204 protein-coding genes and 7 pseudogenes (2 of these 211 only partly in view) are annotated in these 228,450 nt (G+C 63.6%); 95 read left to right on the forward strand and 116 right to left on the reverse strand.

All coding sequences use genetic code 11. The features are described 5' to 3' along the window. Positions 1–371: the 3' portion of an LrgB family protein gene (locus JHX87_RS09605; protein ID WP_271885339.1), read on the forward strand. Its footprint begins 349 nt before the window's first position; the window shows 371 of its 720 coding nt (coding positions 350–720); its start codon lies off the left edge, out of view; its stop codon occupies positions 369–371. Here the strand turns inward: JHX87_RS09605 and mog are convergent. Beyond that, entirely contained in the window at positions 368–1,006 is a 639-nt protein-coding gene (gene mog / locus JHX87_RS09610) for a molybdopterin adenylyltransferase (protein WP_271885338.1), read from the reverse strand. The two genes, JHX87_RS09605 and mog, sit on opposite strands and share 4 nt — an antisense overlap. On the opposite strand from mog, the gene JHX87_RS09615 reads away from it, so the two are divergent. Further along, positions 1,005–2,195 carry an MFS transporter gene (locus tag JHX87_RS09615; protein ID WP_271885337.1) on the forward strand — a complete coding sequence of 397 codons (1,191 nt, stop codon included), beginning with the start codon at positions 1,005–1,007 and terminating at the stop codon, positions 2,193–2,195. The genes mog and JHX87_RS09615 overlap by 2 nt on opposite strands. A 4-nt stretch (positions 2,196–2,199) precedes the next feature. Here the strand turns inward: JHX87_RS09615 and JHX87_RS09620 are convergent, their stop codons facing one another. From JHX87_RS09620 to JHX87_RS09660, 9 genes are all read right to left on the reverse strand, one after another. Beyond that, positions 2,200–3,270 (reverse strand): DUF1513 domain-containing protein, encoded by a 1,071-nt coding sequence (locus JHX87_RS09620; protein WP_271885336.1) that lies wholly within the window; start codon positions 3,268–3,270, stop codon positions 2,200–2,202. 4 nt (positions 3,271–3,274) lie between these two features. After that, positions 3,275–4,261 (reverse strand): imelysin family protein, encoded by a 987-nt coding sequence (locus tag JHX87_RS09625; RefSeq protein WP_271885335.1) that lies wholly within the window; start codon positions 4,259–4,261, stop codon positions 3,275–3,277. Next, positions 4,258–5,778, reverse strand: a complete 1,521-nt coding sequence (locus JHX87_RS09630) for a di-heme oxidoreductase family protein (RefSeq protein WP_271885366.1) — start codon at positions 5,776–5,778, stop codon at positions 4,258–4,260. Before JHX87_RS09630 ends, JHX87_RS09625 begins: the two co-directional genes overlap by 4 nt. Before the next feature lie 71 nt (positions 5,779–5,849). After that, the gene (locus JHX87_RS09635; RefSeq protein WP_377775994.1) at positions 5,850–7,118 is read right to left on the reverse strand and encodes an imelysin family protein; all 1,269 of its coding nucleotides are present in this window, start codon (positions 7,116–7,118) and stop codon (positions 5,850–5,852) included. A gap of 331 nt (positions 7,119–7,449) precedes the next feature. Then, the gene (locus JHX87_RS09640) at positions 7,450–9,216 is read right to left on the reverse strand and encodes an acetyl/propionyl/methylcrotonyl-CoA carboxylase subunit alpha (RefSeq protein WP_271885334.1); all 1,767 of its coding nucleotides are present in this window, start codon (positions 9,214–9,216) and stop codon (positions 7,450–7,452) included. Positions 9,217–9,223: 7 nt separating this feature from the next. Continuing rightward, entirely contained in the window at positions 9,224–10,795 is a 1,572-nt protein-coding gene (locus tag JHX87_RS09645) for a 5-oxoprolinase subunit B/C family protein (protein ID WP_271885333.1), read from the reverse strand. Beyond that, complete coding sequence (locus JHX87_RS09650) at positions 10,792–11,577, reverse strand: putative hydro-lyase (protein ID WP_271885332.1); 786 nt, start codon at positions 11,575–11,577, stop codon at positions 10,792–10,794. Before JHX87_RS09650 ends, JHX87_RS09645 begins: the two co-directional genes overlap by 4 nt. Continuing rightward, on the reverse strand, positions 11,577–12,347 hold the full coding sequence (locus JHX87_RS09655; protein WP_271885331.1) for a LamB/YcsF family protein: 771 nt from the start codon (positions 12,345–12,347) through the stop codon (positions 11,577–11,579). Before JHX87_RS09655 ends, JHX87_RS09650 begins: the two co-directional genes overlap by 1 nt. Positions 12,348–12,408: 61 nt before the next feature. Beyond that, positions 12,409–13,644 carry an NRAMP family divalent metal transporter gene (locus tag JHX87_RS09660; RefSeq protein WP_271885330.1) on the reverse strand — a complete coding sequence of 412 codons (1,236 nt, stop codon included), beginning with the start codon at positions 13,642–13,644 and terminating at the stop codon, positions 12,409–12,411. Positions 13,645–13,933: 289 nt separating this feature from the next. Here JHX87_RS09660 and JHX87_RS09665 point away from each other — a divergent pair, with 289 nt between their 5' ends. The 3 genes from JHX87_RS09665 to JHX87_RS09675 all read left to right on the forward strand — a co-directional run bounded on the left by JHX87_RS09665 (position 13,934) and on the right by JHX87_RS09675 (position 17,269). After that, the gene (locus JHX87_RS09665; protein ID WP_271885329.1) at positions 13,934–14,584 is read left to right on the forward strand and encodes a GntR family transcriptional regulator; all 651 of its coding nucleotides are present in this window, start codon (positions 13,934–13,936) and stop codon (positions 14,582–14,584) included. 147 nt (positions 14,585–14,731) lie between these two features. Beyond that, positions 14,732–16,195 carry an alanine/glycine:cation symporter family protein gene (locus JHX87_RS09670; protein WP_271885328.1) on the forward strand — a complete coding sequence of 488 codons (1,464 nt, stop codon included), beginning with the start codon at positions 14,732–14,734 and terminating at the stop codon, positions 16,193–16,195. Between the two features lie 123 nt (positions 16,196–16,318). After that, entirely contained in the window at positions 16,319–17,269 is a 951-nt protein-coding gene (locus JHX87_RS09675) for a TIGR03571 family LLM class oxidoreductase (RefSeq protein WP_271885327.1), read from the forward strand. Between the two features lie 12 nt (positions 17,270–17,281). Here the strand turns inward: JHX87_RS09675 and JHX87_RS09680 are convergent, their stop codons facing one another. Then, the gene (locus JHX87_RS09680; protein WP_271885326.1) at positions 17,282–20,611 is read right to left on the reverse strand and encodes an error-prone DNA polymerase; all 3,330 of its coding nucleotides are present in this window, start codon (positions 20,609–20,611) and stop codon (positions 17,282–17,284) included. A gap of 50 nt (positions 20,612–20,661) precedes the next feature. Between JHX87_RS09680 and JHX87_RS09685 the strand changes: the two genes are divergently transcribed. Further along, positions 20,662–21,126, forward strand: coding sequence for an SRPBCC family protein (locus JHX87_RS09685; protein WP_271885325.1), 465 nt, complete (start codon positions 20,662–20,664; stop codon positions 21,124–21,126). 23 nt (positions 21,127–21,149) lie between these two features. Here the strand turns inward: JHX87_RS09685 and JHX87_RS09690 are convergent, their stop codons facing one another. From JHX87_RS09690 to JHX87_RS09730, 9 genes are all read right to left on the reverse strand, one after another. After that, the gene (locus JHX87_RS09690; RefSeq protein ID WP_271885324.1) at positions 21,150–22,628 is read right to left on the reverse strand and encodes a Y-family DNA polymerase; all 1,479 of its coding nucleotides are present in this window, start codon (positions 22,626–22,628) and stop codon (positions 21,150–21,152) included. 101 nt (positions 22,629–22,729) lie between these two features. Then, positions 22,730–23,839, reverse strand: a complete 1,110-nt coding sequence (locus JHX87_RS09695) for a THUMP domain-containing class I SAM-dependent RNA methyltransferase (RefSeq protein WP_271885323.1) — start codon at positions 23,837–23,839, stop codon at positions 22,730–22,732. A 40-nt stretch (positions 23,840–23,879) separates the two neighbouring features. Then, positions 23,880–24,083, reverse strand: coding sequence for a hypothetical protein (locus JHX87_RS09700; protein WP_271885322.1), 204 nt, complete (start codon positions 24,081–24,083; stop codon positions 23,880–23,882). Positions 24,084–24,086: 3 nt separating this feature from the next. Beyond that, positions 24,087–24,791 carry an SMC-Scp complex subunit ScpB gene (gene scpB, locus JHX87_RS09705; protein WP_377775995.1) on the reverse strand — a complete coding sequence of 235 codons (705 nt, stop codon included), beginning with the start codon at positions 24,789–24,791 and terminating at the stop codon, positions 24,087–24,089. Next, positions 24,778–25,539: a segregation and condensation protein A gene (locus tag JHX87_RS09710; protein WP_271885363.1), complete on the reverse strand. Its 762-nt coding sequence runs from the start codon at positions 25,537–25,539 to the stop codon at positions 24,778–24,780. The genes scpB and JHX87_RS09710 overlap by 14 nt, the downstream gene beginning before the upstream one ends. 135 nt (positions 25,540–25,674) lie before the next feature. Then, positions 25,675–26,670 carry a beta-N-acetylhexosaminidase gene (nagZ, locus tag JHX87_RS09715; RefSeq protein ID WP_271885321.1) on the reverse strand — a complete coding sequence of 332 codons (996 nt, stop codon included), beginning with the start codon at positions 26,668–26,670 and terminating at the stop codon, positions 25,675–25,677. 2 nt (positions 26,671–26,672) lie between these two features. Further along, positions 26,673–27,818 carry an SPOR domain-containing protein gene (locus JHX87_RS09720; RefSeq protein WP_271885320.1) on the reverse strand — a complete coding sequence of 382 codons (1,146 nt, stop codon included), beginning with the start codon at positions 27,816–27,818 and terminating at the stop codon, positions 26,673–26,675. Positions 27,819–27,890: 72 nt separating this feature from the next. Next, entirely contained in the window at positions 27,891–29,633 is a 1,743-nt protein-coding gene (argS, locus tag JHX87_RS09725) for an arginine--tRNA ligase (RefSeq protein WP_271885319.1), read from the reverse strand. Positions 29,634–29,735: 102 nt separating this feature from the next. Further along, positions 29,736–31,712, reverse strand: a complete 1,977-nt coding sequence (locus JHX87_RS09730; protein ID WP_271885318.1) for a cation:proton antiporter — start codon at positions 31,710–31,712, stop codon at positions 29,736–29,738. Between the two features lie 280 nt (positions 31,713–31,992). On the opposite strand from JHX87_RS09730, the pseudogene JHX87_RS09735 reads away from it, so the two are divergent. Together JHX87_RS09735 and lnt are read left to right on the forward strand one after the other, a co-directional pair. Then, positions 31,993–33,465 (forward strand): annotated as a pseudogene (locus tag JHX87_RS09735) (DEAD/DEAH box helicase); the annotation flags it as partial. 591 nt (positions 33,466–34,056) lie between these two features. Beyond that, positions 34,057–35,583, forward strand: a complete 1,527-nt coding sequence (gene lnt / locus JHX87_RS09740) for an apolipoprotein N-acyltransferase (RefSeq protein ID WP_271885315.1) — start codon at positions 34,057–34,059, stop codon at positions 35,581–35,583. Positions 35,584–35,655: 72 nt separating this feature from the next. Here the strand turns inward: lnt and JHX87_RS09745 are convergent, their stop codons facing one another. Beyond that, positions 35,656–36,282, reverse strand: a complete 627-nt coding sequence (locus JHX87_RS09745; RefSeq protein ID WP_271885313.1) for a J domain-containing protein — start codon at positions 36,280–36,282, stop codon at positions 35,656–35,658. Between the two features lie 80 nt (positions 36,283–36,362). Here JHX87_RS09745 and JHX87_RS09750 point away from each other — a divergent pair, with 80 nt between their 5' ends. From JHX87_RS09750 to JHX87_RS09770, 5 genes are all read left to right on the forward strand, one after another. Then, positions 36,363–36,614, forward strand: coding sequence for a BolA family protein (locus JHX87_RS09750; protein ID WP_271885311.1), 252 nt, complete (start codon positions 36,363–36,365; stop codon positions 36,612–36,614). Between the two features lie 81 nt (positions 36,615–36,695). Then, the gene (glpX, locus tag JHX87_RS09755; protein WP_271885309.1) at positions 36,696–37,661 is read left to right on the forward strand and encodes a class II fructose-bisphosphatase; all 966 of its coding nucleotides are present in this window, start codon (positions 36,696–36,698) and stop codon (positions 37,659–37,661) included. Between the two features lie 83 nt (positions 37,662–37,744). Beyond that, positions 37,745–39,481 (forward strand): single-stranded-DNA-specific exonuclease RecJ, encoded by a 1,737-nt coding sequence (gene recJ, locus JHX87_RS09760; RefSeq protein ID WP_271885307.1) that lies wholly within the window; start codon positions 37,745–37,747, stop codon positions 39,479–39,481. A gap of 68 nt (positions 39,482–39,549) precedes the next feature. Beyond that, the gene (locus JHX87_RS09765; protein ID WP_271885305.1) at positions 39,550–40,242 is read left to right on the forward strand and encodes a metal-dependent hydrolase; all 693 of its coding nucleotides are present in this window, start codon (positions 39,550–39,552) and stop codon (positions 40,240–40,242) included. Next, on the forward strand, positions 40,239–42,038 hold the full coding sequence (locus tag JHX87_RS09770; protein ID WP_271885303.1) for an aminopeptidase P family protein: 1,800 nt from the start codon (positions 40,239–40,241) through the stop codon (positions 42,036–42,038). The genes JHX87_RS09765 and JHX87_RS09770 overlap by 4 nt, the downstream gene beginning before the upstream one ends. Before the next feature lie 71 nt (positions 42,039–42,109). Here JHX87_RS09770 and JHX87_RS09775 read toward each other — a convergent pair whose 3' ends face one another. From JHX87_RS09775 to gltX, 3 genes are all read right to left on the reverse strand, one after another. Continuing rightward, on the reverse strand, positions 42,110–42,781 hold the full coding sequence (locus JHX87_RS09775; protein ID WP_271885292.1) for an SDR family NAD(P)-dependent oxidoreductase: 672 nt from the start codon (positions 42,779–42,781) through the stop codon (positions 42,110–42,112). Positions 42,782–42,882: 101 nt separating this feature from the next. Further along, complete coding sequence (locus JHX87_RS09780) at positions 42,883–44,175, reverse strand: citrate synthase (RefSeq protein ID WP_271885290.1); 1,293 nt, start codon at positions 44,173–44,175, stop codon at positions 42,883–42,885. A 77-nt stretch (positions 44,176–44,252) separates the two neighbouring features. Beyond that, complete coding sequence (gene gltX / locus JHX87_RS09785; protein ID WP_271885288.1) at positions 44,253–45,650, reverse strand: glutamate--tRNA ligase; 1,398 nt, start codon at positions 45,648–45,650, stop codon at positions 44,253–44,255. A gap of 108 nt (positions 45,651–45,758) precedes the next feature. On the opposite strand from gltX, the gene JHX87_RS09790 reads away from it, so the two are divergent. Continuing rightward, positions 45,759–47,978, forward strand: coding sequence for a ComEC/Rec2 family competence protein (locus JHX87_RS09790; RefSeq protein WP_271885286.1), 2,220 nt, complete (start codon positions 45,759–45,761; stop codon positions 47,976–47,978). A 109-nt stretch (positions 47,979–48,087) separates the two neighbouring features. Here JHX87_RS09790 and JHX87_RS09795 read toward each other — a convergent pair whose 3' ends face one another. Both JHX87_RS09795 and JHX87_RS09800 read right to left on the reverse strand, forming a co-directional pair. Further along, positions 48,088–49,452, reverse strand: coding sequence for an aminotransferase (locus tag JHX87_RS09795; RefSeq protein ID WP_271885284.1), 1,365 nt, complete (start codon positions 49,450–49,452; stop codon positions 48,088–48,090). A gap of 68 nt (positions 49,453–49,520) precedes the next feature. Next, positions 49,521–49,859: a TfoX/Sxy family protein gene (locus JHX87_RS09800; protein ID WP_271885282.1), complete on the reverse strand. Its 339-nt coding sequence runs from the start codon at positions 49,857–49,859 to the stop codon at positions 49,521–49,523. Between the two features lie 64 nt (positions 49,860–49,923). On the opposite strand from JHX87_RS09800, the gene miaB reads away from it, so the two are divergent. Beyond that, positions 49,924–51,276 (forward strand): tRNA (N6-isopentenyl adenosine(37)-C2)-methylthiotransferase MiaB, encoded by a 1,353-nt coding sequence (miaB, locus tag JHX87_RS09805; protein WP_271885280.1) that lies wholly within the window; start codon positions 49,924–49,926, stop codon positions 51,274–51,276. Positions 51,277–51,408: 132 nt separating this feature from the next. Further along, a complete protein-coding gene (locus JHX87_RS09810; protein ID WP_271885278.1) occupies positions 51,409–52,248 on the forward strand; it encodes a universal stress protein in 840 nt (279 codons plus the stop codon). Between the two features lie 91 nt (positions 52,249–52,339). On the opposite strand, the gene polA is transcribed toward JHX87_RS09810, so the two are convergent. Both polA and JHX87_RS09820 read right to left on the reverse strand, forming a co-directional pair. Then, on the reverse strand, positions 52,340–55,129 hold the full coding sequence (gene polA, locus JHX87_RS09815) for a DNA polymerase I (RefSeq protein WP_271885276.1): 2,790 nt from the start codon (positions 55,127–55,129) through the stop codon (positions 52,340–52,342). A 134-nt stretch (positions 55,130–55,263) separates the two neighbouring features. Beyond that, a complete protein-coding gene (locus tag JHX87_RS09820) occupies positions 55,264–55,452 on the reverse strand; it encodes a zinc-finger domain-containing protein (RefSeq protein WP_271885362.1) in 189 nt (62 codons plus the stop codon). A 149-nt stretch (positions 55,453–55,601) separates the two neighbouring features. Between JHX87_RS09820 and JHX87_RS09825 the strand changes: the two genes are divergently transcribed. Next, entirely contained in the window at positions 55,602–56,525 is a 924-nt protein-coding gene (locus JHX87_RS09825) for an ABC transporter ATP-binding protein (protein ID WP_271885275.1), read from the forward strand. 144 nt (positions 56,526–56,669) lie between these two features. Further along, positions 56,670–57,104, forward strand: coding sequence for a hypothetical protein (locus JHX87_RS09830; RefSeq protein WP_271885274.1), 435 nt, complete (start codon positions 56,670–56,672; stop codon positions 57,102–57,104). 47 nt (positions 57,105–57,151) lie between these two features. On the opposite strand, the gene JHX87_RS09835 is transcribed toward JHX87_RS09830, so the two are convergent. Then, positions 57,152–57,532: a histidine triad nucleotide-binding protein gene (locus tag JHX87_RS09835; RefSeq protein ID WP_271885272.1), complete on the reverse strand. Its 381-nt coding sequence runs from the start codon at positions 57,530–57,532 to the stop codon at positions 57,152–57,154. 13 nt (positions 57,533–57,545) lie between these two features. Then, entirely contained in the window at positions 57,546–59,123 is a 1,578-nt protein-coding gene (locus JHX87_RS09840) for a DUF5928 domain-containing protein (protein WP_271885270.1), read from the reverse strand. A 132-nt stretch (positions 59,124–59,255) separates the two neighbouring features. Between JHX87_RS09840 and JHX87_RS09845 the strand changes: the two genes are divergently transcribed. Then, positions 59,256–60,074, forward strand: coding sequence for a sulfotransferase family protein (locus tag JHX87_RS09845; RefSeq protein ID WP_271885268.1), 819 nt, complete (start codon positions 59,256–59,258; stop codon positions 60,072–60,074). Positions 60,075–60,128: 54 nt separating this feature from the next. Here the strand turns inward: JHX87_RS09845 and dps are convergent, their stop codons facing one another. From dps to ndk, 5 genes are all read right to left on the reverse strand, one after another. Beyond that, positions 60,129–60,602 (reverse strand): DNA starvation/stationary phase protection protein Dps, encoded by a 474-nt coding sequence (dps, locus tag JHX87_RS09850; protein WP_271885266.1) that lies wholly within the window; start codon positions 60,600–60,602, stop codon positions 60,129–60,131. A 150-nt stretch (positions 60,603–60,752) separates the two neighbouring features. Then, positions 60,753–60,986 (reverse strand): acyl carrier protein, encoded by a 234-nt coding sequence (locus JHX87_RS09855; RefSeq protein ID WP_271885264.1) that lies wholly within the window; start codon positions 60,984–60,986, stop codon positions 60,753–60,755. Between the two features lie 170 nt (positions 60,987–61,156). Continuing rightward, the gene (gene fabG, locus JHX87_RS09860; protein ID WP_271885262.1) at positions 61,157–61,894 is read right to left on the reverse strand and encodes a 3-oxoacyl-ACP reductase FabG; all 738 of its coding nucleotides are present in this window, start codon (positions 61,892–61,894) and stop codon (positions 61,157–61,159) included. A 74-nt stretch (positions 61,895–61,968) separates the two neighbouring features. Beyond that, positions 61,969–62,901: an ACP S-malonyltransferase gene (fabD, locus tag JHX87_RS09865; protein WP_271885259.1), complete on the reverse strand. Its 933-nt coding sequence runs from the start codon at positions 62,899–62,901 to the stop codon at positions 61,969–61,971. A gap of 258 nt (positions 62,902–63,159) precedes the next feature. Further along, positions 63,160–63,582, reverse strand: coding sequence for a nucleoside-diphosphate kinase (ndk, locus tag JHX87_RS09870; RefSeq protein ID WP_271885257.1), 423 nt, complete (start codon positions 63,580–63,582; stop codon positions 63,160–63,162). Between the two features lie 164 nt (positions 63,583–63,746). Between ndk and JHX87_RS09875 the strand changes: the two genes are divergently transcribed. The 10 genes from JHX87_RS09875 to ureG all read left to right on the forward strand — a co-directional run bounded on the left by JHX87_RS09875 (position 63,747) and on the right by ureG (position 70,953). Beyond that, positions 63,747–64,811 carry an AI-2E family transporter gene (locus JHX87_RS09875; RefSeq protein WP_271885256.1) on the forward strand — a complete coding sequence of 355 codons (1,065 nt, stop codon included), beginning with the start codon at positions 63,747–63,749 and terminating at the stop codon, positions 64,809–64,811. 76 nt (positions 64,812–64,887) lie between these two features. After that, a complete protein-coding gene (locus JHX87_RS09880) occupies positions 64,888–65,646 on the forward strand; it encodes a GNAT family N-acetyltransferase (RefSeq protein ID WP_271885255.1) in 759 nt (252 codons plus the stop codon). Positions 65,647–65,815: 169 nt separating this feature from the next. After that, on the forward strand, positions 65,816–66,628 hold the full coding sequence (locus tag JHX87_RS09885) for an urease accessory protein UreD (RefSeq protein WP_271885254.1): 813 nt from the start codon (positions 65,816–65,818) through the stop codon (positions 66,626–66,628). Position 66,629: 1 nt separating this feature from the next. Next, positions 66,630–66,941, forward strand: a complete 312-nt coding sequence (locus JHX87_RS09890; RefSeq protein ID WP_271885252.1) for an urease subunit gamma — start codon at positions 66,630–66,632, stop codon at positions 66,939–66,941. Further along, positions 66,942–67,124, forward strand: a complete 183-nt coding sequence (locus JHX87_RS09895) for a hypothetical protein (RefSeq protein WP_271885250.1) — start codon at positions 66,942–66,944, stop codon at positions 67,122–67,124. Beyond that, the gene (locus tag JHX87_RS09900) at positions 67,121–67,426 is read left to right on the forward strand and encodes an urease subunit beta (RefSeq protein WP_271885248.1); all 306 of its coding nucleotides are present in this window, start codon (positions 67,121–67,123) and stop codon (positions 67,424–67,426) included. The genes JHX87_RS09895 and JHX87_RS09900 overlap by 4 nt, the downstream gene beginning before the upstream one ends. A 120-nt stretch (positions 67,427–67,546) precedes the next feature. Then, on the forward strand, positions 67,547–69,235 hold the full coding sequence (ureC, locus tag JHX87_RS09905; RefSeq protein WP_271885246.1) for an urease subunit alpha: 1,689 nt from the start codon (positions 67,547–67,549) through the stop codon (positions 69,233–69,235). A 14-nt stretch (positions 69,236–69,249) separates the two neighbouring features. Then, complete coding sequence (locus JHX87_RS09910) at positions 69,250–69,708, forward strand: urease accessory protein UreE (RefSeq protein WP_271885244.1); 459 nt, start codon at positions 69,250–69,252, stop codon at positions 69,706–69,708. After that, the gene (locus JHX87_RS09915; RefSeq protein WP_271885242.1) at positions 69,650–70,336 is read left to right on the forward strand and encodes an urease accessory protein UreF; all 687 of its coding nucleotides are present in this window, start codon (positions 69,650–69,652) and stop codon (positions 70,334–70,336) included. Before JHX87_RS09910 ends, JHX87_RS09915 begins: the two co-directional genes overlap by 59 nt. Further along, positions 70,333–70,953 carry an urease accessory protein UreG gene (ureG, locus tag JHX87_RS09920; RefSeq protein WP_271885240.1) on the forward strand — a complete coding sequence of 207 codons (621 nt, stop codon included), beginning with the start codon at positions 70,333–70,335 and terminating at the stop codon, positions 70,951–70,953. The genes JHX87_RS09915 and ureG overlap by 4 nt, the downstream gene beginning before the upstream one ends. An 18-nt stretch (positions 70,954–70,971) precedes the next feature. Here the strand turns inward: ureG and JHX87_RS09925 are convergent, their stop codons facing one another. From JHX87_RS09925 to JHX87_RS09935, 3 genes are all read right to left on the reverse strand, one after another. Continuing rightward, entirely contained in the window at positions 70,972–71,985 is a 1,014-nt protein-coding gene (locus JHX87_RS09925) for an acyltransferase family protein (protein WP_271885238.1), read from the reverse strand. Between the two features lie 123 nt (positions 71,986–72,108). Next, the gene (locus tag JHX87_RS09930) at positions 72,109–72,558 is read right to left on the reverse strand and encodes a DNA polymerase III subunit chi (protein ID WP_271885236.1); all 450 of its coding nucleotides are present in this window, start codon (positions 72,556–72,558) and stop codon (positions 72,109–72,111) included. 6 nt (positions 72,559–72,564) lie between these two features. After that, positions 72,565–74,148, reverse strand: coding sequence for a leucyl aminopeptidase (locus JHX87_RS09935; RefSeq protein ID WP_271885234.1), 1,584 nt, complete (start codon positions 74,146–74,148; stop codon positions 72,565–72,567). 122 nt (positions 74,149–74,270) lie between these two features. Between JHX87_RS09935 and lptF the strand changes: the two genes are divergently transcribed. The 6 genes from lptF to rsmA all read left to right on the forward strand — a co-directional run bounded on the left by lptF (position 74,271) and on the right by rsmA (position 82,080). Continuing rightward, on the forward strand, positions 74,271–75,404 hold the full coding sequence (gene lptF, locus JHX87_RS09940; protein ID WP_271885233.1) for an LPS export ABC transporter permease LptF: 1,134 nt from the start codon (positions 74,271–74,273) through the stop codon (positions 75,402–75,404). Then, a complete protein-coding gene (gene lptG, locus JHX87_RS09945; RefSeq protein ID WP_271885231.1) occupies positions 75,401–76,510 on the forward strand; it encodes an LPS export ABC transporter permease LptG in 1,110 nt (369 codons plus the stop codon). Before lptF ends, lptG begins: the two co-directional genes overlap by 4 nt. Beyond that, positions 76,507–78,888: an LPS-assembly protein LptD gene (locus tag JHX87_RS09950; RefSeq protein WP_271885229.1), complete on the forward strand. Its 2,382-nt coding sequence runs from the start codon at positions 76,507–76,509 to the stop codon at positions 78,886–78,888. Before lptG ends, JHX87_RS09950 begins: the two co-directional genes overlap by 4 nt. Before the next feature lie 32 nt (positions 78,889–78,920). Next, positions 78,921–80,192, forward strand: coding sequence for a peptidylprolyl isomerase (locus tag JHX87_RS09955; RefSeq protein WP_271885227.1), 1,272 nt, complete (start codon positions 78,921–78,923; stop codon positions 80,190–80,192). 3 nt (positions 80,193–80,195) lie between these two features. After that, positions 80,196–81,161 carry a 4-hydroxythreonine-4-phosphate dehydrogenase PdxA gene (gene pdxA, locus JHX87_RS09960; RefSeq protein ID WP_271885226.1) on the forward strand — a complete coding sequence of 322 codons (966 nt, stop codon included), beginning with the start codon at positions 80,196–80,198 and terminating at the stop codon, positions 81,159–81,161. A gap of 64 nt (positions 81,162–81,225) precedes the next feature. Then, positions 81,226–82,080 (forward strand): 16S rRNA (adenine(1518)-N(6)/adenine(1519)-N(6))-dimethyltransferase RsmA, encoded by an 855-nt coding sequence (rsmA, locus tag JHX87_RS09965; protein WP_271885223.1) that lies wholly within the window; start codon positions 81,226–81,228, stop codon positions 82,078–82,080. Between the two features lie 50 nt (positions 82,081–82,130). Here the strand turns inward: rsmA and JHX87_RS09970 are convergent, their stop codons facing one another. From JHX87_RS09970 to speB, 4 genes are all read right to left on the reverse strand, one after another. Next, positions 82,131–82,838 (reverse strand): DUF4167 domain-containing protein, encoded by a 708-nt coding sequence (locus tag JHX87_RS09970; RefSeq protein ID WP_271885221.1) that lies wholly within the window; start codon positions 82,836–82,838, stop codon positions 82,131–82,133. 259 nt (positions 82,839–83,097) lie between these two features. Continuing rightward, on the reverse strand, positions 83,098–83,922 hold the full coding sequence (gene prmC / locus JHX87_RS09975; RefSeq protein WP_271885220.1) for a peptide chain release factor N(5)-glutamine methyltransferase: 825 nt from the start codon (positions 83,920–83,922) through the stop codon (positions 83,098–83,100). Continuing rightward, positions 83,919–84,971, reverse strand: a complete 1,053-nt coding sequence (prfA, locus tag JHX87_RS09980) for a peptide chain release factor 1 (protein WP_271885219.1) — start codon at positions 84,969–84,971, stop codon at positions 83,919–83,921. Before prfA ends, prmC begins: the two co-directional genes overlap by 4 nt. A 110-nt stretch (positions 84,972–85,081) precedes the next feature. After that, on the reverse strand, positions 85,082–86,041 hold the full coding sequence (speB, locus tag JHX87_RS09985) for an agmatinase (RefSeq protein ID WP_271885217.1): 960 nt from the start codon (positions 86,039–86,041) through the stop codon (positions 85,082–85,084). A gap of 295 nt (positions 86,042–86,336) precedes the next feature. On the opposite strand from speB, the gene rpsF reads away from it, so the two are divergent. The 4 genes from rpsF to bmt all read left to right on the forward strand — a co-directional run bounded on the left by rpsF (position 86,337) and on the right by bmt (position 88,688). Beyond that, complete coding sequence (gene rpsF / locus JHX87_RS09990) at positions 86,337–86,699, forward strand: 30S ribosomal protein S6 (protein ID WP_271885216.1); 363 nt, start codon at positions 86,337–86,339, stop codon at positions 86,697–86,699. A 12-nt stretch (positions 86,700–86,711) separates the two neighbouring features. Next, positions 86,712–86,939, forward strand: coding sequence for a 30S ribosomal protein S18 (rpsR, locus tag JHX87_RS09995; RefSeq protein ID WP_090520233.1), 228 nt, complete (start codon positions 86,712–86,714; stop codon positions 86,937–86,939). Between the two features lie 12 nt (positions 86,940–86,951). After that, positions 86,952–87,545: a 50S ribosomal protein L9 gene (rplI, locus tag JHX87_RS10000; protein WP_271885214.1), complete on the forward strand. Its 594-nt coding sequence runs from the start codon at positions 86,952–86,954 to the stop codon at positions 87,543–87,545. Between the two features lie 174 nt (positions 87,546–87,719). Next, positions 87,720–88,688 carry a betaine--homocysteine S-methyltransferase gene (bmt, locus tag JHX87_RS10005; RefSeq protein ID WP_271885213.1) on the forward strand — a complete coding sequence of 323 codons (969 nt, stop codon included), beginning with the start codon at positions 87,720–87,722 and terminating at the stop codon, positions 88,686–88,688. A 181-nt stretch (positions 88,689–88,869) separates the two neighbouring features. On the opposite strand, the pseudogene JHX87_RS10010 reads toward bmt, so the two are convergent. Both JHX87_RS10010 and JHX87_RS10015 read right to left on the reverse strand, forming a co-directional pair. Continuing rightward, positions 88,870–89,670, reverse strand: a pseudogene (locus JHX87_RS10010) (IS5 family transposase). Between the two features lie 85 nt (positions 89,671–89,755). After that, positions 89,756–90,555: pseudogene (locus tag JHX87_RS10015) on the reverse strand (IS5 family transposase). Positions 90,556–90,687: 132 nt separating this feature from the next. Between JHX87_RS10015 and JHX87_RS10020 the strand changes: the two are divergent. After that, positions 90,688–91,776, forward strand: coding sequence for a glycosyltransferase family 61 protein (locus JHX87_RS10020; RefSeq protein WP_271885211.1), 1,089 nt, complete (start codon positions 90,688–90,690; stop codon positions 91,774–91,776). A 107-nt stretch (positions 91,777–91,883) separates the two neighbouring features. Next, positions 91,884–92,386, forward strand: a pseudogene (locus JHX87_RS10025) (IS5 family transposase); the annotation flags it as partial. On the opposite strand, the gene JHX87_RS10030 reads toward JHX87_RS10025, so the two are convergent. Then, positions 92,344–93,705: a condensation domain-containing protein gene (locus tag JHX87_RS10030; protein WP_271885209.1), complete on the reverse strand. Its 1,362-nt coding sequence runs from the start codon at positions 93,703–93,705 to the stop codon at positions 92,344–92,346. The pseudogene JHX87_RS10025 and the gene JHX87_RS10030 sit on opposite strands and share 43 nt — an antisense overlap. A 125-nt stretch (positions 93,706–93,830) precedes the next feature. On the opposite strand from JHX87_RS10030, the gene JHX87_RS10035 reads away from it, so the two are divergent. From JHX87_RS10035 to JHX87_RS10045, 3 genes are read left to right on the forward strand one after another with little or no spacing between them, the layout of a single operon-like run. Continuing rightward, positions 93,831–95,459 carry a (2,3-dihydroxybenzoyl)adenylate synthase gene (locus JHX87_RS10035; protein ID WP_271885207.1) on the forward strand — a complete coding sequence of 543 codons (1,629 nt, stop codon included), beginning with the start codon at positions 93,831–93,833 and terminating at the stop codon, positions 95,457–95,459. Beyond that, positions 95,456–95,698: a phosphopantetheine-binding protein gene (locus JHX87_RS10040; RefSeq protein ID WP_271885205.1), complete on the forward strand. Its 243-nt coding sequence runs from the start codon at positions 95,456–95,458 to the stop codon at positions 95,696–95,698. The genes JHX87_RS10035 and JHX87_RS10040 overlap by 4 nt, the downstream gene beginning before the upstream one ends. Then, positions 95,695–96,369 carry a 4'-phosphopantetheinyl transferase family protein gene (locus tag JHX87_RS10045; RefSeq protein WP_271885203.1) on the forward strand — a complete coding sequence of 225 codons (675 nt, stop codon included), beginning with the start codon at positions 95,695–95,697 and terminating at the stop codon, positions 96,367–96,369. The genes JHX87_RS10040 and JHX87_RS10045 overlap by 4 nt, the downstream gene beginning before the upstream one ends. Here the strand turns inward: JHX87_RS10045 and JHX87_RS10050 are convergent. The 4 genes from JHX87_RS10050 to dnaE form a co-directional block, all read right to left on the reverse strand. Beyond that, positions 96,336–97,115 carry an SDR family oxidoreductase gene (locus tag JHX87_RS10050; protein WP_271885201.1) on the reverse strand — a complete coding sequence of 260 codons (780 nt, stop codon included), beginning with the start codon at positions 97,113–97,115 and terminating at the stop codon, positions 96,336–96,338. The genes JHX87_RS10045 and JHX87_RS10050 overlap by 34 nt on opposite strands. After that, a complete protein-coding gene (locus JHX87_RS10055; protein ID WP_271885200.1) occupies positions 97,115–97,759 on the reverse strand; it encodes an isochorismatase family protein in 645 nt (214 codons plus the stop codon). The genes JHX87_RS10050 and JHX87_RS10055 overlap by 1 nt, the downstream gene beginning before the upstream one ends. A gap of 12 nt (positions 97,760–97,771) precedes the next feature. Continuing rightward, a complete protein-coding gene (locus JHX87_RS10060) occupies positions 97,772–98,965 on the reverse strand; it encodes an isochorismate synthase (protein ID WP_271885198.1) in 1,194 nt (397 codons plus the stop codon). A 245-nt stretch (positions 98,966–99,210) separates the two neighbouring features. Next, positions 99,211–102,696, reverse strand: coding sequence for a DNA polymerase III subunit alpha (gene dnaE / locus JHX87_RS10065; protein ID WP_271885197.1), 3,486 nt, complete (start codon positions 102,694–102,696; stop codon positions 99,211–99,213). Positions 102,697–102,789: 93 nt separating this feature from the next. Between dnaE and JHX87_RS10070 the strand changes: the two genes are divergently transcribed. The 4 genes from JHX87_RS10070 to JHX87_RS10085 are packed head-to-tail and all read left to right on the forward strand — an operon-like array spanning position 102,790 to position 107,438. Further along, positions 102,790–104,310: an ABC transporter ATP-binding protein gene (locus tag JHX87_RS10070; RefSeq protein WP_271885196.1), complete on the forward strand. Its 1,521-nt coding sequence runs from the start codon at positions 102,790–102,792 to the stop codon at positions 104,308–104,310. After that, positions 104,307–105,383, forward strand: a complete 1,077-nt coding sequence (locus JHX87_RS10075; RefSeq protein WP_271885194.1) for an ABC transporter permease — start codon at positions 104,307–104,309, stop codon at positions 105,381–105,383. Before JHX87_RS10070 ends, JHX87_RS10075 begins: the two co-directional genes overlap by 4 nt. Before the next feature lie 51 nt (positions 105,384–105,434). After that, entirely contained in the window at positions 105,435–106,322 is an 888-nt protein-coding gene (locus JHX87_RS10080; RefSeq protein WP_271885192.1) for an ABC transporter permease, read from the forward strand. Between the two features lie 36 nt (positions 106,323–106,358). After that, complete coding sequence (locus tag JHX87_RS10085) at positions 106,359–107,438, forward strand: BMP family ABC transporter substrate-binding protein (RefSeq protein ID WP_271885190.1); 1,080 nt, start codon at positions 106,359–106,361, stop codon at positions 107,436–107,438. A 68-nt stretch (positions 107,439–107,506) separates the two neighbouring features. On the opposite strand, the gene JHX87_RS10090 is transcribed toward JHX87_RS10085, so the two are convergent. The 7 genes from JHX87_RS10090 to JHX87_RS10120 form a co-directional block, all read right to left on the reverse strand. Further along, positions 107,507–108,727 (reverse strand): phenylacetate--CoA ligase family protein, encoded by a 1,221-nt coding sequence (locus tag JHX87_RS10090; RefSeq protein WP_271885188.1) that lies wholly within the window; start codon positions 108,725–108,727, stop codon positions 107,507–107,509. 131 nt (positions 108,728–108,858) lie between these two features. Then, the gene (locus JHX87_RS10095; RefSeq protein WP_271885186.1) at positions 108,859–109,680 is read right to left on the reverse strand and encodes an ABC transporter ATP-binding protein; all 822 of its coding nucleotides are present in this window, start codon (positions 109,678–109,680) and stop codon (positions 108,859–108,861) included. A 60-nt stretch (positions 109,681–109,740) separates the two neighbouring features. Further along, a complete protein-coding gene (locus tag JHX87_RS10100) occupies positions 109,741–111,024 on the reverse strand; it encodes an ABC transporter substrate-binding protein (RefSeq protein WP_271885184.1) in 1,284 nt (427 codons plus the stop codon). A 47-nt stretch (positions 111,025–111,071) separates the two neighbouring features. Further along, the gene (locus tag JHX87_RS10105) at positions 111,072–112,148 is read right to left on the reverse strand and encodes a branched-chain amino acid ABC transporter permease (protein ID WP_271885182.1); all 1,077 of its coding nucleotides are present in this window, start codon (positions 112,146–112,148) and stop codon (positions 111,072–111,074) included. Between the two features lie 81 nt (positions 112,149–112,229). After that, positions 112,230–113,213: a branched-chain amino acid ABC transporter permease gene (locus tag JHX87_RS10110; RefSeq protein ID WP_377775996.1), complete on the reverse strand. Its 984-nt coding sequence runs from the start codon at positions 113,211–113,213 to the stop codon at positions 112,230–112,232. A 39-nt stretch (positions 113,214–113,252) separates the two neighbouring features. Continuing rightward, the gene (locus JHX87_RS10115) at positions 113,253–114,083 is read right to left on the reverse strand and encodes an ABC transporter ATP-binding protein (protein WP_271885177.1); all 831 of its coding nucleotides are present in this window, start codon (positions 114,081–114,083) and stop codon (positions 113,253–113,255) included. Next, complete coding sequence (locus JHX87_RS10120) at positions 114,080–116,059, reverse strand: long-chain fatty acid--CoA ligase (RefSeq protein ID WP_271885175.1); 1,980 nt, start codon at positions 116,057–116,059, stop codon at positions 114,080–114,082. The genes JHX87_RS10115 and JHX87_RS10120 overlap by 4 nt, the downstream gene beginning before the upstream one ends. Positions 116,060–116,244: 185 nt before the next feature. Here JHX87_RS10120 and JHX87_RS10125 point away from each other — a divergent pair, with 185 nt between their 5' ends. Both JHX87_RS10125 and JHX87_RS10130 read left to right on the forward strand, forming a co-directional pair. Continuing rightward, positions 116,245–118,122, forward strand: a complete 1,878-nt coding sequence (locus JHX87_RS10125) for a hybrid sensor histidine kinase/response regulator (protein WP_271885173.1) — start codon at positions 116,245–116,247, stop codon at positions 118,120–118,122. Next, positions 118,115–118,825 (forward strand): response regulator transcription factor, encoded by a 711-nt coding sequence (locus tag JHX87_RS10130; protein WP_271885172.1) that lies wholly within the window; start codon positions 118,115–118,117, stop codon positions 118,823–118,825. Before JHX87_RS10125 ends, JHX87_RS10130 begins: the two co-directional genes overlap by 8 nt. A gap of 23 nt (positions 118,826–118,848) precedes the next feature. Here the strand turns inward: JHX87_RS10130 and JHX87_RS10135 are convergent, their stop codons facing one another. The 4 genes from JHX87_RS10135 to JHX87_RS10150 all read right to left on the reverse strand — a co-directional run bounded on the left by JHX87_RS10135 (position 118,849) and on the right by JHX87_RS10150 (position 123,256). Beyond that, on the reverse strand, positions 118,849–119,637 hold the full coding sequence (locus tag JHX87_RS10135) for an SDR family oxidoreductase (protein WP_271885171.1): 789 nt from the start codon (positions 119,635–119,637) through the stop codon (positions 118,849–118,851). Positions 119,638–119,671: 34 nt separating this feature from the next. After that, positions 119,672–121,165 carry a sugar ABC transporter ATP-binding protein gene (locus JHX87_RS10140; RefSeq protein ID WP_271885169.1) on the reverse strand — a complete coding sequence of 498 codons (1,494 nt, stop codon included), beginning with the start codon at positions 121,163–121,165 and terminating at the stop codon, positions 119,672–119,674. 75 nt (positions 121,166–121,240) lie between these two features. Continuing rightward, a complete protein-coding gene (locus JHX87_RS10145) occupies positions 121,241–122,170 on the reverse strand; it encodes a substrate-binding domain-containing protein (protein ID WP_271885167.1) in 930 nt (309 codons plus the stop codon). A gap of 111 nt (positions 122,171–122,281) precedes the next feature. Then, a complete protein-coding gene (locus tag JHX87_RS10150) occupies positions 122,282–123,256 on the reverse strand; it encodes an ABC transporter permease (RefSeq protein ID WP_271885165.1) in 975 nt (324 codons plus the stop codon). A 183-nt stretch (positions 123,257–123,439) separates the two neighbouring features. On the opposite strand from JHX87_RS10150, the gene JHX87_RS10155 reads away from it, so the two are divergent. From JHX87_RS10155 to JHX87_RS10175, 5 genes are read left to right on the forward strand one after another with little or no spacing between them, the layout of a single operon-like run. Then, on the forward strand, positions 123,440–124,261 hold the full coding sequence (locus JHX87_RS10155; protein ID WP_271885164.1) for a transketolase: 822 nt from the start codon (positions 123,440–123,442) through the stop codon (positions 124,259–124,261). Then, positions 124,258–125,217: a transketolase family protein gene (locus JHX87_RS10160; protein WP_271885162.1), complete on the forward strand. Its 960-nt coding sequence runs from the start codon at positions 124,258–124,260 to the stop codon at positions 125,215–125,217. The genes JHX87_RS10155 and JHX87_RS10160 overlap by 4 nt, the downstream gene beginning before the upstream one ends. Positions 125,218–125,221: 4 nt before the next feature. Then, a complete protein-coding gene (locus tag JHX87_RS10165) occupies positions 125,222–126,685 on the forward strand; it encodes an FGGY family carbohydrate kinase (RefSeq protein ID WP_271885160.1) in 1,464 nt (487 codons plus the stop codon). Between the two features lie 56 nt (positions 126,686–126,741). Continuing rightward, complete coding sequence (locus JHX87_RS10170; RefSeq protein ID WP_271885158.1) at positions 126,742–127,671, forward strand: sugar-binding transcriptional regulator; 930 nt, start codon at positions 126,742–126,744, stop codon at positions 127,669–127,671. A gap of 27 nt (positions 127,672–127,698) precedes the next feature. Beyond that, positions 127,699–128,484 (forward strand): SDR family oxidoreductase, encoded by a 786-nt coding sequence (locus JHX87_RS10175; RefSeq protein WP_271885156.1) that lies wholly within the window; start codon positions 127,699–127,701, stop codon positions 128,482–128,484. Positions 128,485–128,592: 108 nt separating this feature from the next. Here JHX87_RS10175 and JHX87_RS10180 read toward each other — a convergent pair whose 3' ends face one another. The 10 genes from JHX87_RS10180 to JHX87_RS10225 all read right to left on the reverse strand — a co-directional run bounded on the left by JHX87_RS10180 (position 128,593) and on the right by JHX87_RS10225 (position 139,132). Beyond that, positions 128,593–129,018, reverse strand: coding sequence for a phasin family protein (locus tag JHX87_RS10180; RefSeq protein ID WP_272833667.1), 426 nt, complete (start codon positions 129,016–129,018; stop codon positions 128,593–128,595). 98 nt (positions 129,019–129,116) lie between these two features. Beyond that, positions 129,117–130,385, reverse strand: a complete 1,269-nt coding sequence (locus tag JHX87_RS10185) for a DUF445 domain-containing protein (protein WP_271885154.1) — start codon at positions 130,383–130,385, stop codon at positions 129,117–129,119. A 10-nt stretch (positions 130,386–130,395) separates the two neighbouring features. After that, positions 130,396–131,226 (reverse strand): poly(3-hydroxyalkanoate) depolymerase, encoded by an 831-nt coding sequence (gene phaZ / locus JHX87_RS10190; protein WP_271885152.1) that lies wholly within the window; start codon positions 131,224–131,226, stop codon positions 130,396–130,398. Positions 131,227–131,238: 12 nt separating this feature from the next. Continuing rightward, positions 131,239–132,873, reverse strand: coding sequence for an alpha/beta fold hydrolase (locus JHX87_RS10195; RefSeq protein WP_271885150.1), 1,635 nt, complete (start codon positions 132,871–132,873; stop codon positions 131,239–131,241). Positions 132,874–132,894: 21 nt separating this feature from the next. Further along, the gene (locus tag JHX87_RS10200; RefSeq protein WP_271885148.1) at positions 132,895–133,362 is read right to left on the reverse strand and encodes a MaoC family dehydratase; all 468 of its coding nucleotides are present in this window, start codon (positions 133,360–133,362) and stop codon (positions 132,895–132,897) included. Between the two features lie 114 nt (positions 133,363–133,476). Beyond that, positions 133,477–133,722 carry a DUF6489 family protein gene (locus tag JHX87_RS10205; RefSeq protein ID WP_271885146.1) on the reverse strand — a complete coding sequence of 82 codons (246 nt, stop codon included), beginning with the start codon at positions 133,720–133,722 and terminating at the stop codon, positions 133,477–133,479. Between the two features lie 106 nt (positions 133,723–133,828). Then, positions 133,829–135,457 (reverse strand): AMP-binding protein, encoded by a 1,629-nt coding sequence (locus tag JHX87_RS10210; protein ID WP_271885144.1) that lies wholly within the window; start codon positions 135,455–135,457, stop codon positions 133,829–133,831. Between the two features lie 92 nt (positions 135,458–135,549). Beyond that, positions 135,550–136,977, reverse strand: a complete 1,428-nt coding sequence (locus JHX87_RS10215) for a coniferyl aldehyde dehydrogenase (RefSeq protein WP_271885142.1) — start codon at positions 136,975–136,977, stop codon at positions 135,550–135,552. Positions 136,978–137,006: 29 nt separating this feature from the next. Then, complete coding sequence (locus tag JHX87_RS10220) at positions 137,007–138,560, reverse strand: GMC family oxidoreductase (RefSeq protein ID WP_271885140.1); 1,554 nt, start codon at positions 138,558–138,560, stop codon at positions 137,007–137,009. 14 nt (positions 138,561–138,574) lie between these two features. Beyond that, the gene (locus tag JHX87_RS10225; protein WP_271885138.1) at positions 138,575–139,132 is read right to left on the reverse strand and encodes a hypothetical protein; all 558 of its coding nucleotides are present in this window, start codon (positions 139,130–139,132) and stop codon (positions 138,575–138,577) included. 268 nt (positions 139,133–139,400) lie between these two features. On the opposite strand from JHX87_RS10225, the gene JHX87_RS10230 reads away from it, so the two are divergent. From JHX87_RS10230 to JHX87_RS10245, 4 genes are all read left to right on the forward strand, one after another. Continuing rightward, entirely contained in the window at positions 139,401–140,015 is a 615-nt protein-coding gene (locus JHX87_RS10230) for a TetR/AcrR family transcriptional regulator (protein ID WP_271885136.1), read from the forward strand. A 185-nt stretch (positions 140,016–140,200) separates the two neighbouring features. Further along, positions 140,201–141,505 carry an ABC transporter substrate-binding protein gene (locus tag JHX87_RS10235; RefSeq protein ID WP_271885134.1) on the forward strand — a complete coding sequence of 435 codons (1,305 nt, stop codon included), beginning with the start codon at positions 140,201–140,203 and terminating at the stop codon, positions 141,503–141,505. A gap of 98 nt (positions 141,506–141,603) precedes the next feature. Continuing rightward, positions 141,604–142,377: an L-iditol 2-dehydrogenase gene (locus tag JHX87_RS10240; protein WP_271885132.1), complete on the forward strand. Its 774-nt coding sequence runs from the start codon at positions 141,604–141,606 to the stop codon at positions 142,375–142,377. Positions 142,378–142,396: 19 nt separating this feature from the next. Then, entirely contained in the window at positions 142,397–143,392 is a 996-nt protein-coding gene (locus JHX87_RS10245; protein WP_271885130.1) for a zinc-dependent alcohol dehydrogenase family protein, read from the forward strand. A 7-nt stretch (positions 143,393–143,399) separates the two neighbouring features. On the opposite strand, the gene JHX87_RS10250 is transcribed toward JHX87_RS10245, so the two are convergent. The 5 genes from JHX87_RS10250 to JHX87_RS10270 all read right to left on the reverse strand — a co-directional run bounded on the left by JHX87_RS10250 (position 143,400) and on the right by JHX87_RS10270 (position 150,157). Further along, on the reverse strand, positions 143,400–144,464 hold the full coding sequence (locus tag JHX87_RS10250; protein WP_271885128.1) for a LacI family DNA-binding transcriptional regulator: 1,065 nt from the start codon (positions 144,462–144,464) through the stop codon (positions 143,400–143,402). Between the two features lie 24 nt (positions 144,465–144,488). Further along, on the reverse strand, positions 144,489–146,714 hold the full coding sequence (locus JHX87_RS10255; RefSeq protein ID WP_271885126.1) for a D-tagatose-bisphosphate aldolase, class II, non-catalytic subunit: 2,226 nt from the start codon (positions 146,712–146,714) through the stop codon (positions 144,489–144,491). Positions 146,715–146,717: 3 nt separating this feature from the next. Beyond that, the gene (locus tag JHX87_RS10260; protein ID WP_271885124.1) at positions 146,718–147,695 is read right to left on the reverse strand and encodes an ABC transporter permease; all 978 of its coding nucleotides are present in this window, start codon (positions 147,693–147,695) and stop codon (positions 146,718–146,720) included. Then, complete coding sequence (locus JHX87_RS10265) at positions 147,692–149,203, reverse strand: sugar ABC transporter ATP-binding protein (protein WP_271885122.1); 1,512 nt, start codon at positions 149,201–149,203, stop codon at positions 147,692–147,694. Before JHX87_RS10265 ends, JHX87_RS10260 begins: the two co-directional genes overlap by 4 nt. A 66-nt stretch (positions 149,204–149,269) precedes the next feature. Continuing rightward, positions 149,270–150,157, reverse strand: coding sequence for a substrate-binding domain-containing protein (locus tag JHX87_RS10270; RefSeq protein WP_271885120.1), 888 nt, complete (start codon positions 150,155–150,157; stop codon positions 149,270–149,272). Positions 150,158–150,443: 286 nt separating this feature from the next. Here JHX87_RS10270 and JHX87_RS10275 point away from each other — a divergent pair, with 286 nt between their 5' ends. The 4 genes from JHX87_RS10275 to JHX87_RS10290 all read left to right on the forward strand — a co-directional run bounded on the left by JHX87_RS10275 (position 150,444) and on the right by JHX87_RS10290 (position 155,939). Then, on the forward strand, positions 150,444–150,842 hold the full coding sequence (locus tag JHX87_RS10275) for a DUF2177 family protein (RefSeq protein ID WP_271885119.1): 399 nt from the start codon (positions 150,444–150,446) through the stop codon (positions 150,840–150,842). Continuing rightward, positions 150,806–151,501, forward strand: coding sequence for an SDR family NAD(P)-dependent oxidoreductase (locus JHX87_RS10280; protein ID WP_271885116.1), 696 nt, complete (start codon positions 150,806–150,808; stop codon positions 151,499–151,501). The genes JHX87_RS10275 and JHX87_RS10280 overlap by 37 nt, the downstream gene beginning before the upstream one ends. A gap of 327 nt (positions 151,502–151,828) precedes the next feature. Further along, complete coding sequence (locus JHX87_RS10285; protein ID WP_271885114.1) at positions 151,829–152,887, forward strand: efflux RND transporter periplasmic adaptor subunit; 1,059 nt, start codon at positions 151,829–151,831, stop codon at positions 152,885–152,887. Positions 152,888–152,894: 7 nt separating this feature from the next. Next, positions 152,895–155,939 carry an efflux RND transporter permease subunit gene (locus JHX87_RS10290; RefSeq protein WP_271885112.1) on the forward strand — a complete coding sequence of 1,015 codons (3,045 nt, stop codon included), beginning with the start codon at positions 152,895–152,897 and terminating at the stop codon, positions 155,937–155,939. Positions 155,940–156,134: 195 nt separating this feature from the next. Here JHX87_RS10290 and JHX87_RS10295 read toward each other — a convergent pair whose 3' ends face one another. The 6 genes from JHX87_RS10295 to JHX87_RS10320 form a co-directional block, all read right to left on the reverse strand. Next, positions 156,135–156,809, reverse strand: a complete 675-nt coding sequence (locus JHX87_RS10295; RefSeq protein ID WP_272833668.1) for a TetR/AcrR family transcriptional regulator — start codon at positions 156,807–156,809, stop codon at positions 156,135–156,137. 307 nt (positions 156,810–157,116) lie between these two features. After that, positions 157,117–158,073, reverse strand: a complete 957-nt coding sequence (locus JHX87_RS10300; protein WP_271885108.1) for a DUF1177 domain-containing protein — start codon at positions 158,071–158,073, stop codon at positions 157,117–157,119. Between the two features lies 1 nt (position 158,074). Further along, complete coding sequence (gene pepE / locus JHX87_RS10305) at positions 158,075–158,797, reverse strand: dipeptidase PepE (RefSeq protein WP_271885106.1); 723 nt, start codon at positions 158,795–158,797, stop codon at positions 158,075–158,077. Further along, positions 158,794–159,981, reverse strand: coding sequence for an aminotransferase class V-fold PLP-dependent enzyme (locus tag JHX87_RS10310; protein ID WP_271885104.1), 1,188 nt, complete (start codon positions 159,979–159,981; stop codon positions 158,794–158,796). Before JHX87_RS10310 ends, pepE begins: the two co-directional genes overlap by 4 nt. A gap of 112 nt (positions 159,982–160,093) precedes the next feature. After that, the gene (locus tag JHX87_RS10315; RefSeq protein WP_271885101.1) at positions 160,094–161,722 is read right to left on the reverse strand and encodes an OPT/YSL family transporter; all 1,629 of its coding nucleotides are present in this window, start codon (positions 161,720–161,722) and stop codon (positions 160,094–160,096) included. A 24-nt stretch (positions 161,723–161,746) separates the two neighbouring features. Next, complete coding sequence (locus JHX87_RS10320; protein ID WP_271885099.1) at positions 161,747–162,493, reverse strand: IclR family transcriptional regulator; 747 nt, start codon at positions 162,491–162,493, stop codon at positions 161,747–161,749. 333 nt (positions 162,494–162,826) lie between these two features. Between JHX87_RS10320 and JHX87_RS10325 the strand changes: the two genes are divergently transcribed. Continuing rightward, a complete protein-coding gene (locus tag JHX87_RS10325) occupies positions 162,827–163,669 on the forward strand; it encodes a calcium-binding protein (RefSeq protein ID WP_271885097.1) in 843 nt (280 codons plus the stop codon). Positions 163,670–163,738: 69 nt separating this feature from the next. After that, positions 163,739–164,785: a siderophore-interacting protein gene (locus JHX87_RS10330; RefSeq protein WP_271885095.1), complete on the forward strand. Its 1,047-nt coding sequence runs from the start codon at positions 163,739–163,741 to the stop codon at positions 164,783–164,785. On the opposite strand, the gene JHX87_RS10335 is transcribed toward JHX87_RS10330, so the two are convergent. The 3 genes from JHX87_RS10335 to JHX87_RS10345 all read right to left on the reverse strand — a co-directional run bounded on the left by JHX87_RS10335 (position 164,786) and on the right by JHX87_RS10345 (position 168,881). Continuing rightward, entirely contained in the window at positions 164,786–166,453 is a 1,668-nt protein-coding gene (locus JHX87_RS10335; protein ID WP_271885093.1) for an IucA/IucC family protein, read from the reverse strand. It lies immediately after the preceding gene. Positions 166,454–166,587: 134 nt separating this feature from the next. Next, on the reverse strand, positions 166,588–167,271 hold the full coding sequence (locus JHX87_RS10340) for a GNAT family N-acetyltransferase (protein WP_271885092.1): 684 nt from the start codon (positions 167,269–167,271) through the stop codon (positions 166,588–166,590). After that, positions 167,268–168,881, reverse strand: a complete 1,614-nt coding sequence (locus tag JHX87_RS10345) for an IucA/IucC family protein (RefSeq protein WP_271885090.1) — start codon at positions 168,879–168,881, stop codon at positions 167,268–167,270. Before JHX87_RS10345 ends, JHX87_RS10340 begins: the two co-directional genes overlap by 4 nt. Before the next feature lie 84 nt (positions 168,882–168,965). On the opposite strand from JHX87_RS10345, the gene JHX87_RS10350 reads away from it, so the two are divergent. The 4 genes from JHX87_RS10350 to JHX87_RS10365 all read left to right on the forward strand — a co-directional run bounded on the left by JHX87_RS10350 (position 168,966) and on the right by JHX87_RS10365 (position 174,861). Continuing rightward, positions 168,966–170,069 carry a hypothetical protein gene (locus tag JHX87_RS10350; RefSeq protein WP_271885088.1) on the forward strand — a complete coding sequence of 368 codons (1,104 nt, stop codon included), beginning with the start codon at positions 168,966–168,968 and terminating at the stop codon, positions 170,067–170,069. After that, the gene (locus JHX87_RS10355; RefSeq protein WP_271885086.1) at positions 170,066–171,376 is read left to right on the forward strand and encodes a lysine N(6)-hydroxylase/L-ornithine N(5)-oxygenase family protein; all 1,311 of its coding nucleotides are present in this window, start codon (positions 170,066–170,068) and stop codon (positions 171,374–171,376) included. Before JHX87_RS10350 ends, JHX87_RS10355 begins: the two co-directional genes overlap by 4 nt. A 108-nt stretch (positions 171,377–171,484) precedes the next feature. Continuing rightward, on the forward strand, positions 171,485–172,708 hold the full coding sequence (locus JHX87_RS10360; protein WP_272833669.1) for an MFS transporter: 1,224 nt from the start codon (positions 171,485–171,487) through the stop codon (positions 172,706–172,708). After that, entirely contained in the window at positions 172,705–174,861 is a 2,157-nt protein-coding gene (locus JHX87_RS10365) for a TonB-dependent receptor (protein WP_271885084.1), read from the forward strand. The genes JHX87_RS10360 and JHX87_RS10365 overlap by 4 nt, the downstream gene beginning before the upstream one ends. A gap of 276 nt (positions 174,862–175,137) precedes the next feature. Here JHX87_RS10365 and JHX87_RS10370 read toward each other — a convergent pair whose 3' ends face one another. The 4 genes from JHX87_RS10370 to JHX87_RS10385 form a co-directional block, all read right to left on the reverse strand. Beyond that, positions 175,138–176,154, reverse strand: coding sequence for a zinc-dependent alcohol dehydrogenase family protein (locus JHX87_RS10370; protein WP_271885082.1), 1,017 nt, complete (start codon positions 176,152–176,154; stop codon positions 175,138–175,140). Positions 176,155–176,170: 16 nt separating this feature from the next. Beyond that, entirely contained in the window at positions 176,171–176,521 is a 351-nt protein-coding gene (locus tag JHX87_RS10375; RefSeq protein WP_272833670.1) for a cyclophilin-like fold protein, read from the reverse strand. 165 nt (positions 176,522–176,686) lie between these two features. Continuing rightward, positions 176,687–177,637, reverse strand: coding sequence for an alpha/beta hydrolase (locus tag JHX87_RS10380; RefSeq protein WP_271885078.1), 951 nt, complete (start codon positions 177,635–177,637; stop codon positions 176,687–176,689). A gap of 146 nt (positions 177,638–177,783) precedes the next feature. Further along, positions 177,784–178,968 (reverse strand): MFS transporter, encoded by a 1,185-nt coding sequence (locus tag JHX87_RS10385; protein ID WP_271885076.1) that lies wholly within the window; start codon positions 178,966–178,968, stop codon positions 177,784–177,786. A 114-nt stretch (positions 178,969–179,082) separates the two neighbouring features. On the opposite strand from JHX87_RS10385, the gene JHX87_RS10390 reads away from it, so the two are divergent. Further along, positions 179,083–179,973 carry a LysR family transcriptional regulator gene (locus tag JHX87_RS10390; RefSeq protein WP_271885074.1) on the forward strand — a complete coding sequence of 297 codons (891 nt, stop codon included), beginning with the start codon at positions 179,083–179,085 and terminating at the stop codon, positions 179,971–179,973. Between the two features lie 193 nt (positions 179,974–180,166). On the opposite strand, the pseudogene JHX87_RS10395 reads toward JHX87_RS10390, so the two are convergent. Then, positions 180,167–180,772 (reverse strand): annotated as a pseudogene (locus JHX87_RS10395) (IS3 family transposase); the annotation flags it as partial. Between the two features lie 80 nt (positions 180,773–180,852). Here JHX87_RS10395 and JHX87_RS10400 point away from each other — a divergent pair. Together JHX87_RS10400 and JHX87_RS10405 are read left to right on the forward strand one after the other, a co-directional pair. Beyond that, positions 180,853–181,239 (forward strand): transposase, encoded by a 387-nt coding sequence (locus tag JHX87_RS10400; protein ID WP_271885072.1) that lies wholly within the window; start codon positions 180,853–180,855, stop codon positions 181,237–181,239. After that, positions 181,209–181,892 (forward strand): transposase, encoded by a 684-nt coding sequence (locus tag JHX87_RS10405; RefSeq protein WP_271885070.1) that lies wholly within the window; start codon positions 181,209–181,211, stop codon positions 181,890–181,892. Before JHX87_RS10400 ends, JHX87_RS10405 begins: the two co-directional genes overlap by 31 nt. 13 nt (positions 181,893–181,905) lie before the next feature. On the opposite strand, the pseudogene JHX87_RS10410 reads toward JHX87_RS10405, so the two are convergent. After that, positions 181,906–182,450: pseudogene (locus JHX87_RS10410) on the reverse strand (transposase); the annotation flags it as partial. A gap of 60 nt (positions 182,451–182,510) precedes the next feature. Between JHX87_RS10410 and JHX87_RS10415 the strand changes: the two are divergent. Further along, positions 182,511–182,897 (forward strand): annotated as a pseudogene (locus JHX87_RS10415) (transposase); the annotation flags it as partial. Between the two features lie 146 nt (positions 182,898–183,043). Here the strand turns inward: JHX87_RS10415 and JHX87_RS10420 are convergent. Then, positions 183,044–184,141, reverse strand: a complete 1,098-nt coding sequence (locus JHX87_RS10420; protein WP_271885068.1) for a PA0069 family radical SAM protein — start codon at positions 184,139–184,141, stop codon at positions 183,044–183,046. A 90-nt stretch (positions 184,142–184,231) separates the two neighbouring features. Between JHX87_RS10420 and yghU the strand changes: the two genes are divergently transcribed. Further along, positions 184,232–185,104, forward strand: a complete 873-nt coding sequence (gene yghU, locus JHX87_RS10425) for a glutathione-dependent disulfide-bond oxidoreductase (protein ID WP_271885066.1) — start codon at positions 184,232–184,234, stop codon at positions 185,102–185,104. Between the two features lie 798 nt (positions 185,105–185,902). Here the strand turns inward: yghU and ilvC are convergent. Further along, positions 185,903–186,925 carry a ketol-acid reductoisomerase gene (gene ilvC, locus JHX87_RS10430; protein ID WP_271885064.1) on the reverse strand — a complete coding sequence of 341 codons (1,023 nt, stop codon included), beginning with the start codon at positions 186,923–186,925 and terminating at the stop codon, positions 185,903–185,905. A gap of 127 nt (positions 186,926–187,052) precedes the next feature. On the opposite strand from ilvC, the gene JHX87_RS10435 reads away from it, so the two are divergent. The 3 genes from JHX87_RS10435 (at position 187,053) to JHX87_RS10445 (ending at position 188,539) form a co-directional block, all read left to right on the forward strand. Beyond that, positions 187,053–187,508, forward strand: coding sequence for an Lrp/AsnC family transcriptional regulator (locus tag JHX87_RS10435; protein ID WP_271885063.1), 456 nt, complete (start codon positions 187,053–187,055; stop codon positions 187,506–187,508). Between the two features lie 23 nt (positions 187,509–187,531). Beyond that, the gene (locus JHX87_RS10440) at positions 187,532–187,972 is read left to right on the forward strand and encodes an Lrp/AsnC family transcriptional regulator (RefSeq protein WP_272833933.1); all 441 of its coding nucleotides are present in this window, start codon (positions 187,532–187,534) and stop codon (positions 187,970–187,972) included. 114 nt (positions 187,973–188,086) lie between these two features. After that, the gene (locus JHX87_RS10445) at positions 188,087–188,539 is read left to right on the forward strand and encodes a hypothetical protein (RefSeq protein ID WP_271885059.1); all 453 of its coding nucleotides are present in this window, start codon (positions 188,087–188,089) and stop codon (positions 188,537–188,539) included. A 6-nt stretch (positions 188,540–188,545) separates the two neighbouring features. Here JHX87_RS10445 and ilvD read toward each other — a convergent pair whose 3' ends face one another. After that, positions 188,546–190,384, reverse strand: a complete 1,839-nt coding sequence (ilvD, locus tag JHX87_RS10450; RefSeq protein WP_271885057.1) for a dihydroxy-acid dehydratase — start codon at positions 190,382–190,384, stop codon at positions 188,546–188,548. A 130-nt stretch (positions 190,385–190,514) separates the two neighbouring features. Continuing rightward, complete coding sequence (locus JHX87_RS10455) at positions 190,515–190,829, reverse strand: DMT family transporter (protein ID WP_271885055.1); 315 nt, start codon at positions 190,827–190,829, stop codon at positions 190,515–190,517. Between the two features lie 246 nt (positions 190,830–191,075). On the opposite strand from JHX87_RS10455, the gene JHX87_RS10460 reads away from it, so the two are divergent. Then, the gene (locus JHX87_RS10460; RefSeq protein ID WP_271885053.1) at positions 191,076–191,600 is read left to right on the forward strand and encodes an outer membrane beta-barrel protein; all 525 of its coding nucleotides are present in this window, start codon (positions 191,076–191,078) and stop codon (positions 191,598–191,600) included. Positions 191,601–191,697: 97 nt separating this feature from the next. On the opposite strand, the gene JHX87_RS10465 is transcribed toward JHX87_RS10460, so the two are convergent. The 3 genes from JHX87_RS10465 to JHX87_RS10475 form a co-directional block, all read right to left on the reverse strand. Further along, entirely contained in the window at positions 191,698–192,342 is a 645-nt protein-coding gene (locus tag JHX87_RS10465) for a GNAT family N-acetyltransferase (RefSeq protein WP_271885051.1), read from the reverse strand. Positions 192,343–192,495: 153 nt separating this feature from the next. After that, positions 192,496–193,695, reverse strand: coding sequence for a UbiH/UbiF family hydroxylase (locus JHX87_RS10470; RefSeq protein WP_271885049.1), 1,200 nt, complete (start codon positions 193,693–193,695; stop codon positions 192,496–192,498). Between the two features lie 78 nt (positions 193,696–193,773). Next, positions 193,774–194,454: a pyrimidine 5'-nucleotidase gene (locus JHX87_RS10475; protein WP_271885047.1), complete on the reverse strand. Its 681-nt coding sequence runs from the start codon at positions 194,452–194,454 to the stop codon at positions 193,774–193,776. Between the two features lie 65 nt (positions 194,455–194,519). Here JHX87_RS10475 and JHX87_RS10480 point away from each other — a divergent pair, with 65 nt between their 5' ends. The 3 genes from JHX87_RS10480 to JHX87_RS10490 are packed head-to-tail and all read left to right on the forward strand — an operon-like array spanning position 194,520 to position 196,442. After that, complete coding sequence (locus tag JHX87_RS10480) at positions 194,520–195,152, forward strand: GntR family transcriptional regulator (RefSeq protein ID WP_271885045.1); 633 nt, start codon at positions 194,520–194,522, stop codon at positions 195,150–195,152. Positions 195,153–195,174: 22 nt separating this feature from the next. Further along, the gene (locus JHX87_RS10485) at positions 195,175–195,792 is read left to right on the forward strand and encodes a DNA-3-methyladenine glycosylase family protein (RefSeq protein ID WP_271885043.1); all 618 of its coding nucleotides are present in this window, start codon (positions 195,175–195,177) and stop codon (positions 195,790–195,792) included. Next, positions 195,789–196,442, forward strand: a complete 654-nt coding sequence (locus tag JHX87_RS10490; protein ID WP_271885041.1) for an alpha/beta hydrolase — start codon at positions 195,789–195,791, stop codon at positions 196,440–196,442. The genes JHX87_RS10485 and JHX87_RS10490 overlap by 4 nt, the downstream gene beginning before the upstream one ends. 8 nt (positions 196,443–196,450) lie before the next feature. On the opposite strand, the gene JHX87_RS10495 is transcribed toward JHX87_RS10490, so the two are convergent. Next, positions 196,451–196,885, reverse strand: coding sequence for a VOC family protein (locus JHX87_RS10495; protein WP_271885039.1), 435 nt, complete (start codon positions 196,883–196,885; stop codon positions 196,451–196,453). Between the two features lie 175 nt (positions 196,886–197,060). Here JHX87_RS10495 and JHX87_RS10500 point away from each other — a divergent pair, with 175 nt between their 5' ends. After that, complete coding sequence (locus JHX87_RS10500; RefSeq protein ID WP_271885038.1) at positions 197,061–197,660, forward strand: HNH endonuclease; 600 nt, start codon at positions 197,061–197,063, stop codon at positions 197,658–197,660. 6 nt (positions 197,661–197,666) lie between these two features. Here the strand turns inward: JHX87_RS10500 and JHX87_RS10505 are convergent, their stop codons facing one another. Then, on the reverse strand, positions 197,667–197,840 hold the full coding sequence (locus tag JHX87_RS10505) for a hypothetical protein (RefSeq protein ID WP_271885036.1): 174 nt from the start codon (positions 197,838–197,840) through the stop codon (positions 197,667–197,669). A 213-nt stretch (positions 197,841–198,053) separates the two neighbouring features. After that, complete coding sequence (dapA, locus tag JHX87_RS10510) at positions 198,054–198,929, reverse strand: 4-hydroxy-tetrahydrodipicolinate synthase (RefSeq protein WP_271885035.1); 876 nt, start codon at positions 198,927–198,929, stop codon at positions 198,054–198,056. A gap of 110 nt (positions 198,930–199,039) precedes the next feature. On the opposite strand from dapA, the gene JHX87_RS10515 reads away from it, so the two are divergent. Beyond that, positions 199,040–201,121, forward strand: a complete 2,082-nt coding sequence (locus JHX87_RS10515) for a lytic transglycosylase domain-containing protein (protein ID WP_271885033.1) — start codon at positions 199,040–199,042, stop codon at positions 201,119–201,121. A 1-nt stretch (position 201,122) separates the two neighbouring features. Here JHX87_RS10515 and JHX87_RS10520 read toward each other — a convergent pair whose 3' ends face one another. The 3 genes from JHX87_RS10520 to JHX87_RS10530 form a co-directional block, all read right to left on the reverse strand. Further along, entirely contained in the window at positions 201,123–202,079 is a 957-nt protein-coding gene (locus JHX87_RS10520; RefSeq protein WP_271885031.1) for a DMT family transporter, read from the reverse strand. 102 nt (positions 202,080–202,181) lie between these two features. Then, positions 202,182–202,973, reverse strand: a complete 792-nt coding sequence (locus JHX87_RS10525) for an inositol monophosphatase family protein (RefSeq protein WP_271885360.1) — start codon at positions 202,971–202,973, stop codon at positions 202,182–202,184. A gap of 92 nt (positions 202,974–203,065) precedes the next feature. Then, complete coding sequence (locus JHX87_RS10530) at positions 203,066–203,980, reverse strand: LysR family transcriptional regulator (protein ID WP_271885359.1); 915 nt, start codon at positions 203,978–203,980, stop codon at positions 203,066–203,068. Between the two features lie 88 nt (positions 203,981–204,068). On the opposite strand from JHX87_RS10530, the gene metF reads away from it, so the two are divergent. After that, positions 204,069–204,947, forward strand: a complete 879-nt coding sequence (gene metF, locus JHX87_RS10535; protein WP_271885030.1) for a methylenetetrahydrofolate reductase [NAD(P)H] — start codon at positions 204,069–204,071, stop codon at positions 204,945–204,947. A 58-nt stretch (positions 204,948–205,005) separates the two neighbouring features. After that, on the forward strand, positions 205,006–205,920 hold the full coding sequence (locus JHX87_RS10540) for a DMT family transporter (RefSeq protein ID WP_271885029.1): 915 nt from the start codon (positions 205,006–205,008) through the stop codon (positions 205,918–205,920). On the opposite strand, the gene JHX87_RS10545 is transcribed toward JHX87_RS10540, so the two are convergent. From JHX87_RS10545 to JHX87_RS10565, 5 genes are all read right to left on the reverse strand, one after another. Continuing rightward, positions 205,905–206,945, reverse strand: a complete 1,041-nt coding sequence (locus tag JHX87_RS10545) for a DUF2235 domain-containing protein (protein WP_271885027.1) — start codon at positions 206,943–206,945, stop codon at positions 205,905–205,907. The genes JHX87_RS10540 and JHX87_RS10545 overlap by 16 nt on opposite strands. A 34-nt stretch (positions 206,946–206,979) precedes the next feature. Further along, on the reverse strand, positions 206,980–208,134 hold the full coding sequence (locus JHX87_RS10550) for a type III PLP-dependent enzyme (RefSeq protein ID WP_271885026.1): 1,155 nt from the start codon (positions 208,132–208,134) through the stop codon (positions 206,980–206,982). Positions 208,135–208,210: 76 nt separating this feature from the next. Further along, the gene (locus JHX87_RS10555) at positions 208,211–208,663 is read right to left on the reverse strand and encodes a hypothetical protein (RefSeq protein ID WP_271885024.1); all 453 of its coding nucleotides are present in this window, start codon (positions 208,661–208,663) and stop codon (positions 208,211–208,213) included. Between the two features lie 186 nt (positions 208,664–208,849). Next, positions 208,850–209,341, reverse strand: coding sequence for a PRC-barrel domain-containing protein (locus tag JHX87_RS10560; protein WP_271885022.1), 492 nt, complete (start codon positions 209,339–209,341; stop codon positions 208,850–208,852). Positions 209,342–209,459: 118 nt separating this feature from the next. After that, complete coding sequence (locus JHX87_RS10565; protein WP_271885020.1) at positions 209,460–210,113, reverse strand: winged helix-turn-helix transcriptional regulator; 654 nt, start codon at positions 210,111–210,113, stop codon at positions 209,460–209,462. A 79-nt stretch (positions 210,114–210,192) separates the two neighbouring features. Between JHX87_RS10565 and JHX87_RS10570 the strand changes: the two genes are divergently transcribed. The 3 genes from JHX87_RS10570 (at position 210,193) to JHX87_RS10580 (ending at position 212,145) form a co-directional block, all read left to right on the forward strand. Continuing rightward, the gene (locus JHX87_RS10570) at positions 210,193–210,957 is read left to right on the forward strand and encodes a DUF1428 domain-containing protein (RefSeq protein WP_271885018.1); all 765 of its coding nucleotides are present in this window, start codon (positions 210,193–210,195) and stop codon (positions 210,955–210,957) included. Positions 210,958–210,979: 22 nt separating this feature from the next. Then, on the forward strand, positions 210,980–211,759 hold the full coding sequence (locus tag JHX87_RS10575) for a VOC family protein (RefSeq protein WP_271885016.1): 780 nt from the start codon (positions 210,980–210,982) through the stop codon (positions 211,757–211,759). 158 nt (positions 211,760–211,917) lie between these two features. Beyond that, entirely contained in the window at positions 211,918–212,145 is a 228-nt protein-coding gene (locus JHX87_RS10580; RefSeq protein ID WP_271885014.1) for a DUF1127 domain-containing protein, read from the forward strand. Between the two features lie 52 nt (positions 212,146–212,197). On the opposite strand, the gene JHX87_RS10585 is transcribed toward JHX87_RS10580, so the two are convergent. The 4 genes from JHX87_RS10585 to JHX87_RS10600 all read right to left on the reverse strand — a co-directional run bounded on the left by JHX87_RS10585 (position 212,198) and on the right by JHX87_RS10600 (position 216,365). Further along, positions 212,198–213,145, reverse strand: a complete 948-nt coding sequence (locus JHX87_RS10585) for a DMT family transporter (RefSeq protein WP_271885012.1) — start codon at positions 213,143–213,145, stop codon at positions 212,198–212,200. Positions 213,146–213,262: 117 nt separating this feature from the next. Next, positions 213,263–214,651, reverse strand: coding sequence for a TRAP transporter large permease (locus tag JHX87_RS10590; RefSeq protein ID WP_271885010.1), 1,389 nt, complete (start codon positions 214,649–214,651; stop codon positions 213,263–213,265). A gap of 4 nt (positions 214,652–214,655) precedes the next feature. Then, the gene (locus tag JHX87_RS10595; protein WP_271885008.1) at positions 214,656–215,336 is read right to left on the reverse strand and encodes a TRAP transporter small permease; all 681 of its coding nucleotides are present in this window, start codon (positions 215,334–215,336) and stop codon (positions 214,656–214,658) included. A gap of 63 nt (positions 215,337–215,399) precedes the next feature. Beyond that, complete coding sequence (locus JHX87_RS10600) at positions 215,400–216,365, reverse strand: DctP family TRAP transporter solute-binding subunit (RefSeq protein ID WP_271885358.1); 966 nt, start codon at positions 216,363–216,365, stop codon at positions 215,400–215,402. Positions 216,366–216,609: 244 nt separating this feature from the next. Here JHX87_RS10600 and JHX87_RS10605 point away from each other — a divergent pair, with 244 nt between their 5' ends. Continuing rightward, the gene (locus JHX87_RS10605; protein ID WP_271885006.1) at positions 216,610–219,603 is read left to right on the forward strand and encodes a valine--tRNA ligase; all 2,994 of its coding nucleotides are present in this window, start codon (positions 216,610–216,612) and stop codon (positions 219,601–219,603) included. Next, positions 219,603–219,926 (forward strand): DnaJ family domain-containing protein, encoded by a 324-nt coding sequence (locus tag JHX87_RS10610; RefSeq protein ID WP_271885004.1) that lies wholly within the window; start codon positions 219,603–219,605, stop codon positions 219,924–219,926. Before JHX87_RS10605 ends, JHX87_RS10610 begins: the two co-directional genes overlap by 1 nt. Before the next feature lie 18 nt (positions 219,927–219,944). Here the strand turns inward: JHX87_RS10610 and JHX87_RS10615 are convergent, their stop codons facing one another. After that, on the reverse strand, positions 219,945–221,048 hold the full coding sequence (locus tag JHX87_RS10615; RefSeq protein WP_271885002.1) for a pyridoxal phosphate-dependent aminotransferase: 1,104 nt from the start codon (positions 221,046–221,048) through the stop codon (positions 219,945–219,947). Positions 221,049–221,225: 177 nt separating this feature from the next. On the opposite strand from JHX87_RS10615, the gene JHX87_RS10620 reads away from it, so the two are divergent. After that, positions 221,226–222,347: a porin gene (locus tag JHX87_RS10620; RefSeq protein ID WP_271885000.1), complete on the forward strand. Its 1,122-nt coding sequence runs from the start codon at positions 221,226–221,228 to the stop codon at positions 222,345–222,347. A 42-nt stretch (positions 222,348–222,389) separates the two neighbouring features. Here the strand turns inward: JHX87_RS10620 and JHX87_RS10625 are convergent, their stop codons facing one another. Beyond that, positions 222,390–222,626 carry an Lrp/AsnC ligand binding domain-containing protein gene (locus JHX87_RS10625; protein ID WP_271884998.1) on the reverse strand — a complete coding sequence of 79 codons (237 nt, stop codon included), beginning with the start codon at positions 222,624–222,626 and terminating at the stop codon, positions 222,390–222,392. 34 nt (positions 222,627–222,660) lie between these two features. Beyond that, entirely contained in the window at positions 222,661–224,034 is a 1,374-nt protein-coding gene (locus JHX87_RS10630) for an MATE family efflux transporter (RefSeq protein ID WP_271884996.1), read from the reverse strand. Positions 224,035–224,203: 169 nt separating this feature from the next. On the opposite strand from JHX87_RS10630, the gene JHX87_RS10635 reads away from it, so the two are divergent. The 4 genes from JHX87_RS10635 to JHX87_RS10650 all read left to right on the forward strand — a co-directional run bounded on the left by JHX87_RS10635 (position 224,204) and on the right by JHX87_RS10650 (position 228,122). Continuing rightward, on the forward strand, positions 224,204–225,166 hold the full coding sequence (locus JHX87_RS10635; protein ID WP_271884994.1) for an aspartate carbamoyltransferase catalytic subunit: 963 nt from the start codon (positions 224,204–224,206) through the stop codon (positions 225,164–225,166). Next, positions 225,163–226,446 (forward strand): dihydroorotase, encoded by a 1,284-nt coding sequence (pyrC, locus tag JHX87_RS10640; protein WP_271884992.1) that lies wholly within the window; start codon positions 225,163–225,165, stop codon positions 226,444–226,446. The genes JHX87_RS10635 and pyrC overlap by 4 nt, the downstream gene beginning before the upstream one ends. Beyond that, positions 226,443–227,027: a glycerol-3-phosphate 1-O-acyltransferase PlsY gene (gene plsY, locus JHX87_RS10645; RefSeq protein ID WP_271884991.1), complete on the forward strand. Its 585-nt coding sequence runs from the start codon at positions 226,443–226,445 to the stop codon at positions 227,025–227,027. Before pyrC ends, plsY begins: the two co-directional genes overlap by 4 nt. 102 nt (positions 227,028–227,129) lie before the next feature. Then, complete coding sequence (locus tag JHX87_RS10650) at positions 227,130–228,122, forward strand: mechanosensitive ion channel family protein (RefSeq protein ID WP_271884989.1); 993 nt, start codon at positions 227,130–227,132, stop codon at positions 228,120–228,122. Here the strand turns inward: JHX87_RS10650 and JHX87_RS10655 are convergent. Further along, positions 228,119–228,450, reverse strand: the 3' portion of a protein-coding gene (locus JHX87_RS10655) for a hypothetical protein (protein WP_271884988.1). 79 nt of this gene lie beyond the right edge of the window; 332 of the gene's 411 nt are visible here — the last part of the coding sequence; its start codon lies beyond the right edge, outside the window — the gene reads right to left on this strand; it ends in the stop codon at positions 228,119–228,121. The two genes, JHX87_RS10650 and JHX87_RS10655, sit on opposite strands and share 4 nt — an antisense overlap.

A 228,450-nucleotide genomic window follows, 5' to 3' on the forward strand; every position in this document is an offset into this window, starting at 1 on the left:
CCCTGGCCATCGCGCGGGCCTTTGGCATCAGCGGGCAATTGCTGGCCTCGCTGGCGCCGAAATCCACCACGGCGCCGGTCGCCATCGGCATCGCGGAAAAGATCGGCGGGCAACCGACGCTGACGGCGCTGCTGGTGCTGCTGACGGGGATCTTCGGCGCCATCATCGTGACCCCGCTGCTGAACCTGCTGCGGATCAAGGATTGGCGCGCGCGGGGCTTTGCGGTGGGCGTGGCCGCGCATGGGATCGGCACGGCGCGGGCGTTGCAGGTGAATGCCACCGCCGGGGCGTTTTCCGGCATCGGCATGGGGCTGAACTCGGTCCTGACCGCGATCATCGCGCCCATCGTGCTGCAACTGTTCGGCGGTTAGGCGCCCTTGGGACGAAACGCCTTGATCCGCGCGGGATCCGTCTCGATCCGCGCCGCCCCCATCAGGTCAAGGCAATAGGGCACCGCCGCGAAAACCGCGTTCATGCAGGTGGCAATGGCCGAGGGTTTACCGGGAATGGTGATGATCAGCGAGGCTTTGCGGATCACCGCCGTCTGCCGCGACAGGATCGCCGTCGGCACTTCGGCCAGCGACGCCCGGCGCATTTCCTCGCCAAAGCCGGGCAGTTCCTTATCGGCCACATCCATCACCGCCTCGGGCGTCTGATCGCGCGGCGCAGGGCCGGTGCCGCCGGTCACAAGGATCAGATCCGTGCCCGCATCGGTCAGTTCGCGCAGCTTGGCCGCAACGACCTCTCTGCCGTCCGGGACGATGTGGCGGTCGATCTGAACCGGCGAGGTGATGACATCACGCAGCCAGTCCTCGGCCCCTGGACCGCCCTTATCCTCGTATTCGCCGCGGCTTGCACGATCCGAGACGGTGACAATGGCAATACGGGCGGGGCGCGAGGGGTTCTGTGTCATGGGCTGCAATCTGTCGCAGGTCGCGCGGAAAAGAAAGCCCCCGCCGCCATGCCAGCTTCCGGCGGGCGCGATCCTGACATAGACAAGGCCCATGACATCACGTTCTGCCCTTGCCCTGCTGTGCCTTGTCGTCGTCTGCGGCATGTCGCCCTGGTTCGCGACCGCCGCCGTGCTGACCGATATGGCGCGCGAGGGCGGCTTTGGCCACGCCCGTCAGGCGCTGCTGAGTTCCGGCGTTCAGGCGGGCTTTGTGATCGGGGCGCTGATCTCGGCCATGCTGGGGCTGTCGGACCGGTTCGACCCCCGCCGCGTCATGGCCTGCGCCGCGCTGATGAACGCGATCGCGACGGCAGGGCTGTTTCTGGTGCCACTGGGCTCTGATGCGGCGATCGGGCTGCGGGTGATCGCGGGGGCGGGTTTCGCGGGCATCTATCCACCGGGCATGAAGATCGCCGTGGGTTGGAGCCGACGTCAGCGCGGTCTGGTGGTCGGGCTGCTGGTGGGCGCGCTGACCTTTGGATCGGCGCTGCCCTATCTGTTCGCCTGGTGGGGTGCGGCCGAATGGCGGCCGGTCGTGGCGGCGGCATCGCTGGCCTCGGCCTGTGCGGCAATCGGCAGCTTTGCGATGCGGCTTGGACCCCATCACGCGCGGGCGGCGGCCTTTTCGCCACGCGCGATCCGGCTGATGTGGACCGATCAGCGCGTGCGCAGCGCCACCGGCGGATATCTGGGCCATATGTGGGAACTTTATGCCATGTGGGGCTGGATCGGCGCTGCTGCGGCGGCCGGCTATGCGCAGCGCATCCCGCCCGAACAGGCGCAACAACTGGCGGCGCTGACCGCGTTTCTGGCCATTTCCACCGGCGCGCTTTTCTGCGCTCCGGCCGGGCTGCTGGCGGATCGGATCGGCAAAGCGCCCGTCTCGGCCATGGCGATGCTGGGATCGGGCAGCATGGCCGTCGCGGTGGCGCTTTGCTTTGGCGGGCCGGTCTGGCTCAGCTTTCTGCTGATCCTGTGCTGGGGCGCGCTGATCATCCCCGACAGCGCCCAGTTTTCGGCCATCATCGCCGATGCCGCCCCGCCCGAGGCCGCAGGCAGCCTGATGGCGATGCAGACCGCGCTTGGCTTTGCGCTGTCAATCGTCACGGTGCAGATCACCCCGGTGATTGCGGCATGGCTGGGCTGGCCCGGGGCGCTGGCGCTGATGGCGCTTGGGCCGACATTCGGCATCGCGGCGCTCAGACCGCTGCTGGCGAAAAGGCAGGTGCAGGGCAGTCCCTGACGGGCTACAGCGCCACGATGTGATTGTCCCAGGCACAATCGGTCCGGCTGAGCAGCGCGGGTTCCTGTTCCCTGACCGAAATCAGCCCGCCCAGCCCGTCACTGGCCAGATAGCCCGCATCGCGCGGCGCCAGACCGCAGACATCGCTGCGCGACACCGCGCCCAGAAAGGCGCCTTGCCCCGAAAAGCGATGCAGCCGCCCGCCACGTGGCGAGGTGATAGCAAGCTCGGCCCCCTCACCGCTAAAGGCGATGCTGCCCGCATATCCCTGCATCGCCAGTTCATCCGCCAGCGGCGCTTCGGCCAGAATGGCCTCCGCACCGCGCCGGTGCAGACCCAGCAAGGGCGGCGCGGCGTCAGCCTCACCCTCCCATTGCATGGCAAAGCCGACCAGCCCGTCCGAGCGCAGGGCAAGGTGGCGGATCGAATTCTGCTGCAGATCCGGCGCCAGTTCGACCTGATCCAATATGTCGCCCTGCAGGTCCTGATAGGTCAGGTTGGGGCGCATGGTCGCGATGTTCAGCTTGCGCCGGTCGGTCGGATCGGTGGCAATGCCGCCATTGGCGATCACGATTGTCACGCCATCGGGCATCAGCCGCAGATCATGCGGACCGATGCCCCCGCTGGGCCGTTCCGCAATCCGCCGATAGCCCGCCGCGACATCCCAGACGCCGATCACGCCCTGACTGTCCTCGGCCCGCTGTTCGCTGGTCAAAAGCAGCGCGCCGTGCCGGGCAAAGACGCCGTGACCATTGAACTGGCGACCCTCGGGCGGCGTCAAGCGGTGGCGCACCGCGCCGGTCGCGCAATCGATGACCAGCGCGAACTGGCCGGGGCGCCGGGCAAAGGCCACGGCTTCGGCCCGCGTCGGATGGCCCGCGCCGGCATGACCGCGCGCGGGCAATGGCACGCGGAACGTGGTCTGGCCCTGATGATCCAACCCGAACAGTGCGAAACTGCCATCCTGCAATCGTGCCGCCGCCAGCCATGACGGGTTGCCGACCGCCGCCCAGCCCAGACGCGGCGCGGCCCCTGCGGCCAGCAGCGCGGCCAGAAAATTGCGACGCGTCGTCACGACCCTAATCCCCGTCCTGAGAGTTGAAGCCGACGGCAATGCCAAGCGGGGTTCCGATCTCGGCTTCGATGGCCTCCTGCATGGCGCGAACCGCCTGTTGCACCTGTTCGGCATGCAGCCGCGCCTGCGGCTGCGTCAGGTTCTGAAAGCCCGGATCGTCGATCCGTTCGGCAAGCGCGTGAATTCGCGCCGCTGCCGCATCCGTTTCGGGCAGATCCGCATCGGTCAGCCGATGCGCCAGCGCCTGCGCGGCATCGACCGACAGCAGCACATTGCGCAGGGAACGGCCCGAGCGCCAGGCCTCGGCCCGGGACGGGCGCGGCTGCTGAAACGTGCCCATCGGACGCCCAAGCCGCTGATCGGCGGTGAATTCCAGCCCCGACAGAAGTTGCGTGTAAAGCGCGCGCAACGCCTCGGACTGGTCCAGATAGGTGGTGTTGCCGGGGGCACCCGCGCTGCGCAAGGTCGCCGCGAAATCCTGCTGCCAGGCCTGGTCCAGCGCCACCGCCTGATCGGCCAGATCGACACTGACCGCCCGAACCAGCGCGCAGCTATAGCTGTCCGGGCCATAATCGGCGAAATCCGGATCGAAGATCAGCATTTCCAGCGCGAACAGCCCGCGCGCCGCAATCGAGACCTGCGAATAAAGCGCGGGATCGAAAGCGGCCGGATCCTGATCGGCGATGAATTGCGACAGGCTGCGCTGCGTGAACCCGCGCTTGTCGGGCCAGAAGGCGATAGAAAGCGCCCCGGTCTCGGACGGGCCAAGGCGCAGGTCGGCAATCGTCATCCAGGCGTCGAATGTCGTCTGATAGGCCGGGGCGACGGCATCGGCGCGGCAATCCTGCGCGGCGGTTTTCTGCAACGCCTGCGCCGCGTCGGCAAAGCCTTCGAAGCCGGGCAGGATATGGCGCTGCAACGCCTGATCCACATCGGCCCATATCGGGGTTGCCAGCGTCAGCGCGGCAAGGCAGGCGGCAAGATGTTTCATAGACTCTCCAGATATCGGATCAGGGCGGCGCGATCCTCGGGCGGCATTTCGACCACTGCATCGCGGGCGGCCTGCGCCTCGCCACCATGCCACAGCACGGCTTCAAGAAGCGAGCGGGCGCGCCCGTCATGCAGGAAATAGCTGTGCCCCGACACGGTTTGCGTCAGCCCGATGCCCCAAAGCGGCGCGGTGCGCCATTCGCGGCCATCGGCGCGGCCTTCGGGTCGGTTATCGGCCAGATCCGGGCCCATGTCGTGCAGCAGCAGATCGGTATAGGGCCAGATCAGCTGAAAACTGGCCGGGTTTTCACCTTGCAACCGGTTCGTCACAAAGCTGGGCCGGTGGCAGGCGGTGCAGCCGGTTTCGTAAAACACCTGCTTGCCGCGCAGGACCTGCGGATCGTCCAGATCGCGCCGCGCGGGCACGGCCAGATTGCGGCTGTAGAAGGTCACCAGATCCAGCGCCGCCTGATCGATTTCGAACCCGTCCTGTTCGGGATCACCGCCATCCAGCGCGGCAAGACAATCGGCCTGCGCGGCGGTGCATTCGCCGGACCCTGCCGGGTGCAGCGGGTTCGAAATGCCGATATCGCCCGAAAAGGCCGAGGCGCTTTGTTCCAGCACCGTCGGATTGCCCGCCTTATGCCCGAAACGGCCCAGCATCGGCTGATCATGGACCTGCGACCAGACGATCTGCGGATTGCCGGAGATTCCGTCGCCATCGGCATCGTCCGGGTCTGCCCAGGACAGGATATCCTGCGCGGGGATCGCCTCCAGCAGGCCCATGCCGATCATCTGCGGCGCGACACGCGGCGACAGCATCGCATCGGGATGCAGCGGGCCATAGCCCAGATCGGCAGCGCGATAGGTCGGGCGGCGCAGTGTGGCGACCTCCTGCCCTGACAGCGGCACCTGAAATTCCTCATAGCTGATGTCCAGCCGATATTCCGCGGCATGGCCGGGCAGGCTGAAATCCTGCAACTGCAGGCCATAGGTCGGTTCGGGCGCGGTCGGATGCGTGCCCTCGATATAATTGCGGATCCTGTCCCGGTCAGCATCCGCCATCGGGATCGAGACGCGCAGGAACATCGACACGGCATTGTCCTCGGGGCCTTCGGGCGGATGGCCGCGCCCATCCTTCAGATGGCAGCGCTGGCAGGACCGCGCATTATAAAGCGGTCCCAGCCCGTCCGATGCGATGGTCGAGGCCGGGGGCGACACCCAGATCCGGCGGAACATGCCATTGCCGACCTTGAAATCCAGCTCCTGCTGGAAGCTGAGATTACCGGCGGGCTGTGAAAAGGCATCTGCGGTGGCGCGGGCACGCACGGTCTGCGCGCCGCCCGGATTTTCCTCGAAGGGCCAGGGGGCCGAAAAATCGGGCTTCGGGGTGGTGACGGTGGCGATGCGGTCGCGCTCTTCGGCGGTCCGGGGAATGACATCCAGATGCGGGTCGCGCAGATCGGCCCAGGGCGCGGCGGGATCGGCCTGCGCGATCTGAACGTAACAGGCGGCCATCAGCATGGCCGCCAAAGCTGTCTTTATCGGCTTCATCCATTCCTACACATGGCTGAAGAAAAGCTGCGGCATTACTGAAAGACCGCCGAAGGGTTGTCCAGACTGTCCGAGCCCTCGATCGCGATGCCATCCAGTTCCAGCGCCGTCACCACCCGCTCGATCGAGCGGGTCTGCGCGACCAGCGCATCGACGCCGCCCATGATCAGCGCCTCGCCTTGCGAATTGCCGCGTTCCAGCATCTGGTCATAGGCGAAACCGGCCTCGGAGGCGGTCTTGATCCGGGCCAGCGCCTTCATCGTGTCGGACAGGCGCGCTTTCATCTCGGCATCCAGTTCGGGGTTGCCCTCGGCCACCAGATCCGACAGCGACGCGCCGGACACGACCGATCCGTCGATGCGCATATAGTCGCCCAGATAGACATTCTGCACGCCCAGCCCGTCATAGTAATGGCTGTTCGGCGTGTTGTCCGAGAAGCAGTCATGCTCTTCCTCGGGGTCGTTCAGCATCAGGCCAAGGCGCATCCGCTCGCCCGCCTGTTCGCCATAGGACAGCGAGCCCATACCGGTCAGCATGGCCGACAGGCCCGCCGATTCATCCCCGGTCAGCGCGGTGCGGGCGGCGCCACCTTCGGCCCATTGCGCCGTCATCCATTCCAGATCGGACACCAGCAGCTGCGATGCCGCCGCCAGATATTCCGCGCGGCGGTCGCAATTGCCATTGGTGCAGGCCTCGCCCTGGGCGTAATCGGTCCAGGGCCGGTTGCCCGCGCCCTTGCCGTGACCGTTCAGATCCTGACCCCACAGCAGAAATTCGATGGCGTGATAGCCGGTGGCGACATTCGCCTCGATCCCGTCGGCCTCTTGCAGCGTGTCCTGCAGCAGGGCGGGCGTGATCTCGGTCGCATCGATTTCCGTGCCCGACAGGGTGAAGCGGGGATTGGCAATCACGTTCAGCGTGGCGAACTGGTTTTCGTCGCTGGGCCCGCCATAGCTGCCATCGACGTAATCGATCAACCCCTCATCCAGCGGCCAGGCATTCACCCGGCCTTCCCAGTCATCGACGATGGCATTGCCAAAGCGGAACACCTCGGTCTGCTGATAGGGCACGCGCGCCGCGATCCAGGCAGCCCGCGCCGCCTGCAGATTTTCGGCCGAGGGCGCCTCGATCAACGCATTCACGGCCTCTTCCAGCGTCCGGGCAGAGATCATGCTGTCCTCATACCCCGCCTGCGCGATATCGGCATAGGTCTCCAGCACCTCGGCCGCCGTCTGCGCCATGGCCGCATTGCCAAGGCCCGCGGCAAGGGCTGTCACGCTGATCCCGAATGCGATTCTGTTCATCTTCTCACTGTCCTTGCTTGATCATGATCTGCGCGCGGCCATCTGCCTGCGGCGCTTTTGGGAAAGAGATGCGGTGAAAGATGTTTCCGGGTCCGGCCTGCCAAGGGCAACGCGCGATCCGCAAGGGCGCATCCGCCACAAGGCGAAGGTTGCAACCCGTCCTTCGAAACTCTTTCACCGCGTCTCTCCTGTCGCTGCGGCCCGTCAGCCCAGAGCGATGGTTATCAGCAGTAAGCTGAGAGAATTAGTCAGATATGTCAAGACAGCTTATCGGCGCTTATCATCAACCGCAGGATGAGAAATCGGATCTTATGCAGGTGTTTCGCCATGATCAGGTGATGTGGCCCAGCACCTCACCAAAGCCCAGAACGCTGCCCGGCTGGACGCCGTGGCGCAACTGCCCGGCACGATGCGCCTCGACACGGGTTTCCATCTTCATGGCCTCCATGATGGCAATGACATCGCCCGCCGCCACCTTGGCCCCATCCTCGACCTGCCAGGCCGTCAGGGTGCCGGGAACCGGGGCGGTCAGGGCGCTTTCATCCGCCTCTGGCGCGGGTTCGGCCGTGCTCTGGGCGACGGGTGCCGCTGACAGCAGGCCCGGGGGCAGGCCAAGCTCGTGCCGTTTGCCGTCGATCTCGATCCCGACGCGCAGCAGATCCGGCATCTGCGCCGGGGTGACGCGGGCATGAGGGGCCACGGCACGGGCAAGCGCATCGGCGAAATCGGTCTCGATCCAGCGGGTATGGACGCGGAATTCGCCATCCTCGGCCAGAAAATCCTCGGCCTCCAGCACGGCGCGGTGAAAGGGCAGCACGGTTGCCACGCCATCAATGGTGAATTCAGCCAAAGCGCGGCGCGCACGCTGCAAGGCCTCGGCGCGGGTGGCGCCTGTGACGATCAGCTTGGCCATCATGGAATCGAAACTGCCCGGAATGACCGAGCCGCTGCGCACCCCGCTGTCAACGCGAATGCCGGGGCCTGCGGGTGCGTCGAATTGCGTCACCGGGCCGGGGGTCGGCAAGAAGCCACGGGCGGGATCTTCGGCATTGATGCGAAATTCGATCGCATGACCGCGCGGCGCGGGCACGTCATCATTCGCCAACCTTGCCCCGCGCGCCACGGCGATCATGCCGCGCAGCAGGTCGATGCCGGTGGTTTCCTCAGTCACAGGATGTTCGACCTGCAGGCGGGTATTCACCTCCAGAAAGGAAATCGTGCCATTGGCCGACAGCAGATATTCCACCGTGCCCACGCCGCTATAGCCCGCATGGGCGCAGATCCGGCGGGCGGAATCGTGGATCCTTTCGCGCTGTTCATCGCTGAGGAACGGGGCCGGGGCTTCCTCGACCAGCTTCTGGTTGCGGCGCTGAAGCGAGCAGTCGCGGGTGCCGATCACCTTCACGGTGCCGTGGCGGTCGGCCAGCACCTGCGCCTCGATATGGCGGGGCCGGTCCAGAAACTGTTCGATGAAACATTCGCCGCGACCAAAGGCGGTCAGCGCCTCTCGGGTCGCGGAATCGAACAGTTCCTCGACCTCTTCCAGACGCCAGGCCACCTTCATCCCGCGGCCGCCGCCGCCAAAGGCCGCCTTGATCGCGATGGGCAGACCGTGTTCGCGCGCAAAGGCCAGCGCGTCCGCCGCGCTTTCGACCGGTCCGGGCGTGCCCGCGACCAGCGGCGCGCCCACCGCCTCGGCGATGCGGCGGGCTTCGATCTTGTCGCCAAGCGCCTGAATGACCTGCGGATCGGGGCCGATCCAGATCATCCCGGCATCGCGCACCGCCTGAGCGAAATCGGCGCGTTCGGACAGAAAGCCATAGCCCGGATGAACGGCATCCGCGCCAGCTTTTCGGGCGATGGCAATGATCTTGTCGGCGTCCAGATAGGTCTCGGACGGTTTTTCACCGCCCAGAGCATAGGCGTGATCGGCCATCTGCACAAACATCGCGTCGCGGTCGCTGTCGGCATAGATGGCGATGGAGTCGATGCCTTCGTCACGGCAGGCACGGATAATGCGCACTGCGATTTCGCCCCGGTTTGCGATCAGAAGACGCGTCAGGGGCTGCAAGTCAGGGCCTTGGGTAAACAGGGTCATGGTCGCCTCAATTCGGATCAATGGGGGTGAAATCATGTTCAGCCGTGAAACGGATCCGCGCGCCGGGCGGGATCTGACCGGCCAGGTCCAGCGCCTGCGGCAGCAGGGTGGCAATGACCGGATAGCCGCCAGTCAGCGGATGATCGGCCAGAAACAGCACCGGCTGGCCGGAATGCGGCACCTGTATCGCGCCGGTTTCCGTGCCTTCCGAGGGCAGTTCAAGGCTGTCCTCGCGGGTCAGGGGCTGATCACCTTCCAGCCGGATCCCAACGCGCGAGGATTGCGGGCTGACCCGCCATTCCTGCGTCAGAAAGCGGTCGATCATCTGCGGCGTGAACCAATCCGCGCGCGGGCCAAGGGTCACGGGCAAGGAGACCAGATCATCCGGTCCGGGCAGATCGGGCACAGGCTCTGCTGCGGCGCCCGCCACGCTGCGCGCCCCGGCGGGCGACAGACGCGCGCCAGCCGTCAACGGATCGGGGCCGATGAAGGCCAGCGTATCGGTCGCGGCAGAGCCAAGGACAGGCGCAACCCTGAAGCCGCCACGCAGCGCCAGATAGCTGCGCATCCCGCGCCGTGGCGAGTGGATCAGCAACTCGTCGCCCGCATCCATCGCAAAGGCGCTGCCCGTTGCGACAGAAAGCGTCTGCCCCCCGGCGATCAGGTCCACCCGGTCCGCCGCGCCGGTCAGGGCCAGCGTCACGGCGGCATCGGCGCGCAGCCGGACCGGGCCCATGGTGATTTCCAGCGCAGGCGCGGACGCGGGATTGCCGACCGCCCGGTTCGCGCGATGCAGCGCGGCACGGTCCAGCGCGCCAGAGGCGGAAACCCCCTGCCCGCCCTGCCCCGGTCGCCCGTCATCCTGAAAAACGATGGGAAAGGCCGTCGAAAGAAGGGTCAGCCCGGCCGCCCCCTGTTCTGCGGGCGGTGAGGTCACCGGATGGGTCTTGGCCTGCCCCTCGACAAAGCGCGCCCGCCGCCCCGGCTGCAGCACAGCGGGCGGATCGCGCGACAGATCCCACATCGGCAGTTTCGTCGTACCGATCAACTGCCAGCCGCCGGGCGTATCCTGCGGATAGATCCCGCAAAAGCGCGACGCCAGCGCGACCGAGCCCGCAGGGATCCGGGTCCGGGGCGATTGCCGACGCGGCAGATCGAAGCGCGGGTCGTCGCAGGTCATATAGGCAAAGCCCGGCGCGAAGCCGCAAAAAGCCACCTGCCATGTCGCGGCCTGATGCGCGGCGATGACCTCGGCCACGGTCAACCCCATCAGGCTGGCCACATCCTCCAGATCCTGACCATCATAGGTCATGGGGATTTCGACCACATCGGCGGCGCTGTCGCCCTGATCCCGCGCGGCAAGGGGGCGGTGGCGGTCACGGATCGCGGCGGCCAGCGCGGCATCGGCGCCGATGCCCGGCGCCGTGCGGATCATCAGGGTCCGGGCCGCCGGGATGATCTCGGCAATGCCCGCGATCGGATCTGCAAGCAAGGCATCGAACAGCGCCAGCGTCTGTTCCAGATCCTCAAGCTCGACCAGCAGGCTGCGCGGACCGACGGGCAGGAAACGCATCGTCATATCTGCCACCGGCTGTCAGGAATATCGGTGATGAACATGTGTCCGGGGGCATGTGTGATCGCAAAGGGCGGCCTGGATGCCATGACCGCCGCCTGCGGGGTCACGCCGCAGGCCCAGAAGACCGGCACCTCGCCCGGATGGATCGCGACCGGATCACCGAAATCAGGCTGCGTCAGATCCGTGATCCCCAGGGCCTCGGGCGCACCGATATGGATGGGGGCACCATGCACCGCCGGGAAACGGCCCGAGATCATGGCCGCCTCGGCCACGCGATCGGCGGGGATCGGACGCATCGAGACCACCATATTGCCATGCAGGCGCCCTGCGGGGCGGCAGGCGCGGTTGGTCAGAAACATCGGGACATTGCGGCCCTGGGCGATATGGCGCACCTCGATCCCGGCCTGCTGCAACGGCGTTTCGAAGGTGAAAGAGCAGCCGATCAGAAAGGTGACCAGATCGCCCTGTTCTGCCCAGAGATCGGTGACATCCGGCAGGCTGTCCACCAGTTCGCCATCGCGCCACACGCGATACAGCGGGATATCGCGGCGCAAATCGGCATCCGGGGCCAGTGACGTGCGGAAGTCGCCCGGATCGGTCACATCCAGGATCGGGCATGGCTTGGGGTTGCGCTGCCCGAACAGCAGGAAATCCCACGCCCAATCGCGTGGCAGCGAGATCATGTTGCATTGCGTGAAACCGGGCGCCATGCCTGCCGTGGGGGCCACGGCACCGTCGCGACAGATCAGGCGGGCGGCGCGGGCCGTTTCGGGATCGGGCAGCATCAGCCTGCCTCCGGCGCGAAGGGGGCGACTGTCACACCGGCCGCGATCAGCCCCTCGCGGATGTGCTGTGCCATCTGGACCGCACCGGCACTGTCGCCATGCACGCAGATGCTGTCGGCCTTCAGCGTCAGGGTCGAGCCGTCAATCGCCTCGATCACGCCCTCGGTGGCCAACCGCACCATGCGCGCCGCGACCATCTTCGCATCATGCAGCACCGCACCAGCTTCGCGCCGCGAGACCAGATGACCCTGCGGCGTATAGGCGCGATCGCCGAAAGCCTCGGCCACGGTGGCCAGCCCGGCCTCTTGCGCGCGCGACAGGATCGGCGCGCCCGCCAGCCCCATCAGGATCAGGCCGGGATCGACCTCGCGGATCCCGGCAATCACCGCATCGGCCTGACGCGCATCACCGGCGATGGTGTTATACAGCGCGCCATGCGGCTTGACATAGCTGACGCGCGTGCCCGCCGCTGTCGCCAGCCCCTGCATCGCGCCAATCTGATAGATGACATCCGCCGTCAGCTCGGCCGAGGTGACATCCATCGGGCGGCGGCCAAAGCCGACACGGTCGGGATAGGACACATGCGCCCCGACCGCGACCCCGCGCGCAGCGGCCTGACGAAGCGTGGTCAGGATGCCCTGCGGATCGCCCGCGTGAAAACCGCAGGCCACATTGGCAGAGCTGACAATATCCAGCATCGCCTCGTCGTCGCCCATTTTCCATGCGCCATAGCCTTCGCCAAGGTCGCTGTTCAGGTCGATGGAAGTCATAGCACTCTCTATCTCCGGTGGCTGTGGACAAGGCGGCCCGGCAATCGGGCCGCCTGCGGGATTACACGCTCAAGAAAGCAAAGATCGGGCCGATGGATTTGAAGCCCATATACCATGTCAGCACGCAAACGATGGCGCTGGCAATCAGCAAGGGCCGGTTATAGCGGTGCCCGCCCATCAGGTCGGACCGCGCAAAGCCGACATAGGTAAAGATCGACAGGCCGATGGGCAGGATCAGGCCGTTGAAGCCGCCGACAAAGACCAGAATGGCTGCGGGCGCGGTGCCCATCATCAGATAGACCAGCAGCGAAAAGCCGATAAAGATCACCGTCGCGATATTCCGGCTGCGCTCGTTCAGGCGCTGGAAGACGTTAATGAAGCTGACCGAGGTATAGGCCGCCCCGATGACCGAGGTGATGGCCGCCGCCCACAGCACCACGCCAAAGATGCGCATGCCCCATTCGCCCAGGGCCGCGGCAAAGGCCTGTGCCGCCGGGTTGGCCGCCTGGCTGGACAGATCCAGCGTGACGCCCGATGCCACGACGCCAAGGATCGCCAGGAACAGCACAAAGCGCATGACGCCGGTCATCGCGATGCCCGACAGCGCGGCATTGGTGACCGCACGCAGGTTTTGCGGCCCGACCAGCCCCTTGTCCAGCAGCCGGTGCGCGCCGGAATAGGTGATATATCCGCCGACCGTGCCGCCCACGATGGTGGTGATGGTGGCAAAGTCGATCACCTCGGGAAAGATGGTCTGACGCAGCGCATCGCCCACCGGCGGGTTCGAACTGAGCGCGACGAACACCGTCATGATCATCATCAGGATACCCAATCCGATGATCGCCCGATCCAGAAGGAAACCGGCCCGCTGCGACAGAAAGACCCCGATGGCCAGCAGGGCCGAAATCGCGCCGCCGATCTTGGGATCCAGCCCGATCATGGCATTCAGGCCCAGCCCGCCGCCCGCGATATTGCCGACATTGAAGGCCAGACCGCCGATCATCACCAGAATGGCCAGCAGATATCCCGATCCCGGGATCGCGGCATTCGCCGTTTCGGACGCATTGCGCCGCGTCAGCGCGGTGATCCGCCAGATATTCAGCTGCACGACAAAATCAATGACAATCGAGGCCATGATCGCAAAGGCAAATGCGGAACCCAGCTTGGCCGTGAACGTGGCCGTCTGGGTGATGAATCCCGGCCCCACGGCCGAGGTCGCCATCAGAAATATCGCGGCCAGAAATCCGCCCCGCATCACCTCGGTCGGGATGGGGGACGTCTGTGGGGTTTGGCTCATCAGTCATGCTCCTGCTGCAAGGGTGGATATCGGTCTGGGAATAGCTGGAACCTGCATTCAGTTCGTCAATCGGTCAAGAATTATTTATCAATGCTTTATATTTTGTTGAACAATATAGCTGAAACGTAGGGATATTATGCCTGTTTCTTGGGCGCCGGCCTGTTTTCCTGTCAGGCTGCTATCATCCGATTGCGTGAAAATATCGGGGAAATACGCGAATCAGCGGCGGAACATGCTTGATCCTCTTGCAGCTTCCGGCCCATGATCGGCCGCCATTCAGGACCGTGACATGACCCCAGCCACCTCGCCCAGCCTTGCCGAAGAAACCGCCGCCAGACTTCGCGAGCAACTGGCCAGCGGCAGCTTGACGCCGGGGCAACGCCTGTCCGAAGCCAGACTGGCGGCCGAGCTTGGCATCTCTCGCAACACGCTGCGCGAGGTGTTCCGCCTGCTGACCCGCGAGGGTATCTTGCGGCATGAGCCCAATCGCGGTGTCTTTGTCGCCACGCCCTCGATGGCCTCGGTTCTGGATATCTTCCGCGTCCGCCGCCTGATCGAGGTTCCGGCGCTGGCGCAAGCCTGGCCCCGGCACGACGCGGTCGCCCGGATGCGCGCCGCGGTCGAGCGTGCGGAAAGCCTGCAGGATGCGCAAGACTGGCAGGCCATCGGCAGCGCCAATATGGAATTCCACACCGCCATCGTCGCATTAAGTGACAGCCCGCGCCTGACGGCCTTTTTCGCGCAGATCATCGTCGAATTGCGCCTGGCCTTCGGCCTTCTGGCCAATCCAGAGCATCTGCACCGCCCCTATATCCAGCAGAACCGGGCGATCCTGACCCGACTGGAAGAGGGCGACCCGAAAGGCGCCGCCCAGATGCTGCAGGATTATCTGGAACAATCCGAACGCGCGGTCATGGCCGCTTTCGCACGAATTTCCTGATCCCCCGTCCAATTCCAGCGGGGCTTGCGCCGACGCTGAAATCGGCGTTCAACGCAAGCTGGGAAAGACGCGTCCGGTCCCGGGAACCGCGCCGCGTCGTGGAATGGCGCGCGCGGGCATGAGCGGCGCGATATGAGGGAGAGGATCATGGATCAGTTGGAAGCATTTCTAGGCCAGATCGGCGGTATCGTCTGGGGGCCATTTCTGTTGATTCCGCTGCTGCTGGGCACCGGTCTTTATCTGACCATCAAGCTGGGCGGCATTCAGTTCGTGCGCCTGTGGCCCGCGCTGCGCCTTGGCCTGATCAAGCGCAGCGACGATACGGATGACGGCGATATTTCGCAGTTTCAGGCGCTGACAACGGCCATGGCGGCGACCGTCGGCACCGGCAATATCGTCGGCGTGGCCACCGCGATCAGCACCGGCGGGCCGGGCGCACTGTTCTGGATGTGGGTCACGGCGCTGCTGGGCATGGCCTCGAAATATAGCGAGGCGTTTCTGGGCGTGCGTTTTCGCACCACCGATTCAGCGGGCGAAAAGAACGGCGGCCCGCAATATTATCTGGAACGCGGGATCCCCGGCGGGCTGGGCAAGTTCCTGGCCATCAGTTTCGCCATCTTCGCGGTCTGCGCCTGTTTCGGCATCGGCAATTTGACGCAGGGCAATTCGATCGCCTCCAACCTGGACAGCAGCTTTGCGATCCCGACTTGGATCACCGGGCTGATCCTGTCGGGTCTGACGCTGGTGGTGCTGATCGGCGGGATCAAATCCATTGGCCGCGTCACCTCGGCGCTGGTGCCTGCGATGATCCTGTTCTACGTTTTGGGCGCGCTTTACATCCTGCTGGCCAATATCAGCGCGGTTCCCGCCGCGCTGGGGCAGGTCTTCAGCGAAGCCTTTACCGGCAGCGCGGCGATTGGCGGCTTTTTCGGCTCGACCATCATGATCGCGGTGCAATATGGCGTCGCGCGCGGCATCTTTTCGAACGAATCCGGCATGGGATCGGCGGCCATCGCGGCGGCCTCGGCCCAGACCACGCATCCGGTGCGTCAGGGTCTGGTGTCGATGACCCAGACCTTCATCGACACAATCATCGTTGTCACCTGCACCGGGCTGGTCATCATCACCACCGGCGTCTGGCACGAGATCGACCCGGCCACCGGCGAACGGATCTCGGCCGCGATCATGACGGGTCAGGCCTTCAGCCACGGATTGCCGGGGCAGTGGGGCCATTGGATCGTCACCGTCGGGCTGACGCTGTTTGCCTATTCCACCATTCTGGGCTGGGCCTATTACGGCGAACGGAACGTCGAGCGGCTTGGCGGACGCGGCGGCGTCATGCCCTTCCGCGTGCTGTTTTCGCTGGTCGTCTTTATCGGCTGCACGGTGAAGCTGGGCGTGGTTTGGAACTTCTCGGATGTGATGAACGGGCTGATGGCGATTCCGAACCTGATCGGGTTGCTGCTGCTATCCGGGCTGATCGCCCGCGAAACCCGCTTCTACCTGCAGCATGACCCCAAGCTGGAGGCCAATGCCGCCGAGATCGAGGCGTTCATGCAGGGCCAGTCCAGCTGGGAGGAATGGAAGCGCGGCGAAGAACGTCAGGCCTGATGAGACAGGACAGGATGAAATGCCGCCCTTCCGGGGCGGCATTTTTCGTTCCGGGCGCTGTCGGCTTTCGGTGGCCGCCGGTTCCTGGCAGAACAGGGCAGCAGATCAGGGAAAGGCCTTGTCATGACCACAAAACCTGACCGCCGCCGGAACCTGTTCCGCGAGGGCCATCTGTCGGTCGGGATCGTGCTGCCGATCCGCGACGGCGAGGGCGATGAGGTCGATTTCCGCCAGCAGGTCGATCTGGCCGCCCTTGCCGATGATCTGGGCTTCGATGCGGTTTGGGTCCGCGATGTGCCGCTGAACGGGCCCTGGTATCCCGAGGCGTTCGGCCATCCCGACCCGTTCGCGATGCTGGGCGCGCTTTCCCTTGCTACGCGGCGGATCGCCATCGGGACGGCGGCGACCGTGCTGACCTTGCGCCACCCGCTGCATATCGCGAAATCTGCCATCTCGCTGGACCGGCTGGCACCGGGGCGCTTTGTCCTGGGGCTTGGATCGGGCGACCGTCGCGAAGAATTCGATGCTTTCGGAGAGGATGCCGCCGATCACAAGCAGCTGTATCGCCAGCATTGGACCGAATTATCGGCAGCACTGCAGCGACCGCCGCGCATCCTGCATCAGGCGGCTGGGCCGGACATGGCCTTTGAACTGCGCCCCCCGGCGGCCAGCGACATCCCCATGCTGGCCATCGGATCAGGCGGCCAGACGCTGGAATGGATTGCCCGAAATGCGGCGGGCTGGGTGACCTATCACCGCCCTTCGGCGGTTCAGCGCGACCGGTACATGCTGTGGCGCAGCGCCGTCGCGCGTCACGCACCAGGGCAGTTCCGCAGTTTCAGCACCGGGCTGCGGCTTGATCTGCAGACAGATCCCGCCGCAGCCGTGGAAGAGATCGAGCTGGGCTATCGCACGGGCACCCTTGGCCTGTCCCGGATCCTGCAAGAGATGCGCGATACGGGTGTGCATCACGTGCTGCTGAACCTGCCGCCGAATGGCAGCTTGGCGCAGGATCGCCTGACGACGATTGCCCGCGATGTGCTGCCCGCCCTTACCCCCGCGCCGCAGGGCTGAGGGCCATCGGCATCAGTGGAAATCCCGGCTGGGAAACAGGCGTTTGGCCTGCTCTCGGGGGTGCATCGCGCGGGGCTGTGGCAGGGGGCGCGGGGCGTTATCGGTCTGCGGCGTGGTGCGCCCGACGGCCTCTTCCAGCGGATGCCCCAACTGCCCCAGCAGATGCGAGACATCCTCGATATGCCGGGCGATCAGATGCACCACGATCCCTTCGCGCTGCAGCATGCCGGTCACGCGCAAAAGCCGCCCGCCCATGACCTCGCGGCGAAAGCGCTGAAAGACCTTTTTCCAGACCACGACATTGCTGACGCCGGTTTCATCCTCCAGCGTCAGGAAGATCACCCCCGAGGCCGTGCCGGGGCGCTGGCGGGTGATGACAAGCCCGCAGACCGAGGTACGGACCAGCGGTGCCTGAACCAGCTTGTCATGCGCCGTCAGGCCGGGAAGCGAGGGGCGCAGCAATTCCATCGGATGCGCGCGAAGGGTCAGACGGGTGGCGACGTAATCCTCGACCACCTCTTCGCCCAGATGCATGTCGGGCAGCGCCACCTGTGGCTCGTCGATGACCTCGCCATCGATCGGATCGTCGAACAGGGGCAAAGGCTGCTGACCGTGGATCGCCTTGACCTGCCACAGGGCATCGCGGCGTTTCAGGCCCAGCCCGGCAAAGGCATCGGCCTCGGCCAGCCGTTCCAGCACCGGGGGCGGGATGACCGCGCGCAGCCAGACCGCCTGCGGATCGGTATAGCCATTGCCCCGCGCCGCCGCGATCCGTTCGGCATCCGCCTGTTTCAGCCCCTTGACCTGCCGAAAGCCCAGCCGCAGCGCCAGCACCCCATCGGCACGGCGCTCCAGCGTATTGTCCCAGGCACTGGCATTGACGCAGACGGGCCGTATCTCGACCTGATGTTCGCGCGCGTCGCGCACGATCTGGGCGGGGGCGTAGAACCCCATCGGCTGACTGTTCAGCAGCGCACAGGCAAAGACCGCCGGATGATGGCATTTCAGCCAGGCCGAGACATAGACCAGCAGCGCAAAGGCCGCCGCATGGCTTTCGGGAAAGCCGTAATCGGCAAAGCCCTCGATCTGGGAAAAGCAGCGTTCGGCAATATCCTGCGAATAGCCGCGCGCCAGCATGCCATTGATGAATTTGTCGCGATGCGCGCCAATCGTGCCCATGCGCCGGAACGAAGCCAGCGCCCGGCGCAGGTGATCGGCCTCTTCGGCGGTAAAGCCCGCCCCCACCACCGCAATTTGCAGGGCCTGTTCCTGAAACAGCGGCACGCCAAGGGTGCGGCGGGTCACGGCCTCAAGCTCTGGCCCGAAAGGTTCGGGCTCTTCCAGTTTCTGCCTGCGCCGCAGATAGGGCTGGACCATGCCGCCCTGAATCGGACCGGGGCGGACGATGGCGACCTCGATCACCAGATCATAGAATTCGCGCGGCTTCATCCGGGGCAGGAAATTCATCTGCGCCCGGCTTTCGACCTGAAACACGCCCACCGCATCGGCCAGTTGCAGCATGCGGTAGGTTTCGGGATCCTCCGGCGGCACGCTGGCCAGGGTCAGCGCCCGGCCCTCATGCAGGTCCAGCAGCCCAAAGGCCTTGCGGATGCAGGTCAGCATGCCCAGACCCAAGACATCGACCTTGAGAATGCCAAGCGCGTCGATATCGTCCTTGTCCCATTCGATCACCGTGCGATCCTCCATCGCGGCATTTTCGATGGGGCACAGTTCATCCAGCCGGTCGCGGGTGATGACGAAACCGCCGACATGCTGGGACAGGTGGCGGGGAAAGCCGATCAACTGGCCGATCAGGTTCAGCGTCTGGGACAGCCGCCGGTCCGAAGGATCCAGCCCCAGTTCGCGCACCCGGTCCAGATCAGGCCCTTCGCCCGAATAGCCCCAGATCGAGCCCGACAGACCCGCCGTCACATCCTGCGACAGGCCCATGACCTTGCCGACCTCGCGGATCGCGGCGCGCGACCGGAAATGGATCACCGTGGCACAAAGCCCCGCCCGGTGGCGGCCATACCGGCGATAGATCCACTGAATCACCTCTTCGCGGCGCTCATGTTCGAAATCCACGTCGATATCGGGCGGTTCGCCCCGGTGGCGCGAGACGAAGCGTTCAAAGACCATGCCGATCAGATCGGGCGACACATCGGTGATGCCCAGCAGATAGCACAGGATCGAATTGGCGGCCGATCCGCGCCCCTGACACAGGATCCCCTGACTGCGCGCATATTGCACGATGTCATGGACCGTCAGGAAATAGGCTGGGAAGTTCAGTTCCTCCACGACGGCCAGTTCCTTTGCCATCAGCTGCAGCGCCCGTTCCGGCGCACCCTGCGGATAGCGGCGCGACAGGCCTTCGCTGGCCAGACGTTTCAGCCGGTCCATCGGGCTTTCGCCCCCCTCGGCAATCTCGTCGGGATATTGATAGCGCAGTTCGGACAGGCTGAAGGCGCAGCGGGCGGCGATCTCCAGCGTCCGGCGCAGGGCGGCGGGGTGGTTGTGGAACAGCCGCACCATATCGGCATAACCCTTGAGCCGCCGTTCGGAATTGGGCAGGGCGCGGGTGCCGATGCTGTCAATGGTACAGCCCTCGCGCAGGCAGGTCAGCACATCGGCAAGCTGTCGGCGCTTGGCCCGGTGCATCAGCACATCGCCCACCGCCACCATCGGGGCCGAACAGCGCAGGGCAAGGCGGGCGCAGGCATTCAGGTAATCCTGATCCGAGCCGTCATAGCGTGGCGCAGCCCCCAGAAAGACATGGGCCGGAAAGCGCCGCTGCATGCGATGAAGATCGGGGGCGGCGGCCTCCAGCCCATCTCCGGGCAGCGCGATCAGGATCATGCCCGCGCAACCGTCCAGCAGGTCCTGCAATTCCAGCAGGCATTCGCCCTTGCCCGCCCGCCGTTTCCCAAGGGTCAGCAGCCGCGACAGCCTGCGATAGGCCGCCATATCCGTCGGCAGGGCCAGCCATTCCACGGCACTGTCCTGCAGCACCAGCCGGCAGCCGGTGATCAGCTTTGGCAGATGCTCCGCATCGGGCCGGGCAATATCCTGCGGCGCGCCGATTTCCTGACGAGAGCAACTGTCGATCCGATGCTGCGACCGGATCCGGACGGCCTCATCCGCCTTGCGCTGCAGGATCTTCAGCGCCGAATAGGCCCTGACCACACCGGCCAGCGAATTGCGGTCGGTGATGGCAATGGCCGTCAGGCCCAGTTCAGCCGCCGTCGTCACCATCTCTTCCGGATGCGAGGCCCCGGTCAGGAAGGTGAAATTCGTGGTCACGCAAAGTTCGGCATAACCTTGGGGGGATGGGCCGATGTTCATTCCCTGCAGTCCCGGTTAAAACGGCCGGATTGAGACGCAAAGGATTTCGCATGGACCTTGTCAGCACCGTAGATATTCCCGCCCGGCCCGAGGCGATCTGGCCGTTCTTCTTCGAAGCCAGAATGGATGACCGCATCCCCCTGCCATTCCGCTTTGGTCTGCCCAAGGCCGTTTCCTGCTCTGTCATCAAGGGCGATGGCAGTCCGGGCAGTATCCGCCGCTGCATCACCACGCGCGGCTATATGGATCAGGTCATCGATGTGGCCGATCCCTGCAAACGCTTTGCCTATCACCTGATCGACAGCGATTACTGGGGCCAGCCCTTCATCGACCATGTCGCCGATGATATCCGGCTGGAGGTGCTGGACGATCGCCTGACGCGGGTGACGCGCCGCACCAGCTTTGACGCCAAAGGGGTGCTGCGCATGCCCGGCCGGATGGTGATGCGGGCCGGGTTCGGCTTTGCCCATGGCTATGCCAATGAAAACTGGAACAGGCTGGCGCAGGCGTCCTGATCCGGGGCGCATCGGGGGGATCGTCATGCGAATTCCCCCTGCACATACCAGCCCGGATCCTGCGGCGTGTGAAACAGCCACAGCCGCCGCCCCTGCCGGGTCTCGACCCGCCAGTAATCGCGCAGGCCGCTGCGCCAGTTTTCGTCATCCAGCCACCATTCCGGCGCGATCCGTTCCGGGCCCGTGACCCGCAGCGTGGTGAACTGCACCCGCCGCCAGCGGAATTTCCGTGGCGGGCGCGCGCCCTTGGCGCTGATGAATTCGGGCGGAAACAGCATCAATGGCCGCGGCGGGCTATGCGACCAGCCATCTTCCGCCCGGGAATAGGCCGCAGGCGCGATGATGAAGCTGCGTTCCGGAATATGGCTGTCGGCGGGCAGGATGCGCTGAATATTCTCCAGCCCGATCCCGGTGCCGATCCGGCTGATCAGATCGTCCAGCCGATCCTGACGATCCGAAGCGACATGATTGACCTGTTCGACCGGCAAGGGTTCGACCTGCCGGGCCTCAAGCCGCAACTGGTCGATGCCGAAACCTGCATCGACATCGCCCATGGCGCGCGCAAACAGCGGCAGGATCCGCGCCGCATCCCGCAAGGGCCGCGCCAGACGCAACTCGATCCGGCGGTCGCTTTGATCCACCCGCCGCAGGGTCAGGCACAACATCCGCGCCCCCGCCTCTTGCCGGTCCAGTTTCTGGCAAAGCCGCACCAGCAGACGTTCGATCCCGGCCATCAGATCGTCCAGCAATCCGATCGGTTCGGGCAGGCTCAGCCGCACGCCGTAATGGGGCGGCTCTTGCAGCGGGGCGATTTCCTCGGGCTGCGCGCCAAGCGCCTGATCCAGCCGCATCAGCAGGCCCGGCCCAAAGCGGCGGGCCAGCGGGGCGCGGGCAGCAGCGGCCAGATCCCCGATGGTCCGCAGGCCCAGCCGTTGCAGGGCCGTGACCACCTCTTCCTCCAGCCTCAGCGCGGCCACCGGCAAAGGGGACAGCGCGGCCAGCGGTTGCTGCGGGTGGGCAACCCCTTCGCCATGATGCGCCAGCGCCCAGGCCGCCCCCCGCGTATCGCCCAGACCGATCTGCACCGACAGACCGGCCCCGGCAAAACGCTGTCGCAGATCGGCCAGCATCGCAGCCTCTCCGCCCCAGAGATGGGTCGAGCCGGTCACATCCAGCACCAGTCCGTCGCGCCCCTCGACCCCGACCCAGGGGCAATAGCGTGTCAGCCAGCGCCGCAGCCCCATCAGAAAGCGCCAATCCGCCGCCGGGTCGCCGGGACGGCTGTTCAGTTCCGGGCAAAAGGCGCGCGCATCGGAAAGCGGCATCCCGCGATACAGGCCCTGCCGCTCGGCCGGGGCATTCAGGCAAGAGATTCGGTTGGTGTTCTTCTGGTTCAGCGTCAGGGCAAACGGGCCCTCATCCGGCCATGCCCGCAAAACCCGGTCGCTGGCCAGACGCGGCATCCAGAGGGACACGATACGGCGGGTGATTCCATCACGCATGGCCCCATTATATGTTCTTGTTTTGTTCCAGTTAAGCCAAAAGCGGCTGGCCGGTGATCACAGCCTTGCAGGAGGAGTAACAAAAACCTGCCCCTGCGGGGTCAACCGGCAAGCGGTCCGGTCTGCCAAAGCCTGACCTTCAGCCCGCCATGCGCGATGATCGGTCCGGGCGGCTGGAAGGGCAGGCCCGTGGCCTTGGCCAGTCCCGCCTCGCTGGTGACAATGCCCACGCGCCAGCCTGCAAAGCGACTGCGAAACACCTCGCCCATGGCCGCATGCAGACCGTATAACGGACCCTTATTGCCGATCCGGGCGCCATAGGGCGGGTTCACGACGATCAGGCCGGGCGGGCTGTCGGGCGGCTGTAGATCGCTGATCTGGCATTGGTCAAAGCGCGTCAGTTCGGCAACCCCGGCACGCGCGGCATTCTGCTGGCTCATGCGGATGGCGCCTGCGTCGCGGTCGCTGCCGAAGAACTGCGGATTGGCCCTGCGGACGGGCACGGATGCCTTCAGCGCCTGCCAGCCCTCGGCGTCAAAGCTGGCAAGGTTTTCAAAGGCAAAGCTGCGGCTGCGACCCGGCGCAAGGCCCAGGGCGATCTCGGCCGCTTCGATCACGAACGTGCCCGAGCCGCACATCGGGTCCAGCACTGGCTGGCTGCCGTCAAACCCCATCTCGCGCAGGAACATCGCCGCCATGGTTTCGCGCATCGGCGCCTTGGCGACGGCCTCTTTATGGCCGCGCTTGTGCAGGGATTCGCCGGTCGTATCCAGACTGATGGTGACCAGATCATCCTCGATCCGCAGCTTCACCACGATGGCGGCATCCGCCGCAATCGGTGCGCCCAGTTCTTCGGCAATCGCGCGTTCGATGCGCTGCGTTGCGGCCCCGGCGTGATAGATCCGCGACTTGCGCGTCACCGCCTCGACCTTGACGGGCAGATCGGGGCGCAACACATCGGCCCAAGGGAATTTCCGCCCGCGCTTGTCCAGCTGCGCCAGATGCATGGCCCGAAAGCTGCCGACCCGCGCCAGCACCCGCGTGGCGCCACGCAGAAGCAGATTGGCGCGCCAGACATCCTGCCAGCCCCCCCGGATGGTCACGCCACCCGGCTGGGTCTCGGGCGTCCAGCCAAGCGCCCGCACCTCGGCCGCCAAAGGGGCTTCCAGCCCGGGCGTCGCCACCAGAAATATCTCGAAATCATCGCTCATGATCGCAGCCCTATCGCCTGCGCGCGGGGAAAGCGAGGGGTCAGCGCCCCATCCGCCGGATCATGTCGATGGCCTGCCGCATGCGGCGGCTGTTCTGGCGCATCGCCCTGGCATCGCGTGCCGATTGCTGCGGCGTCTTGCCCTTGCCTTTGGCCATCTTGTCGATGGCCTTGTTGGTGCCCCAGTTCATCAGATGCCGGGTCAGCATCCGCCCGATCATATTGACCGCCTGATTGAGGTTCATCGCCTATTCATCCTCGAACAGATCATCCGCCGGGCCCGAGAAATCCTCATCCTCATCGGGCTGCGGCGCCAGGGGGACCGAGATGCCGTCGGCGGGCGGGCGCGACTCCAACAGGCCCGCCGCGCGCAGTTCCGACAGGCCCGGCAGGTCGCGGGCGCTTTCCAGCCCGAAATGATCCAGAAAGGTCTCGGTCACGACAAAGGTGGCGGGGCGGCCCGGGGTCATGCGGCGGCGCCCCACCCGCACCCATTCCATCTCGATCAGCTGATCCAAGGTGCCCCGGCTGACGGCGACGCCGCGGACCTCTTCGATCTCGGCTCGGGTGACGGGCTGGTGATAGGCGATGATCGCCAGCGTCTCGATGGCGGCGCGCGACAGGCGGCGCTGCTCGACCGTTTCGGTCTGCATCAGGAAGGACATGTCGGGTGCCGTGCGAAAGGCATAGCCATCACCGATCCGTTCCAGCCGGACACCCCGGCTTTCATAGCGGCGGCGCAGGCCGGTCAGCGCCTCGGCGGGATCGCTGCCCGCAGGCATGCGGGCGGCCAGTTCGCGCACCGCCAGCGGCTGGGCCGAGGCGAACAGCAACGCCTCGACCATCCGCTCCTGCTCTTCGATCGGCGGCGGCGGAAATTCGGGCGCGGTGGGCGGATCGCCCTGTTCGGCGCTGTCATCGGGGGTCAGATCGGTCACGTCAGTTGCGGTCATTCGAGGGTTTCATGCGGAAGCTGATCGGCGCAAAGGTCTCGCTCTGCCGTATCTCCAGCCGCCCTTGCCGCGCAAGCTCTAACGAGGCGGCAAAGGTTGCGGCGGTGGCGGATCGGCGGCGGCTGCCCTGCCCGTCCCAGCCATCGGGCAGGAAATCGGCAAGATCGGTCCATTCCCCGGCGAAACCGATCAGATTGCGCAGCCGGTCCAACGCCTGCTCCATCGTATAGACATCCTGCCGGTCAAAGGCATAGGGGCGGAATTCATCCTTTGTTTTCAGCCGCGCATAGGCCCGCATCAGGTCGATCAACCCGGCCTGCCACTGGGTGCGCCGCTTGCGCGCGACGCTTTCGGGCGCGCCGCGCTGAAAGCGGCTGATGCCCAGACGGTCGCGCCCCATCAGACGCGCCGCCGCGTGTCGCATCGCCTGCAACCGTTCCAGCTGAAAGGCCAGATGGGCGGCCATATCCTCGGCGCTTGGCCCCTCTGCCTCGGGGTCGGGGGGCAAGAGCAGGCGGGATTTCAGGAAGGCCAGCCAGGCGGCCATGACCAGATAATCGGCGGCCAGTTCGATCCGCAGCGCGCGGGCCTGTTCGACGAATTGCAGATATTGTTCGGCCAGCCCCAGGACCGAGATCTTCATCAGATCCACCTTCTGCGTCCGCGCCATGCTCAGCAACAGGTCCAGCGGGCCCTCGTAACCATCGACATCGACGATCAGCGCCTCTTCCGCGCGGCGCTGCGACACCGCCTCGGCATCGAAATCATCGCGGGCCGGTTCGTCAGGAACCGCCCGAAGATAGGGGACATTGGCTGGCGTCTTGGCCACGCGGCCTCCGCAGATGCATCAAGAGCGTCAGAGTCTGCGCAACCCGGCCACGAGTCAAGCGGTGGCTGCGGCGGGAACCAATTCCTGCCATTCGGCCCAAAGCGCCGCGCGATCCAGATCCTGTGGCATGTGGCGCTGCGCAAGGGCCGCATCGGCGCGACGTTGCGCATCCGGCGACAACGCACCCGCAGCGGCGACCACCGGCTCCATGCTGGCAACCGTGCCGTTGCAATGCAGCACAAGATCGCAGCCCGCCGCGATCGAGGCCGTGGCCCGCTCTGCCTCGGTCCCCGACAGGGCGTTCATGGTGATGTCATCCGTCATCAGCAGCCCGTCGAAACCGATCTGATCGCGGATGATGCCGATCATCCGGGCCGAGGCCGTGGCGGGGGCGTCATCCAGCGCGGTAAAGCGGATATGGGCGGTCATGCCCATGGGCAGATCGTTCAGGGCGCGGAAGGGGGTGAAATCCAGCGCCTCCAGTTCTGCCGCGCTGGCAGCGACGGTGGGCAGGTCGTGATGGCTGTCGGCAATGGCGCGGCCATGCCCGGGCATGTGCTTCATCACCGGCAGCACCCCGGCCGCCAGCAGGCCATCCGCCGCCGCGCGCCCCAGTTCAGCCACCTGCGCGGGCCTGTCGCCAAAACAGCGGTTGCGCAGGAAAGGATGGGTGTCGGCCTGCGCCACGTCCAGCGTCGGCGCACAATCCGAATCGATGCCCGCATCGCGCAATTCGCAGCCGATCAGGTAATAGCGCAGCCACATGGCCCGTGCCCCTGCCCCGGCCTGATCCAGCGGCGCAGGCCATTCGCGCCAATGCGGCGCGCGCAGGCGCTGCACGCGCCCGCCTTCCTGATCCACGGTGATCACCGCATCGCGGCCCACGGCCTCGCGCAGATCGCCGGTCAGGCGGCGCAGCTGTTCGGGATTCTCCACATTGCGGCCAAACAGGATGAATCCCCAGGGATCGGCCGAGCGAAAGAAATCCCGCTCGGCCTGTGTCAGCTCAGTCCCGGCGATGCCGCCAAGGATGGTCGCGTTCTGCGTCATGCCTATTTCAGCGCAAGGCAGTCGGTTCCGCCGGATTTCAGCGCGCTGCAGAAATCGCGCGCCTCGCCAAGCGATCCGAAACCTGCCACGCGCAGGCGCCAGAAGGTGCGCCCGTTCGAGACATGTTCCTGAATCACCTGCTGCTTGCCGCTGAAGGATCCGAATTTGCCCGCCAGACGATTCCATTCGCTGGCCGCAATCGAATTGCTGTCAAAAGCACCCAGCTGAACCACCGGACCGCTGGCGGAAGAGGCAACCGGGGCAGCTTCCGGGGCCGGTGCTGCGGGTTCAGCGGGGCGGCTGGCAGGCGCCTGCGGGCGCGCATCCGTCGCGGTCGTCACGGCCGAGGCGACGCGCATCCCGCGCGGACGCGGCGCCGGGCGGGACGAGGCCGTCAGCACGGCGGAATTGACGGATGCCTGCGCCTCGGCCAGCGCGGCGCTGATCGCGTCGGTCTGGGCGGGCGCGCCGGTTTCATCGGTCACGACCTGATTGACCGGGCCTTCCAGCGCGGGCTCTTCGCTGATCGTGGCGGCTTCGATGGCCTGATTGGCCAGCGCCAGACGCTGCGCCTCGGCGGCGGCCTGTTCCTGCGCCAGGGCGCGGGCTTCGCTGTCCGACATCGGCACGATCGGCTCGCCATCGAAGCTCAGCGGAATTTCGGATGTGTTTTCGGGTTCGCGGGCCGTGGCGCCCAGATTGCCCATCGCCACGTCTTCATCCGACAGCCCGGTGGCTGCGGGGGCGATGGCGACCTGATCGACGCTGCGCGGGGCGGCACCTTCTGCGACGCCATTCACCGAATAGCCGGTATAGCTGGTCAGTTCGCCGCCGGGATTTTCCGGCGTGGTCCGGGAATCGCCCGCGATGGCCTTGATGACCGGCACGCCCGACACGTCACGAGAGACAAGCTGCCAGCCCCAGACCAGCAGGCCGATCATCATCGCGACCGATGCAAGCGCCCCCAGATAATGCGTCAGCCGGGACAGCCGCGCCGTCAGGCTGGCCGCCTGCGGTTCACCGGCGGAACGCCCGTCGTCGTAATGCGAGGAACCCTCGTCCCACTCATTCTGGTCATAAGAAAATTCGCGCCGCACCTTGTGCCGCGAAAACACGTATCCGCCTTCGCGGAAATCCATCACTGCCATTGTCTGCCTGCCTGCCGGTTTGCCCGGTTTAACGGTTCACTGCTCTCAGACGTCCGACGGCGGCACCGTTATTCAGCGCATTTCTTCCATCGGAGTGACGCCAAGGATACCCAGACCGGACGAAATGACAACGCCGACGGCACGAACCAGCGCAATTTTTGCCTGGGACGTGGCGAAATCGCCATCCTGAACAAAGCGCAAGGAGACATCGTCATTGCCGCGATTCCACAGCGAATGCAGGTCCGAGGCGATCTCATACAGGAAAAATGCGATCCGATGCGGCTCATGCGCGCGGGCGGCATGTTCGACCAAACGTGGCCATTCGGCAACTTTTCGGGCCAGTTCCAGCTCGGCCGGATGGTCCAGTTTGGTCAGGTCTGCGGCCAAAAGCGCAGAATCGCTGACATCGATTCCCGCCTCGGTCGCGCGGCGCAGGACCGAGTTCACCCGCGCATTGGCATATTGTACGTACCAGACCGGGTTATCCTTGGACTGCTCCAGCACCTTGGCGAAATCGAAATCCAGCGGCGCGTCATTCTTGCGCGTCAGCATGATGAAGCGGGTCACATCCGCGCCGGCCTCTTCCACGACATCGCGCAGCGTGACGAAGGTGCCCGCGCGTTTCGACATCTTGAAGGGCTCGCCATTCTTGAACAGCTTGACCAGCTGGATCAGCTTGATGTCCAGCGGCACGGCGTCATTCGACAGCGCCTTTACCGCCGCCTTCATCCGCTTCACATAGCCGCCGTGATCGGCGCCAAAGATATTGATCAGCTGGTCGAATTCGCGATGAATCTTGTCCAGATGATAGGCGATATCGGGCGCGAAATAGGTCCAGGCCCCGTCCGATTTCTGGATCGGCCGGTCGACATCATCGCCGAAGGCGGTCGATTTGAACAACATCTGCTCACGCTCTTCCCAGTCCTCGGGCAGCTTGCCCTTGGGCGGCTCCAGCACGCCGCGATAGATCAGGCCCGCGCTTTGCAGGCGCTCGACCGCGGCTTCGATCTTTCCGCTGGAATAAAGCGCCTTTTCGCTGGAATAGACATCCATGCGCACACCCAGCAGCGACAGATCCTCGCGGATCATCTGCATCATGGCCTCGGTGGCGAAATTGCGGATCTCGACCAGCCAGTCCTCTTCGGGCTTGTCGATCAGGCTGTCGCCATATTTCTCTTTCAGGGCCTGACCCACGGGGATCAGGTAATCGCCGGGATACAGCCCCTCGGCGATCTGCGGCTCTAGCCCGTTGGCCTCGCGATAGCGTTCATAGGCCGAGCGGGCCAGCACATCGACCTGCGCACCGCCATCGTTGATGTAATATTCGCGGGTCACGTCATAGCCCGCGAAATCCAGCAGGCTGGCCAGCGCATCGCCAAAGACGGCGCCCCGGACATGGCCGACATGCATCGGACCCGTGGGATTGGCGCTGACGAATTCGACATTCACCCGCGCCTTGTTCCCCATGTCGGAACGGCCGAAATCGCGGCCCTGTTGCAGCGCCGTGCCGATGATCTCGTACCACACGGCGGGCGACAGGCGCAGGTTCAGAAAGCCCGGACCGGCCACCTCGGCGGCCAGGATACGGTCGTCGGTCAGCCGCGCGGCCAGCCTGTCGGCGATGTCGCGGGGCTTCATCTGCGCGGGCTTGGCCAGCACCATTGCCGCATTCGTGGCCATATCGCCATGGGCCGGATCGCGCGGCGGCTCGACGGCGACATTGCCGTAATCCAGCCCCTGCGGCAGTTCGCCCGCCGCCACCATCTGATCCAGCGCCTTGACGACGAGACCGCGAATATCGGTAAAGATGTTCATCTTGCCATTCCTGAAAGCTTGCAGCCGGTTAACGCTGCCCACCCCCAAAGGTCAACAGCGACCGGCCCGCAAGCCCGATATTCTGTCAGGACGTGGCGCGGATCAGCCCTGCTTTTCGCCAATCAGGTCAGGATCGTCGCGGCCCGGGCGGTCGCTGTTCTCCTCGCCGTTTTCGGCGGCCTGATTGCGCTTGACGGCCTCGGCCTCTTCCTTGGCGATCTGGCGGGCCTTGTCCTTCATCTCGGTCTGCTGCTCATTCTCGCGCCGGATCTTTTCGGCGATCTCCTGCGGCACAAGCGAGACGATGCGCATGTCGGGCTTGCCCTCGATCTTGGCCGCATCCTCGATGAACCACAGCTCGTTGTTCAGGACCGCAGCCAGCGGCACGGCACCCTCGCGGACCTCGCGCCATTTTTCCAGCGTATATTCCTCGGTCAGGCGGGTCGTGCGGAATTCCCAGCCATCGGCCAGCATCTCCAGATATTGCGCAAGGGTGCGATTGCCATTGATGCTGCGGCCACCCAATTGCGTGGGCAGGGCGTGGCGGGCGCGGTCTTCCTTGTCGCGCGACACCTGCCAGATCGCCTCGCGCCCGAATTCCGGGCCAAGATCGGTGGCGACAAGCGTGTTATAGGCATCATTGTCCGAGGCGGCCAAGATCGCGGAATAGGCGATGAATTCGACACTGTTTTCCGCCGCTTCGCCCAGAATATCGCCGTAATAGACCGGCACGCCTGCCGCGCGGGCGGTCCGCAGATGGTCGCGGTTCGGATCGGTGATCAGCACCTGCACATCCGCCTTTTCCAGCGCCTTCGCCAGCCCGGTGGCGAACAGCGACCCGCCCACGATCAGCAGGCCCGGTTTGTCGCCCGAGGTCAGGCCAAGCCGGTTTGCCAACGGCTTCAGCGTGAAACCGTGCAGGACGACGGTCGCCAATACCAGCACGAAGGCCAGCTGCGCGATCATGGTGCCGTCCTCGATCCCGATCGAGACCAGCCTTTCGGCAAAGACCCCCGACACCGCCACCAGCACGACACCGCGCGGCCCGGTAAGGGCGATCAGCAGCTTTTCATTCCAGGGCAGGTTTGACCCGCTGAGCGAGATCAGCACGGTCAGCGGTCGGGCCACGCAGATCACCAGCAGCAAAAACAGCAGCGTGCGCCACCAGGTCAGTTGGGCCAGCGCCTCGAAATTGACGCCTGCCGCCAGCAGGATGAACACGCCCGACACCAGCAGGATGGTGGCGTGCTCCTTGAAACGATGCAGCTCGTAATAGCTGGGCAGATCGGCATTGGCGATGACAAGCCCCATGAAGGTCACGGCCAGAAGCCCGCTTTCATGGGTGACGGAATCCGACACCGCAAAGACCGCCAGAACGGTGACGAACAGCAGCGGCACCTTCATGTATTCGGGCACCCAACCTTCGCGGAAGGCCTGCACGATGATCCACCCGGCCGAGATCCCAACAGCCGTGGCGAAGCCAATGCCCAGACCGAAATCCAGCAGCGCACGGGTCAGGGGCACGTCGCTGTGCACGACGACGACCATCCCAAGCGCCAGAACCGCGACCAGCGCGCCGATCGGGTCGTTGACGATACCTTCCCATTGCAGGATCTGGGCCGGCCGCGACCGCAGCTTGGCCTGTCGCAGCAGCGGTGCGATCACGGTCGGGCCGGTCACGATCATGATCCCCCCGAACACGGTCGAGGATTCCCAGCTGAGCCCCGCGCCATAGCGCAGCACCAGCGTAGACAGCAGCCAGCCCAGCGGCGCCCCGATATAGACCAGCCGTCGCACTGCGGGCCTGGCATCGGCAAGTTCCTTGAAGCTCAGCGTCAGGCCGCCCTCGAACAGAATCACGGCGACGGCCAGGGAAATCATCGGCGCGACCAGGCTGCCGATATCGCGTGAGGGAATGAAGATCCCGGTGATCGGCCCCAGGATCAGGCCCGCCGCCAGCATCAGCACGATGGCCGGAAGCCGAAACCGCCATGCCAGCCACTGCGCCGCGACGCCGGCCACGCCTACGATTGCAAATGCCTCGACCGGGCTAAGACCGCCTGCCGCTTCTGTCGCCATGATGTCCCGCTATTCACTATGTTCCAGTTGTTGTTAGCGCAGAACAAAACGAAAGGGGAATGAGTTCCTGACAAGACACGCTTTTTTCGCGTAAAATACGTGAAATTGTTGACGATCAGCACAGTTTGGTCTAGGTCAGCCCAGCCCGCATCCGGCGGGCGACCGAAGGGGCGTGAGAGACTGCGTCCCAGATTGCCGCAAGATTTCGCCCGCACAGGGGCGACGGCATGGACGCAAGGCGCCCCGAAAGGGGCGTGACACCAACGCAAGAAAGCCCCGCATGACCAAATTTTCCGATCTCAAGCTCGACCCCAAGGTGCTGAAGGCCATCGCCGAGGCAGGCTATGACAGCCCGACCCCGATTCAGGCCGGGGCGATCCCGCCCGCCCTTGAAGGGCGTGACGTGCTGGGCATCGCACAGACCGGCACGGGCAAGACCGCCAGTTTCACCCTGCCCACGATCACCCTTCTGGGCCGTGGCCGCGCCCGGGCGCGGATGCCGCGCTCGCTGGTGCTGTGCCCGACGCGCGAACTGGCCGCCCAGGTGGCCGAGAATTTCGACGTTTACGCCAAATACACCAAGCTGACCAAGGCGCTGCTGATCGGCGGCGTCTCCTTCGCCGAACAGGACAAGCTGATCGACCGTGGCGTCGATGTGCTGATTGCCACGCCGGGCCGCCTGCTGGACCATTTCGAACGCGGCAAGCTGCTGCTGACCGGCGTGCAGATCATGGTCGTGGATGAGGCCGACCGGATGCTGGACATGGGCTTCATCCCCGATATCGAACGCATCTTCCAGCTGACGCCCTTTACCCGCCAGACGCTGTTCTTCAGCGCTACCATGGCGCCCGAGATCGAGCGGATCACCAACACCTTCCTGCACACGCCGGAACGGATCGAGGTCGCGCGTCAGGCCACCACCAGCGAAACGATCACGCAGCGCCTGGTGGAACTGACGCCCACCCGCCGCGATCAGACCGCCAAGCAGAAGCGCGACCTGATGCGCGCGCTGATCGATGCCGAGGGCGAGGCGCTGACAAATGCCATCATCTTCTGCAATCGCAAGACCGACGTGGATATCGTCGCGAAATCGCTGAAGAAACATGGCTATGACGCCGCCCCGATCCATGGCGATCTGGACCAGTCGCACCGCACCCGCACGCTGGAATCCTTCCGCGATGGCAAGCTGCGCTTTCTGGTCGCCTCGGATGTGGCGGCGCGCGGCCTGGACATCCCGGCGGTCAGCCATGTGTTCAATTTCGACCTGCCCGGCCATGCCGAGGATTACGTCCACCGCATCGGCCGCACCGGCCGCGCCGGACGTTTGGGCACCGCCATCAGCATCGCCACCCCCGCGGATGAAAAGCTGCTGTCGGCAATTGAAAATCTGGTCAAGCAGACCCTGCCCCGCGCCCCGCTTCCCGAAGGTTTCTCGCTGTCGGAATCGGACCGCCCGCAGCGTGGTGGTCGCGAAGACCGCAAGGGTCGTGATGGCCGCGAAGGCCGCGACAAACGGCGCCGGGGCCGCCGAGACGATGAACAAGGCAAGGATAACAGCGTGGACAATCAGGGCGACAACACTCGCGACGACCGCCCGGAACCCAGGAAACGGTCCGAGGATCGCAAGGATCGGCGCGATGACAACCGCCGCGACCGCCGTCAGCGCGGCCGCAATGATGATCGTGGCCCGGTGATCGTCGGCATGGGCGATCACGTTCCCGAATTCATGCTGGTCGAACTGCGCCCCTCGATGCCCGAGGGCGCGACCGAGGTGGATCAGCAGGACGATCAGGCCCGCAAGCCCGCCGAGACGGAAGAAAAACCGGCCAGCAAGCGCAGCCGCTCGCGCCGTCGTAGCGCGCGTCAGGACAAGGCCGAGCCCGCGACCGTGGAAGAGACCGCCTCGACCACCGAAGCGGCCCCGGCAGCGGAAGAACAGACCGCCGCAGCGCCGCAGCCCGAAGCCCAGCCCGCAGACACGCCCGAGGCGCCGGCAGCCATCGGCGAATATCCCGAACCCCCGGCAACGCCCAAGCGCGCCCGCCGCAAGAAGGCAGAGCCCAAGGAAGACGAGGCCACGGCCGAGGCTCCCAAGCCGCGCAAGCCCCGCACCCGCAGGACCAAAGCCGAGATCGAGGCCGAAAAAGCCGCCAAGGCCGCCGCGCCCGAGGATGCTGTTGCCGAGGAAAAGCCCAAGCGCACCCGCCGCAAAAAGGCGGAACCGCAGGCGGAAGACATCGCCGAGGCTCCGGAAAAGCCCAAACGGACCCGCCGCAAGAAGGCCGAACCCACCGGCGAGACCGATGAAAAGGGCAATGCCGACGCTGACGCCTGATTGCCGCCCATGCGCGATCTGACCGCCCTGCCGCATCACCCGCGCCGCAGGCCCGGCCTGCGGCAGGTGCTGCCCGATCTTGCATTGGGCCTGATCGCGGCCCTGGGTCTTGCTCCGTTCAACGTCTGGGGCGCCACTGTCCTGGCCCTTGGCGCCCTGACCTGGCGCCTGTCGCGCAGGCAACCCCACGCCGTCTTCTGGCACGCCCTTGCCGCAGGGACCGGATGGTTCGCCCTGTCGATGAGCTGGATCGTCGAGCCGTTCTTGGTCGAACCAGAGATCTACGGCTGGATGGCCCCTTTCGCGCTGCTGCTGATGGCACTTGGCGGCGCTTTGTTCTGGGCGATCCCCATCTGGCTTGCCGCCCGACTCAGCCCGACCTGGCGCGGTCGTGCGGTGAACATCGCCGCAGCACTGGTCCTGTCGGACTGGTTGCGCGGCTGGATCTTCACCGGCCTGCCCTGGGCCCAGATCGGTCAGGTCTGGATCGGCACCCCGATTGCGCAAAGTGCCGCATGGATCGGCGCGATCGGCCTGTCACTGCTGACCGCCGCGATTGCGCTGCTACCGACCCTCTTCTGGCGACCCTTGGGCAAGACCCTCTACGGCTTCCTGCCCGGAACCGTCGCCGCCATTGCCCTGACCGGCGGCCTCTGGGCCCTTGGCCTCGCCCGACTGGCCCAGCCGTTGCCGCCCGACCGCGACAGCATCATCCGTATCGTCCAGCCGGATGCAGAACAGCACCTGAAATGGGACCCGGAATGGTCGGGCATCTTCTTCCGCCGCCTGCTGGATCTCTCGGCGGAACCCAGACGGCGCGATCTGGTGATCTGGCCGGAAACCGCCGTGAATTTCCTGCTGGAAGACGCGGGCGACCTGCTGCCGATCATGTCACAGGCCGCCGATGCCCCGCTGGTCATGGGCATCCAGCGCCGCGACGGCAGCCGCTATTTCAACAGCATCGCCTGGCTGAATCGCGACGCATCGCTGGGGCCCATCTACGACAAATTTCACCTCGTCCCCTTCGGCGAATATATCCCCTGGGGCGACGCGATGGCAAAAATCGGCATCTCCGCCTTCGCGGCACAGCAGGGCAATGGCTATTCCCCCGGCCCCGGCCCCGAAACACTCCCCGGCGACGAAATCATCCCCGATTTTCAACCGCTGATCTGCTACGAGGCGATCTTCTCCCAGCACTTGCGCGCTACCGAAAATCGCCCCTCATGGCTGCTCCAGGCCACCAATGACGCCTGGTTTGGCACATTCTCCGGCCCCTACCAGCATCTCGAACAGGCCCAACTCCGCGCCATCGAATCCGGCCTCCCCCTGCTCAGGGCGGCCAATACCGGTATCAGCGCCGTGATCGACCCTTACGGGGACATCCGCGCCTCTCTGGGCATGGGAGAGATCGGCAAGATCGACGCAGCCCTGCCCGCCGCACTTCCGGAAACCTTCTGGATCAGATGGGGCAATGCCCCCACCCTCATCCTGCTGGCGCTCATCTTCGGCACAACCATGATCCGCCGCCGCGCCTGAGATCTTTTGTGTCCAAATATCCACGGGGGAGCCGCCGAAGGCGGCGGGGGCAGTCGCCCCCCTGCCCGCTGATCAGTCGCGAAAGTTCCGGCTGTCCTTGACCTGATCCCAGGCCCAGACCACCTCGGCCAGCCGATCCTCGTCAGAGCGGTCGCCGCCATTCATATCCGGATGCAGATCCTTCACCAGCGATTTGTACTGCTTGCGAATCTCGGCCCGGCTCCAGGTATCCTTGGCTTCCAATATCTCGATCGCCTTGCGCTCGGTCGGCGGCAATTTGCGGCTGATCTTGGCCCGCGCCTCGGGCGAGGTGCCGTTGGCACCCAATATTTCAAGCGGATCGCTGACGCCGTGCCGCGCCCATTTCTGCTCTTCGGCCGCCCGGCCAAATGGCTTGGTCGGACGCTCCCAGACGGTCGCGTTGTCAATAAATTGCTGAAATTCTTCTTCGCTCTGGCCCTGAAAGTAATTCCAGTTCGCGTTATATTCGCGAACATGGTCTTTGCAGAACCAGAAATAATCATCCAGATGACGGGGATTCTTGGGCGCTCGATATTGCCCGGGCGCATCGCAGCCCTCTTTTTCGCAAATGCGAGTCGAGGTCTCGAATGCACCGGACATACCGCGACGACCCTTGTTCCGCCGCTTTTTGTCCTTCGCGGCGGAGATATCGAATCCGAACGGGTCACTACTGCTCATTCCGGGTACCTTTGCGTTTCGGAGGCGGTACTTTAAGCTATTTCACGCAACATGAAAGGTCTTGACGAAGGGAAGTGGCGATGATCGCGGATGAAATGAAGGAAAGACTGGCAGCCTTGCAGCCAACGCAGGTCGAGATCATCGACGAAAGCGAAGGCCATCGCGGCCATGCTGGCTATCGCGAGGGCGGCGAAAGCCATTTCCGGATCCGGCTGGCCAGCCCGGCTTTCGCGGGCATGGGCAGGATCCAGCGGCACAGGCTGGTGCATCAGACGCTGGGCGATATCGTCCCGCGGATCCATGCGCTTGCGCTGGAACTGTCCGAAAGCTGAGCCGTTAGCGCCCACAGGCTTGTGGCAGCAGGGTGCCCCGCGTAGAAGCCAGTCAAACAGGCATTCAAGCAAGGATATCCCATGAGCACGCCCAAGGATTTCAACGATCGCATGCTGTCGCTGGGCCTGGCCCGGGTCAGCGAAGCTGCCGCCCATGCCTCGGCCCTGCTGATCGGACGCGGTGATGAAAAGGCCGCCGATCAGGCCGCCGTGAATGCGATGCGCGATCAGTTGAACATGCTGGACATCAAGGGCGTCGTGGTGATCGGCGAGGGTGAGCGGGACGAAGCGCCGATGCTGTATATCGGCGAAGAGGTCGGCACCGGCAACGGTCCCGAGGTGGATATCGCGCTGGACCCGCTGGAGGGAACGACGCTGACCGCCAAGGACATGCCCAATGCCCTGACCGTCATCGCCATGGCACCGCGCGGCACCCTGCTGCATGCACCCGACGTCTATATGGACAAGCTGGCCATCGGGCCGGGCTATGCCAAGGATGTCGTCAGCCTGGACATGTCGCCGGCCGAGCGCGTGCGCGCGCTTGCCAAGGCACGCGGCTGCAAGGACAGCGATATCACGGTCTGCATCCTTGAGCGCCCCCGGCATGAAGAGATGATCGCCGAGGTTCGTGAAACCGGCGCCGCGATTCGTCTGATTACCGATGGCGATGTGGCCGGCGTGATCCATACGGCAGAGGCAGAGCTGACCGGGATCGACATGTATATGGGCTCGGGCGGCGCGCCGGAGGGCGTGCTGGCGGCCTCGGCGCTGAAATGCATGGGCGGGCAGATCTGGGGTCGGCTGCTGTTTCGCAATGACGATGAGCGCGGTCGCGCCGCAAAGGCGGGGATCACCGACCTGAACCGCATCTATTCGCGCGATGAACTGGTCACGGCGGATGTCATCTTTGCGGCGACCGGGGTCACCAATGGATCCATCGTTGCCGGGGTAAAGCGCGAGCCGCATTACCTGCAGACCGAGACGATCCTGATGCGGTCCAAGACTGGATCTCTGCGCCGGATGATCTATCGCAACCCGGTCAAGTGAGGTAGGTGCGGGATGGGGGCTTTGCCCCCGGCCCTGACGGGCCTCCCCCAGGATATTTTGACAAAGAAGAAGTTAGGGGCAGGGTGGCGTTTCTGGGAATCGAGCAGTCGCTGACCGGTCGTCGCTGGATTGGCTGCGATCCTGCCGTTGAGCGTATGGCCGAAGGCCTGGCGCAGCAGGCGGGATTGCCGCTGGCGGTGGCGCGGGTTCTGGCCGAGCGCGGCGTGGATGCGGCCGATGCGGCGGGTTTTCTGCTGCCCAAGCTGCGCGATCTTTTGCCCGATCCCTTGCGTCTGCGGGATATGGAGATCGCGGCCGAGCGGCTGGTTCAGGCGGCGCTGGAGGGTCAGCGCATCGCGATCTTTGCCGATTACGATGTGGATGGCGGATCCTCGGCGGCACTACTGCTGGACTGGCTGCGCGGTCAGGGGCGCGATGCGACGCTGTATATTCCCGACCGGATCGATGAGGGCTATGGGCCGAATGTGCCTGCCATGACCTCGCTGGCGGCGGATCACGATCTGATCATCTGTGTCGATTGCGGCACCCTGAGCCATGAGGCGCTGGCCGCTGCGCAGGCTGCCGATGTGATCGTGCTGGACCACCATCTGGGCGGCGAGACGCTGCCCCCTGCCCTGGCCGTGGTCAATCCGAACCGGGCCGATGAGGACGGCGATCTGGGCTATCTCTGTGCAGCGGGCGTCGTGTTCCTGACCCTGGTTCAGGCGGGGCGCGTGCTACGCGACAGGCAGAAGCCCGAACCTGATCTGATGGCGCTGATGGATCTGGTGGCGCTGGCGACGGTGGCGGATGTCGCGCCGCTGGTCGGGGTGAACCGCGCCTTTGTGCGGCAGGGTCTGGCCGTGATGGCGCGCAGGCAGCGGCCCGGTCTGGTCGCGCTGTCCGATGTTGCCCGGCTGGATGGGCCGCCAAGCGCCTTTCATCTGGGGTTTCTGCTGGGGCCGCGCATCAATGCGGGGGGCCGTGTCGGGCGCGCCGATCTGGGCGCGCTGTGCCTGTCGGCCCGCGACCCACATGAGGCCGAGCGGTTGGCCCGGCAATTGGATGAGTTGAACACCGAGCGTCGCGCCATCGAGGCCGCCGTGCGCAGCGAAGCGCTGGCGCAGGTCGAGGCGCGCGGCGATGCCCGCCTGTCCTGGGCTGCGGGTCAGGGCTGGCATCCGGGCGTGGTCGGGATCGTCGCAGCGCGGGTGAAGGAGGCAACGGATCGCCCCTCGGTCGTGATCGGGGTGGATGGCGGCATCGGCAAGGGGTCTGCCCGCTCGGTTCCCGGGGTCGATCTGGGCCGCGCGATCCAGCGGCTGGCGCGCGAAGGGCTGCTGATCAAGGGCGGCGGCCACGAGATGGCGGCGGGCCTGACCGTCGCCGAAGAGATGATCGCGCCCGCGATGGCGCGGCTGGGCGAGTTGCTGGCCCGCGATCTGGACAATCGCACCGGCGCCCATGATCTGCGGATCTCTGGCCTTTTGGAGGGCAGCGGCGCCACGCCCGCGCTGTACCGGCAGTTGGAGGATGCGGGCCCCTTTGGTCAGGCCGCCCCCGCCCCCCGCTTCGTCTTCGCAGATCAGTTGATCGACAGCGCCAGCACCATGGGCGACAACCACCTGCGCCTGTCCTTCCGCAGCCCCGGATCGCCCGCGCTGGTGGCCGTGGCCTGGGGTGCGATGTCCGGCCCGCTTGGACCCGCGCTGATCGGCGCGAAGGGCCGCCGCTTTCATCTGGCGGGCAAGCTGGATCTGTCCACATGGGGCGGGCGCGAAAGATTGCGCCTGCGCCTTGACGATGCGGCACCGGCCTGAGCGCCGGATCCTCTGGCCACGATGCCGCCGCGGCGCTAACGTGGCCGCAACCGAAATAGGAGGCAGCGATGAAACTGACCTGGCTTGGACATGCCGGCTTTCGCATGGAAATCGAAGATGCGGTGATCCTGATCGATCCCTGGCTGTCCGGTAATCCCGTCTTTCCCGAAGACAAGCGGTCCGACGCGATTGCGGGCGCGACCCATATCCTGCTGACCCATGGCCATGGCGACCATACCGGCGACGCACTGGCCATCGCCAGGGAACTGCAGATTCCTGTTGCTGGCATCTATGACATGATCAACAGCTGGACCACGCGGGAAGAGGTCGAGGGCATCGGCTTCAACAAGGGCGGCACGGTGGATCTGAACGGGGCGCGGGTCACGATGGTGAATGCCAGCCATTCAAGCTCGATGGATGGTGCGGACGGGCCGATCTATGCCGGCCATGAATCGGGCTATATGATCGCGGGCGACGGGCATGTCACCTATGTCTCGGGCGATACGGATATCATGGCCGATATGGAGTGGATGGGCGACTACCATAAGCCCGATATCGGCATCCTCTGCGCGGGCGGGCACTTCACCATGGATATGAAACGCGCCGCCTATGCCGCCCGCAGATATTTCAACTTCAAGACGGTGATTCCCTGCCATTACAAGACCTTCCCGCTGCTGGAACAATCGGCCGAGGCGCTGGCATCCGGCCTGCCCGGCGTCAATGTGATCGAGCCGCAGGTTATGAAGGTCATCGATCTATGAGCTTTCAGGATTTCGATGAGGAAGGCGCCGGTGGCGATCACGCCGCTCGGCTGTCGGCCTTGCGCGATCAGCTGCGCAAGGATGATCTGGACGGGTTTTTCGTGCCCCGCGCCGACGCCCATCAGGGCGAATATGTGGCCGAGGCCGATGCGCGTCTGGCCTGGCTGACCGGCTTCACCGGCAGCGCGGGCTTTGCCATCGTCACGATGGACAAGGCCGGGGTCTTTATCGACGGGCGCTACCGGGTGCAGGTGAAATCCCAGATCGATCTTGACCATTTCACCCCCGAACCCTGGCCCGAAACCAAACCCGCCGACTGGCTGCAGCAGGCCCTGCCCGATGGCGGGCGTATCGGCTTTGACCCCTGGCTGCACACCCGCAGGGAGATCGAGGCGCTTGACCAGGCCCTGAAGGACAGCGGTATCAGCCTGATCGCGGTGGACCATAATCCCGTCGATCTGATCTGGTCCGACCGCCCGGCCCCGCCCGTCGGCGCGGCCCGGATCCATGATGCCGAATTCGCGGGCGAAAGCGCGATCCAGAAACGCGCGCGGCTGGCCGAGGAGTTGCGCAAGGCCGATGAGGCCGCCGCCTTCCTGTCGCTGCCCGATTCGATCTCGTGGCTGCTGAATATCCGCGGCACCGATATTGCCAGAAACCCGGTGGTACAGGCATTTGCCATCCTGCTGGATGATGGCCATGTCACGCTCTTTGCCGATCCCGCCAAATTCGACGCTTCCCTGCGCGACCATCTGGGGGACCAGGTCACCATCCTGCCCCCACACGCGCTGGCCGCCGCGCTGACCGATCTGCAAGGCCCCGTCCGGCTGGACCCCGGCTCGGCGCCCGAGGCAGCCTTCCGCATCCTTGAGGCGACAGGCACCGAAATTGCCCGCGGCCCCGACCCGGTCGTGCTGCCCAAGGCGATCAAGAATGAGGCAGAGCTCCGCGGCATGCGCGATGCCCATCGCCGCGACGGCGTCGCCATGGTCAATCTGCTGGCATGGCTTGACGCGCAGGATCCGGAAAGCCTGACCGAAATCGATGTGGTCAGAAAGCTGGAAGATTACAGGATCGCGCAGGGCATCACGGATATCAGCTTCGATACGATCATGGGGTCGGGCCCAAATGGCGCCATCGTCCATTACCGCGTCTCAACCCGGTCAAACCGCCGCCTGTCCCGCGATGACATGCTGCTGATCGATTCCGGCGGCCAATATCCCGATGGCACCACCGACATCACCCGCACGCTGCCCCTGGGTACTCCGCCCGAAGGTTCAGTCGCCCCCTTCACGGCCGTGCTGCGCGGGCTGATCGCCATCAGCCGCGCGCGTTTCCCCACCGGGGTGGCCGGCGCCCATATCGACGCGCTGGCCCGCCAATATCTGTGGAGCCTCGGCCTCGATTACGACCACGGCACCGGCCACGGCGTCGGCGCGGCCCTCTGCGTGCATGAAGGCCCGATTCGCATCAGCAGAGTCAGCGACGTCACGCTGGAACCCGGCATGATCCTGTCGAACGAGCCCGGCTATTACCGCGAAGGCGCCTTCGGCATCCGCCTGGAAAACCTGATCGTTGTGACCAAGGCCCCCGCCGAAACCGGCCGCAAGATGCTGGGCTTCGAAACGCTGACTCTCTGCCCCATCGACACCCGCGCCATCGACAAAAACGCCATGTCACGCGACGAAATCGACTGGCTCAACAGCTACCACGCCCGCCTGCGCGAGGAATTGCTGCCCCTGATCGACGCAGAAAGCCAGGACTGGCTGCACCGGGCCACAGCCCCGCTCGACTGATTTTCTTCTTTGCGAAAATATCCCCGGGGGGTGCGGGGGGCAGGCAGCCCCCCGCCATCGCGGGACGCAATCTAAAGACAGGATTGCAGAATACGCTCCGCCTCGGCCTTGCAGGGCGTCAGCGCAGCACGGTCCTCGCCCGGGTAAAACCGCGCGCGCAGCGCCGTCGGCATGGGCGCGGGCGCATCGATCACCACCTTCATTCCATCCAGCCGTGCCGTCTCGGCCTGCCAACTCCGCGCCAGCGCGATCTGCGCGGATTTGGTGGTGCCATAGGCGCCAAAGAATTTCTCGCCCGCATGCGGGTCGTCAAAGAACATCGCCGTGCCACCACGCAGATTCAGCAAGGGCTCCAGCAAGGCGATCAGACCGCGCGTGACCTCAAGATTGGTCAGCACCGATTTGCTCCAATCCTTGCCCGAGATATGCGGCGCGGGCGACAGGGGCGCGGCGTTAATGGCCGTATGCGCCCACAGATCCAGCCCGCCCCAGCGGCTGGCAATGGCCTCGGCCATCTGCTGCATCGCCTCGGGATTGGTCACATCCATCGGTGCCAGCGTCGCCGATCCGCCAGCTGCACGGATACGGTCGTCCAGCTCTTCCAGCCCGCCCACGGTGCGCGCCACGGCCAGCACGTGAAAGCCCTTCGCGGCAAGCCCTTCGGCCAGCGCCGCACCAAGACCACGAGAGGCCCCCGTCACCAGCGCCAGCCCTGCTGCGCCTGTCTGATTATCTTCGCTCATGCCGTTCCCATGCCATCGGCCCCGACCGGGTGCAAGCGCGATCCCCACACCATATGACAAAGGGCCCCGGCAGGGCCCCTTGCGTCTTCTCTCCGCCAGCCTCAGCGCTTGGCAATATCGACGTAATCGCGCTTGTCGCTGCCGATATACAGCTGACGCGGGCGACCGATCTTGTTCTGCGGATCGGCGATCATTTCCTTCCATTGCGAGATCCAGCCAACCGTGCGCGACAGCGCAAAGATCGGCGTGAACATCGAGGTCGGGAAGCCCATCGCCGACAGGATGATGCCGGAATAGAAATCGACATTCGGATACAGCCTGCGCTCGACGAAATATTCGTCCTCCAGCGCGATCTTTTCCAGTTCCTTGGCGACCTGCAGCGTCGGGTTGTTCTCGATCCCCAGCAGATCCAGAACCTCGTCGGCCGATTCCTTCATCACCCGAGCGCGCGGATCGAAATTCTTGTAGACGCGATGGCCAAAGCCCATCAGGCGGAACGGATCTTCCTTGTCCTTGGCGCGCTTGATATATTCCGGGATCTGATCGACCGAGCCGATCTCTTGCAGCATTTCCAGCGCCGCCTGGTTCGCACCGCCATGCGCAGGACCCCAGAGACAGGCGATCCCGGCAGCGATACAGGCGAAGGGATTGGCCCCCGACGACCCCGCCAGACGCACGGTCGAGGTCGAGGCATTCTGTTCGTGATCGGCATGCAGGGTAAAGATCCGGTCCATCGCCTTGGCCAGCGCCGGATCGACCGAATATTTCTCGGCCGGGACCGAGAAGCACATGTGCAGGAAGTTCGAGGCGTAATCCAGATCGTTCTGCGGATAGACGAAGGGCTGACCGATCGAATATTTATAGGCCATGGCCGCAATCGTCGGCAGTTTTGCGATCAGGCGGATCGAGGCCACCTCGCGCTGCCACGGATCCGCGATATCGGTCGAATCCGGGTAGAAGGCCGACATGGCGCCTACAACGCCCACCATCGTCGCCATCGGATGCGCATCGCGGCGGAAACCACGGAAGAAATTGTGCATCTGTTCATGCACCATGGTGTGACGCGTCACGCGGGTGCGGAAATCGTTCATCTGCTCTTCGCTGGGCAGTTCGCCGTACAGCAGCAGATAGCAGACTTCCAGATAGTTCGATTTTTCGGCAAGCTGCTCGATCGGATAGCCGCGATACCACAGTTCGCCCTTGTCACCATCGATATAGGTGATCGTCGAGTCGCAGCTGGCGGTCGAGGTGAAACCGGGATCATAGGTAAAGACGTCCGCCTGACCATAGAGCTTGCGGATGTCCAGAACATCCGGGCCTGCGGTCGGGCTGAGAATCGGCAGCTCGTATTCGGCTTCATTCAAAACTAGCTTGGCGGATTTAGCGTCGGCCATACAACGTCCTTTCCGGGCTGGGCCGGATCGCCCTAACACTTTGGCTAGAAAGCAACCCTGGCATGTGAGGGCAGGCTTCAGCCTGCCAATTCGGTTTGATCCTGCAGCCGGGCCAGCGATTCGTCGCGACCAAGCGCCGTCATCATGTCAAACACGCTGGGCGTTGCCGTGCGGCCGGCCAATGCGGCGCGCAAAGGCCCCGCGATCTTGCCCAATCCGACGCCATTTTCCTCGGCAACCTGCTTGGCAGCCTGCTCCAGCTCGTCTCGTGACCAGCTACCATGCTGCACCGCGGCAGTCAATGATTTCAGCATACCACGGGATACCGTATCCAAGGCTTTTGATGCTTTTTCATCGATATCGACGGGCCGCGCAATCATCGCGAAGCGCCCCTGTTCCAGCAATTGCGGCAGCGTCTTTGCCTTTTCCTTCAGCACCGGCAAGGCCGCCGAAAGACGCTCTTTTTGCAGTTCTGTCAAAGGTTTCTGGTCCGTCTCGGCAAGAAAGCGATCCAGTTCGGCCATCAATGCGTCATCCGGCATCAGGCCGATATGGTAGCCGCTGACATGTTCCAGCTTCTTGAAATCCAGCCGCGCGGGCGCCTTGCCAATCCCCGGCAGATCGAACCACTCACGCGCCTGTTCATCGCTGAAAAGTTCGTCATCGCCGTGGCTCCAGCCCAGACGCGCCAGATAATTCCGCATCGCAGCAGCAGGATAACCAAGCGCCGCGAATTCGTGCAGACCGACAGCGCCATGGCGTTTCGACAATTTCTTGCCATCCTCGCCATGAATCAACGGGATATGCGCATAGACCGGCGCGGGCCAGCCCATCGCGTCATAGATCTGCAACTGCCGCGCCGCATTGGTCAGGTGGTCATCGCCGCGAATGACATGGGTGACGCCCATATCGTGGTCGTCCACAACCACCGCCAGCATATAGACCGGCGTGCCATCGCTGCGCAGCAGGACCATGTCGTCCAGCTGATCATTGGCAATGCGGACCTCGCCCTGAACAAGATCCTTGATCACGGTTTCACCGCTGCGCGGCGCCTTCAGGCGGATCGCATAGGGACCGTCGGGCAATTCCGTCGCGTCGCGCCAGGGGCTCTGGAAGGGCTGCCGGGGATGCTCTTCGCGCCAGGCTGCGATTTCCTCGGCCGTGGAAAAGCACTTATAGGCATTGCCCTGCGCCAGCATCTGGCGCGCGACTTCGGCATGGCGGTCGGCGCGGGAAAACTGGCTGACGGGCTCTTCATCCCAATCCAGCCCCAGCCATTCCAGCCCTTTCAGCAGCGCCTCGGTCGCCTCCTCGGTCGAGCGTGCGCGGTCGGTATCCTCGATCCGCAGCAGGAATTTTCCACCACGGCCGCGGGCATAAAGCCAGTTGAACAGGGCTGTGCGCGCGCCGCCGATATGCAGATAGCCAGTCGGCGAGGGCGCAAAGCGGGTCACGATCGGTGCGTTTTCTGACATGATGGCCTTCTGATTTTCGCGGAAAGGCAGGACGCGTTAACACTTTGGTAAGCGCGCCGTGCCACCTTTGTGGTGAAGAGATAAAGAAGCAGCCGCGAAAGGACAAGAATGGCCGCCACGTCCGGCCTGATTCCAGCCAATCCAGCGCCAAGCAGTCAGGCGGTCCTGCCGGGTTTTGCTCCTTCCCGGGTCAGGGCGCCGAAACATGCGACCGCGCGACCTGCCCGCCCGGCTGCTGCAAGCCGGGCGGGCCTGTTCACCTGGGTGCCGGTCTGCCTTGCCGTCGGGATCAGCGGCTGGTTCGAGGTCTCTGGTCAGATCACGGCGGCCGGTTGGGTGGCGCTGATCGCGATGGGCCTGTGCGGCCTTGTTGTGGCACGGATGGCGACGGGATTGGCCGAAGGTGGTCGCCTGGGCTGGCAGGCGGCGGATGCGATGCGGCTTGGCGGACTGGCGCTGGCGCTGGCCGTTACCGGTGCCGGGCTGGCCGAGACGCGGTCCCGGATGGTCGCCGCACCGGTGCTGGAATGGCGTTATTACGGCCCGGTCGAGGGCCGGGTGGTCGAGATCGACCGATCCGCCCGTGACCGCATCCGCCTGACGCTGGATCAGGTCATCCTGCGCGATTTTGCCCCAGAGCGGAGCCCGAAACGGGTACGGCTGTCGCTGATGGACCGCGCCGCGCAGGATATTCCGCCACTGGGCCAGCGGGTCATGCTGACCGGGCATCTGGGCCCGCCGCCCGGCCCGGCCTCGCCCGACAGCTTCGATTTCCGCCGCATGGCCTGGTTTCAGTCGCTGGGCGCGGTGGGCTATGCCCGCACCCCGATCATGGCCGTGACCGCGCCCGAAGGCGGTGCCTGGCAGATGCATCGGTTGCGCATGGCGATCAGCGCAGCGATCCAGCAGCGGATCGGCGGGCAAGAGGGCGCCGTCGCTGCCGCCCTGATGACCGGCGACCGTTCCGGCATCGAAGAGGCCACGAATGAGGTCATGCGCGCCTCGAACCTCTATCACATCATCTCGATTTCCGGCCTGCATATGAGCATGCTGGCGGGTTTCGTCTATACCTCGCTGCGGCTGGCGCTGGTGCTGGCACAGGGTCTTGGCGCGCGGATCCCGCTGACCACGCATAAGATGGCGGCGTCAGGGGCGCTGTGCGCGGCGGCGGCCTATCTGTGGCTGTCAGGCGGCGGTGTCGCGACCGAGCGTGCCTTTGTCATGGTCGCGGTGATGCTGGTCGCGATTCTGGTGGATCAGCGCGCAATTTCGCTGCGCACGGTCGCGCTGGCCGCGACGATCATCCTGATCTACAGCCCCGAAGCCCTGACCAGCCCCGGCTTTCAGATGAGCTTTGCCGCCACCATCGCCCTCATACTGGTCTATGGCCCCTGGGCACGGATCAGCCCGCATATCCCCTTCTGGCTCAGGCCGGTGGCCATCCTTCTGTTGTCGTCGCTGGTGGCCTCTGTCGCCACCTCGCCGATTGCGGCAGCGCATTTCAACCGCATGGCGCAATACGGCCTGCTGGCCAATCTGCTGACCGTGCCGATCATGGGCGCGCTGGTCATGCCCGCTGGCGTCATTGCCGCGATCCTGGGCCCTGTCGGGCTGGCGGGACCGGCCCTGTGGGTCATGGGGTTGGGCACGAAATGGATGCTGCTGGTAGCCGATTATGTGGCTGGGCTGCACGGATCGGTGACGGCGATTCCCCTGCCGCCGCCTCCGGTGGTGCCGCTGCTGTGCTTCGGCGCGACGCTGATGGTGCTATCCTGGCGCAGCGGCGCTTTGCGGGCGCAAAAAACCACACCGATGCTGGGGGTCAGCATCGGGGCGGCGATGGTCGTCATGGCGGGCGGGCTGTGGATCGGCGCGACGCGGCCCCTTCTGCTGATCTCGCAGGCGGGCGACGCGGTCGGGCTGATGACGGCGGGGGGGCGCGCCATGTCCAAACCCTCGGGCGGCGCCTTCGCGGTCAAGAACTGGCTGGATGAAGATGGCGATGTCGCAAGCCAGGAACAGGCGGCCGCGCGCCCTGCCTGGCAAGGGGATCGCCGCGACCGTCAGGCTGATTTGCCCAATGGCTGGAAGGTGGCGCATTTCACCGGCAAGGGATCCGGTCAGCGCGCCTTGCCCGCCTGCCAGCCCGGGCGCATTGTCATCGTGTCTGAACGGGTCGATCTGCGCGACCCACCCTGCCTTCTGTTCGATGAGTCACGTCTGCGCCGCAGCGGCGCGGTCGCCATTGATTTCGCAGAGGGTCGTCCCATCGTCACGACCACGGCAGAGAAACGACCACCGCCGGGTGTGAAGACAGTGACGCGCTGAGGCGCGGCAAAGGCTGCCGACGACAGGGGGCCACCGGGCAGGGCAGGGAAAATCTGGCGCAACAGCATTGCGCCAGATTCCAAAAAAGGCGGATCAACCGGCCATCCGATCAGGCGACTTCGGCAAAGACCTTGTTCAGCGCCTGTTCCAGCTTTTCGAACATCTCATCCATCTGCTCTTCGGTCAGGATGAAGGGCGGGCACAGCACGATGGACTGACCCAGAGGACGGCAGATCAGGCCCAGATCGGTGCAGGTATTGGCGATCCGTTCGCTGACCGACAGGCTGCCATCGAAGGGCGTCTTGGTCGCCTTGTCCTTTACAGCCTCCAGCGCCCACATGAAGCCGATGCCACGCAACTCGCCGATATTGTCGCTGCGATCCATGATGGCGCGGAGACCGGCCTCAAGCCGGGGCGCCAGCCGCTTGACGTTCTCGGCCAGCCCGTCATTCATCACCACGTCTATGGCCTTGAGGGCAATGGCGCAGCCGACCGGATGGCCCGAGGCGGTGAAGCCATGCGGGAATTCCTCGATCTTCTCGACGGCGGCCTGCACGCGATCCGCAAGTTCCGGCCCCAGGATCACCGCGCCCATCGGGAACAGCCCGGCTGTCAGGTTCTTGGAACTGATGATGGCATCGGGGGTAAAGCCATAGGTCTCGCAGCCCCAAGTGTTGCCGGTGCGGCCGAAGCCGCAGATCACCTCGTCCGAGATCAGCGGAATGTCGTATTTCTTCAGGATCGGCGCGATGGCCTGGAAATAACCCTTGGACGGCGGAATCACCCCGCCCGCGCCCATCACCGGCTCGGCAAAGAAGCCCGCGATGGTGTCGGCGCCCTCGCGCTTGATGGTGTCTTCAAGCTCGGCGGCCAGACGGGCGGTGAACTCTTCCTCGGTCTCGCCCTCTTCGCCAAAGCGCCAGTAATGCGGGCAGGTCAGATGGATGAACCCTTCCAGAGGCAGGCCGAACACCTCGTTATAGGGTTTGCCGGTCATGCTGGCCGAGACGGCGGTCACGCCGTGATAGGCGTTCCAGCGCGTCAGGATCTTCCGACGCTTGGGATTATCCTCACTGGCATGCAGGAACCACAGCATCTTGACCATGGTGTCATTCGCCTCGGACCCCGAATTGGTATAGAAGACCCGGCCACGCTCGAAAGGTGAAACCTCGACCAGCTTTTCCGACAGCAGGACAGTCTGATCCGACATCCGCCCGAAAAAGGCGTGATAGCCCGGAAAGCGGTCATATTGCGCCTTGGCGGCCTCGGCCAAGGGCTTGTTGTCGAAACCCGCGACCATGTTCCACAGGCCGGAATTGGCATCCAGATAGCGCTTGCCATTCACGTCGAAGATATAGGGCCCTTCGCCATGGGTCACGATCACCGCGCCGCGTTCATGGACGCTGGGCAGGTCGGTGAACCCGTAAAGGGACGATTCATCTGCGCGGGCTTCCCAGCTTTGCGGGGTTGTCATAGGCATGCCTCCAATAGACTGATTTGCAACACGCTAGCGCCGCCGCGATGCGCGTTCAATGGTCGTGATCAGGGCTGCAGCAGGCCGATCTCTTTCAGCGCTGCCTCGATCCCGGCAGAGGATCCGCCCTTCACCTCGGATACCAGCGCGTCGAAACGCTGCCGCAAGGCGTCCTTCTCGGCGCCCTTGCAATCGTTCCACGGACGACCCTGCAGCGCCATCTGCAGCACGTAATAGCCGATGAAATGCGGCCGCTCGCCCGCCAGCAGCAGCGCGCGATAGGCCTCATGCGCGCCCAGTGCGCGAAGGGTTGCGGCATCGGGAATGCCCGCCGCGATCAGCGACCGCGCCGTTGCCGGGCCGATATTGTTGATCGAGACCAGATCCGTTCCCATCTCAGCCGACATGCCCCCACCTTTCCAACAGGCCCGCTTTCATGTATCACCGCGCGAACTTCAAGGACAGCACGGCATGACCGACCAAGCCAGCAAAACCGTCGAGACCTCGGACCGGGCGGCCAAAAAGCTCTTTATCAAGACCTATGGCTGCCAGATGAACGTCTATGATTCGCAGCGCATGGCCGAGGCCATGGGCGCCGAAGGCTATGTTCTGACCGAAGATCAGGCCGAGGCCGATATGGTGTTGCTGAACACCTGCCACATCCGCGAAAAGGCCGCCGAGAAGCTGTATTCCGATCTGGGGCGTCTCAAGCCGCTCAAGGCCGAAAAGCCCGATCTGAAGATCGGTGTCGCGGGCTGCGTGGCCCAGGCCGAGGGTGAGGAAATCACCCGCCGGATGCCGCTGGTCGATCTGGTCGTGGGACCGCAGGCCTATCACCGCCTGCCCGCCATGGTGAAGGGCGAGGCGCCCCGGATCGTCACCGACTTCCCCGAGGAAGACAAGTTCGAGCATCTGCCCCAACGCCGCGCCACCCGCCGCGCGCCCGCCGCCTTTCTGACCGTGCAAGAGGGCTGCGACAAGTTCTGCGCCTTCTGCGTCGTCCCCTATACCCGCGGGGCCGAGGTCAGCCGCCCGGTCGCCCGGATCCTGCACGAGGCCCGCGATCTGGTGGCGCGCGGCGTGCGCGAAATCACCCTGCTGGGGCAGAATGTGAATGGCTGGCATGGCGCGGGCGAGGATGGCCGGGAATGGGGTTTCGGCCGCCTGATCCGCGCCCTGGGCGAGATCGAGGGGCTGGACCGCATCCGCTATACCACCAGCCATCCCAATGACATGGCCGATGATCTGATCGAGGCGCATCGCGACGTGCCGCAGCTGATGCCTTATCTGCATCTGCCCGTTCAGTCGGGCAGCGACCGGATCCTGAAGGCGATGAACCGCAAGCATACGGCCGATCAATATCTGCGCCTGATCGACCGCATCCGCGAGGCGCGTCCCGATATCCTGCTGACCAGCGACTTCATCGTCGGCTTTCCCGGCGAAACCGATGCCGATCATGACGACACCTTGCGCCTTGTGGCCGAGGTGAATTTCGGCACCGCCTTCAGCTTCAAATACTCGCCCCGCCCCGGCACCCCCGCCTATGACCGGCCCGAGGTCGATGGCAAGATCGCCGATGCGCGACTGCAGGAATTGCAGGCGCTGCTGACCCGCCAGCAAAAGGCGGCGCAGGAAGGCATGGTCGGGCGCAGCCTTGGCGTGCTTTTCGAAAAGCCCGGACGGATCGAGGGGCAGATGGTGGGCAAATCCGACTATCTGCATTCGGTCTTTGTCGATGCGCCCAAGGTTCAGATCGGCGATCTGCGGCAGGTCCGCATTGTCGAAAGCGCCGCGAATTCGCTGCGGGGTGAGCTGGTGGGCTGACGCCCCCAAACCTTCTTCTGTCCAGCCGCGACAGTCTGCCGCTTTGCGCCAGATGCGAATTGTGCTTTTCTGCTGTCAGGGGCGTTGATCGGTCCCGCACCGGAACCGACACCCAGCAGAAGGGGGGCTGTCATGGCCTATAAAAGCATCCTGACGGTTTTGTCGGATCCGCGGCAATTGCCGCTGCTGGACACCGTCAGCAGATTGACCACACGTGAAGGCGGCCATCTGACCGCGCTGTGTCTGGGCGTCGATCACAGCCAGACGGGCTATTATTTCCCCGGCGGCACGCCCTATGTGTTTCAGGAATCGCTGGATAACGCCGTCGATGAGGCGCAGGATCTGGAACGGCGCGTCCGGCAATATCTGGAACAGAAGACCGATCTGTGCTGGTCCGCCGAATCCGCCGTGGCGCAGATCGGCGGCGTGACTAATCTGGTCGGCATGCGGGCACGCTACAGCGACCTGACGATCCTGACGCAGCCCTATGGCGACACGGCCACCGCCGATACCGAGGCGATCACCGAAGCCGCCATGTTCGAAGGCGGCTGCCCGGTTCTGGTCCTGCCTGACACCAAGATTCCGGCGGAGCCCGCAAAGCGTATCCTGGTCGCCTGGAACCAGTCATCCGAGGCGATGACCGCCGTGCGCCGCGCCCTGCCCTTGCTGCGTCTTGCCGAACTGGTCGAGATCACGGTGATCGATCCGGGCCGAAGCGGGGTCGAGGGGACCGAGCCGGGCGCTGCGCTGGCACGGCTGCTGACCCGCCACGGCGTCAAGACCGAGGTCGCCGTGATCGCCCGCACCGAGGCCACGATCAGCGCCCAGATCAACCGCCGCGCGCTGGATATCGACGCCGAACTGATCGTGATGGGCGCCTATGGCCATTCCCGCTTTCGCGAGGCGATCCTGGGCGGCGCGACCCGCAGCATGCTGGAAAAGGCCAAGCTGCCGGTTTTCATGGCCCGCTGAGCCCCGGCGAGATCGCATGAAGAAGGGCCGCGCGGTGCGGCCCTTTGCGGTCTGTGGCTGAACGCCTGCAAGCGCGTGGCCGGATGGGCCGTCAATGCGCCTCTGCCCAGTTCACCCCCTGCCCGGCATCGACGACCAGAGGCACCGACAGCTTCACCGCAGGCTCTGCCGCATTTTCCATGATATCGCGGGCGACGGCGATCAGTTCATCGACCGCGCCGTCCTCGACCTCGAAAACCAGCTCGTCATGGACCTGCAGCAGCATCTGCGCAGGCAGGTTCCGAATCGCATCAGGCATGCGGATCATCGCGCGGCGGATGATATCGGCCGCCGCGCCCTGAATCGGCGCATTGATCGCGGCGCGGCGCGCGCCGCCTGCCGCGGGGCCGCTTTGATTGATGCCGGGGGTATTGATGCGACGCCCGAACAACGTGCGCACAAAGCCGTCGCGTTTGGCATCCGCAACCGTCTGATCCATATAGGCGCGGATTTCGGGGAAGCGTTCGAAATAGGTGTCGATAAAGGCCTGCGCCTCGGCCCGCGGGATACGCAGATTGCGCGACAGACCAAAGCCCGAGATGCCATAGATCACCCCGAAATTGATCGCCTTGGCCTGACGGCGGATCATCGGATCCATACCCTCGACCGGCACATTGAACATCTGGCTGGCGGTCATGGCGTGAATGTCGATCCCGTCGCGAAACGCCTGTTTCAGCGCAGGAATATCGGCGACATGGGCCAGAATGCGCAGCTCGATCTGGCTGTAATCCAGACTGACCAGCTTGTGCCCCGATGCCGCGACAAAGGCCTCGCGGATGCGGCGCCCCTCTTCGCTGCGGATCGGGATGTTCTGCAGGTTCGGATCGGTCGAGGCCAGACGCCCGGTCTGTGCCCCGGCGATGGAATAGCTGGTATGGACTCGCCCGGTGTCTTTGTTGACATAGGTGGGCAGCGCGTCGGTATAGGTCGATTTCAGCTTGCTGATCTGGCGCCAGTCCAGCACCCGCGCGGGCAGGTCATGGTCCACGGCCAGATCCTCCAGCACATCGGCGCTGGTGGAATAGGCGCCGGTCTTGCCCTGCTTGCCACCGGGCAGGCCCATCTTGTCGAACAGGATCTCTCCCAATTGCTTGGGGCTGCCGACATTGAAGCTTTGCCCCGCCAATTCGTGAATCTCGTCCTCAAGCTGCGCCATCTTCTGGGCAAAGGCGTTGGACATGCGTTTCAGCACGTCGCCATCGATGCGAATGCCCGCCATCTCCATCTGACCCAGAACCGGCACCATCGGACGTTCAAGCGTTTCGTAAACCGTCGTCACGCGCTGATCGGGCAGCATGGGCGCGAAATGCTGATACAGCCGCAAGGTGACATCGGCATCTTCGGCGGCATAGGCACCGGCCTTGTCCAGATCGACCTGCGCGAAGGTGATCTGCGATTTGCCGCTGCCGATCAGATCCTTGATCGGGATGCATTTATGACCCAGATAGCGCTCGGCCAGTTCATCCATCCCGTGATTATGCGTGCCCGCATTCAGCGCATAGGACATCAGCATCGTATCTGCGATGGGCGTCATGGTGATCCCGTGACGGCGCAGGATCTTCCAGTCATATTTCAGGTTCTGGCCGATCTTCAGGATCGCCGGATCCTCCAGCACAGGCTTCAGCGCGGCCAGCACCTCGTCCAGATCCATCTGCCCCTCAAGGCGCTGCGACTGACCGAACAGATCATCGCCACCGGCGACATGGCCCAGCGGGATATAGGTCGCCTTGCCCGGTTCCGTGGCCAGCGATATCCCGACCAGATCGGCCTGCATCTCATCCAGCCCGGTGGTTTCGGTGTCGATGGCGACATAGCCACGCTCGCGGATATCGGCGATCCACTGATCCAGCGCCGCGCGGTCAACGGTGTTGCGATAGCTGGACGCGTCTATGGCGGGCTGTTCCGGCGCGGCCGCAACCTCGGAGGGCGTGGCCGAGGCCACGGCCGGCGCCTCGGCCCCCAGCTTTTCGGCCACGCGGTTGGTCAGCGTGCGGAACTCCATCTCGGACAGGAAGGTCAGCAGCGCCGTCGCGTCGGGCTCTTTCACCTCAAGACTGTCCAGCGTGAAATCCAGCGGCGTGTCGCAGTCCAGTTCGACCAGACGCTTGGAAATTCGGATCTGTTCGGCATGATCGATCAGGGTCTGACGGCGCTTGGGCTGCTTGATTTCCCCGGCCCGGGCCAGCAGCGTTTCCAGATCGCCATATTCGTTGATCAGCTGCGCGGCGGTCTTGATGCCGATGCCCGGCGCGCCCGGCACGTTGTCGACGGAATCGCCTGCCAGCGCCTGCACGTCCACCACCCGGTCGGGGCCGACGCCGAATTTCTCGGCCACTTCGTCGGGACCGATCACCTTGTTTTTCATCGGGTCCAGCATGGTCACGCCATCGCCGACAAGCTGCATCAGATCCTTGTCGCTGCTGATGATCGTCACCTCGCCCCCGGCATCGCGCGCCTGACAGGCCAGAGCCGCGATGATGTCATCGGCCTCGTACCCTTCGGTCTCGATGCAGGCGATGTTGAAGGCGCGGGTGGCGTCGCGGGTCAGCGGGAATTGCGGGCGCAGATCCTCGGGCGGCGGGGGGCGGTTGGCCTTGTAATCGGAATAGATCTCGTTCCGGAAGGTCTTGGAGGAGTGATCAAAGATCACCGCCGCATGGGTCGGCGCATCGCCGCCCTGCTGATCCGAGATGTATTTCCACAGCATATTGCTGAACCCGGCCACGGCCCCGACGGGAAGTCCGTCCGACTTGCGCGTCAGCGGCGGCAGCGCATGATAGGCCCGGAAGATATAGGCCGATCCGTCGATCAGATGCAGTCGCGCGCCCTTGCCAAAGGTCATGTGGTGGTCCTTTCCCGCTAACGGCCCTTGTTGTGGCAGAAACTGCCGCCGGGGGCAAAGGGGATCAGAGCGCCGGTCGCGGCACCCGCATCACAGGGGCGCCGGACCGCTGTCACGAATGCCTGGCTGCGGCGTCAGTGATCGTCATGGGCGTGATCGCGATCGACCACGAAACGCTTGTCGCAATAGCCGCAATCGACAAATCCGGTATCGGGCGAAATCGCCAGCCAGACACGCGGATGGCCCAGACTGGCCGATTCGTCGCCGTCGCAGGCGACCTTCCAGCTTGTCACGGTCACTGTCTCGGGGGCGGGCATTTTCAGTTCGCTGGCCTGCTGATTGGTGGACAGCGGGTTTTCGGGCAGTTCGATATGGGTCATGGCTGGCCTTCTTGTGGCGGCGGGCATGTTCTGATCTAACCCCATTATCGCAGCGCCGCCTGCCTTCGCAAGCTCTGCAAGGACAATGAACCATGTCAAATGCCATCGAAATCACCGGATTGCGCAAGACCTATGCCGCGCAGGGCCGCTCGGCCGCGAAAGAGGCGCTGAAGGGGATCGACCTGACCATTCCCACCGGCAGCATCTTTGGCCTGCTGGGACCGAATGGCGCGGGCAAATCGACGATGATCAATATCCTGGCCGGTCTGGTGAACAAGAGCGCGGGCAAGGTGGTGATCTGGGGCTTTGATCAGGACGTCAATCCGCGCCAGTCCCGCGCCTCGATCGGGGTCATGCCGCAAGAGCTGAACATGGATCCGTTCTTTACCCCGCGTGCCAGTCTTGAGGTGCAGGCGGGCCTTTACGGCGTGCCGAAATCCGAGCGCTGGACGGATGAGCTGCTGGCGCTGGTCGGGCTGACCGATCAGGCCAATGCCTATGCCCGCAACCTGTCGGGCGGGATGAAACGCCGCCTGTTGCTGGCCAAGGCGCTGGTCCATCGCCCGCAGATCCTTGTGCTGGACGAACCGACGGCGGGCGTCGACATCACCCTGCGGGAGATGTTGTGGAACAATGTGCGCAGGCTGAATGAAAGCGGCATGACCATCATCCTGACGACGCATTATCTGGAAGAAGCCGAAGAGATGTGCGACGAAATCGCCATCATCAATCATGGCGAATTGATCATACGCCAGCCGACCCGGCAGTTGCTGGCGGGCAAGGATGGCAAGACTCTGATCCTTGATACGGATGGCCGCCGCGACCTGCCCAGCTTGCCGGGTGGGGCAAAGCCCGAATGGCGCGAGGATGGGCGGCTGGCCATCAGTTATGCGCCCTCGCTTCTGCGGGCGGATCAATTGCTGGATGCGCTGCGCGGGGCTAATGTGCCGATTCTGGACGTGGCCAGCGAACAGCCGGATCTGGAAGATGTCTTCGTCGAACTGACGCGGAACTGAGCGGCGACCAGCGGCCGAACGGTCCGGTTATCGCCATCCTCGCGGGATAATCCGCGCATATCCCCTGCGGGAAAACCTTACTTGGATAAATCGGGGACCGCCCCTATCGCATGGCGATTATTAAATACCGGAAAGAGTTTCTTCATGGCTTATACCCTCGAAAAGAAAAAACCTTCGACACTGAAATATATCGGCGTCTGGATCCTTGCCTCGATTACTGCGGGGCTGTCTATGGTGTTGGTCGATTACGTCGTGTTCGGCACCACGATGAACGTGTATGAACTCCCCAGCGGGAATTACTGGCTGATCAGCCCGATCCTCCGCAACGCGACCAGAGCCGCAGTCATAATCGCTGTCTATTCCATGTTCCGGGACCTGCGCTTCGGCAGCGTCGTTCCGTGGTTGATCGGACTGAGCATCGTCGGCTTCGTCGTGTCGATCATCAGCACCTATTCTATGTTCGCCGAAAACGGCAGGTCGGTGCCGCCGACCTTTTATATCTCGACCGCCATCTCATTCGGGCTGGCGCTGTTCGCCATCATCTATTTCTTCAAGACCAAGCAGCCAGAGCGTTACTGACGCGGCGCTCCGGGGGCGCCATACCGCCCCCGGTCGCGCCCGATCCGTCAGTCGCGCATCAGCAGCATCGGGCCCATATTGCGGCCGCCCAGAATGTGCAGATGGAAATGCGGCACCTCTTGCACGCCGTCCGAGCCCGCATTGGTGATCGCGCGGAATCCATTGCCGCCATCCAGCGACACGCCTTCGGATGCGGCCACCTGCGCGCATAGCCGCATGAAGCCCGCAATCTCGGCATCCGACGCATTGGCCGAGAAGTCGTCAAAGCTGACATATTTCCCCTTGGGAATCACCAGAACATGCGTCGGCGCCTTGGGCGAAATATCGCGAAAGGCCAGCGCATGGTCATTTTCCGCCACGGTATCGTTCGGAATTTCGCCGCGCAGGATTTTGGCGAAGATATTGGAGTCGTCATAGTGATAGGCCATCGGCATATTCCCGTTAATCGCTGAACAGTTGCGGCGTCGCCGCCAGATCATGCGCGATTTCATCCGGGACTTCCAGAAAGCGTGCAATGGCGGCTGCGTTCATCGCAATCCCGGCCCCGGGCGAGATCACGTTGAAATGCGGGAAATTCATGTCGCGCAGGCGCTCGACCTCGTGCAGCAGATCGTCGCGCACGACGGGGACAAGGCGCCTGATTACCTCGTCCGGGGTTTCATCCCCGGCAACGCCGATGCGCTTCATATGGCCGCGAATATAGGCGTCGTCGAAATCGCCATCGATGAACAGGATCCGGGTCTGGGGCTTTCCACCGGCAAGATCCGCGATCAGCGGCAGCGCCGAGGAATCGACGCAGATGACAAGCTGCTGCGTCTCGAATTCTTCGAACAGCAGTTTGACCAATGCCCGGCGATGCCGGTCACGCTTGGCCACGGAAGAGGCGATGCCGCCCAGATCGGGCAGATGGGCATCCACCTCGTCAAACAGGTAATCCACGGCCGGAATCGCGGTCAGGGCGCGGATGCGGGCCGTCAGCCGCCGCGCGACATGCCATTTCTTGGCCACGATCAGGCCGATCACATGCTCGCGCTGCGCGGCCAGTTCGGTTTCCCAGAAACGCGGCGCGAAACGCCTGCCGACGCGGCCCCGCTCGGTCAGGAAACGGTGCAGCCTCGGCCCCTCATTCGAGACGGCAAAGCTCATCCCCCTGGCCTGCCAGACCATGCCCAGCCTTTCGCGCAGCTCTGCCGCCTCTGGGCTGATCTTGCGGGCGAACAGGTAATTCTGGCGCAGCAGCAGGTCGTAGTGATCGTTGTAGAAGGTCACCGGCATGCCGTAATCGGTGAACATCAGGAAGGTCGGGGAATGCCGCCTGACCTGGGTTTTGGGCACGACATGCATGACCAGCGTCTGGAAAAAGGTTTCATCGGGGATCCAGGTCGTGCGGAAAAAGCGCAGCAGTTCCGGGCGCTGATCGATCAGGGCCAGCACATCCTCGACCGTCTGGCGGCGCAGGCACCACCACTGGGAACCGATCATGATCTGCAGGCCCTCGGGCGTCGGGCGGGCCAGACCCAGCCGTTTTTGCAGGTTCAGGCTGGCATAGAAGGCTTTGTGCTGCGTGCGCTCATTGAACCAGTGGCGATAGATCAGCCGCTCTTCCCGCAGGCCGGTCTTGATCCAGTTGCCCTCGTGGAAATCGACGGCCTCGATATAGTCGCATTCCTCGGCATCCAGAAACTGGCGCGTGTATTCCGCTGACTTGATCGGCATGCAATCACCCGACAGCAGATAGAAATGCGTGGCCGTGGGAAAGCGGCGCTCGGCTTCGCGCAGGGCTTCCAGCGATGCGGCGACCAGCGACCATTCGCCCCAGCCACATTTATGGCGTCGGTTGGCAAAGGCGACGCCGGGATTGTCCTGCAGGGCCGCTCTGATCTGCAGGTAATCGGCCTTTGCTGCGCGACGATCGTAATGGATGGTCACGTAATCCCCCGTTGCGGTCAAACGACGGGCATGGTCAATTACGCCCTCCGGGTCCTTATGCGTCAGCAGGATGAAGGCAATTCGCGCCATGTGAACAGGGACCCCGGCAGGTTATGGCGACGGAAAGCGTTGAAATATCGTCGCGCTTTTGCTTTCTGTCTGTAACAAATTTCGGTGCGGGGCAACTGCGACCGCCGCATCACCTGCGAGGAGCGGAATCATATGGGTTTTCCCGGCGTCTGGATGACCGAGAGCCAGAGCATGATCTATCGGGTCGTCCCGAAATGCGCCTGCTCGACCATCGGCCAGATCATGTATCATTCCGATCACGGGCGCTTTTTCGACGGCGATATCCACGATGCCAGGGACGGCCTGCATAAATGGGCGCAGGATGACAGCCAGCCGCTGATCGAAAGGGCGGTGCTGAACCACAGCGCGCCCAGCTTTACCTGCGTGCGCAATCCCTATGGCCGCATCCTGTCCTCTTTCTTTGACAAGATCGCGGGGATTCAACGCAATGGCAAACGCTATCGCGGCAATCTGGTGCCACAACTGATGCAGCGCTACGGCGTCGATGTGGGCAGCCCCGAGAATGGCTTCGATTTCGACCAGATCAAAAGCTTCCGCCGCTTTCTGCTTTTCGCGCGCGATACCATCCGCTGGCGCCGCCCGATGGAGCCGGATATCCACTGGTCGGCCATGTCGGGCCATATCTCGACCTTCATCGTGAATGGCGGGCGCTATGACCAGATCTTCTTCACCGAGCATTTCAACGAGGGCATGGCGCGGGTGTTGAACAGCGTCAATGCGCCGGTAAAGACCGATCTGGAGCAGGTGCCCCGCTTCAACGAATCCGAAGGGCACGGGCCAAAGCGCGCCCATAAGATCAGCGATTATTTCGACGATCTGTCGCGGCACCTGATCTGGGAGATGTACAAGACCGATTTCCGCCTGTTCCGCTATGATTTCGACGACCCGGACAACAAGATGCCCAAGGGCGAGATCGATCTGGACGAGGTTCACGCCAAACTGGGCAGCTGACACGAAAAAACGCGCCCGAAGGGGCGCGTTCCGGCGACAGAGATATTTCGCCGCTTATTCCAGATGGCTTTCCATGAACCACAGGTCCTTGTCTGCGGTCCGCGACACGGCGGTAAAGATATCGGCGGTATCCGCATCACCCGCCTCATCGGTCGCGTCGATGGCGGCGCGAATCTTTTCGCCGAAATCGCGCATCCGCTCGGACACTTCGCGGATATGGTCGGCGGCCTTGGTCAGGTCGGTCGGATAGGCCTTGACCGTGCCTGCCTTGGACACTTCTTCCAGCGTGCCAAGGGCGACCCCGTCCAGCACCTGAACCCGTTCTGCCATCGTGTCGACATGTTCCTGAACATTGGCATAAACGGTGTCGAAAAGCTCGTGCACCGCGATGAAGTTCGGACCTTTGACATTCCAATGCGCCTGCTTGATCGCCAGCCCAAGCGCGATTGCATCCGACAGACGTGCATTCAGCTCTGAGATCGCGGTCTTGCGGGCGTTATCGGTCAGACCTTTTACATTAACAGCCATGAACTGCTCCTTTCTCTCAGTGTCTTACGCCATACAACCAGATGGCCGGCACAGAGTTCCGCCCATTGATCAAAGATATAGACCCGGCCATGAAACGAAAAACGGCGCCCCGAAGGACGCCGTTCAAATGCGGTCTGGCGAGGCTGCGGCTTAGACCGCGCCCTTGATGAAGCCAACTGCGTCGCCAACCGTCTGGATGGTTTCAGCGGCGTCATCGGGAATTTCGATGCCGAACTCTTCTTCGAACGCCATTACCAGCTCGACAGTGTCAAGGCTGTCTGCGCCCAGATCGTCGATGAACGAAGCGGATTCCACCACTTTGTCGTCTTCGACGCCCAGATGCTCGACTACGATCTTCTTCACGCGATCAGCGATATCGCTCATGTCACATCCTCATTCTCGCGGGCATCCGCCCAAAGTTCACGGGCCAAACACCCGCTGTTGCACAGGGCGGTTCCCCTGCGGCTAATGGCCGGGATATAGCAACGAATACAGATCATGCAACCGCTTTTCCACGTATTTATGCTGTCGGGCCTTGCGAAAACCCCGGTTTGTCAGACCATCGCCATGCCGCCATTCACATGCAGTGTCGTGCCGGTCACATAGCCTGCCTGCGGGCTGGAAAGATAGCTGACGGCGGCGGCGATATCGCCGGGCGTGCCCATATGGCCCGCCGGGATCTGGGTCAGGATCTTGGATTTCTGGTCGTCGTTCAGCTTGTCGGTCATTGCGGTCTCGATAAAGCCCGGCGCCACGCAATTGACGGTGATTCCCCGGCTGGCGACCTCATAGGCCAGCGATTTCGACATGCCGACCAGACCGGCCTTGGCGGCGGCGTAATTGCCCTGCCCCGGATTGCCCGTGGTCCCCACGACCGAGGTGATATTCACGATCCGGCCCCAACGCGCCTTCATCATGCCGCGCAGCACCGCGCGCGACAGGCGGAACACGCTGGTCAGATTGACCTCCAGCACCTGCGCCCATTCCTCATCCGACATGCGCATGAACAGGTTGTCGCGGGTGATGCCGGCATTGTTGACAAGGATATCGACCGATCCCATCGCATCGGCGGCGGCTTTGGGCAGCGCCAGAACCGCCTCGGCATCCGAGAGATTGGCTGGCACCACATGCGCCCGGTCGCCCAGCCTGTCGGCCAGTTCGCGCAGCGGCGCCTCGCGCGTGCCGGACAGGGCGACATTCGCGCCTGCCGCATGCAAGGCTTCGGCGATGGCGCCGCCGATCCCCCCGGATGCGCCGGTCACCAGCGCGTTTTTTCCCGTCAGATCAAACATGGTTTCTCCTGTCTCGGTCCGTGCGGCCTTTGTGACCGCGCATCAATGCGGTTCTGTTTTGCGAGGGGTTGATGTCAGCCCCGAACGGCGACCACGTCATCGGGCATGCCGATATTGCGCACCGTCACGTCCTTGGCGATGCGCTTGATCATGCCCGACAGCGCCTTGCCCGCACCGATTTCCCAGAATTCGGTCACGCCGCCCTCGGCCAGATTGGCGATGGATTCGCGCCAGCGCACCGTGCCCGTCACCTGCTCGACCAGCAGGCGGCGGATCGCGCCGGGCTCGATCACGGCCTCGGCGCGCACGTTGGCGATCAGCGGCACGGCCGGCGGCTGGATATCCACACCCGCCAGCGCATCGGCCATGGCGGCTGCGGCGGGCTGCATCAGCACCGAATGGAACGGGGCCGAGACCGGCAGCATCAGCGCCCGCTTGGCACCCGCCGCCTTCATCGCCTCGGCCGCGCGCTCCACGGCGGCCTTGTGACCCGAAATGACGACCTGCGCCGGATCATTGTCATTGGCGGCCTGAACCACCTCTTCCTCTTCGCCCGCCGTTTCGCGGGCAATGCGGTCCACCGTCTCGAAATCCAGCCCCAGGATCGCGGCCATGGCACCGATGCCGACCGGCACGGCTTCTTGCATCGCCTGACCGCGCAGGCGCAGCAGCCGCGCCGTATCTTCCAGCGTCAGCGACCCCGCCGCGCAGAGCGCCGAATATTCGCCGAGCGAATGGCCCGCCACGAAATTGGCGTCCTGGATGTTGATCCCCTCGGCCTCCAGCGCGCGAAAGGCCGCCATCGACGCGGCCATCAGCGCGGGCTGAGCGTTCTGTGTCAGGGTCAGCGTCTCGATATCGCCATTCCAGATCAGATCGGAAAGTTTCTCGCCAAGCGCATCATCGACCTGTTCAAAGACATCGCGCGCCGCCGGATAGGCCTGAGCCAGTTCGCGCCCCATGCCGATGGTCTGCGCCCCCTGCCCCGGAAAAACGAATGCCCGCATCTTGCTCCCCTGAACTGCTTTCCTGTTACCTAACGGCATAGCCTGTGGACCGGATGCCTGCAACTGAGCAGTATCCGCGCGCCGCCTGTCCGCCCGCGCAGGGATATCCCCGGCACATTCCGCAGGAACCGTCAGAGGCTGCTGTCCGGTGCATAATGGTTTTCAGGACATATCCGGGCAGCGACCGCTCGGTTGTCCTTTGCATAAAAAAGGGGCCGCGCGGCCCCTTTCTTCTGAAATTCACAGATGACGCGGCAATCAGCCGACCAGTTCCAGACCCGAGAAGAAGAAAGCGATCTCTTCCTTGGCGGTCTCCGGCGCGTCCGAACCGTGGACCGAGTTTTCGCCGACCGACAGGGCGAATTCCTTGCGGATGGTGCCTTCGGCGGCATCTGCCGGGTTGGTGGCGCCCATCACTTCGCGGTTCTTGGCGATGGCGTTGTCACCTTCCAGAACCTGCACGACGACCGGCTCGGAGGCCATGAACTCGACCAGTTCGCCATAGAAGGGGCGGTCCTTGTGGACTTCGTAGAACTTGCCTGCCTGCTCGGGCGACAGCTTGATGCGCTTTTGCGCGACGATGCGCAGGCCCGCATCCTCGAACTTGGCATTGATCTTGCCGGTCAGGTTGCGCTTGGTGGCATCGGGTTTGATGATCGAGAGGGTACGCTCTTGCGCCATGGGGTTTCCTATCATGTCAGCAGGGATGCGGAACCAGACCGCATCATGTGAAATCCGCGCCCGGTTAACAGGCTTGGCGTTGACGGGCAAGGCACAGACATGTTCACTGGCCCTGCCCGAGGCTCTCATCCGACCAGGACACACAGCAAAGAACAGCACGCATCATGGCCGATCATCAGATACCGGATTCGAAACCGCGCGTGCCCCTGGCCGCGATTCTGACCGTGTTTGCGATCATCCTGTTGCTGGCGGCGATCTGGAAATGGTCGTCGATGCTGCTGATGGCCTTTGGCGCCACGCTGATCGCGATCGCCCTGCGCGGCGGCGCGTCGCTGTTGCGGCGGCTGACCGGGATCGGGCTGAAACCGGGGGTGCTGATCTGCGCGGTCGCGGCAACGCTGTCGCTGCTGGCCGTCATCGCCTTTGCGGGCCCGCCGATCTCGGCCCAGTTCCGCGAGCTGCTCAGCAGCCTGCCGCAGGCCTGGCAGCAGGTGGATGACTGGCTGTCCGGCAGCAGTTTCGGGCAGTTTATCGAACGCCAGCTGGACAATGCCCAGCAAGGCGGGAACGGATCCTCGGCCGGCAGCAGCCTGCCCTCGATCTTTGGCTACCTGACCGGCACGATCAGCAGCATCTTTGGCAAGATCGCCAATCTGGCGCTGATGGTGACGGTGGCGATTTTCCTGGCGCTGGATGCACAGCTTTATCGCCGCGGGGGCCTGCGGCTGGTGCCGCTGTCCTATCGCGACCGCGCGGGCCAGATCGTGGATGAGATCGGCAAGGCCCTTGGCCGCTGGATGGCCGGGCAGGCGCTGGATATGGCCGTGGTCGCGCTGGCCACGTTTCTGGGACTTTATCTGCTGGGTGTGCCGCTGGCGCCGGTTTTGGGCATCATTGCCGGGCTGACGAATATCATCCCCGTGGTCGGGCCCTTCATCTCGGGCGTGCCTGCGGTGATGTTCGCCCTGACGCAGGGCGTTGACATGGCGGTCTATGTCACGCTGCTTTACATCGTAATCCAGCAGTTGGAGGGCAATCTGCTGATGCCGCTGATCCAGCGCTTTGCCGCCGACCTGCCCCCGGCCATGACGGTGCTGGCGATCATCGCCTTTGGCAGCCTGTTCGGTTTCGTCGGTGTCATTCTGGCCACGCCGCTGCTGCTGGTCAGCATCATTCTGGTCAAGCGGATCTATGTCGAGGATGTGCTGGGCGACCGGCAGGACGATTAGCGCCGCAGATCGGCCTTCGCGAAACCGACACAAGCCTGTATTATCGTGAAGAGGTCGCAACAGCAGTGAGGCCCGCATGACGCAGCCATTCCGCAAAGGGCGCTATCAGGCGCGACTGGCCGCCAGTGCCGAGGATATCCGCACGGCGCAGCGCCTGCGCTGGCTTTGCTTTGTCGCGCGCGTCGGCGCCCATGACGATGGCAGCCAGCATGACCGGGATCATCTGGATCAGGAATGTCAGCACATGCTGGTCGAGGACACCCAGACCGGTCAGCTTGTCTGCTGCTTCCGCTTGCTGCATCTGCCCAACGGGAAGGATATCGGCCGCAGCTATTCGGCGCAGTTCTATAACCTTGCCGCGCTGCAGGATTTCGACGGACCGATGGTCGAGATAGGGCGCTTTTGCGTGCATCCCGAACATCGCGATCCCGATATCATCCGCGTCGCCTGGGGGGCGATCACCCGCTATGTGGATCAGGCCGAGGTCGGTATGCTGTTCGGCTGCTCCAGCTTCATGGGCACCGAACCCGAACAACATGCCGAGGCCTTCGCCATGCTGCGCGAACGCCACCTTGCCCCGCGCCGCTGGCTTCCCCGCGTCAAGGCGCCCAATGTCTTTCGCTTTGCTCGCAAGCTGCGGCTGCGCAAACCCGATCCGCGTCTGGCGATGATGGCCATGCCGCCACTGCTGCGCAGCTATCTGGCCCTTGGCGGATGGGTCAGCGACCATGCCGTGGTGGATCCGCAGTTAAAGACCATGCATGTCTTTACGGGGGTCGAGATCCGGGCAATTCCCCCCGCCCGCAAACGCCTGCTGCGCGCGGTTTCGCAATAGGCTTTCCCGATCGGGGCCATGATCTGCGCCGCAGGACCATTGCCGTTCTGCCGCTTTAACCGGCAATCTGGCCAGCAGCTGTGCAGCCCGCATGGGCAGCGAAGAACATCCGCCACAGGCGCGCGCCGCGCGGATTGACCGGCTCCTTCCCGCGGCCCTTTCTGCAGTCATGTTCGACGCAACCGCCACCCATTCCCCCCTGCAACGCAGCACCGGCCATGCCTCGGTCACGATGGGACCGCGCGGGCTGGTCGATCTGGCGCAATCCGGATCGGCCAAGGCGATGCTGCCGCGCGTGACCTCTGGCCCGGCAGAGGTGGTGTTTCTGAACACGTCGGGCGGACTGGCGGCCGGAGACAGGCTGGACTTCTCGCTTGCCCTGGGCGCCGCAACGCGGGCCATCGCCACCACCCAGACGGCCGAGCGCGCCTATCGCGCCGACCAGCCCGCCCGAAGCCACGTGACGCTGCGGGTTGCACAACATGGCTGGCTGGACTGGCTGCCGCAGGAAACCATCCTCTTTGACGGCGCCCGGCTGCAGCGCAGCACCACCATCGATCTGGCCAAGGGTGCGGGCTGCATGCTGCTGGAGATGATCGTTCTGGGACGGCAGGCGATGGGCGAACGACTTTGCCAGTTGCATCTGCGCGACCGCCGCATGGTGCGGCAGCAGGGGCGTATCATCCACCACGATGCGCTGGCGCTGGACGATGCCAGCCTGCCCCGGCTGGCCGGGCCTGCCATGCTGAACGGCGCGCGGGCACTGGCGACGCTGGCGATCATCGCGACGGATGCGGGCGATCTGCTGACCCGGGCGCGGGCGGTGCTGGATGAAAGCGGCGTCAGCGCCACGGCCAGCGCGCCGCCGGGCCGCCTGATCCTGCGGCTGCTGGCGCAGGATGGCTGGCCCTTGCGGCGGCAGATCAACCGCCTGCTGGCGGCCCTGCGCCCCGATCCCCTTCCCCGTGTCTGGCAGGTATAGAATGAACCTTTCCCCCCGCGAACGCGAAAAGCTGCTGGTCTCGGTCGCCGCCATGGTCGCGCGCAACCGGCTGGCACGCGGCGTCAGGCTGAACCATCCCGAGGCCATCGCCCTGATCACCGATTTCGTGATCGAGGGCGCGCGCGACGGGCGCAGCGTCGCCGATCTGATGCAGGCAGGCGCGCATGTCATCTCGGCCGCGCAATGCATGGCCGGCGTGCCCGCAATGATCGAGGCCGTGCAGGTCGAAGCCACCTTCCCCGACGGCACCAAGCTGGTGACCGTCCACCACCCGATCCGAGAAGAGGTTTGAATGACAAGACTGATCCTGACCCCCGCCGCCCTTCTGCTGCCCGCGACCGCGATGGCCCATTCCGGCGATCACAGCCAATCCGCCCCCACCCATATGCTGTCGGAACCCGACCATCTGGCCGGGCTGGCGCTGGTAGTTGCCCTGGGGCTTGCCGTCTGGCTGTGGCACAGGCGGCGGTCATGATCCCCGGAGAGATCCTGCCCGCCTCAGGTCGGGTCACGCTGAACCCCGGCCGTGATCCACTGACCCTTCTGGTCGCCAATCGCGGCGACCGGCCGGTGCAGGTGGGCAGCCATTACCATTTCGCCGAAGCCAATCCGGCGCTGGATTTCGACCGGGTCGCGGCACGCGGCATGCGCCTGTCGATCCCGGCCGGCACCGCGATCCGCTTCGAACCCGGCCAATCGCGAGAGGTTCGGCTGATACCCTATGCGGGCGGTCGCGTGGTACAGGGCTTTCGGGGGGATGTGATGGGGGCGCTGTGATCCGCGGCAATGCCCAGAGCCCGGAAACCAGCGCCCCGTGGTGGCACCGCCGGTCCGCGCCCCTGGCCTGTCCGCCGTCCTTTTCTTTCAGCCTCGACACCGCAGGATAAAGGCCCACCGATGCCGCTTTCACTCTCTCGCGCCGATTACACCGCGCTTTACGGCCCCACCACCGGCGACCGCATCCGGCTGGCCGATACCGAACTGCTGATCGAGGTCGAGCGCGATCTGACCATCCCCGGCGAAGAGGTGAAATTCGGCGGCGGCAAGGTGGTGCGCGACGGCATGGGTCAGTCGCAGGTCACCCGTGCGCAGGGCGCGATGGATACCGTCATCACCGGCGTCGTGGTCTTTGACCATCAGGGCATCGTCAAGGCCGATGTCGGGCTGCGCGGCGGATGCATCGCCGGGATCGGCAAGGCCGGCAATCCCGATACCCAGCCGGGCGTCACCCTGATCATCGGCCCGGGAACGGAAATCATCGCAGGCGAGGGCCGCATCCTGACGCCAGGGGGCTTCGACTGCCATATCCACTTCATCTGCCCGCAACAGGTCGATCATGCCCTGCATTCCGGCGTGACGACTCTGCTGGGCGGCGGCACCGGCCCGGCCCATGGCACATTGGCCACGACCTGCACCCCCGGCCCCTGGCATATCGCCCGGATGATCGAGGCCTGCGCCGATCTGCCAGTCAATATCGGCATCGCGGGCAAGGGCAATGCCAGCCATCCCGCAGCGTTGGAGGAACAGGTCCGGGCCGGGGCCTGCGCGCTGAAGCTGCACGAGGACTGGGGCACCACCCCGGCAGCCATCGACACCTGCCTGTCAGTCGCCGATCGCATGGATGTGCAGGTGATGATCCATACCGATACGCTGAACGAATCCGGCTTTGTCGAGGATACCATGGCCGCCATCGCGGGCCGCACCATCCATGCCTATCACACCGAGGGCGCGGGCGGCGGCCATGCCCCCGACATCATCCGCATGGTGGGCATGGGAAATGTGCTGCCCTCTTCGACCAATCCGACGCGCCCCTATACCGGCAACACCATCGAAGAGCATCTGGACATGCTGATGGTCTGTCACCATCTGGACCGCCGCGTGCCCGAGGATGTCGCCTTCGCCGAATCCCGCATCCGGCGCGAGACCATCGCGGCCGAGGATATCCTGCACGATCTGGGCGCCTTCTCGGTGATTTCCTCGGACAGTCAGGCGATGGGCCGGATCGGCGAAGTGATTATCCGCACCTGGCAGACCGCCGACAAGATGCGCCGCCAGCGCGGTCGCCTGTCCGGTGAACAGGGCGACAACGACAATCTGCGCGCCCGCCGCTATATCGCCAAATACACGATCAACCCGGCCATCGCGCATGGCGTCTCGGCGCATATCGGCAGTATCCAGCCCGGCAAGCGCGCCGATCTGGTGCTGTGGTCCCCCGCCTTCTTCGGCGTCAAACCCGAGATGGTGCTGACGGGTGGCCAGATCAGCGTGGCGCAGATGGGCGATCCCAATGGCTCGATCCCCGTGCAGCCGGTGTTCAGCCGTCCGATGTGGGGCCATCGCGGCAGCGCCTCAGCCCTGTTTCTCAGCCAGGCAGGGCTGCAGGCTGGCGCGGGCGACGGGCTGGGCAAAAGCCTGATCGCGGTGCAGGGCACGCGCGATATCGGCAAGGCTGGGATGATCCTGAACGACGCCATGCCGGTGATCGAGGTCGATCCCGAAAGCTATGAGGTCCGCGCCGACGGCCAGTTGCTGACCTGCGATCCGGCATCAGAGCTGCCCATGGCGCAGCGTTATTTCCTCTACTGACCAAGGGTTTGCCGATGACCATTTGCACCACCATTCTGCGCGCGGCCAAGGGCCCCTTCGCGGGCCGGATCGCGCTGGATTACGAAGGCCGCCTGCTGCGCCGCAAGCGTTTGCACTTTGACGGCGGAGAGTTCCTGCTGAACCTGCCAGAGGTCACCAGCATCGAGGATGGCGATGCCTTTGAACTGTCGGATTTCCGGCGGATCGTCATCCGCGCCCTGCCCGAGCCGGTTCTGCTGATCCGGGGCGATCTGCCGCGTCTGGCCTGGCATATCGGCAACCGCCACACCCCCTGCCGGATCGAGGCCGACCGCCTGATCATCCGCCGCGATCACGTGCTGGAAGCGATGCTGACCCGGCTTGGCGCCCGGATCGCCCATGCCGAACTGCCCTTCTGCCCGGAAGGCGGCGCCTATGGCCATGGCCGCACTTTCGGCCATGATCACGGCCATCACCACCATGATCACGCCTGATCTGGCCCGGCTTTATCTGGCGCAATATCTGTCGCCCGCCTTTCCCATCGGCGGCTTCGCCTGGTCGCAGGGTCTGGAATGGGCGATGGATCAGGGCGTCGTGACGCCTGCAACGCTGCGGCAATGGCTGGCTGACTGGCTGGATTTTGGCTGCGGCTGGACCGATGCGGTGCTGGTTGCGCTGGCGCTGCGTCCCGGCGCCGATCACGCCATGCTGGACGATCTGGCCCGGGCAAGCTGCCTTGCCGCGCAGCGGTTGCAGGAAACCGTGGAACAGGGCGCGGCGCTGACCGCCAATCTGGCGGAACTGACCGGCGACCGCAGCGACCCCGCCGCCTTGCCAGTGGCCTTTGGCCGCGCCTGTGCAGCGCTGCCTTTGCCACATCCCGAAATCATCGCGGCCTTCCTGCAGGCACAGCTTTTCGCGCTGATCAGCGCGGCAATCCGTTTCATGCCGCTTGGCCCGCTGAAGGGACAGGCGCTGCTGACCGCATTGCAGCCGCATCTGCTGACCTGCGCGGCCCGAGCGGCCGCTGCGGGCGAAGACGACCTCTTCACCGCCGCGTGGGGCGCCGAGATGGCCGCCATGCATCACGAAACCATGCCTGTCAGGATATTCCGATCATGAACCAGAACCGCTCAACCGGCCCTTTGCGCGTGGGCATCGGTGGTCCCGTTGGCGCGGGCAAGACCACGCTTTGCCAGGAACTGGCCCGTGCCCTTGCCCCGCATCTGTCCATGGCGGTGATTACCAATGACATCTATACCCGCGAAGATGCCGAGGCGCTGATGCGCGCCCAGGTGCTGCCGCTGGCGCGCATCAGGGGCGTCGAAACCGGCGGCTGTCCTCATACCGCGATCCGGGAGGATGCCAGCATCAATCTGGCCGCGATCGCCGATCTGAACCGGGCGTTTCCGGATCTGGACTTGGTGCTGATCGAAAGCGGCGGCGACAATCTGGCCGCGACCTTCAGCCCCGAACTCGCCGATCTGACGATCTATGTCATCGACACCGCCGCCGGTCAGGACATCCCCCGCAAGCGCGGCCCGGGGCTGGCCCGATCCGATCTGCTGGTGGTGAACAAGACCGATCTGGCCCCCCATGTCGGCGTCGATACCACGCTGCTGGAGGCAGACGCCCGCCACTCTCGCGGCCCGCGCCCCGTCGTCATGGCCCAACTGCGCCACCGCATCGGCGTGGATCAGATCGTCCAGTTCATCCTTCGCGAAGGCGGGTTGCAATAGCGCGAGGCGGCGCTGGCATCAGCCCCCGGTCTGGTCGGATCTGGTCTTCTCCCGTGCGTCCAGCTTTGCTTCCATCCGCCTGCCCAGCTTCATGAAATAACGCTCGTAAGTATTTGTCGAGATATGGGCGAAGAGGAAGGACAGGAAAATCGCGATCGGGCGCTTGACCAGATAGAAGAACAGCTTCGACCCCTGCTCTCCCAGCCAGCCAAGGCGGAACAGCGGGTGCCAGATATAGAGCGCGTAAGAGATCCCAGCGATATAGGTGAAGACATTCCAGCGCAGGAAGCGGCGCAACCAGCCTTCCTTCATATCCAGAAGCGCGGTCAGCACCAGAAAGCCGAAGAAGGGGCGGAAGAACATAAGCCCGCCCATCGACTTGTGACAGGACAGCAGCAACAGGACAAACCACAGCCAGAAGCCTTTGCCGATCAGCCCATAGGCCTTGCGCGCCAGTCCGTGATCGCGATTGCGCCACAAAAGCGCGGTCAGGCTGCCTGCAAAGATCTCATCCACGCGCAGATGGGTTCGGATATTGTCGGTCGCCCCGACATCGATCCTCAGCGCAAGGATGATCAGGAACACCAGGGGCACCAGCCAGAAGCCGCGCCGACCGAAGGCCCAGATCGTAAGTCCGATGAAAATGTAGAAATGGAACTCGACGCAGATCGACCACAGATGCGACATTCCGGGCATGATCATATCGTCGCGATAGTTCATCGTGAAGGTGATCACGGCAAGAAAGCTGTCCCAGCGACCGAAGATCAATACGGCGACGATGAAGGCATAAAGCCACAGCAAGGGCGCGATCCGCATGGTGCGGCGGATGAAAAATGCCGCGATCCTGTCGGGCGAGCTATAGAGGAAATTGGTGATCAGAAAGCCCGAGAGCGCGAAGAACATGCTCATGCCCAGCAGGGCCGTCGAGTGATTGAGCTCCATCCAGCTTGGCCCCAGGGGCAGAAGGTGGGCGGACAGCACCGCGATAATGCTGAGTGCGCGGACACCGTCCAACTCGTAAATATGTTTCATCGGTACGTTCTTTGGGCCAGCAACAGGAAATCTGACCTCCCCAAAGCATGAACCGGCCCGTGCATCAATAGCGTTGCCCGCAAAGCCCGGCCTGCAGCCATCCCTCAAGACGCCCGGATTGCGCTAGCGTTTGCGCTCCCAACGGCCCGATTCCTCGGACCAGTATTCGGCGGTGACGCCCGCGCCGGTGAGGCTGCGCCATTGATCGCGGGCGCGGCTGACGGCGGTGCTGTCGCCGCCGTCGAAGATGATGCAGGCGCGGTTCAGAGCGGGAAGTTCGGCGGCGCCGACCTCGACCCCGTCCAGCGCCATCAGGCAGGTGGCGCCATTCGCGGCTGTCTGGCCCGGCATGGTCAGCAGGACGGGCTGCTGATCGTCATGCGGCCCTCCTGCAAGGCCGTGGGGCAGGAACCCGTCGCCCTGCCATAATTGCCGGTCCAGCCAGTCCAGCCTGTCCGCATCGGTGCCGCGCAGCTCTACCCGCCAGCCAGCCGCCAGCGACTTGCCGATCAGAACCGGCAAAAGCTGTTCCGCGGGCGAACGGGTCAGGTGATAGAACAGCGCGTTGCCCATGGCGGGTTAACTATCCTCGAACCGGTCGCGGATCAGGCGATCCAGCGTCATCACGCCCCAGCCGGTGGCGCCACGCGGGGCCAGATCGGTCGCGCCCGGCGGCATCGCCACGCCCGCAATGTCGATATGCGCCCAGGGCTGATCCTTGCGGATGAAGCGCTGCAGGAACTGCGCCGCCGTGATAGAGCCTGCGGCGCGGCCGCCGGTATTCTTCATATCCGCCAGCCGGGACTTGATCAGCGAATCGTAACCCGGCCCAAGCGGCAGGCGCCAGGCGCCCTCGCCCTCGGCCCCGGCGGCGGACAGGATCTGATCGGCCAGCTTGTCGTCATTGGAAAAGACCCCGGCATTGTCATGGCCAAGCGCGATAATGACAGCGCCGGTCAGCGTGGCCAGATCTATCACCGCGCGCGGCTGGAACCGGGTCTGCGCGTACCACAGCACATCGGCCAGAACCAGACGCCCCTCGGCATCGGTATTGATGACCTCGATCGTGTCGCCCTTCATCGATTTGACGATATCGCCCGGGCGCTGCGCGCCACCATCGGGCATGTTTTCGACCAGACCGACAAGACCGACCACATTGGCCTTGGCCCGGCGCAGGGCCAGCGTGCGCAGCACCCCGGCCACGACGCCCGCGCCGCCCATATCCATGGTCATCTCTTCCATGCCCGCGCCCGGCTTGATCGAAATGCCGCCGCTGTCAAAGACCACACCCTTGCCGACCAGCGCCAGCGGGGCCTCATCCCCGCCGCCATTCCAGCGCATGACCACGACCTTCGAGGGCGAGGTGCTGCCCTGCCCCACGGCCAGCAGCGCGCGCATGCCCAGCCTGGTCAGTTCCTCTTCGTCCAGAACCTCGACCGTCAGGCCGATTTCCTCCATCGCCTTCAGGCGGTCGGCGAAATCGGTGGTGGTCAGGACATTGGCGGGTTCGCTGACCAGATCGCGGGTGAAGAACACGCCCTCGGCCAGCGCCGCACCATCCTTGGCGGCCTTGGCCAGCGCCTCAGGATCCTTGACCATGAAGGTCACGCTTGCCTTTTCCGAAACCGGCTCATCGGCGGGCTGCGGCGCGGGATCCGCCTGCGCATCGCCCAGAACGGCGCTTTCGGCGCCACGGCTGACGCTTTGCGGCACGCCACCGGCAGCCCCGGCCTCGCCATCGGCATCGTCCTTGGTCGTGCGATAGACCGAGAAATCATAGCCGCGCAGGGCAATCCCCAGGGCTATATCCGCCGCGCGCTTATGGCTTCCGGCCAGAACCAGCGTGTGATCCTTGCCCAGCTTGGCGCCGATTGCGGCCCCGGCCTTGCGCGCCTCGGTGGTCGAGGCATTGGCCGCCAGACCGACCAGCATCAGCGCATCGGCCTCCATCCCTGCCGGGAAGGCCAGTTCGATCACACCGCCCGAGGACAGCGATTTGCCGGACTTCGACTCCATTGCACGCTGCGCCGCCTGACGGGTGCTGCGCGGCAATCCGGCGGGCAGACGCCCCCCCGGTGCGACGATCAGCGCGACCCGGCCCTTATGCGTGGCCAGGGCATCGGTTGCGGTTTCGGTAAAACTGATTTCGACGGGATGCGTCATATCTTGCCTTCCTCACATCTGCTTGGCTGTGACCCTAGACGCGCAGGCAACCCTTTTCCAGAGCCGCCCTTGCCGCTAAAGCAGTGCAAAGCACCCTGTCGCAGAAAGTCAGCCTTTAGCAAATGCCCCGGATCGACCGCTATATCCTCAGCCTGATGCTGACGCTGTTCGGCTTTTTCGCGCTGGTGCTGGTGTCGGTCTATTGGATCAACCGCGCGGTCAGCCTGTTCGACGATCTGCTGAATGACGGTCAGACCGCGCTGGTGGTGCTGGAATTCACGGCGCTGACGCTGCCCTTGGTGATTTCGGTGGTACTGCCGGTCGCGGCCTTTGTCGCGACGGCCTATGGCACGAACCGGCTGTCGGGCGAAAGCGAACTGGTCGCGATGCAGGCGGCAGGACTGTCGCCCTGGCGGCTGGCGCGGCCGGTGTTGGTCTTCGGCGTCTTCGTGGGGCTGATGGTGGCGATTCTGGTGCATGGGCTGGTGCCCATGGCGCGGGCGCGTCTGGCCGACCGGCAGGCCGAACTGGCCGAGAATGTGACCAGTCAGTTTCTGCGCCCCGGCACGTTCCAGTACCCGACCGAGGGGCTGACCCTGTTCATCAGCGACATCGCCTCGGACGGACGGCTGCTGGATCTGTTCATCGAGGACGCGCGCAGTCAGGCCGAACAGACGGTCTATACCTCGGAAGAGGCGCTGCTGGTGCGATCCGAAACCGGCCCGGTTCTGGTGCTTCTGCAGGGCATGGCGCAGAACCTGACCCAGCATCAGGGCCAGCGCAGGCTGTCCGTCACCCGTTTTGACGAGCTGAGCTATGACATCGGCGCGATGTTGCCGCAGGGTGGCCGCAAGGGGCGCGATCTGCGCGATTACGGCACGCTGCGGCTGCTGAACCCCGATGCCGAATTGCTGCAGGCGACCGGCGCCACCCCCGGCGAGGCGCGGCGCGAGGCGCATGAGCGGATCGCCCAGCCGCTGCTGTCGCCGGTCGCGGCCATGATCGGCTTCGCCACCCTGCTGATCGGCGGATTTTCCCGCTTTGGCGTCTGGCGGCAGGTTCTTTGGGCGATTCTGGGCCTGATCTCGGTCCAGTTTCTCAGCAATGCGGTGGCCAATCAGGTCGGACGCAACAGCGACCTGTGGCCGCTGCTGTATCTGCCTGCGGCGGTCGGGGCGGGGATCTGCGTCTTTCTGTTATGGCTGGCCTCTAAACCGCGCCGGTTGAAAGCGGGTGCGACGGGGGGTGCGGCATGATCCTGGCGCGTTACGTCGCGCGCAGGTTTCTGCGCAGCTTCCTGATGGTGGCCGGGGTCTTTCTGCTGATCCTGTTCCTGATCGACATGATCGAAATGATCCGCCGCTTTTCCTCGCATGATATCGGGCTGGGCGGCGCGGCGCGGCTGGCGATGCTGAATATCGCCTCCAGCTTCTATTCCATCCTGCCGCTGCTGACCGTGCTGGCGGGGATTGCCCTGTTTCTGGGCCTGGCCCGCAGTTCCGAGATGGTGGCCATCCGCGCCTCGGGCCGGTCGGCGCTGAAGGTGGCGACGGCGCCTGCGATCACGGCCGGGCTGGTGGGCATGCTGACGGTGGCGCTGCTGAACCCGCTGGTCGCCGTGACGGGCGCGCGGTTCGACGATGCCGTGGCCGAGATCGAAAGCAACGGCCAGCAGACCGTTTCGGTGGGCGACAGCGCGGTCTGGCTGCGTCAGGCCAACCACAGCGAGGCCGGGCCCAACGGCCAGATCGTGATCCGCGCCCGCCGCGCCAGCCCGGATGCGACCACGCTTTATGACGCGACCTTCATGGTCTTTGACGAAGGAAGCGGCCCCGTGCGCCGGATCGAGGCACGCGAGGCGCGGCTGCTGCCCGGCCAATGGGCGCTGACCCAGGTGCGTGATTTCCCCCTGATCGCCGAAAACCCCGAGGTCGAGGCCACGACCCATGACGGCCTGACGCTGGAATCCGATCTGACCGCACAGCGCATCCGCGAAGGCTTTGGCCGCCCCGAGGCGGTACCGGTCTGGCAATTGCCGGGCTTCATCGCCGGGCTGGAACGCGCCGGTTTTTCCGCCGAGCGTCACCGCGTCTGGCTGCAGATGGAGCTTGCCCGCCCCTTCCTGATGGCCGCAATGGTGCTGATCGCCGCCGCCTTCACCATGCAGCATATCCGTGGCAGAAATACCGGCATCGCGGTTCTTCTGGCCTTCGGGGCGGGGATCGGACTGTTTTTCCTGCGCAATCTGGCGCAGGTTCTGGGGGATAACGGGCAGGTTCTGCCGCTTCTGGCCGGCTGGGCGCCGCCGCTGGTGGGCGGGCTGCTGGCCCTGGCACTGATCCTTGCACGGGAGGATGGATGACGCGACGGGGGCAGAAGGGCTGGCGGTACTCCGTCGGCATCGCAGGGCTGGCGCTGGTGCCGGGGCTTGCGCTGGCGCAGGATGTCATGCCCGAGGATCCCGGCCTTGGCGCGGGCAGCGTCGTGCAATCGACCGACCTGAACTGGAGCGGAGAGCCCGCCCTTGCGCCCGCCGCCACATCGCTCAGCGATACGGTGATCAATGACGGCACCCCCGAGGCCGCATCGCTGGAAAGCGCGGCTCCGATGTCGCGTGTCACCATCAGCAACCGCCCCACCGTTGGCGATACCGGCGATTCCGCGACGGTGCTGGCGGACAGCATGACCCTGCAGGGCGACCGCACTCTGATCGCGGCCGGCGGGGTCGTCGTCTGGTATCAGGGCGCGCGGCTGGTGGCGTCGCGGATCATCGTGGACGGGGCCAGCGGCGATCTGACCATCGAAGGCCCGATCCACCTGTCCGAACCGGGCGCCGCCGATCCCGACAAGGAAGCCATCATCATCGCCGATTCCGGTCAGCTTGATCGCGAATTGCAGGACGGGATCATCCGCGGTGCGCGGCTGGTCATTGCCCGCGAATTGCAGCTTGCCGCGCAGGAACTGACCCGAACCGGCAATGGCCGGATGACCAACCTGACCAATGTGGTCGCCTCGTCCTGCCAGATCTGCGCCAGCGATCCGACGCCCTTGTGGGAAATCCGCGCCCGCCGCATCAGCCATGATGCCGAAACCCGGCTGATCACCTTTGATCGCCCGCAATTCCGGTTCTACGGCGTGCCCTTGGCCTCGGTGCCCTTTACCGTGACCGCCCCGGATCCGACGGTTGAGCGCAGGTCGGGTTTTCTTCTGCCCTCGATCCGGACGACCTCCAATCTGGGTTTCGGGGTCAAGGTGCCCTATTTCATCACCCTGGGCGACAGCGCCGATCTGACGCTGACGCCCTATCTCTCGACCAGCCGGACCAGCACGCTGGAACTGCGTTACCGGCAGGCCTGGCGCAATGCCGTCACCGAATGGAACGGCGCGATCAGTCGCGACGATATCGAACCGGACGATACCCGTGGCTATCTGTTCGGCAATGCGCTGGTCGATCTGCCCCGCGACTATCAGCTGGGCGTGCAGGTGCAGGTCGCGTCCGATCGCAGTTACCTGCTGGATTACGACGTGACCGATGCCGACCGGCTGTGGAGCGGCCTGACCCTGGCCCGCGTCACCCGCGACAAGCTGGTTTTCGCCCGCGTCGGCAATTATCACTCGCTGCGCGAAGACGAGGATAACAGAACCTCGCCCGCCCAGGTTGCCGATGCCTTCTGGCTGCGCCGCTTTACCCCCGACTGGATCGGCGGAGAGGCGCTGCTGGAATGGTCTGCCCATGCCCATCGCCGCCCCTCGGATCAGGATATCGTCGGGCGCGACATGGCGCGCGGCTCTTTTGGTCTGGACTGGCGGCGCACGGAAATCCTGCCCGGCGGCCTTGTCGGTGCCGCCATCGCCGGTCTGGACGCCGATGTCTATCGCATCACGCAGGACAGCGAATATGACGATATCGTCACCCGCGTCGATCCGCAGCTTGGGGTCGAACTGCGCTGGCCGCTGGCGGGCAGCGACGGCACCGCCACCTATATGCTAGAGCCGATTGCACAGCTTCTGTGGTCGCCCCGCGGCAAGGATGAGAACGACATCCCCAATGAAGACAGCCGCCTGATCGAATTTGACGAGGGCAATCTGTTCTCGGACAATCGCTTCCCGGGCTATGACGCGCGCGAAACCGGCCTGCGGGCCAATATCGGCATGTCATGGACGCGGATCGATCCGGCGGGCTGGTCGCTGGGCCTGACCGGCGGGCGCGTATTTCGCGACCGGGTCGAGAAAGCCTTTGGTGAGGATTCGCCCCTTTACGGCCGCCGCTCCGACTGGTTGCTGGCTGCGAATTACGCCAGCGGCGACGGGTTGGCCATCGTGAACCGCGCCCTGTTCGACGATTCGCTGGATGTCTCGCGCAATGAATTGCGGCTGGGCTGGCTGCGCCCGGATCTGCAGCTGTCAGCCGGGCATCTGTGGATCAATGGCGACAAGGACGAGGGGCGCGAGGACGATATCAGCGAATTTACCGGCAAAGTCGGCTGGCAGATCACTGACGGCTGGTGGGGCAGTGCCGAAACGCGCTATGACTTCGTCGCGGACAGCGCGCAAAGCGCGTCGCTGGACGTGACATATCGCAACGAATGCATCACGGTCGATCTGGGTATTGAACGTCGTTTCACCTCTTCCGAAAGCATTCAGGCCGAAACCAGCGTCGGATTCTCGGTCCGTCTGGGTGGTTTCGGCTCACAAAAGGACGGCCCCGGCACGGTGGCGCGGCGCAGCTGCGTGCGTTAACCTGTCGGCAAAAGATGATTTGGGGGCAGCATATGCGGCATTTTCTTTCTGGCATCGCCATGGCGGCGGCCTTGCTGACGGGCTCGGTCGCGCCGGTGCTGGCGCAGAACCTGTTCGAGCCGGTCATCTATATCAACGATTCCGCCATCACCCGATATGAAGTGCAGCAACGCCAGCGCTTCATGCAGATCCTGGGCGCCCAGCAGACCACCGCGAAAGAGGCCGAGGACGCGCTGATCCAGGACCGCCTGCGCAGCTTCGCGGGCAAGCAGATGGGCCTGATCCCCAGCGAAGAGGGCATTCAGCGCGGCACGGATGAATTCGCATCCCGCGCGAACCTGTCCGGTCCCGAATTCATCGCCCGTCTGGAACAGGCCGGTGTCGATGCCTCGACCCTGCGCGATTTCATCGCCGCTGGCACCGTCTGGCGCGAGGTCATCCGCCAGCGCTTCGTGCCCCTGATCTCGGTCTCTGACGCCGAGGTCGATCAGGACCTGAAGCGGCAGATCGAAACCCCGATCCTGACCCGCGTCCTGATCTCGGAACTGATCATCCCGGCGCCGCCCGGTCAGGAACAGCAGGCCCTGAACCTGGCGCGTCGCATCGCCGCATCCCAGCCCAGCGACAATCAGTTCGCCGCCGCCGCGCGGGAATATTCCGCCTCGGAATCCGCACCCGCAGGCGGTCGTCTGGCCTGGATGGAGGTCGACAATCTGCCACCGGGCCTGCGCCCGGTTCTGGCCGGGCTGCAACCCGGACAGGTCAGCCAGCCGCTGACCGTCCCTGGCGCCGTGGTGCTGTTCTATATGCGCGACACCCAGGGCACGCTGCGTCCGGGCGCCAAGGAACAGCTTCTGGATTACATGACCCTGCGTCTGGCCAGCACGACCGAGGCCGCCACATTGGCCGCCCGCGCCACCAGTTGCAGCGATCTCTATGTGCAGGCAGGCGCGCAGGCCGCCGCACAGATCCAGCGTCAGACCCTGTCGCAGGGGCAGATCCCGACGCTGATCGCCACCCGCCTTGCCTCGCTTGACGATGATGAGGCAGGCTATGTCAATTATGGCAATTCCGTCGATCTGGTCATGCTCTGTTCGCGCCGCCCGGCCCTGATCGCAGAGATGGAGGCCGAGGTCGCCACCACCGCCCAGCCGGAAGATGGGGTCGAGGCTGCCATTCCCGGCGCCAATGCCCTGCCCAGCCGCGAACAGGTCCGAGATGCGATCTTCAATCGCAAGGCCAATGCGGCGGCAGATGCCTATCTGCAAGAGCTGCTGGCAGACGCCATCATCCGGCGACCCTGAGCGGTGACCCGCCGGATCCTCCTCACCTGTGGCGAACCTGCGGGCATCGGGCCGGAACTGGCCCCGCTGGCGATGGCCTCGGGCGTGGATTTCGTCTGGATCGGCGATCCCCGCCACCTGCCCGCTGACACGCCTTATCACCTGATCGCGGATCCCGGTGACCCGGTCCCACCCGGTCACCTGCCGGTCCTGCGCCACGAATTCGCGGCGCCGAACCGTCCCGGCCAGCCCGATCCGGCCAATGCCCAGGGCGTCATTCAGGTCATCGCCCGCGCTGTCGATCTGATCCGTCAGGGACAGGCTGATGCCATGACCACCCTGCCGATCAACAAACAGGCCCTGAAACAGGGCGCGGATTTCGCATTCCCCGGCCATACCGAATATCTTGCCCATCTGGCAGGCGACGTGCCGGTGGCGATGATGCTGGCCTCCACCAGTGTCACACCACCCTGCCGCGTCGTGCCCGCCACCATCCACATCCCGCTGGCCGATGTGCCCGCAGCCCTGACGGATGAACGACTGGAAAGCGCCATTCGCATCACCCATGATGCGCTGATCCGCGATTTCGGCATCGCCAGCCCGCGCCTCGCCATCGCGGGCCTCAACCCCCATGCCGGAGAACACGGCGTGATGGGCCACGAGGAAACCGACCGCATCGCCCCCCTGCTGACCCGACTACGCGCCGAAGGTCTCGACCTCACCGGCCCGCTGCCCGCCGATACCATGTTCCATGCCCCCGCCCGCAAAAATTACGACGCGGCAATCTGCGCCTATCACGATCAGGCCCTGATCCCGATCAAGACGCTGGACTTCGCGGGCGGCGTGAATGTGACACTGGGCCTGCCCTTCATCCGAACCTCTCCCGATCACGGCACAGCCTTCGATATCGCGGGCAGGGGTCTGGCCGATCCCGCATCGACCATCGCCGCCCTGCGCATGGCCCGCGACATGGCTGCAACACGCCCATGACCTATCTTTTGTGTCCAAATATCCTGCGGGGGTTTGGGGGCGCAAAGCCCCCAAGGCAGCCAGGATGAGCAGCATCGACAATCTCCCCCCCCTGCGGGATGTCATCCGACAGCACGACCTGCGCGCCAAAAAGCAACTGGGCCAGAACTTCCTTCTGGACCTGAACCTGACCGCGAAAATCGCGCGGCAGGCAGGCGATCTTCGCAACTGCGACATTCTGGAAATCGGCCCCGGCCCGGGCGGCCTGACCCGTGGCCTGCTGGCCGAGGGCGCGCGGCACGTTCTGGCCATCGAAAAGGATGCCCGCGCCCTGCCCGCGCTGGCAGAGATCGCAGAAGCCTATCCCGGCCGCCTGACCGTCATCAATGGCGACGCGCTTCAGATCGATCCACTTGCCCATCTGACACCGCCCATCCGTGTCGCGGCGAACCTGCCCTATAATATCGGCACCGAATTGCTGGTCCGCTGGCTGACCCCGTCGCAATGGCCGCCCTTCTGGCAATCCCTGACCCTTATGTTCCAGAAAGAGGTGGCCGAACGCATCACCGCCAGCCCCGGCAGCAAGGCCTATGGCCGCCTTGCCCTGCTGGCGCAATGGCGGGCCGAGGCACGCATCGTCATGACGCTGCCGCCCGAGGCTTTCGTTCCGCCACCCAAGATCAGCTCGGCCGTGGTCCATCTGACCGCCCTGCCCGAACCGCGCTTTCCGGCCGATCCTGCGGTCCTTTCCCGGATCACCGCCGCCGCCTTCAACCAGCGCCGCAAGATGCTGCGCGCATCGCTGCGCGGGGTGCATCCCGATATTGAATCCCTGCTGGAACAGGCCGGTATCGCCCCGACCGCCCGGGCCGAGGAAATCGATCTGGAACATTTCTGCACCCTGGCGCGCGTGCTGAAAGCCGCAAGACAAGGCACATAGAAAAAAGGCCGCAAGCGAAACCTGCGGCCCTTCCCCATCCTGTCAGCGGATCATTCCTGACCCGGCCCTTCGCCTTCCGGCTGCGGCGCAGGCGCCGCTTCGGCGGCGGCGTCATCCGCATCGGCCTTGCGGCGGCTGCGCTTCACACCCGTGGTGGCACGCGGCGTCCGCGCCCGGGGCGTTTTCGCCTTTGCGGGCTTGGCGGCGGTCTCTGGCGTTTCGATCAGCCCGGTCGAGCCATCCTCATCCGATGCGGCGACGGCATCGGGCAGGCCCTCTTTCGCGTCGCTCTGGGCGGCGGCAGGGCTGTGATCGGCTTCCGCATCGGAACGCGAGGTCTGATCCTCGTCGCGCGGCGCGCGGTCCCGCTGCTGTCCGCGGCCGCCATGATCGCGATTCTGATCGCGGCCATTGCCGTTCTGACTGGCATGTCCATTGCCGTCACGCGACGGCGCGTTGCCGTCCTCATCCTGGCGCTGGTTCTGATTATGCTGTTGCTGTCGTTCGGCCATCTCGCGCTGAGCCTCGCCCAACATCCGCGTATAATGCTCGGCATGCTGCAGAAAGCTCTGCTCGGCCACACGGTCATTGGACAGCTGCGCGTCGCGCGCCAGCGTCAGATATTTCTCGATGATCTGCTGGGGGGTGCCACGCACCTTGCCTTCGGGTCCTGAACTGTCAAAGACCCGGTTAACGATATTCCCCAACGAGCGCTGGCGGTTCGACTTGTTACGCGAACGTGATTTCGATGATCTCATCAGTTTGTCTGTCAGTGGTTCCAGTTTGGTCTGGACGGCGTTCTTGGGAGGTATCGAAAACTTAAATCTACCTCGCCGTTCAGCCTGCCCTTGACCCATGCGGCGCTTCGACCAAAGCGCCAGTTCATTTTCGTCTGTGTCAGGCTGACCCATGCAGCGGCGTTCCCGCCCCGTGCACAGTTTCGAATAAACATGCCGGGACCGGGCTGACAAGGGAAAAGTTGAAAAATATAGGCAATCGGGCGCCCAGATTGCGATTTCAGCCCGGAAACCGTGCCAAAATCACACGATCGCGGCCATCCAGATCGGCAATCACACGGGTCAAGGCCCCGGCATCGTTGAAAAATGACCTGACGGCATCGGCCTGGGTGGGGCCGATCTCGACCAGCGCATTTCCGCCGGCCGTCAGATGCCGCGCCGCGCCAGCCGCAATGATGCGATAGGCGCTTAGCCCGTCAGCGCCATCGGTCAGCGCCGATTCCGGCTCCCACAGGCGAACATCGGGCGAGAGGCCCGCCATCTCATCCGCGGCGATATAGGGCGGGTTGGACAGAATCAGGTCAAAGCGGCCCTCGACCCCCTCATACCAATCGGCCTGCCGGAACTGCGCCGTCACACCGATCTGGGCGGCATTCTGACGCGCCACCTCCAGCGCGGCCGGTGACAGGTCGGTGCCCATGCCCCGCGCCCCTGCACGTGCCGCCAGGACCGAGATCAGGATCGCCCCCGTCCCCGTCCCCAGATCCAGGACCGAGTTCCAGGGCAATGAAAGCGCCGCCTCGACCAGCGCCTCGGTCTCGGGGCGCGGGTCCAGCGTATCGGGCGTCACCCTGAAGCGATGAGCATAGAAATCGCGAAAGCCGACGATCTGCGCCACCGGCTGATGCTGCGCGCGGGCGGCAATGCCGGTCCACAGCCGGTCCAGTTCCGCAGCCGAGAGCACGCGATCCTCGATCATCCGCAGCCGCCCCGGCTCGACCGACAGGATCGCGGCCAGAATGCGATCCGCATCCCGGTCGCCGCCGGATATCCCCGCCTGCCGCAATTGCAGGGCGGCCCTGGCCCGCGCCTCTGCCAGCTTCATCCTTGGGCCGCCAGCCGTTCCGCCTGATCATGCGCGATCAGCGCATCGATGATCTCGGTCAGATCCCCCGCCATCACCTTGTCCAGCGCATAAAGCGTCAGGTTGATCCGATGATCGGTCATCCGGCCCTGCGGGAAATTATAGGTCCGGATCCGCTCGCTGCGATCGCCGCTGCCGACCTGGCTCTTGCGATCCGCCGCACGTTCGGCATCGGCCCGCTGACGCTCGATATCGTAAAGCCGCGCGCGCAGGACGGCCATGGCATTGGCCCGGTTCTGATGCTGCGATTTTTCCGAACTTGTGACCACGATCCCGGTCGGCAGATGGGTGATCCGCACCGCCGAATCCGTGGTGTTCACATGCTGCCCGCCCGCACCGCTGGCGCGCATGGTATCAATGCGGATATCGCCCGCCGGGATGTCGATATCGACATCCTCGGCCTCTGGCAGCACGGCTACGGTCGCAGCGCTGGTGTGAATGCGGCCGCCCGACTCCGTCTCGGGAACGCGCTGCACCCGATGCACGCCGGATTCGTATTTCAGCCGGGCAAAGACCCCCTCACCCTCGATCCGCGCTGTAGCTTCCTTGACGCCGCCCAACTCGGTCTCGGTCAGATCCAGAAGCTGGAAATTCCAGCCCTGCGCCTCGGCATGACGGCGATACATGGACAACAGATCGCCCGCGAACAGCGCGGCTTCATCGCCCCCTGTGCCCGGCCTGATCTCGACAATCGCCGGGCGCGCATCCGCCGCATCCTTGGGCAACAGCGCCACCCGCAAGCGCTGCTCCAGCCCCGGCAGCTCCGCCTGCAGACGGGCCAGCTCATCCTCAGCCAGTTCCCGCATCTCGGGATCTGCCAGCATCGCCTGCGCCTCTGCCATGCCATCGCGCGCAGCACGCCATTGCCCGATCTCCTCCACCACAGGCTTCAGTTCGGAATATTCGCGACTGATCCGCGCGATCTGATCCGGGGCGGCACCGGCATTCAACTGCGCTTCGAGAAACTCGAACCGCTGGGCAATCTGGGCAAGGCGATCTTCTGGCAGCATGATCCGGAATTACCCCCGCCACGAGACAGCGGCAAGCCGCAAAGAGAGGTCCACCTCGCAGGGGGGACCGGGGGGATGCACATTCCCCCCGGCCATCGCGGGACGCAATCTCAGCGCCGCGTCCAGCCGTAAAGCGCGATCAGTTCCATCGCGACATGGGCCCCGGCAATCGCCGTCGCGCCGGTGCCGTCATAGGGCGGTGACACCTCGACCACATCGCCCCCGATCAGATCGACCCCCGCCAGCCCGCGCAACAGCGCCGCCGCCTGCCAAGAGGCCAACCCGCCCCAGACGGGCGTCCCCGTGCCCGGCGCAAAGGCCGGGTCCAGCGCATCGATGTCAAAGGTGATATAGACCGGACGCTCCCCGATGACCTGCCGGATCCGCCGCAACACGGCCTCGACTCCCTCGCGATGCAGCAGCGGCGCATCCAGAATGGTCACGCCCAGCGTATCGGGATTGTCGGCGCGGATCCCGACCGAGACACTGGCCGACGGATCGACCACCCCTTCCCGGATCGCCTTGTAAAGAAAGGTGCCATGATCGATCCGCTCGGGATCGTCATCGACCCAGGTATCGGAATGGGCGTCGAACTGAATCAGCGCCACCGGGCCACGCCGCGCCGCCACCGCCCTCAGGATCGGCAAGGTGATGAAATGATCCCCGCCCAGCGTCACCGGCGCCGCCCCGCCATCCATGATGGCGCCGATATGCGCCTCGATCCGCGCCGGAACCTCGCGCGTATTGGCATAGTCAAAGGCCATGTCACCGTAATCCAGAACGTTCAGCAGGCTCAGCGGATCATAGCCCCAGCCATAGGGCGGATCATAGGGCTGCAGGGTCGAGGCCTCGCGGATCGCGCGCGGCCCGAATCGCGTGCCAGGCCGATGCGTCACCGCCTGATCGAAGGGAATTCCCGTCACCGCCAGATCCACCCCGGCCAGATCCTTGCCATAACGCCGCCGCAGAAAACTCACCGCGCCGCCAAAGGCATTTTCATAGGACAAGCCCCGCGGATCGCTGCGCGTGAACGCCTGATCCACCTGATTCTTCGCATCTTCCAGTGCCATCTCGCCTCCTCCGGCCAATCCCGCCAGACTGCCCCAACCCTGGGGCAAACGACAAGAACCCGCGACCCGCCCTTTCTTCTTTGCAGAAATATCCCACGGGGGTCCGGGGGTGTGAAACCCCCGGCCTGCCTCCGCCTGCCCCGGCGAAATCCACGGCGAACACCCTTGCATCCGCAGCATTTGCCGCTATAAAGCGCCATCCTTCCGCCGGAATATCGCAACCGGCGCAACCTCTCGTGGCGGGTGCGGAAGGACGAACCGCCTATGAAGTGCGCCTGAACATGAAAGGGACGCCATGCCTCTGTACGAGCATGTGCTGATCGCCCGCCAGGACCTGTCGAACACGCAGGCCGAAGGGCTGATCGAACATTTCTCGACCGTTCTCGCCGATAATGGCGGCAAGGTCGTGGATAACGAATATTGGGGTGTCCGCACCCTCGCCTACAAGATCAACAAGAACCGCAAAGGCCATTACGCCTTCCTGCGCACCGACGCGCCCTCGGCCGCCGTGCAGGAAATGGAACGCCTGGCCCGTCTGCATGACGATGTCATGCGCGTCATGACCATCAAGGTCGACGAGCACGAGGAAGGCCCCTCGGTTCAGATGCAGAAGCGCGAAGAACGTGGCGAGCGCCGCGAACGTCGCGACCGCAACTAAGGAGATCCGGATATGGCGAACAAACCGTTCTTCCGTCGTCGCAAGGTCGATCCGTTCGGTGGCGACAACGCCCCCAAGATCGACTACAAGGACACCCGTCTGCTGCAGCGTTACATTTCCGAACGCGGCAAGATCGTTCCCTCGCGCATCACGGCCGTCTCGGCCAAGAACCAGCGCAAACTGGCACAGGCAATCAAGCGCGCCCGCTTTCTGGCGCTGCTGCCCTATGTCGTGAAGTAAGGAGACCTGAACATGCAAGTCATCCTGCTGGAACGTGTGGCGAAGCTTGGCCAGATGGGCGAAGTCGTCAACGTCAAAGAGGGCTATGCCCGCAACTTCCTGCTGCCGCAGCGCAAGGCTCTGCGCGCCTCGGATGCCAATATCAAGGCTTTCGAAGACCAGAAGGTGCAGCTGGAAGCCCGCAACGCCGAATCCAAGGCCGACGCCCAGAAGGTCGCCGACAAGCTGGACGGTGAAACCTTCATCATCATCCGCTCGGCCTCTGATGCCGGTGCGCTTTACGGTTCGGTCACGACCCGCGACGCCGCCGATGCCGCGACCGAGGCAGGCTTCACCATCGACCGCAAGCAGGTCGTTCTGGGCCAGCCGATCAAGGATCTGGGCCTGCACGACGTTGCTGTCGTCCTGCATCCCGAAGTCGAAGCCACCATCGTTCTGAACGTCGCCCGTTCGAGCGAAGAGGCAGAACTGCAGGCGCAGGGCAAGTCGATCCAGGATCTGGCTGCCGAGGCCGACGCCGAGGCCGAATTCGAAATCGCCGAACTGTTCGACGATATCGGCGGCGCCTCTGCCGAAGACGATGCGGAAGAGCCCGCACAGAACTAAGTTCTGTCCTGATCCACGCAATAAGCCGCGCCGGACCTCCGGCGCGGTTTTTTATTCTTTATTAGGCCGCTCGCCCGCGTTCGGCCCTGTTGAAAAAAAGCACATTTTGATATGGACCTGATAATTGGTGACCGTCCCGTCGGGGATGGCGCGCCCTGTCTTGAAGGAAACGGGATGGCCGACCCACTCACCCAGCTTCTGGCGGATCGTGACTGGCTGATGGCGGATGGTGCCACCGGCACGAATCTGTTCAACATGGGGCTGCCTTCCGATGAACCACCCGAATTCTGGAATACCGAACATCCCGACCGCATCCGCAAACTGCATCAGGACGCGGTGGATGCGGGCGCCGATCTGTTTCTGACCAACAGCTTCGGCGGCAATGCCAGCCGCCTGAAACTGCGCAATGCCGCCGCCCGCGTGACCGAGCTCAACCGGGTTGCCGCCGAAATCGGGCGCGAGGTCGCGGATCGCGCCGGGCGCCGCGTCGTGGTGGCGGGCAGCATGGGCCCCACCGGAGAGATCATGGCCCCGATGGGCGGGCTGAGCCATGACAGCGCGGTCGAGATGTTTCACGAACAGGCCGAGGCGCTGAAGGCCGGGGGCGCGGATGTGCTGTGGCTGGAAACCATCAGCTCGGAAGAGGAATACCGCGCCGCCGCCGAAGCCATCGACCTGACCGGCATGCCCTGGTGCGGGATGATGAGCTTTGACACCGCTGGTCGCACGCTGATGGGTCTGACGCCCGCGCAGCTGGCATCGCTGGTCGAGCGGTTGACGAACAGCCCGCTGGCCTATGGCGCCAATTGCGGTGTCGGCGCCTCGGACCTGCTGCGCGCGGTGCAGGCGCTGACGGCCACCGGCAATGAACGCCCGCTGATCGCCAAGGGCAATGCCGGCATCCCGCGCATGGAACACGGGCACCTGCATTATGACGGCACGCCGGAACTGATGGCGAAATATGCGGTGCTGGCGCGCGATCTGGGCGTGCGGATCATCGGCGGCTGCTGCGGCACCACGCCCGACCACCTGCGCGCCATGCGCGAGGCGCTGGAAACCCGCCCCCGCGGCCCCCGCCCCACTCCGGAAACCATCGCCGCACAACTGGACGGCAGCGGCCCGGACCGCGACGGCGCGCTGTAGCGGCAGGAACCTCTTGCCGGTCCGGCGCCATGCGATTTGCGGGCCATGCGCCCGATCACTTCGCTTTCATTGGGCGTTATTACCCAAATCTGTTGTAGGGTTCATTACATGAATCCAGCGTGTTAGTTGAAGCACATGAGCAGACTCGCGCCCCCGACCTAGGTTCAGGACTCGTTGTCGATCATAACCATAAGATGACGGTGGCGGCGAGAAGGATAGCGGAGAAGAAGGTCTCGGGGCATCGGTCGTATCGGGTGGCGACACGCCTCCAATCCTTGAGGCGCCCGAACATGATTTCGATGCGGTTGCGGCGTTTGTAGCGCCGCTTGTCGTATTTGACCGCCTTCTTGCGGTTTTTTCCGGCCGGGGATGCGTACCCTTATCCCCTTGTCTTTCAACGCTTCTCGGAACCAGTCGGCATCATACGCTCTGTCCGCAAGCATCCAGCCGGCCTTCGGCAAACTGCTCAGCAGGACCGTCGCGCCGGTATAGTCACTCACTTGCCCGGCCGACATGAAGAACTGGATCGGGCGTCCCTTCGCGTCGGTGACGGCATGCAGCTTGGTGTTCCGTTTTCGGGCGAAACTGTCCCCCGGACAGTTTCTTTATCCCTCAAACCCTTTCGTTCGCCCGATCTGGCGCCCGCGCCCCCTTTTTTGACCCGCAGGCTCGAGGCCGTGCGATGCGCTTTCAGATAGGTCGCGTCGATCATGATCGTCTTGTGTTCGGCGCTCTCGGCGGCCAGGCCCACCATGATCCGGGCAAAGACCCCATTCTCGCTCCAGCGCTTCCATCGGTTGTAGAGCGTATTGGCGGGCCCGTAGTCCTTCGGCGCGTCGCACCATCGCAAACCATTGCGGTTGATGAAGATTATGCCACTGAGGACGCGGCGATCATCGACACGGGGCTTGCCATGGCTCTTGAGAAAGAAGGGTTTGAGGCGCGCCATCTGCGCCTCGCTCAGCCAGAAAAGGTTGCTCATCGATCAGGTCTCCTTGCGGAGCCTGAATCACGCCAAACGTCCGAAATCAATGGGTCTGGAACCTAGGGTCAGGACTCGTTGTGGATTATAGCCAGAAGAGGACGATTGCGGCGAGGAGGATGGCAGAGAAGAAGGTCTGTGGACAGCGGTCGTATCGGGTGGCGACACGCCTCCAATCCTTCAACCGCCCGAACATGATCTCTATGCGGTTGCGCCGTTTGTATCGTCGCTTGTCGTATTTGACCGCCTTCTTGCGGGACTTCCGGCCAGGGATGCAGACCTTTATCCCCTTGTCTTTCAATGCTTCTCTGAACCAATCGGCATCATAGCCCCGGTCTCCCAGCAGCCACCCTGCCTTCGGAAGGTTGCCCAGCAGCGCCGCCGCGCCTGTGTAATCACTGACCGGACCGGCGGACATGAAGAACCCGATCGGGCGCCCCTTGGCATCGGCAACGGCGTGCAACTTCGTGTTCCGTTTTCGGGCGAAACTGTCCCCCGGACAGTTTCTTTATCCCTCAAACCCTTTGGTGCGCCCGATCTGGCGCCCGCGCCCCCCTTTTTTACCCGCAGGCTTGATGCCGTGCGGTGCGCCTTGAGATAGGTCGCGTCAATCATGATCGTCTTGTGCTCGGCGCTCTCGGCGGCCAGGCCCACCATGATCCGGGCGAACACGCCATTGTCGCTCCAGCGCTTCCAACGGTTGTAGAGGGTCTTGGCCGGGCCGTATTCCTTCGGCGCATCACACCAGCGCAAGCCATTGCGATTGATGAAGATTATGCCACTGAGGACGCGGCGATCATCGACGCGGGGCTTGCCATGGCTCTTGGGAAAGAACGGCTTCAAGCGCTCCACTTGGGCGTCCGTAAGCCAATAAAGATTGCTCATCGATCAGGTCTCCTTGCGGAGCCTGAATCACGCCAAACGCATGAAATCAATGGGTCTGGAACCTAGACATTCGAAGCAAACAGCTTCATTCTAAACTAGGCGCATCTGGCATATCAATTAAAGAAAGAAACCATGCAAAGTGAAAAGTCTCTTTTTGAGCATAAAGAAATAGTACCAACCTTTCGAATTGCTCCCTCAGTAGTGTTTTCTGCTAGATCTTTTTTTATAGACCGAGCCATACCAGGCTGTGACGTCATTCAACTGCCAGAAAAAATCATGCCTGCAGGCGAAGTAAAAATAGTAGAAGAGGGCGCAATGACAATGCAACCTCGGCTAAAGATGCGCGATCGCCTCCGAGGACGAGGGCGAGAGCCGACAATTGATTTTCATGAAGAACTATACATTGACTTCAGATATAATAGTCCACAAAATTGGTCTCACCTACTCAACCGGCACATTCCCCTACTTGCTTTTGCCGAATCGGCTTTAGGGCAGAACATTTCAAATATAAATGTTATTTTCCCTAAAAATATGCCAAAACATGGGCGTGATTTGATAATTAATCTTGGCATAAATTCTCATTTTACAGATGGACCCGTCACAGGATCATGTATAAAAATATTCCAGAGTCATGGAAATGTTCACAGACCACATTCACATAAATGGATTAATTCATCATCTATAATTGAAAAATTAAATAAAATTGGCTCTAGCAAGGACGTACTTCCCCAAAGAATACTAATAGCACGACGGGGATCGCGCACCATCCTAAACCAAGAAGAAATCGAGATTTCGCTGCGCCAAAGGGGTTTCAGAACCATATACGCAGAAGACCTACACGTAAATGATCAAATCAGATTATTTTCTGAATGTGAGACAATTGTCGCGATTCATGGAGCAGCTCTTGGCCCGCTGCTGTATAGACTTTCCAATAACGCCAAAGTAACGAACATTGTCGAGATCATTCCCTGCGGCATAGCCAGCGATATTTTTCGTATGATGGCACAGCAAGTGGGATGCCGCTGGATCGGCGTAAGGGGCAAAATGAAACCTAAGTATGTAAAACCCGCTTATAATATGAAACAAAAATTTTTTTCAAAGTTCCAAAATGATAGCTTTGAAGTAGATCCTGTCTCTCTTCTCAGCGCATTGGATCATGTATGGAATGCTGATGACTTCAGATTCGCCCCTCTCAAAGAACTATCAGAAGGCTATCTGTAGGTGTTTAATGGCTCTGTTGTACAAATTTTCTGTAGGATTCACCTGGCGTTATTACCCAAATCTGTTGTAGGGTTCATTATATGAATCCAGCGTGTTAGTTGAAGCACATGAGCAGACTCGCGCCCCCGACCTACAAGACCAGGAACTGGCTTGCCTATAATAAGTCGCTCAAGCGCCGCTGCTCGCGGACGATCCGGTCAACCCCGAGATAAGCTGGGATGCTGCGCCGACATGCAGGCGTGGCCGCCAGCAGAGCTACAGCGTCTCCGCCATACAGATGTGCCTCTTGATGAATGTGCTGTTCGGCATGGCGCTCCCGCAGATGACCGGCTTCGTCGAGAGCCTGTCGCGGCTGGTTGGTCTCGACCGATCAGTGCCCGACTTCAGCACGCTGTCTCGGCGCCGGAAGATCCTGGCCGTCAACATCCCCAGTCGCGGCTCCAAGGGGCCGCTGCACCTGCTGATCGATAGTGCCGGCATCAAGGTCGACGGGGAAGGCGAGTGGCACGCCCGAAGGCATGGCGGTCCCAAACGGCGCGTCGGGCGCAAGATCCTTCACGGGATCGATCAAGAAACACGGGAGGTCGGCGTTGTCGCGGTCACCGGAACCAAGGCCGCATTTTCCGGATCGCGCAGGACCGATCCGATCCACTGCCGAAATGCCGTCACGCGGCCAGAGAATTCGGTCGCGCCTATGGTCGGGTCTGCCTCGATAGAGGCGATCAGACCTGATCCGGTGCCGCCGCCCGTGAATGAGACGTTGAAACCGTCGCCCGGTCCGGCGGCCAGGACGAGGCGTTCCGTTTCCAGCCCATGAAAACGCGGCGGGGCGAAGGGCATGACGTTGACCAGAGGCGTGAAATGGAAGCGCTGGCCCGAGGGGATGCCGCAATCGCGGGCTATATCCTCAATCCGGTAGCGGCCGTGGCGGCGGTGACGGCGGAAGTGCCGCGACAGGCGCCCGATCAGCGTGGGCAGCGGCTCATCCGGCTGAGGATCGACGATCAGGGGCAGGATGTTGACCACCATGGCGGGAATATTGGCGCTGATACTGCCCATCCGGCTCATGTAAGGCAGCCAGACCGGCCCATTGGCGGGCCGGCGGCCGGGGTCCAGAAGCGACAGCCAGATCGCGGACAGCAGGGTCAGAAGATCCGCCCAGTTCATGCCCAACCGGGCGGCGGCATCCCGCAAAGCGGCATCGAAATCGGGGCCCATCGCGAAATCGGCGGTCAGGGGCGCCAGCCCGTAATCCTCCGCCCCCTTTTGCAGCACCGGCAGATCGCCCCGATGCGGGGCCAGTGTGTCGCGCCAATAGCTGCGATCGGTCTGGAAGGCCGGGCTTTGCGCATAGTCGCGCTCTTCTCGCAGGAAATCGGCGAGCCTGTCGAAGGGGCGCCCCACCTCACCCTGCCCCAGTGCCGCGGCATAGAGGGTCGCCACGCGTTTCTCGATCAGCGACATGCTGTAGCCGTCCAGAATGATGTGATGCCCGCGGCTGTACCAGAACCAGCGCCTCTCCCCCAGACGCAACAGCATCTGTGCCGACAGCGGCGCGTGGCGCAGATCCAGCGGGGCGTCGATATCGGCACGCATCAGGCGGCGGGCGGCGGCCTCGGGGTCGGGTTCCTGTCGCAGGTCAAGCTGACGGACCTGCGGCACGCGGGCCGGATCGACCCTCTGCTGCACCCGTCCATCCTCGGTTTCCCGAAAGCGCAGCGCCAGCGTGTCGGCCTCGGCCACCGTCTGGCGAATGGCCGACAGCATCGCGGCCTCATCCAGCACACCGTTGAAGGCAATCACATGCGCCACGGTCGATACCGGCTGATCTGGATGGAACTGGAACTCTTCCCAGAAATCCATCTGACCCGCCGTCAGGTCGTACCAGACTGCAGCAGCACTGCCTGCATCGGATCCGATTTCTGTCATTCCAGCCTCACTTGACAATTGCCGATAGAAATACTCAGTTAATTGCGCCAGTCAATTCGATCTCCGCAAGGCGGGCCGGATCTTGCCAGCATGACCGCTTTGATCCGACATTGACCGAGGCCCCCGTGCTGATTGATTTCTGCCGCTTCCCCGCCGATCTGGCCGCCCGTTATCGCGCGCGCGGCTATTGGATCGATGAACCGCTGACGCGTGCGCTGGACGAATCGACCAGAGCCACGCCCGAGGCCATCGCGGTGATCGACGGTGACCGGCAGCTCAGCTATCGCGAACTGTCCGATGCGGTGGCGAATCTGGCCGACAGGCTGCGCCGCGATGGGCTGGGCCGGGGCGATACGGCGGTGGTGCAATTGCCGAATTGCGCCGAATTCATCATCACCTTCCATGCCCTGCTGCGTGCGGGGATCGTGCCGGTGAACGCGATCTACAGCCATCGACAACTGGAAATGGGCAATTATATCCAGCAGTTGAAACCAGCACTGCTGATCGGCGATCACGCGCATGAACTGTTCGCGACCGGGGATTTTCTGGACGGGCTGACGACGCGCGGGCAAGCGCCGCGCCGCGTGATCCTGAAAGACAGCCCGGATGCGGACACCGCGCTGTCGGCATGGCTGGCCGGGACCGGGCAAGCCCGGCTGCCCGCCGATCCGACCCCGCCCGATGAGGTGGCCTTCTTTCAGTTGTCTGGCGGCAGCACCGGCACGCCTAAGCTGATCCCGCGCACCCATAACGATTACGACTACAGCATCCGGGCCAGCGCAGAGATCTGCGGGCTGGATCGGCAGACGCGCTTTCTTTGCGCGCTGCCTGCCGCGCATAATTTCACCATGAGCTCTCCGGGCATTCTGGGGGTTCTGCATGCCGGAGGCTGCATCGTGATGGCGCCCTCGCCCGATCCGGCGGCCTGCTTCCGGCTGATCGCAGAGCATCGGGTGACGGTTGCGGCGCTGGTGCCCTCGGCCGTTCAACTGTGGCAGCGTCATGCCGCGCTGGCCGGGCCGCCCGCGCCGCTGCGGCATCTGCTGGTCGGCGGTGCCAGCTTCACGCCCGAGATCGCCCGCGCCGTGCCGGATGTTCTGAACTGTCAGCTTCAGCAGGTCTTTGGCATGGCCGAGGGGCTGGTGAATTATACCCGGCTGGATGACGATCCGGAAACGGTGATGTCGATGCAGGGTCGCCCGATCAGCCCCGATGATGACATCCGTCTGCTGGATGAGACGGGGCGCCCCGTGCCCGATGGTCAGCCCGGCGCGCTGTCGGTGCGCGGCCCCTATACCTTTCGCGGCTATTTCAAAAGCCCGGAACATAATTCGCAGGCCTTTGACAAGGACGGGTTTTATCATTCCGGGGACGTGGTGATCCGGCGGCCTGACGGCTATCTGCGGGTCGTCGGGCGGATCAAGGATCAGATCAATCGTGGCGGCGAAAAGGTCGCGGCGGAAGAGATTGAGGCTCTGCTGATGCGCCATCCGCTGATCCGTCAGGCGGCGCTGGTCGCCATGCCGGATGCGATGCTGGGCGAACGCAGCGTGGCGGTGATTGTCAGCAACGGCTCGGTCAAATCATCGACGCTCAGGCGTCATCTGCGCGATCTCGGGCTGGCCGATTACAAGCTGCCCGACCGCTTTCACCAGACCGACAGCCTGCCGCTGACCCATATCGGCAAGACCGACAAACGCCGCCTGCGAGAGATGCTGCAGGCCGCAGATGCAAGACAAGGAGTTCCCGCATGACATTGACCCGCAACTGGCTGAACGACCAGATCGCCGCCATGGTCGAGGATGAGGACGAGATCGCCCCCGATGAAAGCCTGATCCTGTTCGGGCTGGATTCGATCCGCGTCATGGAATTCATCGGCACGCTGGAGGAACAGGGCATCAAGGTCAGCTTCGAGGAGCTGATTTCAAAGCCCACGCCAAATGCCTGGTGGGCGTTGATCGAGGCCAAAACCCCGGTCCATCAGCCCGGATGACCCTGTGCCTGCCCGCGCCGCCGACGATCCCGGCGGGCACGGCCTTCGCGTTCTGCGACCATGAGGATGCAGACCCTGATGCCGTGCCGCCCGATCTGCATGGCGCGGCGCGACGGCGGCGGCTGGATCATGCGGCTGGACGCCGGGCCGCCGCTGATGCCCTGCGGGTGCTGACGGGCCGCGCGGCGCCGGTCCCGCGCGCAGATAGCGGCGCGCCGGTCTGGCCTGCGGGCATCAGCGGCGCGATCAGCCATGCGCAGGGCCGCGCGGTCGCGATCGTGGGCTGGTCGGCGCATCATGCCGGGCTTGGGATCGATCTGGAAAGCGTCACGCGGCGCCCGCAGGATCTGGCGCGGGTGACCCTTGCCCCGCACGAGCGTGCGCAGCTTGGGCCTCAGCCGGATGCCACCACCATCACCCTGTCATTTTCGGCCAAGGAATCGCTGTTCAAGGCGCTTTATCCCAGCGTGCAGGAACATTTCGGCTTCGACGCGGCCGAAATCATCCGGCTTGACCGGCAGGGCGGCGTGCTGCGGCTGTGCCGCGCGCTGCCGCCCTGGGGCGAGGGATCCGAATTCCCGTTTCACTGGACGATCTGGCGCGGGCAGGTGCTGACGCTGCTTGCCGCTACCCATGTTCAGGCGCGCAGCGTGGCCCCGCCATCGACGTAAAGATCGGCCATGGTGATATGCCCGGCCTGATCGGACAGCAGGAACAGCGCCGCCTGTGCAATATCCTGCGGGACCGCCAGCTTGCCCAGCGGGATACCGCCGCGAAAACGGCTGGCATCGCCCCGGATCACCTCATCCATCCCGGCCTCTGGATCGGCCCACATGCCGGTCTGCATCGGCGTCAGCGTCGATCCCGGCGCGACCAGATTGCAGCGGATGCCATGCGCCGCCAGTTCCAGCCCCGCGCAGCGTGTCAGCATTGCGGCAGCGGCCTTGGAGGCGCCATAGGCGCCGATCCCAAGACGCGGCACCCCCGCCGCGTTCGAACCGATCACCACAATCGCCCCCCGCCCCTGCGGCACCATCGCCTGCCCCAGAAGAGACAGCATATTCAGCGTCCCGCCTGCGTTGATGTCGATCAGGCGCTGCCATTCCTCGGGCGGCAGATCAAGGATCGGCGTGGTGGACAGGACGCCCGCCGCATGCACGGCCAGCGACAGCGGACCGTGCAGGTCTGCGGCCTCGGCCACGACGCCGGCGGCGGCATCGCGATCCCGCACATCCAGCGCGCGCCAGACCACCTGATCCGAGGGCGCGATGTCGTCACGCCCCTCCTGCGCCGCCTGCGTATCGGTGGCCATGACACGGGCGCCGGCATGGGCCAGCCCGTCCACCAGCGCGCGACCGATGCCGCCCGCCGCGCCGGTGACGACCGCGCTCTGCCCCTGAAACCCCGTCAGCCGCATCAGGCACCCCCCGCGATGGCAGCCAGCAGCGCGTCGGTCGCGACCGGAACGCCGGAACAGGCGCTGATCCAGTCCATTGCCATCTCATGCCGCTGCCGGTTGAAATCGGCCTGCGCGTCAATGACGGCAAAGGGCTGGATATCGCGCTGAAACGCCTCGGTCGCGGTGGCAAGGCAGCCGATATGGGCATAGATCCCGGCAATCGCCAGTTGGTCACGCCCCCGCGCCCGCATCAGATCCGCCAGGTTCGAGCGCTGGAACGCACTGTAGCGATGCTTGACCAGCACGATATCCCCCGGCTGCGGCGTCAGGGGCGCGATGATCTCCTGATGTTCGGCAATCGCGCGCATGCCCGGCCCCCACAGATCGGCCTGCAGCCCGCGATCGGGACGGAACTGATCGCCCTTCTGCGCGGTGTAAAAGACGGGGATCCCGGCCTTGCGCGCGGCAGCGGTTACGGCGGCGATATTTCGAGTGACCGTCTGCAGCAGGGAAGAATCGGGCCCATAGGCAGCGCAGAAATAGCGCTGCATGTCATGGACCAGCAGCGCCATCCGCGACGGATCTGGCCGCCACGGCGCGCGGGGCGCGGCTATATCTTTGGCCTTGGGCAGGGCGTAATCGGAAATCTTGGGAAGTGCCATCGTCAGGTCTTTCTAGAATTCAGTCGTCTCGGGCGGCATGCCGGCGTCGCTGGACAGGCCCAGAACCTGCAGCATCGCGCCGAATTTGGCGCCGGTCTCGGCCGCCTCGGCTCTGGGGTCAGAGCCGGGAACGATGCCCGCCCCCGCATAAAGCCGCGCAAAGGGGCCGCAGATATCGGCGCAGCGGATCGCGACATACCAGGCGCCATCGCCGCCCTGCCCCAGATCCGACCAGCCGACCGCCCCGGCATAGAAGTCACGCTCGACCGGTTCCAGCTGCCCGATCAGATTGGCCGCCCGTTCGCAGGGCAGGCCGCAGACCGCCGGGGTCGGATGCAGCGCCGCCGCCAGCAGCACCGAGGGTGTGTCCGGGTCGCGCAACTCTCCGGTGATCAACGTGCCCAGATGCCACATGCTGCGGGTGCTGGTCAGCGCGGTCCCCTGCGGACAGCCCAGCGTGCTGCAATAAGGCGCCAGCGTGTCGAGGATATATTCCACGACAATCGCGTGTTCGCGCTGATCCTTGGCCGATTGCGCCAGCCCGTCCCGCGCCTGTCGGTCAAGATCGGGATCGGCCATGCGCCGCGCCGAACCGGCCAGGGGATGCGATTCGATCCGCCCGCCGGTCTTTTCCAGCAGCAGTTCCGGCGTCGCCCCGATCAGCGCCCGCCCGGTGAAAGGATGGCGGCGAAGATCGTCGGGCAGCATGACGTGAAAGGCGGTGATGCTGTCATCCTGCGCGATCCGCCGGAATACGGCATCCTGTGGGATCGTGTCATCGGCCTCGACCACAAGCGTGCGGGCCAGCACCACCTTTTCCAGCGCATCGTCATTCTGCCGCCGGTCCATGATATTCAGCGCATGCCCGACCGAGGCGGCGTAAAGCGCGGGCGACGGTTCGGCGCGCATCTCTTTCAACGTGATCGCGGGCGGATCGGACAGCAGCGCCTCGCCCGGATAGCGGGAGACCGTCGGCACTTTCCACAGATAATCCTGCGCCTTGCGAAAGAATGGCAGCGCCCCGACAATGACGCCCTCGGATCCCATCCGTGCCAGACGTTCGGGAAGGTCATCCAGCCGGCCGCGCGGAACCGGCTCGGCACGGCCATCGGTGCGGATATAACCCCTGGGACCGGACAGCGCAAAGACGGTGGACAGCGCCCTTGGCTGTTCACCAATATCGTATAAAGTGCTGATCGAGTTCATAATTGCCTCTGACGTTTCAACCAGCTTGCTGGTCTGCGAAGTGTTCAGAGGTTGCAGACGGGATCGACATATGGCCGCCCGTCCGTTGCTGCCGCCCTCGCTTTCGCGCCGTCAGGGGGAAATGTCAATACAACCGATAGCGCCTGTCAGGAGGTATCTCTCGCGCAGGAATTGTGCCGCCGATCACGCGGCGGTTTCTTGCGCGCGCCGCTTGGCACGCCTTGACGAACGGGCAGCGACGCGCGCTATTCCTCGATCACGTCCAGCACACCGGGCACCGCCCGCAGCGCCTGCCGGGCGGGTGTGGTCAGCGGCGTGTCATTGGCGACCTCGATCTCGATCAACTCATCGCCTTCGCGGATGCGCAGCAGAACCGGACCACGGCTGCGGGACGAGGCCGCGATATCGGATTTGATCCGCTCCAGCGTCTCGGCCAGGCGGGGGATGGTATCCGCGCCCTGCATTTCCACCGCCAGACAGCCCGCCCCCGCATCCGCAACGGCATCTTCCAGCGGCGTGACCGAATTGGCCAGCATCTTGACCTGATCGCCCGACGGCTCGACCTTGACCTGCAGCACGACATTCTGCCCCGGCTCCAGCCGGTCGCGGGCGGCGTTCAGCAGATCGGAAAAGACCGTCACCTCGTAAAGCCCGGTCGGATCGGACAGGCTGACAAAGGCATATTGCGTGCCCTTGGCCGACTTCCGTTCCTGCCGGGCCGAGACCGTGCCTGCGATGCTGGTGACCAGCGGGCCGCCCTCGGCCTCAGCCGTGATTTCGGCCAGGGTCTGCACCTTCTTGCGGCGCAGCGCGGGCAGGTAATCGTCGATCGGATGGCCGGACAGATAGAAGCCGACGGCGCGATGTTCTTCGCCCAGCTTTTCGGTGGGCAGCCAGACCTGCGCCATCGGCGGGCGCGGCGGTGGCAGATCCTCGCCCCCGCCGAACAGGCTGGACTGGTTCGAGGCCGCCTGTTCCTGCACCGCCGCAGACCAGGCCACCAGCCCGTCCAGCGATTTCAGCACGCGAGAGCGATTATCGTCCAGCACGTCAAAGGCCCCGGCCCGCGCCAGCATTTCCAGCGGGCGTTTGCCTACCCGCTTCATATCGACGCGCCGGGCAAAATCGTTCATGTCACGGAAGGGGCGATCCTCGCCCTCGGGCGAAACACGCGCCTCGTGGATCAGGCGCATCGCCTCCAGCCCCACCCCTTTCAGCGCGCCAAGCGCATAGTGGATGCGCCCGTCCTTCACGGTGAATTTCGGGGCCGAGCGGTTGACGCAGGGCGGCACGATCTCGATCCCCATCCGATCCACCTCGCGCTTGTAGATGGCCAGCTTGTCGGTCAGGTGGATATCGCAATTCATCACCGCCGCCATGAATTCGACCGGGTGATTGGCCTTCAGCCAGGCGGTCTGATAGCTGACCACGGCATAGGCCGCCGCGTGGGATTTGTTGAAGCCGTAATTGGCGAATTTTTCCAGCAGGTCAAAGACCTCGCCCGCCTTTTTCGCATCCACGCCATTGGCCACGCTGCCATCGACGAATTTCGGACGTTCCTTGGCCATTTCCTCGGCGATCTTCTTGCCCATCGCACGGCGCAGCAGATCCGCGCCGCCAAGGCTGTAGCCGGCCATGACCTGCGCAATCTGCATCACCTGTTCCTGATAGACGATGATGCCCTGGGTTTCCTCAAGGATGTGGTCGATGCTGGGATGCAAGGGTTGCAGGTCGCGCTGCCCGTTCTTCACCTCACAATAGGTCGGGATGTTTTCCATCGGGCCGGGACGATACAGCGCCACAAGTGCCACGATATCCTCGATACAGGTGGGCCGCATCCGCCGCAGCGCGTCCATCATGCCGCTGGATTCCACCTGGAACACGGCCACGGTGCGGGCACAGGCGAACAGATCGTAGCTGGCCTTGTCATCCAGCGGGATGGCATTGATCTGGTTTTCCGCCCCTTCCGGCGGTTCATAGAGCTGCCTGCCATCGGCCGCGACATGCAGCGGACGCCCGCCGCCATTGATCAGATCGACGGCGTTCTGGATCACGGTCAGGGTTTTCAGGCCCAGAAAGTCGAATTTGACCAGTCCGGCCTGCTCGACCCATTTCATGTTGAACTGCGTCGCAGGCATGTCCGAGGCCGGATCGCGGTACAGCGGCACCAGCTGGTCCAGCGGACGATCCCCGATCACCACCCCCGCCGCATGGGTCGAGGCATTGCGATACAGCCCCTCCAGCTTTTCGGCGTAATCCAGCAGGCGTCCGATCACCTCTTCCCGCGCGGCTTCGCGCAGGCGCGGTTCCTCGGCCCGGGCCTTGACGATGCTGACGGGCTTCACACCCTCGACCGGGATCATCTTGGACAGGCGGTCCACCTGACCAAAGGGCAATTGCAGCACCCGGCCCACATCGCGCACGGCGGCCTTGGACAGTAGCGCGCCGAAGGTGATGATCTGGCCGACCTTGTCGCGGCCATATTTGCCCTGCACATACTGGATCACCTCTTCCCGGCGATCCATGCAGAAATCGATGTCGAAATCCGGCATGCTGACCCGTTCGGGATTCAGGAAGCGTTCGAACAGCAGGCTGTAGCGCAAGGGATCCAGATCGGTGATGGTCAGCGCATAGGCGACCAGCGATCCCGCCCCCGACCCACGCCCCGGACCCACCGGGATATCGTGATCCTTGGCCCATTTGATGAAATCGGCCACGATCAGGAAATAGCCGGGAAAGCCCATCTGCTCGATGATGCCCAGTTCGAAATCCAGACGCTTTTCGTAATCCTCGACGCTGACGGCATGGGGGATCACCTTCAGACGCTCGGCCAGACCCTCTTTGGCCTGACGACGCAGTTCCTGCACCTCGTCATCGGCGAATTTCGGCAGAATGGGCTTGTGCTTGCTGACCGCGAAGGCGCAGCGCCGGGCAATTTCGACGGTGTTTTCCAGCGCCTCGGGCAGGTCGGCGAACAGCACCGCCATTTCCTCGGCCGTCTTGAAGTAATGCTGCGCAGTCAGGCGGCGGCGGGGCTGCGCCTGATCGACATAGGCCTTTTCGGAAATGCAGATCAGCGCGTCATGCGCCTCGTACATGTCGGGCTTGGGGAAATAGACATCATTGGTCGCAACCAGCGGCAGTTCGCGGGCATAGGCCAGCGCGATCAGCCCCGGTTCGGTCGCGGCCTCGGCCTCGGTCAGTTTGCCATTCTCGCCGGGATGGCGCTGCAATTCGATGTAAAGCCGCGTCGGGAAGGCTGCCTGCAATTGCGCGGCCAGATCCGCAGCCTGATCCGCGCGCCCCTTGGCGATCATCTGGCCCAGCGGCCCAAGCGCGCCGCCGGTCAGGCAGATCAGCCCCTCGGCCCGCTGGACCAGTTCCTCCAGCGTGACATGCGGCAAGGATCCATCCGCCCGCAGATACAGGCAAGAGGACAGCGCCATCAGGTTCAGCCAACCCGCCCGGTTCTGCGCCAGCAGCACGACGGGTCCGGTTTCCCCGGCCTCAAGCGTGATCTGACAGCCGATGATGGGCTGCACCCCCTTGTCCATCGCCTTCACGCTGAATTCCAGCGCCGCGAACATGGCATTGCTGTCGGTCAGGGCGACGGCCGGCATCCCGGCCTCGGCCGCCAGAACGGGCAGTTTCGCCACGGGAATCGCACCTTCAAGCAGGGAATGCTCGGAATGTGTGCGCAGATGGATGAATCGGGGGGATTTTATTGACATGATGGGACTTTATCGCACCCTGCCCAAACAGTGCAATTGCCCCCGGGGGGCAGGACAAGGTAAGCAGATGGAAAACAGGACAGGGAGACAAGTTTGACGCAACCCGAAGTTTTCCGGGCCGAGGGGGTTGGCAAGTCCTATCCCGGCGTGCGTGCCAATGACGACGTCTCCTTCGCGGTTCTGCAGGGCGAAATCCACGCGCTTCTGGGCGAAAACGGGGCGGGAAAATCCACGCTGGTCAAGATGATCTATGGGCTGGTGCGCCCGGATCAGGGCCGGATGCTGCTGAACGGCAAGCCCCATCACCCCGGCGACCCGCGCGAGGCGCGGGCAGCAGGCGTGGCCATGGTGTTTCAGCATTTCTCGCTGTTCGATGCGCTGACGGTTGCGGAAAATATCGCGCTTGGCATGGAAAATCCGCCGCCGCGTCGCGCCTTGTCAGACCAGATCGCCACCGTCAGTCAGGAATTCGGCCTGCCGCTGAACCCCGCGCGCCGGATCGCCACCCTGTCGGCGGGCGAGCGTCAGCGGGTCGAGATCATCCGCTGCCTGCTGCAGGACCCGAAGCTGCTGATCATGGACGAGCCGACCAGCGTTCTGACCCCGCAAGAGGCCGAGTTGCTGTTCGCCACGCTGCGCAAGCTGGCCGATCAGGGCACGGCGATCCTCTATATCAGTCACAAGCTGGATGAGATCCGCACCCATTGCGACCGCGCCACGATCCTGCGCGCGGGCCGCGTGGTGGACAGTTGCGATCCGCGCGCCCATTCCGCCCGCGAACTGGCCGCGCTGATGGTGGGCGGAGAGATGCGCCAGATCGACCGCAGCGGACGCCGCGCGGGCGAGGTTCTGTTGCAGGTGCAGGATCTGTCCCTGCCCGCACCCACGGCCGAGGGAACCGCGCTGAAACAGATCTCGCTGACCCTGCGGGCGGGCGAAATCTTGGGCATTGGCGGCGTCGCGGGCAATGGGCAGGAAGAGCTTCTGGCCGCGCTGTCGGGCGAATTGCGCAGCCCGCCCCAGACCGTGCTGCTCAACGGTACGCAACTGGGCGCGGCGGGTCCCGAACAGCGGCGCAAGGCGGGGCTTCTGGCCGCGCCCGAGGACCGTCTGGGCCATGCTGCGGTGCCCGATTTCAGCCTGACCGAAAACACCCTGCTGACCGCTGGCAGCCGCAAGGATCTGGTCCGCAGCGGGTTGATCGATCACAAGGCGGCGACCGCCTATGCGCGGCAGGTCATCGACAGTTTCGACGTCCGCACCCCCGGTCCGGGCACTGCGGCGCGGGCGCTGTCCGGCGGCAATCTGCAGAAATTCGTCATTGGCCGCGAGGTCCTGCAGGCGCCGCGCGTGCTGGCGGTGAACCAGCCCACATGGGGCGTCGATGCCGGCGCCGCCGCCGCCGTGCGTCAATCGCTGCTGGATCTTGCCCGTGACGGGGCCGGCGTCATCGTCATCTCTCAGGATTTGGATGAATTGCTGGAACTCTCGGACCGCTTCTGCGCCCTGAACGAAGGCCGCCTGTCCGAGCCGCGCCCGACCGAGGGGCTGACCCTGGACGAGATCGGGCTGATGCTGGGCGGCGCGCATGGGATGGAGGTTGCCAGCATATGATACGCCTTGTTCCCCGCAGCGAAACCTCGATGGGCTGGCAGATCGCCACCCCGGTTCTGGCGGTTCTGGCCACGATGGTGATGGGCGGGCTTCTGTTTGCGATCATGGGATACGATCCGGTCGCCGCGATCCGCACGATCTTCTGGGATCCGCTGTTTGGCCCCGCGGCGGGCTATTCCCGCCCGCAGCTTCTGGTCAAGGCGGCACCGCTGATCCTGATCGCCTCTGGCCTTGCCATCGGCTTTCGCGCGGGCATCTGGAATATCGGCGCCGAGGGGCAATATATCATCGGCGGCATCACCGGCGCCGCCGTCGCGCTGGCGGCCTATCCGGCGGACGGAATGTGGATCTTTCCGGCCATGGTGCTGGCCGGGGCGCTTGGCGGCTGGGCCTGGGGGATGATCCCGGCCCTGCTGCGCAACTGGTTCGGCGCGTCGGAAATCCTTGTGTCGCTGATGCTGGTCTATGTCGCGGAAAAAATCGCGGCCTGGATGGCCTTTGGCCCGATGCGCAATCCCGAAGGCTTTGGCATGCCCGGATCGCGGAACCTGACGCAATATCCGCCCGCCGCCAATCCCGAACTGATCGCTGGTACCGGCGCCCATTGGGGCGTGGTGGCCGCCGCCCTTGCCGTGCTGGCAACCTGGTTCCTGATCAGCCGCCATATCCGGGGATTTCATATCCGCACCGCAGGCCTTGCCCCGCGTGCCGCGCGCTTTGCCGGGGTAAAACCCGAAACGCTGGTCGCCTTCTGCCTTGGCCTTTCGGGGGCGCTGGCCGGCATGGCGGGCCTGTTCGAGGCCTCTGGCCCCGCAGGCCAGATCACCGACAGCTTCGGTTCAGGCTATGGCTTTACCGCTATCATCGTGGCCTTTCTGGGCCGTCTGCATCCGCTGGGCATCCTGCTGGCCGGGCTGCTGCTGGCGCTGACCTATATCGGCGGGGAACTGGCGCAACTGACCCTGCAACTGCCCGCCGCCACCGTGCAGGTGTTTCAGGGGATGCTGCTGTTCTTCCTTCTGGGCTTCGATCTGCTGACCCGCTTCCGGGTCGAAAGGACGGTGACGGCATGAGGGCACGCAGCTGCAACCCGCCATTCGTCGCATGTCCGAAAGGGGGCACAGATGATTGATCCGCTGTCGGTTTTCCTGCTGCTTCTGGCCGCCGCGACGCCGATCCTGTTCGCCGCCCTTGGCGAATTGATCGTAGAGCGTGCGGGCGTGTTGAACCTCGGGGTCGAGGGCATGATGATCACCGGCGCGCTGGCCGGTTTCGCCGCCGCTCATGCCACCGGCAACGCCTTTATCGGCTTTGCCGTGGCCGCCCTGGCGGGGGCTGCAATTTCGATGCTGTTTGCCCTGCTGACGCAATTCCTGCTGGCCAATCAGGTCGCCTCGGGTCTGGCGCTGACGCTGTTCGGGCTGGGCCTTGCGGCACTGTTCGGCAAACCGCTGGAGGGGATCAAGGCGCCGCCCATGCCCGCCGGTCCGCTGAAGGTCAACTGGATCGTCTGGCTTGGCCTGCTGATGGTGCCGCTGGTCTGGTGGTTCCTGAACCGCAGCCGCGCCGGGCTGATCCTGCGCGGCGTGGGCGAAAACCACGATGCGGCCCACGCGCTTGGCTATGACGTCCGGCGGGTGCGGATCGCGGCCATTGCCTTCGGCGGCGCAATGGCCGGGATCGGCGGGGCCTTCATCTCGATCGCGACGGTACTGCAATGGACCGAGGGCATGACCGCCGGCGCGGGCTGGATCGCGCTGGCCATCGTGGTCTTTTCCAACTGGACCGCCCCCGGCGTGCTGGCGGGCGCATGGCTGTTCGGCGGGGTCACGGTGCTGCAATTGCGACTGCAGGCGGCGGGGGTCTCCGTGCCCGTGCAACTGCTGTCCATGGCCCCTTATCTGGCCACGATCATCGTGCTGGTCGCCATCTCGGCCATGCAGAAATTCAGCCGCCGCGCTGGCGGCGGAGCGCCCGGCTCTCTGGGCAGGAATTTTCACGCGCTGCGATAGAACGCGGCCCAACCCCTTACCAACAGGAGATCATCCATGAAACGCAGAACATTACTGGCAAGCGCCGTCGCGATCTCGGCCATGTCGCTGGCCCTGCCCGCCGCCGCCCAGGACGAGCCGTTGAAAGTCGGGTTCATCTATGTCGGCCCGGTCGGTGACGGCGGCTGGACCTATCAGCACGATCAGGGCCGGCAGGCGGTCGAGGCCGAATTCGGCGACCGCGTGGAAACCACCTTCATCGAAAGCGTGCCCGAAGGCGCCGATGCCGAACGCGCGATCACCCAGCTGGCGCTGGCCGGGAACAAGCTGATCTTCACCACCAGCTTTGGCTTCATGGATGCGACCATCAATGTGGCGCAGAAATTCCCCGATGTGAAATTCGAACATGCCACCGGCTATAAACGCGCCGAAAACGTGTCCACCTATGATGCGCGCTTCTACGAGGGCCGCGCGGTGATGGGCACGATTGCGGGCCGGATGACGGAATCGAACAAGATCGGCTATATCGGCTCTTTCCCGATCCCCGAGGTGATCCAGGGCATCAATTCCAGCTATATCCACGCGAAGAAGGTGAACCCGGATGTCGAGATGAAGGTGGTCTGGGCCTATAGCTGGTTCGATCCCGCGAAAGAGGCCGATGCCGCATCCGCCCTGCTGGCCGAAGGTGTCGATGTGATCCTGCAGCACACCGATTCCACCGCCCCCCTTGCCAAGGCGCAAGAGGCCGGCGCCATCGGTTTCGGGCAGGCCAGCGATATGTCCGCCTTCAAGCCCAACCCGCGCGTGTCCTCGATCATCGACAACTGGGCGCCCTATTATATCGAGCGTGTCGGTGCGGTGCTGGATGGCAGCTGGGAATCCAAGGCAACCTGGGCCGGGATCGGCGATGGCGAGGTGGAAATCGGCGAAATCACCGATGCCGTCCCCGCCGAGGTGAAGGCCGAGGCCGAAGCGCTGAAGGACAAGATCGCGTCGGGCGAATACCACCCCTTCACCGGCCCGCTGAACAAGGCCGATGGCAGTGCCTGGCTGGCCGAAGGTCAGACCGCCACGGATGAAGAACTGGCCGGGATGAATTTCTTCGTCGAAGGCATCACCGCCGAAATCCCGAAGTAATCCGCATCACAGACACCGAAAAGCCCCGCAATGCGGGGCTTTTTTCGTCTTTGCCGATCGTCGGGGCGTTAATCGTAACGCCGCCGGTCCTCGATCACCAGGCCGTCATTGGGCAGGCTGTCCGGCGCAACGATCTGAACGCGGGCCTTCATCTTCAGTGTCGCCAGAATGGAACTGGCATATTCCGCCTGGGCCTCGCGCGGGCTTTCGATCTGCACGGTCATCGTGTCCATCTCGCCTTCGCGATCCGCCAGCACCCTTGCGCGGGTGATCTCGGGGTGGCGCGCCACCAGCGAGGCGACCTGTTCCGGCCGGACGAACATGCCCTTGATCTTGGTCGTCTGATCGGCGCGCCCCATCCAGCCCTTGATCCGCATATTGCTGCGGCCGCAGGGCGAGTTGCCGGGCAGAACCGCCGAGAGATCGCCGGTGGCAAAGCGGATCAGCGGGTAATCAGGGTTGAGCGATGTCACCAGCACCTCGCCGACCTCGCCATCGGCAAGGGGCGTGCCGGTGCCCGGGCGCACGATTTCGACGATCACGCCCTCATCGACGATCATCCCCTCCATCGCCAGCGATTCATAGGCGATGTTGCCCAGATCCGCCGTGGCATAGCATTGCAGCGTCTGTATGCCGCGATCCGCGTAAAGCTGCCGCAGCGAGGGGAACAGCGCCCCGCCCGCCACCGCCGCGCGGGTGAAGGACAGCGTTTCGCCCAGCTCATCGGCTCGTTCCAGAATGACCTTCAGAAAGTCGGGCGTGCCTGCATAGACCGTCGTGCCGATATCGGCAGCGGCCCGCACCTGCAGATCGGTCTGGCCCGTTCCTGCAGGCAGCACCGCCGCATCCACGGCCCGCGCCCCGGATTCGAACATCATCCCGGCAGGCGTCAGATGATAGGCAAAGCAATTCTGCACGATATCGCCGCGCCCGATGCCGCAGGCATGCAGAAAGCGGCCAAGGCGCCACCAGTCATTGTCCAGACGCCCCGGTTCATAGATCGGCCCCGGCGACTGAAAGATGTGATCGAATTCCGCCGCCAGCCGGGTGGCAAAACCGCCAAAGGGCGGGTTCTTCTTCTGCGCCTCGGTCAGTTCGGCCTTGCGGATCACCGGCAGATTCGCCAGCGCCGCCCGCGTGGTGATCGCCGCCGGATCGACATCGCGCAGCAACCGCGCCAGTGCCGGTGCCGTCTTGGCGCGGCCGATGGCGGCAGGCAGGGCGGTGGCCAGCCATCCGGCACGCTCATCCTCGCTGCGGGTTTCAAGCTCGTCGTAGAAATCGGTCATGAAACCTCCTCAGTCTTGCTGTGACAGGGCCGCCTATCGTCCGCCGGGTCGTGTCCCGCGATCAGCGCCGTGCCTGTCCAAGCGGCCCCGTGATCCTGTCTATGTGTCGAATTTCCAGCCATGCCCACACCTCAGGCCAGCCAACGCTTGCGGCGACGATAGCTGCGCACGTCGCGAAAGCTTTTGCGGCCTTCATCCGACATCCCCAGATAGAATTCCTTCACATCCGGGTTCTCGCGCAGATCCTTGGCCTCGCCATCCATGACGACGCGGCCATTTTCCAGGATATAGCCGTAATGGGCAAAGCGCAGCGCGACATTGGTGTTCTGTTCGGCCAGCAGGAAGGTCACGCCCTCGCCTTCATTCACGGCCTTCACGATGTCAAAGATCTGTTCGACCAGCTGCGGCGCCAGCCCCATCGAGGGCTCGTCCAGCAGGATGGTCTCGGGCCGCGACATCAGGGCACGGCCCATCGCGACCATCTGCTGCTCGCCGCCCGATGTATAGCCCGCCTGCGATTTGCGACGCTCGCGCAGGCGCGGGAAATAGTCATAGACCATTTCCAGATCCTGCTTCACCGCCGCGCTGTCACTGCGGGTATAGGCGCCGGTCAGCAGGTTTTCCTCGACCGTCAGATGTTCGAAGCAATGCCGACCCTCCATCACCTGAATGACGCCCTTCTTGACCAGCGCCGCCGGGTTCAGTTCTGACACCGCTTCGCCGCGATAGACGATGCTGCCTTTGGTCACCTCTCCGCGTTCCGAAGCCAGCAGGTTCGAAATCGCTTTCAGGGTGGTGGTCTTGCCGGCGCCATTGCCACCCAGCAAGGCCGTGATGCTGCCCTTGGGCACGGTCAGGCTGACGCCCTTCAGCACCAGGATGACGTGATTATAGATCACCTCGATATTGTTGACTTCCAGCAGGTTTTCCGGGGCAGGATTGGCGTCAAGCATGGTGTATCCTCAGGCGTGATGGTTGCCCCCGGCGACGGCTGCCGCCGGGGTCTTTCGGGATCAATCGCAGCTGCGCCGCTCGATGCCGGCTTCGGCGGCATAGGCGGCGGAATCCTCGGCGATCAGCGGATCAAGAACCTCGGCATCGGGCTCCATGAATTCGGTGATCAGGTTCCACTGCTTGGCGGCAGCGTCCCATTGCTGGACACGCGCCATGCCGTTACCGCCGTGATTGGAACAGCTCAGCGCGAATGCAGGGCCGAAATCGGGCAGGCCAAGCTCGGCCAGATGCTCGGCGGTCATGTCCAGCTGCTCGAACCCGTCGCGCAACTGCTCGGGCGTGATGGCCGAGGTGCCTGCGATCTCTTGCGCCTTGCGGATCGCCTCGGCAATCACGACAGCCGCATACATGCCGCGCGAATACACGGCCGAGCCGACATGCTCACCCCCCTGCGACGCCTTGCCCGGCTCGATCACATAGCTCTGCAATTCGTCATAAAGCGGATAGTCGGTGCCCACGCCGTTAAAGGTCAGCGCCTTGTAACCATTGGCCCCGTCGCCCGCAGGCATCACATCCAGTTCCGATCCGGCCCACCAGATGCCGATGAAATTCTCCATCGGGAAGCGGATATTGGCGGCCTCCTGAATGGCGACCTGGTTCATCACGCCCCAGCCCCACATCAGCACGTAATCGGGCTTGTCGCGACGGATCTGCAGCCATTGCGATTTCTGCTCTTGCCCGGGCGCCTCGACCGGCACCTCGCTCAGCGTGAAGCCATGCTTCTTGCTCAGCTCCTGCAATGTGCGGATCGGCTCCTTGCCATAGGCCGAATTGTGATAGACCAGCGCGATCTTCTTGCCGTTCAGATCGCCGCCATTCTCATCCAGCAGATATTTGATCGCGATCGAGGCCCCGTCCCAGTAATTGGCCGGCGCGTTGAAGACCCATTCGAAAACCGACCCATCCTTGGCCGAGGTGCGGCCATAGCCCGGCGTATACAGCACCTTCTTGTCAACAGCGACTTTCGGGATCAGCTGATAGGTGATGCCGGTGGACAGCGGGTTGAAGATCAAGGCGCCTTCCTTGGTCGCCTCATAGCATTCAACGCCCTTTTCGGTGTTATAGGCCGTCTCGCATTCCGGCACCTTGATCATCTCACCGCCGATGCCGCCATCGCGTTCATTCAGCAGGGTGAAGTAATCGTTGAAGCCATCGGCATATTGCGTCCCGTTCGCACCATAGGGTCCGGTGCGATAGCTCAGGTTCGGCACGATCAGATCGGCCATGGCTGGGGCTGCGGCCATCACGGCGGCGGCGGCCAGTCCTGCGATTTTCAGTTTCATTTCTTTCCTCCCAAGGATGTTAAGACCGCTTATTCCGGTTCTTCAGATTAATGAGGGAACGGCCACAGCCGCAGCTTTTCCTTGACCAGACGCCACAGACGGGCCAGCCCGTGCGGCTCGACGATCAGGAAGAAGATGATCAGCGCACCGACGATCATCAGCTCGATATGCGCCGCCAGATCGGTGGGCCAGCCAAAGCCGCCAACCAGCAGGTTCTTCAGAAAGACCGGCAACAGCACCATGAAGGCCGCGCCCGCAAAGCTGCCGAAGATCGATCCAAGCCCGCCGATGATGACCATGAACAGGACCAGAAAGCTCTTGTTGATGCCGAATGCCTCGGTCACTTCCGCAGCGCCCAGATAGACCGCGAACAGCAGCGCCCCGGCGATGCCGACAAAGAAGGAACTGACGCCGAATGCCGACAGCTTCGCGGTCAGCGGATTCACCCCGATGATCTCGGCGGCGATATCCATATCGCGAATGGCCATCCATTTGCGCCCGATCATGCCGCGCGTCAGATTGCGTGCCATCCAGGCGGCAAAGACCACAAAGGCCAGACAGATCAGATATTTCGCCGCCGGACTGGCCGCGGGACCGGTCACGGCCCAACCCAGCACGGTCCGTTCCGGCGCGGTGATCTGACCCGAGGCGGAATAGTTATAGAACCACGGCACCTTGTTGAACAGCCAGACCAGAAAGAACTGCGCCGCCAATGTCGCCACCGCCAGATAGAAGCCCTTGATCCGCAGGCTGGGCAGGCCGAAGGCAATGCCCACCAGCGCGGTGATCCCCCCGGCCAGCAGGATGTGGATCACCACATTCACCTCGGGAAAGGCGGTCATCAGCTTATAGACCGCATAGGCGCCCACAGCCATGAAACCGCCCGTGCCCAGACTGACCTGCCCGGCATAGCCCGTCAGCACATTCAGCCCGATCGCCGCCACCGAATAGATCAGGAAAGGCAGCAGGATCGCGCTGGCCCAGTAATCGTTGATGACAAAGGGCACCACCAGAACCGCCACCGCAAGGATCGCATAATATCCCCAGCGATCCAGCCTGATCGGAAAGGTCTGACTGTCATCGCGATAGCTCGTCTTGAAATCGCCCGCTTCACGATAAAACATCGCCACGCTCCCCTATTCCACCCTGCATTGGCATCTTTTGTGCCCAAATATCCCCGCCGGAGGCATGCATGATTTCCATCCTCACACCCTCTCGATAATGCGCTCGCCGAACAGGCCCTGCGGACGAAAGACCAGAAAGATCAGCGCCAGCACATAGGCGAACCAGTTCTCGGTCGCGCCGCCGACCAGCGGGCCGACCCAGAATTCGAACATCTTCTCACCCACGCCGATGATCAGCCCGCCGACAATCGCCCCGGGGATCGAGGTGAAGCCCCCCAGCATCAGCACCGGCAGCGCCTTCAGCGCAATCAGCGACAGGCTGAACTGCACCCCGGATTTCGTCCCCCACATGATCCCCGCGACCAGCGCCACGAAACCGGCGATGGACCAGACCATGATCCAGATGAATTGCAGGCTGATCCCCACCGACAGCGCGGCCTGGTGATCGTCGGCCACCGCCCGCATGGCCCGGCCCTGCTTGGTATATTGGCTGAACGCCACCAGCGCCGCGACCAGAAGCGCCGCGATGAACGTGGCCCAGATATCCAGACGGTCGATAAAGAAGCCATAGCCGAACCAGTTCGCCGTCGCCTGTTCGATCGTGTCGGAAATCCCCTGCGGCAGCCCGACATCCAGCGTCTTGATATCGGCGCCCCACATCACATCGCCCAGACCTTCCAGGAAATAGGCAAGCCCGATCGTGGCCATGAACAGGATGATCGGCTCTTGCCCGACCAGATGCTGCAGCACCAGCTTTTCGATCAGGATCGCCAGCAGCACCATGACGCCCGCCGTCAGGATGATCGCGACCAGCGGCCCGACGGTCCAGCTGAAATTGCTCAGATGCGTGCCGAACATGGCGTTGATCAGATGCGAGAAGGGCACCTGCCCGTCCATGATCCCCACCAGCGTCAGCGCCGCGAACAGCGCCATTACACCCTGGGCATAGTTGAACACGCCCGAAGCCTTGTAGATCAGCACGAAGCCCAGGGCGACCAGCGAATACATCACCCCGGTCATCAGCCCGTTGATAAAAACCTCGGCTGCGAAAAAGAACTGGTCCATCACACTGTCTCCCCGGCTCTGGCGTCAGTCGCCCTGGTATCAGTCATGGGCCACCCCCAGATATGCATCGATCACTTCCTGATTGTTGCGCACCTCATCGGGGGTGCCGTCGCCGATCTTGCGGCCGTAATCCATCACCACGACCCGGTCGGACAGATCCATCACCACGCCCATGTCATGTTCGATCAGCGCGATGGTGGTGCCGAATTCGTCATTCACATCAAGGATAAAGCGGGACATGTCCTCTTTCTCCTCGACATTCATCCCGGCCATCGGCTCGTCCAGCAGCAGGATCGAGGGCTCGGCGGCCAGCGCCCGGGCCAGTTCGACCCGCTTTTTCAAGCCATAGGGCAGACGGCCCACCGGGGTCTTGCGGATATTCTGGATCTCCAGAAAGTCGATGATCCTTTCGACCTGCGCGCGATTGGCGATTTCCTCGCGTTCGGCGCTGCCCCACCACAGGGCCTGCGACAGAAAGCCGGATTTCATCTTGTTCAGCCGGCCGGTCATGATGTTGTCCAAGACCGACATGCCGTCAAACAGCGCGATGTTCTGAAAGGTCCGGGCAATGCCCAGACGCGCGACCTCATAGGGTTTCATCGGACCGCGCTTTTCGCCGCGGAACCAGACCTCGCCCTCTTGCGGGACATAGAAACCGCTGATCACATTCAGCATCGAGGATTTGCCTGCCCCGTTCGGCCCGATGATCGCGCGGATCTCGCCCTCGCGGATGTCAAAGCTGATCTGCTTGATCGCCTCGACCCCGCCAAAGCGCAGCGTGATGTCGCGCAGATCCAGCACCACCCCGCCGATCTGGCGGCCATCGGCGGTCACATAGCCATCGGTTGCCTGCATCTGAACCTGGGTCATTCTGCTGCCACCTTCTGCTGGGCCGCGTCGCCAAAGACCGGCACATCCTCGATCTTCAGCGTGGCCTTGATCTTGCCCTTGCGACCGTCCTCATAGGTGACCTCGGTTTCGGTATAGATGCTGTCCGAGCCGTCATAAAGCGCGCCGACAAGATCCGCGAACTTGTCGCTGATGACCGCGCGGCGAACCTTGCGCGTGCGCGTCATTTCCCCGTCATCGGGGTCCAGTTCCTTGTGCAGCACCAGAAAGCGGTGGATCTGGCAGCCCGACAGCATCGGATCCTCGGCCACGGATTTGTTCACCGCTTCGACATGCTCCCTGATCGTGGCATAGACCTGCGGATGCGCGGCCAGTTCCTGATAGCTGGCATAGGCGATATTATTGCGCTCGGCCCAGTTTCCGACCGCGCCCAGATCGATATTGATCATCGCCGTGCAGAAATCGCGACCATTGCCCAGAACCACGGCCTCCAGGATATTGGGATAGAATTTCAGCTTATTCTCGACATATTTCGGCGCGAACATGCTGCCATCGGCCATCTTGCCGACATCCTTGGCCCGGTCGATGATGCGCAGATGACCGGTTTCTTCCTCGAAGAACCCGGCATCGCCCGTGGCGACCCAGCCTTCGGCATCCTTGGTGCTGGCCGTGCTGTCGGGATTGTTGAAATATTCCACGAAGGTGCCGGGGCTGCGATAGAAGACCTCGCCATTCTCGGCGATGCGCAGTTCCACCCCGGGCGATGGCACGCCCACCGTGTCAGAGCGGACCTCTCCGTCAGGTTGCTGGGTGATAAAGACCGAGGCCTCTGTCTGCCCGTAAAGCTGCTTCAGGTTGATGCCCAAAGAGCGGTAGAAATCAAAGATCTCGGGCCCGATCGCCTCGCCCGCGGTATAGCCGACGCGAATGCGCGAATATCCCATCGTGTTTTTCAGCGGGCCATAGATCAGCAGATTGCCAAGCCCGTAGGCCAGCCGGTCACCGAAACCCACGGTCTTGCCATCCAGCAGCGCAGGACCGACCCGGTTGGCGACGCCCATGAAATGCCGGAACAGCCATTGCTTGATCCGGCCCGCATCCTCCATGCGGATCATCACATTGGTCAGCTGGCCTTCGAACACGCGGGGCGGGGCGAAGAAATAGGTTGGCCCGATCTCGCGCAGGTCGGTCATCATGGTGGCGGCGCTTTCGGGGCAATTCACCGTAAAGCCGGTCCACATTGCCTGACCGACCGAGAAGATGAAGTCGCCGACCCAGGCCATCGGCAGATAGGCCAGGACTTCATCGCGATCCGTGAGCTTGTCGAATTCCGAGGTATTCTTTGCCGTCTCGATGATATTGCGGTTGGACAGCACGACCCCTTTGGGTTTGCCCGTCGTGCCCGAGGTATACAGCATCACACAGGTGCTGTCGTAATCCAGCGCGTCGATGCGCCGCTGCAATTCGCCCGTCAGCCGGGTTTCGGCGGCGCGGCCTTCGGCCTGCACATCGCCAAGCGCGTTCATGTGGCTGTGGTCGTATTTCCGCATGCCACGCTTGTCGGTATAGATGATCTGATCGACCGTCTTGACCTCGTCCTGAACCTCCAGAACCTTGTCGACCTGTTCCTGATCGCCGCAAATGACAAAGCGCGCGCCGCAATGGCCCAGCACATAGGCCATCTCTTCGGCCACCGCGTCCTGATACAGCGGCACCGGGACCGCGCCGCACATCTGCGCCGCCACCATGGACCAGTAATGCATCGGGCGGTTGCGCCCGATGATGGCGACGTGATCGCCCGGGGCCAGCCCCAGATTCAGCATCCCCAGTGCCAGGGCGCGGATCTCATCCGCAGCCTGCGCCCAGGTCCAGCTTTGCCAGATGCCGAATTCCTTTTCGCGATAGGCCGGACGGTTGCCCAGCTTCTCGACATTGCGCGCCAGAAGCGCGGGTATGGAATGCAGGCCCGCTTGCGCAGGCACAGCAGCGTTCGCCATGTCTCCTCCCAATCCCGGCCATGTGGCGGTAAGGCCGTTCACGTCAGTCGCAGGCTCTGCTGACCCGCTTCTGACATGGATACTGTCATCTGCGACTCTTACCCGAGTTTTTCACGAATCTAACGAATTGTTACGCGCTTCCCGAAAGCCCATCCGGCTGTTAATCACGGAATCGGGGGGACAGGATGACAGCCAATAATTCACGGGCCGAACTGATGCAGTCGGGGCTGAACCTGATCGGTCAGGCGCTGTCGATCTTTGACGCCGATCTGCGTCTGGCGGTGTCGAACCGTCAATATCAGGCGATGTTCGACCTGCCCGACAACCTGATCCGCAAGGGCACGTTCTTCGAGGATACGATCCGGTTTCTGGTGCTGCGCGGCGAATATGGCCAGCAGGACGATCCCGACGACGCCGTGCAGCTGCGCGTCGAACAGGCCCGCGCCTTCCGCCCGCATTACATGGAGCGTCAGCGGCCGAACGGTCGCTGGGTCGCGGTCGAGGGTGCGCCGCTGTCGCAGGGCGGCTGGGTCACCGTCTATACCGACATCACCGAAATCAAGCGGCAAGAGACCCTGCTTCGCGCCCGCTCGGAAGAGCTGTCCGGTCAGGTGCTGGACCATGCCGAACGGCTCAGCGCGGCAAATCGCGAACTGGCCGCGACCATCACCGCCCTGCACGAAGCCAAGCGCGTCGTCACCGAAACCCAGGCCCGCACCCGGCAGGTGACCGAGATGATCCCGGCCCATATCGCCCATGTGGATGGCGATTACCGCTATCTCTTCTCGAACCGGCAATTGCCGCAGGTCTTTCCCGGCACCCGGCCCGATATTGTCGGGCTGACCGTCGAGCAGGTTCTGGGAGAGGTGAATTTCGCCACGCTGCGCGACCGCTTCGATCTGGCGCTGGCCGGGCGTCAGCAGGTGTTCGAGATCACGCATCACGAGACCGGTCGTCGCATCCGCATCGCGCTGACCCCGGATCGCGCGGGCAAGGGCGTCTTTGTGCTTTCCACCGATGTCACCGCCGAGGTCGAGGTGCGCGAGGCGCTGACCCATGCCTCGCGCCGGGAACTGGCGGCCAAGATCACCTCGGGGCTGGCGCATGATTTCGGCAATCTGCTGACGGTGATCCTTGGGTTGCAGGATCGTCTGTCCCATGCCGATCTGCCGACCGGGGCGCAGGCCGATGTGCAGGCGACCCTGGCGGCCACCCGGCGCGGGGTGCAATTGCTGGAACGCATCGGCCAGATCGCCGCGCCACCGGGCACCACGAAAGAGCCGGTTTTCCTGCAGACCCTGCTGCAGGATCTGTGCAATATGGCGCGCCCGACGCTGGGCGAGGGGTTGCGGTTGGACCTGCAGACCGACCTGCCGCGCGATCCGCTGATGCTGGATCCCGGCCAGTTACAGGACGCGCTGCTGAACCTGATCCTGAACGCCCGCGACGCGATGGCGCCGCTGGGCGGGCAGGTCACGCTGACCGCCCGCGCCGCTGCCCCCTGGCTGGAAATCGACGTGACCGATACCGGCCCCGGCTTCTCGCCCGAGGCACTGGCGCGGGCGACGGAACCCTTCTTTACCACCAAGCAGGGGCAGGGATCCGGGCTTGGCCTGGCGATGGTCTTTGACCAGACGAAGCTGGCGGGCGGCACGATGCGCGTGCGGAACCGCAGGGACGGGCCGGGCGCGCATATCCGGTTGCGCCTGCCGCTGCATCCGGTCCATCCGCAGATGGTGCTGCTGGTCGAGGATGATGACAATCTGCGCGAGATGTTGCGGCAGATGCTGACCGGCCTGGGCCATTCGGTCATCGAGGCGGGCTCTTTGGCCGAGGCAAAGACGCTGGCCGATCTGCCCGGGCTGTCGCTGATCCTGTCGGATCTGCAGCTTGGCGACGGTCTGGGCCTGGATCTGGCCGATCCCGCGGGGCCGCCGCTGATCCTGATGACCGCCCTGCCCGCGGATCACGACCTGCGCACGGCCGCGCCCTGCCCCGTTCTCAGCAAACCCTTTGACAGTGCCTCGCTGGCAGAGATGATGACCCGAGTATGCCATGACTGACGCACCGCTGATCGCCATTCTGGAAGATGAACCCGATATCCGCCGCATCATGTCCGAAGTGCTAGAGGGCGCGGGCTTTCGCACCATGGGCTTTTCCCGCGCCACGGAGTTCGAGGCGGCGTTGCGCCATATCACCCCCGATGCCTGTCTGGTCGATCTGGGCCTGCCCGACCGCGACGGGCTGGCGTTGGTGCACCGGCTGGCCACCGAATCCGGCGCCGCCATCATCATCGTCTCGGGTCGGGCGCAGGTGCAGGATCGCGTCACCGGGCTGGAACTGGGCGCGGATGATTACATCATCAAACCTTTCGAGCCCGCCGAACTGCTGGCGCGGCTGCGCGCGCGGCTACGCCGTCCGACATCGCAAACGCGCCCCGATCAGCGCAGTCAGGCGCAATTTGCCGATTGGGTCGCGGATTTCGACCGCTATCTGCTGACCGGGCCAGGCGGTGCCGACACCCCGATCAGCCATGCCGAGGCCGAGGTCCTGCGGATGTTTCTGGACAATCCCCGCCGCCTGATTTCACGCGCCCAGATGCTGGAAATTCTGGGCGGCGCGGGCGGGGAAAGCTTTGATCGGGCGATGGATGTGCGCATCTCGCGCCTGCGCAGCAAGCTGCGCGAGGATCCCAAGAACCCGCAACTGATCAAGACGATCTATGGTGCGGGCTACATCTTTCTGGCCGAGGTCCGCTGGAGCTGACGCCCGGCGCGGGCAGGCCGAAATCACCAGCAGCAGAACCCGCCATCGACCAGCAGATCGACCCCGGTGCAATAGGATGACGCGTCCGAGGCCAGAAAGACCGCCGGGCCGACCATCTCATCCACCGACGCCATCCGCTGCATCGGCGTCTGGCGTTCAAATTCCTTCGTCTGATGGACCATTTCGGGGCGGGTATTCATCGGCGTCGCCGTATAGCCGGGGCTGATCGAATTGACACGGATCCCGCGATCCACCCATTCCATCGCCATGGATTTCGACATGTGGATGACGCCGGCCTTGGACGCATTGTAATGGACCTGCATCAGCCCGCGATTGACAATGACCCCGGACATGGACGCGATATTGATGATCGAGCCTCTGCCATGCTTCAGCATGGCCCGCGCCTCGGCCTGACAGGACAGAAAGACGCCCTTCATATTGATATCCATCAGCGTCTGATACTGATCTTCGCCCATCTCCTCGGCCGGGTTGGCATTGGCGATGCCCGCCGCATTGACGGCGATGCCAAGCGGGCCCAGATCGGCCTCGGCCCGGGCCACGGCATCGTCCAGCGCCGCGCCGTCGGTCACATCGGCGGCAAGCGCGATGGCCTTGCGGCCCGTCTGCGCGATCACGTCAAGCGTTTCGGCCAGCCCGCCATCGGTGCGGCGATCAAGGCAGGCCACATCCGCGCCGCATTGCGCCAGACCAAGCGCGATGCGCTGGCCAATGCCGCTGCCCGCGCCGGTGACAAAGGCGACACGCCCCGACAGGTTGAACAAGGCAGGGGCGTTCAGGGTTATCTGGGACATCTGTTCTTTCCTTCACCATGCGGGCCATCGGCCCTCAGCTTGTCGCAAGCTCCATCACCGAGACATCATTGGCCTGATCCCGGGTCAGGATGCCCGCCTGATCGCCATGCGCCATCACCATGATCCGGCTGGACACGCCCAAAACCTCTTCCAGATCCGAACTGACGACGATCACCGCGACGCCCTCGGCGGCCAGACCGGCAATGATATCGTAGATCGAGGATCGCGCCCCGACATCGATCCCGCGCGTCGGCTCGTCCAGGATCACGACCCTGGGGTTGCGGGACAGCCACTTGGCAATAACGACCTTCTGCTGATTGCCGCCGGACAATTCGCTCGCCGCCTGCCTTGCGCGGCCCTTCACGCCGAATTTCGCGATATTCTCATTGGCGAAGTCGCGCACCCGGTTCGCGGTCACCCAGCCACCGTTCGAAATCTTGTCCAGATTGGCATAGCCGATATTCTCGCCAATCGTGTGGTTGACGATCAGCCCCTGCAGCTTGCGATCCTCGGGCACCAGAACCACGCCGTTATCAATCGCATGTTTCGGACTTTTCGGCGTGATATCCTGCCCGTTCAGCAAGATCTGCCCGGATGAAATCGGGTCCGCCCCGGCAATCGCACGCACCAGTTCGGTACGGCCCGCGCCCACCAGCCCGGCAATGCCGAAGATCTCGCCCTTCTGCACCTTGAAGCTGACATCCGAGAAGCTGCCAAGCGCCGAGCTGAGGTTGCGGATCTCCAGCACCGTCTGATCCGTCGGCTCGGGCACGGTCGGGAACATGCGGTCCAGGCTGCGCCCGACCATCGCCTCGACAATGGTGCGGATCGGGATATCGGCGCTGTCGAATTCCTGCACCTTGTTGCCATCGCGCATGACCACGATCCGGTCGGCGATCTGCTTGATCTCTTCCAGACGGTGCGAGATGTAGATGATTCCGACGCCTTCGGATTTCAGCCGCTCGATCTGGCGGAACAGCATCTGCGTTTCCTCGCCGCCAAGCGCGGCGGTCGGTTCATCCAGAATCAGCAGTCTGGCGTTCAGGGTCAGCGCCTTGGCGATCTCGATCAGCTGCTGATTGGCGGTCGACAGCCCCTCGACCACGCGACCCGGCGGAATATCCAGCCCAAGGCGGTGCAATCCGCTGCGCGCGCGGTTCTCCATCTCCGTGCGGTCAATGCGGCCGCCCTTCTTCGGATAGCGCCCGACAAAGATGTTTTCGGCGATGGACAGATGCGGCAGCAGCAGCAATTCCTGATGGATCATGCCGACGCCCGCATCAATGGCGGCGCGCGGATTGGCCGGGGCATAGGGCTGGCCCTGCCATGTCATCTGGCCCGAACTGGCCTGCACCGTGCCCGAGATGACATTGGACAGGGTCGATTTTCCGGCACCGTTTTCGCCCAGAAGTGCGACCACCTCGCCCGCGCGGATATCCAGATCGATCCCGTGCAGAACCTTGACCGGACCATAGCTTTTGCGAATGTCGCGCAGCGACAGGATCGGTTTGGAAGCCTCGACAGTCATCATGGATCCTTTCGGTCAATCGGTCCTTGTGCCGGCCGACCCGTGATCGGGGCCGACCGGCAGGCAGGGCTGCAATCAGGGATGCTCGGCGACGTATTCCGGCGCGTTTTCCGGCGTTGTCAGATAGCCCGGCAAAAGCTGTTCGGCCGGCAATTCCTCGCCCGCGGCCAGCTTGATCGCGCTGTCCACCGCCAGACGGCCAATGCCGCGCACCTGCTGGGTCGCGGTGGCGTCAAAGCCGCCTTGGGCCAGGATCGGCAGCGCGGTCGTGTCGCCGTCAAAACCGCCCAGATAGATGCGCTGCTGCATTTGCGAGACCTTGATCGCCTGCGCCGCGCCAAGCGCCATGGCATCGGATTGCGCGAAGATGATCGAAGTGTCGGGATGGGCCTGCAACAGGTTCTGGGTGATGTTCAGCCCTTCATCCTGCGACCACTGATTGCTCCACTGTTCGCCGACCACCTCGACGCCCGGATTTTCCTCGATGGCCTTCATGCAGCCCTTGGTCCGCTCGACCTCGGGCGTGGTGCCCTTCTGGCCGTGGATCATCAGCATTTTGCCTTCACCTCCCGCCTGGTCGATGATGTATTTGCACACCTCATAGGCCGAGGCGGCATTGTCGGTCGCAATGAAGGTATCGCCGGGTTCGCCTTCGGCATTGCGGTCCACATTGACGACCGGGATCCCCTCGGCCTTGGCAAGGCGCGCGGGCACCGTCGCAGCCGCAGCCCCGGCGGGGATATAGATGAAGGCGTCGATGCCCTGCGCCAGCAGATCCTGAACCTGGCTGACCTGCGTGGCACCGTCATTCTTGGCATCGACGGTAATCACCTCGATCCCCTTTTCCGTGGCATAGGCCTCGACCCCCAGCTTGATCTGGTTGAAGTAATCGGCCTGCAGGTTGGCCACGGCCAGACCGATCTTCTGGACCTCTTCCGCGCTGGCCGGGGCAAAGGCCGTCAGTGCCATCGCGCTGGCCGCCATCAGGGTTGCTTTGAGTTTCATGTGCATCTCCTCCGTTGGATCATTGTGGGGCCCGATATGGTCCGGAGCCCGTGGGATGTCGGCCCGTGGACCGGACAGGATTGGCGGCAGGGGAAGCCGCCGAAAGCTGGTTCAGCGCTTCTTGAAGGACTCGGCCGCGACGGCCAGCGCGATGACGACGCCGATCACCACCGCCTGCGTAAAGGGCGACACGCCCAGCAGGTTCAGCCCGTTGCGCAGGACGCCGATGATCAGAACCCCGATGATCGTCCCGACAATGCCGCCCTGCCCGCCGGAAAGAGAGGTTCCGCCGATGACCACCGCCGCGATCGTGTCCAGCTCATAGGTAAATCCCGCGGTCGGCTGCACTGCATCCAGCCGCATCGCCAGCACGATCCCCGCCAGCCCTGCCAAGAGCCCCGAAACAAGGTAAACCCCGACCGTGAACAGCTTGACGTTGATGCCCGCAAGGCGCGCCACCTCGGGGTTGCCGCCGATGGCGTAGAGGCTGCGGCCGCCGCTGGTATAGCGCAGGAAGATCCAGCCGATGGCAAAGACCACCAGCATCACCGCGACGGTGACGGTCAGGAAACCGCCATAGCGGGTAAAGGACAGCATGCTGAACCAGGCCGGAAAGCCCACGATCTGCTGGCCGTCGGTGATCATATTGGCCAGACCGCGCGCAATCGACATCATCGCCAATGTCGAGATGAAGGCGGGCACCGCAAATGTCGTGGTCAGCAGACCGGACAAGGCGCCGGAAAAGGCCGCCACGGCCAGCGCCGCCAGAATTGCCAGCGGCAGCGGCAGCCCGACGCTATTGGCCAGATAGCCCATCACCATCATCGCCAGCGCCAGGATCGACCCGACCGACAGGTCGATCCCGCCGATCAGGATCACGAAGGTCATGCCGACCGCCATGATCCCCAGCACCGTGATCTGGTCCAGAACGTTCAGCAGGTTTCTGGCCGTCATGAAGGAATCGGTCGCGAATGACAGGAAGATGCAAAGCAACAGCAGGCCGATCAGCGGACCGGTCGCGCCACTTAGCGAAAGCAGATCGGAAATCCGGGATTTCCGGGCGGCGGGAGACTGCGTTGCGGTCATCTGGCCCTCCTCAATCGCATAATTATTCATATGTGATGTAAAATCCATAACCTGCGATGCGTCACCCGTCAAGCATCGCGTTACAGCTCGGCAAATTAAATTTCCAGTGCCCCGGCAGGCACAACTTGACAGGGGCTCTAATGGTATATTTACTGTTATCAGAATATTTATCCAGAGGACATCATGGAACCACAGGAACTCCGCGCTGTCGCCAACCGCATCCGGCGCCGTGATCTTCAGGCCGTCTACGAAGCAGGTGCCGGGCATATCGGCGGCGAAATGTCAGTGACCGACCTGCTGACCGCGCTTTATTTCCACACCATGTCCATCGATCCGCAGGCCCCGATGGATCCTGACCGGGACCGGCTGGTTCTCAGCAAAGGGCACACCGCGCTGGCGCTGTATGTCGTGCTGTCCGAAAAAGGGTTCATCCCGAAGGAAGAGATTTCGACCTTTCTCAGGCCGAATTCGCGCCTGAACGGCCACCCGAATCGGGTCAAGGTGCCCGGTGTCGAAACCAATACCGGCCCGCTGGGTCACGGCCTGCCGGTCGGGGTTGGCATGGCGACAGGCGCCAAGCTGGACGGCGCGGCATGGCGCACCTTCGTCATTACCGGCGATGGCGAGATGCAAGAGGGCTCTAACTGGGAAGCGATCATGGCAGCGGCGCAGTTCAAGCTGGATAACCTGACCCTGATCATCGACCATAACCGTCTGCAACAGGGTGCCCGGCTGGCCGAAACCAACGATCTGGCCCCGCTGCGCCCCAAGCTGGAGGCCTTTGGCTGGGCAGTCGATGAGATCGACGGACACGATATGGCGCAGATCTGTCACGCACTGTCGCCGCAGACGGTGGTGGCGGGCAGGCCGAAATGCATCGTCGCCCATACCAACAAGGGTCAGGGCATTTCCTTCATGACCGACAATGTCGCCTGGCATCACAAGGTGCCGAATGAAGAACAGTATAAACAGGCCATGGCCGAGCTGGAGGAGGCCGCAGGATGAATATGCCCTTCGAAACCGCAAAACTGCATGATTGCCGCGATGCCTTTACCGCCATGCTGGAAGATCTGGCGGCGGAAAACCACGCCATCGTCGCCGTCTGCAACGATTCGGTCGGCTCGTCCAAGCTGGGCGGATTTCGCGATAAATTTCCGCAACGGCTGATCAATGTCGGGATTGCGGAACAGAATATGGTCGGCGTCGGCGCGGGGCTTGCCAATAGCGGCAAGATCCCCTTCGTCTGCGCGGCCTCGCCCTTTCTGACGGGCCGGGCTCTGGAACAGATCAAGGCGGATGTCGCCTATTCACAGACCAATGTGAAACTTGTCGGCATCAGTTCCGGCATGGCCTATGGCGAACTTGGCCCGACCCACCATTCGATCGAGGATTTCGCCTGGATCCGGGCGCTGCCGAATGTGCCGGTCATCGCACCTGCGGACCGGATCGAAACGGCGGCGGCGGTGAAATGGGCGGCGGAACATGACGGCGGCTGCTTTTTGCGCCTCAGCCGCGTGGGCGTACCCGACCTGCTGCCCGAAGATCATGTCTTCGAACTGGGCAAGGCCAATATCCTGCGCGACGGGGATGATGTCACCCTCATCGCCAATGGCGTCCTCAGCCATCGCGCCATGATCGCGGCCAGCCTGCTGGAACAGCGCGGGATTCAGGCCCGGGTGCTGAATATGGCCAGTGTCCGCCCGATCGACCAGGACGCCATCCTGACCGCCGCCCGCGACACCGGCGCCATCCTGACCTGCGAGGAACATACCACCTTCGGCGGGCTGGGCAGCGCCGTGGCCGAGGTGATCGTCGATCACCACCCGGTGCCGATGACCCGGCTTGGCGTTCCGGGTGTCTTTGCGCATACAGCCTCGGCCAATGCCCTGCTGGACGATTTTGGCATGTCGCCGGACGCCATTGCGGACAGCGCGGCGGAATTGCTGACAAGAAAGGGATAGGATCATGGCGCAGCAGGCTGTTCTGGCGATCGATGAAGGCACGACCAATTCCAAGGCCGTGCTGCTGTCGCAATCGGGCAGCATCATCGCCAGCGGCTCTGCGCCCGTCCCCATCCAGCATCCCCAACCCGGCTGGGTGCAGCAGGATGCGATGGAGATCTGGGACGCGACCCTGCAGGCGGTGAAAGCCTGTCTGGCGCACGCCCCGGACAGTCGCATCGTCGCGCTTGGCATTTCCAACCAGCGCGAATCCGTCCTGATCTGGGACCGCCGCAGCGGCGCGCCGCTTGGCCCGGTCATCACCTGGCAATGCCGCCGCACCGCCCCCGCCTGCGAGGCGCTGCGGCATGCAGGGCATGAGCCAGAGGTGATCGCACGGACCGGCCTGCCGCTGGATCCGCTGTTTCCGCCGACCAAGGCCGCCTGGCTGCTGGAACATTACGGGGATTCTCAGCGCGATATCTGCATCGGCACCGTGGATAGCTGGCTGATCTGGAAATTCTCGGGCGGCAGGGTACACGCCACCGACCGGTCCAACGCGGCACGCACGCAGCTGTTCAATCTGGCCCAGAACCGCTGGGATCACCAGCTTTGCAGCCTGTTCGGCATCGACCCGTCCATGCTGCCGCAGGTGCAGGATTCCGCCCATGTCTTTGGGACCACCCGAGGCGTCGAGGGCATCCCTGACGGCATCCCGATCGCCTCGGCCATCGGTGATTCCCATGCCGCGCTGTTCGGTCATGGCGCGTTTGACAAAGGCGACGGCAAGATCACCTTCGGCACCGGCTCTTCGGTGATGACGACCATTCCCGAATTCATCGTTCCGCCTGCGGGCATCACGACCACCATCGCCTGGTCGCTGAACGGTCAGCCGGTCTATGCCTTCGAAGGCAATATTCTGGTCAGCGCCTCGATCCTGCCCTGGACGGCCAGATTGCTGGGCCTGTCCGATGTCGACGATCTGCTGCGGCTGGCGCAGACGGTGGATGATAGCGGGGGTGTCTCGCTGGTGCCTGCCCATGTCGGGCTTGGCGCGCCGCATTGGGCGGCCGAGGCGCGCGGCCTGATCTGCGGACTGTCCTTTGGCGCCACCCCCGCGCATATCGCGCGCGCCTCGGCCGAAAGCATGGCGCTTCAGGTTCAGGACGTCTTTGCCATCATGCAGCGCATCGCCAAGGGCATTGGCCGGTTGTTCGTCGATGGTGGTCCAAGCAGGAATCGATATCTGATGCAGATGGTATCGGACTATCTGGATCACCCGGTGATCCCCTGCCGGAACAGCGAGGCCTCGGCCATCGGCGCCGCGCATCTGGCCGGGCTGGCGACAGGTTTCTGGCCCGATCTGGATGCGATTGCATCGCTGGCCAATCACGACGCGCCACTGAAGCCGTCCATGCCCCCGGCGCAACGGGATGCCAACCTGACCGCATGGAGGAAGGCGATTGCCCGCACCGTGGCGCAAGTGTAGTGAATAATTATGCACTACACAGGGGCGGGGCCATGGCTCGATTGAATGAACTCAGAATGATCGCACGCGTCGCACAGATGTATCATGTGGAAGGACAAAGACAGGCCGATATCGCCGGGCATTTGCGCATTTCGCAGGCCACGGTGTCGCGCATGCTGAAACGCGCGCAGGAAGAAGAGATCGTGCGCACCACCGTCGTCTCTCCCTCTGGCACCTATACCGAATTGGAGGCAGAGCTGCGGGCGACATTCGACCTGCCCGAGGCGATCATCGTCGAATGTACCGAAGATCGCGACAGCGCCATCATGGCCCGGATCGGTGAGGCCGCCGCCCATTTCCTTGAAGCCACGTTGCAAAGCGGCGAGATCATCGGCGTTTCCAGCTGGTCGGAAACCATCCTGCGCATGGTCGATAACATCCACCCAATGAAGAACGGCAAGGCACGCTGCGTCGTGCAGACGCTGGGCGGGATGGGCGATCCGACGGTGCAGATCCATGCCAACCAGCTGACGACCCGGCTTGCCAAGCTGACCGGCGCCGAAGCGCATCTGCTAAGCGCGCCGGGCGTGGCGCAATCGCGCGAGGCCAAGCTGGTTCTGCTGGGCGACACCTATGTCCGCGAAACCATGGATCTGTTCGGCAAGGTCACCCTGTCCATCGTCGGCATCGGCGCGATGGAGCCATCTGCCATGCTGGCCCGCAGCGGCAATGTGTTTTCGTCCCGCGAACTGGCCGATATCGCCGAGGCGGGCGGCGTCGGCGATATGAGCCTGCGCTTTTTCGATGAAAACGGCCGCTTCGTGAAAACGCCGCTGGATGATCGCGTGATCGGGATGACGCTGGAGGAAATGTCCCATGTTGACCGTGTCATTGCGCTGGCGGGCGGCCAGTCAAAGACCGCTGCCATTCGCGGGGCATTGCGCACCGGGGTGATCGACCTGCTGATCACCGACAGATTCACCGCCGAACGGCTGGTATCAACCTAGATCCGCACATACGCAAAAGGAAACGTCATGGACAAGCGCTTTACCGGAAAGACTGTTGTGATCACAGGCGGCAATAAGGGGATCGGCTTTGCCATGGCCGAACGCTTTGCCGCCGAGGGCGCCCGGATCGTCATTGCCTCGGTCGAAGATCAGGTCCATGAGGCCGCCGAAAGCCTGCGCAGCAGCGGGGCAGAGGCGGCGGGCGTTCTTTGCGACGTGACGGATATCGCGCAGGTCCGGGCGCTGTATGATGTCGCCAGCGACCGCTTTGGCGGCGTCGATATCTCCATCCAGAACGCCGGCATCATCACCATCGCCAAGGTCGAGGATCTGACGCAGGCCGAATGGGACGCCACGATGTCGGTCAACACCAAGGGCGTCTTCCTGTGCTGCCAAGAGGCCATCCGCCGGATGCGCGCGCAGGGCCGGGGCGGAAAGCTGATCAATACCGCCTCCGGGCAGGCCCGCGACGGGTTCATCTACACGCCGCATTATGCGGCCTCGAAATTCGGGGTGATGGGCCTGACCCAAAGCCTTGCGAAAGAGGTGGCCCTGGATGGCATCACCGTGAACGCCATCTGCCCGGGCATCATCAGGACCGAAATGTGGGATTATAACGACCGGGTCTGGGGCCGGATGCTGGGCGATTACGGTCCGGGCGAATTGATGGAAAGCTGGGTCCAGAACATCCCGATGAAACGCGCGGGTGAAGGAAAGGATGTCGCGGGGCTTGTCGCCTTTCTGGCCAGTCAGGATGCGGATTACATCACCGGCCAGACGATCAATGTGGATGGGGGGCTGATCATGTCTTAAGGCTTCGGCAGGCCGGTGCCGTCACGGCGGCGTCACGCCGCGCAGCCCATAGAAAAAGGCACCACCGGACAAGCCGAGGGTGCCCCTTTTTCATCGCGGTCAGGCTAATCAGGCCGCGGTTTTCTTTTCAGGCAGATAGGCCGACACGACCTCCTGGATCGGGGCATAGGCTTCTTTCGCCTTGGTCTGCGCCAGGTCCAGAACTTCACGCGTATTGGCGGCGTTCTGTTCGATGCGGTCATGGGCGTGGGCGACGTGCAGGTCGAACAGCTCGCTCATGCTGGAGGCCTGGAAGCTTTGGCGGCCCAGCTTGGCATAGCTTTTCGCGGCTTCGCCAACATAGCCCAGCAGCGTCTTGTCAACGGCGATCACGCCTTCCAGCGCGGTGCGGGTGCCGGTGGTCAGCGCCGAGAACAGGCCGCTGACAGCCTTGCCGGTTTCGGCCACTTTGCCGGTCACTTTTTCAATTGCTTCGCCGGTCGCTTTGTTTTCGACGACGGTTTCGGCTTGCTTGGTTTCGGTCTTCTTGGTCATGGTTTTCATCCTTCCTCTTTCGCTCATGCCCAAGAAATAGGATGGAAATGCTGCGCTGCAACATAGAAAATGCTGCGACGCAGCGACACTTTGCGTTTTTACAGCACGTAACGCCCGATCAGGAAGAAAAAACCGCCCAGAAGCGCGCCCAGAACGGATCCGTTGATGCGAATGAACTGCAGGTCGCGGCCCACTTCCGATTCGATCCGGGTGACCAGCGCGTCGCTGTCCCAGTCGATGATCGTCTGCGCGATGTAGTCCCGCACCGGATCGCGCAGCGCGTCCAGCACGGTCACCAGCGCGGTTTCCAGCCGGCCGGACATCGCTTCGCGCGCGGCGTCGTTTTCGTCCAGATAGCGCGCGATATCCTGGATCGCATCGGCCATCGCATCCGAGAACCCGTCCGGGTCGCGCGTGGCCTGCCGGTCGATCTCTGCCAGCACCGCCTGCATCAGGTCATCGACCGCACGCATGAACCGGTCGGACCCTTCGCGGCCTTTCAGGCTCTCCTCGATCAGCTTCGAGATCATGCGATCCTCGCGGAACCGGTCAATGATCTTCGAGACCGAGCGGGCAAAGCCCGCCCGCCGCGGCGAGGACGGATCGCCAAGCTCATCCAGCACCGACAGCACGCCGTCGACCAGCAGGGCGGCCATCTGCCGGTCCACCCCCTTGGCGATCCACCAGCGGCTGCGATCCTGAACCAGCCGGACGATCTCGGTACGGTTTTCGTCGATCGCCTTGCGGACCTGCAGCAGCACGGCGTCCAGCACCTCGCCCTCAAGCGAGCTTTTCAGAAGGGCGGCGACCTGATCCTCCAGTTGTTCCGACGCCGCCACCCGACGCAATGTGTCCGAGATCAGCTGCCGCACCGGCGCGGGCACGCCCCGATCCAGTTGCGCCGACAGCAGCATGCGAACCGCCCATGAGATCTCGTCCCCGACAATGCGGGCGTTTTCGCGCTGTTTCAGCCAATCGATCACCTTCTGCAGGGGATCGACGGCGCGGATCTGCGCGACAAGCTGACCCGGAACCATGAAATATTCGTCGATGAAGCGCGCGATATTCCTGGCCGCGCGTTTCTGGTTTGTCGGCAGCAGCGCGGTATGCGGGATGGGCAGGCCCAGCGGGCGCCGGAACAGCGCCTCGACCGCGAACCAGTCGGCCAGCCCGCCGATCATGCCCGCCTCGGCCATGGCACGGATGAAGAGGATCCAGACCGGCGGATCATCGGGGATCGAGGTGGCGATGAACACGACCAGCAAAGCGCACAGAATGCCCGTCGCGGTGCGTCGAACGGATCTGGCATTGTCCGGCGCCTCATTCACGCGGGCGACCGGCGCGTCAAGGACCCTGGGCTTGCGCATGCTCTGGCCCTCACCCGACCGCCTTGGCGTCCTCTTGCATCGTGTCGCCGTGAATGAACGCCTCGACCCGGTCGGCGATCCGCTCGGCCTGGGTCAGCATGAACAGATGCCCGCAATCTACCGTTTCCAGCGTGGCATTGGGCAGGCGGCGCGCCAGAATGCGGCCGTTGACCGGCGGCACCAGCGGATCGTCCCTGCCCATCAGGATCAGCGCGGGGATCCGGATCTGGCGCAGCCACAGATAGCTGGTCCAGCCCGAGGCCGCCAACAGCTGATAGATATAGCCGCGTGTATCGCCGGCCTGCATTGCCAGCGTGTGCTCTTTCAGCAATTCCTGCTCGAACGCGATCCCGCCGCCGTAGATATCCTTGGCGATGGAAAACAGGTAATCGGGGTCGGTATAGCGCTTGGGCGTCGCCATCTTCTTGATCACGCCAAGCCTGCCCGGCACCATGATCGCCCCCGCCGTCGTCGCCGCCAATGTCATCGAGCGGCAGCGCGGCTGGTGATCATGCACGAATTGCTGCGCCAGCGCGCCACCCCACGAGACGCCGAAGACGTCAACCTTGCCAATGCCAAGCTGATCCAGAACCCTGGCCAGCATCCGAGACAGATTGGCAAAGCGATAGGGCAGCACCGGCGTGGGCGAACCACCGACCCCCGGCACGTCAAAGACAACCAGCCGGGTGCGTTTGAAATGCCTGACAAATGGCCCGACCGTGTCCAGACTGGCACCGATGCCGTTGCACAGCAGCAAGGTGCGGTCGGCATCGTCATCGCCCAGAACAGCGACATTCCAGTCCTGGCCCATGGCCGAAACGATCTGTGGTTCGATTTTCATGCAGTGCTGTCCTCAGGCGCTTTCCAACGAATAGGTGCCCGGCGCGTCGATCAGCGGCTGATGCGCCTTGTTGCCCAGCGATTTTGGCGCCGCCTTCTGATCTCCGGCCCGCGCTTCAAGCCATTTGGCCCAATATTCCCACCACGAACCCTCGTTCTTCTCTGCGCCTTCCAGAAAGGCCTCGGGACTGTCGTGATCGCCGGTATTGGTCATGTAGCGCGCCTTGGGGTTGCCCGGCGGGTTGATGATCGCCTGAACATGGCCAGACTGCGACAGAACGAATTCATTGTCACCTCCGAAGCCTTGCATGGATGTGTAGCACCCTTCCCATGGGGTGATATGATCGGTCGAGCCGCCAAGAATGAACTTGTCGCAGGTCACCATCTGCAGGTCGATCTCGATATCGTCGACATGCCAGGTATTGCCTTTTTTCATCCCGCCCTGCTCCATCAGCTTGATCATATCGCCATGCAGCTTGCCGGGCAGGTTCGTCGTATCGGCATTCCAGTACAGGATATCAAAGGCGGGCGCTTCATTACCCAGCAGGTAATTATTGACCCAATAGGCCCAGATCAGATCATTGGGCCGCAGCCAGGCGAAGGCTTTCTGCAGATCCTTGCCGGGCAGAACACCCTTCGCCCGTGAAAACATCCGTGCCAGTTCCAGCGTCTCGAAATTGGCGAACAGGCCCATGGTCGTGTCCTTGGCCCCGGCGGTATCCAGAATTGCGACCAGTTGGGTATGGCTGTTGGCGCGCGTATTCCCCCGCGCGGCCCAATAGGCCAGCAGCAGCGAGGCGGTGATGCCGCCCGAACAGGCGCCAACGATGTTCAGATCCTTGGAATTCGCGATATCGCAGGCAACCTCTGTGGCGCGGTCCAGCGCATGGACATAATCATCCATGCCCCAATGGCCCTGCTCTTCGGTCGGGTTGCGCCAGCTGACGATAAAGACCTGATGGCCCTGCCCCAGCAGGTATTCCACCACCGACCGGCCCGGCGCCAGATCCCAGATGTAGTATTTGTTGATCTGCGGTGGCACGATGAAGATGGGGCGCTTATAGACCTTGTCCGTCTGCGGCTTGTACTGGATCAGTTCCAGCAGATCCTCGCGATAGATGACGGCGCCTTCGGTCACGCCCAGGTTTTCGCCCAGCTTGAACTTCGACTTGTCCACCATCGAGGGCAGGCCGTTATTGTTGATCATGTCCTCGATCAGGTTCTTGGCACCGCTCAGCAGGTTCTTGCCGCCCTTTTCCAGCGTCACCTTCAGCGCTGCGGGATTGCCCAGCAGCATGTTGGTGGGCGCCATCGTATCGGTCACCAGCGAGGTCAGGAACTTGGCGCGCAGCTTGGTGCGGCCCTCGATCTCCAGCCCGTCCACCCATTCGTTCAGGTGATTGCACCAGGACAGGTAGCTGACCATCACCGCCTTATACAGCGGGTTGGTCTGCCAGATCGGATCGCTGAAACGCTTGTCGCCGCGCGCGGGCTGGATATCCGCCTGCCCGGTCATCGCGCCAAAGCTGTCCTGCAAAAAGCCCATATAGGCCGTGAAGATCTGGTCGGGCCGCTTCATCGAGGCGGCATAGAATTCGGTCATTGCCCGGGCCATATCGGCCGAGGTTTCCATGGTTTTCTTGGGCATGTCAGAGCCTCCGTAATGTGGTTATGAAATGACCATCGCCATCAGTTCGGCCACAACGGCGGGCGTGTCGGCATCCGCCTCGCCCAGCGTGCTTTCGATGGTCAGAAGGCTGCGGCCCTTGCCCTTGTCCTCGACCGAGGCAAGCTTGTAACTGGCGCGCACTTCCGATCCGGCAGTGACCGGGGCCAGAAAGCGCACCTTGCCCAGCCCGTAATTCAGGGCCGCCTTTGCATCCGCGGGGATGACGCCCGAATTGATCGCCTCTGCCGCCAGCAGCGACAGGGTCAGAAACCCATGCGCAATCGGGGCGCCGAAGGGGCTTTCCTTCCTGGCCCGTTCGACATCGACATGGATCCACTGATGGTCGCCGGTCGCCTCGGCAAAGCCGTTGATCCGGTCCTGATCGATCAGGATCGCGGCAGGGCTGGCAAATTCCTGACCGATGAAATCGGACATGGTCTGGGTGTTATATCCTTCCGGAGCAGCCATGGTCTTCCTCCTCTGCATTGTCGGACGTGATGAGGACATCGCGCCCGTTTATGTGACTTCTGCTTTCGGCCGATCAGCGTGACCGCGTGGTCTGCGATGGCCCGGTCGGGATCGTCATTTCTGTCCCGGGGTGGCCGATCTCAGAAAGGCCTGAAACATTTCTGGCATGGCCTCAAAGCCGGGCGCGGCGGCCTTGGTCCAGCTGCGGATCAGCGCCTCGGGCGAGAAATTGTCGGGGTCGGCCATCATCGCCGCGCCGGTCTTTTCCAGCCATTGATCCTGCAGGGCCTGAATATTGGGCAGGCCCATCACTTCGCGGGCCTCCTGCGCGGTGCAGTCGATCTCGATGGTTATCTTCATATCTTACCCCTTGTTACACATCTTCGGACCGACGCCGGACGCCACGCATCTTTGACCGTCCCCCGGCACCGTCCCCGCAATTCCGGGCCAGGGCCCGCCGCGGGTTTCAGTGATCGCGCAATTCGCGCCGCAGGATCTTGCCGACGGCGGATTTGGGCAGTTCCTCCACAAAGGTTATCTTGCGCGGCATTTTGTAAGCCGTCATCTCTTTTCGGCAATGCGCGGTGATCTGCTCATTGCCGATCTGGGCGCCGGGCTTCTTCACGACGAATATGCTGATCGCCTCGCCGGTCTTTTCATCCGGGATGCCGATACAGGCGCATTCCGCGACACCTTCGACAGCGGTCACGACCGCCTCGATCTCATTGGGAAAGACATTGAAGCCCGACACGATGATCATGTCCTTCTTGCGGTCCACAATGCGAAGATAGCCCTGTTCATCGAACACGCCGATATCGCCGGTGCGGAAATATCCGTCGCTGGTAAAGGCGGCCTTGTTGGCATCGGGCTTGTTCCAATAGCCCGACATCACCTGCGGGCCTGCGGCGCAAATCTCGCCCCGCTCGCCCAGCGGCACGATCTGATCGTTTTCATCCAGCAGCTTGATATCCGTCGATGAGACCGGCAACCCGCAGGAACCGGTGAAGTCGGCGACGCCAAGCGGCACGATGGTCAGCAGCGGAGACGTCTCGGACAGGCCATAGCCTTCGGTGATATGCTGGCCGGTCAGCGCCTTCCAGTTCTTCGACACGGTTTCGATGATCGCCGCACCACCCCCGATCGAGACCTTGAGCCGCGAGAAATCGACCTCTTTCGTCCCCGGATGCAGGGCGAGCCCGGCGAAAAGCGTGTTCACCGCCGGGAACACCGTAATTCCGGCATCCTTGATTGCGGCATGGAAGGCGTCGATATCGCGCGGGTTGGGGATCAGGATCATCCGGCCGCCCACCGAGACATAAGACAGCATCAGCATCAGTCCAAAGATGTGATACAGCGGCAGCGCGCCGACGACGACCTCACCTGCCGGGGTCGCTGCATCGGGAATGAAAGCCTTGAACTGCTCAACATTCGCGACAAGGTTGCGGTGGTTTAGAACGGCGCCTTTCGACGGCCCCGTGGTGCCACCGGTATATTGCAGGAACAACAGATCCTCGCCGGTGATATCGACCGGGGCATGGGGCATGCCGGCCCCGGCTGTCAGCACATCGGCAAGGGCAATCGTGTCAGACAGGCGCCCATCCACCGCCGGACTTGGCAGGGACAGATCGCCACCATCGGCCAGATCGATGGTGATCACGCGCTTGACCGGGGTATTGCCGATGATCTCGGCCAGAACCGGGGTCGAGCCGGAGAAGATCACGATGGTCTCCGCGCCTGAATCCTGCAGCTGATGCTCCAGCTCTCGCGGGGTATAAAGCGGGTTCACGTTCACCTGACAGGCCCCGGCCCGCAGGATGCCCATCATCGCAATCGGAAAGCCAAGGATATTCGGCGACATCAGCGCAACCCGGTCGCCCTTCTTCACGCCAAGTTCGTTTTGCAGATAGGCCGCAACCGCGCGCGACTTTTCCTCCAGCGCGGCGAAGGTCATGCGCTGGCCAAAACATTCCAGCGCCACATTGTCGCGATAGGTCGCGGCGGCGTTTTCGAACAAGGCCACCACCGATGCATGGGCCTTGGGGTCGATATCTGCCGGAACGCCCGGATCATAGGATTTCAGCCAGTGCTTCGTCATCTTTTCCTCCCTTGAAATTCGTGCCGGTCGCTTCGGCTCAGCCCGGCGGGATGCCGCCCCTTCCTGCCAAAGGCAGCGCCCGGTGTTTCTGCTCAGACGATCCGTCGCATGACCTTGCCCAGCAGATCCGTCACGCGGCCATAGGGCGGGTAAAACAGGTTCGTCGCACGCAGCCTGCGCTGATACATCACCGGCTTCAGCTTCGACATGGCGTCGAACCCGGCCTGACCGTGATAGGCGCCCATGCCGCTGCTGCCGACGCCGCCAAAGGGCAGGCTGTCATTGGGCACATGCCACAGACAGTCATTGACGACGACACCCCCGGACACCGTCTCGGCAAGCACCTTGTCCCGCTCACCCCGGTCGCGGGCAAAGAGATAAAGCGCAAGCGGACGTTCGCCCGCATTGACATGGGCGATGGCGTCGTCAAGCCCGTCATAGCTGACCACGGGCAGGATCGGGCCGAAGATCTCTTCCTGCATGACGCGCGCGTCGGCGGGGGCATCGACCAGAATTGTCGGCGGGAAATGCCGGGTGTTGGACCGGTCGCGGCCCTCGCCATGCGGGCGGATCACGGTCGCTCCCATCTGCTCTGCCTCATCGACAAGGTCGTGCAGACGGTCGAAATGCCGGTCAGAGATGATCGAGGAATAGTCCGGATTGTCCTGCCAGCTAGGGTAGAGCCTGCGCATCGCGGCGCTGAGGCTGGTGACGAAATCATCCCTTTGCGGGCCGGGCACCAGCGCGTAATCCGCCGCGATGCAGACCTGCCCGGCATTGGCCAGACGCCCATGCGCGACGGACTGCGCGGCGCGATCCATATCAGCAGAGCCGGTCACCAGCGCGGGCGATTTGCCCCCCAGTTCCAGCGTCACCGGCGTCAGGTTGCGGGCCGCGGCTTCGGCCACCTTGCGCCCCACCGCCGTCGAGCCTGTGAAGATGATATGGTCAAAGGGCAGCGCGCTGAAAGCCTGCGCCACCTCGACCCCACCTTCGACCAGCGCCACTTCCTCGGGGGCGAAAAACTCGGCGAATGCGCGGGCCAGAACCGCATTGGTGGCCGGAACCAGTTCGCTGGGCTTCAGCAGCGCCCGGTTGCCCGCAGCAAAGGCATTCGCGATACCGCCAATCGCCAGATAAACAGGAAAATTCCACGGCGTCATCACCCCGACGACGCCCAGCGGCTGCGGGATCAGGCGGCTTTTGGCGGGCAGGAAATGCAGCCGCGTCCTGACCCGACGCGGCGCCATCCATTTGCGCAGGTGGCGGCGGTTATCGCGGATCTCGCTGATCGACAGAAGAATATCGAACATCGCGGATTCGTGCGACGAGCGGTGCCCGAAATCATCGCTCATCGCCTGGACCAGCGGATGTTCGTATTTGCCAAGCATCCTCTCCAGCCGCTTCAGGCGATCCTTGCGAACGGCCAGCGTGGGAAATCTTTCCGCCTCATATCCCGCGCGCAGGCGGTCATAGGCGATATGCAGATCGGCAGTCTCGGCCATGGCTCGGGTGTCCATCTGGATCCCCTCCTGTGTTACCTATCTTTTCAGGACAGTTGCGCCGCCAGCGCAGCGGCATTCTTGAGGGTCATTGCATAGATCGATTCCTGCGGGTTCGCGCCGATCGAGGTCGGAAAGACCGAACCGTCAAACACCGACAGGTTTTCGATGACGTGATGCGCGCCTTCGGAATTGACCACAGAACGCGCCGGATCGTCCCCCATGATGCAGCCGCCCATGACATGGGCAGATCCGACCATCAGGTTCATCACCCCCATATCCGCCTGTGTCAGCCAGGCGCGGGCCGCGTCCATGCTCTCCAGCCTGCGGGTCGCGATGTGCCAGGGGTAAACCGCCGTCGCACCGGCCGCGAACTGCACCTCGATCGCGGTTTCAAGCGCGCGCACCAGCCCTTCGCGCAGGTAATCCGTGATCGGGTAATCGACGGTCTGGCCGCGCTCTCCGGTCAGTTCGACGGTGCCGCCCGCCGCACCGTCGTGGAAACCGTCGCGCAGCAGGCCCAGGGTGGATTGCATGCGTGGCAGGTCTTTCATGAAAGCCGCGCTGGCCTGTCCCATCGTCTTGTCGAACACGCTGGCGGCAAAGACCGGCTGCAGCGGGGTGGTTTCCAGCTTGAAGCCGACGCGGTCGTCGGCGGGCCACAGGAATTCGTCGGAATAGGCCGATTGCGGCGCGCCGTAATAGGGCTCGGTGATCTCATCCATGATGGCCATCGAGGCGCTGACCGGGTGCAGGAAGGTCCGCTTGCCCAGCATGCCGGACGGATCGGGAATGTCCGAGCGCATCATCAGCGCCGGGCTGCGGATCGAACCGCAGGACACCACCACATGCCCCGCCTCGATCCGGATATTGCGCCCGGTCGGATTGCCGCGCGCGTCAAGCGCCCGGCACAGCACGGCCCGCGCGCGGGCGCCGTCATGTTCGATCCGCGCGGCCTCGGCATTATGGACCAGCGCGCCGCCAGCCTCCAGCATGCCCGGAATGGTCGTGTTCAGCATGGATTGCTTGGCATCCAGCGGACAGCCCAGACCGCACAGCCCGGTATTGCCGCAATACTTGACATTGCGCTTGATGATCCCGGTGTGAAAGCCCAAAGCCTCGCATCCGCGTTTCAGCGCGGCATTATTGGGGTTCGGCTCGAAATCCTCCCACAGCGCGATATTCAGACGTTTTTCGACCGCCTCGAAATGCGGGGCCATCTGTTCGGCCGATGCCCCCGAGACGCCATGCACATCCTGCCAGTAAGCCAGTGTGTTGTCGGGCGTGCGAAAGCTGGTGGTCCAGTTCACCGTGGTCGAGCCGCCGACCGAGCGCCCCTGAAAGACGATGACGCCCTTGTCCTTGGTGCGCTGTGCCCCGGCCTCCTGGTACAGCATCGGATAGGCCTTGCTCTCATTCTGAGAGAAGGTCTCGGCGGTGTGATAACCCCCGGCCTCGACCAGCACCACCCGCAGCCCAGAGGTGGCCAGCACCTCGGCGGCATAGCCTCCGCCAGCACCGGATCCGACGATCACCACATCTGCGGAAAGCGTCAGATCGGCGTCAAGCCTGCTGCCGTCATGAACCTCATGCGCGCTCATGCTCACATCCTCCCTTATGCGTCATTGTCGAACATCGGGCCGTCATAGCCGATCAGTTCCCAGCTGCGTCTGCTGCCGTAAAAGGCCGATGTCGGCATATCGCGCAGCACGACAAAGGCCGTGCGTTTCAGCGCCGCCCGGGAAGATGCCAGCCCATCCAGATAGCTGCGCACCTGATCACGGCTGGCGGCGTCCCAATTCCCCCAACGCCCGCCCAGGATGAAGCGCGTCGGCGCCATGGCCAGCAGGCCCAGAAGATCCTTGACCTCCTTGCGGCTGCTTTCCGGCAGATCGTTCAGCAGACCGTCGATCCCGACCAGCACATCGTCGATGGCGGCGCGGCGTTCGGTGCCGTCCTCGGGCAGCATGCCATCCAGTACGACGTCAGAGACGGCGCCGAAGACGCTTTGCCCCCCGGCATCAAGATGGTTCAGCACCGGGATGCGCGGCACGATGCCCGCGTCGGTCATGCGGGTCGCCGCATAGCCGCCACCGGCCAGCAGCGCCGTGCCGAAAACGCCGTATTTCAGAAACCTGCGGCGGGACACATCGAATGGTGCCGAATATTTCATCTTCCCTCCTCCCTGTCGGGTCAGACCGCCACGGGCCTTCCGGCCCGCAGCGAAGATCCTGCCCCGTGACTGATCGGTTTACCGGCACGCGGCCCCCGATTCTGCCTTCCCACAGCTTGAATTCCACGTTCTGTCACAAAAATCTATACAGTTGTTTAGTTTTTTTGTTCTGGTCACGCTACGGCATTTCGTTAAACTGCCCTTCAGCCGCAGGTTGTCGTCCCGGCTGCATCTTGAAACCGCAGATGAAAAGCTACAGACAGTCGCCATGAACGAAATGCCCGCCAAACTGAAAGCACGCGCCGAGCGGAAGACCGCGAAACGCGACGCGAAGAAGCGCCAGATCGCAGCGAGCGCGATCGAAGCGCTGAAAGAGCTTGGCTATGCGAATACGTCGCTGCGCGACATCGCCGACAGATGCGATCTTTCGCTTGGGATGCTGCACTATTATTTCGAAGACCGGTCGGAACTGATCATTTACTGCGTCCAGATCTACAAGCACGAATTCGTGCGGAAGATCGCCTCCGCGCTGGAACAGACGACAGGCCGGGATCAGGTGATCGATGCGTTTGCCGAGGTGCTGGTCGCCTCGATCATCGATGACGATATGGCGCATCGGCTGTGGTATGACATCCGCAGCCAGGCCATGTTCGACGAAACCTTCCGCCCCGTCGTCGATGAGCTTGAAGCGATGCTGATCGCCATCATGGCCACCGCGATGAGGCAGGCGGGCAATGCCGATCCGGCGCAGGTCGAGCTGAAATACGCAATGCTGGACGGCCTGTTCCGGTTCTTCATGCAAGACGGGATCGGCCAGACCGATCACAGCCGCGACCAGCTTCTGTCAGCCTTTCACGCACAGCTGGCCACCATCTTCGGCTGATCGACCGGCTTCGGCCAGATTTGCGACATTACCCATCGGACCGTCTTCCCGGCCGGACAAGGCCACCCTTACGCGCGCACAAAGATTGCGCGCGGTTCATAAATTTTACTTGAGTAAATATTTTTATTGACGTGAGAAGGCTTCGCCGCAAGAATATCGGCACGGAGGAAAAGGGAGGTAGTTTTATGTCTATCAGAAATGCGCTGCTTGGCGCGTCTGCTTTGACCGCGTTCGGTCTGGCGGCGCAGGCCGAGGATATTACCATCGCCACGGTGAACAACGGCGATATGATCATCATGCAAGAGTTGTCCTCGACCTGGGAAGAGGCGACCGGCAACAAGATCAACTGGGTCATCCTTGAAGAAAACGTCCTGCGAGAGCGGGTGACCACCGATATCGCGACGCAGGGTGGCCAATATGACATCATGACCATCGGCTCTTACGAGGCGCCGATCTGGGGCAAGCAGGGTTGGCTGACGCCTTTGGACGGGATCGAGGGCTATGACTATGACGATCTGATCCCGGCGGTCAGGGCGGGCCTGTCCAGCGACGGCACGCTGTTTGCGCTGCCTTTCTATGCCGAAAGCTCGTTCACCATGTACCGCAAGGATCTGTTCGAGGCGGCGGGCCTGACCATGCCGGAACAGCCCAGCTATGCGCAGATCGCGGAATTCGCGGCCAAGCTGACCGACAAAGGCAAGGAACAATATGGCATCTGCCTGCGCGGCAAACCCGGCTGGGGCGAAAACATGGCCTTCTTCGGCACGCTGGTGAACAGCAATGGCGGGATCTGGTTCGACGAGAACTGGACGCCGCAGCTGGATCAGCAGCCCTGGTCCGATGCGCTGAACTATTATCTGGACGTGATGACCAATTACGGACCGCCCGGCGCGACCTCGAACGGGTTCAACGAGAATCAGGCGCTGTTCCAGACCGGCAAATGCGCGATCTGGATCGACGCGACCTCGGCGGCGGGGCGCGTCTTTGACCCGAACCAGTCGCAGGTCGCCGACAGCGTCGGCTTTACCGTCGCGCCGGTTGCCTCGGTCGACAAGGGGAATGCCTGGTTCTGGGCCTGGTCGCTGGCCATCCCGGCCAGTTCGAAAAAGGTCGATGTGGCCAAGGATTTCGTGGCCTGGGCAACCAGTCAGGACTACGTGACTTTGGTGGGTGAGCAGAAAGGCTGGGTCGCGGTTCCGCCCGGAACGCGCCAGTCCACCTATGAGAACCAGAATTACGTCGATGCCGCCCCCTTTGCCGCCACGGTGCTGAGCGCGATCGAGAATGCCAATCCCGATGACGCGACGGCGGTGCCGGTGCCTTATTCCGGCATCCAATATGTCTCGATCCCCGAATTCCAGGGCATCGGGACCAGCGTCGGGCAGAATATCTCGGCCGCGCTGGCGGGCCAGATGTCGGCGGAAGACGCGCTGGCAGCGGCGCAGTCCACCGCCGCACGGGAAATGGCCCGCGCAGGCTATCCGAAGTAACAGCTCCTCCCTGCCGAAGCATCGTCCGGCCTTGCCGGGCGATGCTCCCCCGGAACATCCCGGCACCACGCCCGCATCCCCCATGGAGTCGATCTGACATGAAACGCCTTGACGGAAAATCCGCGCTGATCACCGGTGCCGCGCAAGGGATCGGCAAGGGCTTTGCCAAGGCCTATCTTCGTGAAGGCGCGACGGTGGCCATTGCAGATATCAATCTGGACGCGGCACAGGCGACCGCGGCAGAGATCGGTGGCGCCGCCTATGCGGTCGAACTGGATGTCAGCCGACAGGACAGCATCGACGCGGCCATCGCCACGGTGGTGGATCGCGCGGGCAAGCTGGATATCCTGATCAACAATGCCGCCCTGTTCGACGCGGCGGAGACCGTCGATATCACGCGCGACAGCTATGACAGGCTATATGCGGTGAATGTCGCGGGCACGCTGTTCACCATGCAGGCGGCAGCGCGCCAGATGATCGCGCAGGGCCATGGCGGCAAGATCATCAACATGGCCAGTCAGGCCGGCAGGCGGGGTGAACCGCTGGTGCTGGTCTATTGCTCGACCAAGGCGGCGGTGATCAGCATGACCCAATCGGCCGGGCTGAACCTGATCCGGCATGGCATCAATGTGAACGCCATCGCGCCGGGCGTGGTCGATGGCGCACATTGGCAACATGTCGATGCCATGTTCGCGCGGCTGGAGGGCAAGGAACCCGGCCAGAAAAAAGCCGAAGTCGAAGCAGGCGTGCCCGCTGGCCGCTTTGCCACACCGGACGATCTGACCGGGATGGCGGTGTTTCTGGCCTCGGACGAGGCGAATTACATCGTCTCGCAATGCTATAATGTCGATGGCGGCCAATGGATGAGCTGAGCACAGGAAAGGCACGCAGATGAAGGCGATTTCTTATCCGTCCAAAGGCCATGTGACGCTGACCGACCTGCCGGAACCTCAGCCCGCCGCGCATGAGGTGCTGATAGAGGTGCGTTCCAGCGGCATCTGTCACACCGATATCGACGTCATGCATGCGCGCTATGGCAGCGGCGCCTTTCCGGTCGTGCCGGGGCATGAATATGCGGGCGTGGTCACGGCGGTCGGCGACAAGGTATCGGGCTTTGCGCCCGGCGATCGGGTGGTGGTCGATCCGAACCTGTCCTGCGGAACCTGCCGACCCTGTCAGCGGGGGCAGCGCAACCTTTGTGTCCTGCTGGGCGCCTATGGCGTGTCGCAAAATGGCGGCTTTGCCGAGTTCAGCGCGGTCGATGCGCGGAACCTGCACCGGATCGGCGATCTTCCCTTCGATCAGGCCGCCCTGGCCGAGCCGATGGGCTGTGTGCTGAACGGCATCACCGCGCTGGCACCCAACCCGCAGGATGAGGCGCTTGTGATCGGTGCCGGGCCCATCGGCCTTCTGCTGGCGATTGCGCTGCGGACGCGCGGTCTGACGCGGATCGCGCTGGCCGATATCGATCCCGCGCGGCTGGATCTGGCGCGGTCCTTTGGCTTCGACGCGGTGGAAAGCGGCAGCACCGCGATGGCGGCGATGCGGCGGGGAATGGATATCTGCATCGACGCCACGGGGCGCATAGATGTGGCCGCCCAAATGACCGATTACGTGGCGGATGGCGGCAGCCTTCTGTTCTTCGGCGTCTGCCCCCCGGATGCGAAAATCCAGATCAGCCCGTTCGAGATCTTCCGGCGTCAATTGCGCCTGCAGGGCACCCATTCGCTGAACCGCAATATTCCGCAGGCGCTGGAGGCGATCCGCAGTTTCGGGCCGGGCATTGCCGGGCTGATCTCTCATCAATTGAGCCTGGCCGAGGTGGCAGAGGTGCTGGGAAGCCATGCCCCTGCGGGAAGCCTGAAAATACAGGCGCGGCTGGGCTGAAAAGGCATCAGGCCGAGGCGCGCAGCATGATGCTGGCTTTTAGCAATATCGCGTCAGAGGTCGCCTCGGCCGTGGTGGCCGGGGCCTTGTCGTCCAGCATCACCAGCAGCCGGTTGGTGGCAAGCCGGGCAATTTCGGCGTAATCCTGCGCCACGGTGGTCAGGGGCGGACAGGCATATCGCGCCAGCGGATGGTCGTCATGGCCCGCGATCCGCAGGCGGCTGCCGGGATCGCGACCGACCTTGATCCCGGCCTCCCACGCGGCCAGCAGCGCGCCGAATGCCAGACGGTCATTGGCGCAGAGCAGCGTGGAATAGGGCAGACCCGCCGCCAGCGCCTTTGCCATCTGCCGATGGGCCACAGCTTCGAAATCCCAGCTGTCGACGGGATCCGATGGCAGCACGCGCGGTTCCTGCCCCGCCCTGTCCATCGCCTCTTCATAGGCCCTGCGCCGCTGACGCGCGTTCAGATTGACCTCTGGCATCCCCAGAAAGCAGGGCGGCGTCCCCGAACGGCAGAGGTAATCGACGATCAGACCCATGCTCTGGCTGTTATCGGTCCCGATATAGGGCATCCCCTCCTGCCCCGGGGCGTCGACGTAGATCAGCGGAACGCGGCTGGCCAGCGAATCCAGCTTGGACTGCCCCCGCGACTGGCCCAGAGGCGCGACAATCGCGCCGGCGACATTCATGGATTCAAAGCGTTCAATCGCCTCGGCCTCAAGATCCGGGCGACCGTTCGAACTGAGGACGATGGCGAAATATCCGGCATCGGTGGCGATTTCCTCGATCCGGCGGGTCAATTCCATATAGAATGGGTCGATGGCGTTCGGGATGATAACGCCAAGGATCTTGGTGCGCTGGCGTTTCAGATTGACCGCGAAAAGATTGGGCCGAAAGCCGGAATCCGTGATCGCCTTCTCGATCCGCTTGCGGGTCTTTTCGCGAACCGATGCGGGATCGTTGAAGTATTTCGACACTGTCGGGCGCGAAAGCCCGACATGGGCCGCGAAATCCTCCATGGTGCGGATGCCGTCTGTCTTTTCCTTTGCCTTATTCGAACCCAATGTCACCAGTTCCCATCTCAAATGCGCCCGTCAGGCCCCGCCACAGGCCGAAACGTAGTCCTGCGTTAGCCGCTGGACCGCCGCAAGGGCAAGTGCATTCGCGCGCGGCGCCAACCTGCCTGCCCGCACATCGGGATAAAGACCGCCAAGATATTGCCCGATCAGCGTCTCTGGCAGATCGCGCTCGCCCAGCAGGTCGAACAGTTCCGCCACCGCCTGCGCGGCCTGAGGATCGGGCCAATAATAACGGATCCGGTCGCTGTAAGAGAAGTGCCGTTGCAGCGCACGTTCCGCATCGCTGCCGTGGTAATAGCGATCCCAATTCCTGGGATTGGCCAGCATGACCTGTTCCATCGTGGCGCGCAGGGTGTGGTCGCGCTGGCCGGGGAACAGTTCCTCGGCAATATCGTCCAGACCGTACAGCGCCTCTCGCAGAACGAAGGTCAGGCCGGGGCCGACCTTGAGGATCGAAAAACCGTCATTGACCAGCGCCGTCAGGGCCTCGCGCGTCTGGTAATCGGTGGAATGCGCCTCATAGACCAGACCGGGCATATCCGACAGCGCGGCGCTGAGGCCCGTTGCGGCGACCGGATCGTAGCCGACGACATTATGATTGCCGAATTCGACGCCCGGCTGCACCACCAGCCCGATCACGCGATCAAAGGCATCCTCCAGCCCACGGGCGGCAAAGGCGTCCTTATGCACCGCCACGGTCGTCCGCGCGGCATCGGGCGCGGTCAGTTCCAGACCCTCGATTTCCTCCATCGCGCCGCCCGGAATCGGAACCTCGGTGCCGATGATATAGACCGGAGGAATGCCGGTTTCCGGGCGCGCCTCTTCGGCGGCCTGCGCCAGCCGGGCGGCACGCCGGGCCGTTTCGGCATCGTCAAGGGCCACCGGCTCTCCGGCGGCGCCCATCGAGCAGTCCAGATGCAGCTTGGTGAAGCCGGCAGCGGCATAGGCGCGGATCATCACCTCGGCCTTGTCCATGGCCTGATCGGCGGGCAGATCCTTCCACGGGTTCGGTCCCAGATGGTCGCCGCCCAGGATCAGGCGCTCGGTCGGGAAACCGACCCGGTCCGCGATATCCTCGACAAAGCGGCGGAAATCGGCGGGTGTCATGCCGGTATAGCCGCCCTCTTGATTGACCTGATTGCAGGTCGCCTCGATCAGCAGGGGCAAGGGCGTGGGCAGCGTCGCCCGCATCGCGGCCTCGATCGCCAGCGGATGCGCCGTGCAGATCGAGGGGATCCCCGAAGGTCCGGGCCGATCGCGCCATGCCGCGATATCCTTCAGGCTGTTGGCGTTCGTGGCGTCACCCGCCTGCCCTGCCAGCATCGCGTCCAGTTCCGCGCGGGTCGAGGTGCCCTCCATCGGGCCCAGTCTGGTGACAGCCCGGGCACCGGCAGCATTGGCATAGCGCAGCGCCTGTTCAGGTGCGGCATCCGCCAGCCAGAAGCTGAGAAAGGCGCCGCCGAAACTGTCGCCCGCGCCGGTGGGGTCAACCTCATGCACGCGAAGCGGCGCGGCATCGACGCGGCCCGCGGCCTCGAACAGGCTGGCCCCGTCCGCGCCACGCTTCAGCACAACGGTGCGAATGCCCCGCGCCAGCAGCGCAGCGACCGCGGCGGCTTCGTCGCGCGTCTTGTCGAACAGGAACAGTTCATCGCCCGAGGGCATGAAAAGATCGGTCATCTCCAGCATGTCTTCCAGCGCCTCGCGCAGGCCGGGCGCATCCAGGATTTCGGGACGCAGGTTCGGATCGAAAGAGATCGTGCCGCCCTGCGCCTTGATCCGCCGCGCCGCCTGCATGACCATCTGCCCCAGACCCGGCGCCGACAGCGCGGTGCCCATGACATGCAGATGGTCGCAGCCGTCGATCAGCGCCTCGGACGCCGCCGTCGGGCGCAGATTGCCGCAGGCGCTGTTGCGGATATTATAGACAAAGGACCGGCTGCCATCGTCGCGATAGCGCACAAAGGCGCTGCCGGTGCTTTCCCCCGGCGCAATCTCGATCCCCGAGACATCCACCCCGTCGGCGCTCAGACGGTCGATATTCAGCCGCCCGAAATCATCGTCCCCCACGCGAGAGACAATGGCCGCAGGCGTGCCCAGCTTGCCCAACTGGTCAATGAAGATCGCAGGCGCGCCCGAGGGGAACGGGCCGACCAGCGGCTGCGCGTCTTGGAAACCGTCGCCCGTGGTCGCAGCCACGATTTCGACCAGAACCTCGCCGATTGTCAGAACCTTGTGCATGGATCACGCTCTCCGCTTCTTGGCACGGACATCCAGCCAGACCGCGATCAGGATCACCAGACCCTTGACGATCAGCTGATAGAAATAGGGGACAGACAGCATGTTCATGCCGTTATTCATCACGCCGATGATCAGCGCGCCGATCAATGTGCCGATCATGGTCCCCACCCCGCCCGCAAGGCTGGTGCCCCCCAGAACGGCCGCCGCGATGGCGTCCAGTTCATAGCTCATCCCGGCATTGGTCTGCGCCGAGTACAGGCGCGAGGACAGCAGGATCCCGGCAATGGCCGCCATGACCCCCGACAGGGTGAAGATGGCGATTTTCAGCCGGTCCACCTTGATCCCGGAATAAAGCGCCGCCTCGCGATTGCCGCCGGTCAGATAGGTGCGCCGCCCGAAGGTCGTGCGCGACAGCAGGATATGGTTGAACAGAAACAGCACCAGCACGATCCAGATGATGATCGGCAGGCCCAGAAAGCTGCCCGAGCCGATGGCGATCCAGGACGGGTCCGAGATCATCGCGGGCGCGCCATTGGTGGGCAGACTGACAACGCCGCGATAGATGCCCATTGTCGCCACGGTCACGATGAAGGATGGCAGCATCAGCTTGGCCGTCAGCACGCCGTTGATGCCCCCCATGACCGCCCCTGCCGCCAGCGTGAACAGCAGCGCCGGGACAAAGCCCACGCCCATCGCCAGCGCCTGCGCCCCGGCCATGCCCGCCACCGCGATGATCGAGCCGATGGAGAGGTCAATCTCTCCCAGCAGGATCACCCAGGTCATGCCGAAGGCCGCGATGGCCACGACGGCGACCTGCTGCAGGATATTGGTCAGGTTGGCCACCGTCATGAAGCGGCCATTCATCAGCGTGAAGATCACGCAAAGCGCCACCAGCGCCATGAGGATGCCGCCATATTGCAGCATCAGGGCGCGAAGTTGCTGGCCCCGCGCGGTCGCGGCAGGATCGGTCGTCTGTGTCATTTGGAAGTTCCCGTAGCATAGGCCATGACATGTTCCGGCGTGAGTTCATCCCCCGACAGGGTGGCTTTGATCCGTCCTTCGGCCATGATGGCCACGCGATCCGCCAGACCCAGAACCTCGGGCAGTTCGGATGAGACCATGATGATCGCCGTGCCTTCCGAAGCCAGTTGCCGGATGATGCGATAGATTTCAAACTTGGCGCCCACATCGACGCCGCGGGTGGGTTCGTCCAGGATCAGAACCCCGGGCCGCGTCAGCAGCCATTTGGCCAGCACCACCTTTTGCTGATTGCCGCCCGACAGCGTGCCCGCCAGCGTCTGCAGCGAATTGGTGCGGATCGCCAGCCGCTGCACCTCGGCCGCCGCAGCCTGACGCTCGGCCCCGAAATTCAGAAAGCCCGACCGCCCGGCAAATGCGGGAATGGACGCGGATGAAATATTGGGCTGCAGGGCCGCGCCCAGGACCAGACCTTCTTCCTTGCGGTTCTCGGTCACGAACCCGATCCCGGCCCGGATGGCCTCGACGGGGCTGCGGAACTGGACGGGTTTGCCGCCAAGCCATATCTCGCCCGTGGCGGCGCGCATGCCGAAGATGGCATTCATCACCTCGGACCGTCCCGACCCGACCAGCCCGAAAAATCCAAGGATCTCTCCGGGCATGACCTGAAACGAGATATCCGCAAACTCATCCGCGCGTGTCAGCTTGCGGACCTCCAGCGCGGGTGTGGTGCCGCGCGTCTGGCCGGGTGCCAGCGCGGGCGGGTAGATCTCGTCCATCCGGCGGCCGACCATCAGGGCGATCAGCTCTTCGATGGTGGTGTCGTTGCGGTCCCGCGTCGCGACATATTCGCCGTCCCGAATGACCGTAATGTCATCCGACAGGCGCATGATTTCCTCCATCCGATGCGAAATATAGATGATCGCGGTGCCCCGCGCCTTCAGACGCTCGATGATGGAAAACAGGATATCGGCCTCGGAATCCGACAGCGAAGAGGTCGGCTCATCCAGGATCAGCACCTTGGCCGGATGGGACAGGCCCTTGGCGATCTCGACCAGCTGACGTTGGGCAATCGACAGATCGCCCACTTTGGCATCGACATTCACCGGCAGGCCCAGATCCGCCACCAGCTCTGCCGCCATCTGCCGCAGCTTGCGGTCGTTGATAAAGCCGAAGCGCGCGGGTTCGTGGGTGGCCATGATATTTTCGGCCACGCTGAGATTGTTGCACAGGCTCAGTTCCTGAAACACGATCGCCAGCCCGCGCTGCGCGGCCTCGGTCGGGCTTTGCGGGCTGTAGGGCTGACCCGCCAGTTCCATCCGGCCATCGGTCGGCTGATAGACCCCCACAAGGATCTTCATCAGCGTCGATTTTCCGGCGCCATTTTCGCCCAGGATCGTGTGAACGCGGCCCGGACGGATCTGCAGCCGCATGTTCCTCAGCGCCACGACCGGACCGAAATGCTTCTTCACATCGGACATCGACAGAACGATGTCAGGCGCGTCAGTCATGATATCCCCTTGATCAGCAAGCCCCGCCTTCCCCGGCAGGAACCGGGAAAGGCCGTTCTGGCCTGATTACATCCCGGTATAGATGCCCGGCACGATCGGCTGTTCGGCAGGCACCTCTTCGCCCGCGATGACCTGCGCGGCCGTGTCCACGGCGGTCTTGCCCATTTCCTGCGGGAATTGCTGGATCACGCCGACCATGACCGGATCGCTGTCCACGGCATTGCGGGCCTCTTCCATGCCATCAAAGCCGATGACCTTCACCTGATCCTGCAGCCCGGCCGATTTCACCGCGACCGCCGCGGCCAGTGCCGCATCGTCGCCGAAACCGAAAATGCCGGTAATGTCGGGATTGGCCTGCAGCATGTTCTGCGACACGGCCAGCGCCTCGGCGCGGGTGATGCCGGTCTGCTGGGCGACGATCTCGATCCCCGGGAACTCTTCCAGACCCTTCTTGAAGCCGTCGATCCGGGCAACCACGGACTGGACCGTCGGATAGTCGATGATGGCGACCTTGCCCTTGCCCTCAAGAACCTTGCCCATCAGCTCGGCCGCCTTGACGCCGCCGGTATAGTTGTCGGTGCCGATATGCGACGTCACCTGGCCATTGGCGATCGGAATATCGACGGTGATCACCTTGATCCCTGCGGCTTCGGCCTTGGCGATGGCGGCCAGCGCGCCCTGGCTGTCGACCGGCGAAATCACGATGACATCAACGCCTTTGACGATGAAATCCTCGACATCGGCCAGCTGCTTGTTCAGGTCCTGGTTCGCAATGCTGATCTCCAGCGGCACGCCCTTGACCTCGGCCTCGGCCTTCATCGCATCGGCCAGTTCGATATAGAACGGGTGCTGCTGCGTCAGAAGCGAGGCGCCAATTCCATCGGCAAAGGCAGCCGAACCCGTGCCAAGCGCAACAGTGGTCAGCAGCGCCGAAAGCGCTTTTTTCAAGCTCATATCAATCCTCCCAGGATCACTCTTTGAAGAGGAGATCAAATTCGCAGGCCATCGCCCTGCCCGCCCCCTCCTTGCGGTATCCACGACGGTAGCAAATAATTCACTCGTGTCAATTTTAATTTTTTCTTGGTTAAATTAATTGCCCATCTGCTCTGCCCCCGCAGGCAGCTTTGCGGATCCTGTCGCCACGGTCGCGCGCCGCTCTCAAAATTAATGCGCGCTTCAAGGCAACTTTCGCCGCTTTCGGCGCGTAAATGCCATTACATATCAGCGCGCGGAGGAGTTCATGCAGATCGTCGCCCTTTATCTTTCGACATTGTTCGTCTTTCTGGCCATCGACATTATTGGCATCACCCAGATCATCCGGCCCCTGTTCGAGCGGCATGTCGGGCAGCTTCTGGCCGATCCGTTCCGCGTCGGCCCTGCGGCGATCTTCTATGCGATCTATATCATGGGCGTTCTCTATTTCGTGTCGGTCCCGGCGCTGGTCGAGAACCGTCCGGGGAAAGCCCTGATTGGCGGCGCGCTGATCGGGCTGATGTGCTATGGCACCTATGAATTCACCAATTATGCGACCCTGCGGGACTGGTCATTGCAGCAGGTGGCGGTCGATACGATCTGGGGCGGGTTTCTGACCGGGATATCGGCATGGGCCGGGCTGACCATGGCGCGCTGGCTGGTATGAAGGCCCTTGTGATCGGAGAGAGTGGCGGCATTGGCGCGGCGGTCGCCGACGCCCTTCGCCAAGGCGGCGCTCAGGTCACCGGCCTGTCACGCCGCACGGGGCTGGATCTGACCGATCAGGGCAGCGTGGCGCGCTGTGCCGAAAGCCTTGCGGAGGAACGCTTCGATCTGATCTTCAATGCCACCGGCGCATTGGTCATCGAAGGCAATCAGCCCGAAAAGACCATCCGCGAGATCGAGGCCGATGCCATGAACGCGCATTTCGCGCTGAACGCGACGGGGGTTGCGCTGCTGCTGCGCTATTTCGCGCCGCTGATGCGCAAGGACGCCCGCGCTGTCTTTGCCTCGCTTTCGGCGCGTGTCGGCTCGATCGGGGATAACGGTCTGGGCGGATGGATCAGCTATCGCGCCGCCAAGGCCGCCCAGAACCAGATCATCCGGACAGCAGCCATCGAGATCGCCCGCCGCGACAGGAATCACATCGTCGTCGCCCTGCATCCGGGCACGGTCGAGACGCGGCTGACGCAGGATTACGCCGACCGCTACCCGACGATTTCGGCCCCGCAAGCCGCGCAGGCGCTGCTCTCTGTGATCGACGGCCTGACCGCCAAGGACAATGGCAGTTTCCGGGACTGGAAAGGAAAGCCGGTGCCCTGGTGAGCGCGCCTTGCTGAAACGCCAGTATTTGCGTTCTGGCGCCCTCCATAAGGCCTTTGCCGCAGGCGCGCGCCTTCAAATCCAGGCTGCGCCAGCTGCTTTCTTTGACACGGCTCCAGATGCCACGCGGGCGGACGGGCAAAGCCCAATCTGCTGAATCTGCGGCCTTATCTCCCGCAGGGTCGTCACGGAAAAATATCGCAGCGCAACGGAAACCTGAATTTTTTTCAGATTACGGTTGTATCGCGCCCGGATTCGGACAATCTGCATGGAAATTAAGCCTATTCGGACCGGTTGCGCGCCGGTCCCCGATCATATGGGATTATAATGATGACCGCCTTTCGCCGCGTTCTTGCAGCCGCGACCGCTGCCGCCTCTGTTCTGTTCACCCCGCTGGCCATGGCGCAGGATCAGCAGGTTCCGCTGGTCAAGCTGATCACGCTTGGACAGGATGAGAGCGCCGGTGAGCGCGTGTTTTTCGGTCGCACCGTGGCCCGCCAGACCATTGATCTGGCGTTTCAGGTCGGCGGTCAGCTGGTCGAGTTTCCCGTGACCGAGGGCAATCTGATCCCAGAGGGTGATCTGATCGCGCGTCTGGATCAGGTGCCCTTCGATCTGGCGCTTGAGGAGGCCAGGCTGACCGAAGCCCAGGCCCAAAGCGATGCCGAACGCGCAAGGCAACTGGGCGGCAATATCAGCCGGGCCCAGCGCGAAACGCTTCAGACCCAGGCGGAACTGGCCGCAGTCGCGCGCAAGAATGCCGAGCTTGCGCTGGAGCGCGCGACGCTGATGGCACCTTTCGATGCCGTCGTCTCGACCCGGACGGTTGCGAATTTCACCACCGTGGCTGCGGGCCAGCCTGTCGTGCGGCTGCATGACATGAGCGAATTGCGCATTGAAATCGACGTGCCCGAAGCGATCGTCCGCCGCGCCATCGAAAACCCGGAATTCGACCTGCTGGCCCGCTTTGGCGGCGATGACCGGCTTTATCCGCTTGCGGTCGTGGAAACCGATATCGAAACCGGCCCCGTCGCCGGGACCTATAAGGTGACGCTGGGCATGGCACCGCCGAAAGACCTGCTGATCCTGCCGGGTTACTCGGTGGCCGTCGTCATGCGCCGCAATCAAGCATCGGACAGGCCGGATCTGACTGTGCCGCTGGATGCCGTGGGCACCACGCCAGATGGCGATTACTTCGTGCTGCGTTTCGCCGCCGAGGGGGAAGAGACTGGCCGACTGGTGCGCGTTCCGGTCACCATCGCGGCGGACCAGAACGGCCAGATCACCCTCACCTCGGGCGTCGAGGCCGGGGACGAGATCGCCGCCGCCGGGCTGTCGCACTTGTCGGATGACCAATCCGTCAAGCGCTTCCGCGGCATCGATCAGTGAGGACGCCATGAAAATCGCACGTGGCAGCATTGAAAAGCCGATCCTGACCTGGATCCTGATCCTGGTGATGTTCTTTGGCGGCATCGCCAGCTTCTTCTCGCTGGGCCGGTTGGAGGATCCGGCCTTCACCATCAAGACGGCGGTGGTCTATTCCAGCTATCCCGGCGCCTCGGCCGAGGAGGTCTCGGTCGAGGTCAGCGAACCGCTGGAAAGCGCGATCCAGCAGCTTGGCGAGGTGGATACCATCACCTCGATCAACACGCCCGGCGCCTCGCTGCTGGAAATCGAGCTGGACCCCAAGACCGGCGGCGACGAGGTGCCCGCCGTCTGGACCGAATTGCGTGCCAAGGTCGGCGAGGCGGCGAAATTCCTGCCGCAAGGCGTCGAATACACGGTCGTGAATGACGATTTCGGCGATGTGTTCGGCATTTACTTCGCGGTGACGGCAGAAGGCTATAGCGATGCCGAAAAGCACGATCTGGCCAGGTTCCTGCGGCGCGAATTGCTGACGGTCGATGGGGTGGCCAATGTCGATGTGGCAGGTCTGCCGCAAGAGGCGATCTATGCCACGCCGGACATGGCGCTGACGGTCAATCAGAACATTCCGCCGGGTGCGCTGGAGGAGGCGATTGCGGCGGCTGACGACATCACCCCGGCAGGCACGGCCGGTCAGACGCGCTTTACGGTCCCCGAAGGTTCGGACACGCTGGAAGAGCTGAGCGGGCTGAATGTCGGCATCTCGGGCGAAATCGTGCGCCTGTCGGATCTGGTCACCCTGTCGCGCGAGCGGATCGGCGATCCGACCCTGCTGATCCGCCATAACGGCACCGAGGCCTTTACCCTGGGCGTCGCTGGCCTTGATACCGAAAACATCGTCGAGGTCGGCAAGCGGGTCGAGGCGCATCTGACACGGATCGCAGACCAGTTGCCCGCCGGGGTCGAGCTGAAACCGATCTATCAGCAGCATCGCATCGTCGAGGCCGCCTCGAACGATTTCGTTGTCAATCTTGCCATGTCGGTGGCCATCGTGCTGGTGGTTCTGGCGCTGTTCATGGGGGTGCGCGCCGCCGTGGTCGTGGGCGCGACCTTGCTGCTGACCGTCTTGGGAACGCTGGTCTTCATGCTGCCCTTTGGCATCGAGATGGAGCGGATCAGCCTTGGCGCGCTGATCATTGCCATGGGGATGCTGGTCGATAATGCCATTGTCGTGGCCGAGGGCATGCAGACCTCGATGCAACGCGGCATGTCATCGCGCGATGCTGCGGACGAGGCCGCGCAGAAGACCCAGATCCCCCTGCTTGGCGCGACGGTGATAGGTATCGTCGCCTTCGCACCCATCGGCCTCAGCCCCGATGCGACGGGCGAATTCATGTTCTCGCTGTTCGCGGTCATCACCATTTCGCTGCTGCTGTCATGGTTTCTGGCGATCACCATCACGCCGCTGCTGGGGCATTACTTCTTCAAGACCAATCTTGATGGCACAAGCGAAAGCTATGATGGACCGGTTTTCCGCGCCTATGCCGGGCTTTTGAAATGGGCGTCCAGATGGCGGTGGTGGGTTGCAACGGCCCTGATCGGGATCACGGTCCTGTGCTTCTATGGCTTTGGCCAGATCAAGCAGCAGTTCTTTCCGAATTCCAGCACGCCGATGTTCTATGTCCATTACTGGAAGGAACAGGGAACGCCGATTCAGGAAACATCAGCCGATCTGGATGTGCTGGAACGCTGGCTTGATCAGCAGGACAGCGTCGAGGCGACGACGACCTTTGTCGGCAATGGCGCGACACGCTTCATGCTGAACTATACCACGCAGCGCGAAAACTCTGCCTATGGCCATATGCTGGTGCGGACGCAGACCAGCGAACAGATCCCTGCGCTGCGCGATGCGCTTCAGGGTTTCGCGGCCGAGGCCCTGCCCGACGGCGATCTGCGCACCGTCGCGATGGTCTTTGGTACCGGCGGCGGCAACCCGATCCAGTTGCGGATTTCAGGGCCTGACGGTGCCGTTCTGCGCGAACTGGCAGAGCAGGCAGAGGCGCGGATGCGGCAGACCACGGATCAGTTGACGGGGATCAGCATAGACTGGCGCCAGCGCGAGATCGTGCTGCGCCCGGATTATGCCGAGGATCGCGCCGAGGCCATTGGCGTCACCCGCAGGGATATCGCGGATTCCCTGAACTTCGCCAGCGACGGCGTGATTTCGGGCGTGATGCGCGAAAAGGACCGGCAGATCCCGATCTATGTGCGGGCACCACAGGATGGAAGCGTCGCGCTGGCCGATGCGCTTGTCTATTCGCAGCCGCTGCAGGCCTTCGTCCCGATAGAGCAGGTCATCGATGGTTTTACCCCGATCCCGCAGGACACCCTGATCTTCCGCAGAAATCGCCAGCCCACCATCACGCTTGCCGCAGGCGTGTCGCAAGAGGCCAGCGTCGCCGACGTTCAAAGCCAGTTGGATCGGGCCTTTGCGGACATGCCCCTGCCCCGTGGCTATGCGATCGAATGGGGCGGCGAGAAAGAGGATTCCAAGGAGGCGCAGGAAGGTCTGATCGGGCAATTGCCGCTGGCTTTGCTGACCATGATCATCATCACCGTGATGTTGTTCAACGCGCTGCGTCAGCCGCTGATCATCTGGCTGCTGGTGCCGATGGCGGTGAACGGCGTGACCCTCGGGCTGCTGGGAACCGGCCTGCCCTTTACCTTCACGGCGCTGTTGGGCCTGCTCAGCCTGTCCGGCATGCTGATCAAGAACGGCATCGTTCTGGTCGAGGAAATCGACATCACGCGAAGGGACTTACCCGATCTGCGTGATGCGATCCGGCAAGCCTCGATCTCGCGGATGCGGCCCGTGGTTCTGGCGGCTGCGACGACGATCCTGGGCATGATCCCCTTGCTGTCCGATCCGTTCTATATCTCGATGGCGGTGACGATCATGGCCGGGCTGGCCTTCGCGACCGTGCTGACGCTGGTCGCCGTGCCGGTATTCTACGAACTGTTCTTCGCGCGCGACGCAAAGATGCAGGCACAGGCCGCGACAAACGCAACCGCATGACCCAAACCGCGCCCCGGAAAACGCAGAGACAGCACCTCTGCGTTCCGGGGCGCGGAGATGATCCCCTGCCAGATGGGCGGAAATCTGTTTCGGCAGACGATGGCCCATCCGGCGCAGTCGGGTGCAGCGCCAAGGGCACCAATCTGCGCCTGGATGATCGTGGCCGCTTTCGTCACAGGGTCATCGCAGCCCGCGTCAGACCATCGAAAACCAGATCAGCCTCAGCATCGACTTGATCCGTTCGATATCCGCGCGGCCCTGCGCCTCGGGCTTGCCCAAAGCCACCCGGATGGCCGAATCCGCAAAATGGAACATCAACGATATCGAAACCGCCAGACCGTCTCGCTCGGCCTCGCGCACCATCGGCCTTGCCGCTTCGGTCAGCGCCGCGACGTTGCGATGGCTTTCAGCGGTGAACATCTCCAACAAGGCCTTATCGACGGCCATGCCTTGCCAGATGTCACGGACTGCGGGATCAGCCAGCCCGGTCTGGTAATCGGCCTCGATCAGGGCGTCAAAGGCCAGTGCCATCTCTTCCGCGCTTTGTGGCAGAGATGATAATTCAGCCTCCAGCCGCTGGCTGAATTCTTCCAGATGGCGCGTGGCAAGCGCGTTGATGATCGCCGCCTTATTGGGAAAATACTGATACATCGACCCGGGCGTGATGCCCGCCAGCTCGGCGATTTCGGTGATCGTCATCCCGGCGGATCCGCGTTCGGCAATCAGACTGTTGGCCGCATCAAGGATCTGTTCGACACGCTTGCGGCTGCGTTTTTGCTGTGGTCGGCGAATATCGCCCTGACGCGCCCTGCCGGTAGTCATCGAAATAAGCCCTAAACCTGAATCGTGTTCAGATATAGCGCCGACCATCGATCCCCGCCTCACAATTTTTGTCTGCCCCCCTCCTCGCGGATCACCACCTGGCACAGCGCAGCACCCGCAAGGTGATGCAAGACGGGGGCCACGATCTGTGGGCCGCTACACGGGAACTCAACCACAGCGATCGTTATCGGGTCCTTTACCCGAGGGGTTTGAAGCGGGGCCGATCATATTTTCAGGGCGCGGGAAATGGTCTGCGCAATCTCGTGCTGGATATGAGTTTGTAAAATACACAATCGCCACAAAAAAGCCGGGCAGAGAGAAACTCCGTGCCCGGCCCCTGACTGTCAGCGGCGGCTCAGCTGCCGGGGGTGGTTTGCAGAACGGTCATGTCGCCATACATGCCGACCAGCTTCTGGAACTCGTCCGCGTCATGGAAGGCGATCTTGTTCCAGGTGAATTGCTTGGTTACCTCGAAGGCGAAAAGCGTGGCGTCGACCAATTCGCTTTCATAGCTTGCCCCGGTATCGGAACCCGGCACGACAGAGGCGGCCGTGATGGCAAGGCCGACCACCGGTGCCTTCGTCGCGACATGCGGCTGCATGATCGAGTTGAAGTGATAGACGCCGTTATCATAGGGGGTGATGTCCTGCGTCGTGATCGGGAATGTCCGGGCAGGCCGACCCAGCGCATATTCCATCAGCCGGACCAGATCCGGGGCGACCCGCAGGATATAGCCCTGTTTCGCCGTCGGGGAGATCGCGATGCCGCGATGCTTGATGATGCTGTTGCCCTTTGAGGTATCGACCGACAGGATGGCATCCATCTCGGCATCGACCTCATGGGCGTTCATCGTGGCAGAGGAGACCGGCATGCCCATGAAATCGACGGGATCATGGGGCGTGATCGACACATGGGTGGCCACATGCGTGGTGATGATCACATCGCCTTGAAGACGCCCGCCCGCCTTGTTGAATTCCAGCAGCTTCAGCGCGGCGGCCAGCGCCACGATCGAGCCATCGGCATCCGACACCAGCCCGATCCGGTTCGGCTGCGCCTGCTGCGCGCCAAGCCGACCGATCAACCCCATGGTCGGATGACCGCCACCTGCCGATTTGCCATCCGCCCCGCGCAGCTTCACCTTGATGAAGTCACATTTCTTGCTGGTATCTTCTGGCGGTTCATAGGCCACGGACTGGATGGTGATCTCGGCATCGGGCGCGCCGACCCCGCGCAAGAGATCGACAAAATCCTGCCCGGTGACATTGGGCATATCCATCATTTCATAGATCGTGCTGACCTGACGCTGTGTCATCTTATGCGACTCCTTTGATCATGCTCAGCTGGAAGGTTTCGTTCGCCGCGATCTTCTCGATCTTATCCGGGCTTTGCAGCCACAAGGCATCCTCGCCCAGCAGCCGACCCTCGTCGCCCTCTACCAGCAGGGCGGTGCCTTCCTTGATGGCGACGACATGTTCGCCCGCATTGATGGTCAGGAATTCCTGCAACCGCTCTTCCCGGCTTTCGCCGTTATGACCCACCGGCTTGCCCGAGATGAAATGCGGATTGATCTGGAAATGCGTCAGGCCCAGCCCGTTGAAGCTGGGCGGCTGAACGATGGGCATGTCATTTGTGGTGCGAATGGTCGGGGTCGCGACATTGGTGCCCGCGCTCCAGCCGATATAGGGCATTTCGCCGCCCTCGACGCGCTGCTTGATCAGATCGACGATACCGGCATCATACATGCGTTTCAGCAACGCAAATGTATTGCCGCCCCCGACGGCGATGGCATCGGCCTTGCGCACAGCCTCGCGCGGGTCGTCTGCGTGATGGATCGAGCTGAAGCCATATCCAAGCCGCTCAAAAACCGGCCTGACGATCCCCTCATAGGTGTCAAAGCTGAACGAGACGCCGGCGAAGGGCACGAACAGCACCGTTAGGTCGCGCTTTCCCAGGATGGTGTGGATCTGGTCGTCGGCATGTTCCAGATAGCCCATCTGTCCCATCCGCGAACTGCTCATCAAAAGCGCACGTTTCATTTGCTTTCCTTTATGTCCAGTATGTTGCTGACCAGCCGGTCAATCTCGGCTTCGGTGTTGAAGTAATGGATCGAGGCGCGCGCCATGCAGTCGATATTGTATCCTTCCAGGATACTGCTCGCCATGAAATGGCCCGCCTCGATGATGATCCCGCGCATTTCAAGCTCCAGCACAAGGCTGCGCGGATCCAGACCCTTGATGTTGAACGGGATGATGCCGATGCGATGCGCAGCATCGGCCGGGCCATAAAGCTCGAACCCCGGGATCCGGGCAAGGCCCTGCAGGGCGTAGTCGGTGATCTCGCGGCAGCGCGCCTCGATGGCGCCCTGCCCCAGATCGCTGGCGTAATCCAGCGCGGCATCGAGGCTGTAGATCGCGGGCACATTCGGGCAACCCGCCTCGAACCGCTTGGCCGTTTGCGGCAGGACCAGCGCGCCTTCGCCATCGACGCTGCTGTTCCACCAGCCGATCATGCAGGATGACAATTCGGCGATGCGGGGTTCGGCGATATACAGGAATCCAGATCCCTCGATCGCGCGCAGCCCCTTGCGCCCGCAGGTGGACAGGAAATCGCAGCCCCAGTCGTGGATGTCGACATCCAGCACGCCGATGGCCTGCGCGGCATCGACATGCGTCATCACGCCACGCTGTTGCGCCATGGCGCAAATTTCGGCAACGGGCTGCACGGCGCCGGTCACATTGGACAGCGCCACAAAGCTGATCAGCCGGGTCCTGTCCGTGACATGCTCGGCGATGGCGGCGGCGTCCAGCAGCCCTTCAAGGCTGGCCTTCGCGCGCACCACACGGATGCCGCGCTGCTGTTCAAGCTGCAACCAGACCGACAGGTTGCTGAGCATCTCGGTCTCGGGGACGATGATCTCGTCGCCCTCGGCCCAGTCGATGCCCTGGGCGACAAGGCAGATCGCTTCGGTCCCGTTCTTGGTGAAGGCGATTTCCTCGGGCTTCGCGCCGATGAAGGCGGCGGTCTTGGCGCGGGTCGTTTCCAGATCCTCATAGACGCGCTTGCGCAGGCTGGGCAGATAGGTGCCAAGCTCTGCGGTCTCGTCCAGATAGGCCTTCACCCGGTCGATGACCGGCGTTGGCGGAGGGGCGGCAGCCCCGGTATCGAAATAGGCGTATTTGGCCGATACCGGGCTGTCGCTGACGATCTTGTCAATTTTCATGCTTCATCCTCAACAATGCGGCGGGTTCTTGTGCGTTTTGCGGTGGCCGGCCTTGCGGCCCGGCCTGCCCGTAGGGTCGTCCTGCCGTCCCGACGACGGCAGGACGGGCGGTTTACTTGCCCAGCTTCAATGTCGAGGTGAAGAAGGCGTAAAGCGCATCACCCGCGATCAGACCGCCGGCAAAGGCCGACATTTCCGAACGCCGGGTCTGGCCGAAGGCCCGCTCGATCCCGACACGGATGGCCAGGGCGGCCAGAACGGTCCAGCCGGCAATCGGATAGTTGATCAGCATGCCGGTTCCCAGCAGGACGCCCAATTGCTTGCCCGATCCGCCAACCCATTGCAGGATCGCCCCCGGAATGGCCCAGATCAGCAATTGCATCGCAATCTCGGGCGAGGCGCCGGCCGCGATGGTCGAGGCATAGACGCGATCCACCGGCGGCACGAGATCCTGACTGAAGAAGCTTTGATAGGAAACGGCAACGACAATCGCTGCGACCAGAAAGCCGATCAGTGCTGCATAATATTGCTGACGGCGGCCCTCGCGCTCATAGGCGGGATCAGAGTTTTCGCCGCGGATCATGTAGCCCGTCTTCAGGTCATAGCCCATATCGGCAAAGGCCGGGCCGGTCGCGGCGCTGTAGCCCACCAGAAGGCCCAGCGCGGCAGGCGGAAATCCGACAAGGATGCCGATGATCAGGGTGATCAACGCGACCGCAAAGGCCGGGAACCAGCCCGAATGCATCGCAGCAATGCCGACGATCAGTTCGTGCACATAGGCCGCGATGGCCGCGAACAGCAGGAAGCCCAGAAGCATCGGCAGGCTCATCGTGCTTGTCACGCCGGCAAGCATGGTCAGAAGCAGCGCGACAAGGATATAGGCGCCGAACCCGCCGAACAGGAATTTCTTCATCGCGCGGTCTTCGGGATCCTCTGACGCTTCGCCATTGGCGGTGGCGGCGGTGTCTTTCCGGATCGCCGAAATCTGACGCCCAACCTGATACAGCGCGACGATCCCGGCGCCGATCATGAAGCCATGCGGCAGATACATCGCGTTGATATCGATGCCAAAGACAGGATCGGCATAGCCGCGCATCAGCAGGCCCAGCCCGAACATCGACAGCGCCCAGATATTGCCGATAAAGGCAACGCCTGCGGCCGACATGGGAATGCCAAGCATCGAGCCGCCAACACCACCGGCGATCCCGATGCCAAGGTAGACCGCCTTGCGCCCGCCCTGATCACCAGCCCACAGCGTTTCGGCCGTGGCCACACCCGCGGGCCATGTTCCGGTCGCGGGAAAGGCCTTGGTGTTGAACAGGCCGTAAAGCATGGTGCCGTCGATGAACATGGCCAGCGTGGCCCCGATCAGCATCGGCACGATCAGTTCCGGCATCCCCATGACAAAGGGAACGCCGATCGGGATCATCAGGCTGTTCGCCGCCCCGAAGGTGGCCGAGGACACCGCCGATTGCAGCAGGTTCTGTCGGTCGATGGCGCGGAAACGGTGCAGCACCGCAATCGGCAGCCGCGCAAAGACCATCGCGATCAGCGCCCCGATGATGGACGTGTTCGCCGAAATTCCAAGGGTCACGATCAACTGCATCCCGACAATCGCGCCCAGTGCCGACAGCAGGACGATGGGGATCACAACCACCAGTTCCAGCGTCTTGGGATGTTTACGGGACCCGGCGGCGGCGGCACCTCCCAATGCCGTACCTTCTTCTTCCGTCGTACTCACAACAGGCTCCTCCCTATTTAACGATCAAGATGAGATGTAATTCTGGATAACCGGCCGAAGCGTCTGCATGCGCGCGACCAGCGCCGGAAAGGCGTTTTCATCGCGACGGAACAATGGCCCCGCGATGCTGAGCGATCCGGCAATCTCTCCCGATGGGGCAAAAAGCGGCACGGCCAGACCGAATGTGTCCGTGCGGAACTCTTCGACGCTGGCGGCCCATCCCTGTTGCCGCACCGTGGCAAGGTCTGCTTGCAGCGCGTCGGGATCGCAGATCGTGCCGGGCGCAAGCTGCGTCAGGCCGCGCGCGATCACCGCGTCGCGTTCTTCCCCGGGCAGAAACGCCATGATCGCCTTGGCATTTGCCCCGGCATAAAGCGGAAAGCGCGTCCCGACATCGATGCTGAAACGAATGCTGTCCGGCGCCTCGTAGATCTCGATACAGACAGCCTCGCCCTGCGACAGCCAGCTGAGGAACACCGTCTCGCCCGATTGATCCGCCAGTTCTCGCATCAGGGGCCGGACCAGTTGCGACAGGTTCATCCGCCCCTTGAAGATCTGGCCATATTCCAGAAACCGCACGCCGATGGCGTATTTCTGGCTTTCGGGATCCTTCACAAGGAATTTCCGGCTCGCAAAGGTGTTCAGCGCACGCTGCACGATGGCGGGATGCACGCCGCTTTTCTTTGCAAGCTCCCGGACGCCCCAGGCGGGGCGCTCTTCGGTGAAGTAATCGAGCAGGTCGAGAGCATTTGCGAGTGTTTTGGCGATCATTATTGTCTCTATAATAGATACAACGTACCGTTATTAGAGACATAACTTAAATTTGCTGAAAAGTCAATAACAGGCCGCTGCAGGGCGACATTCCACAGACGCCAACGACGACAATGCGAAACCTGCCGACGCGCGTTCAAGGCGCCATCGGCCGCAGCCCGATCTTCGCGCGGCATCCCAGATTCTTCCTCGGACGGACAATTTCTGATTGAAATAGTCGGAAATATTTCTAGGATGCGTCGTGCCAGCGGCAAAGATGGGCACCGCCCTGATGCGAGCGTTTTCTTACAACCAAGTTGATTGCGCCGGTTTCATGGCGCGAAGGGAGCAATTATGCCTGTATTTCCAATCTTGCCAGGTGGCGGTGGGATCACGTTCGGGACCGATGGTGACGATCTGATCTCGGGTGGTCGTGGACCATCCGTGGTCTGGGCGGGGGCCGGCAATGACGGTCTGCGTCTGGGCTATAGCAGCGATCTTGCCTATCTGGGTGAAGGCGATGACGTTGCCTATACCGAGGGCGGCAATGACATGGTCTTCGGTGAGGAAGGCAACGATCTGATCTATGCCGGCAGCGGCAATGACTGGATCGATGGCGGCGAAGGCAACGATTTGCTGTATGGCGCCAGCGGCAATGACCAGATCTTCGGCGGCGAAGGGGACGATTTCATCTTCGACACCGAGGGGAACAATGCGCTCTACGGTGGCGAGGGCAATGATATGGTCGTCGGTGGTTCGGGGATCGATGTCATCTTCGGCGGTTCCGGTCTTGATACCATCATGGGCGGCGACGGGAACGACTGGATTTCGGGCGGCAGCTCGACCTATACCGTGACCAATGCCGACGGAAGCACGACAGAAGTCGAGGGCGTGAACCAGATCTATGGTCAGGGTGGCGACGATATTCTGTCGGCGGGTGGCTCGAACGAGTTCTTCTATGCCGGGAATGACGGCAACGATGTGATCAACCGCTTTGAGGCAGAGAATGACGAGATCATTCTTGTCGCGGATCTCAATGGCAGCGGCATCGCGAGTTTCGCCGATCTGGCCAGCCGGATAAGCAGCAGCGACGATGGCGCGATTGTCGATCTGGGCGCCGACAGCAATATCCTGCTGTCGGGCATCTCGGCCAATGATGTTCTGGCCGATCTGGACGGCTATTTCGACTTTGCCTGACGAAAACCCGGCCCGGCGGCGGATCGAGTGTCGCCGGGTCATCTGCCCCGTCCCAAGACAAGGACCCTGATGAGACACGACGCTATTCCGCCCCTGCAATCCGAGGCTGCCGTGCCAAGCCTTCCCTTCGCGCGGATCGACGCGCTGCTGCGCAGCGAGGCCGAAGAGCATGGACTGGATCTGCATACGGGGCATGACCGGTCGGTCTGGTGCCAGGTCGATGGCGGCGAATTCGGGGCAAGGCGCGAGGCCGAGGGCAGCATCCTTTATGTCCGCGCCCGTGACCGGGCCTGGCTGTTCACCCTGCAAGAGGTGATGACCGCGCATCTGGTGCAGGTCGAGCCCGATCTGGCCGCATTGCTGCGCTGGTCCGGTCTGACGCATCAGGGGGCCTTGCCGCCGAATTTCAGCTTTGCCCATGTCGAAAGCCTGACCCGGATCGGCCGCCATTTCCTGCGGCTCAGGCTGCGCAGCGACGATCTGCACCGCTTCGCCCGCGACATGATCCATTTCCGGCTGATCCTGCCCCCCGCTGGTGACAAGGAACCGCAATGGCCGATGACGGGCGCGAATGGTCAGACCATCTGGCCGCAAGGCGCCAAGGCGCTGCACCGCCCGGCCTATACCGTGCGCGCTATCGACCCGGTCGCGGGCTGGCTTGAGACGGATATCTTCATCCATGACGGCGGTCGCGCCTGTGATTGGGCCGTTCACGCCGGGACCGGCGCAAGGGTCGGTCTGACAGGTCCGGGTGGCGGCGGGGTGCCGCACGCCCGGCGATTGCTGATCGGCGGGGATGAGACGGCCTATCCGGCGCTGGCAAGGATCATCGAGGCGCAGGCGCCCGATGTCATCGGCGACTGCTGGCTGTTTGGCGCGGTGGACGATTATCCGCTGCCGCAGCACGGCGGCATCCGCATCCATCACGCGGCGGGGGGTGAGGGCCAGCTTGCCGACCGCCTGACCCGCGACGGCACCGATGCGGAACGCATCTGGCTGGCGACCGAGAAAAGCCGGATCCCCTCGCTGCGCAAGGCGGTTCTGGACAAGCTGGGCTTCCCCAAGCGTTCGGCTCATCTGGCGGGTTACTGGTCCGCGGACGGGACCGCCATGTGATCAGCCGGACCCCGGCGCATCTAACGGGTTGACCAGATCGGTGCCCCTTGCGGGCAATGGGCGGGCGGCGCTGTCCTCATATCCCACGGCGAAGCGCACACGGTTGATGCAGACGCGCGGCATCCTCGGCGCGAACAGATCGAACATCGCGAAACGATCGGACAGATCGGGATGCGCATCCCGCGCCTGCATGAGTTCACGCCGAAGGATGGTGTAGAACTCTGCCTCTGAAAGCCAGCGATGCAGCCGCGCGGACAGAAACCGCAGGCAGGTCACGAAATGCGCGGTCTGAATGTCGTGGACAATGACCGGCGGCGGCTTGCGCGGCAGGATCGCACGAATGACGGGATCCAGCCCCTGCATCTGCGGAAAATCCACGTCCACCAGATCCATGTCGCCCTGAAAATCCTTCAGCATCATCCCCTCGGGCCGCCCGTCGCGCAGGACAACCGTGATGTTCTGACCATGCGCGATAAAGCCCACTCCGTAGCGCGCCAGCAGCAGCCACAGCGGCACGACCGTCACCCGAAACAGTGCCGCAAGCCATTCGGCCAAATCCATCCCCGCCTGCCGCGCGTAATGCAGGGCCAGCGGCGCGCCATCGGCGCCCTGATGGAACAAGGCAGCATAAAGCACCGGGCCTGCACCGTCGGCGCGCGCCTCGGCCCGGTCGCGCCAGATCGCGCCAAGCGTTTCGTGATGGCGATAGGGCGCGTCGGGGCAGGCTTTCATCAGCGGATCGCGCCACCAGCGACCGGCAGCCTCGCGCAGCACGGTGACCTTGGCCAGCGCCGGATCGGCCGCGCAGATCCCGGCCAGCCAGTCCGAGATCGCCGGACCATGTTCGATGAACTTTCCCGGCACGCCTCGCCACGCCGAGGTATTCAGGATGCCCAGCGACAGTTTCACATCGAACCGCCCGCCGGGCCGGGTCAAGGTGCGGATCGAGGGCGTCGCGCGGAACTGCGGGCCTGCCGGACCCAGGGGGCGGATATGGCCCGCCGCCTGTTCGGCCACGGTCAGTTGCGCCAGATGCGCGGTCCACTGCCAAGGATGCACCGGCATCAGCATCTGGTCGTCCGCCGCCCCGGAAAGGCGGTCGAAATCCGCGCCCAAGGTATCGCGCAAGGCGGCCTCTGCCGCGCCGCTATGCACCAGATCGCGGCGATGGACGGCCAGCCAGAACAGCTGGATCGGCTGCGCAGATTCGGGCGCGAAAGCCGCGTTTTCGGCCATGCCCCAACCCAGCCGCCCGCGATTGGCCAGCGCCTTTGGATGCCCTTCAAGCGCGGCGTGCAGATCCTCGGATGGCAGGGCGATCAGCTGTGCCCCATCCAGCTTTCCCCACCGCTCGGCCGTGGCGATATCCTGCGCCAAAGTATTCGCGATCTCGCGAATGAACATCGCCCCGGTCGCAGGTGACATGCCCATTTCCGCCCGCGCATCGGTGATCAGGCGAAACGGGTCTGGCGGGGCGTCGTCGCGGGTAATGCTGTCGGGATCGATCCACAGATTGTCCCAGATCCCTCGGCGGGCCTGAAATCGCCAGACCGCGCCCGATTGCAGACGCAATTCGCCGCGATGGGGCGTCAGAACCTCTTCCCATGTCAATTCCGAGATCATCTTGGCCAGCAGGTTACGGGCCGCCTGCCGGTACAGCGCGCTCACAGAACCCTGCCAAAGAATTCCGCCCGGCGACAGCGCATCAGGGCCGAGCGTTTATGCGGAAAGTCGAATTCCTTCAGCTTTTCATAGGCCAGCGCATCGGCATAGGCCAGCAGCTTGGCGTTATCGACGCGCGGCTAGCCCACGACCTGCGTGGTCATGGGACAGTCCAGAAACAGGTAATGGGTCAGCCCGCGCAGCCATGCGGCGGTCTTGGCGCGGCCCAGATGCCGCCGCTCTCCGATCAGCCCGTGCCAGCCGCGATCCCACGGCCCGCTGTCGTAATAAGGGCCCAGCCGGTCCTCGCGCGCCCAGTAAGCCTCGAAATAGCCGGCCTCGTCGCCATCGAAACAGCCGATCAGCGGCAGGCAATGCGGGTCGTCCAGCCGCTGCCGAAGAAAATCCCGCAACTCGTCCGGCGATTTGTTCTCTTCCCAGAAAAAGGCGACGCGCGGATCGTTTTGCCAGCGATGAAAGCGCTCAAGATCGCGGTCGATATCGACGACGCGAAAGGACACCTCCAGCCCCGCGACCGGATCCTGCCGCCGATAGACCACGCCTTCGGGCTTTGGCGCCCTGCGGGGATGGTCGCGGCCGTCGGGTCCGGCGATATCCCGCGCCTCAAGCCAGCATTGCGGCTCGTGCAGCAGCCAGAGCGGGGCCGACTGGAAAAAACCGGCGCGGCTGACCGTGCCATCGGCCCGCGCGCAACGCAGCGCCCGCAACGGTGCCCCGGCTGGCAATTGCACCGTTTCGCGGGCGGGATCCGCGAAGGCCGCCTCTATCTGCCGGAACAGGTCGATCGGTTCGTAATGCGTCATGCATCGCTCCTTTGCAGGGTCAGGATGGGGTTCGGCAGAGTCAGGAAACTTGCAAGCTGGCCATCGCCACCCCCGTCGGCCTCGTTCACGCCACGGCAAGAGGTCCTGAAATTGCCCTTGCAGGGCAGCGCCTCGCCCTCGATCAGCTTGTCGTAAAGGACGCGCTCGCCCCGGCTGTCGCGCCGCGCGGCGATCAGGGCATCGCGCCAGTCACGCAGCAGGTCATCCTCATCCGCAAGGCCGTCCAGCGCCAGCGTGGACATCAGATGCAGGACGCCATTGACGACGACGTAATAGGTCAGCAGCGCATCGCCCAGTTCCGCGGTGACGACATTTTCCGCGTCGCGGCCCAGATCCGGGCAATGCCGCGCAAGTGCGGCGTGGAAACTGTCGATATGGCCGGTTCCCTGACAATCCCGCAGCCAGATCGCATTGGGCATGCGTGCATGGTCCAGCCCGACCAGCATGTTCTGCTGATGGGCCCCGAACAGCAGGCCGTGGGTCGCCCGCAGTTCAAGCAAGGGCGCGATCCCGACCTGCAAAAAGCGGCGGAACCAGTCGCGGGCATCGCGCCGCGCGATCAGGCGTGACATCGCGCTGCGCCCGCCGGGCACCGTCTCGCACAGGCTGCCCAGCATAAGCGGACCGGGTGATGCGGGATCGCGAAACGGGTTGTCGCGCAGCGAGATCAGCGTTTCCGGGATGATGTCGCGGCCATCCGTCAGCGCCGCATGATCAGCCTCGCGCAGGATATGCATCTGCGGAAAGCGTGCGCGCAACTGCTGCCCGACAGGCCCGTCCAGCAGCCTGGCCAGATCGGCACCCCGCCGCATTTCGCGCGGCTGCAGAATGCGGGTCGAGTTGGTCAGACGCAGCGACAGCGACATCTTTGGCATCACATCAGCGTGCCAGCCATGCAGGCTGCGCATCGACGAGGTCGCCTGCCACCCCCCACGCCCGTCCCCGATCACCGATGCCCCGGCGGCGGCGATACGGTGGGCCTCGACCCCGGCTTGCCAGGGGTGGATGGGCAGGCGGATCAGCCCGGCATCGCAGTCAGGCGCGCCATCGGCCTTGGCCAGCCGCGACAGTCGCGCCAACGCGCCGTCTGTCGCCGAGACCATGTCGCGCGGCGCGGCAAGCCATGTCAGGGCAAACTCCGCGCCGAATTCGGGGGCAAAGCGCCGGGCGTCACGGACGCTCATCTCATCGCGGCTGCGTGGATTCGGATGGCAGGGATGGCCGTATTTCATCGCCGCCTCTGCCTGTCGAAAATTCCAGCGGGCGGGATCGTCCTGCGACGTCATTGCGGGCGCCCGTCGAACGGCGCGCAAGCTGTCCAGTACCCGCGCGGCGAAGACGGCGCCAAAGGGCGCAGCCAAGAGCGACAGCGCATTTTCGACAGTGCAAGGGCGACCGGCAAGGCCGAGGCCCGCCCCGAACCGCGTGCGAAAGCCTGCGCGAGCGGCCACCGGCACCACCAGATCGCCCTGTTCCGTAGGCACATGCAATCCGTTCGCATCGAAACGCGCATCTGCCAGCATGTCCTCTCGCAAGGCAGCGTTGAGGAATGCGTCCAGCGCGGGAAGATCACGCGTCTCATCGCCCATGTCATGCCTCTTGCAGTATGGCCCTTTCGATTGCTAATTTCTTACTATAATACTCAAGTATATTTCAACGCGGGATTTTCAGTGATGAGCGACCGGGCGCCACGACCGCTGCACTACGCCCTCTCGCCGGTGATGATCGGCTATAATTTCCAACAGACGGCGCTGCTTGGCATGTTGCCGGTGCTGGCGCTGCAACTGGATCTGCCCGCCGCGCGGGTGGGGCTGACGGTCAGCGCCGGGCTGATCGTCGCGGCAGTGATGGCGCCGCTGCTGGCCGGGCGGATGACGGTTCACAGCCTGCGCGCTGCAATGGTCGCGATCTTCGCGGCATCGCTTGCGCTGATGGCCCTGTTGCTGTGGCCGCGCCCGGCGGGGGCCGCCTTCGCCATCCTGCTGGTGATCCGATGTGTTCAGGGCAGCGCCGCCGCCGTTGTTCTGGCCGTCGCGCAGGGCGCAAGTGCCGGATCGGATCGTGCGGCGGCGGCGCTTGCGAAGGTGCAATTGTGGCCGGGCGTGGGCCGCGCAGCAGGTGCGGCGCTGATCGGGCCGCTGCTTCGCCTGTCCATCGTCTTGCCGATCCTGCCTGCCCTGATCGGCGCGGCTGTCAGCATGATCCGCCTGTGCCGTGGGCCGCAGCAGATCCCGCATATCGGCGCGGCGTCCGTTGCCCGCGCGCCGTGGATCGCGGCACTGGCCGTGCCCTTTCTGGTGCAGGCCGCCATCGGCGCGGCGCAATTGGGCTTAGGCCCGCTGCTGGCGCTGAAGCGACCGGCGGAACAGGCGGCGGGCCTTGCGGGCCTCTGCCTTGCGGCGGGGTATCTGGCGCTGGTTCTGACGCATAGCGCGCTGACCGGCCGAAGCCTGTCGCGACGGCCCGCCGCAGCCCTGCTTGCCACCGCGCTGCTCTTGCCGCTGATCTCTGACTGGCCCGGCATGCTGATCCTTGCCACCGCGCTGGCGGCGGGGGCGTCCGGATTGCTGATCGCCCGGCATCTTGCGCGGGTCATCACGGCCCGCCCCGCCGATGCGCGCCAAAATGCCGCCTGGCAGGGCTCGGCCTTGCTGGCGGGGCTTGGCACCGGTGCCGGTGCCGGATCGCTTGTCCTGCCGCTGAACCCGACCGCGCCCTTTCTGCTGGGCAGCGGCTTTGCCCTTTTCACCCTGTTGATTTGCCAGAGGACGCCATGACCAGATACGAGCTTTTCGGAATAGGCATCGGTCCTTTCAACCTGTCGCTGGCGGCGCTGGCGGATAGCATCGGCGATCTGCGCTGTCGCTTTGCCGAAAGGCGGGCGCGTTTTGCATGGCATCCGGGGCTGATGATCCCGGGCGCAATGATGCAGACCTCTTTCCTGAAGGATATGGTCACGCCGGTTCTGCCGACAAGCCGGTGGAGCTTCCTGAACTATCTGGTCTCGCAGGGTCGCTTTTTCGACTTCATGGCCGGGCGACACTGCAGCGCCAGCCGTGCCGAATTTTCCGACTATATGGGATGGGTGGCGCATGGCCTGAACAGCACCGGTTTTGGCGATCCTGTCGAGGCGGTCAGCCATGACGGGCGCGGATTCACCATCCACGCCAGATCGGGACAAAGCTGGCGCAGTCGCGCAGTCTCGGTCGGTGTCGGCCTGCAACCCAATATCCCCGATTTCGCGCCTGCGGGGCCGGACTGCCTGCATGCCTCGCGCTGGCTGGACCTCAGACCGTCATTGGCCGGGCGACGCGTCGCCGTGATCGGGGGCGGCCAGTCGGGGGCAGAGATCGTGCTGGATCTGTTGAGGCGACCCGACGCTCCCGCCGCAATCACCTGGATCAGCCGACGCTCGGGCTATTGGACGCTGCAGGACGGCGCGTTCATCGATCAGTTCTTCACGCCCGATTACGTGACCGCCTGGCGACAGCAATCCGAAACCGCCCGCGCCGCCGTTCTGGCCGAACAGAAATATGCCAGCGACGGGATCACGCCTGCGACGGCCAATGCCATCTATGACGCGCTGTACCAGCGCAGGCGCGAGGGTCGGCAGGATGTGACGCTGCAACCGGGACGCGAGGTTTGCGCGATCCGCAGGACGGGCACATCCTATCGGATCGAGGCGCGGGTCGTGGGCGGCAATCAACCCGAGCTCTGCCATGCGGATGTCGTGGTTCTGGCCACGGGCTATCGCCAGGTGCTGCCGGACTGCCTTGAGCCTCTGGCCGGGCGGCTGCAGCGGCAGGCCGATGGCGGGCTGGCGCTGGATGCGCAGTATCGGGTCATCTGGGACGGGCCGCGACAGACACCGCTTTATGCGATGAACCACGGTCGGCACAGCCATGGCATCGCCGATCCCCAGATCAGTCTGGCGGCATGGCGCAGCGCGGTGATCCTGAACGATCTGACCGGACAGCGCCTGTTCCGCACCCGGGCCGAGACCGGATCCCCGACCATGATCGACTGGCCGGGACAGGCCGAGAAATGCGGTGTCGGGCTGGATAAATTCGCGACGCACGCATGATCCCACGTCTTGCAGCCGGAAAAGTAACCACCTAATAAACTAAGAAAAGGCAAGCCGCACTGCCAGCCTGTGTGACCTCAAGGGATCAGACATGTGACGCGGCCATCATTGACCATCTCGATCGCGCTTGCAGGGCTGTATCTGGCCCAGTCGGTGCCGCTGTATCTGGTGGCGGCGGCGCTGCCGCCGATCCTGCGCGAACGGGGTGTGGATCTGGCGGTGATCGGCGCCCTTGGTATCCTGCTGGCACCCTGGGTTCTGAAGGCGGCATGGGCTCCCGTCATCGACCGGCTGGCGCGCCATCCGCGGATCGGGCGCAAGGCCGTGGTGCTGGCCTGCCTGACGATTACCCTTGGCTGCATCGTCATCCTGTCGCGGCTTGATCCGGTGACGGACAGCATGCGCTTCTTTCCGATCCTGATGGCAATGTCGGTCAGTTCCGCGACGCAGGATATTGCTTCGGACGGCTGGGCCGTCGAACATCTGCGTCCCGACCAGCAAGCCTTTGGCAATGCCATTCAGGCCGGCGCGGTGGCGTTCGGGGTGCTGATCGGGGGGTCCGGCACGCTGCTTCTTGTCGATCGGCTGGGCTGGCAGGCCACGCTGCTGGCCATCGCGGCCCTGGCGGCCATCGTCGCGCTGCCGTTTCTGCTGCTGCCCGAAACTCGGGACCGCCGCATCCTTCCCACCGATTACGGCCGCGCCAGCTTTGCGCGCTTCCTGTCCATGCCGATGGCGGGCAGCATGCTGGCCTTTGCTTTCTTCTTTCGCATGCCTGAAGGTCTGGTGAAGGCCATGGAACAGCCGTTTCTGGTCGATCAGGGCTTTTCGCTGACCGAGGTCGGGTTGATTTCGGGCGGCTCGGCGGCGCTTGTCGGATTGTTCGGCGCCGCCAGCGCCGCCGCGCTGATCGACCGGATCGGATTGCGCCCCTTTTTCATCACGCTGATCGTCGGACGCACGCTGACCTTCGGCGCCTTCTTTGCCGCCGCAGCGCTTGGCATCGGCATCTGGCCACTGGTGGCGCTGTCGGGCATCGACACCTTCCTGCGCTATGTCGAGATGGTGGGCCTCTACACCGCCTTCATGCGATTCTCTTCGCTCAGCCAGGCCGGCACGGATTTCACCCTGCTCACCAGCGTCAATCTGTTGATGTATATGCTGGGCAGCATGATCGCCGGGACCATCGCCTCGGCCTATGGCTATGCAACGGTATTCGGGCTGGCCGTCCTGCTTTCTGCGCTGACCGGATGGCTCGCCATCACCCGGCTTCCCCATTCCGTCGCGACCCCGCCTGCCTTGACCAGTATGCCAGAGGAGACCCTCGCATGACCTACCGTTGCCCACTGCCCGGCCTGACCATCGCCATGCTGATGACCAGCACTGCGCTGGCGCAGGAGACCGAAACCCAGCCCATCATGCTGGACCCGATCACGCTGACCGCCAGCCGGACCGGCGCGACGGTCGAGAACTATCCCGGTTCCGCCCAGGTGATCGAGGGCGAGGATATCGCCGCCCGTCTGGAAAGCGGCGAGCCGCTGGACCGCATTCTGGGCCAGCTGGTGCCCGGTCTTGCCCCCGCCAATGGCACCATCGGCAGCGCCAGCCAGACCCTGCGCGGCCGTTCGGTTCAGGTGCTGATCGACGGCGCCCCGCGCACATCGGAACTGCGCGGCTTCGGGCGGGAACTGTCGATGATCGACCCGGCCAGCATCGAGCGGATCGAGATCGTCAAGGGCTCGACCGCGCGCTTTGGCAATGGCGCGACCGGCGGCCTGATCAACATCATCACCAAGACACCCGAAGATGGCGAGCGCACCAACCTGTCCTTTGGCCTCAGCAGTGGCATGGAGGGCGGCAGCATCGGCACCGACCTGTCCTTCAGCCATGAACGGCGCCTGAACGATCTGGGCCTGCGGCTGGAACTGTCGCGCCGCTCGATGGATGATCTGTTCGACGGCGATGGCAAGCAGATCCCGTCCGATCCGGTCGTCGGTCAGGGCAATGCCGACAATTACGACAGCTATTCCGGCGCCGTCGTGCTGGACTGGCGTTCGGGCAGCAATGAGATCACGGCCCGCGTCGGGGGTTACCACTTCACACAGGGTATCGACCAATTCACGGATTACAGCACCGATCCGGTCAGCGTCGGCGACGAGGCCTATACCGGCCAGGACGTGAAGGATATCGGCCGCTATTTCAATGTCACCTGGCGCAACCCCGACCTGACCATCGGCGAGACAGAGTTGCAGCTTTATGGCAGCAATACCGACCGGCGCGCGGCCTTTGTGCCTGCCGGTATCGCCAACCCGCTTTATTATCCCGTCAGCCCTGTCGATCCCACACAGGATCCCAATGCCCAAAGCGAACTGTCGACCAGGACCATCGGGGCGCGTTTCACCGTGAACACCTCACTGGATAGTTGGCGCGATGGCGCGCAACTGACCTGGGGTCTGGATGCCAGCCTTGACGATGTCAGCCAGACGGATCTGTCGGGCCGCGACCTGATCGCACCGATGACACAGAAAAGCCTGGCGGGATTTGCGCAATTGGACGTCCCGGTCGGTCAGGTCGATCTCAGCGCCGGGTTGCGGGCCGAAAAATTCTGGTTGCAGGTGGATGACTTCACCCGGCCCGACGCCGTGCAACTCAGCCCGGCGGGCCTGTACCTGCTTCCCGCGGTCAATGTCATCGGCGGAGATTTCAACTATGACGCCGTGATCGGCAATATCGGCGCCACATGGCATGCGACGCCGGTGCTGGATCTTTTTGCCAATATCAGTCAGGGCTTTTCGGTCCCCGATGTCGGCAGCTTCACCCGCCGCGCCATGCCCGCCAACCCCTTTGCGCCCGGGCAGACGGTTTCCTTCGCCGCGCTGCGCCCGGATGCGCAGATCGTGAACACGGCAGAGCTTGGCCTGCGCTATTCGGGTGACCGTTTGCAGGCCTCTGCCTCGGCCTTCCTGTCCACCTCGGACGAGGGCACCGTCTTTGAAAGCGCGACCAACACCGTCACCCAGCAGAAAGAGCGGGTGTGGGGGGGTGAGGCCCAGCTGAGCTATCAGGCCGGTGACGCATTGACGCTGGGGGCGCTTTTGGGCTGGCAAGAGGGGAATTACGACGCCGATGGCGACGGTTCCCGCGAAAGCTGGCTGCCGAACAACCGCATTCCGACGCCCTTCACGGCGACGCTGACGGCGGATTATCTGTTCCGGAACAATCTGCGCCTGCAGGGTGAACTGGCCTATGCTGCGGGCCGCGACAAGGCCGGTCAGCCCGAACTGGATGAGATGATCACCGTCAATCTCTTCGGCTCTTACCCGCTGGCACGCGGGGCGATCAATTTCGGCATTACCAACCTCTTTGATCGCGCACAGGACAATATCACCGCAAGCTCGGTCCGCGAAAATCCCCTGACCGCAGACGCCATCCGCGTCGCCGATCAAGGGCGCAGAATATACCTGAGTTACGGGCTGTCCTTCTGACACGACCACGGGGACGATAACACACGCCCCCTTGCGCGCAGGCGTCAGAAGGTCAGAGTGGCTGGATTGCCGCGCCGCCCTGTCGATCCGCAGGGCATAAGCGCCCTGACGCCTGCGAGATCCCACGCCGTCCGTTCTGAAATCCGGGGCTCGCTGGCCTCGGCATCACCAAGGGCGCCAAAAACGCAGCGCAGGGCGATGCCGGGGTCACGATTTCCCATTTCATGCTAACGCTTTCCTCTTTCACACTTGGGCCAAACGCCGCCAGTCCGCCCCTCAGAGGGTCAGCATGGTCTTGATCGCGCGGCGGTCGTCCATGGCCTTGTAGCCCTCGGCCACCTGATCGATGGGCAGGACCAGATCAAAGACCTTGCCCGGCTGGATCTTGCCGTCCAGCACGCGCTGCATCAGATCGGGCAGGAAGCGGCGCACCGGGGCCGGACCGCCCATCATGCGCTGTTGCCGGAAGAACAGCTGCTGGCCGTCGAAGCTGACGCCATGGGGCACGCCGACATAGCCGATGCTGCCGCCGGGACGGCAGATGCCCATGGCTTGGCTCATGGATTGCTCCATGCCGACTGCCTCGACCACCGATTCCACGCCGATGCCATTGGTCAGTTCCATGACACGGGCGATGCCTTCCTCGCCGCGTTCCTCGACGATCTCGGTGGCACCGAATTCGCGAGCAAGCGCCTGGCGCGAGGGGTGGCGGCTCATCGCGATGATGCGGCCGGCGCCCATCTGGCTGGCGGCCAGCACGCCCATCAGCCCGACCGCGCCGTCGCCGACCACGACCACCGTCCCGCCTTCGCGCACGCCGGCCGCGACCGCGCCGTACCAGCCCGTGCCCAGCACATCGGAGACCGCCAGCATATGCTGGACCATATCCGCATCGGGCATTTCCTGCGTGGCGACCAGGGTGCCATCGGCAAGTGCCACGCGGGCATAGGGGGCTTGCGCGCCCGACATGAATTCGCGCTGCATGCAGGAGGACTGGAAACCGAATTCGCAATGCGGGCAGGTATTGTCCGACAGGCAGAAACTGCCAACGACGAACTGACCGGGTTTGATGGTGCGGACCTCGCTGCCGACCTCGATCACCACGCCACAATATTCGTGACCCATATGCATGGGCTGCTCGCTTGCCTGAATGCCGCGATAGGGCCACAGGTCCGAGCCGCAGATGCAGGTTGCCGACAGCTGGATGATGGCATCGGTCGGGGCCCGAATCTTTGGATCCTCGACCTGTTCATAGCGGATATCGCCGGGGCCGTGCAGAACGGTTGCATACATGAAAACTCTCCGTGGTTCAGGATAATGGCTCGATGCGCAGCGGAAATGTCCCGCGCACCAGCAGAGGCGCGGTGCCGCCCTCCAGCCGCCCCAGACGGATCAGATCGCCGCGATAGGAATAATCGCCGTGGAAAAAGGCCAGATTGCCCCAGCCGCGAAAATAGCACAGATCGCCCGGGGCCTCGTCATCGTAATCGGTCAGCCCGCCCTCATCCAGACGGCGCGGCAGATGGGCGATCTTTTCGTTGGTCGAGAAATCCTCGATGGTCAGGGACAGAGGCAGCATCGAGATCAGGTCGCGGCTGGTGGCGCTGTCCTGAAGGCGGACGACGAATTCCTGATCGGCGAAGGTGCAGCGGATGCGCATGGGGGCCTCTTTGGTTTGGGCGTGCAGGCGGCGCGGAAGGGTGGCGGCAATTGCGCCGGCAAGAAGGACGCGGCGCGAGAGGGTCAGGGCTGTCCGGGGTGCAGTCATCTCATGTCCTTTCGCGATGGTCCCGCCCCGCCGCAACAAAGGCGGGGCGGTGAGTGCTTACACCAGAACGTCGCCAAAGAAGCTCTCGATCCGGTCGAAGGGGATCACATCGACCTTGTCATACAGATCGGTGTGGTTCGCGCCCGGCACGATCAGCAGCTCTTTCGGTTCGGCCGCAGCCTCATAGGCCGTTTCGCTGAAATAGCGCGAATGGGCATTCTCGCCATGGATCAGCAGCACCGGACGCGGCGAGATTTCCGCGATATAGGTCAGGATCGGCAGGTTCATGAAGGGCAGCGGCGTGGTCTTCGTCCAGGCATTGCCCGAATTCACGGCGCGTTCGTGATAGCCACGCGGCGTGCGGTAATAATCGTGATATTCCACCACGAATTGCGGCTCTCCGCCCTGCAATTCCAGCGAGGGCGGACCATAGGCCGGTGCGCCATTCGCCGCATCCTCCCACCGCTGACGGCCAAGGTTTTCCAGCATTTCCGTCCGCTGTTCCAGCGTCACGCTGTCATTATAGCCGCGCGACATCACCCGCGTCATGTCATACATGGTGCTGGTTGCGACCGCCTTGATACGCTTGTCGATGGCCGCAGCACTCAGCGCCATGCCGCCCCAGCCGCAGATCCCGATGATCCCGATCCGTTCGCGATCGACGGCCTCATGCAGGCCGAGGTAATCGACAGCGGCCATGAAATCCTCGGTATTGATATCGGGCGAGGCGACATTGCGCGGTTCCCCGCCGCTTTCGCCGGTAAAGGACGGATCGAAGGCCAGCGTGGCAAAGCCGCGTTCGGCCATGGTCTGCGCGTAAAGCCCAGAGGATTGTTCCTTGACCGCGCCAAAGGGGCCAGCGACGGCGATGGCGGGCAGCGCGCCGCTGCGATCCTTCGGCAGATACAGATCGCCGGTCAGCGTGATGCCATAGCGGTTGGTGAAGCTGATCTTTTCATGGTCAACGCGGTCGCTTTGCGGGAAGGTTTTGTCCCAGTCTTTTGTCATGGTCTGTGCCTTTGCAGTTGAAAGAGTGATAAGTGATGTCATGCCGAGTGCGACAGCACTTGCGGTGCCAAGCTTCAGCAATGCGCGACGGCCAAGTTCTGTGCCGGGCGATGTGTCTTGATGAGCCATTTCGATCTCCTTGAGGTTCAGGGCTTCAGCATCCGTCGGCCGCTGCCGATCAGGGCGGTGGCGATGGCGGACAAAAGGACGCTGCCGGCGAAGGTCGCGGTGATGGAAAACCCATCCAGCAACAGGCCTCCGATGACGGCCCCCAGCAGGATCGACAGCTGGATCGCGGCGACCATCAGGCTGCCTGCGGCCTCTGGCGCGTCATCGACGTTCTGCGACATCCAGGTCATGAAAATCACCGACATGGCCGTGTTCATGACGCCCCAGATGGCCAGCAGGAGCCCCGTCAGCACGGGCGAGGCACCCGCGAAGATCAGCGCCAGCGTGACCGCACCCATGATCAGCGCCGGCAGCTTCAACTGCGCGGCCACATTGTTTCCCACAAAGCGGCCCGCCGCCCAGGTGCCGATAAAGCCCGCGCTGCCCAGAACCAGCAGCAGGATCGACAGCGTGGTGACATCGACGCGCGTGACGGTCTCCAGATAGGGGCGCAGATAGGTGAACATGGTAAAGGCCGCGCCCCAGGACAGCATCGCCGCGATCAGGCCACGGGCGAAATAGGGACGGCGCAGAACCTCGATCAGCGTGCCAAGACTTTGCCGGCCGCGTGCGGGCAGCGACGGCAGCGCGACCAGATGCCAGACAAGGTTGCCCGCCACCAGCGGCACCAGCGCCCAGAAAACGCCGCGCCAGCCGATGATATCGCCCAGATAGCTACCCATCGGCGCCGCAAAGGCCGCCGCGATTGCCTGTCCGCCATACATCAGCGACAGGCCGCGCGGCACCTCGGACGCGGGCACCAGCCGCATGATGACGGCGGTGGCCAGTGCCCAAAATCCGCCGACGCAGATGCCCAGAAGCGCTCGGGCCAGCATCAGCATGGCAAAGCTTTGCGCCACGGCGACCATCACCAGCGAGGCCAGCATCAGTCCGGTCAGCGCGACCAGCACGGTCTTGCGGTTCAGCCGCCCCGCGACCGTGGTGATCAGCATGCTGGCCGCGACCGCAAACAGCCCGCTGATGGAAATCGCCTGTCCCGTCTGGCCTTCCGTGGCGCTCAGCCCCTCGGCCATCGGCGTCAGCAGGCTGACCGGCATGAATTCCGACGCGATCAGCAGCGCCACGCACAGCGCCATGGCCATGACCGCGCCCCAGGCGGCGTCGGGCCGGGATGTCGTTTCGATGAAAGTTGCATCCGTCATGGTCGAATTCCCCGGTTCAAATCCTGTTGACGGGAAGATAGCGACAAGGCGGCGACCTGATTAGCCACGCCAAAAGGCATGGACTTATCGAACCGGTCGATTAATCATGACCCCATGTCAAAGACCGATTTCAATGACCTGATGTGGTTCCGCATCACCGCGGAAGAGCGCAGCTTTACCAAGGCGGCAGCCCGCATCGGCGTGGTGCAATCGACGCTGAGCCATACGATCAAGCGGCTGGAAGGCAATATGGGCATCCGCCTGCTTAACCGCACCACGCGCAGCGTCGCGCCCACCCCTGCAGGCGAGCGTCTGCTGGCCACCATCGCCCCCCGCATGACCGAGATCGAGGATGAGATCGCCGCCCTGATGGAGTTCCGCGACAAGCCCTCGGGCTCGATCCGGCTGACGTTGTCCGATCACGCGCTGAACACCGTGGTCTGGCCGAAGCTGAAGCCGGTGCTGCAGGACCATCCCGATATCAGCGTCGAGTTCAGCATCGATAACGGCTTTCGCAATATCGTTGAGGATGGGTTTGACGCGGGCGTCCGTCTGGGTGAAAGCGTCGAGAAAGACATGATCGCCGCCCGCATCGGCCCCGACTGGCGCATGGTGGCGGTCGCCTCGCCCGCCTATTTCGCGCAGCACGGGGTGCCGCAGCAACCCCAGGATCTGTTGCAGCACAATTGCATCAACATGCGCTATTCGCGCGGTGGCCTGTCGTCCTGGGAGTTCGAGAAGGACGGTCAGGCGCTGAATGTCCGCGTCGAGGGACAACTGACCTTCAGCAACAATTATGCGATGATGGACGCGATCCTTGGCGGAATGGGTGTCGGTTTCGTGCCGAACAGCCTGGCTGACGGGCACGTCGCGTCGGGCGCGCTGCAACTGGTGCTGGACGACTGGTCGCCCTTCTTCGACGGCTATTTCCTCTACTACCCCACCCGCCGCCAGAACCTGCCCGTCTTCAGGCTGATCGTCGACGCGCTACGAGAACGCGGGTAGCGCGCAGGCCATGCCACGACATCAGAAACGGCAGACGCTTGGACACCCGCCACATTGCCTCGGAGAGCTTCCTATGGCGTCGCTGCCACCAAAGCGGTTTGCGTTTGATCTGAATCGAAATGGGATTCACAGGGGGCTGTTTGTTTGTTTCAATTGCTTTGGTTGAGCTTCTGCCGGTTTGGTGGACAGCAGGTTAAGCTAGCATAGTGCGGGCCTCGAACTCCATGGGGCTGAGGTAGCCCAGTTTTGAATGCCGTCTGCGCGGGTTGTAGAAGCGCTCGATGTAATCGAAGACGTCTGCGCGTGCCTCGTCTCGGGTGCGGTAGACCTTGCGTGCCGACCGTACGGTCTTCAGCGATGAGAAGAAGCTCTCCATTGCTGAGTTGTCCCACAGGTTGCCTGCCCGGCTCATCGAGCAGGTGATCCCGTTGTCGGCCAGAAGCCGTCGAAACTGTTCGCTTGTGTATTGCGATCCCTGGTCCGGGTGATGAAGCAGCGCGTTAGCCTTGCCACGTCGCCAGACGGCCATCATCAGCGCGTCCATGACCAGCGAGGCATCCCGTTCGGCCTTCATGGACCATCCGACGACGCGCCGGGAGAACAGGTCCAGCACGACCGCGACGTAGAGCCAACCTTCCGCTGTCCAGATATAGGTGAAGTCGGCCAGCCACTTCTGGTTCGGTCGCTCGGCCCGGAAGTCCCGGTCGAGGATGTTATCGGCAATGACCGACCGTTCGCCGTCGTCCTTGGGCTTTCCACGGCGTCTGGGCCACGCCCGCAAGGCATTGATCCGCATTAAAGCGGCGTGCCCGAAACATGAATCGTGGGATTCCCCGTTCTGCAGTTTCATGATTCCCTTCCTTTGGGAGGATATGGATCATGTCAGCACCATTGCCGTCGGCACTTCGGGTTCGGTTTCAACGCTACATTGAGGAGGGCCTGAGCGGGCGGGCGGCTGCGGCGCGGCTGAAACTTTCGCCCGCGACCGGTGCGCGATGGGCTCGGCTGGTTCGCGCCACCGGAGAAGCGCGTGCCGCGCCGCAGGGTCGCCCCAAGGGGCACGGAAAGCTCGCGCCGCATCGCGGCTTCTTCGAGGTGCTGCTTGGGCAGGACGCGGACATGACCCTGCCCGAACTGGGTCGGGCGCTTGAGGATGCGACCGGCGTCTGCGCTCATTCGGCCTCGATCGGGCGATTTTTGCGCAAGCTGGGCTATCGTTACGAAAAAAATCGCTGGTGGCCTCCGAGCGGTGTCGCGCGCGTGTGAAGCGCCTGCGTTCGGACTGGTTCCTGCATCGCATGCCCGCGATGCGCGAGCATCCGGAACAGATTGTCTTCATTGATGGTAAGGAGGATCAGAAAACGATCCGGTGGATCGTTTTCCCGACGAACGCGGTGAAGACCAATCTCACCCGCCTGCGAGGGCGGGCGTTGCGCGGGCAACGGCTGGTCATGGATGCACCATTCGGCAGCTGGGGCACCCAGACCTTCATCGCAGGCCTGACAACCGATACACTGATCGCGCCCTGGGTCATCAAGGGGGCGATGGACGGCGACGCCTTCGCCACCTATATCCGCCAGGTTCTGGTCCCGGAACTGGCACCCCGCACCGTGGTCGTTCTGGATAACCTTGCCCCCCATCGCAACGCCGAGGCCGCCCGGGCCATCCGCGAAGCGGGCTGCTGGTTTCTCTATCTGCCGCCATATTCGCCTGATCTGAACCCGATAGAAATCAATCGGGCGCTCTCTCGAACGCATGGCGTTCGCGCCCTCATATTCGCCAAGCTCAAGGCGCATCTCAGGCGCATCGGTGCCCGCAGCTTCACACAAGTCTTTGAGGCCATCGGCAGGGTCTGCGAACTCTTCGATCAAACCGAGTGCTGGAATTACTTCAAGGCCGCAGGATATGGCGCAGGTTAAAGGCGAGATGCTTTAGCGGTTCGATCCGGTGAAGCCCGCAGGCCAGCCCTTCCTCCAAGACATCGCGCCAGACGCGGCGGGCGCCGTGGGTCCGGTCGCTGGCCTTGAAGCTCGTCTCGATTGCCGTGACGAGCTTGGCATCATGGATCTCGCGGGCGCTGACCGGGCGGTTGAGCCAGGTGTGGAAGCCCGACCGCGACACATCCAGCACGTCGCACAGCCAGCTGACCGGCCAGATGTGGCGGTGCTTGGCGATGAAGGCGAACCTCATGCCGCCTCTCGCGCGAAAAAAGCGGCCGCTTTCTTCAGGATGTCACGCTCCGCACGAAGACGCGCGACCTCTTTCTTCAAGGCTGCAATCTCGGCCAGATCGGCCCGCATCTGCCCGTTCCCGGGAAAGGCCGCAGCAGGCGCAACTATCAATTCCCGCATCCAGCGACGCAAAACGCTCTCCGCCACATCAAGGTCACGGGCGGCCTGCGCCACCGACACTCCCCGCTCGGTCACCAGCCTTACGGACTCGATCTTGAACTCAAGGCTGAACTTCCGTCTCGTCATATCCACTCTCCAGTTCATTGGTCACGATCTTATCTTCGTGTCCACCAAACCGGCGGCAGCTCACAAGCCGATGGTCATGCCGAACGCCGTGCCGCAATCGCCATGCTCCACCGCCATTCACCCGGATCGACCCGGCGACTGACCTTGGCAGCGGATCGGGGCTATGACAGCGCCGATGTCGTCGCCGAGCTACGCCAGATGGTGGTGACGCCGCATGTCGCGCAAAAAACCCGACATTCCGCCGTTGACGGAAGAACCACCCGGCATCCCGGCTACGCCAAATCGCAGCGGTGCAGGAAGAAGATCGAAGAGCCTTTCGGCTGGGCCAAGACAGTCGGAGGGATGGCGCAGACCCTGTATCGCGGGATAGAGCGGGTGCGCGCCCGCTTCACGCTGACGATGGCCGCCTGCAATCTGGCGAGGCTGCCGAAACTGCTGGCGGACTGACGCTGGAAGGCAGCGCTCAGGACCGCCTTCACATAATCCGACCCCACACAGATCCGCGTCGAGCGAAACCGTGCCTCACAGCGCAGTTTTTCAGCAGCCTGCTAAACTGCGGCCTTCTTTTCCGCTGTCCCTCCCCTTGCAGCGCCCTAAAACAGCGACAACTGATCTCCGGCCCTCGGCGGCGGGCCGAATTTGCTGCAATCCAGCGGGGCGCTGCCCTCCGGGTAGCCAAGCCGTTTGCGTGCCAGGCGAAAGCGCTGCAGGGCCAGCTGCGCCTCATGGCCCTGCGCCCTGAAGCGATGTCCGAAACGCGGGTCATTGTCGCGCCCGCCGCGCATGGCCTGCACCCGGTTCATGATATGGGCCGCCATGCCCGGCCTGTGGCGCTGCAACCAGTCGCGAAACAGCGGCGCGACCTCGTAGGGCAGACGTATGGGGATCATGCTTGCAGTGGTCGCCCCGGCCTCGCGCGCGGCTGTCAGGATCGCTTCGATCTCGGGCTCGGTCAGCACGGGAATGACCGGCGCGACCATGACGCGGACCGGCACGCCCGCCCGCGACAAATCGCGGATCATCCGCAGCCGCACGGCAGGGGTGGGCGCGCGCGGCTCCATCGCGCGGGCCAGATCGGCATCCAGCGTCGTGACGCTGACCCCCACCGCTGCCTGATCCTTCGCCGCCAGTTCGGCCCAGAGATCAAGATCGCGCAACACCGTCCGGCCACGCGTCACCAAGGTCACAGGGTGATTCCAGTCGCGCAGCACGCGCAGGATGCCCGGCATGATCGCCAGCCGCGCCTCGACAGGCTGGTAGGGATCGGTATTGGTCCCCAACGCGATCGGCGCCACCTTGTAAGACGGTCGCGCGATTTCGCGTTCCAGCAGCGCGGGCGCGGTCGGTTTCGCCGTGATCTTCGTTTCGAAATCCAGCCCGGGCGACAGGCCCAGATAGGAATGGCTGGGCCGCGCGAAACAATAGATGCAGCCATGCTCGCAGCCCCGATAGGGATTGATCGAGCGGTCGAACGGCACATCGGGCGAGCTATTGCGCGCGATGATGCTGCGCGGCGTTTCGGTCACCACATCGGTGCGCAAAAGCCGCTCTTCTTCGGGGATGTCCCAACCGTCATCTTCCCGCTCTCTCCGATAGGGTTCAAAGCGGCCATCCGGGCGCGTATCGGCGCCCCGGGCCTTCAGAACCTCATCCGGATTGCGTTTCGGCAGCATGCGGCCAATATAGAACATAAACGGAACATTTGCCAAGTCACCATGAGGCTTGATTTCCGCCCGCCCCGCTCACACCTTGGGCGCAAGAGATAACCGACAGGGAAGAAGATGAGCGACGATTACACTCCGCCGAAGGTCTGGACATGGGATGCCGCGAATGGCGGCGAATTTGCCAGCATCAACCGTCCGATTGCCGGCCCCACCCATGACAAGGATCTGCCCGTCGGCAAGCATCCGTTGCAGCTGTATTCGCTGGCCACGCCCAACGGGCAGAAGGTCGCAATCCTTCTGGAAGAGCTGCTGGCCGCAGGCCATCGCGGCGCGGAATATGACGCCTGGCTGATCCGCATCGGCGATGGCGACCAGTTCGGCAGCGGCTTTGTCGAGGTGAACCCGAACTCCAAGATCCCTGCGCTGATGGACCATTCGGTCACCCCGCCGCGGCGGGTCTTTGAGTCCGGATCGATCCTGCTGTATCTGGCCGAGAAATTCGGTGCCTTCCTGCCCAAGGATCCCGCCGCACGAACCGAGGCCCTGAACTGGCTGTTCTGGCAGATGGGCTCGGCTCCGTTTCTGGGCGGCGGCTTCGGGCATTTCTTCCACTACGCGCCGGTCAAGATCGAATATGCCATCAACCGCTATGCGATGGAGGTGAAGCGTCAGATGGACGTGCTGGACCGCCACCTGGCCGATCACCGCTTCATGGCGGGCGAGGAATATTCGATCGCGGATATGGCGATCTTCCCCTGGTACGGGCGCATGACCACCGGCGGCGTTTATGGCGATGCGGTGACCTTCCTTGACGGGAAAAGCTACAAGAACGTTGTCCGCTGGAACGACGAAATCGCCGCCCGCCCCGCCGTGCAGCGTGGCATGATGGTGAACCGGACCTCTGGCGAGCCGTCCGAACAACTATGGGAGCGCCACGACGCCAGCGATTTCGAACTGCGCACGCAGGACAAGCTGGACGCGCAGGAATGACGACAAGGCCCGGCCCGAAAGCGCCGGGCCTTATCTTACCGGCAGTTTGCTGGCGTCGGGTTGTTGTGAGATGAAAATGTCCGGTTTGAGGTCAAATTCATTGGTGCTGCTGTTTGCTCGAGTATGCACTTATTGCTACCAGCCATCGCGAGTAGACGTAGCCCGCAACATAGAGAACAAAGTTTATGAAGTCAGAAATAAAGTCGCTCAGGCGACTTAATGAGGGCCAGTATTCAAGTATTGGTAAGACGGTCAGCCTGCTAACCACTATCGAGTACGAGATGTTCCGTACGATATCGGTCCTAGACTGCGTTGGGAGATGTGAAACCGTCAATGCAGCTCGTGGCACGTTCGATCAACGCAAGAAATTGCTCCGTGAGAAGCTAGAAGGCGATGAACGCTTCAGGGTCGACACACTCAACGATACATTTTTAAAATTAGACACAGCTTCGGAACTGAGAGGCCAGTTTGCTCATGGGCTATGGGTTATTGAGGAGGGACAACTAGTCTGTAAGTTCATCAAGAGGCACCAGAGCCGTCACATCGCCCTGCAAACGATTCAAATGTCGCCTGATAAATTCAAATTGATCCATAGGAACCTAGAATGCATTCTCATAGAATTGGATGCGATTCAAGAACTGTTGGGTTAAAGCTGAATTCTTAATCCGTAAGGAACGTTGGCGCAAATGCAGCGAAATGGCGCTTTGTCCGCTAACCCATCCATCTGCCACGACATTTGATCTCCAAAGAGAAGGCCCGGGGAATCCCGGGCCTTGGCAGTTCAACCTGTCGCGAAAATCAGTTCCGCGCCTTGTCGACCATCTTGCCCTTGGAGATCCAGGGCATCATCTCGCGCAGCTTGGCGCCGACCTGTTCGATCTGGTGCTCGTCATTGATGCGGCGGGTGGCCTTGAAGAAGGGCTGGCCGACGGCGTTTTCCTGCATGAAGTCACGCACGAACTTGCCGTTCTGAATGTCGGTCAGGACCTCTTTCATGCGCTTCTTCGTCTCATCATAGGGCAGGACGCGCGGGCCGCTGACATATTCGCCATATTCAGCCGTGTTACTGATCGAATAGTTCATGTTGGCGATGCCGCCTTCATAGATCAGATCGACGATCAGCTTCACCTCGTGCAGACATTCGAAATAGGCCATTTCGGGCTCATAACCCGCCTCGACCAGGGTTTCGAAACCGGCGCGGATCAGCTCGACCAGACCGCCGCACAGCACGGCCTGCTCGCCGAAGAGGTCGGTTTCGCATTCCTCACGGAAATCGGTCTCGATGATGCCCGAACGACCGCCGCCAATGGCCGAGCAATAGGACAGGCCCAGGTCCAGCGCCTTGCCGCTGGCATCCTGATGCACCGCGACCAGGCAGGGCACGCCGCCGCCTTTGACATATTCGCCGCGCACGGTGTGGCCCGGACCCTTGGGCGCCATCATGATGACATCGACGCCCGGCTTCGGCTCGATCAGGCCGAAATGCACGTTCAGACCGTGGGCAAAGGCAATTGCCGCGCCTTCACGCAGGTTGTCATGGACGTATTTCTTGTAGGTGTCGGCCTGCAGTTCGTCGGGCATGGTGAACATGATCAGGTCGGCCCATTTGGCGGCCTCGGCGATCTCCATCACCTGCAGGCCTTCGCCTTCGGCCTTGGCTTTCGAGGGCGAGCCTTCGCGCAGCGCCACGACGACGTTCTTGGCACCCGAATCGCGCAGGTTCAGCGCATGGGCATGGCCCTGGCTGCCATAGCCCAGAATCGCGACCTTCTTGTCCTTGATCAGGTTCACGTCACAATCGCGGTCGTAATAAACGCGCATCTTGAAATCCTTTCCATTGCGTTGCGCCTTTCTAACGCGCAGGCCCTGTCAGGGATGTTCAATTTTCGCATAATCTGCGATAGTTGTGAGGTAATCATGCTCATTTGGTAAGTTATGCGAAAATTCCATGCCTGATACGACCGACCGGCGCATATTGCGCCATCTTCTTGCGGATCCCGACGCGCCCAATGCGGAACTGGCAGAGCGCGCGGGCGTCACGCCTGCAAGCCTGTGGCGGCGGTTGGAGAAACTGCGCGACAGCGGCGTGATCACCGCCATCCAGAACCAGATCGACTGGCGCGCCCTTGGCTGGGAGGTGCAGGTCAGCCTGCGCTTTACCCTGGACAAGACCGAACCGCGGGCCTTTGACGAATTCATCGCCGCCGCGCGCAAAGTGCCCGAGGTGACGGAAATCCAGACCTTTCTGGGCAGCGTCGATCTGCGCCTGTCGGTGATCGCACGCGATATGGCGCATTGGCAGCAGGTCTATCGCGACCGCATCCTGACGCTGCCCCATGTCTCGGACAGCGACGCGCTGATGCTGGTCTCGACGATCAAGGACAGCCAGGAGATGGCGTTGTGAGCGCCGGGCTGGACAGCACGGATATGGAAATCCTGCGGATCCTCTCCGCAGATGCCACGAAAAGCGCGGCCGAGATTGGCCGCATGGTCGGGATCGGTCAGTCGGCGGCATGGCGCCGCATCCGCAAACTGACCGAGGCAGGCATATTGGGTCGCAGGCGCATCCTGATCGACAATGCCGCCCTTGGCTTTGGCGTCACCGTCTTCCTTGGCATCCGGCTGGCCGCGAAGGGCCGGACCAGCCTTGAGGATTTCGAACGCGCCGTGACCGCCATCCCCGAAGTTCAGACGGTGCAGCATGTGCTTGGCCAGTTCGACTACCGGCTGCGCATCATTGCCCGCGATATCAGCGATTTCGAGCGTATCCTGCGCCGTCGCATCATGACGCTGCCGGGCGTCGGTCAGGTCGAGGCCAATGTGATGCTGTCCGAAGAACGCCTGCCCGGTCCCCTGGGCACGCTTTAGCCGATCGGCGCAATCTGCGACGCCCTGACGCGCAGGCATTGGCGGCACGGGTTGATATGCAGGCGCGGGCCTGTCCTTATGTGATCGAAACAGTTCAGTTGAAGAGAGGGCGAAATGCGCGAACGCAGCCTGGGAAAGACGTTGAAAAACCTTGTTCTGGCCTTGCTGAACGCCACGCTGATCCTGCTGGCGGTCTGTCTGTGGCTGGGGCTGCGGATCGCCAGCGAGGTCAGGGCCGTCAGCGACAATCTGCATGTGAACCTGACGCAATTGCAGCCCTTGCAGAATGGCGTCACCTCGGTGACCAGTGAAATCGCCGGGCTGCGTGCGGATCTGGCGGCGATTTCGGAACGTGACGTGATCGCGCCAGAGACCGTGGCAAAGCTGCGCGACAAGGCCGGGCAGCTTGATACGCGGCTGACCAACCTGTCGCAGATGGCCGATCAGCTTGTCGCCGATCCGGGCATTCTGGCCGAACGCGCGGCCAGCGCCGCCATCACCAGCCTTGGAAACGAGGCGCAGGAGCTGCTTGGCTGTCGCCGCAGCGCCGATGCGCCCTCGTCTTAGGTCAGATCACTCGGGCACGACCCGGACCGCGCCCTTGGCCGCGCTGGTGGTCAGCGCGGCATAGGCCCGCAGCGCCGTGGTGATCTTGCGCTGACGCGGCTTCACGGGCTTCCAGCCTTCGGCATCGCGCGTTTCACGACGGGCGGCCAGTTCAGCATCATCCACGGCCAGGTGAATCACCCGGTTCGGAATGTCGATCTGGATCAGATCGCCCTGCTCGACCAGTCCGATGGTGCCGCCCTCGGCCGCCTCGGGCGAGACATGGCCGATGGACAGACCCGATGAACCGCCCGAGAAACGACCATCCGTCACCAGCGCGCAATCCTTGCCCAGACCTTTCGATTTCAGATAGCTGGTCGGATACAGCATTTCCTGCATCCCCGGCCCGCCGCGCGGTCCCTCGTAGCGGATCAGCACGACCTCGCCCGCCTTGACCTTGCCGGTCAGGATGCCCGACACCGCGTCATCCTGGCTTTCAAAGATATGCGCCGGGCCCTCGAATTTCAGGATCGATTCATCGACGCCTGCGGTTTTGACGATACAGCCATCCTCGGCCAGATTGCCGTAAAGCACGGCCAGACCGCCATCCTTGGAAAAGGCATGTTCGGCATCGCGGATCACGCCCGCAGCGCGGTCCGTATCGACATCGTCATAGCGGCGATCCTGCGAGAATGCGGTCTGCGTCGGCACGCCACCCGGCGCCGCGCGGTAGAAATCATGGACCGAGGCCGCATCGGTGCGCATCACGTCCCAGCGGTCCAGCGCCTCGGCCAGCGTGCCGGAATGGACGTTGCCGACGCTGGTATCCAGCAGACCGGCGCGGTCCAGTTCACCCAGAATCGCCATGATCCCACCTGCGCGGTGGACATCCTCCATATGGACATCGCTTTTGGCCGGGGCGACCTTGCACAGCACCGGCACCTTGCGCGACAGCTTGTCGATATCGGACATGGTGAAATCTACCTGCCCCTCATAGGCCGCAGCCAGCAGGTGCAGCACGGTGTTGGTCGAACCGCCCATGGCGATATCCAGCGTCATCGCGTTCTTGAACGCCTCGAAACTGGCGATAGAACGCGGCAGGACGCTGGCATCGTCGCCTTCGTAATAGCGACGCGCCAGATCGACGACCAGATGCCCCGCCTCGACGAACAGCCGCTTGCGGTCCGCATGGGTCGCGAGGGTCGAGCCATTGCCGGGCAGCGACAGACCAAGCGCCTCGGTCAGGCAGTTCATCGAATTGGCCGTGAACATGCCCGAACAGGACCCGCAGGTCGGACAGGCCGAACGCTCGATCGCCTGCACATCGGCGTCCGAGACATTGTCATCGGCCGCCGCGACCATGGCATCGACCAGATCCAGCGCCTTGACCTTGCCATCTTCCAGCACGACCTTGCCGGCCTCCATCGGTCCGCCCGAGACGAAAACGACCGGAATATTCAGACGCAGCGCCGCCATCAGCATGCCGGGGGTGATCTTGTCGCAATTGCTGATGCAGACCATCGCATCGGCGCAATGGGCGTTGACCATATATTCCACCGAATCCGCGATCACCTCACGCGAGGGCAGCGAATACAGCATGCCGTCATGGCCCATCGCAATGCCGTCATCCACGGCGATGGTGTTGAACTCCTTGGCGATCCCGCCCGCTGCTTCGACCTCGCGCGCGACCAGCTGGCCCAGATCCTTCAGATGGACATGGCCCGGCACGAATTGGGTGAAGCTGTTCACGATGGCAATGATCGGCTTGCCGAAATCGCTGTCCTTCACACCGGTCGCCCGCCACAATCCGCGTGCGCCCGCCATGTTGCGGCCGTGGGTGGTGGTGCGTGAACGATATGCAGGCATTGGCTCGACTCCTTTGGCTGGGCGCGGTTTACCATCCTTAGGAAGGGAAGGAAATTGCTGTCGGCGCCGGTTTCAAGATGTTTTCATGCCGCAGAGGGGTGGTTTTCGGTCAGAAGCACCCGGAATCCGGTCACGAGGCCAGCTTCATCGCCACAATCCCGGCCAGAATCAGCCCCGCCGCGACCAGCCGCCCCATCGTCACCGGCTCACCAAACAGCACCACGCCGACGATAAAGGCGCCGACCGCGCCGATCCCGGTCCAGACCATATAGGACGTGCCCAGCGGCAGGCTGCGCATCGCGATGGCCAGCAGCCAGAAAGAGGCCACCATGCCGACCAGCATGATCCCGGTCGGCAGGATCCGGGTAAACCCCTGCGATTGCTTCATGGCGGTCGCCCAGACGATTTCCAGCAGACCGGCGGCGATAAGGGTGATCCAGGGCATGACAGACCTTCTTGGCTTTGCCGGGTCGTCCCGGCTGCGTGACCCATGATGGGGAGGTCGTCCTCTGCCCGGTAAAATAGGGACGCCATCACGAAAGGCAAGCGCCGGCGCTTTGTGACGTGGCTGACATGATCCCCAACACATCACCAGACAGCGCTTTGCAACTTTCGGCGGTGGCGGCCCGTAGAGTCTGATGGGCGCGCAGAGGTGACGCCCACTCGGATCGACATTTGAATGGAGGTTGGAATGAGAAAGCATTTTGCAATCGGCGCGGCTGCACTGGCGCTGTCGGCGACGTCGGTATTGGCCGAAGACTGGTCAGGGTTCTATGCCGGTATCGGGATTGGCAATCTGGAGGTGGATACAAGCGTTCCCGGCATCAAGGAGAATGACACCGCTTACGGCATCCATGCCGGATACCGGATGGATGCCGGGGATTGGGTTGTCGGCGGCGAATTCGAGCATGACTGGACCAATCTCGATCTGGTTCCCGGGGCGATCTCTGTCGACCGCGTGATGCGCCTGAAGGCCACGCTGGGCTATGATCTTGGGCCGGCCCTGGTCTATCTGGCCGCCGGTACGGCCAATGTGGATGTCGATGGCCTTGGTGACGATTGGGGCGGCTTCTACGGCATCGGCGCGGCCTATGCCGTCAGCGACCGGGCCAATGTCAGCCTGGAACTGTTGGAGCATAACTTCAACGATATCGGCGGCTCTGGCATCGATGCCGACGCCTGGAGCGCCGGGCTGCGCGCCTCCTGGCGGTTCTGAGCCCCGTGCTGTCGGCTAAATAGGGCTGAAAGCCTTGTATCGGCAAGGCCGTGGACCGCAGACCCCGCGCCCACAGCCTTGCCATCACGCGGACCGATTACAGCGTCAGCCGCATCCGGGTGGCTGCGGAAAAGCCAAGCAGCGGTTGCAGAAAGGACGTGCTTTCGGTGCCCCTGGCCACAAAGCCCAGCCGCTCGTACAGGGCGCGGGCACGCGGATTGCTGTCAATCACATCCAGCGTGATATGGGCATAGCCCTGCGCACGGGCATGGGCGAAAAGCGCCTGAAACAATGCCGCCCCCACGCCTTTGCCGCGCGCATCGGCACGAACGCAAATGCCATCCATCTGCAAGCTGTCGCCGGGCGCTGATCGTTCCAGCATGGCCAGCGGAACCAGCCGCCACAACGCGCCAATCCCATAGTGCCGGAACAGATCCGCGATCCCGGCCTGCGAAAAGCCCGTCCCGTCAGTCTGGAAGGCCGCGATGCCAAGCAGGTCATCCCCGTCCAACGCCGCAAGGACCGAAGGCGGGTGCACCGTCTGGGCAAAGAAGGCCACGCCGCGCGGCGCCGGGCCAAGCAGCTTGCCCAGCTTGGCGCCAAATGCCTCCCAATACAGTTCCGCCGCCGCCTGCCGCATCGACGGGGGCAGGCCATGTTCGATCCTCAGCATGACACCGATATAGGCGCATTCCCACGCGCGCCCAAAGCAATAGAGCGTTTCGGGTTCAGGTTGATACATATCCGCTCAGCCTGCCTGTCGCGCCAGCGGCAGGCACGCGTCCGCCCGCCCCACGGCGGGCGCGTTCCGCGCCCACCCGGGCAGACGCTCAACGCGAAGCGAGACTGTTTCGACATTAAGCCCAAAGCAATAGTACTGCGGCCGCCAAAGGCGTCAGCGCAGCCCCAGACCTGCCCGCATCATCAGCCGTCGCACCGGCGCCACGCCATACAGCCCGCCCAGCGCCGCCGCCCGCAGATCGCGCAAGGGTCGCAAGGAGGCCTGGCTGGCACGGTTCAGCGCATCGATGCCCAGCAGGCGGGCATAGGCGTCGGGGCGGCGCTTGCGGTTATAGTCGGCCAGCGCCGCCGCATTGCCGGGATCATTGCGATTCAGCTCGATCAGCGCGGCCAGATCGGCCAGGCTCATGTTCAGACCCTGCGCGCCAATGGGTGGCAGGACATGGGCGGCCTCGGCGATCAGAGCGGTGCGCGGGCCGATGAAACTGTCGGCGATCTGGCTGATGATCGGCCATTGGCTCAGCCGCGTCGCGGGTGTCAGATGGCCCAGAATTCCTGCCGAGCGCTCGTTCAGGGCAGCCTCGAATTCCTCGGGCGGCAGGGCGGCCAGCCGGGCGACCTCGGGGCCGCTTTCCATCCAGACCACGGCCGAACCGGGCCGCCCGTCGCGATCAGGCAGCGGCACCAGCGTGAACGGCCCGCCCGAGCGGTGGATCTCGGTCGAGACATTCTCATGCGGCAGATCATGGGTGACGGCAAAGGCCAGCGCCTTCTGGCCATAGCGGAAGGTGCGCACCCCGATCCCCAGCGCCTGCCGCACCGGCGAATTGCGCCCATCCGCACCGATCAACAGCCGCGCCCGGACCTGCCGCCCATCCGACAGCGTGACCAGGGCGGCCTCATCCCGCGCGACCACCTGCGCGGTGGCCAGACCGGGCTGAAAGCGCACCGTCTGCAATTGCGTCAGCCGGGACGAGATCTCTCGCCGCAGCAGCCAGTTGGGCAGGTTCCAGCCAAAGGGCTGATCGCCGATCTCTGCCGCGTCGAAATCGCGGATCAGGCGTGCGGCGGGCTGCGCCCCGCCCGCATCCACGATCCGCATGACCTGCAAGGGCGTGGCATGGGGCGACAGACGCTCCCACAATCCGATCTGGCCCAGCAGCGAGACCGAGGGCGTCAGAAAGGCGGTGCTGCGCAGATCGGCGCCCTCGGCGCCTTCCTCGGTCACCGGGGGCGCGGGATCGACGCAGAGCACGCTATGCCCCTCGGCACCGAAGGCCGCCGCGGCGATCAGCCCGGCAATCCCCCCGCCCGAGATCAGAACATCGACCTGTTCAAAGCTGCTATCCGTCATCGCGGCCATCCTGATTGCATCGCGCCGATCATGCCCCGAACGCACGGCCAAGGCCAGAGCACGCAAGGTCGCAGGCCATCAGACCCGCGACGCGGTCAGCGATTGCAGAAAGGCGGTCAGATCGCGGGTGTGGCGATCGATATGGGCGGGCAGTTTCTGGCCCGCCGCATCATCGGACACGACATCCGGGCCACGTCGTGGACCGACCAGCACCGTGCGCATGCCCAGTTCATGCGGCACGGCCAGATTGCGGGGATCATCCTCGAAAAACGCGGCGCGGCGCGGGTCGATGCCGCTTTGCGCAATCACCGCATCGAAGGCCGCGCGGTTGGGTTTGGGATGATAGCCGGTCTCTTCCACGCCAAAGATCTGGGTGAACATGTCCAGCCCCCGCGCCGCCAGCACCTTGCGCGCATAGGTCGAATCGGCATTGGTGTGGATCAGCTTGCGCCCCGGCAGGGCATGGATCGCCGCACACAGATCCGGCGCCGGGCTGAGCACATCAAAGTCGATATCATGGACATCGGCGAGATAATCGCTTGGATCGACGCCATGCCGCTCCATCAGGCCCGCCAGCGTGGTGCCATGGCTGCGCCAGTATTCGTCACGCAGCTGATCGGCACGGGCGTGATCGCAATCCAGCACCCGCATGACATAGGCGGTCATCCGCGCCTCGATCTGCGGGAAAAGCGCCATTTCCGGCGGGTAAAGCGTGTTATCCAGATCAAAGATCCAGACATCGACATGTGTGAAGTCCATGCCCCCCGGATACAGATCAAACAGCGCCCTTGCAATCGCGCACGCCCCGGACAAGTCTGGCGCGCATGAAAGATGACGCATATTCCCTGATCCTTGCCGCGATCGAGGCTGGCACCTATCGCCCGGGCGACCGTCTGGTCGAATCCGAGCTTGCCGAATCGCTTGGTGTATCCCGCACCCCGGTGCGAGAGGCGCTGCAGCGGCTGGAGACGCAGCAGATGGTGGTGCGGGATGGCCGCAGCCTGATCGTCGCCACGCTGGATCACAACCAGCTGGCCGAGCTTTACGTCGTCCGCGCCGAGTTGGAGGGGCTGGCCGCGCGTCTGGCCGCCCGCCACGCCACACCCGAAGAGGTGCGCGTGCTGGCCCAGATGGTGTCCGAGGATCAGAAGGCGATGCACGATCCGCAGGCGCTGGCCCGCGCCAACAAGCGTTTTCACCACCAGATCCATCTGGCCTCGCATAACCGCTATCTGGTGCAACAGCTTGATCTGGTTCATCGCAGCATGGCGCTGATGGCCAAGACCTCGCTGGCCGCCGAAGGGCGCGGCGAAACCGCGCTGGCCGAGCATAAGCGGATCGTGGATGCGATTGCGGCGGGAGATGGCAGTGCCGCCGATCAGGCCCTGCGGCAGCATATCTCGATGGCCTGGGAAACGCGACTGAAGCTGGAAGCACAGGCCGACCTTGGCCCCTGACCCCGCAAGATATCGGGGACGCGTGATCGACACCGCCGAGGATCTGGCCGAGGGATCGGCCCATCTGGCCAGCATCTGCCAGGTTTGGGCGCGGATCCTGCCACAGCTTGGCCCCCTGCCCTTGCGCCGCCGCCCTGAAGGTTTCGAAGCCATCGCCAGCGCCATCGTCGGCCAGCAGATCTCCATCGCCGCCGCCGCCGCCATCTGGCAACGGATGGAGGCGGCCGGTCTGCTGACCGCCCCGGCCATCGCGGCGGCCAGCGACGATGACCTGCGCAATGCGGGCCTGTCACGCCCGAAAATCCGCTATCTGCAGGGCATCGCGCGCGCCGAGCCCGACTGGCTGGACCTGCGCGACATGCCCGACGATCAGGCCATCGCCACGCTGGTCGCCCTGCCCGGCATCGGCATATGGACCGCCGAGATCTATCTGAAATTCGCCCTTGGCCGCGCCGATATCATCGCGGCCGGCGATCTGGCGCTGCAGGAAGCGGCGCGGATGATGTATGAGCTGCCCGAACGCCCCACCCCCGCCGCACTGCGCGATCTGGCCCAACCATGGGCACCATGGCGCGCGGTTGCCGCCCGGGGGCTCTGGGCCTATTACCGACACGCAAAAGGACGCGAGGGAATTACATGAGCCAGTTGAAATACGCCCGCAAAGGACCGGACAACGCCGATGCGGTGGTCGTCTTCCTGCATGGCTATGGCGCGGATGGCGTCGATCTGCTGGGGCTGGCCGATCCGCTGTCGCAGCACCTGCCGGGCACGGCCTTTTACGCCCCGGACGCGCCCGAACGCTGCAAGGGCAACCCGATGGGCTATCAGTGGTTTCCAATCCCCTGGCTGGATGGCTCATCCGAGGCGCAGGCCGCAGAATCCATGGCCGCATCCGTGACGGCGCTGAACCAGTTTCTGGACAAGGTGCTGGCGGATGAGAGGCTGAACGCAGACCGCATGGTCGTGATCGGTTTTTCACAGGGCACGATGATGGCGCTGCAGGTGCTGCCGCGTCGAGATCAAGAGGTCGCGGGCATTGTCGGCATCTCTGGCCGCCTGCTGCAACCCGAACTGATAGAGGCTGAGGCTCTGGTCAAGCCGCCGGTCCTGCTGATCCACGGCGATCAGGACGAGGTCGTCCCCTTCCAGGACATGAACATCGCCGGGCAGGCGCTGCAACAGGCGGGTTTCACCGTCTACGGGCATGTGATGGAGGGCACCGGCCACGGCATCGCGCCCGACGGGCTGGGCGTGGCGCTGTCCTTCCTGAAAGATCGGCTGGACAAGTAACCGGCCGCTCAGGCCCACATCCTGGGCTCGCCCAATTCGATGGAATTGCCTGCGGGGTCGCGGAAATAAATCGACCGCGCACCGCCGGGCCAGCAGAAATCAGCCTCGATGGCGACGCCGCGATCTTCAAGATAGCGGCGCCAGCCATCCAGATCCTCCGCCGCGACCGCCAGGCAGAAATGCCCCGGCCCGCGCGCGCCATGCGGCGGCACCGGCAAACGCGCATCCGGGCGCGGCGGCGTCTCGGTCGCGTCGGGACGAAAGACCAGCAGCACCTGCGGCCAGGGCAGATCCGTCACGCGAAAAAACACGTGGCGCCCCGGCACGGCGACGATGACCTCCAGCCCCATCAGGCCTTGCCAAAAGGCCCGGGCCGCGTCCAGATCATCGGCATAAAGCGCGCTTTCCAGCACGCCCGCCAGCGGGGGAGTTTCCTGCACCATCGGGCAAGGATGGCACGCGCATCGCGAACCCGCAATCTGTCACGCCAATGTCACCATGACTTGCTAACCCTTTCCACAGTTCGGGGCTTGCCAGTTTCCCGACACGATATATAGTTATTGTCATGATCTGGATGGCGCCCCGGACCACCCATACGGGGCAGGCAGGGAAAGCGACATGCTGGACAAGCATCATCAGACCGAATTTCGAACCCAGTTCGTGCGCGAACCTGCGTCGCTGCGGCATAATCCCGCACTGGTCCTGAACGCGGATTTCCGTCCGCTCAGCTATTACCCGTTGTCTCTCTGGCCCTGGCAAGAGGCGATCAAGGCGGTGTTTCTGGACCGCGTCACGATCATTGCCGAATATGACGACGTGGTCCGAAGTCAAAGGCAAAGCTTCCGGATCCCCTCGGTCGTCGTCCTGAAAGATTATGTGAAACCCCAAAAGCGCGTGGCCTTCACGCGCTTTAATCTTTTCCTGCGGGATGAATTCTGCTGCCAGTATTGCGGCGCCAAGGGCGACCTGACCTTCGATCACGTGGTCCCCCGGTCGCGCGGCGGCGTCACCAGCTGGGAAAACGTCGTCGCTGCCTGCAGCCCCTGCAACCTGCGCAAGGCCAATCGCAGCCTGCGCCATTGCGGCATGCATCTGCGCCGTACCCCGCGCCGCCCCTCGTCCGAGGAAATGCACGCGGTCGGCCGACGCTTCCCGCCGAACCACCTGCATGACAGCTGGATGGACTTCCTTTACTGGGATGCCGAACTGGAAAGCTGACCGCGATCAGCCGTCCTGATCATGCCGGTCGCGATGCCCGAAATGCAGCAGCGCCGCCGCGCTCAACGCCAGCAGCAGAACCGCGACCATCGGAATCCCCGCCGAGACCGTCACCCACAGCGTCAGCGCTGCGGCCAGAACGACAGTCAACAAGATCAGCAGAAAATGCGGCAAAGGCATGGTCACGTTCTCCTCACCCTCCAATATGGGCCGCAAAACCCCCGTTGAAAAGTCCGCCCGGCGGATTCTTGCAGAGAGGCGCTGAAAATTCGCGACAATTTTACGCGATCTGCCGAAAAGCCGCCCCGGATCACGACCCGGAACAGCCCATCTTTTGTGCAAAAATATCCAGATCCCGACCCCGCCACCGCAGCGCCATCGGCAAGGCGGGCGCTACAGCAGCCCCGCATGCTCCAGCGCCGCATCGATCCTGCGGCAGGTCGCCTCGGCCAGGGGCGTCAGCGGCAGGCGTACCCGCGCCTCGCACAGGCCCAGCCGCGACATGGCATATTTCACCCCCACCAGACCCGGCTCGATAAAGATCGCATGATGCAGCGGCATCAGCCTGTCCTGATAATCCAGCGCCTTGGCGAAATCGCCCGCCAGCGTGGCATTCTGGAACTCGGCGCATAGCTTCGGCGCGACATTCGCGGTGACCGAGATGCAGCCCACACCGCCATGGGCGTTAAAGGCCAGCGCGGTCGCATCCTCGCCCGACAGCTGGATGAACTCCTTGCCACAACTCATGCGCTGCAGGCTGACGCGCTCCAGCTTGCCGGTGGCGTCCTTCACACCGGCGATCCGCGGCAATTCGGCCAGTTGCCCCATGGTCTCGGGCGTCATGTCGATCACCGAACGCGGCGGAATGTTATAGATGATGATCGGCAGGTCGCTGGCATCGTGCAGGGCCGTGTAATGCGCGATCAGACCATCTTGCGTTGGCTTGTTGTAATAGGGCGTCACGACCAGCGCGCCCTGCGCCCCGGCCTCTTGCGCGAATTGCACCAGACCCGTGGCCTCGCGCGTGGAATTCGATCCCGCCCCGGCGATGACCGGAATGCGCCCATCGACGGCGCGGATCACCTCTTCGATCACCTGGCGATGCTCATCATGGCTCAGCGTCGGGCTTTCCCCGGTGGTCCCCACCGGCGCCAGACCGTGGCTGCCCTGTTCGACATGCCATTCAACCAGTTTCTTGAGCGTGCCCAGATCCAGCTCGCCGTCCGGGGTGAACGGCGTGACGAGGGCGGGAATAGACCCTTTGAACATGACACGCTCCTTGAGGTTGACGATAAATTCGCGCCTAACTAGCGCCCGGGGCGAATTTTGCCAAGGTTGTGAATTGCGTCTTGCCGAAATGCCATAGACACATGGGGTCGATGCGACTTCTGCGTAACATGTTTGCCGCCGGAATGCTGGCCACGCTGCCCTTCGCGCCCCTTGCCCGGGCCGAGGATGCGGGCGCGATGGCGCTTGCCCTCTCTGCCGCCGATGCCCGCGACTGGACCACCGCCCGCGCCGCCGCCGCCCGTTCCGGGCCGATGGCCGAGGCGCTGATCGGCTGGCAGGCCCTGCGCGCAGGCTATGGCGATTTCGACGATTATCTGGCCTTCATCCGCGCCAATGGCGACTGGCCCGGCCTTGCCTTGCTGCAGGAACGCGGCGATGCACGCCTGCGCCCCGATCTGCCGGTGCAGGATCTGCGCGATTGGTTCGAGGATCGCCTGCCCGAAACCCTGCAGGCCGAGAACGCCTATCTGGCGACCCTGACCGCCGAAGAGGCGCGCAGGGAACGCAGGCGCTTTTGGCTGAACCAGCCGCTGGACGGCCCGGAAGAGGCGCAATTCCTAGAGGCCTATCCGCAGGAACTGACGCCGCTGCTGAGCGCGCGTGCGACAGCCATGCTGGACCGGCAGGAATGGGCACAGGCGCAACGCCTGCTGCCGAAACTGCCCGAGGGTGACCGGCCGCTGCTGGCCGCGCGTATCGCCTTGCAAGCTGGTCGGCCCGGCGTCGATGACCTGATCCTGGCCCTGCCCGAGGCGCAGCGCGCCGATCCCGGCCTGACGCTGGACCGCTTCCTGTGGCGCGTCCGTGCCAAGCAGCACGAGGGCGCGCAGGCGCTGATGCTCGACTCCTCGACCAGCGCCAAGGCGCTGCGCAACCCCGATGCCTGGGCACAGATGCGCGTGGATTATGCGCGGCTTGCCATGCGCAATGGCGACTGGGCGCGGGCCGAAAAACTGGCGGCCCCCCATTACCTGACACCGGACAACAAGCATTATCCGGATCTGGAATGGCTGGCGGGCTTTGCCGCATTGCATCAGCAGGCACCGGATCGCGCGATCGCGCATTTCCTGCATCTTGAAACCGTGGTCGGCAGCGCCATCAGCACCGCCCGCGCCCTCTATTGGCAGGCGCGCGCGCATGAGGATCTGGGCAATGACAGGGCGGCAGCCGAGGCCTATGCCCGCGCGGCAGCGATGCCCGGCGTTTATTACGGACAACTGGCCGCCGAAAAGATCGGCGCGCAGATGCCCGCCGAATATGCCGTGGCCGGTCGCGCGGTCCAGACGCTGCCCGACTGGCGCGGGTCGGATCTGTCGCAAAGCACCGCCTTCGAAGCCGGGCTGTGGCTTCTGGCCACCGGTCGCCCGGATGAGGCGCAGCGGTTTTTCCTGCATCTGTCAGAAACCGCCGATCCCGAAGATATCGGCCGCATGGCGCGGCTGATGATCGAGGCCGGCGCCCCCTGGCACGGCCTGCGCCTGTCGAAACGCGCCGCCGATCAGGGCGTGATCTATCCGGCGGCGCATTTCCCCCTGACCGGACTGGAATCGGCGGATCTGGGTCTGCCACCGGAACTGGTCCTGTCCATCGCGCGACAGGAATCCGAATTCAACCACACCGTCCGCAGCCATGTCGGCGCGCGCGGGTTGATGCAGCTGATGCCCGGAACGGCCGAGGAAATGGCGCGCAAGCTGCGCCTGCCCTATCAGCCCGCCCGGCTGACAACCGATCCTGCCTATAACGCGCAGCTTGGGGCAGCTTATCTTCAGGGGCTGAAGGATCGCTTTGGCTCATCCACGGCGCTGATCGCCTCGGGCTATAATGCCGGGCCGGGCCGCCCTGCCCGCTGGCTGGGCGATTTCGGGGATCTGCGCCGCGAGGCCGATCCGGTCGATTGGGTCGAGTTGATCCCCTTTGACGAAACCCGCAACTATGTCATGCGCGTGACCGAGGCGATGCCGATCTATCGCGCGCGCATCAGCGGCAAGCCCGCGCCGATCGTTCCCAGCTTTGACCTTAGCGGGGGCGGGCTGATCCCGCCGCCGCCCGTCCGGCTGACGCTGGCGCTGTCGAAAAGACCCGTCGCGAAGCCCTTTATCGGGCCTCGCCTGCCCGAAAACTGGGTCGCCGGTTCCATCGCCGCGCCCAACACATTCCTGCAGCAGAATTAGATCACGCAGCCCGGACGCGTGCCCGCCACAGCGTGAACAGACCCGCCGCGACCACGATCGCCCCGCCGGTCACGACATTCGGGCGCAGGACCTCATTGAATACCAGAACGCCGATCACGCTGACCCAGACAAGCTGCGTATAGGCAAAGGGCTGCAGCGCGGCGGCCTCGGCCATTTCATAGGCGCGGATCAGCAGATAATGGGACAGAATCGCCATGCTGCACAGCCCGGCCATCCACAGCCAGTCCACGGGCGCCAGCCATTCCCACTGCCAGATGCCGACCACCGTGATGCAGACCGCGCCCGAGATCCCGGTCCAGAAGAAGCTGACCACCGCCGGATCATCGCGCGAGACATGCCGCGTCAGCAGGCCGTAAAGCGCGAACAGCAATGCCGCGATGAAGGGCAGCAGGGCCTCGCTGCGCATCACGCCGCTGCCCGGTTGCAGGATGACCAGAATGCCGACGAAGCCGATGCAGATGGCGGTCCAGCGCCGCCAGCCGACCTTTTCGCCCAGAATCGGTCCCGACAGCGCGGCGACCAGCAGCGGATAGACGGCAAAGACGGCATGGGTCTCGATCAGGCCCAGACGCACGAAGCCCTCAAGAATGACCAGCGTTTCGGACACCAGAATCGCCCCGCGCGCGATCTGCGTGAACGGGCGGCGGGTCTTGATGGCGCGCCGCAGCCCGCCCCTTTGCCGCGACACCAGCGCAATCACGAAAACCGCAAAGACCCAATAGCGGATCATGACGATCAGCACCGGCGGATAGCCGTCGCCCAGAAAGCGCGAAAAGCCGTCCTGGACCGCAAAGATGAAGCTGACCAGACAAATCAGCAGGATCGCAAGCCCGGTCCGGTCCACCCCGACCGAGGTCGCCCGTGGCGGCACCGGCGGCACCGCAGCCGCAGCGGTGGCCGCGGGATAGGCTGTCTGATCCTGGCTGTCGTCCGACATCATCGCACCTCCTGCTTGCCCCGCGCATGCGCCCATGCAGGGGCAAGGTCAAGGCATCGGCAGAAGGTTGAGCGAAAACTTTTTCCAGACAGTCGGAATTGCCTAGTCGCGGCTGCGCACGACCTTGGCGAAGGCTTCGAAAAGCTGCGGGTTGGCCGCGATCATGCGGCCCGATTCCAACGGATCGTCACCGTCGCGGATGCCTTCGACAAAGCCGCCCGCCTCGCGCACCATCAGGATCCCTGCGGCGACATCCCAGGGCTGATTGCCACGTTCCCAATAGCCGTCAAAACGACCGGCCGCGACATAGGCCAGATCCAGAGAGGCCGCGCCAAGCCTGCGCACACCCGCGGTCAGCGGCATCAGCCGCGCCAGATCCTGCAGGGCGGCAGGCAGCGGACCGCGCCCGGCAAAAGGAATGCCCGTGGCAAAGATCGAATCGATCAGCTGACGACGGCCCGAGACCCGCAGCCGCTGATCGTTCATGAAGGCGCCGCCGCCCTTTTCCGCCACGAAAAGCTCGTCCTTGGCGGCGTCGAAAATGACCGATGCGACGATCTCTCCCTTATGCTCCAGCGCGATGCTGACCGCCCAATGCGGCAGGCCGTGCAGAAAATTGGTCGTCCCGTCCAGCGGATCGACGATCCAGCGGCGGGTCGGGTCTTCGCCCGCATCCTCGCCGGTTTCCTCACCCAGCCAGCCGTAATTCGGGCGCGCGCCGCGCAGCTCATCCTTGATGATCCGCTCGGCCTCGCGATCGGCCTTGCTGACAAAGTCGCCCGCGCCCTTGACGCTGACCTGCAGGTTCTCGACCTCGCGAAAATCCTTGACGAGACTGCGACCGGCCTTGCGCGCGGCCTTGATCATGATGTTCAGATTGGCGCTTGCCATCAGATGCTCCGGGATATGGGGTTGGCTGCGTCATAGGGCGAGACGCGCGAAATGTGAAGCATGCGCGTGGGAAAGGCCGCAGCGGCGCGACAAGTTTATCCCGCCGCGCCCCGCAGCATCCGCAGGGGTTCGGTCCGCGCCAGCCGCAGGACATGCGCAATATAGGGCTGGCTGAGATCCTCTTCGCGAATCGCGGCATAAAGGCGACGCAGGATGCCACCCCGGCCCAAAGGCAGCATGGCCAGTTCGGGATTGGCGGCCTCGCGGCGCAGAACCCAGTCGGGCATTACCGCCACGCCGCGCCCTGAGGCGACCAGCATCAGCGACACCGCCGTCAGTTCCACCTGACGCTGCTGCGCGGGCTCGACCCCGGCCGGGGTCAGGAACTGGCTGAACACATCCAGCCGCGCGCGGTCCATCGGATAGGTGATCAGGGTTTCCCCGGCCAGATCCTGCGGCTCGGCATAGCCTTTCTGCACCAGCGGGTGCCCGGCCGCGGCGACCAGCGTGGGGGCATAGTCGAACAGGGGCTGGTAATGGATGCCCGGCATGTCTTCGGGATCCGAGGAAATCACCAGATCCACCTCTTGCCGGGCCAGCGCGGGCAAGGCGCCGAAGGCCAGACGCTGGCGGATATCCACGTCCACCTCGGGCCAGGCGCGGCGGAAGATGTCCAGCACCGGCAGCAGCCAGTCGAAACAGGCATGGCATTCCATCGCGATATGCAGCCGCCCGATCCGACCCGCCTCGACCCCCTTGAATTCGGCCTCGGTGGCGGCGACCATCGGCAGAACCTGTTCGGCCAGCCGCAGCAGTCGCATCCCCGCAGGCGACAGGCGCATCGGCTTGGCCCGGCGGACGAACAACTCGACGCCCGCCTGTTCCTCCAGCGCCTTGATCTGATGCGACAGGGCCGATTGTGTGATATTCAGAACATCCGCCGCGCGGGCCAGCCCGCCCTGTTCATGGACCGCATGAACCGTCCGCAGATGCCGTAATTCCAGATGCATATGAAAGCCGCTCAACTTCATCTTGAAGATTATGAATTTGTCTCACGCCGACCAATGTGAGACAAGGCCGCAAATGAAAGGAATCGTCATGTCCGCCGCAACGCCGAAAATCAGCTTCGAGTTTTTCCCGCCCAAGACGCTGGATGCCTCGTTCCGGCTGTGGGAAACGGCTCGTGCGCTGGCCCCGCTGAACCCGGATTTCGTCTCGGTCACCTATGGGGCGGGCGGCACCACGCGCCAGCTGACCCATGAGGCCGTCACCACCATCGCCAAGCATTACGGGCTGCACGTCGCCGCGCATCTGACCTGTGTCGAGGCGACCCGCGACGAAACCATGGAGATCGTGCAAAGCTATGCCGATGCGGGCATTCGCGAAATCGTCGCCCTGCGCGGCGATGCGCCGAAAGGGCAGGACAAATTCACCCCCTATCCGGACGGCTTTGCCAGTTCGGTCGAACTGATCGAGGCGATTGCCAAGCGCGGCGACATGCAGATCCGCGTCGGCGCCTATCCCGAGCCGCATCCCGAAAGCCCCGATACAGATGCCGATGTCGCATGGCTGAAGCGCAAGATCGACGCCGGCGCGACCAGCGCGATGACACAGTTCTTCTTTGACGCCGAGACCTATTTCCGCTTTCGCGACAAATGCGCGGCTGCGGGGATCGACGTGCCGATCATCCCCGGCATCCTGCCGATTCAGGGCTGGGCAGGCACCAAGCGTTTTGCCGCCGCCTGCGGTACCAGCGTTCCGGACTGGGCCGAGCATGCGTTCTCGGCCGCCGCCGCCGAGGGCCCCGAGGCCGAGCGTCGTCTGGCCGCCGAGACCTGTATCACGCTGTGCCGCGACCTGATCGCGGGCGGTGTGGACCGGCTGCATTTCTATACGCTGAACCGTCCCGAACTGACGGCCGAGGTCTGCGCCGCGCTTGGCGTGCGCCCGACCCGCAATCTGGACGATGTCGCCTGAGCCCACCGGCCTGACGAGGTGACTTGACGCGGCAGTCTGCGCAACCTAGCGGCAGGGCATGCAGACTGCCAAAGAACGCCCCCGGTTCCGCCTGTCGCGGCAGGAAATCTCGCTGATCCTGATCACGATGATCTGGGGCGGCACATTTCTGGCCGTCCACATCGCCATGCTTTACAGCGGCCCGCTGTTCTTTGTCGGGCTGCGCTTTGCCATCGCGGGCGTGGCGACATGGCTGCTGTTTCGGAAATCCATGCGCGGGCTGAACGGGCAGGAAACCGTCGCGGGCTGCATCATCGGGATCGCCATCTTTCTGGGCTATGGCCTGCAAACCTGGGGGCTGCAGACCATCACCAGCAGCCAATCGGCCTTCATTTCCGCGATCTACGTGCCCATCGTTCCCCTGCTGCAATGGGTGGTCCTGCGACGGCCGCCCCATGTGATGAGCTGGGTCGGCGTGGCGCTGGCCTTTACCGGGCTGATCCTGCTGGCCGGGCCAGAGGCCGGATCGCTGCGCCTGACCGAAGGCGAAATCGTGACGCTGTTAAGCGCCGTGGCCATCGCGGCCGAGATCATCCTGATCGGGCATTTCGCCAACCGCGTCGACAGCCGCCGCGTCACCGCGGTCCAGCTTTTGGCGGCGGGCGGGGTCTCATTCCTGATGATGCCCGTGGTTGGTGAGCAGATCCCCGCCTTTTCCTGGGTCTGGGTCATTGGCGCGGTGGCCCTGGGGCTGGCCAGTGCGCTGATCCAGCTGGTGATGAACTGGGCGCAGAAATCCATCTCTCCGACCCGCGCGACGGTGATCTATGCGGGCGAGCCGGTCTGGGGCGGCGTCGTGGGCCGCATGGCCGGGGACCGCCTGCCGCCCCTGGCGCTGCTGGGCGCGGCCTTCATTCTGGCCGGGGTGCTGGCCAGCGAGTTACGGCCCACCAACTGGCGCAAGCGGCAACGCGACGATCAGGCAGAAAGCTGACCTTCGGCCGGGTCCGGCGCCTGCTCCAGATGGCCCACCAGCCGGGCCGGGCCGCTGTAATCCATCGGCACGGTCTGGTGCAGCGCCTCATTCAGATGCAGGCCCACCAGTCGCGGCGCGCGCAGCCAGAAGGCCTTGCCCCAGTTTCGCCATGTGCCAATGGCCGGGGCGGTCGGATCGACCGGAAACTGGTCGCGCCAGCCCCTGGGCAGCGGCAGCCCGACCTGCTGGGCCCTCTCCAGCATCCATGTCAGCGGGATATTCGACAGCGGGCGGGCGAATTCCATGCCGCTCAACTGCCCGCCAATATCGGGATGCGCGCCGCGAAACCACATCTGCTCGATCCGGCCCGGGCGTTTGGGATCATCGTTCCACAGCGGCGGGGCAAAGGCCGCACGGGTTTCATCCAGCGCCAGCGCATGCAGCCCGTGTTCGACATCCGGCCCCAGCGAAGCGTCGTGAAAGCCAAAGCGCGACTGCGTCAGCGGACCCAGAAACGGCAGCGGGATCCCAAGGCTTTGCACCGTGTCGAAACAGCCCACCAGCCGGACCGGCACATGCGGCATGCAGCGGCGACGGCGAAAGGCGCCAAGCGCCTTTTCCGATCCGCCCTCGCGATAATAGCGCCAGGCCAGCCGGACATTACGCTCGGTCGCGGATTGCGGGCGCACCAGGCCGACCCGTCCGATCATGCCCACCAGACTGCGCACGGCAAAGGCCCCGCGCGAATAGCCGAAGCAATAGATCATGTCGCCTTCGCGATAGCCCGAGGCAAGCCAGCCATAGGCATCGATGATCTGCCCATCCAGCCTGCGGCCCATGATCAGTTCCGGCAGCGTATTCCAGCGTCGCCATTGCTGGCCACGCCCGTAATGCAGCCGGATCCGCGCCCCGGCCTGCGTCGCCGTCACGGATCGCAAAAGGCGATAGATCCGCCCGATCGAACTGCGCTGCCCCTCGACCAGCGAGGCAAAGGTTCCGTCGATCAGGACGACGTGGATCGTAGGCGGGCGAATCTCAGTCATTCGCCCATCCTAGCTTGGTAATCTGAGGAATGGATTAACTCAGGGCCATCACTGTCGCGTGACCAAGTGCGCCGAACCCGTTGAAGCGCGTATTCGTCACCACCGAATAGGCCCCGGCCCCCTGAAACACGACAAAATCGCCTTCGGTGATGTCTTCGGGCAGGCTCAACTCGCCCGGCAGACGGTCGACGGAATCGCAAGTCGGGCCAAAGATGACGCGGCCCGTGGGCGTGCCTTCGCGCAGATTGCCCTGCGGGTCGAACACCTCGATCCGGTCGATATTGCCGATGATCGGCAATTCGGCCAGACCGCCATAGACGCCATCGTTCAGGAACACCGCCGCATCGTCGCGCACCGCCTTGACCCGCGTGATCAGCGCAAAAGCATCGGCACAAAGCCCCCGCCCCGGTTCGCAGACCAGCAGCGGGGCATCATCGCCAAAGGCCTCGGCCACGGTGTCGCCGATCTCGGCAAAGATCGAGGCCAGATCGGGTTCTACCCCCACCACACGATGCGAGGGGAAGCCCCCGCCGACATTCAACCGGCGCGCCTTGACGCCAGCCATATCGCAGATTTCCCGCGCCACGCTGATGTAGCTTTCCCAGGCGATCGGATCGGTGCATTGCGTGCCCGGATGGAAGGTCAGCGACGGGATATAGCCGCGATCCGCCACCAGCTTCAGCATCTCGGCCGCATATTCCGGGCTGGCGCCGAATTTCGAGCCGAAATCATAGACCGCACCCAGCACCGGCAGTTTGAAGCGGGGCGAGATTTCAACGCCTTCGCCGCCCACCTCAGTTGGCACCGTCTCAAGCAGTTTCTGCAATTCGGACATGCTGTCCACCGACCATGCCCGGATGCCCTCGGCAACCGCGTGGCTGATTTCGGACCGCGCCCGGACAGGGTTGTGGTAATGGCGCGCCGCGCGCGGGGCCAGACGGCCGATCAGGTCAATCTCGAAAGGCGAGGCCACGTCAAAGCCCTGAATCCCCGCGGCCACCAGATTCTGGATCACGGCCTCATCGGGGTTGGACTTGACGGCATAGGTCACAAGCCCGGGAAATCCGTCCAGAAAAACCCGCGCCCGATCCTGCAGGACCGTCGGGGCAAAAACCATCACCGGATGCTCCGGCTGGGTTTCGCGAATGAGTTCGGCTGGGTTCTGCCATACGACCTTAGAATTCGTCATCGCACCTTCCATGATGATAGCGGGTGACCCGGGGCATGAGGGACCATGATACAGGATGTGGCCGTGAAGCCGCGTCTTACGCGACGGCCCTTTGTCTGACTTTGACCTGCGCGGGGAAGACATATCCCAACCCAAGCAAAGTTCCGAAGATTGTCAGGCCAATTCCTCTGGGGGTGTAGATAATGTAGTTTCTTTGGCCCTGCGGTATAGCGTCAGCGGCATCCAGGGCGGATACCAGCGCGTAAATGTTCAAGCTGTCTGAAAGAACATACAGGGGCAACAGAAACACAAGTGCGAGGACGGACAGCTTCAATGCCCGTCGATAGGTCACGGGCTGATCCGTCTTTTTCACGTAGATCGATATCAGGGGAAAAGCTGCCATGACGAGAGCGACGGGATGCGCTTGCAGCGGATACACGATAGAGCGGGGGTAGCCCATCGTCGGCAAAAGAAAGATGGCAAGTGCCAAAAGCAGCCAGATGGCAACGGATATGCCAACAAATGCTGCGACGATTTGCGAATCTTTCATCTTTCTTCTCTCCAAGCAAAGGCCCACCAAAGGAGGTATTTCCACCGGCCACAAGCAAAGCGGGGTCCGCGTCCATCCGCCTCGGCCTGCCTTCGTCTCGTAAGGTACTTTCGGAAGCGTTTCAAACAGGAACGCGCCCCAAATCGCTTTGAGGCGCGCTTTTGATGTCTTGAAAGTGGGCAGGGATCAGTCGTCGCCGCGCATGCCTTCGGCAACTTCCTCGCGCTGTTCCAGCGCTTCCTTGCTCAGCGCCGACACGACCGCGATACGGTCTTCGGTCACGATGATCGCGGTTTCTTCCGGCGTCAGCATGACTTCCTTTTCGCCCAGACCCAGGAAGCCGCCGATTTCAGCGATGGCGCCGACGATCTGGCCGTTGGCATCCAGAACCAGATCCTCGACCTCACCGATCTTTTCCCAGTTCTCGTCGATCTCGGAATAGGTCACGGCATCGTCCCACATCATGCCGCCGGTGGAATCGGTGGTGAAGATATCGACACCGTCCAGCGCCGAGGCGCGCATCAGGCCCGTCTGCATGGCATCAGCGGGATCGCTTGCCGCTGCATCCGCTGCCGGAGTCATGGTGGCGTCATCCGCGGTTTCCGAGGTCGCGGTCTGCGCAAAGGCGGCGCCCGCCACCGACAGGATCACGGCGGTCGAAAGATAGAGGTTTTTCATCACGATGTTCCTTTTCAGATTATGGGCGAACAACCAAACCTGCCGCTAAACCGTTTCGTGCAAAGGATAAGAACTAGCAAAGATTATCTTTGCCGCCAGTGGCCGGGGAAATTCCCGGCTACTGCCGATGCAGCGCGAAGAGATCCACGAAATCCTGCGCGGCGGACCCATCGCCTGTCGTCGTGATCAGGCCCTGATCGACCAGCGCAGACAGCGGCATCGGACCATAGACCGCGATGGCCAGTGCATTGCCGTTGCCGCCCAGAACACAGGGCGCATCGGGCGATCTGACGGCGCGCGTTGCAACCCGACCTTCCGACACGCGCATCTGGAACGATTCGCCCCCGAAATCGAAGCCTGCAATCCTGTCCTGACCGGCCGCCCTGTCACGCAGCAGGTTGACCCCCATCGAGATCATCAGCGCCGAGGGGCTGATGAACCGTGTATGGTCATGCCCGGGCACCACCAGCGCCCAGCGGCACAGCGCCTCCAGCACGGGCAGCAATTCGTGCCCTGCATCGGTCAGCGCATAGATCCCCAAACGGCTGTCATGCGTGACGACCCCGGCCTTCGCAAGCTGGGTCAGGCGGCCCGTCAGCACGCTGGCGGTAATTCCGGGCAGCCCCGCCCGGATCATCTGAAACCGCTTGGGCGCAAAGATCAGTTCCCGCACCACCAGCAGCGCCCAGCGATCCCCGATCAGGTTCAGCGCATGGGCCGCCAGACAGCCCTCATCATATCGCAAGCGCGGATTTTCGCCCTCTTTCGTCATGTTTTAAGAGTAGAGGTTGTTTTTTACTACTGCAAGTGAGATGCTGCGACTCGGCCTTACTGCATCGCAGGAGAGTAACATGACCTATTACACAGGCATGATCGCAGCCATTCCGACCGCGAAACGTCAGGCATATATCGACCACCTGCGCCGCGCCTGGCACCTGCTTCACAAACATGGCGCGTCGCGGATGGTCGAGGGATGGGGCGTCGATGTGCCGACCGGCAAAGTCACCGATCTGCGGGCCGCCGTGCAGGCGCGCGCGGATGAAACCGTAATCTTCAACTGGATCGAATGGCCCGACCGCGCGACCTCGGATGCCGCCTGGGTTGCCATGCCGGGCGATCCCGACATGGCGGCGCTGGATAAAGACATGCCCTTCGATGGCAAAAGACTGATCCAGGGCGGGTTTGAGCCGTTGATGGAGGCGGGCACAGTGCATGGCGCGCCTTATTATCAGGGCTTTCTGCTGGCCGTGCCGGAACAGAACAAGGCCGCCTATGACAAGATGGCCCGCGACGCATGGCCGATGTTCGAAAAATACGGCTGCCTTGGGATCGCGGAAAACTGGGGCGTGGATGTGCCGCATGGCAAGCTGACCGATATGTATCGCGCGACCAAGGCTGAACCGGGTGAGGTCGCGGTGTTCAGCTGGACGGCCTGGCCCGACCGCGCAACCTGCGACCGTGCCAGCCAGCAGATGATGTCCGACATGCAGGGACAGCCCATGCCCGAGATGCCCTTTGACGGGATGCGCATGATGTGGGGCGGGTTTCAGACCATTTTCGACAGTGCCGAGGACGGAACATACCGCGATGCCGATCCGGCGGCGCGCGCAGACTGACCAGATAAAAGGAGATGAAGCGATGGCCGATCACGGAACCCCATGCTGGTACGAATTGAACACAAGCGCAGGGAAACTGGCGGAACTGGGCGGTTTTTATGCCCGGATCTTCGGCTGGGCGATCTCTGATTCCGGGATGGAGGGCTTTACCTATCATCTGGCCCGGTCGGATGGCGATATGGTGGCGGGCCTGATGGAATTGCCCGCCGATGCCGGATGCGTCATGCCCTGCTGGATGATCTATTTCGCTGTCACGGATGCCGCTCAGACCGTCGCCGATGCCCGGGCCGCAGGCGCGACGGTCAAGCGCGATCTGGCCGAGATTCCCGGCACCGGCAGTTTCGCCATTCTGGCCGATCCGCAGGGCGCGGTCTTTGGCATTCTGCAACCCGAACCGATGGACTCCCCGGATCAGGGCAATGCCTTCGACCAGAAAAAGACCGGCCACGGCAATTGGAACGAGCTGATGAGCGCGGATCCGCAGGCGGGCTTCGACTTTTATGCCGGGCTGATGGGCTGGAGCCGGGGCGATGCGATGGACATGGGCGAGATGGGCACCTATCAGCTGCTGCGCCACGGTGATGCGGATATCGGTGCGATCCAGCCGCTTGGGGATGCGCCCGTATCGGCCTGGCTGCCCTATTTCGGGGTCGATGGCAGCGTCGCGGACAAGATGGCAGATGTCACGGCGGCCGGCGGTCAGATCCAGCTTGGCCCGCAAGAGGTTCCCGGCCCCGCCTATATCGCCATCTGCACAGATCCGCAGGGCGCATGGTTCGCCATGGTCAGCCCGGAAAAATAGCGGCCGGGCCCCGCCCAAATCGAAAGCGACGTGAACGTCAAGCCTTGCATCAGGTGCAAGGCGGATCTGCGACCTTGTGCCTTGTCCAGCCCCCGCCCCGGCCTCCATATAACCACCAAGACAACAAGGCACCGCCGAGGAACACAAGGAGTTTCCAAATGGCACAAAGCGCAACGCTGAATAATTCCGATTTCGCCAATGGCGTCCTGTGGGGCTTCACCGCTCCGTTCCGCGCGATTGGCAGCTTTCTGGTAAGCCTGGCCGAGAACGGCCCGCGCATGCAGGCCGTCCGCCGCCTGAACGAAACCAGCGATGAAGAGCTGGCAGCACGCGGCCTGACCCGTGAAGGCGAAGTTCGCCGCATCTTCGGTCCGGCGATGTACTGATCGCGCCAGGACAGATCCTGTGACAAGGCCTGCCATCCGGCGGGCCTTTTTGCTATCTGGCCGCAGGCTGTCTTATGGCGGCCCGCAGCGCCCTCCACAGCCGTCCGTCAATCGCCGCCAGCCCGACCCCGATCAGCGCCATGCCAAGGATCTGCCGCATGGAAAGCGTCTCGGACAGGAAGGCCGTGCCCAGACAGATCGCGCTGACAGGGATCAGAAAGGTGACCAGCAGCAGATTCGTGGCCCCCGCCGTGGCCAGAATGCGGAAATACAGCACATAGGCCAGCGCGGTCGACATTCCTGCCACGCCGATCAGCGCAAAGATCACCGGCGGGCCGGGCATCGCCAGCGTCCAGGGCCGGTCCACCACCAGCATCAGCGGCAGCAGGACCGCGCTTGAGGCCATCACCTGCCCCGTCGCCGTGGCCATTGGCGCAATTCCCATGGCCCGGAACCTGCGCCCGTAGATACCGGCCAAAGCATAAGACAGCGCAGCCGCCAGACACATCAGCTGCGCCGTCACGTTCAGCCCCAGATGCCGCAGCGCACCGGGGCCGATCATGCAGGCCACCCCGGCAAAGCCGATCAGCACCCCCGCCAGCCGCCGCCCGGTCATCCTTTCGTCAGCGGTCAGAAGATGGGCGAAAATGACCGTGAAAAGCGGCGTCGATGCATTCAGGATCGACGCCACGCCCGAGGCGATATGCTGCTGCCCCCAGACGATCAGCGAAAAGGGAATCACGTTATTCAGCAGTCCCATGCCCAGAAACGCAGCCCAGACCGCCTTGCCCCGCGGCAGGCGTTGACCGCGCAGGCGCATGATCGCCAGCAGGATAAGGGCCGCCAGCACAACCCGCGCGACAACGACCGTAAAGACCGGCAATTCCCTCAGCGCGATATCGTTGAAAAAGAACGACCCGCCCCAGATGGCGGCCAGCGTCAGCAGCATGGCCCATTCATGGGCGGTCATCGGACGATGATATGTGGGTGATGACGACATGTGACCTCCTTGCGATGCAGGGGAACATGCCGCAGTGCCGCCCGTCACGGGCACGCGTTTCGGGCGTCGCACCTGGCGGGCGATGAAAAAGGCCCGCCGGATCGGCGGGCCTTCGGGTCATTTCACCAGAACCTCTGGTCCCATGATCTTGGTCGGTAACCAGGTCGAGATCCAGGGTACATAAGTAACCAGCAACAGGAAGACGAACAGCACGACAAGGAACGGTGCCGAGGCCCGGACCACCCGCATGATCGACATCCCCGCCACGCCCGAGGTCACGAACAGGTTCAACCCGACCGGCGGCGTGATCATCCCGATCTCCATATTCACCACCATGATGATGCCCAGATGGATCGGATCGACGCCCAGTTCGATCGCAATCGGGAAGACCAGCGGCGCGACGATCAGGATCAGGCCCGACGGCTCCATGAACTGGCCGCCGATCAGCAGGATCACATTGACGATGATCAGAAAGACGATCTTGTCGAAACCCGCATTCAGCATCGCACCGGCAATATGCTGCGGGATCTGCTCATCGGTCAGGACATGTTTCAGGATCAGCGCATTGGCGATGATGAACATCAGGGTGATGGTCAGCTTGCCCGCCTCGTACAGCACATCGCGGGTGCCGGGATGGAAAAAGGCGGTGATCAGCGCCTGCGGCTTTTTCCACAGCGGAATACGCGTGTCGCCATCGCGCAGCGGCCCCATGTCGCGATAGATGAACAGCGCCACGATAAAGGCCCAGACAGAGGCCACGGCGGCGGCTTCGGTCGGGGTGAAGATCGCCTTGGTCACGCCCGGGATGCCGTAAAGCCCGACCATGATGATCACGATCAGCATCAGGCCCCAGAAGGCGTCCTTGAAACTGTCCCAGACCTCGCCCCAGCCACGCCACGGCTCTCGGGGCATGCCCTTCCAGATGGCAAAGAACAGGATCGTGGCCATCAGCATGCCGCCCGCCAGCAGGCCCGGAATGACGCCGGCCAGAAACATCCGCCCGACCGAGACATCCGTGGCGCTGGCATAGACGACCATGACGATGGATGGCGGGATCAGGATGCCCAGCGTGCCCGCGTTACAGATCACGCCCGCCGCGAAATCCTTGGTATAGCCGACCTGACGCATGGCCGCGATGACGATGGAACCGATGGCCACCACGGTCGCGGGTGACGATCCCGACAGGGCGGCAAACAGCATGCAGGCAAAGACGCCAGCAATGGCCAGACCACCCGGCAGGTGACCCACACAGGCGATGGAAAAGCGGATGATCCGCTGCGCCACGCCGCCCGTCGACATGAAGCTTGACGCCAGGATGAAGAAGGGAATGGCCAGCAGCGTGGCATGCCCCTCCATCGCGTTGTAAAGCGTCTGCGCAATCGAGGCCAGCGAGGTGTCGGAAAACCACAGCAGGAACAGCGTCGAGGCCAGACCAAGCGAAATCGCGATCGGCACGCCCACCAGCATCAGCCCGATGATCAGCACGAATAGCAGAAGAACGTCCATAGCCTTAGTCCTCGCGGTTCAAATGGCGGACATCTTCGATAGCGTCCTCGGCTTCATGGCTGACGATCAGGGTCTGACGTTCGCCCTTCCAGATCATCCAGACCGCCTGCAGCAGGCGGAACAGCAACAGCGCAACCCCGATGGGCAGCACCATATAGGGGATCATCCGGGGCAGCTTTTCATAGGGTTCGCCCATATTGAAAACATCGCCCATCCAGCCAAGAAAGGCGGGCATGGGGATCTGCTCTGTCTCGTAGAAGGCGCGGTCGCGGGTTTCGATGAAACCCGTCGGAAACCAGCGCCCGCTGGTCTGCTGCAAGCCCGCAAAGGGCGCCCAGTAATCCCAGGCGCCTTTCAGCAACAGCACCGCATAGAGGATGCAGAACGCCCCCGCAGTCAGCGCCAGAACGCGCCGGGCCGTCGGGGACAGCAGATTGATCACCGCATCGACGCCAAGATGCGCATTGATCTTGACGGCATGCGATATGCCCAGCAGCACCAGCCAGGCGAACAGGGCCAGCGTCAGTTCCAGCCCCCAGATCAGCGAGCTTTGAAACACATAGCGCAGGACGACATTGACGAAGGTCAGGATCGTCATCAGGCCCAATATGATGGCAATGGTGTTTTCTTCCAGGCGATTCACGAAATGGCCGACCGCGCCGCGCGGCTGATACCCGTGACTCATGGCGCTTTCCCTCCCGCGCAAGGTCGACCGGCCCGCCTGCGGATGCAAACGGACCGGACCGGATCAGTGCTTTTCGTTGATGGCCTGCGCCGCGTCGATATTTTCCTGACCGACGCCATCGGCGAATTTTTCCCAGACGGGCTTCATCGCATCGACCCAGGCCTGGCGCTGTGCGTCGTCCAGTTCGCGGATCTCGCCGCCCGCATCCAGAATGGCCTGACGGGCCTCTTGATCGACGTCATTCACGGCCGCGTTCCGCTCGGTCGTGACCTCATCGAGGATGGTCAGCATCTGGTCGCGCACATCGCCGTCCAGACCGTCCAGCCAGTCGGTCGAGGCGACCACCAGATAATCCAGAACGCCGTGGTTCGTTTCGGTGGTGCCGTCCTGAACCTCGTAGAATTTCTGGCCATAGATATTGGCCCAGCTGTTTTCCTGACCGTCGACAACGCCGGTCTGCAGCGCGCCATAAACCTCGGCAAAGGCCATCGGCTGGGCGGTGGCGCCCAGAGCCTCGACCTGCGCGATCAGCACGTCGCTGGGCTGCACGCGGAATTTCAGGCCCTTGGCATCTTCGGGCGACAGCAAGGGCTTGTTGGCCGAAAACTGCTTCATGCCATTATGCCAGAACTGCAGACCGCTGAGGCCGCGGCGTTCCATGCTGCTTTTCATCGCCTGCCCGTCCTCGGAGGACTGGAACTCATCCACGGCTTCGATATTCTTGAACATGAAGGGCAGATCGAAGATCTGGAACACCTTGGTGAAGGTCTCGAATTTCGACAGGCTGGGCGCGCCCATCTGCACGTCGCCCTGCAGCATCGCCTCCAGCAGCGCATCGTCGTCATAGAGGGTCGAGTTCGGATAGACCTCGACGCACATCTTGCCTTCCATTTCGGCATTCACACGCTCGGCAAACAGGGCGGCAGCGATGCCCTTGGGGTGCTTATCGCTGTTGGTGACATGGCTGAACTTCACCACTTCCTCGCCGGCATCACAGCCTGCCGGATCCGCCAGCGCACCACCTGCCATCAGCGCCAGCCCGCAGGCGGCGGTTGCCAAAGTCTTTTTCACAGTATCTCCTCCCGAATGAGATATTCTTGCCGGATCATCGCGTCCGGCTTTCGTGCCCCGCAGTTTTCCGCAGATGCACGCACGAAAGCAAGAGATTATTGCGCCACCAGAGCGTGTCCCGCGCAGCCCGGAAGCCACAGCAAGGCTTGGCCTTTGCGCTGCGGTTCGCTAAGCCCTGTCCAAGCGATACGGGATCAAGACGATGAGCATGGACAAGAGCTTTGACGCCAGCACCGCCGAAGCGCGGATTGCGGCAGAGTGGGAAAAGACGGGTGCCTTTGCCGCCGGGGCCAATGCCTCGCGCAGCGACACCTTTACCGTGATGATCCCGCCGCCGAACGTGACGGGCAGCCTGCATATCGGCCACGCGCTGAACAACACCTTGCAGGATATCCTGATCCGCTGGCACCGGATGCGCGGCTTTGACACGCTGTGGCAACCCGGTCAGGACCACGCGGGCATCGCCACCCAGATGGTCGTCGAACGCCAGATGGCCGAGCGTCAGGAACCCGGCCGACGCGACATCGGGCGCGAGGCTTTTGTCGACAAGATCTGGGCCTGGAAACAGGAATCCGGCGGCACGATCATGAACCAGCTGAAACGCCTTGGCGCCAGCTGCGACTGGTCGCGCAATGCCTTTACCATGTCGGGCGCGCCCGGCGCCCCTGCGGGGGAAGAGGGCAATTTCCACGACGCCGTGATCCGGGTTTTCGTGGATCTCTATAACAAGGGGATCATCTATCGCGGCAAGCGGCTGGTGAACTGGGATCCCCGCTTCGAAACCGCGATTTCCGATCTTGAGGTCGAGAACCGCGAGGTTCCGGGCCATATGTGGCATTTCAAATACCCGCTGGCCGGCGGCGAAACCTATGAATATGTCGAGCGTGACGCGGACGGCAATGTCACCCTGCGCGAGACGCGCGATTATATCTCCATCGCGACGACGCGCCCCGAAACCATGCTGGGCGATGGCGCGGTGGCCGTGCATCCCGATGATGCCCGCTATGCGCCCATCGTCGGCAAGCTGGTTGAAATTCCGGTCGGACCCAAGGAATATCGCCGCCTGATCCCGATCATCACCGACGACTATCCCGATCCCGATTTCGGTTCGGGCGCGGTCAAGATCACCGGCGCGCATGACTTCAACGATTACGGCGTCGCCACCCGGAACAATATCCCGCTTTACGCGCTGATGGATACCAAGGGCGCGATGCGCGCCGACGGTCTGTCTTATGCCGATAGCGCGCAGATCGCGACCCGCGCCGCGCGGGGCGAGGATGTGGGCGATGTCTCGAACGTCAATCTGGTGCCCGAGGATCTGCGCGGTCTGGATCGCTATGACGCCCGCAAGCAGGTGATCGACCAGATCAATGCCGAAGGGCTGGCGGTGACCTATCTGCACAAGGAAATCGACCCCGAAACCGGCGCGGAGCATCTGGAAGAACGCCCGGTCGTCGAGGCCAAGCCGATCATGCAGCCCTTTGGCGACCGCTCGGGCGTGGTGATCGAGCCGATGCTGACCGATCAGTGGTTCGTGGATACCGCGCGGATCGTCCAGCCCGCGATCGATGCCGTGCGCGACGGCCGCACCCAGATCCTGCCCGAGCAGCACAAGAAGGTCTATTTCAACTGGCTGGAAAATATCGAACCCTGGACCATTTCCCGCCAGTTGTGGTGGGGGCACCAGATCCCGGTCTGGTATGACAACCGAGGCAACCAGTATTGCGCCGCTAGCTACGATGAAGTTGTTGCCCAGGTTCGCAAACAATATGGCGCAGACGTCGAAATTGGCGAGCGCATCACGGACGACAATTTCACTATCGACGGCCATCGAAGAGAGCCCAATCCCAGCGAGAGTATGTTCGGCGATCCGCGCGGCGAACTAAAGACTACAAAGGTTGTGTTGGAACGCGATCCCGATGTGCTGGATACCTGGTTCTCGTCCGGCCTCTGGCCCATCGGCACGCTGGGCTGGCCCGAAGACACGCCGGAACTGCAGAAATATTTCCCGACCGATGTGCTGGTCACAGGCTTTGACATCATCTTCTTCTGGGTCGCCCGGATGATGATGATGCAGCTTGAGGTGATGGGCGATATCCCCTTCCACACGGTCTATGTCCACGGGCTGGTGCGCGATGAAAAAGGCGCCAAGATGTCGAAGTCGAAAGGCAATGTCATCGACCCGCTGACGCTGATCGACGAATACGGCGCCGATGCGCTGCGCTTTACCCTGACCAGCATGGCCGCGATGGGCCGTGACCCCAAGCTGGGGCCGAAACATGTCGAGGCGAACCGCAATTTCGTCACCAAGATCTGGAACGCCACGCGCTTTGCCGAAATGAAGGGCGTGCGCGGCGGCGGTCCGCGCCCCGATCCCAGCCACACCGTCAACCGCTGGATCATCGCCGAGGTCGCGCGCATCCGCATGGCCACGGATGAGGCGCTGGCGAGCTATCGCTTCAACGATGCAGCGACCGGGCTTTATGCCTTTGTCTGGGGCAAGGTCTGCGACTGGTATGTCGAATTCTCGAAACCGCTTTTCGATGGCGAATATGCCGATGAGACCCGCGCCACGATGGGCTGGGTGTTGGATCAGTGCTTTACCCTGCTGCATCCGATCATGCCCTTTGTCACCGAAGAGCTGTGGGCGCTGACCGGGGATCGCGGCAAGATGCTGGTCCATGGCGAATGGCCTGACTATGGCGCCGAACTGATCGATGCCGATGCCGACCGGCAGATGAACTGGGTCATCGCGCTGATCGAGGCGATCCGCTCGGCGCGCGCGCAGATGGGCGTGCCCGCAAGCGCGCGACTGGATCTGATCGTGACCGAGGCTGATGAGGCTGCCCGCGCCGCGCTGACCGCTAATAGCCCGCTGATCGAACGTCTGGCGCGGGTGAATGCACCGCAGGATGGCGCGGCGGGCAAGGGCATGATTTCGGTCGCGGCCAGCAGTGCCAGCTTTGCCCTGCCCATCGGCGATGTGATCGACGTGGCCTCGGAAAGGGCGCGTCTGGAAAAGGCGCTGGCCAAGTCCGAAAAGGATGCAGGCGGGCTGCGCGGGCGGCTGTCCAATCCCAAATTCGTCGAGAATGCGGGCGAAGAGGTGGTCGAGGAAACCCGCGCCAAGCTGGCCGCGCTGGACGACGACCTGGCCCGGATCCGCGCCGCGCTGGCACAGTTGCAGGCCATGTGATGCGCTGGTTCGAACGCATCGCGCAGCGTCAGATGGATGCCGCCGCAGCGCGCGGCGATCTCAGCGGATTGCCGGGCGAGGGCAAGCCGCTGGACCGCGCAAGGCTGCGGGAAAGCACGGATGACGTTCTGCATCGGATGATGTCCGATGCAGGCTTCGTCCCGCCCGAAATCGCATATCAGAAAGAGGTCGAGGCCAAGCGCGCCATCCTGGCCCAGATCGAGGATGAGGACGAACGCAAGGCGCTGCAAAAGCAGATCGCCCTGCTGGAACTGAAGCGCGCCATGTCGGCCGATGCCCGGCGCGTCACGCGGCGCGGCTGAGGCAAACGGCCGGTCCGCTCAGCCCAGCTTGGCCAGCGCCACCGGCAACCGCTCTTCCAGCACCGCCATCTGATCCTCGGGCGCGCAGCTGACGCGGATGCAGCGATCCAGCGGCGCCACGCCCGGCATGCGGACAAAGACACCCAGATCCTGCAGGGCCGCCACCAGATCCCGCGCATAATCACCGTCGCGCCCGGTATCCAGCGCCACGAAATTCGTCGCGCTTGGCAGGGCCGTCAGCCCGTTCCGCACCGCGATATCCGCGATCCGGTCGCGCGAGGCGGCGACCAGCGCCTGAACCTGTGCCAGCCAGTCCTGATCCTGCAGCGCCGCCAGTGCCCCGGCCTGCGCGATGCGGTTGACGCCGAAATGATTTCGGATCCGGTCAAACCCCGCGATCAGCTCCGGATGCCCGATGGCATAGCCGATCCGCGCACCGGCCATCCCGTAGGCCTTTGAAAAGGTACGCATGCGGATCACGCGGGGATCATCCGGCGCGATCTGCGGTATTGCCTCGGACGGGGCGAATTCGGCATAGGCCTCATCCAGCACCAGCAAGCTGCCAGCGGGCAGATCTTCCAGCATCTGCCGGATCACCCCAGCCTTGTGCCAGCTTCCCATCGGGTTGTCCGGATTGGCCAGATAGACCAGCCGCGCCCCCACCTGCCCCGCCAGATCCAGCAGCGCCTGCGGATCCTCGGCATCGTCGCGATAGGGCACCTTATGCAGCGCACCGCCAAAGCCCGCGACGTGATAGTTGAAGGTGGGATAGGCCCCGTCCGATGTCACCACCGCATCGCCCGGCGCGATCATCAGCCGCACCAGCACCCCCAGAAGCCCGTCGATCCCCTCGCCCACGATGATATTGCCGGGCGCGACGCCGTGATGCCGGGCCAGCGCCTGCGTCAGATCGTGGCTGGTCGCATCGCCATATTGCCAGATATTCGCGGCCTCATCCCGCATCGCCTGCAGCGCGCGGGGCGAGGTGCCGAAGCCGTTTTCATTCGCGCCCAGACGTGCGGCGAAATCCTGCCCCATCCGGCGTTGCAGGGTTTCCGGCCCGACAAAGGGAACCGTCGCAGGCAGCGATGCGGGCAGCGGGGCAAAGGGCGGTATGGTCATGGCGATCTTCCTGCACGAATTCCCCCTGTCCCGCAAGCGCCACGGGTCATCACGGAAACGCCACGTCACGCCACACGCCCCCCGTGTATCCGGCCCGCGATCATGGTAAATTGATCAAATATTTATCGCGTTCATTTTTTCCGACCTTCACCTGACTCAACAGAAAAAGAGGGACTTATGCGCAGTTTTCCCCGGCTTTCCGTCATGACCCTGTCATCGGCCTTTTTCCTGACCACCGCGCCCGTCTGGGCCGGACCGGTCTATGAAAACAGCTCTGGCGGGTCTTTCACCTTTTACGGGCAGTTCAGCCCTGCCTATGCCGACTTCGACGATGGCAGCGACAGCAAGGGAGAGGGCGCGGATAACGCCAAGTCCAATTCCCGCGTCGGCTTCACGCTGGCCCAGCCTTTCGGCGATTACGAACTGGGCTTCAAATTCGAAACCGCGCTTGGCCTGCGCCAGACCTCGTCCATCAGCCAGCTTTACACGCCGGACGGTCTGCACTGGGACCGCCAGAAGCTGCGGCATGTCGATTTCTCGCTGAAGACGCCGGGCTACGGCACCTTCTATCTGGGTCAGGGCAGCATGGCCTCGGATAATATCGGCGATCGCAGCTATTCAGGCGCGACGCTGGCGGGCGATATCGCCATCGGCGATGTCGTGGGCGGCTATCTGCTGCGCCGCTCGAATGGTGTGCTGAGCGATGTGACCGTGGCCGATGCCTTTGCCAATTTCGACGGTGGCCGTCTGGGCCGCGTGCGCTATGACAGCCCCGATTTCAACGGCTTCACCCTGCGGGCGGCCTATGGGCGCAATATTCTGGATAGCGATAATGGCGATGATTATTGGGATGTCGCCATGGCCTATGAAAACGAACTGGCCAGCGGCACGAAGCTGACGGCGGGCGTCGGCTATATGTATCGCGACCGCGAAGACCCGAATGCCGAGGATATCAAGGATACCTTCGTGTCGGGTTCTGTGCTGCTGACGTCAGGCTTCAACTTCACGCTGGCTGCGGGTGACCGGAACGGGGCGGGCGCCTATTACTATGGCTCGGCCGGGTACAATGCCGATTGGGTCAGCTGGGGCGGCACCGCCGTCACGATCGACTATTACAACGGCGATGACATGGTGACCGAGGGCGACAGCGCGGAAAGCTGGGGCGTGCAGATGGTGCAGGCGGTGGATCGCTATGACATCGACCTCTATGCCGGTTATCGGCGCTATGACTATGACGACAATGTCAGCGATTTCCAGAACGCCTCGTCCTATATGGTCGGCGCGCGCTGGAAGTTCTGATCCGGAAAAGGCACGTCCCGGCTGCCTGCCGGGGCGCGCCGCCTAGAAGGCGCGGAAGGTCATCGTGGTCAGGGTCCGGCTGATATGCGGAATATCGAACAGATTTTCCGACAGGAAGCGGCCGACATCCTCATCCTCTGGAACATAGACCTTGGCCATCAGGTCGTAATCGCCCGAGGTCGAATAAAGCTCGCTGACGATTTCGCGGTCATAGATGGCATCGGCGACCTCATAGGTCTTGCCGGGCTCGCAGCGGAACTGGACGAAGACGGGTCGCATCGGGGCCTCCTGAGGATCGCGGTATCGCGGCAGGTTAGACCGCAGGGGTGGGTGCGGTCCAGTCCCCACGCGCAAGGCCCCGCCAGAAGCGCATCATCAGCAGAATCGCGGCCACGGTCAGACCGACGCACAGCCCCAGCCACAGGCCCGCAGGTCCGATCTGCAGCGTAAAGGCCAGAACATAGGCCACGGGCAGGCCCACCACCCAATAGCTGAACCCCGCGATCCACATCGGCACCCGCGTGTCATGCACGCCGCGCAGGAAGCCAAGGGCGATGACCTGCATCGCATCGGTGAACTGAAACAGCGCCGCATAAGCCAGCAGATAGGCGCCAAGGGCAATGATTGCCGGGGCCTCGGGATCGTCGGGCGACAGGTAGAGGCTGACCAACTGCGGCGCGAAAAGCAGATAGATGGCAATCGCGATAACCGCAAAGGCCGTCGAGATCGCGATGACGGTCACCGCCGCATCTCGCATCCACAGCGCATCGTTGCGCCCCTTGGCCTGACCGACCCGCACCGTCGCCGCATTGGACAGGCCAAGATGCACCATGAAGGTGATCGAGGTGATCTGCAGCGCGATCCCATGCGCCGCCAGTTCCTGCGTCCCGATCCAGCCCATCATGATATTCGACGCCACGAAAAGCCCGCCCTCGGCCACGGTCGTCACGCCAATCGGCCATCCGATCCGCGCCACCTGCCACATGGCCTGCCAGTCCGGCTTCCAGAACCGCTGGAACAGGTTGTATTTCCGCGCCATGGGCAGCCAGTTGACATAAAGGACCAGCAGCACAAGCTGGATGAACTGCGTCATCACGCTGGCAATCGCGGCACCGCGCACGCCCAGCTCTGGCGCACCCAGATTGCCAAAGATGAAGACCCAGTTCAGCGCCGCATTGACCGGCAGACCCGCAAGCGTGATCCACATGATCACCTGCGGACGCTCCAGCGCCGCCAGATAGGAATTCAGCGTCAGACCGGCCAGTCCCAGCGACAGGCCCCAACCCGCGATGCGCAGATAATCCTGCGCCAGTTGCGCGGTCAGGGGCGTCTGGCCAAGCGCCAGAAGGATCGGCTCGGCATGCCACATCACCGGCATCAACAATAATGAGAACCCGACCGACAGCCACAGCGCCATGCGGGTGGCGCGGCGGACCTCTGTCTCATCGCCGCGCGCCAGCGCGGTGGCGATGACGCCCATCACGCCGATGCCGAACCCCATGCCCAGAAAGAACATGAGATGGAAGAAAGAGGTGGCAATGACCAGCGCCGCCAGTTCCGCGATCCCGTACCAGCCAACCATGACCGTATCGGCCACACCGATCGCCATACGGGCGATGTGGCTGCCGATCAAAGGCAGGCCCAGCGACAGGGTCGCTGCGACATGGGGGGCATAACGTCCAAACATGATACCGCCTTATCCCTGCCCGCACGCCCCGGCAATCGGTGATCGGGGCCGGGACCGGCGCGCGCTGATGGCGCGACCCAAATACCACAACACCCCCGCCGCGCCAGGACGCTTGCCCGGCACCGCCGCTTCTGCGATAGAGGTTCCGTTTCCAGTCATCGGAGGGATCATGAGTTTTCGCGCCCGTCATCTTCTGGGGATCGACCATCTCTCTCCGCAAGAGATCGTCGCGCTTCTGGATCTGGCCGAGGAATATGTCGCCCTGAACCGCCGCACGATCAAACATTCCGACGCGCTGTCGGGCATGACGCAGATCAATATGTTCTTCGAAAACTCGACCCGGACACAGGCCAGTTTCGAACTGGCGGGCAAACGGCTGGGCGCGGATGTGATGAACATGTCGATGCAGACCAGCAGCGTGAAGAAGGGCGAAACCCTGATCGACACGGCGCTGACGCTGAACGCCATGCATCCCGATCTGCTGGTCGTGCGCCATCCCAGCAGCGGCGCGGTCAACCTGCTGGCGGAAAAGGTGAATTGCGCCGTCATCAATGCGGGCGATGGCCGTCACGAACATCCGACCCAGGCCCTGCTGGACGCGCTGACCATCCGCCGCGCGAAAGGCCGGTTGCAGCGCCTGACCATCGCCATCTGCGGCGATATCGCCCATAGCCGCGTGGCCCGGTCGAACCTGATCCTGCTGGGCAAGATGGAAAACCGCATCCGCCTGATCGGCCCGAATACGCTGATGCCCGCGGGCGTGGCCGAGATGGGGGTCGAGCTGTTTCAGGACATGCGCGAGGGGCTGAAAGGCGCGGATGTGGTGATGATGCTGCGCCTGCAGCGCGAACGCATGGATGGCGGCTTCATCCCGTCCGAGCGGGAATATTTCCACCGTTGGGGTCTGGATGCGGAAAAGCTGGCTCTGGCGGCGCCGGATGCCATCGTCATGCATCCCGGCCCGATGAATCGCGGGATCGAGATCGACGGCACCATCGCCGATGACATCAACCGCAGCGTGATCCAGGATCAGGTCGAGATGGGGGTCGCCGTCCGCATGGCCGCGCTGGACCTTCTGGCCCGCAACCTGCGCGCCGAACGCGGCCGCGCCGCGGCAGGAGTGATGGTGTGACCCAGACTTACTTCACCAATGCCCGCCTGATCGACCCCGAAGGCCAGACCGACCAGCAAGGCAGTCTGCTGGTCCGCGATGGCGTGATCGAGGCCATCTCTGGCGTGCAGGAACCCGCGCCCGAAGGCGCGACCGTCATTGACTGCGATGGCAAGGCCTTGGCTCCGGGGCTGATCGACTGGGGCGTGAAAATCGGCGAACCCGGCGAGCGTCACAAGGAAAGCTTCCGCAGCGCCGGACGGGCGGCGGCGGCAGGCGGCGTGACCACGATCATCGCCCGCCCCGACACAATGCCCCCCATCGACACGCCCGAGGCGCTGGAATTCGTCACCCGCCGTGCCGCCGATGCGCCGGTGAATATCCGCCACATGTCGTCGCTGACCAAAGCCCGCGAGGGCCGCGAGATGGTCGAGATCGGCTTTCTGACCGATGCCGGGGCGGTCGCCTTTACCGACGGCGTGCGCCCGGTCACCGACAGCAAGATCCTGCACCGCTGCATGACCTATGCGCGCGGGCTGGATGCGCTGATCGTGGGTCATCCGCAGGATGCCAGCCTGTCACGCGGCGCGGCGGCTACCAGCGGAAAATTCGCCAGCCTTTACGGCATTCCCGCCGTCTCTCCCATGGCCGAGGTGATGGGGATGGATCGCGATCTGGCACTGGTGCAGATGACCGGCTGCCGATGGCATGCCGATCAGATCACGGTGGCGGCCTCTCTGCCCGCATTCGAACGTGCCCGGTCGGCGGGGCTGGACGTCACCGCAGGGATCTCGATCCATCACCTGACGCTGAATGAATTCGATGTCGGCGATTACCGCACCTTCTTCCGCTTCACCCCGCCGCTGCGGTCCGAGGATGACCGGCAGGCCATGGTGCAGGCCGTGGCCGACGGCGTGATCGACGTGATCGCCAGCTTCCACACCCCGCAGGACGAAGAATCCAAACGCCTGCCATTCGAAATCGCCGCCCCCGGTGCGGTCGGGCTGCAAACCCTGCTGCCTGCGGCCCTGCGCCTGTATCATCAGGGCGGGCTGTCGCTGCCGCAGCTGTGGCGGGCCATGTCGCTGAACCCGGCGAAACGCCTTGGCCTGCCGGGCGGTCGCCTGAGCAAGGGCGCCCCCGCCGATCTGGTGCTGTTCGATCCCAACGCCCCCTTCGTGCTGGACCGCTTTTCGCTGCTGTCGAAATCGAAAAACACCCCCTTCGACGGCGCCCGGCTGGAAGGTCGCGTGCTGGGCACATGGGTCGCCGGGCAATCCGTATTCAAAGGTGACGCATGACCCTGATCCTCTGGGCAATCTTCGGCTATCTGCTGGGCTCGGTCCCATTCGGCATCGTCATCACCCGCGCCCTTGGACTGGGCGATCTGCGGCAGATCGGGTCGGGCAATATCGGCGCGACAAATGTCCTGCGAACCGGGAACAAACCCGCCGCGCTGGCCACGCTTCTGCTGGACAGCGGCAAGGGTGCCATCGCCGTGCTGCTGGCCCGCCATTTCGGCGGCGAAACGGCAGGCATCCTTGCGGGCGGCGCAGCCTTTCTGGGGCACTGCTTTCCCATCTGGCTGGGCTTCAGGGGCGGCAAGGGTGTCGCCACCTTCCTTGGCACGCTCATTGCGCTGCATTGGCCCCTGGGCCTGATTGCCTGCGCCATCTGGCTTCTGACGGCGCTGGTCAGCCGGATCAGCAGCCTCTCGGCACTACTGGCCGCGGCACTGACCCCTGTCTTCGCCTGGGCGCTTGGCCGCAATGACCTGATCCTTGTCACTTCGTTCATGGCCGCGCTGATCTTCCTGCGCCACCACGCCAATATCCGCAGACTTCTGCAGGGAACCGAGCCACGCATCGGCAAGAAGTCCTAGGCAGCGCGCGGAACCCGCCACCCGAATCCGTTGTTGAACTCTGACGCCCGCGCGCCGCTCGATGCGCTCAGGGCCAGATGGATCAGACAGGTCAGGGGTGGAATGGAAGAGAAAATCGATGTCGCGGGGGACGTCAACACCATCGTGGACAAGGTCGAGGGCTGGATCAACGGGCTGATCCGGCTGACCCCCAACCTGATCGCCGCCCTGATCCTGCTGGTCATCTTCTATGTCATCGGCCGGATGCTGTCCTATGGCGTGCGCCGCACGCTGGCACGCCGCGGACGCCCGGCCCTTGCCAATGTCGGCAGCGCCATGATGCATTGGGCGTTCATGATCCTGGGCTTTCTGCTGGCCGCCACGATCGTGCTGCCCTCGCTCAAACCCGGAGACCTTCTGGCCGGCATGGGCATCGGCTCGGTCGCCATCGGTTTCGCCTTCAAGGATATCCTGCAAAACATGCTGTCGGGCATCCTGATCCTGCTTCGGCAGCCCTTCCGGATCGGCGATCAGGTGATCGTCGGGGATTTCGAAGGCACCGTCGAAGATATCGAAACCCGCGCCACCTATATTAAAACCTATGACGGGCGGCGCGTGGTGATCCCGAATTCGAACATCTATACCGGCAGCTTCGTCGTGAACACGGCCTTTGACCACCGCCGGTCGCAATACGATATCGGCATCGGCTGCAGCGACGACTGGGAAAAGGCGATGACGCTGATGACCAAAGCGGCGGCAGGCTGCCAAGGCGTCCTCGCCGATCCCGCGCCCGAGGCACTGCCGGTCGGCATCGATGCCTATCAGAACACGATACGCCTGCGCTGGTGGACGAAATCAGATCGCGCCTCGGTCATTCATACGCAGGGCCGGGTGATCCTCGCGGTTTATCGCGCGCTGGATGATGCGGGCATCGACATGCCTTACCCGACCGAGGTGATGCTGTTCCACGATCAGACCGAGGAAACGGATGGAAACCGCCTGACACAACGCGAAGGCTGGCCCGCAGGCCGCAAGGCAAAGGACGGCGAGGCCGAGGTGCCGAAACCCGCCCGCGATCTCGCGCGGGGCAATCAGCCCCCCAGGGAACCCGCCTAGCGCTGCGCCACCAGCACCCGCCCGGCGGGTCGGTCCGGCCGCGACGGCGCCTTGACCGGTGGTTCGGCATCAGCCTGCGCCTCTTTCACAACCTCCCGCAGGGACGGCCCATCGAAGGGCGCCTTCACCTTTTCAGATGCCAGCCGGGGCGCAGCCTCGGCCCGCGACAACCGCTCCAAGGCCTCCGCTCCGCGCCGCGCCGACAGCGCGACCGAGATCAGCGCCAGACAAGCTCCGGCCAGCAGGATCAGCCCCACCAACCCGATCACGCCGATAAAGACCGGCAACGGCGGCACCCCCTCCGCCGAGCGGATCAGAACCACCATCA

Origin of the sequence: Paracoccus fistulariae (assembly GCF_028553785.1) — a bacterium.
Classification (GTDB): Bacteria; Pseudomonadota; Alphaproteobacteria; order Rhodobacterales; family Rhodobacteraceae; genus Paracoccus; species Paracoccus fistulariae.

Excerpts from the sequence above, each read along its gene's own strand:
- JHX87_RS09615 (WP_271885337.1), top strand. The coding sequence starts at position 1,005 with ATGACATCACGTTCTGCCCTTGCCCTGCTGTGCCTTGTCGTCGTCTGC.
- mog (WP_271885338.1), bottom strand. The coding sequence starts at position 1,006 with ATGGGCCTTGTCTATGTCAGGATCGCGCCCGCCGGAAGCTGGCATGGC.
- JHX87_RS09625 (WP_271885335.1), bottom strand. The coding sequence starts at position 4,261 with ATGAAACATCTTGCCGCCTGCCTTGCCGCGCTGACGCTGGCAACCCCG.
- JHX87_RS09630 (WP_271885366.1), bottom strand. The coding sequence starts at position 5,778 with ATGGCCGCCTGTTACGTTCAGATCGCGCAGGCCGATCCCGCCGCGCCC.
- JHX87_RS09635 (WP_377775994.1), bottom strand. The coding sequence starts at position 7,118 with ATGAACAGAATCGCATTCGGGATCAGCGTGACAGCCCTTGCCGCGGGC.
- JHX87_RS09640 (WP_271885334.1), bottom strand. The coding sequence starts at position 9,216 with ATGACCCTGTTTACCCAAGGCCCTGACTTGCAGCCCCTGACGCGTCTT.
- JHX87_RS09645 (WP_271885333.1), bottom strand. The coding sequence starts at position 10,795 with ATGACGATGCGTTTCCTGCCCGTCGGTCCGCGCAGCCTGCTGGTCGAG.
- JHX87_RS09650 (WP_271885332.1), bottom strand. The coding sequence starts at position 11,577 with ATGCTGCCCGATCCCGAAACGGCCCGCGCCGCCCGCCTGATCTGTCGC.
- JHX87_RS09655 (WP_271885331.1), bottom strand. The coding sequence starts at position 12,347 with ATGACTTCCATCGACCTGAACAGCGACCTTGGCGAAGGCTATGGCGCA.
- JHX87_RS09660 (WP_271885330.1), bottom strand. The coding sequence starts at position 13,644 with ATGAGCCAAACCCCACAGACGTCCCCCATCCCGACCGAGGTGATGCGG.
- JHX87_RS09665 (WP_271885329.1), top strand. The coding sequence starts at position 13,934 with ATGACCCCAGCCACCTCGCCCAGCCTTGCCGAAGAAACCGCCGCCAGA.
- JHX87_RS09670 (WP_271885328.1), top strand. The coding sequence starts at position 14,732 with ATGGATCAGTTGGAAGCATTTCTAGGCCAGATCGGCGGTATCGTCTGG.
- JHX87_RS09675 (WP_271885327.1), top strand. The coding sequence starts at position 16,319 with ATGACCACAAAACCTGACCGCCGCCGGAACCTGTTCCGCGAGGGCCAT.
- JHX87_RS09680 (WP_271885326.1), bottom strand. The coding sequence starts at position 20,611 with ATGAACATCGGCCCATCCCCCCAAGGTTATGCCGAACTTTGCGTGACC.
- JHX87_RS09685 (WP_271885325.1), top strand. The coding sequence starts at position 20,662 with ATGGACCTTGTCAGCACCGTAGATATTCCCGCCCGGCCCGAGGCGATC.
- JHX87_RS09690 (WP_271885324.1), bottom strand. The coding sequence starts at position 22,628 with ATGCGTGATGGAATCACCCGCCGTATCGTGTCCCTCTGGATGCCGCGT.
- JHX87_RS09695 (WP_271885323.1), bottom strand. The coding sequence starts at position 23,839 with ATGAGCGATGATTTCGAGATATTTCTGGTGGCGACGCCCGGGCTGGAA.
- JHX87_RS09700 (WP_271885322.1), bottom strand. The coding sequence starts at position 24,083 with ATGAACCTCAATCAGGCGGTCAATATGATCGGGCGGATGCTGACCCGG.
- scpB (WP_377775995.1), bottom strand. The coding sequence starts at position 24,791 with ATGACCGCAACTGACGTGACCGATCTGACCCCCGATGACAGCGCCGAA.
- nagZ (WP_271885321.1), bottom strand. The coding sequence starts at position 26,670 with ATGACGCAGAACGCGACCATCCTTGGCGGCATCGCCGGGACTGAGCTG.
- JHX87_RS09720 (WP_271885320.1), bottom strand. The coding sequence starts at position 27,818 with ATGGCAGTGATGGATTTCCGCGAAGGCGGATACGTGTTTTCGCGGCAC.
- argS (WP_271885319.1), bottom strand. The coding sequence starts at position 29,633 with ATGAACATCTTTACCGATATTCGCGGTCTCGTCGTCAAGGCGCTGGAT.
- JHX87_RS09730 (WP_271885318.1), bottom strand. The coding sequence starts at position 31,712 with ATGGCGACAGAAGCGGCAGGCGGTCTTAGCCCGGTCGAGGCATTTGCA.
- lnt (WP_271885315.1), top strand. The coding sequence starts at position 34,057 with ATGCGCGATCTGACCGCCCTGCCGCATCACCCGCGCCGCAGGCCCGGC.
- JHX87_RS09745 (WP_271885313.1), bottom strand. The coding sequence starts at position 36,282 with ATGAGCAGTAGTGACCCGTTCGGATTCGATATCTCCGCCGCGAAGGAC.
- JHX87_RS09750 (WP_271885311.1), top strand. The coding sequence starts at position 36,363 with ATGATCGCGGATGAAATGAAGGAAAGACTGGCAGCCTTGCAGCCAACG.
- glpX (WP_271885309.1), top strand. The coding sequence starts at position 36,696 with ATGAGCACGCCCAAGGATTTCAACGATCGCATGCTGTCGCTGGGCCTG.
- JHX87_RS09765 (WP_271885305.1), top strand. The coding sequence starts at position 39,550 with ATGAAACTGACCTGGCTTGGACATGCCGGCTTTCGCATGGAAATCGAA.
- JHX87_RS09770 (WP_271885303.1), top strand. The coding sequence starts at position 40,239 with ATGAGCTTTCAGGATTTCGATGAGGAAGGCGCCGGTGGCGATCACGCC.
- JHX87_RS09775 (WP_271885292.1), bottom strand. The coding sequence starts at position 42,781 with ATGAGCGAAGATAATCAGACAGGCGCAGCAGGGCTGGCGCTGGTGACG.
- JHX87_RS09780 (WP_271885290.1), bottom strand. The coding sequence starts at position 44,175 with ATGGCCGACGCTAAATCCGCCAAGCTAGTTTTGAATGAAGCCGAATAC.
- gltX (WP_271885288.1), bottom strand. The coding sequence starts at position 45,650 with ATGTCAGAAAACGCACCGATCGTGACCCGCTTTGCGCCCTCGCCGACT.
- JHX87_RS09790 (WP_271885286.1), top strand. The coding sequence starts at position 45,759 with ATGGCCGCCACGTCCGGCCTGATTCCAGCCAATCCAGCGCCAAGCAGT.
- JHX87_RS09795 (WP_271885284.1), bottom strand. The coding sequence starts at position 49,452 with ATGACAACCCCGCAAAGCTGGGAAGCCCGCGCAGATGAATCGTCCCTT.
- JHX87_RS09800 (WP_271885282.1), bottom strand. The coding sequence starts at position 49,859 with ATGTCGGCTGAGATGGGAACGGATCTGGTCTCGATCAACAATATCGGC.
- miaB (WP_271885280.1), top strand. The coding sequence starts at position 49,924 with ATGACCGACCAAGCCAGCAAAACCGTCGAGACCTCGGACCGGGCGGCC.
- JHX87_RS09810 (WP_271885278.1), top strand. The coding sequence starts at position 51,409 with ATGGCCTATAAAAGCATCCTGACGGTTTTGTCGGATCCGCGGCAATTG.
- polA (WP_271885276.1), bottom strand. The coding sequence starts at position 55,129 with ATGACCTTTGGCAAGGGCGCGCGACTGCATCTGATCGACGGATCGGCC.
- JHX87_RS09825 (WP_271885275.1), top strand. The coding sequence starts at position 55,602 with ATGTCAAATGCCATCGAAATCACCGGATTGCGCAAGACCTATGCCGCG.
- JHX87_RS09830 (WP_271885274.1), top strand. The coding sequence starts at position 56,670 with ATGGCTTATACCCTCGAAAAGAAAAAACCTTCGACACTGAAATATATC.
- JHX87_RS09835 (WP_271885272.1), bottom strand. The coding sequence starts at position 57,532 with ATGGCCTATCACTATGACGACTCCAATATCTTCGCCAAAATCCTGCGC.
- JHX87_RS09840 (WP_271885270.1), bottom strand. The coding sequence starts at position 59,123 with ATGGCGCGAATTGCCTTCATCCTGCTGACGCATAAGGACCCGGAGGGC.
- JHX87_RS09845 (WP_271885268.1), top strand. The coding sequence starts at position 59,256 with ATGGGTTTTCCCGGCGTCTGGATGACCGAGAGCCAGAGCATGATCTAT.
- dps (WP_271885266.1), bottom strand. The coding sequence starts at position 60,602 with ATGGCTGTTAATGTAAAAGGTCTGACCGATAACGCCCGCAAGACCGCG.
- JHX87_RS09855 (WP_271885264.1), bottom strand. The coding sequence starts at position 60,986 with ATGAGCGATATCGCTGATCGCGTGAAGAAGATCGTAGTCGAGCATCTG.
- fabG (WP_271885262.1), bottom strand. The coding sequence starts at position 61,894 with ATGTTTGATCTGACGGGAAAAAACGCGCTGGTGACCGGCGCATCCGGG.
- fabD (WP_271885259.1), bottom strand. The coding sequence starts at position 62,901 with ATGCGGGCATTCGTTTTTCCGGGGCAGGGGGCGCAGACCATCGGCATG.
- ndk (WP_271885257.1), bottom strand. The coding sequence starts at position 63,582 with ATGGCGCAAGAGCGTACCCTCTCGATCATCAAACCCGATGCCACCAAG.
- JHX87_RS09875 (WP_271885256.1), top strand. The coding sequence starts at position 63,747 with ATGGCCGATCATCAGATACCGGATTCGAAACCGCGCGTGCCCCTGGCC.
- JHX87_RS09880 (WP_271885255.1), top strand. The coding sequence starts at position 64,888 with ATGACGCAGCCATTCCGCAAAGGGCGCTATCAGGCGCGACTGGCCGCC.
- JHX87_RS09885 (WP_271885254.1), top strand. The coding sequence starts at position 65,816 with ATGTTCGACGCAACCGCCACCCATTCCCCCCTGCAACGCAGCACCGGC.
- JHX87_RS09890 (WP_271885252.1), top strand. The coding sequence starts at position 66,630 with ATGAACCTTTCCCCCCGCGAACGCGAAAAGCTGCTGGTCTCGGTCGCC.
- JHX87_RS09895 (WP_271885250.1), top strand. The coding sequence starts at position 66,942 with ATGACAAGACTGATCCTGACCCCCGCCGCCCTTCTGCTGCCCGCGACC.
- JHX87_RS09900 (WP_271885248.1), top strand. The coding sequence starts at position 67,121 with ATGATCCCCGGAGAGATCCTGCCCGCCTCAGGTCGGGTCACGCTGAAC.
- ureC (WP_271885246.1), top strand. The coding sequence starts at position 67,547 with ATGCCGCTTTCACTCTCTCGCGCCGATTACACCGCGCTTTACGGCCCC.
- JHX87_RS09910 (WP_271885244.1), top strand. The coding sequence starts at position 69,250 with ATGACCATTTGCACCACCATTCTGCGCGCGGCCAAGGGCCCCTTCGCG.
- JHX87_RS09915 (WP_271885242.1), top strand. The coding sequence starts at position 69,650 with ATGGCCATGGCCGCACTTTCGGCCATGATCACGGCCATCACCACCATG.
- ureG (WP_271885240.1), top strand. The coding sequence starts at position 70,333 with ATGAACCAGAACCGCTCAACCGGCCCTTTGCGCGTGGGCATCGGTGGT.
- JHX87_RS09925 (WP_271885238.1), bottom strand. The coding sequence starts at position 71,985 with ATGAAACATATTTACGAGTTGGACGGTGTCCGCGCACTCAGCATTATC.
- JHX87_RS09930 (WP_271885236.1), bottom strand. The coding sequence starts at position 72,558 with ATGGGCAACGCGCTGTTCTATCACCTGACCCGTTCGCCCGCGGAACAG.
- JHX87_RS09935 (WP_271885234.1), bottom strand. The coding sequence starts at position 74,148 with ATGACGCATCCCGTCGAAATCAGTTTTACCGAAACCGCAACCGATGCC.
- lptF (WP_271885233.1), top strand. The coding sequence starts at position 74,271 with ATGCCCCGGATCGACCGCTATATCCTCAGCCTGATGCTGACGCTGTTC.
- lptG (WP_271885231.1), top strand. The coding sequence starts at position 75,401 with ATGATCCTGGCGCGTTACGTCGCGCGCAGGTTTCTGCGCAGCTTCCTG.
- JHX87_RS09950 (WP_271885229.1), top strand. The coding sequence starts at position 76,507 with ATGACGCGACGGGGGCAGAAGGGCTGGCGGTACTCCGTCGGCATCGCA.
- JHX87_RS09955 (WP_271885227.1), top strand. The coding sequence starts at position 78,921 with ATGCGGCATTTTCTTTCTGGCATCGCCATGGCGGCGGCCTTGCTGACG.
- rsmA (WP_271885223.1), top strand. The coding sequence starts at position 81,226 with ATGAGCAGCATCGACAATCTCCCCCCCCTGCGGGATGTCATCCGACAG.
- JHX87_RS09970 (WP_271885221.1), bottom strand. The coding sequence starts at position 82,838 with ATGAGATCATCGAAATCACGTTCGCGTAACAAGTCGAACCGCCAGCGC.
- prmC (WP_271885220.1), bottom strand. The coding sequence starts at position 83,922 with ATGAAGCTGGCAGAGGCGCGGGCCAGGGCCGCCCTGCAATTGCGGCAG.
- prfA (WP_271885219.1), bottom strand. The coding sequence starts at position 84,971 with ATGCTGCCAGAAGATCGCCTTGCCCAGATTGCCCAGCGGTTCGAGTTT.
- speB (WP_271885217.1), bottom strand. The coding sequence starts at position 86,041 with ATGGCACTGGAAGATGCGAAGAATCAGGTGGATCAGGCGTTCACGCGC.
- rpsF (WP_271885216.1), top strand. The coding sequence starts at position 86,337 with ATGCCTCTGTACGAGCATGTGCTGATCGCCCGCCAGGACCTGTCGAAC.
- rpsR (WP_090520233.1), top strand. The coding sequence starts at position 86,712 with ATGGCGAACAAACCGTTCTTCCGTCGTCGCAAGGTCGATCCGTTCGGT.
- rplI (WP_271885214.1), top strand. The coding sequence starts at position 86,952 with ATGCAAGTCATCCTGCTGGAACGTGTGGCGAAGCTTGGCCAGATGGGC.
- bmt (WP_271885213.1), top strand. The coding sequence starts at position 87,720 with ATGGCCGACCCACTCACCCAGCTTCTGGCGGATCGTGACTGGCTGATG.
- JHX87_RS10020 (WP_271885211.1), top strand. The coding sequence starts at position 90,688 with ATGCAAAGTGAAAAGTCTCTTTTTGAGCATAAAGAAATAGTACCAACC.
- JHX87_RS10030 (WP_271885209.1), bottom strand. The coding sequence starts at position 93,705 with ATGACAGAAATCGGATCCGATGCAGGCAGTGCTGCTGCAGTCTGGTAC.
- JHX87_RS10040 (WP_271885205.1), top strand. The coding sequence starts at position 95,456 with ATGACATTGACCCGCAACTGGCTGAACGACCAGATCGCCGCCATGGTC.
- JHX87_RS10045 (WP_271885203.1), top strand. The coding sequence starts at position 95,695 with ATGACCCTGTGCCTGCCCGCGCCGCCGACGATCCCGGCGGGCACGGCC.
- JHX87_RS10050 (WP_271885201.1), bottom strand. The coding sequence starts at position 97,115 with ATGCGGCTGACGGGGTTTCAGGGGCAGAGCGCGGTCGTCACCGGCGCG.
- JHX87_RS10055 (WP_271885200.1), bottom strand. The coding sequence starts at position 97,759 with ATGGCACTTCCCAAGATTTCCGATTACGCCCTGCCCAAGGCCAAAGAT.
- JHX87_RS10060 (WP_271885198.1), bottom strand. The coding sequence starts at position 98,965 with ATGAACTCGATCAGCACTTTATACGATATTGGTGAACAGCCAAGGGCG.
- dnaE (WP_271885197.1), bottom strand. The coding sequence starts at position 102,696 with ATGTCAATAAAATCCCCCCGATTCATCCATCTGCGCACACATTCCGAG.
- JHX87_RS10075 (WP_271885194.1), top strand. The coding sequence starts at position 104,307 with ATGATACGCCTTGTTCCCCGCAGCGAAACCTCGATGGGCTGGCAGATC.
- JHX87_RS10080 (WP_271885192.1), top strand. The coding sequence starts at position 105,435 with ATGATTGATCCGCTGTCGGTTTTCCTGCTGCTTCTGGCCGCCGCGACG.
- JHX87_RS10085 (WP_271885190.1), top strand. The coding sequence starts at position 106,359 with ATGAAACGCAGAACATTACTGGCAAGCGCCGTCGCGATCTCGGCCATG.
- JHX87_RS10090 (WP_271885188.1), bottom strand. The coding sequence starts at position 108,727 with ATGACCGATTTCTACGACGAGCTTGAAACCCGCAGCGAGGATGAGCGT.
- JHX87_RS10095 (WP_271885186.1), bottom strand. The coding sequence starts at position 109,680 with ATGCTTGACGCCAATCCTGCCCCGGAAAACCTGCTGGAAGTCAACAAT.
- JHX87_RS10100 (WP_271885184.1), bottom strand. The coding sequence starts at position 111,024 with ATGAAACTGAAAATCGCAGGACTGGCCGCCGCCGCCGTGATGGCCGCA.
- JHX87_RS10105 (WP_271885182.1), bottom strand. The coding sequence starts at position 112,148 with ATGTTTTATCGTGAAGCGGGCGATTTCAAGACGAGCTATCGCGATGAC.
- JHX87_RS10110 (WP_377775996.1), bottom strand. The coding sequence starts at position 113,213 with ATGGACCAGTTCTTTTTCGCAGCCGAGGTTTTTATCAACGGGCTGATG.
- JHX87_RS10115 (WP_271885177.1), bottom strand. The coding sequence starts at position 114,083 with ATGACCCAGGTTCAGATGCAGGCAACCGATGGCTATGTGACCGCCGAT.
- JHX87_RS10120 (WP_271885175.1), bottom strand. The coding sequence starts at position 116,059 with ATGGCGAACGCTGCTGTGCCTGCGCAAGCGGGCCTGCATTCCATACCC.
- JHX87_RS10125 (WP_271885173.1), top strand. The coding sequence starts at position 116,245 with ATGACAGCCAATAATTCACGGGCCGAACTGATGCAGTCGGGGCTGAAC.
- JHX87_RS10130 (WP_271885172.1), top strand. The coding sequence starts at position 118,115 with ATGACTGACGCACCGCTGATCGCCATTCTGGAAGATGAACCCGATATC.
- JHX87_RS10135 (WP_271885171.1), bottom strand. The coding sequence starts at position 119,637 with ATGTCCCAGATAACCCTGAACGCCCCTGCCTTGTTCAACCTGTCGGGG.
- JHX87_RS10140 (WP_271885169.1), bottom strand. The coding sequence starts at position 121,165 with ATGACTGTCGAGGCTTCCAAACCGATCCTGTCGCTGCGCGACATTCGC.
- JHX87_RS10145 (WP_271885167.1), bottom strand. The coding sequence starts at position 122,170 with ATGAAACTCAAAGCAACCCTGATGGCGGCCAGCGCGATGGCACTGACG.
- JHX87_RS10150 (WP_271885165.1), bottom strand. The coding sequence starts at position 123,256 with ATGACCGCAACGCAGTCTCCCGCCGCCCGGAAATCCCGGATTTCCGAT.
- JHX87_RS10155 (WP_271885164.1), top strand. The coding sequence starts at position 123,440 with ATGGAACCACAGGAACTCCGCGCTGTCGCCAACCGCATCCGGCGCCGT.
- JHX87_RS10160 (WP_271885162.1), top strand. The coding sequence starts at position 124,258 with ATGAATATGCCCTTCGAAACCGCAAAACTGCATGATTGCCGCGATGCC.
- JHX87_RS10165 (WP_271885160.1), top strand. The coding sequence starts at position 125,222 with ATGGCGCAGCAGGCTGTTCTGGCGATCGATGAAGGCACGACCAATTCC.
- JHX87_RS10170 (WP_271885158.1), top strand. The coding sequence starts at position 126,742 with ATGATCGCACGCGTCGCACAGATGTATCATGTGGAAGGACAAAGACAG.
- JHX87_RS10175 (WP_271885156.1), top strand. The coding sequence starts at position 127,699 with ATGGACAAGCGCTTTACCGGAAAGACTGTTGTGATCACAGGCGGCAAT.
- JHX87_RS10180 (WP_272833667.1), bottom strand. The coding sequence starts at position 129,018 with ATGACCAAGAAGACCGAAACCAAGCAAGCCGAAACCGTCGTCGAAAAC.
- JHX87_RS10185 (WP_271885154.1), bottom strand. The coding sequence starts at position 130,385 with ATGCGCAAGCCCAGGGTCCTTGACGCGCCGGTCGCCCGCGTGAATGAG.
- phaZ (WP_271885152.1), bottom strand. The coding sequence starts at position 131,226 with ATGAAAATCGAACCACAGATCGTTTCGGCCATGGGCCAGGACTGGAAT.
- JHX87_RS10195 (WP_271885150.1), bottom strand. The coding sequence starts at position 132,873 with ATGCCCAAGAAAACCATGGAAACCTCGGCCGATATGGCCCGGGCAATG.
- JHX87_RS10200 (WP_271885148.1), bottom strand. The coding sequence starts at position 133,362 with ATGGCTGCTCCGGAAGGATATAACACCCAGACCATGTCCGATTTCATC.
- JHX87_RS10205 (WP_271885146.1), bottom strand. The coding sequence starts at position 133,722 with ATGAAGATAACCATCGAGATCGACTGCACCGCGCAGGAGGCCCGCGAA.
- JHX87_RS10210 (WP_271885144.1), bottom strand. The coding sequence starts at position 135,457 with ATGACGAAGCACTGGCTGAAATCCTATGATCCGGGCGTTCCGGCAGAT.
- JHX87_RS10215 (WP_271885142.1), bottom strand. The coding sequence starts at position 136,977 with ATGGACACCCGAGCCATGGCCGAGACTGCCGATCTGCATATCGCCTAT.
- JHX87_RS10220 (WP_271885140.1), bottom strand. The coding sequence starts at position 138,560 with ATGAGCGCGCATGAGGTTCATGACGGCAGCAGGCTTGACGCCGATCTG.
- JHX87_RS10225 (WP_271885138.1), bottom strand. The coding sequence starts at position 139,132 with ATGAAATATTCGGCACCATTCGATGTGTCCCGCCGCAGGTTTCTGAAA.
- JHX87_RS10230 (WP_271885136.1), top strand. The coding sequence starts at position 139,401 with ATGAACGAAATGCCCGCCAAACTGAAAGCACGCGCCGAGCGGAAGACC.
- JHX87_RS10235 (WP_271885134.1), top strand. The coding sequence starts at position 140,201 with ATGTCTATCAGAAATGCGCTGCTTGGCGCGTCTGCTTTGACCGCGTTC.
- JHX87_RS10240 (WP_271885132.1), top strand. The coding sequence starts at position 141,604 with ATGAAACGCCTTGACGGAAAATCCGCGCTGATCACCGGTGCCGCGCAA.
- JHX87_RS10245 (WP_271885130.1), top strand. The coding sequence starts at position 142,397 with ATGAAGGCGATTTCTTATCCGTCCAAAGGCCATGTGACGCTGACCGAC.
- JHX87_RS10255 (WP_271885126.1), bottom strand. The coding sequence starts at position 146,714 with ATGCACAAGGTTCTGACAATCGGCGAGGTTCTGGTCGAAATCGTGGCT.
- JHX87_RS10260 (WP_271885124.1), bottom strand. The coding sequence starts at position 147,695 with ATGACACAGACGACCGATCCTGCCGCGACCGCGCGGGGCCAGCAACTT.
- JHX87_RS10265 (WP_271885122.1), bottom strand. The coding sequence starts at position 149,203 with ATGACTGACGCGCCTGACATCGTTCTGTCGATGTCCGATGTGAAGAAG.
- JHX87_RS10270 (WP_271885120.1), bottom strand. The coding sequence starts at position 150,157 with ATGAGCTTGAAAAAAGCGCTTTCGGCGCTGCTGACCACTGTTGCGCTT.
- JHX87_RS10275 (WP_271885119.1), top strand. The coding sequence starts at position 150,444 with ATGCAGATCGTCGCCCTTTATCTTTCGACATTGTTCGTCTTTCTGGCC.
- JHX87_RS10280 (WP_271885116.1), top strand. The coding sequence starts at position 150,806 with ATGGGCCGGGCTGACCATGGCGCGCTGGCTGGTATGAAGGCCCTTGTG.
- JHX87_RS10285 (WP_271885114.1), top strand. The coding sequence starts at position 151,829 with ATGACCGCCTTTCGCCGCGTTCTTGCAGCCGCGACCGCTGCCGCCTCT.
- JHX87_RS10290 (WP_271885112.1), top strand. The coding sequence starts at position 152,895 with ATGAAAATCGCACGTGGCAGCATTGAAAAGCCGATCCTGACCTGGATC.
- JHX87_RS10295 (WP_272833668.1), bottom strand. The coding sequence starts at position 156,809 with ATGGTCGGCGCTATATCTGAACACGATTCAGGTTTAGGGCTTATTTCG.
- JHX87_RS10300 (WP_271885108.1), bottom strand. The coding sequence starts at position 158,073 with ATGACACAGCGTCAGGTCAGCACGATCTATGAAATGATGGATATGCCC.
- pepE (WP_271885106.1), bottom strand. The coding sequence starts at position 158,797 with ATGAAACGTGCGCTTTTGATGAGCAGTTCGCGGATGGGACAGATGGGC.
- JHX87_RS10310 (WP_271885104.1), bottom strand. The coding sequence starts at position 159,981 with ATGAAAATTGACAAGATCGTCAGCGACAGCCCGGTATCGGCCAAATAC.
- JHX87_RS10320 (WP_271885099.1), bottom strand. The coding sequence starts at position 162,493 with ATGATCGCCAAAACACTCGCAAATGCTCTCGACCTGCTCGATTACTTC.
- JHX87_RS10325 (WP_271885097.1), top strand. The coding sequence starts at position 162,827 with ATGCCTGTATTTCCAATCTTGCCAGGTGGCGGTGGGATCACGTTCGGG.
- JHX87_RS10330 (WP_271885095.1), top strand. The coding sequence starts at position 163,739 with ATGAGACACGACGCTATTCCGCCCCTGCAATCCGAGGCTGCCGTGCCA.
- JHX87_RS10340 (WP_271885092.1), bottom strand. The coding sequence starts at position 167,271 with ATGACGCATTACGAACCGATCGACCTGTTCCGGCAGATAGAGGCGGCC.
- JHX87_RS10345 (WP_271885090.1), bottom strand. The coding sequence starts at position 168,881 with ATGGGCGATGAGACGCGTGATCTTCCCGCGCTGGACGCATTCCTCAAC.
- JHX87_RS10350 (WP_271885088.1), top strand. The coding sequence starts at position 168,966 with ATGAGCGACCGGGCGCCACGACCGCTGCACTACGCCCTCTCGCCGGTG.
- JHX87_RS10355 (WP_271885086.1), top strand. The coding sequence starts at position 170,066 with ATGACCAGATACGAGCTTTTCGGAATAGGCATCGGTCCTTTCAACCTG.
- JHX87_RS10365 (WP_271885084.1), top strand. The coding sequence starts at position 172,705 with ATGACCTACCGTTGCCCACTGCCCGGCCTGACCATCGCCATGCTGATG.
- JHX87_RS10370 (WP_271885082.1), bottom strand. The coding sequence starts at position 176,154 with ATGTATGCAACCGTTCTGCACGGCCCCGGCGATATCCGCTATGAACAG.
- JHX87_RS10375 (WP_272833670.1), bottom strand. The coding sequence starts at position 176,521 with ATGCGCATCCGCTGCACCTTCGCCGATCAGGAATTCGTCGTCCGCCTT.
- JHX87_RS10380 (WP_271885078.1), bottom strand. The coding sequence starts at position 177,637 with ATGACAAAAGACTGGGACAAAACCTTCCCGCAAAGCGACCGCGTTGAC.
- JHX87_RS10385 (WP_271885076.1), bottom strand. The coding sequence starts at position 178,968 with ATGACGGATGCAACTTTCATCGAAACGACATCCCGGCCCGACGCCGCC.
- JHX87_RS10390 (WP_271885074.1), top strand. The coding sequence starts at position 179,083 with ATGTCAAAGACCGATTTCAATGACCTGATGTGGTTCCGCATCACCGCG.
- JHX87_RS10400 (WP_271885072.1), top strand. The coding sequence starts at position 180,853 with ATGTCAGCACCATTGCCGTCGGCACTTCGGGTTCGGTTTCAACGCTAC.
- JHX87_RS10420 (WP_271885068.1), bottom strand. The coding sequence starts at position 184,141 with ATGTTCTATATTGGCCGCATGCTGCCGAAACGCAATCCGGATGAGGTT.
- yghU (WP_271885066.1), top strand. The coding sequence starts at position 184,232 with ATGAGCGACGATTACACTCCGCCGAAGGTCTGGACATGGGATGCCGCG.
- ilvC (WP_271885064.1), bottom strand. The coding sequence starts at position 186,925 with ATGCGCGTTTATTACGACCGCGATTGTGACGTGAACCTGATCAAGGAC.
- JHX87_RS10435 (WP_271885063.1), top strand. The coding sequence starts at position 187,053 with ATGCCTGATACGACCGACCGGCGCATATTGCGCCATCTTCTTGCGGAT.
- JHX87_RS10440 (WP_272833933.1), top strand. The coding sequence starts at position 187,532 with ATGGAAATCCTGCGGATCCTCTCCGCAGATGCCACGAAAAGCGCGGCC.
- JHX87_RS10445 (WP_271885059.1), top strand. The coding sequence starts at position 188,087 with ATGCGCGAACGCAGCCTGGGAAAGACGTTGAAAAACCTTGTTCTGGCC.
- ilvD (WP_271885057.1), bottom strand. The coding sequence starts at position 190,384 with ATGCCTGCATATCGTTCACGCACCACCACCCACGGCCGCAACATGGCG.
- JHX87_RS10455 (WP_271885055.1), bottom strand. The coding sequence starts at position 190,829 with ATGCCCTGGATCACCCTTATCGCCGCCGGTCTGCTGGAAATCGTCTGG.
- JHX87_RS10460 (WP_271885053.1), top strand. The coding sequence starts at position 191,076 with ATGAGAAAGCATTTTGCAATCGGCGCGGCTGCACTGGCGCTGTCGGCG.
- JHX87_RS10465 (WP_271885051.1), bottom strand. The coding sequence starts at position 192,342 with ATGTATCAACCTGAACCCGAAACGCTCTATTGCTTTGGGCGCGCGTGG.
- JHX87_RS10470 (WP_271885049.1), bottom strand. The coding sequence starts at position 193,695 with ATGACGGATAGCAGCTTTGAACAGGTCGATGTTCTGATCTCGGGCGGG.
- JHX87_RS10475 (WP_271885047.1), bottom strand. The coding sequence starts at position 194,454 with ATGGACTTCACACATGTCGATGTCTGGATCTTTGATCTGGATAACACG.
- JHX87_RS10480 (WP_271885045.1), top strand. The coding sequence starts at position 194,520 with ATGAAAGATGACGCATATTCCCTGATCCTTGCCGCGATCGAGGCTGGC.
- JHX87_RS10490 (WP_271885041.1), top strand. The coding sequence starts at position 195,789 with ATGAGCCAGTTGAAATACGCCCGCAAAGGACCGGACAACGCCGATGCG.
- JHX87_RS10495 (WP_271885039.1), bottom strand. The coding sequence starts at position 196,885 with ATGGTGCAGGAAACTCCCCCGCTGGCGGGCGTGCTGGAAAGCGCGCTT.
- JHX87_RS10500 (WP_271885038.1), top strand. The coding sequence starts at position 197,061 with ATGCTGGACAAGCATCATCAGACCGAATTTCGAACCCAGTTCGTGCGC.
- JHX87_RS10505 (WP_271885036.1), bottom strand. The coding sequence starts at position 197,840 with ATGCCTTTGCCGCATTTTCTGCTGATCTTGTTGACTGTCGTTCTGGCC.
- dapA (WP_271885035.1), bottom strand. The coding sequence starts at position 198,929 with ATGTTCAAAGGGTCTATTCCCGCCCTCGTCACGCCGTTCACCCCGGAC.
- JHX87_RS10515 (WP_271885033.1), top strand. The coding sequence starts at position 199,040 with ATGCGACTTCTGCGTAACATGTTTGCCGCCGGAATGCTGGCCACGCTG.
- JHX87_RS10520 (WP_271885031.1), bottom strand. The coding sequence starts at position 202,079 with ATGTCGGACGACAGCCAGGATCAGACAGCCTATCCCGCGGCCACCGCT.
- JHX87_RS10530 (WP_271885359.1), bottom strand. The coding sequence starts at position 203,980 with ATGCATCTGGAATTACGGCATCTGCGGACGGTTCATGCGGTCCATGAA.
- metF (WP_271885030.1), top strand. The coding sequence starts at position 204,069 with ATGTCCGCCGCAACGCCGAAAATCAGCTTCGAGTTTTTCCCGCCCAAG.
- JHX87_RS10540 (WP_271885029.1), top strand. The coding sequence starts at position 205,006 with ATGCAGACTGCCAAAGAACGCCCCCGGTTCCGCCTGTCGCGGCAGGAA.
- JHX87_RS10545 (WP_271885027.1), bottom strand. The coding sequence starts at position 206,945 with ATGACTGAGATTCGCCCGCCTACGATCCACGTCGTCCTGATCGACGGA.
- JHX87_RS10550 (WP_271885026.1), bottom strand. The coding sequence starts at position 208,134 with ATGACGAATTCTAAGGTCGTATGGCAGAACCCAGCCGAACTCATTCGC.
- JHX87_RS10555 (WP_271885024.1), bottom strand. The coding sequence starts at position 208,663 with ATGAAAGATTCGCAAATCGTCGCAGCATTTGTTGGCATATCCGTTGCC.
- JHX87_RS10560 (WP_271885022.1), bottom strand. The coding sequence starts at position 209,341 with ATGAAAAACCTCTATCTTTCGACCGCCGTGATCCTGTCGGTGGCGGGC.
- JHX87_RS10565 (WP_271885020.1), bottom strand. The coding sequence starts at position 210,113 with ATGACGAAAGAGGGCGAAAATCCGCGCTTGCGATATGATGAGGGCTGT.
- JHX87_RS10570 (WP_271885018.1), top strand. The coding sequence starts at position 210,193 with ATGACCTATTACACAGGCATGATCGCAGCCATTCCGACCGCGAAACGT.
- JHX87_RS10575 (WP_271885016.1), top strand. The coding sequence starts at position 210,980 with ATGGCCGATCACGGAACCCCATGCTGGTACGAATTGAACACAAGCGCA.
- JHX87_RS10580 (WP_271885014.1), top strand. The coding sequence starts at position 211,918 with ATGGCACAAAGCGCAACGCTGAATAATTCCGATTTCGCCAATGGCGTC.
- JHX87_RS10585 (WP_271885012.1), bottom strand. The coding sequence starts at position 213,145 with ATGTCGTCATCACCCACATATCATCGTCCGATGACCGCCCATGAATGG.
- JHX87_RS10590 (WP_271885010.1), bottom strand. The coding sequence starts at position 214,651 with ATGGACGTTCTTCTGCTATTCGTGCTGATCATCGGGCTGATGCTGGTG.
- JHX87_RS10595 (WP_271885008.1), bottom strand. The coding sequence starts at position 215,336 with ATGAGTCACGGGTATCAGCCGCGCGGCGCGGTCGGCCATTTCGTGAAT.
- JHX87_RS10600 (WP_271885358.1), bottom strand. The coding sequence starts at position 216,365 with ATGGCAGGTGGTGCGCTGGCGGATCCGGCAGGCTGTGATGCCGGCGAG.
- JHX87_RS10605 (WP_271885006.1), top strand. The coding sequence starts at position 216,610 with ATGAGCATGGACAAGAGCTTTGACGCCAGCACCGCCGAAGCGCGGATT.
- JHX87_RS10610 (WP_271885004.1), top strand. The coding sequence starts at position 219,603 with ATGCGCTGGTTCGAACGCATCGCGCAGCGTCAGATGGATGCCGCCGCA.
- JHX87_RS10615 (WP_271885002.1), bottom strand. The coding sequence starts at position 221,048 with ATGACCATACCGCCCTTTGCCCCGCTGCCCGCATCGCTGCCTGCGACG.
- JHX87_RS10620 (WP_271885000.1), top strand. The coding sequence starts at position 221,226 with ATGCGCAGTTTTCCCCGGCTTTCCGTCATGACCCTGTCATCGGCCTTT.
- JHX87_RS10625 (WP_271884998.1), bottom strand. The coding sequence starts at position 222,626 with ATGCGACCCGTCTTCGTCCAGTTCCGCTGCGAGCCCGGCAAGACCTAT.
- JHX87_RS10630 (WP_271884996.1), bottom strand. The coding sequence starts at position 224,034 with ATGTTTGGACGTTATGCCCCCCATGTCGCAGCGACCCTGTCGCTGGGC.
- JHX87_RS10635 (WP_271884994.1), top strand. The coding sequence starts at position 224,204 with ATGAGTTTTCGCGCCCGTCATCTTCTGGGGATCGACCATCTCTCTCCG.
- plsY (WP_271884991.1), top strand. The coding sequence starts at position 226,443 with ATGACCCTGATCCTCTGGGCAATCTTCGGCTATCTGCTGGGCTCGGTC.
- JHX87_RS10650 (WP_271884989.1), top strand. The coding sequence starts at position 227,130 with ATGGAAGAGAAAATCGATGTCGCGGGGGACGTCAACACCATCGTGGAC.